This window comes from Sphingobacterium detergens (assembly GCF_003610355.1).
GTDB lineage: Bacteria > Bacteroidota > Bacteroidia > Sphingobacteriales > Sphingobacteriaceae > Sphingobacterium > Sphingobacterium detergens.
The window spans coordinates 403,701-607,798 of record NZ_RAPY01000004.1 but is presented as its reverse complement, the minus strand read 5'-3'; the positions used below and the strand labels follow the sequence as shown (position 1 = coordinate 607,798).

The following is a 204,098-nucleotide window of genomic DNA, read 5'->3' as shown; positions in this document are numbered from 1 at the left end:
AATATGGTTACCGTTTCGGTTACCCATTTCGAAAAACGATAATTTAAGCCAACTGAGGCGTATTTTAATAATAAAATTGATCCCAGCGGGATCACCTCTTGGGACAAGTCTAAAAAAGAAAGACTTGTCCCATTTTTTTTACCATCTAATTTACTGGTTCCTTGATAGATGAGATTCACCGCAGAATTTAATCGAGAGGTTCGATGTAGCTTTCCGTCGAACTCCAAAAATTCAGGGAACATCGAACCAATAATTATTCGTTTCTCCTCGATTGTTCCATTCTCGTATCGTTTAGCAATATCAGCAACTTTATGTATGTTAGCGATCACCATTTGCTTAGCCTCCATTGCAACATCACCCAGTTCGGATAATTCATTCTCTAATGCTTCAATTTTCCCTTTAATTATTCTTTTTAGCTCTATAAAATCCTCATGCTCCATTTCTCCATCGGCGCTTTTTATGAGAGCATTTTGATATCGGTTATTTAAAACTTGTATCTGGTCAAGAAGGCTTTTCCTTTCCCTATTTTGATCTTTGGTTTGAATAGTTAGATTATTTTTAAACGCTTCTACAAAAAGGTCTACAACTACCGGTTTAGGGGATAAAAACCGTAACTGTCTTACAAATGCATCATTTGCTATTTCCGCTTTAAATCTTGCGCCACATGAAGAAGTACAATGATAATAATAATAGTACCTACCTAACCTACTTTTTGATGCACTGCCCGTCAACATTCTTTCGCAATTAGGACACTTTAAAAACCCTCGTAACGGCAATTTCTCCATTGATACTATCTTTGTCTTTATAGGCCGCATCCTACCATCCAAAATTCGTTGAACATCATCAAAAACCTGCTTGCTGATTAGAGGTTCATGCTGACCTTCTGCTAAATATCCCTTTTCATCCTTGTAAGGCGGAACAAATATTTTTCCATAATACAATGGGTTTCTAATAGCCACCCAAAAATTATTCTTACTAAATCTATAGTTTTTACCTTTTGATTTTTCTCTAACCAATTTCCAAATCTGCTCCGTATTATAATAGTTATCTACGATCTTTTCAAATGCCCATTTTAATAATGCTCCTTCACCTTCCCTAATTGCTATATATTTCTTCTTATCTTCTGAAATTTTATTAATATAGCCAACCGGAGCTGTCCCCATATACCGCCCTTCTTTTCGTGCCTTTCTCATGTTATTAAAAACATTCAGTGCTCTTCTGTCATTTTCAACTTCGGGCGCCGCCAAGTAAAAGGCCAGCATCATTTTATTTTCTGGAACAGATAAATCAAGAGGTTGCTCAATAGCTTCAGGAGTTACGCCGAATGTCCTTAAGGTGTTTATCATTTGATAAGCATCTCCTGCATTCCTACTAAATCTATCCCACTTTGTAAACAAGACTAGTGAACCGGTTTTATTTCTTTTCAACTTTCGGAGATAGGCTAAATACTTTTGCCACTCCGGACGTTTGAATGTTTTTGCTGAATGATCTTCAATATAAACATGTCGAATAATATAGCCCTTTATTTCACAATATTTGCGGAGCCTTTCTTCCTGGTCTCTTTGTGAAAAGCCCCTTTCTGCCTGCTCATCAGTAGATACACGTATATATAAATCAACAACTACCATAAGTAAAAATTTTAAGTTTATAAATTGAAAATGAGATCTCAAAACCTACCACTAAGATACTGATCTACTGCTATTTTCGCAATATTCAGAATGAAATCTATCATAATTTTAGCATCTTCAATTTTAATTTCAACACCTTCTTTTTTTAATAATTCAACTACATTTTCTGGCGTTATTATCTTTCCCTCCATATCCATCTGCTTTTATTCTAATCACTTTTTTGCAATCATTTTTCTAAATAAAAAAGCCTGAAAATTTCAGGCTATTAATTATTCCAAATTTGGTCTTTCAAGAGTTCAATATTCAATTTAAAAGTTGTTTGTGAATAGCAATTTTCACAAGTAATAACATGTTATTACATATTTATCTTAAACCTGCTCCCCTTGTGTTTACTAAACGAAGCCCGATAATACAAGTATCCATATTCTCCCAGCTCCCTTATCACCTTCCGGTAGGTCATTCTGCTAGATATTTTTGCTTCCGGCATCACTTCCCAGGAGAACAAGGTTATTGAATCTGTGCAGCCCCGCTTCAGCCAAATATTCAATATTGCCATAAACACAGCAATATGAATAGCACCAATACGAGGGTCTGAATTACATCGCTCGAAAAAACGATTCAGATGTATTGCTACCTGCACATTTTCAATTTCCATCCCTCCCTATTTTTTAAGCAATCTTCACTTTCAATACTTCTTTTTCTTCCAATACTTTAGCCTGCGGCTTTACTTCCCTTCTTGCAGCTTCAAGGTCTGCTTGCCGCTTTGCCAGTACCACTTCAGGCTTTTCAAGGCTCTTATGTAAAGGGTTCGCCTCAATCGCCTTTATTTCCTTTCCCACCCGAACCTTAATAATATCTCCCTCGCGTAAACTTTGCAGAATCTCTTTTCGTTTGGAAAGATCATCTATGCCTTTTATTCCCGATTGCTCCAACAATTTTTCCACCGAAAATCCATACTCTTTATTAAATACCTTAGTCTTTAAATTTCCTTCTGCATCCCGATCATTGATATCGAGCATAACCCATCCCTCAGACTTTTCAATGGCCCTGCCTGCAAGAAGGTTATAGACCTGTTTCATCGTAAGGTCAACGTTTGGAATACTGCTGTAGAGCATAGATAACTTTGCTCCTTTCTGATCACCTTTCAAAGTTGCTTTGATATCCTGGATCTCATAAGCATCATTTTTGCCTTTACAAAATCTAAGCTCATATTTCATTTCTGAGCTTTCATTGATCTGGAAGGAAACCGGAATCCTGAACTCTGGCTGATTAGATTTTACATGCATCGAAAGCTGTTTCTCCAAACCAGTGAATCCTTTTTTAGCTAAAGCAGCAATAAGGCCATCATAGTTGATATCCAAGTGTAAGTTATGTATCTTGCCTTCCCTGCGCATTTCACGGGACCGAAGCAGCCGGTAAGCCAATCTGAAAATCATACGAGGATAAAGCTGCTTTTCGATTTCTCTCCTTTTGGCACGAAGGATATTTAATTCAAGCTGTTCGAACTTGTTCGCATTGGCTCGGTATTTTATTTCAAGACCTTCCAGGTGCCTCAAATATTCTTTCTGGAATTGGGCGCTCTTTAAAGTCTCATCTCCAAATTCAGATTTAACCCGTAATGTCCATTCTTTCCATTGGTTCTGTTCCTGCTCAAACCTAATAAGTCCCTTTTCCATATCAATAAAAATCAGTTATTAAATTACATTGACTACGATTATTCGAGTGCTCATACTTTAAGGCTTTTACCTATTTTCTGTTGAGTGGTCTCCTGTTCGTTGTCGACTTTTTGTCCTTGCTTCTGACCTTGTTTTTGTTCCAGTTTATGTTGTTCTAAAGCATCTAATTCCAATTGCCTTTTTTCATGAAGGTTGATCGGGTTCATGTCCTTATCAAACGCATTGATGGTTTTGAACTTGGCATTTGCAACCAGGTATATTTGTTCCTGTGTTCCATCAAGCGCTATATACTTTGCAGATTGAATATTACCCCTTTTCAAGGATTCACAAAGTTGCTGGAAGTTTTCATAATCCATATTTTCAACCAGTGAAAGAGACTTGATTTTTGGCTCTACTTCCAAATCATAAAACTTTTCTGACTTATAGTTTCCGTTTTTATCAGTCTGGTTGAAATTAATATAATCCCAAGCTTCATATTTTCTGTTATTCTTTGGCTCCTTTATATCCACATATACGAAGGTCTTAAAAACACCACGGGCCTGCATCTGGTTAAAGGCTTCTTTAAATGTAATTGTAGGATTAATCTTTTCCGGCTTCTGTCCTTCAACCTTTGAAGGAACTTCTATCCGGTTACTGAATTGGTAGTTACGCTTTAAATCCGCCTTTCCCTCTTCCTTTACGATGATGTCATAATTGTCAGCATAATACTTTCCCGTTTTCGACTTTGTACAATTAATAACTGCTTCGGCTTCGGCATCTTTATACTTCTGGATGAATCCAATTTGAAAGGTATCCTGGCCTTCTGCAATTTTCTGGTTCAACTCTTCATTGGAAACTTTGCCCATACCTGTATACTTCAGCGTTTTCGCTAAAGGTGACAGCTCCTCAACTTTCATTTTCTCTATTTCCATTGCTTTGTGTTTTAAATCCTGTTTATAGTTATAATCCGATTCAATTTGACCTATATCAAATGGCAATGATCTGTTCTGCTCTGCAACCGCCGATAAGGCAAAGGCATTACCTAAATGTTGAATAGCTTCCAATACCTGGACAATCGGAACAATCTTAAAGTAATGCCCGGCAGGGGTGGATTCATAAGATTGCATCAAAGCGTCAAAATCATTATCATACGCCCTTACGCCCTTACGCCCTCAATATTGAGATACGTTGCGCTTGTATCAAAGCTGAGCAGATAACGCCCATCCTGCTGCCGCTGCTCTAAGTAAGCTACCAGGCTACTTATATCCTGCTCCCTGATCCGCATTAATGTATGCTTTGGGCTGCGATAATGGTCTTATTTTTCACCCGTAGGTTCAGGTGCCTACCGCCATTAGCCTCCATTAGCTCAATCATCAAAACCTTTTTATCTGGAATTGTAAACCTGGGTAGTGCAACAACAACCATCTGCTGCGATTTTCCACGGATCAACTCTGCATTTCCGGCTTGCTGTACCGGGAGCTGTTCCACTTCCTGCTTTGCGGTACGTTTGGCGCTTTTGCTATCCTTAATATAAAACCGGAAAGCTTCTACCGGATAATCAACCTCAGAATCATTTTCAAGGGCAAACTGGAAGTACAGCTTATCCCCTTTTATATATATTCCGGCAAGGTTAAGCGAGATATTGTATTTGCTATCTTTGATCCCCTTCAAGACCGGCTTCCTAGAAGCTATCTGTTCCGTCAAGTCATAAACTTTTGCCTCATTATCTGCCTTGTAACTAAACAGGGCATCCGCATTCGGAAAGTTTATGCTGTTACCTAACTTGATATTGAGCACTTTCGGGTTATCTGTATAATTAAGTAAATGGCTATACAGCTTTCCGTCGGCAGTAACAACCGTAAGATTCGTTTCTGAAAACCCTTGTTTAGCGGCCTTAACCTGTAAAATATTCTCAACCCCTTTTGCCAATTGCACCAACACTTCCTTACTGCCTTTATCCACACTTTTTATAGCATAGGGATAGATAATATTAGTGGTCTTATCAAAACCGATCAACAGCGCACCTGGCTGTATACTGCTGCGTTGCATATTATCGGCTGATTGTTGCCCGAAACTTTTGCCAGCAATAAGCTGGCATACCACCAAAATCAATACTGCACAAATCTTTTCCATGATCATTTTCATTTTAATTATTATTAATACTAGTCATTGCCCGTCTTCTGCTTATCGTCGTGGAGCAAGACTTTATAACCCGCCTTTACCGTTACCTTAATCAACTTTACTTTTTTACTAAAAAGGCTTTTGGCCGCCTCCAATCCCGCACCGGCAGCCTGTACGCCTATATTATCGCTCATTGTTCCGAAACTTAAATCCTGTATGGCCCTGTCCGTAGATTGTTTGGCAACATCCCTGGAAATAGCACCGGGAATATAAATACCTCCGATGCCGTCTATATCAACTACAGACAGGGATACGGGGAACAGGGATTTTTTTAAACGGATCGACGTTATTGAAATTTCCAGGCGTTCACCATTTAAACCAGCAGTACCGAAAACGAAATTATCTTTTGGAATCAGCCTTCCGTTTACATAGATATCGTTGAGCAAGCGCAGCTTTACGGTCGAACCATTGACAATAGTCTGCGTTTCGTGGATCACCGCCTCTACGGTGTTTTGTTCATCGCTTGGTTGCTGTTCAGAATTTAAGGAGTAGAAACCATTTCTTTCGGTTTTATCATCCATTCCTTCTTTACTATTTATTGCGGTAGGTTCAAGCAGTGAGAAAATCTGCTTTTCTTTGGCCGCCGATACTGCATAAACATTTTCTTTGTTCAATCTGGAAGCCCGCTTTAATTCTTGCTGAACACGTTCAGGATTTTGGATATCCATAATTTTATCCAACACTCCGTTGATCTGTTCCATTTCAGGATCAGGCTCTGCGCCGCCGCCCTGCATTTGTTTCATTAAGCGCTCCAGGCGGTCTACGTCTTTTCCATCCAAACTACTGCTACCGTTAAACCCTAACCGCTGCTCGGTTGATGTGAGTGGGACCTCCGGTTGCCTTAACGCCTGATTTAATTGTTCCAGGCGCTGATAGATCCTGGCTTCATTGGGGTCATTGTATGCCCCACCAGCATATGGAGATGAACGCAGTCCTGTATATCCATTGGAGGAAACTGTCATTCCCTGATAACCGGTATTGGAATCCGCAGGTGGTACGGCAAAACCAGTATCTTTTCCTTTCTGATCATGGGGGACCGCGGAATCTTTTGCCGCCTGATCATAAAAGCTCAATTTGTCCATTGCATCCTCGTTCTTTAACTGGGCATCCGGTATTGATTTATTAATCCCTGTTTTTGCTGGCGCTGCAGCCATTACGGTATTGGATTTCCCTCCTCCCATTGCCCAAAAGAACAAGGTCATAAACGGCAGTACCAGAACCGGGAGAACGAGAAAAAACCTTTGGCGCCGCTGCTGCTTTGTAAGTGCTTGTTTAGTTTTCATAATTTTTTATTGTTGTTGTTTATAAATACGTTCTACCATTTTAATGCTGTCACGAAGCCCTGGCCGTAACAGATTAATGCTTTCGAGTTTAATTTTGCCTTCTTCAGTTTTTGAGAGGCTGTCGAGGTAAAGCCGGAATTTTTCAATACGCTGTAGGGTCTCATCTGCTTTATTGGCCTTAACATGCTTTTGCTCTGCCTGCTTTACCGTTGGCATGCTGATCGCTCCCGTGCCCGCAATTATTTTATAACTACTTTTAAAGCCACCCATAATCATAGTTATACCTATTGCCGCCATTGCCATCAGAAAGATGATTAAAATAGCGCCTCTCAACTTAGGGTTGCAGCGGTCAGACTGCCTGTTCATCCAGCCGGCCCAGCTTTGTTGCACTCTTACCAAACAAGCTGCTACAACATGGGCTATCTTATCCTTTATTTGCGCATTTCCTTTAGGCCGCTTTTTAAAAAGTTGTATCATATTACCGCGCTTTAGTACTTAGATCATCATTGGAAATAGTTATCCATTTTTCGATTAGAAAACCGTGGGCATTATTATCGCTCCGCCTTACATTACGTAATTGTCCTTCCGTAACCAGGCTCCGGATGGTTACGGAACTTGGTCTTGTGATCTCCTGCTTCCCATAGAACCGGAAAGCATAAGGCGAAACATTGGTATTAAGCTGGATACTATCAACAGTAATCGTTTGGCTGACATTTCCGGAAACGACATTGGAGTAATAATTTGATTCCCTTAAATTATCATAAGCCTGTTTTGCGCTTTCGTCAGCCAGGTACAAGGCTCTTTTTATGCTTGCCTGGTTGTATTTTTCATCGGGGGAAAGCGTGAAAAAGTACTGATGAAAACTTCGAATATGGTCTCTCGCTTCTACATGTACATTATCCTTCCGGTCGGAGGCATATGCCTCCAATGCCTTTCCGTTGGCAAGAACATATATTTTACCCTGCATGTTCTTAACCATATCCAAACAAGTGTACATCACCATGCCACCGCTAAGGGTATAAATTGCAACAAAGGCAATGGAGAAATTTTTAATACCCTTGAAGGCCGTATCTATATTTTTTGCTTTTTGGAACATATCTCCTCATTTTCTTATTCACTATTCGTATTGTTCTTATTTTAGCCAGTAAAGCATCGCTTATAACAAGGGCTTTAAACACTTTTTTCATTACTTCCCTGATCTGGTTTGCCCGATAATTTGTCGTTCATAAAAGAGCCAGTTCTACCCGCAATACGACCAATTGCACCAATCCCCCCTGAGCCGCTTTCTGTTCCACTCAGCCCTTTGTCCATATTCTGCTTAAAGTCAGCCAGGTTATTGACGCCTTGCCCCAAACGCCCGGCACCCATAGAGGCAGAGCTGAAAACAAGTGTTGTTATCTTTTGACCCAATGCTCCGCCACCACCGGAATTGACAACAAAATTGGCTACAGACGGAACCGTGAAATAACCGACGATCCCGATAATCATAAAGATTAAATAGCCGATATCAGTATCGCTGAAAAAGGTATCTCCTGCCTGAACTATTTGTTCATTGTCGATCTTGAGCATGTTTTCCTGGATCTTACCAATGATGGCACCGAAGATGTTAGCCACCGGCAACCATAGAAATATATTGATGTACTTTGCAAGCCAGGCCGTAAGGGTATGCTGGAAGCCGTCAAAAACAGCCAAGCCTAAAACCATAGGGCCAATAATTGCCAGGACGATCAGCTGAAAAGTCCTGAGCGTATTAATACAAAGTGCTGCCGCCTCAAAAAGCACTTTGAGAATTTCACTCATCCAGGTTTTAATGGAGTTTTTAAAATTGTAATACACTTTATCCATAGCGAACGCGACATCATTGCCCACACTTTCAAAAAAACCTTCCTCTGGAGCGGCATCAGTTTCTTTCAAGCCATGCGTATATTTTAACCACCTTTCTTTATCTCCATTATTATTTTCCCCTACATACATTTTCCAGTGCAGGCTATTTTTAATAGCTTCTTCTTTTTGCTGAAGCAGCACAGCTATTGCCTTATCGGAATTTTTTACCATTGCTGCCGTACCGCTGACCGTCGGCTGCATAACGCCATTGATCAGCGCAATAACAGAAGAGAAGTTCATGATACAGAAACCAAGTACAAAGGGCCTGAACAGCGGGTAAAAATCTATAGGTTCCGCATTGGCTATCTGCCGCCACACCCGGCTGGCGATATAGAACAATGCTGCAAAACAGGCTATCCCGCTTCCCACACCTATGAGGTCTTCACACATCGGCATCATATCCTTATACAGGGTATCGAGTACCGTATGTAAACTTTTAATCCTTTCAGCCGCTCCCTGAGCTTGGCTGAAATAGGGCAAAACCATTCCCACTACCGTTGCTAAGACGGCTTTCCTTATCTTTCCCATTGCCTGTTTTATTATTTCAAATTATAAATCTGCTGCATCTGCAAGGCATCCTGTTTTTCCTTGCCACGTTGCAGCGTAAGCATCGAAGTTGACCTGTTGAAACTTTTAAGAAATGATAACTTCTCTTCCATTTCCAAAAAGATACCATCAATTGCCTTAAGCCGCTCTTCATCATTCATTCTTAGCTTACCTGACGTAACCACATTAGCCAATTCTTCGAGATTACGTAAACTTAAATTGAGCAGATTCGCATATACGGAACCGATATAGCTTATCTCAGCCGGACGGAGCAAATTGCTTTGCTTAAACCGGTTGAACGCTGTTTTATATTCCTTGATAAGCACAACCTGGTATTCGATAATCTTTCCAACTTTGTAATACTTCTTTACTACTGGACTTGCCTGCATCAGGGCGTCCAGAAAGGTTTTGTGCAAGCTGAAATTACCTTCTGAAAGATCCTTAATCGTAGAATAGCCTCCGTGTACAATATCATAGCCCTTTTTAAGATCACTCAGTATTGACTTGAGCTGTGCCAGCTTCTCAACATTGAGCAGTAACTGCACGACTTCTGTTGCCTGAGCTTTGGCTTTGTAGTTTCCTATAGTTATTATGGCCGACATTATGATAAAAATTACTTTCTTCATGATCTTATTTATTTAATGCCAAAAATCAAATTACTATGATCCGCTTCCCTTAGCCCCTGCCTCCGGGAGCTGATCAATGCTTTTAATTGATTACTGAAATAGTTCGCAAACCAGTAGTTGTCTTCCATCTCCCGGTGGATCTTTTCAATACGGACAAGCCGCTGATCATCTTTCATGGTCAGCCTCGCGGATAATGCCACATCCCCCAGATCCTCTAACAGGTGATTACAGTTTTCCAACAACCGGTCAAAAACATCCCTTATATATTGCTTCTCTTTTTTAGAAACCAGATCGGCACTCGACACATTTCTAAACACTTGATTTTTTAGCTCCAATATTGTGTACTGCATTTGCTCAATATCGGCCACCCTGGGATCTTTTTTTATGGCAGGGTTTACAGTGGAAAGCGAACCAAAGAAATCCCGGTGCAGGTTGAATTCGCCATTTTTAATCTGGCTAATCGTACCCAATCCTTTTTTGCCGATATCGTATCCTTTTTTCAGGTACCCGCCATAAATCTTTAATGCTGCAATCTGTTCGATCAGGTATTTCTTTTGGGTCTTCTTTTGGGAAAACCATTCTGCAAAAGTCTGTGCCTGGATTTTCGAAGTTGCCAGTAGCAATACCAGCAGTATAAAAAACATCTTTTCCATCTTGAATTATTTAGGGGTTTAGACCATACCATTGCCTTACCTGTTTTACTTCCTGCTCGCTACTGCTGCGCTGGATGCTCAACATGACATTTTCAGCATTAAAAGCTCTGAGGTCTATGTAATTCACCTTAATCTTTTCTGAGACCTGGTTAATGATTTCCAGGCGGCTTGCATCGGCCATTTCGGTTCTAAAAGAATTTACGACCAAAAACAACTGATCGAGGTTCTTTACGCTCTGATCCAAAATCCCGCTATAGACCTGACCGATGTATTCAATCTCCTTTACTGAAAAATGCCTATCATTTTTAATCAGCGCCCAGGAGCGCCGGTATTCTTCAACAAGCCTTGCCTGTGTCGTTGTAATCTCCTTTATGCGCTGGTAATATGCAATAAGTGATCGGACCTTTTTCAGCTCATCAAAGTACTGCCCATACAATTGTTTCTGTTTGTCTGTCCAATCCGAAATTTCTCCCAGCTTCAGTTTCGCCATAGCATTTTCCAACACTTTCTGCGCATTTTGCAGCCAGATCACTTTGTTTTGCTGGCGTTGGATCTTCAGATCGACAGCTTTAATGACCTTTTTTACACCAGCTTTGATAATTTCCAATATGGCAAGCTGTGCGCTTGCTTTGGAAACCGGGGCCATTGTAAACACAGCCAGCATGAATACCATAATTATTTTCTTCATTGCCTTAGATATTAGTTTAAGTAATTTTCCGCTATTAACTTGGTTATACCTGCTTCCATGCTGCCGCATTCTTCCGCTGCCTCCAATACCTTTACTCTTTCCTTGCCTTCTGTAGTATAAGCCAGGTACTCTTCCTTGCAGAGTTCGTTTTTAAATACCCTTGATATCTGACCACCCAGCTCGATATAGATTTCCCGTTCGTCTTTATTTACGGACAGTAATTGTGTTTTGGCTTTTTCGGACATTCCCAGAGCGGCCTGCAGCTTATCGAACTTGTGCAGGAATTTGCGCATATCCATCATAATCTTGATGTCCGCATTATTGATAATGGCATCCTTAATAATTGGCGAACTGATCAGATCGTCCAGCTCCTGGGTGATCACGATTGGTACGCCATTGAATTTCCGAATCGTCTTAAACGCATATTTTAAAAATTCAGCCATCCCGCTTTTCGCAATAGCTGCCCAGGCTTCATCAATGGCAAGTACTTTACGGGTTCCGGCCAGCTTGCGCATCTTGGAAATGAACATTTCCATAATGATCAAAGTCACCACTGGAAACAAAATGGGGTTCCCCTTAATGTTATCTAATTCCACAACGATAAAGGGTTGTTCCAACAGGTTCAGATTCTCTGTAGCGTTCAATAAATAATCGAATTCATTGTCCCTGTAGTAAGGACGCAGGACATACAAAAAATTATCGACATCGAAATGCGTATCCTTTACCCTATGCTCTTTAAGTACTTCTTTAAAATCTGTTTGCAGGTATTCATAAAAGGAATTAAAGCATGGAAAAATGGATTGCTCCCTCTTTAGCTTTGCATAAAATCCCGCAAGCGCATTGGATAATGCCACATATTCAGACCGGTTGAAACTATCATTTTCCTGTTTCCATAAGGAAACCAGCAGTGCTTTTAAACTTTCCTTTTTTTCCGTATCAAAATCCTGACCCTTGGGAAGATAAAAAGGATTAAAACTGATCGGGTCACTTTCCGTATAAGTGAAATAATAACCCTGAACCAATTCACAAAGTCCCCGATAGCTTCCGCCGATATCCACGATAACGCAGTGTGAACCTTGAATATATAAAGTATTTAAAATATGATTTAGAGTCATGCTTTTGCCGCCGCCACTACTCCCGCAACAGAGCACGCCCATATTTGAAGTTATTGAACGCTTACGTGGCAAATCAAACAGGTCGATATATACAGGCTTTCCCGATAGGCGGTCGCAGAACCGTATCCCTGTCTCCGAAGGATCACTGCGGTAATTGGATTCAATATTGAGGAAGCAGGTAGCCTGCTCTGCGAAAGTGTCGAAGCACTCGTTAAAGGGCAGATCAGAAGCATTACCAGGAATACCGGCCCAGAAAAGCTGCGGAGCGCCTGAAGTTTCCAGTTTGGCAACTGCATCAATGCGTGCCATTGCCGTTGTTACCTGGTTACGTATATTTTTCAGCTCATTTTTATCCTCACTCCAGGCCAGGATGTTAAAATGCGCTTTGACAGGTAAACGTTGTTCACTTATCGCTTCATTCAAAAAATCATTGGTTGCGTCCCTGCTGATCAAATTCTCCCTTGAATAAGCAGAAAGGGATTGTAACCTGAGCCGCTTCCGTTCCAGTTTTTGTAACGTCTTCGCTGCATCATCAACAACAATATACTGGGTATAGATATGGTTACAGTGTAACAGTAATCCCAAAGAACCCGCAAAACCGATACTGAACTTTGTCTTGTCCGTTGAGTATTTATCATAGTTGATCCTGCTGCCACATAAAGCCGGAAGATCGACCGCATCGGCTAAGGTATAGAGCTGACAATGCTGCCCACCGATACGCATGCTGTCTTTATCGAACTGAAGGTCTTTTATAAGCAATGGATCATCGTCTGTTGCTAAGAAGCAATAGTTCTCGATTAAACCGGGTGTTTTTTCAGAGCTGGCTAATTGATCACCGCCAAGCCTTGCTAGTTTGATTAATCCGGTATCCTCCAATATCTGCCGGAACTGTCCGGCAACATTCTCAAAATCAGTTAACATAGACGTGTTTAACGCCTGTTCCGGTACAATACTGCTTCGGATCAGGTTGGAAAACATGGAGCTGCTTAACTTGCGACCATGCGGTTTTTTTGTCAAATAGATGTAACAGCTATGATCCAGGTAGGGCCTGCCTTTAAAATGCTTATCGGCTGACTTTTCTAAAAATCCCTTTTCCTTACCCGGCTTATTTTCAGCCTCATAATTTTTCGTCAGGAACCAGTCTTGTTTACACAAGGTGCTATGTTTGGGCAGCACTTTTATTGCTTTTATCCATGCCTGATGAATATTTTCGTACTCTTCATCCGATAAAGTAAATATCTCCGGTAGCGTGGCTTTAAAACCAATAGTAATATCGCCTTGTTTACTAAGGATACAATTATGTTCTATGCCCAATACGGGCATGATATCTGCTAACCACTTTTCCATTTTCACATTTTCTATTCACTGTGGCACTATTGCCTCACTACTACATTTTTAGTCCCTTGTTTTGCGATTGCTCTTCCTGTTTTTTACGGAACAGTTCGAAAATGCCGGATGCCTGCTCTTTCGAAAGACGAACCCTATTTGCTCGCAGTTCCTTTTGAACCGGAAATACCCTTACCGTTTTGTTTATATCCACTTTGTATTCCAATGCAACGGCTACCGGGTCTAATTTGAGCTCATAGGGAATTTCAAGAATGATAACATCTTTGGGAATCGAAGAGTCGCCTGCTTCGTACTTGTATTCACTATGGGATGGAATATGATAGGCACATAGGTAAGCCGTTTCATCTTTAGTTTTCAGCATATTGCTGAAATGAAGGATACCATGCTCATTATCGTCCTTAATCAGCAGATATCTATGCTTCCAGTCAACGACAAAAATGTGACCTGGTAAAAGCTCGATTTCTGGAAGAGCCCCTGAAAGCCTATCCTTTAAGCCGGGTTGATTTCCGAAGATTTGCTGATCGCTCATGCCCTTTATTTGTGCAACCTCGTACCCATATTTTTGAGCCATTCGCTCTGGGTCCAATTGTCCAAGCGGAGGTAGTGTTGCGTTTACTATGTCTTCTATTTGCTCGCACATATGAAAGTCCGGCATTACAATGCATTTTTCCCTCTTGTCGTATTCGAATTCATAAAAGCTCCCATTGTCATCCATATCCCTGATAAAAAGCTTATTTCCCAGATCGCCAGCTTCGCTTAACAGCAGTTTATTTACATCTACATAGAAATCCGTTCCGTGCAGATTATATATTGGTAATTCTCTTTCTTTTTCCATATCCTTAATTGTTTAATCTGCGAAATACTTTTCTACTGTTACACCTAACAACTTTAGGTATGTTTCTTTTCGCCAGTTCCTTTGTTAAACCATGCTCTCCATATTTTGTGCTCATCGCATAAATTTTCATGACAAGAACAGTTCCCGCAATCAGGGCTAAGCCTACACAGATGAAAGCCGGGATACCTATAGCATACATCAGCGCGAACAGAATAAGCAACAATAGGATACCAATAGCCAGGTACCAGATGTATTGTGCTCTTAAACGTAGGCTAAGCACCCGGCGCCTTACCATATTACTATGGCAGGTTTCCAAATACTCGCCCCCGAACCGTACGTACACCTCTCAGCGTATACGGCTCTCCACTAATATCCTCAGTCTATCTTACCATGATGTATCTTCTTGTGACATGACTGGCATACTGCCATTGTCTTTCTCCGTCGTGCATGCATCAGGATTTCCCAAGGTTGCTTATGTGCAACGTCCTTTAGTTTCCTTACATGGTGCATTTCCAGATTATCCTTCGCTCCGCATAGTTCACATTGCTGTGCTTTCAGCCTATCAATAAGGCTGGTTGTGCCATTCAACATGATTGTGCTCGGAACAGTGTCACAATTTGATACAATGATATCCGTCTTTCTCTTGAAACTTCCGTTGAAGAATACCCTCATTTTTCTTTCTCCTTTTTTGTTACTGTAGAATACGGCAAAGTCTTTATTGAAGCGGAACTTCTCAATGACTTTACGAGCAGATATTTGGTACTTCTTTGCAAAAGTTTTATACATGCTGTATTCCATGATGTACTTAAAAGAGTTCATTGCGGAACTGTTGTTGGCAATAGAATAGTAATTGGCAAAGCCTCTTATCTCGGCGTTGTATGCATCCAAAATTTCAAGATCATCGTTATTTACCAGCTTAATTCGACTTTGAGGTTTCCATTTTATATGACCATTATGGTGCATTATTGTCAATGCTTCATAGTCAGATAATTTCTTTCTCATGGTCTCTGTTGGTAATTTCAGAATGATCTTTTTACCAAATACACGTCGTAACATTCCTGATTTTTCGCCTCTTTTAGTCTGGGTATTTGATTTACGGATGTATATTTCATATCCGAGAAATTTTGCCGGTTTCTCCGCATGGGTAATAAGCGTCTTGTCATCAGACAAAGTCAGTTTCAATATTTCAGCGAGGTATTTTTTAATGTCCTCTTTGATCTTTTCACTGTCTTCTTTGCTTCCTATCACCCCGATAATAAAGTCATCGGCATATCTCAAATATTTTAGTCTTTTAAATCCGTCATCCATATCATCCCCGCAAGACAAATACCTTCTTTCTATTTCTATCTCCTTTAAATGTTTAATCCGCTCTGCTTTCTGAGCTTCATCTTCAACCAATTCAAGTTTGTAATTGAGCTTGGCAATCTTCCTGCTTAGCCTGTGGTATTCTACGTTATCCTTACGCTTTATCCCTTTGTCAAAGGATGGGATATAGTCTTTCATAAACTTGTCCAGTTTATCCAGGTAGATGTTTGCCAAAATGGGGCTAACTATTCCGCCTTGCGGTGTTCCACTGTAGGTTTTATGAAATGTCCAATCTTCGATGTATCCGGCATTGAGGAACTTCCGTATCAGCCTTATGAAACGTTCGTCTGTGATGCGCTCTTTTAGGATTCCAATTAAAACATCATGATTGATGTTGTCGAAAAAGCCTTCAATATCGCCTTCAACAAACCATTTTGCGGCAGTGAAGTTCTTTTGAACCTGTATTAATGCAGTATGGCAACTGCGATGAGGTCTAAACCCATGAGAGCTGTTTTCAAACTGCTTCTCGAATATGGATTCAAGTATCATCCTGATTACCTCTTGCACCAACTTATCATCAAAAGATGGTATCCCTAAAGGACGCATTTTCCCGTTTTTCTTCGGTATGTATGTCCTCTTGGCAGGATTGGGTTGGTACGATTCATTTTTCATCGTTCCTATCAACTGTTCAATTCGGGACAAGCTCATTTCATCAATGGTTTTCCCATCTGAACCTGCTGTCATGTTTCCAGCCTTCGCATAAATGCGTTGGTAAGCCTGGTAATACATTTCCTCGTTGAACAGGACCCGGTAGAGCCTTTCAAACTTATAGCCTGAAATTTTGCTGTGCTCTGACAGACTGTTTAACACTCTTTCTGGATTTCTCATAATGTCTCTCACATTTTCCATTAATTGCATTAAAAATACTAGCTGCTTCCCTTCGCCATGTACAAGGCTTTCCCCTGCTCGGACTACTACGGAAGCTCCGTTACCATGTCGGATATTCATAAGCCTTCACTTCATAGCCGCGCCAGCGGCATTCCGATTTAGGTAATCCCCGTTTAGTTGTACAATAACTTGGCACAACAGATTGTCGGATACGATTTCCACCCTTTACTGCTTATTGCAGTTGCGCTGTAACCTGTTCTTGCTCTCCCTCCTCAAAGGCCGAAAGGTGAGTATTACAGTATGGGGAGTTCAGCTATCTTACCCCAAAGACTCGAGACTTTCCACTCGGGCTATCGTTCAATCAGTTTGGATTTTATCCTCATATCTGTTATTTCATCTCCTTATTCAGTCGCAATCTTAATAGCTGATTGACTTATAAGTTTATCGGCATGCTACACTCCCTGTCCGGTTTCCCTTTCAGATAAGCCGACTGATGACAGGCTTTATAGAACACTTGCCTGATACCTTGCCATAGGTATATTTATTTTACAACCTTACGGGCGCACCTTTGAACTCAATTGACTTATTAATCCCCTTGTTTATCTGATATACACTGTTTGCCATAAAGCTTAATTTTAAATGGACAGATAATCATGCACCCTTGCAATAATTGCATGACGGAGCCGATGATCTTCCTTGTCCTCATTAAAGTCAAAGGTTATAAAGATGTCATTGCAGGCTTCCAGCATATTGATACATTCATAGGTCAGTACTCCAGCCTCCCTGAACTTATAACACTCGTTGGGGAAATCGCGTGTTATTACATCTTTGATATAATTGTACTTCGATGGCCGCAAATCTTTTGTCAACTCCATTAAAATCAGCTGCTCAATCTCATGTTCTGCTTTTCCTTTTCTTAAAAAAACTTCTACCATTGGCATAACCTTCATTACCTTATCTTCAAGATAAGTGGGGACCGAATATCCTTCCTGTAGATTGAACATCAGGTCTGGATTGTTTTCAGTAATAAAAGCCCAGAGCTTTTCTTTTAAACTATTTTTCATTATTCTAATTTTTTAACTCACACCGAAAAAGGCCGAAATAATAGTTGCCACAACGACCAGGAAAATACAGCTTCCGAACCATGCTGCAGCTACCTTACTGGTATCAGGATCACCACCATTCCATTTTTGGTAAACCTTTACCGCTCCAATGAGCCCCACGAGCGCACCAACTGCATACATGAGCTGAACCCCGGATTTAAAATATTCTCTGACCTGTTTATCAGCAGCCTCAATTCCGACTTTCCCATCCTGGCTGTAAGCATATATGCTCATTATTATTAATAGCAAGACAAGCATGCCTGCTCTTTTGATAAAGGTGATCTTTACCTTTCCTAACTTCTCTATTCCCATCTTCACAGTTTTTAATCACTCTTTTAATACCTTCTCCAATTCTTAAAAGCAATAAAATGCCGGACAGTGCAGCCCTCCTGCACCTATCAATCCTCTACTGCACTGCCGACATTTGTAAATTTTGTTTCCCAGGCCCCCCACAGGTCAATGCAGGGGGCGGGGAAACGCTGCCATGTTCCAACCACACAAATCATATTCACCTATGGCAGCAGTTCCAGCGGGACAGCCCCATCATCATCCATCCGTCTCCCTCATTCAAGTCCTGGCTGTCCCGCGATTTCTTTATTGCCGTATTGTTCGTTCTGCAATACGGCCACGATAATTAAGTTTCCAATGAAAGTTGAAATGCTCTAACGCTATTTCTGAAAAAATCAGGGAACCGACCCACTTCAACGTTTTTTCGAAATTGTTCTCCGCATATTTTGTAAAGCCGGGCCAGGATGGTGAAGTATAAGATGTGAACGGATAAGGCATGGAACCCGCAGTAACTGCCCTTCCCTTTAAGCAAGCCTCCATTGTCATTTGATCGGCGTACGTGACCGATTGCCAGCCGGCAAACCTGGTGTGCTTCCACATCTTCATCCTTACACCTGCAGAAGCATAGAATACATAGCCGACACGCCAACGATGATAATTCATCTTAACGGTACGTCCGTTATGTTCCGGAAAAGTATCGCCATTATCACCTGCGTAAATATCTTCACCTACCTGTCCCCAAAAGCTGCCCATTGCACCGCCTGTTGTAAAGCAGATGGGCAGCTTGTCTTCACCTATTGTTTTATCGCCAACCTCTCCCCATCTCAGGGTAGGAATTCGCCTAAAAGAAGTATAATGAATTTTAGTACCCCTTATTGCTGCCGGGGCGATCCCTGCAATAATTTCCTTTGTTGAACGTGCAGGAATGGCAAAGGCTTCTCCTTTTTCATTACCGGGTTTAAAGGAATATACCGTATCTGCTATCTGGATATAACCATCCTTACTCAATACCGTAGCAAACCAGCTATCCGGGCAATCCAACAATTTGTTACTTTGTATCAATGAATCGGCTGTGGGCTCCCGGCGGTCTTCCGATGTATCGGCATCCAATTGCTGATAAAATGTTCTGAGCGATGTATAACCTTTCTTATTAAAATTGCTTTCCCATCCTTTCAGCTTATCCGGGTCCTCGAACTTTTCATGCAGCACTTTCATTGTGCTATTGAAAGATTCCATTGATGGGAAATTAAGCCAGCCATTAGCTACTGCGGGTTCTTTTACTGCAATTGCATCTACAGGGATTTTCAGCTTTTCATTTTCCAGTTCCGTTGGCATCATATCCACCGATTGCTTACATGCATACATGACCGATCCGCCACAGATTGCCAATGCCAACATTGCATAGATTTTTGTTTTCATAATCATTCTAAAATTTATTGTGTCTATATTTTTCAGCTTCGTATTATTTCCAGGCTAATTTTTCACCATCGAATTCCATTGCTGTTCCAACTCCTCTTTGGTAAAGGTTATCCCACAAATACTTTCAGATCTTTGGATCAGAAATTTGGTAAGAGCATCCCGAAGGGTAGGCTGACGCAGCCCGCCATAGTTTACAAGTCTGTTACGGAACTGAACAATCAGCTCCTCCTTGCTTGTATCTGTGCCTACCTCTTCCAGGATACTGTGGTGTATCTCTTCCTTAAGGATTTCCAGTTGTTCAAATCCACCTTCGATATGTTCTTCCTGCTCCTTACCAATTGGCGCTCCCAGGATCATTGCTTTCATTCTGCGCCTATAGATCAGGATCAGGTAAAAGGCGTAATAGATACATACAACTACCGCAACGGCGGTTAGGTAAGATTTCCAGGTAATGTTTTCTAGCATCATTTTTCTTTCTTTTAATTTCTTAATCGGGAATATATTTCCCATTTGTTGAAAGCAAAATTGCATAGGATTTTAGCCCTGGTTTTACAAGGTCTAGCAAGCTTGCGACGATTTTTTTTTGATAAAAAATTAGAGAAGGAAAGCGGAGAAAATCAGTATAAATGCTAAACTACCAGCACCGGGCATGATTTGGGGACCTTTTTAAGTTTAAATCGGGATTGGATTAGTATTATTTTTTCATAGGAACTTACAACCTTGTTACAAGGTTGCGATTTTTATTTTTTGATAATAAAATCTTAAAATTTGCTTTGGGGCTCAGCCTATTTTATTCATTGACAATACCTGTCAAATAAGACGCTGCTATTTTATCGGTCGAATCTTTAATTTTAGATTTCACCAGAACACAATACGTCATGAAAAAGAAAACTATGAGCAGTAAGCTGAACTTAAAGAAAGTAACGATTTCAAGTCTAAGTAACGGTGAGATGCAATACCTACAGGGCGGAGCAACCGCAGGCTGCACGACCCAGGCGCCACCATGTAATACTTTTAGTATCTGCCCTGTAACCCGCCTTACCATGAATAACACCTGTCTTTCTGCTTGCTGCGAAACGCTTAATGGTTGCTGATCTTGATTTATTTTTCATAACGATCGAAGCCACCTTAGAGGTGGCTTCGATCGAAAATACTTATTTACGGTGGTCTGTTGGATCAGCTAACATTATTGATGTTTTCTTTCGATACGATCAATCAGGGCATCTTTCATTTTGTCTATATGTGGCGTATAACCATTCTTACGGATCGCCATACCGATCAGGGAACGCGACGGATCGCTCAGCTTGACATTAAAGAAAGATTCAAAATCATGAAAAAGTTGTTGGGCGGCATAGTCACCGTAATTGATCCATCCTTTTGCCAACATGCCTTGTAGTATTTCTTCTATCGCAGCTTTGGGCCCGGTGAAGATTCTGTTACGCTTAGATCCGGCTATTGTTTTATCGGGCTCTTGCCGAGGTTCTATTTTTTGAACTTTCTCATTTCGTATATATTCCCTGAGCTCTTCCAGTGCCTTGAGCTTAGCTACCTTATAGCTATGGGGATTGGAAAATTCCGGATCTATATCCGAAAAGGAAACAGGGGTTAAAGGAATTGGTTTCGGTAATCGTACAAAAAATAAAGTATCAAATGTAGTCTGCCCCGACCTACAATAGTTATAGATATAGTTGTGTTTTTCGAAATAAGCCTGTATTCTGTTAAGGGCGCGATCTATGAATACTTTTCTTGGTTCCTCTGGACTTATCGGGCAATTGGATTCGATAAACAAAACTTCTTCATTATAGATAAGCTCTTTCTGAAATTCCGGTTTTATCTCCTTAAAAAACCTGATTTCCTCTTCAACACTTTTGAAGGTATAATCAGCAATAAACTCCCTCAATTTCGAAATAGCCATTTCAGCAGCATTAAACGATCGTTCAGCCTGTTGTAACTTGTTTTCGGAGGTAACTGCTATCTCTTGAAGAGCAGATGTTAATTCAGAAAGCAATGTCGCAGTGAAGTTTTCCATATGCTAAAGGTGTTTGGTACATGTTAGAATAGTACTTACTGGCAGTGCATCCTGCACTTTTACCAATAAATAACTATTGAAGATACCTTGACACTGCTCTACCATTGCTGACAGATTATGTAGTAGATAAGCAATACTGCCCACTAATATCAAATCTTGCCGGTTATCCCTCTGAATGATCATGGGATATAAAAACAATCGTATTATAAAAATAACGGAATAGTTTTTTATGAAATTCATAAAAATTTCATAAAAAGGAAGGTGCCTGCTCCAGGTGCTGTAATGCAATAATGCTGTTTGGGGCAAGCCTAAAAGTTGTTTTCTTTCATTCATAATTTTTACGAGGTTTAAATGCGTTTTATTTTCTTTTCCAAAGCTAGGTACTGCAATACGGAATAAAGGCCGCTTAAGGCAGCGGAAAATGCCAATACGGTAAATATGCAAATGAGCCAGGATATCCCTTAAATAAAGTTGCATTTATTACGACAAACCCGCCTCAGCTTCTTAAAATCTCATTTTTAATATTTGCGGATTCATGGCCTGATTCAAGGCATTCATTATGGAATTCAAGCCTTTCAAAAGAAAACCTTCCCAAATAGTTGCTAGACAATGATCAGAATAAGAAATTAGCCGGTTGTTTTAATGAATCAGCCGAAAGCTGCTAATTGCAGGTTACTTAGAAAAATCGACCAGTTACCCATAATTGAATACCAGTTACCCAATAAAATTTCATTTTCGAAATCATTCTTTTATGTTAGCTCATTATCTTTTGACTTGAAATATGAATTTGAAAATCTATCCGCATGCAGTGATCAGGATACCGGGCATTTCTTATCACAATGATCTTGAAACATCCTGGAAGGAGCTAAAAGCTATGATCAAAGATTCTTCTCCGGAGTTTTATGCTCTTATTGAAAATCTTGATCTTTCAGAAATAAAAAACACCGATAAGCGCATACAACAAACAATATGGAAGTATTTCAACCGGGCCAGATATAGGGCTACGCCTTTTGGCGAATTTGCCACTACCGGTTGTGTTCAATTAGCGGAACAAACAGAAGCAAAGCCAATACGTTATTCAGGGCGCATTGTCCATGAGTTTGTGGACTGGGGCGAATTAGGAACTGTGGATCATTCCGCTTTGCAAAAAGAATCATTTTTTCAGAGTAATTCCAGTTACTATGTAGTTGCAGATGAGATTCGCTATTTGCGCCGAGATGGAGAAGGGTTTGAAATAGCAGCTATAGCGCTTGATCCTTTAATACATGATGTACTGACCTTTACAGAAAACCTTAAAAGTTATGCAGAGCTAAGTATCTTTTTAAAGAGTAGAATATCAGACCCTATAGAATTGCAAGGCTTTCTTCATGATCTGCTCGAACTTCAGCTCTTACTTTCTTCCCTGAATGCAAACATAATAGGTGATGACTATTTTCAGCGATTGGCTGTGTCTGCATCCAGTAACCAGGTTAGGTATAAAATTGCAGAAAGTACCCTGGATCATGACCATTGTGATATTAATTTATTTAAACACCTTCCCCAGGCGGCAATATTACTTAGTAGACTATCTCCTGTCGGCCAACCTGCGGATTTAAAAACTTTCGCAGAACGTTTCTTCGCAAAATTTGAACAAGCCAATATCCCCTTAATGGTTGCACTTGATCCGGAAATTGGGGTCGGTTATGCATTTTCAGAGAAACCTTCCGGATTGGAAGACGACCAAATTGAAAACTTAACAAAGCAGCCAAAGAACAAAAATGCCAGTGCTGACCTGCGGCATCAGGGGTTCATGGAATTTTTAAAAGAAATTTCCATGAAGAATATAGTTAACCTGGAAGATCTGCCTGTAAATTCAAGATCGGAAAATACTATACCTAATACCCTGGGGGCTATATGCAATATTATAGATGGCAATATTTGGCTGGATTATTTAGGTGGGGCTACAGCGAACTCTTTACTTGGAAGGTTTACAACAGCGGTCGGTAGTGTGGAACGAATATGTGATCAATTGTTTGATATTGAAAAAAACGCAAACCCAGATGTCCTGTTTTTTGATATCGGGTATATGGCTGAAATGAAAGTCGATAATATCAACAGGAGAAAACAAATTTACGATGCACAGGTCAACATCTTAAACTATGACCCGAAAAATATCTCGATACCGATTTCCGATATTTTTATCTGTGTAAAGAATGGCAAGGTTATCCTTTTTTCCAAAAGGCTAAATAAACGATTGGTACCGCGCATGGCCTCCGCTTATAACTTTAAGCGATCAACGCTCCCACTGTTCAGGATGTTATGTGATATGATGTTCGAGGAAGTACAAGCAGATTTAATGTTCAGACCTGAAGCATTACTTTTGGAACAAAATTTTTATCCCCGCGTATCATTTAAAAACATAGTGATATCACCAGCAACATGGCGCATAACCTCGAAATCATTGCAAGGAAATCCTTTAGGCAAACTCAAAGAAATAATAAGAAATTCAAAAATACCCAGGTTTGTAAAAACCGGATTAGCGGATCAAACTTTACTCTTCGATACCAATAGCCTAAAAGACCTACAGATACTGTCAGATATTATTGGCAAGCAGGATCAGATTTTTTTAAAGGAAAGCCCCCTTCCCCACAAACACATAGTAGAAGATCAACAGGGTAATCCATATCTTGCACAGTTTATCATTTGCCTGCACCACGATAAGCCTTTATTAGCACCGTTTTCTCCTTTAATTAATAATGGTGAAATCTACAAACAATGGCTTGCACCATGTAAAGAGTGGCTTTACTATGAAATATACATGAGCCATTTTAGGGCAGATGAAATTCTACAAAGAAAAATCGCGCCTTTCCTGGCGACTGTAAGCGCTGATATCGCATCATGGTTCTTTATCCGATATTCCGATGGTGGGGATCACATCCGCCTACGGTTAAAAATGATTGACGCTAGGGATTCCGTTAATTTAAATGAAAAATTGCTAGAGGTACTTGATCCGGAATTTGAAGCCGGTATAATATCGGATTTAAAAATCTGTTCCTATAAAAAGGAAATACACAGGTATGGAATAGAGAATATGGAATCGGTGGAACGACATTTTTATGTTGACAGTGAATTTGCGTTTCAAACACTACCATTAAACCTATCTCATAATGCTAAATACACTTACTGCCTACAAATGCTTCTTCAGCTCTACGAAAACCAGATTATGGGCCGGGATGATTTTGAAGCCATGATAGAAAAAATAGTTAGCGCTCTTAGCCGGGAGCATAATATTTATCCCGAAAAATTCAAGATATTGAACAGCATTTATAAACAGGTAGATTATAGCAATGAAATCCTTATTGGTGATGAGATTAACAACACTTACGATTTGTTAGTTACCTCTTTTTTCAAAACGATTGCTAACTGCAGAAAAGCAAGCAGGAAAATTCTCCTAGCCGATCTCATGCATATGCATATTAACCGGATGTTCCATTCCAATCAACGTACTCATGAATTAGTTGTATTCTACCTTTTGCAAAAGGAATTAAAAAAGCGGAAATTTCAGCACAGAAACGAATCCGCAGGGAACATAAAGGAATTAATAACTATTGAAACGCAAAGAAACTTCTTTCTTGTAGGCCCTGCTGATATCGAGGGTAATGCCAGTTTTCATCCTAATTGTATTGCCTAGAACTATTGTAACGTAGCTCCAATTAACAGCATAAGAATGATGTATTCTTACGAAAGTCTTTGCTGGAAGAATTTCGAGTAATTTTTTCATGGTAATATTTACGACATGTGTAGTGTTATCATTTAAATGGAGCTCCATATAATTGTCAGAGGCTTGAATATATACGATAGTCTCGAAAAGAACTTTTTTATGCTTCTTACCATTAAGTTTTATCATAAAGTCCGTTTCATTGGATCTGAAGCTGCTTTGCTGTACTTTAAATAAATTATTTACTTTTTCAACAGCAGTCAAAAACTTTGAGTAGCTGACCGGCTTAAGTAAATAAGCTTTTGCTTCACTTTCAAATGCTTCAACTGCATATTTCCTATGTCCGGAGATAAAAATCACATAGGCTTTGCCCTTTATCTGACGCTCAAATTCAAGCCCATCAATTCCCGGCATATCAACATCAAGAAAGAGCAAATCAATTTGAACTTTGCCAGTTAAAATATCCGATAAGGCCCGCACCGGATCTGTATTTGATCCAACGACTTCATAACCGGGAGTATTGACTATATGCCTGGTAATCTGCTCGATACTAAATTGCTTATCATCGACGATAAAACATTTCATAAGGCTATTTTTAAATCCAAACTATAATGGCTTTCTGATTCCTCTATTTTCAGCTCGAACTGCTCCTTATAGAAATAACTTAATATGCTTCTTACGTTGTTCATGCCCAATTGCCTGCCCTTAAGCATTGACTTCCGTTTCGCATTCTCACTGTGAAAGCAAAACAGGCTGTTATCTACAGTTACCCCTATCCTTGCAGGCATATTTGGATCATCAACGACGCCATGAGTAAAAATGTTATCAATAAATGTTGTCAAAATATTGGGCGGAATTAGTGCTGCATTTTCACCTTCAATTTGCTCAATATTGAGAACTATAGAAACTGGCCTATTCGCTAATGAATCATGTATGGCTATCAATGTTTTGATACCTTCTATTTCCTCGCTTACGGGCACTTTGTTTATATTGATTACATCGGTTGTTGAATGCTTCATCAGATCTGAAAGGCGCTCCACAGCTAAAGCCGCGTCTGGAGAAGTCATTTCTATTTTATTGTAAATAAAGGCCAGCACGTTCGTGATCAGATGTGGTTCTAATTGTATCTGCAGCAATGATATTTCGATACGGCGCTTTTCCGCTATTGCCTCCAGCTTATCGACCTCCAGTTGCTTCTTATCCAGGGCAGCTTTTTTATCACGTTTAAAAAGCCAGTAAACTATACTCATACCAACGATATAAATACCACGCCATGCAGCCCTGGCATACATCTGATCCACATGATTAGCATGAGCAGCTTCTTCAAACACAATCGGAAAAAAAGCTTTTAGTAATGCTATCCTGCTCAAGCAATAGGTTACAATTAACAATAAAAGAAATAATGCAAACCGTATCTCTTTACCTTTCTGCTCCAGTAATGGCAAAATGAAAAGTAAATTGATATAAAAGGTTGCTATTTCAAGGGGGTAATACCACGTTATTTTCCATAAGCCGTTTGACAGATCAAGAAAAACGATCAGACTGGATTCAAACGTTATAAAAATGAAGATCGCAATCAGATGAGCGAGAAAAACTCTGAGACGCTTAGCTGATCCCGTTCGTTTCAAATTGTCATATTTTACCATCTACCCACGATTTTATACAAGTTACCCATTAAACTCGACCAGTTACCCAATTTATTTGGAATGGCTTTAAGGCCCAATTATCTTTACATTACAAAGGCAATAAAGCCCCTGTATAGCAATACCATTATGAAACAAGAATTAAAACAATTAAAAAACATCCGGTCAAAGTCACTTTTTGTTTTTAAGCAAAACAATGGACTATCTAACAGGAATAAGTCGGAATCAACAACTTATCTTACAACAACACATCCAACTACAACAACAGGTTGCTGATAACCATTTAATCCTGATCAATTATTTGTCTAGGCCATTAGGGAAAGGGTGGATCTTTTAGAAACACCCTCCTTAACTAATCCAAAGTTAAGAGTTTGTATAATAGCCAAATCTTAAATATGACCTCTTGATCCTGATAAAAAACTCAAATCTTACAGATAATAACCTGAATTACCTGATTAAATAATCAACCTCATCTCTTCAATGCCTGAAAAAGTTGCCTCTTCGAGGTGACAGGGGTACACCATTTTTCATTTTTTTCAACCCTTTTTATTAATAAGTCAAAAAACAAATGATTATGAACCTCAAGAAAATAGTACCCGTACTTATTGCTTTCTTTGCTTTTGCTTTTAATGCACAAGCAGAAACCAAAACTCCTTCGAAAACTGAAGGAAAAACTCAGGCGTATTCTAACGTCTATTATGTTACTTCTTTTGATGGTACAAACTATCATCTTTCGCTTAACCAACCCCCGGGCGGTTGTTCTGTAGGCAGTGATCCTTGTGAAATCACTACCAAAGATCCACAGGGTGATTTGCAAATCACTCCTGCGGAGCTAAGCAATCCGAGTATTGCAACAATAGAAGAAACCCAGGACCTTTAAAACCGACAGTTTTAAATTAAATCGTTGTTTTTCGTTTGCTTTCTATGCAGCATAAACATGACCTCAACACTTATCATTTTTATTGTCAAACCAAAAAAACATAATCCTATGAAAAAATTAATCTTAAGTCTGTTTCTTCTGGCCCTGACCACTGCAGCAATCGCAAAAACTGAAGCCCCTTTAAAAACTGAAGGAAAAACTCAGGCGTACCCGAATGTTTACTGGGTTGTATCCTTTGATGGATCAAACTATCAGCTATCTCCGACCCAACCACCTGGAGAGCCCTGCCAGGGAGGTAGTGAACCTTGTAAGATCACTACCAAAGATGTACAAGGAGATATGCAAATAACTCCTACAGAGGTAAATAATACAAGCTTAGCAACCATAGAACTGACACAGGACTTTTAGATATTAAGGTTCGAGTAGTAATCTGTTGATTTCAGTTTTTAAAGTTGCTACAGAATATAGCGAGGTTGTATTGAATAGTTCAATATGGCCTCGCTTGTTTATAAGAATTGCACAGGGCATTCCCGGAATATTAAAATCCTGAATGAATGGATGCCGGACGCCAAGTTTACCTACATGTAAATTAATTGCACCTTCAGCAGAAGTATACACACCTGAACCAATACCCTTATTCCATGTCTCCTTTCTTTTATCAACCCCTATAGAAATTACCTTGAAGTTTTGATTATCCTTAAAGTCTTCTTCTATCTTGGAAACTGTGTGCTCATAAAAATAACCGCAACCTCCGCATCCGGTAAACCAGAGATCAATTAGCACGACTTTTCCTTTATACGAACTTAAGTTAACAGCTTTTCCTTCTGTATCTTCAAAAATGTAATCACCTAGAGCGAAAGGTTCATACTTATAACTTAATTCCTTTAAAGCATCCAAATACTTTTTTGTGGTTACAATTTTTAGAGCTTGTTTAAATTGAATTGCAGTTGAGTCGTCGCCAAAATTTTCAAAAAAGAACATAACTAACAATTTTTCTCGTAGGTCCTGGTCGGTTTCTTTCATAATTTTATTAAAAACCTTACTTGGCCGTCTAGTTCCAAAATGCACTATAGTTTGCGAGAAAAGTGTACTTAAATAGCTTGATGGAAAGTTAATGGAATGCTTATAATATTGTTTATCTGAATCTGAAACCTCAATATTGTAAAAAACTGAATCAAAATCATGGATAAGTTTCTTGCGTTTGTACGTTCCTTTTGTCGAATTATTAATAATACTAATAGCCTTCCCTACATTCCTCTCGTAAAAATTATCTGCTTTCAATATATAAAAACTTTTGTGTGACATAAAAGGCGCATAGCTATCTAAGATATCTAAAACTTTATTTATCGCTTCCGGCTCACCTTTATGGAAGGTTGAATCTTTATAATTAATGTAAGGAAGATCCTTTACCATCAAACCAAGAACCTCTTTCCTTGCTTTATATTTTTCGCTACCTTTTCCGTTAAAGGTAAATTCTGCCCATTCTGGTCTTTCCAAATAGGGGAAGGAGATCTCTACAGATACATCATCGCCGATCTCCCATAAATAATCCGTAAGTATTCCTTTTAAATCATATGCTTTCCTTATTTTTTCGGGAAGTAATTTTGCTATAGATAAATAACCGGAACTATCCTCTACAGGTATTTGAAAAAAGAATCGTTGACCTGATGAACGATCCGCTTTTATATTGCGATGATGAAGATTATCCAGACCAGGGTAAAGTACATTTTGCATGACTACCATTATCGTATCACTGACGGGGCCCTTATAATCAATCGTCAAATTAATATAACCCATAGGGTTTTGCAATTGCGTTTGCCCATGAAGTCCGCTAGTAAAAAAAAGAGCAAGGCAAAGTGTTATTATTAGATTTTTCATCGTTTACTTATCTGGGGTTTTGAACTAAACCGCTCAACTGTATCTCATTGTTCGGTATCGGTAACACAAATTTTGGATCATTAGGCAATAGATCATATCGCATATCTCCCAATCTCCTTGAAATAGTGATGGATGTTGTATTATCCTGGTTTAACCTACGCAAATCTTCCCATCTGATATTTGACGTAAAGGGTAATTCTTTTCGACGTTCCAACAATATTGTTTTCAGAATATCTTCGCTGGATGTGACGGGTGTAAACGATTCACCGGAAATTCTGTTTTTCAGAAGAAGATTTAAATCAGCTAATGCGCCAGGGATATTTCCTAACCTGCTTCTGCATTCAGCGCGGATCAATAAAATTTCATTGACTGCTATACCTGAAAACAGACTTCCTGTACCTGAATAGGTACCACAGAACCTTTTGTATCCAGTTGCCTGATCTGTAATATAAAAGAAGCTTTTTCGCAAATCGCCCTGTGCATAAGTATCCATGAGCAAGGTATCTACAAAGGCCGGAGCTGCAGGGCCAGGTACAGCAAGACTATAACCATACCCGTTACCATAGAAAATTATTTCGGGGTTATCCCTTCCTGATGGAGGAAAGCGATAAGTAGTATTGAGGTCTGCCAGCCTGCTATTAAAATCCATTAAGCCACTTTTAATCTTCAATACCTGATCGGCATATGAAGCCGCTTTCTCAAATTCTCCCGTTAACAGGTGAATTTTGCTGAGCAATGCATTCGCGGCAACTTTGGAGGCCCTGTTAATAGATACGATTTGCTCAGGTAATAAACCTGCTGCTTTTTCGGCATCACTAATAATCCTTAAATAGGTTTCAGAAACCGTTGCCCGATCGAATAGCATATTCACATCCGAAGTTGTCCGCAGTGGTATTCCAAGGTCATTGGAGGCAGATGCCTTTACAAACGGCTTACAGAAAATTTGCGCCAGGTTATAAAACGCCATTGCTCTTAAAAAATAGGCTTGCCCTAATACAAAATTATATTCCGAAGTATTTTTGTTGTCCATTTTACTGAGGCCATCAATAACGATATTAGCATATTCGACGATCTTATAACCGTTCTCCCAGTCAACTGACCTATCCGTATCCCAAACGACTTTATCCCATGTATATAAATTTCTTTGTACTTGTGAAAGCGTATTAAATGCATTTTGCGTCAGGAAGTAATTATCAGTTCCCAATAATCCGACGATAGAATTATGTTCGATTATAGTATTGTAATCGTCAAGTATGGCCTGAAAATCTGCTAAGGTTTCAGGCACAACTAGTGATTTTTGATTTTTGGCCTCTAGCCATTTATCCTGTTTAGTACAGCCTGAGATTCCAATTAGGATCAGGGACAGGCTACAGTAAATGATGTATTTATTCAGTTTCATAACAATCAAATTAGAATTCTGCAGTTATTCCAAAGCTATAGCTTGCGGGATCTCTTAAATCTACAATGGTAGCTCCACCCGAACCAGGGGCATCAGGGTCTATCCCCAACTTGTTTTTTCTCCAGATTATACCGAGATTTTGGGCATAAGCATAAACTTCGAACTTTCTAAATCCTATCTTATTTATCAGTGTCTTTGGCAGGCTATATCCTAAACGGATATCCTGTAACCTGATGTGATCACCTCTTTCCACTAATGCACCGGAGTATCGGTAAAATGAATTTCTTCGGGAATTTGAGGGATAGACCAATGATGGAACGGAGGTGATCTTTTCGTCTCCCGGATTCTGCCAGCGTGCATTATAATCGACATGCTGGTACATGCCCAAAATGTCGGTATAATTTAAACTCGTGCTCGTCCTTCGGAAATAATAATCAAGTTTATAAACGATATTAATGGAGAGATTGAATCCTTTATAGCCGAAATCATTTCTAAAACCTCCAAAAACCTTTGGCCTGCTGCTTCCATGAAAGTTTACACTATCAGGGGAGATATTGGTCATTATTGCATTGTAGTTTTTGCTTGGACCTCCGTTCAACCATCCGATAGGGTCGCCATTTTCAGGATCTAATCCTAGCCATTTATAACTGAAGATGCCATACAAAGGATACCCCACTAAGGGTGTTGGTGCACCATTAGCCTGCAGATAAAATGAGGTCGGTTTAGGATCATAGGCAATTAGTTTATCGCTGATTGTACTAAGCAGCAAATTACTATTCCAACTGAATGCCCCTTTGATATTGCTAGAGTTCAGGATCAGGTCAAGTCCATTAGTCCTGGTTTTTGCAGCATTACTGATATAATTAATAAAACCGGTCTGTGAGGCTAAAGGTGTATTTTGAAGCAGGTCGCTGCCTTCTTTCTTAAAATATTCGATCGTTCCATTGATCCTATTGTCTAAAGCTGAAAAATCTAGTCCCAAATTTATATTGCGTACTTTTTCCCACCTTAGATCAGGGTTTGGAGGGCTAGATATCCTGATGGAATTATAACCAGTTACTGCATCGTTGAAATAGTACCCATTTAAATAAGCAGAGGTGTTTCTTAAGTTACCATTGTAGCCATAAGTGGCTCGAAGTTTTAAGTAAGAGATTATAGGATTTAAACCATAGAATTGTTCTTTACTAATCGTCCATCCCAGACCTGCTGACCATAGCGGTGTAATCTTTTTGTTGGTATTGACACCAAAGATATTTGATCCATCCTTTCTTGCGCTCAATGTCGCCTGATACCTGTCATCATAAATATAGCTAGCGTTTGCAAAATAAGATATATACCTTTCAAGATTTCCGTCCATCGAATTATTGGGAGCCGGAATCGTAGATGAACCAGTCGGTAAGGTTGGATAGTATTGTTGATAATTGAAATTTCCTACAGAGGTGCCGAACTGTTCATCATAGCCATATAAAGTCTGATTCCAGGTATCTGATTTCAATTCTCTGATTTCAAACCCGGCCAGACCAGAAATAAAATGCTTGCCAATCTTATTCTGATAGTTCATTTGTGCCCTGAAATTATTATTTAACCAATCAGCGGAGTTTTTATTAAATACTGCCCCGTCCGGAAAAATATTGACCAATCTACCAGTGGCCTGATCTACCCGTGTAAATCTATTGACCAGATTTCTGACATAGTAAGAATCCTTAGCCTGTATGTTTTCCGTATTTAACCGTTGCCGCTCATTTGAGTATTGAAGGTCCAGATCGAAACCATTTCCAAATTTGTATTTTACTCCCAGCCGGAGTAGAATGTCATTTATGTTTGTATTGTTATTGGCATTTTTAATCTCTTCAACTGGTCGGTAGTACCAATCCTTGTAGCCCAAAACCTTAAGTTTTTCTATGTATTGAGAAGTATAACCTTTTAGAATAGGAGTAGGAGTACCATCTTCGCCGATTAAGCGGGAATATGGTAACATTTCCACATACCATCCACCAACACCATAAGAAGCATTACCCAAAGTGTTACTGATATTATTTAAGGAAGTATTGCTGTTAGTATAGTTAATACCAAAGGATATCTCAAGGTTTTTTATTGGTGTGTATGTGTTGTAAGAATTTATGGTTGTCCTGTTAAAACCATTTCTTTTAACTACTTCATTATTTTTGTCAAACCCTGCAGATAGAGAATAGGCCAAATTATTGGTACCTCCTCTTAGCCCTATTGAATGCTGTTGACGCACTCCAGGTTGATAAACATATCTGTTAAAGTCTTTACGAACATCCTGTTCTCGGTAGTAGTTTATCAGTTGTTCGGCCTCAGCACTGCTTATCAACCCCCTCTTTTCTTTGTCCAGGATTTCAACGACAGGTGAAACCGGCGTAAACGTTGTTGTATTTACGAGGTCTTGGTTAAAAATCCCTTTTGTGAATAAGAATTTCTCAACATCAATAAAGTCATTGGAAGACAGATAATTTTTTACATTATAGAGATCAGGTTTGCCTGTTATGGTCAGGTTACTGTTTATAGTAAAACTCATCTTGCTTCCAAGTTTCCCTTTTTTTGTTGTAATAACAATTACACCATTTCCAGCCCTGGCCCCCCATATACTTGCTGCCGCTGCATCCTTTAAAATAGTTATAGATTCAATATCGTTCGGGTTGATATTTTTGATCTCACCAGCATATGGAAAATTATCAAGTACGACCAGGGGGTCCTTTGCACTCAGAAGGGAACTCTCTCCTCTGATACTAATACCTAACCGATCGCCGGGTGAAGCTTCCGGTATATCCATTCTATCCATACCGTTAAAGTAAAGACCACTCGTTATTCCATCTAACCGGTCTATGATATTTGTTGATACCCGCCTATTGAGTAGAGCACTATCAATAACCACAAAAGATCCCGTGGCTCTTTCTTTAGGAATACTTTGGTAGCCCGTGTTAATATTGACAACAGCCTCAGATAACATGCCTTCAAATGCATTCATGGTAATGACCATGCCATTTACAGGTTCTTTTATTTCCTGTCCCCGGTACCCCAATAAGCTGAGGGTGATGATATCATTTTCTGATACGTCGGGTAGGGAAAAACCGCCGGACATATCCGAGCTGGTTACCTGACTGGTGTTTTTGATCCGTACAGTTACATTGGCGAGCGGTTGGCCTAGACTGTCTATTACCTGCCCTCTTAAAGGTCTTAGCTCATTTTTTGTGGTCGTTTTTGGCCGATCTAATGGAACCACTGTAATTACTTTACCATTGATTTTATATCCAAATGGCTGGTCCTTGAAAATAACCGGTAGTACTTCCAGTATCTCTTTTTCCTTTACATCAATATTTACGGGCTTTGCCTTTGCTATTAACTGATCCTTGAACATAAAAGCATAACCACTTTGCTTACGGAGTGATTGCAGCACTTCCTTTAACGGCATGTTCGTTACATGAATACTGACTTTTTGTGCAGATGCGGCCAGGTAAAGGAAGGTAAATAGCAGGATAAGGAAAGTAAATCTGAACCAGCTCCCCAGGCCGTATTTCTCAGGCACCCCCAGGTTGCTTCTGAGCGTTATGCACTTATTTTTGTGCATAGTTCTTCTTTGATGAATGTTTAAATTCATACTTTTGCTTTTGTTAGGTTTTAAATTAAGTTTGCTTTGAACGGTACTCTTTTTTTAACCCTGGCACCAGCCGGAAGGTGCTAACTTCCGGCTATCTTTTTGCCAAGGCATAAACATATTTAAACACATCTCTTCTTATCTGTTTGTTATCCTCCTTCCTTCCAGTTTTAATTTTATACCTGTAACAGTCTCCAAAGATTGAAGCAATTCAGCAATGGATATATTCTTCGGTAGTTCCCCGGTAAAGGTTCCAGCTCCAGCCGGAAGCTTTACATCTACCTCTACATCATACCATCTTTCAATCTGGCGCATCACTGCTTCCAAACTCGCTTTATTAATTACAAAAAGTCCATCCTTCCAGGCCGTCAGCTCAAAGGTGTTAACTAGTCGCATTTTTAGCCCACCTGTAGATTGATAGGCTTGCTCCCCCGGTGTAAGCAAGACGGTCTTCTGTGATCTTATATCCGAAACTTTCAGGGAGCCTTCCACCAATGTGGCAGCTCCATAGGGTTCATTACTGTATGTATTTACATTAAATTGTGTTCCGAGTGCTGTAACTTCGAGTGAGCCAGACTTTACAGTAAACGGTAATTTTTTGTTTTTTACCACCTCAAAATAGCCTTCTCCGGTAAGTTCAAGTATCCTCGATGCCGAACCGAAATTAACGGAATAACGGAGCGAAGAACCTGCATTAAGCCAGGCTTTACTGCCATCAGGCAATGTAATTTTATACTGGCCGCCCTGGGGAACAAGAACCGTATTAAAAGCGTTTTCTTTTGCATTGGCTGCCTGATCCGCTAAAAGGTAGTTGATCGTTCCGTCCTTAACCTGCGCTATGGTTTTACCTCCAATATCTATAATTGCAGCACTGGAACTATCCGTTAGGGAAACACTCCTGCCATCGGATAAAACAAGTATTGCCTTATCAGAACCTGGTTTTATCTGCTGCTGAGTAATATTTATTGTTGGTTGAATGGATGTATTTCCAAGATTGAAAAAGTAAATTGTTGCAATACTTATAGCCAATAGAATTGCTGCTGCCGCTGCGAGATATTGCCAAATGGGTCTGCTTTTGATTGGTGGCTTAAGGCCGGCATCAAGCCGCTTTTTCACCTCCCTGCCTATTAGTTCAATATCCTGATCAATTCTCCCGCTCTCAGATTCAAGTACTCGCCGTATATGATACATTAAGTCCTCATCCATATCCCTAGTATCAAAACGATCAAGGAGCTGCTGCAGCTCTGCCTTACTGATCTGACCAGATAGGTATATTTCAAATAGTTTTTGAATATTGGCTTCCACGGTTTATATCTCCTTTAAAAGCCAATACGACCGGAATAAAATTATCAATAGCTGGGTTTGCTATTTTTTTTAAATTTTTTAAAAATTTTGTACAGAGATAATTATTTAAGAAAGGTTGCCCAATATTACTGTTGCTGTAATAAGAGCAGGTAGGCTTGGATGGGAGGAAAAATATTCCTTCAGAAATGCATTTGCTTTGGTAACGTGATCATTCACTGCCGCAGTAGAGATACCGAGCATTTCACTTATTTCCTTATAACTTTTTTCTTCAAGTTTGCAAAGCCTGTAAACTTTCTTACGTTGTGGGGGAAGTTGGTCGATAGCCTCATAAAGCATTTTTCTATTCTCCTGCTCATACAAGGTCTTTTCGATGTGTTCATAGGCTTCTGTGGTAAAAGCCATAAAATAGGCCCTCATTTTTTCATCACGTGCTGCCCTGCGAAAAGCATCATACACCAGGTTCTCACCAATGCGGAATAAATATGCTTTTATTGGTTTTTCCGGATCTACATTATCACGGTTATTCCACAAGCGCATAAAAATCTCCTGAAGCGCTTCTCCAACCAGATCCCTATTTTTTAGAAGCTTCATCAAATTGCCTGCAAGTTGCCGGTAGTATAGCCCATAGACCTCCTCAAAAGCTTCATAATTGCCTTCTTTAAGCCTCGTTAATAGCGCTTTTTCCTCCTCTAGTTCTTTGCCGCTGCTGGTCATTGTTTATTCACTGGTTGGACTAATGTCAACAAAATATACTCACGATGCAAGAAAAAAATGATACGTCCCGCAAGGAGTAGCCGTTATCCGCTATTTTTTTTCAGGGAATGTATTCCACTCGAATATCTATAGCCTTGACCGGCAGGTTCTCCCTTGCAGCGATCCTTTTGCTTTTCCATGATTGCGGCGGCCCTATGAACATAATATTGAAATCAAACCTGCCGATAAGGCCATCTGCAATCTGTTTTGCGAATTGTCCCCTGAAACTACCATCCTGTTGTACCAGCCAATCTAGCTGCCTATCATCTAAAATGAAATTCTGCTGGGACCAGCCTACAATATCATTTCTTAAATGCGTGACCTGCTCCAAAAGAAGCGCATCATCAAGGCCATACAATTCATGTTGTTTTAAAGCTATTCCAGTTGGTGTAAAAGTTACCTGTTCCATATCTACGTATATCGTTGAAAATTAGAAAGAAAACTATCTAATATAAGGAAAAATATTATTATATTTATAATATAAGTTCAAGTAACAACCAATATAAATTCCGTATTTGCAAGTAATGATAAACAGTAGCATAGACAATAACAAACCCGTATACAACGACATTTTTATAAGAATAATCTTTTCTCTATTCGCAGCCCATTTTATCATTGTTTATGGAGATTCGGCAGACATCAGCACCATAATCCGGCATTTCAATTATTACAATGCCCTGGTAGCGAGTTTTATTATTGCTTTTCTCGTGCTCTATTACCTATGGTTGATCACAAGATACCTTGATAAAAAGCTGGACTGGTTTCAAAAAACCAAAAGTCGAATTTTAGCACAACTGCTATTAGGGTTCTTCCCTCCTGCCCTGATTGCCGCCGGTCTTGCAGCTATTTACTTTCGCATGTATGGTTATACTATTAGTGAAACAGGATACTTTTCCGCTGATTTTCCCGTGATCCTATTGTTCATTTTTATGGCAAACCTGTATTATTTTATCTATTACATTGTCTTTCATTTTTGGCCCGCAAAACATCCCAAACAACATACGGAGCCTGCGCGTATAGTTGTAGTTAATGAGCCTGAAATAGCAGTTGCGGACGAACCGGTTTTAAGAGTTGTCGAGCCTACAGAAAAAGAATGGCGAGAAATTTATATTGTCAACACAGCAACCAAAAGCATACCGGTTAAGGCTACAGATATAGCCTATTTCTATCGTACCAACGGCTGTAATTTTCTTCGGACATTTGTTGGTGATGATTATCCGATATCGGAAGGGCTCAAAGACATTGAAGCACAATTCAGCTCGGAAATATTCTTCCGTATCAACAGGCAGGTGATCGTCAATATTGAAGCTTGTTCCTTTTTCAGTAATGGCGATAGAGAAGGCACCGTAGTGATTGATCTTTCCCCTCCTTTAATCGTAGATAAAGAGGCTAAAAACAAAGCGGTCGCTACGGTAAGTGAAGATCGTATTAAAAGTTTTAAAGCATGGTTGTCAAGGTGACCTAATAGACAATAAATACGAAATTAAACAAACAAAGCAATTCAGGCTACAGTTACTTGTAAAACGCAAAGAAACCGGCCACAATGCCAAGCTCCTTTTGCATAATTCTTTATTTTGCCCGTATTTATTTTACCACTATTGCTGAAAGAAGATATTATGCCGGCACATGGGTGGCAGTATTTATTGTTTGTGTAATGGCATTGAAAAAATCGGTGATTAAACTTCTAACATTATTAATCACTGCCAAAGAAAAAATATCGACCCTAGCGTCCAATGTATTTATTTGAATCGGTGCCATTGGGGAATCGAGCATATACTCCGAACCAAACGCCATTAGCTTAGCTCTATATCCGTGAATATAGGCATTTCTATACGCATTTATGGTTGGAAGGTACTTATCAAAAAATGTCTTATAACTACTTAAGCAAGTTGAGATCGGATCAATGGAACGATATTGTAACTTTAATAATATTTCTAACGTAGCGACATAATTCTGCATAATGATGCTAGGAGGTTGTTTGTTTTTGAGGTGAACCACTACCTTCCTTATCAGCGTTTCAGCCAAATAAACTAAGTTCTCTATTACTGACGCAATAAAGAGAATAAATTCTTGGAATTGTCCATTAATTAGTTCTTCATAAAGAGATTTATCATTAACATCAAAAAATTGCTTTGTTAATGCCGGTCCATCGCTAAAAATGCGCTGTCTACTTATTGGCAAATCACTCTGGTCTACCGTAAGTACATTGTGATGAATATCGTCAAAGTGCAAATAATAGTTCATCTCGCATTTCCTGAATTTTTGAGCTATTCCATCCAGCCGCTTCTGAATTTCTGGCAAATCTATCTTATAATTATCATGCATTTCAAAATTATAAGGATTCAAAGCATTAGAAGAAATCTTATTGCCAACTTCCGTTAGTAAATTATAGCTTTCGGTTCTGAAGTCTGATAATGTTATATTTTTTGATGATGCTTTTACCATATGTCGTTATCTGATTCTGATCTATTAATTTCGTTATTCACTGATTCAAGTGCCCAAATAATTAGTTCGCGTCCTTCATGATGTTCCGGGATTTTGTTTAACTCTGATTCCAAAAGCCTTTTTAAATCAAGATCCACTTGAAATGGCTGACCTGCAGGGCCGGATTTTACGCCATGGGAAGTAAGACAACGATAAAAATGAAAAGTAGCATCTTTAATAGCCTTATTTGACGAATCAAATTCATCATGTCTCAATATTAATTCATATCCTTTCAAAACCAAAGCAACATGTTTTTCATTTTTTGTATGGAATATTTCAAGACTCTCTGCAATTCTCTTAAGCCTATTTAAGTCATTGGCGTTTTTGGTCAAAACTAAAACGTAGTTTTCGTATAAGCTATCAGACACCGAATTTTCAGGTTGGAGGTATTCAAATATATCTTTAGCATAGTATAGTTGGCCTTCTGAAGCGTCTTGTTTAAGGTACCAATCCAATGCTTTAAAAAACATGGTCTCCCTCACATCATTCTGTCCATTAAATAGGCTTGAACGGTCTCCATTTGGAACAAATTCATATCCCATCAACGTCCGATTTTCCGATACGAACTTGTATTTAAAATTATACCTGGAAACTAAATATTCAAAAATCGTATCAGGACCATAATCTTTCAAAACCTTTGCTAGAACTCTTTCTAGCTGATGGCTTATATTAAAACGCACAGAGTGACCTGTGACAAGTTCTTTCACGAGTTCAGGAGTTGCAATCTTATTGTCACTTAACCATAAAAAAAACATTTCTGCAGACCGCTGGCTCGTTCTATCTAAGTACTCCGCTATAACAGTATATACTTCCGGATAGTCTGCAGTGATTAAAGTTTGTAACCCACTTGCCAATTGAAAATTATTCTCCGGATCTTTTTTATTATAAATTTTCAAAATCGTTTGGATATCTCTTTCGCTTAGTGAGGCTGTACCTGGAACCCTTCTTCCATAAATACTTAAGATAACATTATCCGCCGCAGCACTACTTAAGGATTCTAGTTTTTCAATTCTATTCCAATAGTTGTCCTCTTCTTTCTTTTCGAAATAAATTACGTTCAAAATTGTATCTGCATATTGCTGATAGATTTCGATCCCTTTACTCAATAGAAAATCATGTACACTCAGCCCATAATCTGAAGATTTACTAACTAACAAGCGTAGGAATTCATAAAAGTGAATTGGTGGGTAGAGCTGTGCTTCTAAAAATTCATAAATAGCTTTTGCAACCTCTTCCCCAGTAAAATTCTCAATTATTTCCGAAATCTTTATCTCAAATTCCGGGAGGAGTTCGCTATAATTTTTTAATCCATTTTCATAGTTATTAAACATCCGCCCTAAATCCTCTGCTAAATTTTTAGGTTCCATCATTTTATTAATCCTCTCAATCTGAGGAATAAATTGGGCAGGTATTTTCCATTGAATGTACCAATGTAATTTTTCAAAAATCTCTTTTTGATCGGCAATCCCGAATTTTTCTGAATTATCTTCTATAAAATTCAAAACTGCTTCATGCTCTTCGTCATGTCTAAACGGTGTTTTGTTACGTTCTGTAGCAAATAACATCCGCGGTATATCCAGTAGCAGTGCTAAAACAGTTTTTCGATAATCAGCAAATTCTTCATTTTGATAGATCCCAACTAAAGTATTAATCACTTGTAACCGTAACTCTTTTACCATCGGTGTTTCTGGCAGGTAATAGGTTGTAATTATCAAACTATGAGTCGATGAGTTGCTGTTTTCTGTACTTGTAAAATCAAGGTTGAGAAATCTCGTTACAACTTCAAGAAAGAAAGACAAGTTTCCCCCCTGCTTTTTATTTACTTCTTCCATGAATTTGTTCATAAAAAAAGTTTGCATTGATAGCTTATATTGATTAATTACATCCTGCTTTGAATAATTATAGATTGATGGAATATCTTTATCACCGGTAAGATTAAACAACTTATTAGAGGCCTTTAAAACGAAGCTATAATATTTTGGTATGGTATTCAGATCTCTGAGTATACTTACAATTGTCTCAAAAATCGAATTATGGCTTCTGAATGTAGCGTTTTTCATTTCTCGGTATTCGCGAGCTATGGGATGTATTTCATTCTTAATACACTCGAGGTAAATATCTACCACTTTCATTGCTATCTGAGGACGAACAAAAACTATTCTCCTAATTGTTGTGAAAATTCGATGGAAAAAGTTTATTTGACTGTTATAACTTAACTCTTTAACTTTTTCATCAGGATACAGCCTGGAAATATATTTATTAAGGATATCATCAAGAAGATTAATCCCTGTAGCATTAACTTCATCTACACTACTTAGATTAAAGATGATGTTATCGAGCAACATATCAAATTGTGTGATGTATTCAGTTGCGTCATCCTGATCCACATCCATAAGAAGGATGTCGCTATAATAATCCGGCTTTATACTATGTTCAAACCGACCGGAAACAAAGGAAAAATCCAAGAGTGTTTTTAAAGAATTCTTTATTTCAGGAATACCAATCTCATGAACTTCAGATAACTTAGAAATATGGTTACTATCATCATAATTGAAGGGCTCAATTAATGCAATATTCTGTAATAGCCTTTTTAGTTTTAGCTTACTTAATTTCGTTTCATCTGCTACTCTGGTATAAAAGTTATAGAAGTAATTAAGCACGTAATTTTTTAAAAACTCACCTTCTCTAATCTTCGAAATTGAAACACCTTCGCTTATTGCCTTTAAAACAGCCACGATTAAGATTGGTCTGCCATAGGACAACACCACCAAGTCATTTATATAGTAACGATAATCTGTATTTTTAAGATAGCTTTCAAAAATCGTTTTTGTGTCTTCTCTTGATAAGGTCTTAAGATTGAACTTCAAAATGTCTTCCTGCTCGTATTCTTTTATTAGTTCCAATGATTCGAAAGCTTGTAGCGTACGCACAGTTAAAATCAATTTGACACGCCCATTGAAAGAATCTGCAAGCCGCTTTAGATCGCTAATGGTTTCCGGGTGATGCTTATGTGCATCATCTATTAGAATAACGGTATTTTTTTTCGAAGAAATTGCTTTTCGTATCTTGTCAATCTGTATGGTTTTTACCGCTAATACCAATGCTACCCAATTCTCCGAATTACTTACATTTTTTTCAAAAAACTCAACAACAAGCCTTGTTTTTCCTATCCCTGCTTCTCCAGAAATAATGGTCAAAACATATTCCGAAGAGAGGAAGTCATTTAAATCTTCAAGGTCCTTTTCCCGTGCAATAAACACGTTATTTAAAGAGCGTGGTTCAAACTCTTCCGACTGCATTTCTTTTTTAAAGAAATCACGATAATGCTGCAATTGTGCAGTAAGAAAACCTTCATTAATCCAGAGTTCTAGTAAAGGATATTGAACATACAGCGCAAATAATTTAGCACCATCCCAAATCTTAAACTTCGCATTTTTTGATACTGCTGAACTTTCACTTTCATATAACTGATTTAACTCGACAAGTTCCTGTGGTAACAACTCAACATTGGTAAGTAGAACAAAATAATCCTCATCCTTCAAATTCTTAATTTCATTCTTAAGTTCAGATTTAAGGATACTATACGCTTGTTTTCGGGCAACTTGATGAAACTTATACTGAAAACGCCAACTCCCCTGTTCTGTTCCATATATACCAACATATTTCCCATCAATGCCTCCATCTTTACCAGGTGCAGAAAATGGTGTAAAATTATTGCCAAATTCAAAAGTTAATAATGAATTGCAGAATAACGTAAAATCTGTTGAATTAAAATTTGACCAATTAATACTATTCATCTATAGGATACGAAGTTTAATATGCTAAAGGCTTAAATATAGCGAATATGCAAATATAAATGAATCAATTAAAATAATTCCTGGTTAATAATGACTATTAATTACGTACTATAACTTAATCAATTCCTTCCTGAATTTTGCTATGTTTTCACGCATACGCTTAACCTGGCCCACTGTAAACATTCTTCTGCATCCAGAGTAATCCATAAAATTATTATAGTTGGACGGCTGGCCTGGCTTACAGGATTTATCTACAGCATTACCAAATGGTGCAGGACAATTATCACAATCGCCGTTCGGTTGCGTAGCTTCACTTTGTGGTGGTGTATCCTCTATACCGTCACCATCGCTACAGCTATACCGATCACCTTTTCCACCACCGCTGCCATGTAAGTGTAATAGACCGAACCAGTGCCCTGCCTCATGCGTAAGCAACCGGTAACCTTGTCCTACCCAATCAAATCCAAGATATACAGCATCCGTTTTTGGATTCGCCCAAGTGGTAGCGCTTGGAGCAAATCTTCCGCCAATATTTCCTATGTAAACATTTAAGTATTTTCCAGGATCAATCACTGGACTGCGTTTATATAGTTTGCTTTTGTTTCTGGAAGTTTTTACTCTTATTATTCCTTTCGTTCCGCCCGACTGTAACAGGGTATCGGCCAGATAAAACTCGACATTTGGATTTCCGATCCTGCTCTTGAACACCTCCAGTACTTCCGATGTGTCTTTATTGGCTAGCATGAAATCCCGTGTAAGGTCTTTCAACTCAGCTTGAATAATATCGTCAGTAAGGTTTTCAGATTTATTGGCACCTTCTGCACCCGAGTGGTGCCGATCCGAATAAATAATATGAAAAATAACCGGTACCCTAACAATTTGATCCTGGGTAAGCTGTTGTCCCCAGCATCGGGTAATGCCTATGAGGCAAATTAATAATAGACTTCTCATAATGGTGAATTTGGTAATACAAGTTTGCAATTTTCCATCGCATTTACAATATCTATTCCATCTTTTGGCCGTTCCCTACGGGCCGGGCTATCCGTTCCAAGTCCTCGCAGGCTGTGGGCTTTCCTCTGCTATCCCTAACGGTTATTACCATCCTGACCTCGAATTACCAGCTCAAAATTATACTACTAAAAATCCCTTACATTCTAATAACCCTTGCTCTCATTCCTTTTCGTGCTTCCCATTTTGGCTCCGAGCAAATCACCGGAGACTGATTCCGTTTTTCAAGTGCTAAGGTCGTTACAGCGGACTGTCCGGGGAAAAGGTCATGCAAGTTTTGAAAAATAAATCTCCAACCTCCCTGCGGTCGGATAGTATTTTTTTTCCAAAAACCTTGTCCCCGGGTCCGCCTTCTCAGCCCTGCACATGAAACGAAATCAGCATACTCCGGCTCATTATACGGATAAAAAAAAATGTCAGCACAAAAATCCATATCGACCAAGGCTTATCAAAAAGAAACGAAACAGCACCTCCTCTCAAAACCGGATAAAGCCTTTCAAAAAAACAAGGTTGAGCAAAAAAATCAACAACAAATCATAAAATCTATGGAGATCCCAAATCAAATTTCAGCAGTCGCAAACATTATCCTCAAAGACTGGAAGAAGCCCTATTTCGGGGCAGTTCCTTACCTGAATACTATGGTACAACTGGACAATATAAATCAGATGTATGATCAGGACAGCGCAAAAAGTATTGTGCGCTATTTCCTAGCCAATGCGCAAAGTTGGAAGGGCGAAACAGCAAGAGCCGTAAAAGCCAAATTAAACCAACTACTTAAAAATTAAACCCACCACTTTCTAAAACTAAAAGTTATGCAACACTTAACAGCAAGAGTAACACAGGACGCACGAGTAAAAACCTTTGAAAACGGTCGCAGTGTGGTCAATTTCAAAGTAGTTAAAAACCGCTATTACAAAAACAAAGAAGGTAAACGCATCGAACAAGCCGAATTTTTTCAATGCTCTTACTGGCGTACAGCAAAGATAGCCCCATACATCACAAAGGGTCAAGTAGTGGAACTGTTAGGCGAACCCTCCGCTGATTGCTATATCGGAATTGATGGCAAGCCTGTACCAGTGATGCGCCTAAAAGTAAATGAAATCATTTTCCACTCCGCACAGAAAAAAGCAGAAGAAAAAAGCACAGATAACACCAATAAGAACACGGCAGAAAGCAGCGATGATTTACCCTTTTAAAACACACCATAAATATAAAACGCTATGAAATATTTTAAAGATTGTACAACGCTTGAAGAAGTAAAAGCCCTGTATAAAAAACTCGCTAAAGAAAATCACCCCGATCTGGGCGGCGGTACGGAAGTCATGCAGCAAATAAATATTGAATTCGCTTTTGCTACCGCTCGAATAATTGCAGGTGCTAAAATGAGTGCAGAAGAAACAGAAAAGGAATTGCGCTTTTCCGAAGAATACCGGAAAGTCATTGAGCAAATTATCCACCTGCCCGGAATTATTATTGAATTGGTCGGCCTTTGGATATGGGTAACAGGTGATACAAAACCAGTATCAAAAGAATTAGGTAATGCTAAACTATTCTATGCACCAATAAAAAAAGCATGGTATTACCGAAGCGAGCATTTGAAAGCCAAGCGGGGCAGTAAGAAAACACTAGATCAAATTAAAGACAAATATGGTAGCGAAATAGTTAGGAACAAAGATCGCTATAAAGCTATCGCATCATTCAAATAATCAAATTTTTAAAGACCAAAATTCTAAAGTTATGCTACCAACTATAAGAATATCCAAAGGCTTAAGCCTGCCGGATAACGATCAATGGCAATTCCGTTTTGAGGTACAGAGCGAAAGTTCTAACCGGCTTTATACCATAGCCCAAAACAAAAAGAAAAAACACTGGGGCTGCTCCTGCCCCGGATGGAAAAAGACCAAGAATTGTAAACACTTACAAGCCCTGGGCATTCCGGGCAAGGAACAACCTTTTGAAATTAATCTTATAAAAGAATAAAACATGGCAAAGAAAGGATTTTTAGACGGCTACAAAACCTATGACACATCGCAGGGATATGGCAGTTCCAAGAAATGGCGTAGCGCATTTAATGAACGGTTCAGCAAACAGGAAGCCGAAACCATAATAGGCAATGAAAAACAAACGCCCTATCAGATTTTAGGTATAAAGCACGGCGCAACAAAATCAGAAATTAAAAAAGCATTTCGTGCACTCGTTACCGAGTGGCATCCTGACCTTAATCAACACCGTTTGCAAGAAGCCGAAGAAATGAGCAAAAAAATAATAGCTGCCTACAGCCTGCTCAGTAAATAATTAATGAATCAATAAAACGGTAACGCAACCGGATAAGAAGCGTTTACAACAACATGGAATCTTTAAATAGAAAGGCAACAATAGTATTCGGAGAACTTTTAAACCGATTAAATGAGGGGTACTTAAAAATCCTTAATGAGCCCTTTATGCCCCTGACAATGGAAAATATAGGATGGGATATAGAAACACCCTGGGGTAATGCATGTCAATTTAGTTTGTGCCACTACTACGAACAAAATTTCGATTTAATGCAAGACCCGGAAATGTGTTTTCTGGTCATTGATAATCGTGGCGATTTTAAGGCCGACTTTGACAAATTAAAAGTCATTCCCTATATGTTCCAGCAGGCCAATCTTGGTATCTACCAGGACAGCATAATAATCGAAGATTCAAAGCTGACAAAGTTTTTAAGGAGACAGCAAAAAGACCAAACAGAGTTTGCCAATATGTGGCTGGTTAATATCCGGGAACAAGGATTTTTAAATGTATAGATAAACGGAATAAGCGTTCCGTCAGCTATACCGATTCTGGCGGGCGCTTATTGATTCACAAACTCTAAATTATAAAACATGGAATTTCTAAATAAAGAAGCAACTAAAATTTTCGAAAAACTTAATAATCAGTTAGATGATGGTTACTTAAAAATAGAAAACAGCCCTTACATGCCATTAACAATGCAAAATCTTGATTGGCCGATCTATACCAATTGGGGGAAGGCAAAAACTATCAGCCTGTGTAATTATTACATATTTCAGGGACAAATAATGTTTACCCCTGAAATGCACTTTTTAGTTATTGATTGGTGCAACCACTCATCAGTATTTAATGACAATCTAAGGATAATTCCCTATTTGTATTTCCTATCGAATCTTGGAGTATATAACGATAGTATAATAACTCAAAATTCCGTTCTCAGTCAAATCAATCCGGATCTGCAAAAACATCAAACGGAATTCGCCAACGACTGGCTAATCAATATTCGCGATAAAGGGTACCTAAATAGATAACTATGGAAACAAGATTCAATTTTCAGATCAACTCAGATAAATACAGGTATTGGGAAGATGTACCTGTGATCAGTACCATTTTACCAGACCGTTTCAGTGCTGTATTGATCGCAAGGAAAGTCGCTAAGCTTTTCAAAGCTGATGTAAGAATGAGCGAAGGAAAAGAGGCAATGAAAAGTAGCGGTTCTTATTTCACTTTCCAGGAGCAAGATTAATTGATTGGTTGTGCCTCTTAGGTCAGCTTATCCTAAATCCTTTTTAAAATTTTAAAAACATCTATTATGACTACTACAATTAAACGAACCTTAAAGGCTCAACCTCGGAATAATAAAGCAATTGCAAAATACGGATTTAATTTTCTGGATATAGAAGGAACATTCTTACATGTCCCACTTTCAAAAATTGATCTAAGCCCTCTTAATTATAGGGAAACCATTGACGAAGATGAAATTTTGGGATTAGCAAAAAGCCTTAAACCATATGGCGTAATTTCTCCCGTAACGGTCCGCAAAAAAGCAAACGGAAGGTTTGAACTCGTCGTTGGCGAACGCAGGTACAGGGCTGCAAAAATAGGACAGCTAAAATCTATTCCCGCATTAGTCAAAATACTAACAGATGAGCAAGTGAATGAAATAATGCTTTTAGAGAACTTGCAGCGGAAAGATCCGCATCCTATTCACGAAGCCCAGGCAATTGCGAAAATGCAAAAAAGTGGCAATACCATTGATGAAATTTGCATCCGTCTAGGCAAGTCCAAGACTTTTATCTATACACGTTTAAAATGGGCGGAATTAATTCTTCCAATTCAAAAGATGTTTTTGGGAAATAAAATTTCCATTAAAGATGTAACTGCAATGTCCCTTTTAGAAGGGAGTTCTCAGCAGGAATTTTTTGATAAACATTGTACCAATTGGGAAGAGAAAAATTTTGCCTTTAGCCATGTAAGCCATGCAATTTCACGGTATAAATATGATCTAAAAAACGCAGACTTTGATACTAAAGATAAAAACCTAATTCCCGACGCAGGATCATGTACCCGCTGCCCTTTCAATTCGGCAACGATAAAAAGCTTGTTCCCTGAATTTGCAAAAGTTGCTGTATGTAGCCACAAGGTCTGCTATCAGGCGAAAACCCTTAAAAATTTGGAAAATGGATTCCGTAAAATACTGGCAGAACATCAACCAACAGCCATTCTACGTTCAGGAAATTTTTCAAATGAAAGTCAAATGCTTATTGATTCTATCCCGGAGTTAAATATACTACCGGAGGTAGACTACAATGATGTTAATGTAATAGAACCACCTTGCCAACCGGAAAAAGAAGATTATGAAGATTATCAAACAGGCGAACTTGAAGAGGAAGATTACAATGGGGCTTTAATCACATACGAAACCGATCTTGCCGAATATAATTTAGTCATTACCTCAGAAAATTTATTGAAGGGGCTAACAGTAAAAAACAATGTCATCTCCCTGGTCTATTATAATCCTGAAAAGAAAATTACTGTTGGGACTGCCGTTACAGCTAAGGAGGTGCAGCAGGCTATCAAAGATGGTAAAGCAACACCCGAACTTTTGGATAAAGAAATTGAAAGAATAGAAGCAAGGGAAAAAAGGGCTAAACAAATAGATTTAGATAATATACAAAAACAAGTACACGCTACTTTCAAGGAATGCCTGAAAGCTGAAGACTATAAACCTATTCTTACACTAACCGATTTAACCGCTGCCCGGCTTTTAATATTTCAGTCCCTTGATTGGAATATCAGAAGTTATATTGTAGAGAAATTATTTTCCGGGATTGATACTTTCCATCCAAGCAAATTATTACAGGCACTTTCAGAATTGACCGAATCGCAATTTGCCTTTTTGATACGAATGGTGTTTTGTGGACGAAGCACAAGTAGCAGCCCAAATTTAATAGACGGAAAATGTCTATATGACATCGCCTATGCTTCCGGCTTTGATATTAAAACCATTGAAGCTGAAAATAAAAAGCTTGCAGACAAAAGGGAAGATAGCGTTAATGGAAGGATTGCCGAACTAAAACGGAAGATCGAAAAATTAAAACCACAGGATTAAATAAAACGCCGGGGGCGCAGCCGGACAAGGAGCGCAAATTTTAATCTTAAACATTTACGTTATGAAATCAAAATTCAAATTTAGTATTGAGAGCCTTCTGCATGGTTTAGAATATCCAAAAGGTAAAATTGAACATATTACGTATGCTCAAAAGGTAGCAGCACATGTAGGCATGGATCGTTTCAACTGCCTTGCCCAAATAAAATTTGAAGACCCACAAATTAATAAGGCATTTCCAGGTGGTATCCATTTGGATGAAACACTTGTGGTTGGCTTGGATAACTATAGCAGTGTCAAATTACATATCTGTATAAGAAGCAAACAAAGTACCTGCAAAATTGCTAGTGGTAATTCATCAAGTCGCGAAATTAAAATCCACAATGCATACCGAGATGTTGTCTTGCTAAAAAAACTATCAGACAAACAGATAGCAGAAATTTTTAACTTTGTATGGGACAATTTGGAATTGATACAACCCAATCCAAAACGAATCGAAGAAGATTTTTAATTTAGTCACCTTTTGCTTAAATGAAATAGTTATGATTTTACTTGCCCAGGTATTCAGCTCACACACTTATGGATGGATATTTATTGTTCTAGGTGTATTGGTCCGCCTCATTATCAGAAGGAACCGTTTTAAACGTCGGGTAGGCTATAAAACCTATTCTTATAAGAACTATGCACAATCTGAAATAATCCCCATTTTGGAAGTCCTGTTTAAATGGGCAGCAAACATCGTTATCTTATTGGGTATTGCAATTGTCATTTGGGCTTAAACAATAAGGCAAGGTGAACAATATTCGTCTTGCCTGTTTTCCCGTCTTTTAAGCCCCTTTCTTTCTCTTAGCGAACAAACCCTCATCAATATGAAATAATGGCCTTTAACGGGCCGCAAAAGCCGCCACCTGCGTGCCTGGGTGACGGCTTTTGCGGTTGTATTGGGTGCAGCTATGCTGCCATTTTTACATTATTGAAATTCCATGTGGTTATTTTCAGCAATAAAGAATTTGATTGATTAGTTTATTTTTAATTCTAATCTGGTTTGAGTATGTTTTTTATACGAAGTTCGGCCTGCCGTTCTGTAGCGTTCAAAAGTGTTCGGCATAAACACGATCCAACGCAAAAAAGCCATCCTTTATTCCGCTTCCTTTTGCCCTTGATCCGGCCAGTCCAAAAAATGTTCCATAAACATTTTTCAAAAAAAATCTTGTATTATGGAACCTTCAAAAATTCTTCCGCTAAACAAAAAAGTCCCTGTTATAGGACTCACCTATCACTCTAAAGTTCCCGTGGATCAACAACCCAGTGTAAACAAGTCAGTTGATGCCTATAATCTATTCATTGAAAATTGGAATATGGATACTATAGAACTCCAGGAGGAGTTTTCCATTTTATTATTATCCACCTCAAAAAGAGCACATGGAATTTTCAGAGTAAGCAAAGGCGGACTCAACGCAACCATTATTGATCCTAAACTGATCTTTACAGCAGCTCTAAAAACAAGAGCTCATGCCATAATCATTGCCCATAACCATCCATCGTTAAATCTGACACCGAGTCAGGCTGATATTAATATTACTCGAAAGCTCATACAAGCTGGTGAAATTTTAGATATTAAGGTTTTAGATCACCTTATCATAACCCCATTTTCTTATTATTCCTTTTCAGAAGAAGGAATAATTTAAAAAGTGTGCGGGCTCTTTCCCGCACACTTTTTTAGTGTTCGCTAAATTGCTTCACTTTCTGCTGAAGATCCGATAACCCCGCCTTTTCATCCAGGTCTGCAGAAATGCGAACTAATTCCTTACTGCATTCCGGATCTAGTACTGCCAGCAGATCACCGACCATCCCCTGATCCGTTTTCATTCCTTCCCGGATCACATTACTTAGTAACATTACCTGTTTCCTTTGTAAGCTCAGGTTGATCTTTACGGTGTCTTCCATACCAGGCACACTAACCAGGATGCCAAGCATTCCTGTAATCTCATTTTTTGTTTTCATACGCACGTTTTTTTATCCTACACCACTTTACGAAATTAGTAAATCCGCTCCGGCTTCACCTGTATAGAATTTAGCCAGGGAATGTAAATTCAAATCTGCTCTGCTAGTTTTGTATCACTTAAGGATCAGTGAAAGGAAAATTGTGAGCTATGAGATCAGCAAGAAGACGCATAACCTGTGCGCAGGTAAATGAAATGGATCTGGTTGTATACCTGGAAACATTGGGATACAAACCACAAAAAATAAAAGGGTGTAATTATTGGTATCTTTCCCCGCTCCGCATAGAGCAAACAGCTTCATTTAAAATAAATCAACAGCTAAACCAATGGTATGATTTCGGCATCGGAAAGGGTGGCGGTGTGATCGACTTCGCCATGCTATATTTTAATTGCTCTGTCAAAGCATTGCTCCATAGTTTTGAGGGAACCGGTTTAATCACTCCTATCGAAAAATCTTTTATTCCTCCGCCTGAAAGCCGGATCGAGATTACCGCAACAGAGCCTTTGTATCTATTCCCCCTTATATCCTATCTTGACAAGCGGGGTATTGATCTTAACCTGGCAGCAACGTACTGCCAACAGGTTCGATATACCATAAACGGGAAAATTTTTTTCGGTATAGGTTTTAAAAACAATTCTGGCGGTTTTGAAATCCGTAATGTCTTCTTTAAATGCAGCTCCAGCCCAAAGGATATAAAGCTCTTTAGAAACGGATATGCAACCTTATCTGTTTTCGAAGGTTTCCTTGACTTCCTTTCCTTTCTCAAACTCTTTGATGGTACTGTTGCTGCACAAACAGACTACCTCATTCTAAACAGCCTTAGCTTCTTTGAAAAGCACCTGGACTTTATGAAAACTTATAGCAAAGTTTTTCTTTACCTCGACAATGACAAAGCCGGAAAGTCCGCCACCGATATTGCATTAAAGACCGGCCCGGCATTTATATCTTATTCCGGCATTTACCACGCATATAAAGACCTCAACGATTTATTGATCGGTTGCCCCCTTCCTACTATGCAAAGCCCTTCAGACGAGCAAGGCAAAACCTGACGGTTTTCATCAATAATGAACCCTAAAGGGGCCCCCGCTAAACCGGTGGCGGTGGCGATTACCTAATGGCCCTGTAATCGGCTAGATGTACCGTTGTTTCACAACGGGGTATTGTTGGCCTTTACTCCGGAGTCGTAGGCCATTGCCTTAAGTGATTGATTTTTTTAACAGTGAAAATGATAAGTGATGAGTGAACAAAAAAACAACAGGGAAAAATGGCTGCATGTCCGCCTTACAGAACAGGAACATAACTTCATTAAGAAGCAATTTTCCAGGACAACGGAGCAAAAAATAAGCTCCTATATCCGCAAAATTATCCTGGCAAAACCCATGATCGGAAAGGTCAGGAACCAGTCCACAGAGGATTTAATTACTGAGCTGGCAAAGCTCAGAATAGAGCTGAATGCGGCAGGAAATAACCTCAACCAGGCCGTTAAAAGACTGCACACGCTAAGGGATTTAAATCAGGTTGAGGGTTGGTTACTCACCTGGGAACTCGATAAAAAAAGCTTCTATAAAAGTGTGGCTGCTATCAATAATTCACTGGAAAAAATCAGTGATCAATGGTAGCGGTCGTCCATGTCGCCAGTAGCCTGCGCAGGGTTTTGAACTATAACGAACAGAAGGTAAAAGAAGGGGTTGCGACATGTATTGATGCCCCTTATTACCTCAAAGATGCCGACCGCCTCACCTTTAATCAGAAGCTGGGCAGGCTTCAGAAACTAGCAGATTTAAACGAGCGAACGAAGGTTAATGCGGTGCATATCTCCTTAAATTTCCCCCCGCAGGAAAGTCATAGCCAGGAGCTGCTTAAGGAAATAGCAGGTGCCTATCTCCAAAAGATAGGCTTTGCAGAACAGCCTTATCTATTGTATCAGCACTTTGATGCAGGGCATCCTCATGTGCATATCCTGACTACGAACATCAAAGCCGATGGTAAACGGATACCCCTGCATAATATCGGTAAAGTACTTTCTGAAAAAGCCAGGAAGGAATTGGAAATTGAATATAATTTAATTAAAGCATCAGAACAGGCCAGGCTTTCAGCTTATGAACTGCAGGCCGTCAATGCCAAATTGGAATATGGTAAATCCTCTACGAAACGGGCTATTACCGGCGTATTAAATACCGTCCTTAATGACTATAAATTCACCTCCCTGGGGGAGCTGAATGCTGTGCTCAGCCTCTATAATGTTAGCGCAGAACCCGGCGAGAAGGATTCCAGGATGTATAAAAATAAAGGTCTGGTATACCGTATAAAAAAAGAAGATGGCACATTGATCGGAACGCCGATTAAGGCTAGTTCCATCTTTGGAAGCCCTACCTTAAAAACTCTGGGGGCCACTTTTTCAAAAAATAAGAAAGCACGTTTACCCCTAAAATCTAAAGTAAAAGTTACTATTGATTTTGCGCTATTTAATAACGGTCAAGCTGGTCTTAAGCCTTTTATCAGGGAGCTTCGCGCTGAAGGTATTGACACCGTACTGCGCCATACGAAAGACGGTCGGGTATTCGGGATAACCTTTGTAGATCATAAAAACAGTTGTGTTTTTAATGGTAGTGCATTGGGTGATATATACGGCGCTGCCGCAATATTGCTGCGTTCCGGTGAGACAACCGGTATAAAAAAAGACCTTAACCACGTCTCCTTTAAACTTCAAACAAACAAAGTCAAATCCATTGCTGACAGTAATGGATTTACTCCTGCTCCCTTTAATCCCCGTCACGAAGATAGTTCCGAAAGCCTTATGCAGATCATGTTTCAGGTGGAGCGGGACTATAACTATTTGCCTTATGAATTATCGGCAAAAAAGAAAAAGAAACAGTTAAGAATTAAGCATTAGGGTTAGAATCAAGAAACAGAATTAAGAATTAAAGATCGGAAAAAAATGGCTCTACAGACAGGTGAGAACGAACATGCCATGCGCAAGATCGTCGATATGACAAGGTTAATGGCAATAACCATTTTGGTTATCCATTTTTATTATTATTTATACCGGGCATTCGTCCATTGGGACTTCGCCCCTCCTTTTACAGAGAAGCTTTTAGGCAATATCCGCAACACGGGACTATTCAATAGTTTTCTTTATTCCAAAGTAATAGCATTGGGCTTACTCTTCATTTCAATGCTTGGCATAAAGGGACGAAAGGATGAAAAAGCCAACCATAAAACGGCTATTGCTTATATGGTTACAGGCTTATTGCTCTATTTTTTGAGCTTCCTTATACTGCTGCCCCGTATGGATATAAGCGCCCAGGCGATTATCTATATTGGTATAACATCCATCGGCTTCCTACTCATCCTTAGCGGTGCAACGGTAATAACGCGGATCATTAAAGTCAAGCTCAACAACGATATTTTTAATACCGAAAATGAGACTTTCCCCCAGGAAGAACGTTTGTTGCTCAATGAATATTCGATCAACCTGGAGGCCACCTATAACCTTCGCGGAAAGATCCGAAAATCCTATGTTTCTATCGTCTCTCCCCAACGTGCCTGTATTCTTGCCGGTAGTCCGGGAGCCGGTAAGACGGCCTTCCTTGTTCGTGAATTTTTAGCCCAAAGCCTGGCTAAGACACCTACACCATATACAATGTTTGTATATGATTTCAAGTGGCCTGACCTGTCAACCATTGCCTATAACCACTGGCTGAAGAACAAGCATCGTTACGGCGCACACAGTGATTGTTTCTTTATCAATTTTGATGATCTATCCCGGTCCCATCGCTGTAATGTTTTCCATGTAATGGGCATGGCTGACATTACTGATGCAGCCGAATCCGCCGCTACCATACTTGTAGGATTAAATCGTACGTGGGAAACCAAGAGAGGCGAATTTTTCACGGAATCACCAATAAATTTTGTCACCGCTGTTATCTGGTTTTTGAGAAAATATGAGGGCGGCAGGTATTGCACATTGCCCCATGTTATAGAATTGATCCAGGTCGAATACGAGAAATTATTTTCAGTACTGAGCCTGGAGCCAGAGATTAGCGTGCTCATTAATCCATTCCTTTCGGCTTTTAAAGCGAATGCAAAGGAACAGCTTGAGGGCCAGATTGCCAGTGCGAAAATTGCCCTTGCACGCCTTGCCTCTCCTCAACTGTACTACGTGTTGAGCGGTGATGATTTTCAGCTCGACATTAATAATCCCAAGCATCCCAAGCTCGTTTGCATGGGTAACAATCCCCAAAAAACCCAAACACTGGGTGCTGTAATTTCCCTTTATGTAAACCGGATGTTGAAGATCGTCAATCAGAAGGACAAAGAGAAATTAATGCTCATGTTCGAGGAATTTCCTACCCTGGCTGCAGATGTGATCCCAACCATTACCACCGGTAGATCGAATAAAATTTCTACTTGCTTAGTTATCCAGGACTTTAGCCAGTTACGAAAAGACTATGGGAAAGATAAGGCAGAAGTAATAGTCAATACTGTTGGAAATATCATTTCAGGACAGGTGATTGGTGATAGTGCCAAGCAGATCAGCGACCGTATTGGTAAGATCATGCAGGACAGGACAAGCCTTTCCATTAATTCCGGAGACACATCGATAAGTAAATCAAAGCAATTGGAACTTGCCGTTCCTCCCTCTACAATATCTGGCTTAAGCTCCGGTGAATTTGTAGGAATGGTAGCCGATACACCGCAGCAAAGAATTGCCCACAAAGCATTTCATTGTAACATAAAAGCAGACTTCGATGCTATAAACAAAGAGGAAAAAGCCTATAAACCTATTCCTGTAATCCGTAAAATTGATAACGCAATGATCCAAAGGAACTACATACAAATCAAAAGTGACGTAGAAAATATTATCGCTTCAGAGATGGGTAAAATGTTCGAAAATCCGAAACTGCAACATTTGGTCATTAAGAAAAAGTAACAGATCCTGCTAAAATCACGGCATAATTTTAGTCGTAAGCAAGTTAAACTAATATAAAAATGAAACCAATTTTCAACACCAATATTTAAGTGGGATTAATCTTTAGGTGATTATTTATCGTCCTAACCTAACTAGTTAGCCCACTTTTTTTACTCTTTACTTTATATGCTTTTCCTGGCTTGATTGAAAAACCTCCTAAGAGAATAACTTCTTTTGAATCATCAATAATTTTGTTGGTGTTTGCAATAACAGATTTACTGATTCGGATGAATTTGCTCTTCGGCAGACTTTTTTCAATATCCCAAATTGCTACAGGAACAATCTTTACATTGCCTTCAAGATAGAAGGTTGTATAATTATTATTAGCTTCGATGTAAATAATATTGTCCAGTTCAATTTTACTCACCACATCATCATGCTTATAACTAAAATACTTATCACTATTTACCTGGATGTTATAGTAATCACTATGCCAAAAATTGCTTAATCTCTTAAGTACACCTACTATATCTTCGAAGAAAACAGGTTTAGTAAGATAACCTAAAACGTTATCAAGCTTCCAAGATTCTAAGGCAAATTCTGCATGTCCAGTAATAAATACAACTTTATTAGGTATCAATTTTGCCAGATCAAGACCTGATAAAGTGTCCATGCTAATATCTAAAAAAATTAGGTATTCGTCCGATTTTCGAATGAATTCTAATGCCTCAACTGAATCGGTAAATGTTGCTGCTAACTCAAGTTGCGGAATTTGTTGAATAAATCTTTTCAGGGTCTTAAGGATGCTTAATTCATCGTCAACAATAACACACTGTATTTTCTCCATATCACTAATTTAAATTTATAGTAAGGTCTACCGAATAGGTTTCTTTCTCATCATTGATAATTAGATAGTGTTTATCTTGATATCCAGATTCAAGATGTCTTCTAACATATCTTAATCCGATACCGGTTGAACTATCCTTTATTCGGCTTCCTTTTTTATTGGATACATGTAACTTAATTAATGATTCATCAGCGTAGAGTTGTATGCGTATTGCCTTTTGTTCGTCATTATAAGATCCATGTTTAAAAGCGTTTTCAACAATTGGTACTAGAATGTGTGGTAAGATTCTTATCTGATCCGCTTCCTTAATTTCTATTTGATGTTCTAATTTAATTTTGGGAAAGCGTTGTCTAAATATAAAAATTGTACTTTCTATTGCGTTTGTCTCTATCATCAAGGGAACCTTTCCATCCTCGTCAGGTGTTGTAATTCCTGCCCTTAGAATTTGCATAAAACAGCCGATGCCATAAGAAACTTCTGGATTTGAATCCATAGTTTGGCTCCTAAAATGTTCCAACGTATTGAAAGTAAAATGGGGATTTATCTGAGCTCGAAGTGCTGCATTTTCTAATTCCAATTCTTTTCTAACCGACTCTTCTGCTATACTCTCTGATAATTTCCGTTGCATTGTTATTTTCGAAGTTGCTTGCCAATACCCAATAGAATAGAGGAAAAACATTAACCATTGATAAAAGAAATTCAATAGTAGTTTGTCCTTTTCCATCCCAGCAGATCTGAGAGGTTCATTGAAAATGTAAGGAGAAATTATAAATGCAAATAGAAAGCGAATTAAAATACTTGAAGCAAGTACTAATAGAAGCAATGAAACTGCCTTTGTATATTTGTTTTGGTCCCAAAATCTTGGAAAAATATAGAGTGCATTTAAAAGGAAAACTCCCGCAGAGATAACATGAGAAACAGTGATCTCATAAGCACTACCTAGCCAATCATTCTTCTTGTATCCATAAACTATAATGGTAATTAAAACATAGACTATCCATCCTGCAAACAGGATCAAAGGCGTTGTTTTCCTTCTCATATCCTTGTGTTTATTTAAAAATAAGTAATCACATCTTTTGGGAAGATGTGATTACATGGACGAGCCGAAGGTAAGCGATATATCTTAATTTTTAAACTTTAATTTTTTTTAACTATTCTTTAGTAGTGTTGAAGTAAGGGGGGGCATTAAAAGGTGGAATGCATTCAAATGACCCTGGTTTGGTAAAAATAGATGTATCATCACCAGCCAGAATATTATGCATCTGATTAGGTGTAAGAACCAAAATTTTTAAAGTTGTCAGCTTCAATTTTGAAGGCGCTTTGTTGATCTTTTTCATAAGGTATATTTGAAATTAAAGATAAAAACCTGATATTTTTGAATTTCCCCAAAATTATCTCACGTTTTTGCTGTTTCTCCATTTTTATTTGGGGTCGATAAATCATCCATTTACCTTCATTAAAATATTCGGCTATATCAATGCTGTTAATATGATCGCTTACTTTCTTTCAATGAATTTAAGTACTTCTTTTTATGACTATTTATGGAAATATCATATGCATGATATCAAATTTACGCTGATATAATTTATGAAAAAATTAAATCTCATTGAAGTTTTGTATTGATTTTCAACAAATAAAGTTTATTTCATAATCATAAATTGTGAATGCAAAGTTTACGCCACCTTAACAAATCTCTTTTTATGCGTATAATATTACTGCTTTCGTGTATATTTTATTTTGGACTGTTGTGCTTGACTGCATTTGGAATAACATATGCGTCACGTCATCCAGGGAAATTCATAAAACCGATGGGTAATTATTGCAAACAGGTAAAAACACCTATATTGATAGTTAAGAAATCATTTAGGTTTGAGGTAAAAATGATATAAATCTTGCTGATGAATAAGTTCGCTAATTTTTAAAAAAGAAACTATACGACTTTTAAATAATTTTCACTCACAGACAATTTATTCTATAGTCTTTCAGTTTCTATGTGAATATTGTTTTATCTCAAACTAGTCTAAGAAATTGTATCTCGCGAGTACAGAACAGGAAGATGCGCCTATAACCTGCATAATTCGGTGTGCGCTGAACTAACTACCCTATGGCGCGACCATAATGGTCAAAGACAAGGAAATTAATTAATTGAATGAATATGAAGCTAGAAAGTTTGAATTCCGAAAAGTTTGCCACTCTGACAAATGAACAGAAACTTCATGTCCGTGGTGGTGGTAAAACAGGAGGCGGAAGATTGACACTGGGTGCAGAATACAAGCAGGAAGGTGACAGAGCCTACCAAAGAATAAATTACCGTAGTTACGGTAGCGACGACATTGGTGAAGGTCATGAGTTTTATTATGATACCAAGGACTATTGGACGGACTGGATGCTTTATTAATTAGCCGTTGAGTTCGCTCAACCAGCTTAGTTTTTATTAACAATCATATTCAAAATCATGGCAAACAAACTAGAAAAATTAGATCAAAATAAATTTGAGCCACTTAACGTTTCAGCACAGCTTTCTGTTAGAGGAGGTGAAGCAACATCAGGCTCGCTCAGTATAATAAGCTCGGAAATTGGTGAAGGAGGAAGGAGACGGGATTATTATAAAAAAGTTGGTTCCGATGAATACGACGGGAAAAACTATTTCCTTTACGATGTGAGTTACTATTACGGTGAATGGTATTGATTTCGTTAAGTTATATGGTTAGGCGAAAGCCTAACCATATTAAAATTTTAGTCTATGTTTAGGTGCCTTTTACAAACGTTTCTGATTTTGTTAAGTACTAGTGGATATTGTCAAAAAAATGAAAGGCCATTTCTTTTGTATTTACAGAATGTCAATATTGCAGAAAATTACATTATTAATGGTTCTTACGATAGTGCGATTGTAAGTTACCAAGCTGCGTTTAACTTGCATAAACCATTAGCAGTTGATATCTATAATGCATTTTTAGTAGCCAAAGAGAGCAAGGATCGTTTTGCAGCAGAACAGTTCTTATGGAAACTTGCCGGTAAGGGCGTTGGACGATCTTTTTTTGAAAAAAATCGCTACATTAATTCTTATAGAAATAATTCGAATTGGAAAAAATGGCTTTCGAAAGCAGATTCAGAGAAAATGAAGATCAGGATTGCAAACCAGGAAGTCATTTCAAGAATCGAAAGAATTTCCTATTCAGCTGAAAATTTGTACCGAATTTGGGTAAAATCGTTGGAAGGAAAAACTGGTACAAAAGAGACCGATTTTGAGTTGCGATTGGATGAGCAGAATAATAGTCTAATTGACAGCTTATTGAGTATAATTAATCAATTTGGGTATCCTTCGGAAGAGAGAATTGGGGTGCGAATTGTAAATGATACAAATATTTTAAGTGAGCCTGTTTTCAGCAAAATAATACTTCGTGGCTATTCCAAACCCAATGGCATAGGCGGGGGAACCTTCGATGAAATTTTAAAAAATGCAATAGATTCCGGATTTATCAAGCCATTTTTCTTTGCAAGGATGCATGATTACAAGCACTATCAAAACTATACCCCATATGGTACCTCATTTTTCACAGGACTAGGTGGTAAAATATACTATAGCGATAAAGATGATATCAGTCAAATTGAAGAAAATAGACGGCAAATTGGTTTATCATCACTTTTAGAATATGCAAAAATAGTTCAATACACACTATTAAATAAGGGTTCATCTTTTATATTTGACGCCCTGTTCACCATTCAGGATCGGTTACTCGATACAGAAAAAGATCAACTTGAATATATACAAAACCACAAAGAATATGTTCCTGCAAATTTTGAATAAACGAAAGGCTATCGCAATTACAATATTCTTGTTTTGCGTGTCTAATGCTAGAGCGTCTGATAACTATTTCGAATTGGTAAATAGAGCTGAACTTGAAATCGTTTCAGGCAACTTTACGACCGCTTGTAAGTTATATAATTTGGCATTTCAAATTAATCACAAACCATTTGCAATAGACCTTAATAACGCTGCCATATCTGCAATATATTCCAACCAACTTAAATTAGCAATTGACCTGTGCAAGGATCTGGCTGGCAAAGGGGTTGGGCCCCAATTCTTTACCAAGAGCGCTGTATTTTCAAAGCTTGAAGTTTTAAGGGGGTGGAATCAGTTACTTGCCGAAGCATCAACACAAAAAGAAAATCTAAAAAATAAAAACGCTTCATTATTAGGATACATTGATAGTCTTGTAAAACAGGATCAGTATGTCAATTCCCTTTGGCGAAATGCAGAGCCTAAGGATAAAAGAAAGGCACGCGATTTTATGGATTTAACCTATGATACAATTTCTCATAAACTCAAAAAGCTCTTTGATAGTGTTGGATTTATTTCCGAGAATTTAATTGGTGTAAAAATCATCAATGACACCATTATAAATCCAGACCTTCCCTTTGATGTAATAATTATCCATAATTACCAAGCGCAGATGAATGGTGAAGGCTTATTTACTCCAGTATTAAAGCATGCATTTACCACGGGATTAATTAGTTCAAAATATTTTGCATCAATCCAAGGATATAGTGGTGGATCACCTGGTAATGATTATCAAACGTCAGGATATTACGTCCAATACAACTGCAATATTTATAAACAAAAAATGCGTGCTGAGGACCTTAAAACAGTAAATAAATTACGTGCGTCAATTTTTTTAGATTCTTTAGATGATAACTTAAAAAAATTAGTTTTTCAAATTAGAAATCCTGACACTAAGTTTATTTTTAGTGCAAATGCCTCCAGGTATATGAATTTTGCTGATAAAAATTCGGAAAATTCATTTTTGATGGGTACAGATTTGATACTCGAAAACATTTGCAATTAAAGTGACAACTTTCTTCTAAACAATCTTTCGAATTTCTATGGTCTACTTATTAACAAGGCCAACAGATGATACGACATTACTGGTCATCCAATGGCTTATCAATTTCAAGAAGGATTTTGAACGATTAAGCTTTATTAATGATTTTTTGAAATTGAATTTCAAGTCTGATGTAATTAACTTAAAGAGTGACTCTGATTTGTATTCATCAACGAATTCATTTTATTTTAACGGTGGTAACCTAACAGTACCGCCTCTTCCTATAGAAGATAAAGAATTAAATCTACAGATTTCCAGATTCCTCGAAAATGAGGCGAAAACCATTTTTTCATTCTTAGGATCAGAAAACTTGATGAATAAAACTTTTGGACTAAATCCTGCATCTGAATTCAAAATAAACAAGTTAAAAGTATTAAAGGAAGCTTCAAAAGTTGGCTTTATTATTCCTCCCTCAGAAGTGGTTATCACGAAGAAAGCTTTACAGCATTGCAAAAATAAATGGGGCAGAATTATAAATAAGAGTATTGATAACGGTATTCGTATTAATACTTCACAAATTATTTTAAGTGGGCAACAAACTATTGAAGTAACCGATGAAATAATCAACGGTATGGCAGAAGAATTCCTTCCCTCTTTTATTCAAAAATTAGTTGAAAAGGAATTTGAAATTCGCGTTTTCTATTTCCAGAAGGACATACATGCGGTTGCTATTTTCTCTCAATCTGATGAGCAAACTCGGATTGACGGTAGACAAGACAATCATGATAATCCCATTCGACAGGTTCCATTTGATCTGCCAGAAGATCTAAAGATGAAAATTTCAACGTTGATGGAAAATGTTGGTTTGAATTATGGCTCATTAGATTTCATTTATACAACTGATCAACAATACTGCTTTTTGGAAGTTAATCCGTATGGACAATATGGTTTCCTATCTTCTGCCGGTAATTTCTATATAGAAAAAAAAATTGCTGAATATTTATGAAAATTACCGAAGTGATTCCACTCCAAATCATGCCCAAATTACCGGTATCATTTGTGAAATTGTCGCCAATAAAAAAAGAGCACGCAGTGTTTGTAAACAAATATGTATATATCGAAAGATACAAAAGCCACCTCTGCAGTGTTTATCCTCCTTTTAAACCTATTTCAAAGTTATTCTGATTATTTTTTATGAAAACTGAACTTCCATTTAGGTTATTTGCTAACTGTCAACTTGTAAAAGGAGCCGAAAGGAGTACAATCTGTGATCTTCAAAGAGGTAAATTCCACCTGATTCCTAATTCATTATTTGACTTGCTGGTTGAATTCCAAGGTTCAAATATTGAAGACGTTAAAAAGCACTTCGATAACGAATATGATGATACAATCGACGATTATTTTTCACTATTGATAAAGGAAGAATTGATATTCTTTTCAAGCATTCATAATCTTTTTCCTCCTTTAAACTTGCAATGGGATTCCCCTTCTGACCTTACATATGCCCTGATTGATATTGGGCCGACTGTTTACGATAACTTTCTCGCAATCGCTAGTCAACTCGATGAATTGGATTGCAAATATGTGGAATTGCGGAGTTACCAACCACTATCAATCGACAAGTTGAATACATTGTTAATAAGCTTTGATGAATCAACTGTAATTTCAGTAAGCTTGATAGTCCCACATAACGAAAACATATCAACTCTCGAATGGAAATCTTTTTGCGATAATCATAAACGGATAACAAGCCTTACTATACATAGCAGCGCTCAGGAAATTAATGACCAATCACCTGAGTACATGGTGCCAATATTATATAGGACAGAGAAAATTTCCAGCGAATTATGCTGTGGTGTAATCCATCCTGGTGTGTTCGTTTCCTCAACTGAATCATTTACTGAATCATTAAAGTTTAATTCATGCTTGAATAAAAAAGTAGGAATTGATTTGGATGGTAATATTAAAAATTGTCCTTCCATGCGGAAGTCTTTTGGAAACATTTCGGACACCAAGCTAATAGAAGCTATTAACCATGATGAGTTTAAGCGATCCTGGAGATATAATAAGGATGTTATTGAGGTTTGTAAAGACTGTGAATTCAGACATGTATGCACTGATTGTCGGGCATTTCTGGACAATCCTGAAAATCAGTTAAGTAAGCCACTAAAATGTGGTTATGATCCATACACATGTACTTGGGAACCTTGGAGTACAAACCCATTAAAAATGAATGCAATCGCACATTACGGTCTTTCCGATGTCGTTATTAAATAGCCTTTAAAACACCAAATTTGAAAAAATTTCCTGTTTACAAACAATTGGATGCAATGGATTGCGGGCCTACCTGCGTCCGGATGATTGCTAAATACTATGGTAAAAATTACTCCCTTGAATATCTCCGGAATGAAAGCTATTTAACTCGTGATGGTGTAAGTTTACTAGGAATAAGTGAAGCGGCTGAAAAAATAGGATTTAAGACTCTTTCAAGTAAGATCAGCTATGAGACTTTGAAAAATGACGCACCTTTACCTGCAATCATACATTGGAACCAAAGCCATTTCGTAGTTCTTCCCCCCCAAAGATTTGGAAAAAAAAATTCAAAGATTACTATTGCAGATCCTGCACATGGGATGGTAAGAATTGATGAAGAAACCTTCCTTAAATGCTGGCTAAATTCTAATACGACCGGCATCATACTTTTGGTTGAGCCGACTCAAAATTTTTTTAATGAAGAGGGGATACATCAAGCCAAGAGTGGCTTTGGTTTTCTTTTCAATTATCTAAAACCATACCGCAGATACCTAATCCAACTTTTTATAAGTGTATTGTTGGCTGCATTATTCTCTTTAATATTTCCATTTTTGACTCAAAGCTTGGTTGATTACGGAGTAAATCGTCAAGATATCAGCTACGTTTACCTAATCTTAATCTGTCAACTGCTATTATTTCTTGGAACGACTGTAATTGAGATGATCCGAAGCTGGATTCTATTGCATATGAACAGTAGAATTAATATTAGCATCATTTCAGACTTCTTAGTAAAATTGTTAAGCTTGCCAATAAGATACTTCGATTCTAAGATGATCGGAGATATACAACAACGAATTGGAGACCATTTAAGGATTCAAAATTTTTTAACTGGCACAACGCTTTCAACCTTATTTTCATTTGTTAACCTAATTGTGTTTTCCATAGTTCTTGCAATCTACAATATTCCTATTTTAATAGTTTTTCTACTTTTTAGCACCGCCTCAGTTGGCTGGATTGTGATATTTTTAAAACGAAGGAAAGAACTAGACTACAAACGTTTTCAACGCTTAAGTGATAATCAAAATATCCTTTTTGAAATGATTACCGGAATGCAGGAAATTAAGCTTAATAACTGCGAGACAGCAAAGCGTTGGGAATGGGAAAGAACACAGGCAAAGCTATATAAGATCAGTGTAAAAGGTTTGGCTCTAGGCCAATATCAACAAGTAGGCTCTGTATTTTTTACCCAGCTAAAAAATATATTGATTTCATTTGTCAGTGCAAACGCAGTAATAGAAGGACAAATGACCTTGGGTATGATGCTCTCTGTAAGCTACATAATTGGTCAAATGAACGGACCCCTTGATCAGTTACTGGGTTTTGTCCAAGCAGCACAAGACGCGAAAATCAGTTTGGAAAGGCTTGGCGAAATACATAACAAGCAGGAAGAAAAAACCGATTCTGGATCACCTTATGAGGAGATAGAAAATAATCTTGGTGCAATACGATTGGAGAATATTTCATTTCAATATGAGGGTCCTCAATCACCGTTTGTGCTAAAAAATATAAATCTTTTAATACCCGAAGGGAAAGTTACTGCTATCGTAGGCTCATCTGGCAGCGGGAAGACTACCTTAATGAAAATGCTTTTGCAATTTTATGAACCTATAAAAGGTGATATTTTTATTGGAAGCAAATCATTTAATACTATTTCCCCAGGACTTTGGAGGAGTAAAGTTGGCTCGGTAATGCAGGAAGGCACAATTTTCTCAGATTCAATTGCAAGAAACGTGTCATTAAGTGATGAGCATGTAGATGTAATTAAATTAAAAAAGGCCGTTTCTGTTGCAAACATTAGGGAGTTCATAGAGGAACTTCCTAGCGGATATCAGACAAAAATTGGTAATACTGGTGCAGGGATAAGTACTGGTCAAAAACAACGTATCCAGATCGCAAGGGCCGTTTACAAAGATCCAGAATATTTATTTTTTGATGAGGCTACCAGTGCATTAGATGCAAATAACGAAAAGATTATTATACAAAATTTGTCAGAATTTTTTAAAGGTAAAACAGTGGTTGTTATTGCTCACAGACTAAGTACTGTCAAACACGCTGACCAGATTGTGGTATTGGAAAAAGGCGAAATTGTTGAGACTGGAACACATGAACAATTAGCTGCAAGGCAAGGATTGTATTTTGACCTTATCAAGAACCAACTGGAACTGGGTAATTAAAATTAAAAAAATGTCAGAAAAATTAAATCATACAAACGGGCAGCAAAGAATAGCGGAAAAGGATGAACCTTATATCCACCGTTCCGAAGAAGTCCAGGAAATAATGGGGCGATTCCCCTCCTGGATTACCCGATGGGGGATTTCCCTTATGGCAATATTATTTATTGGACTATTGGTAGGTGCCGGATTTTTTAAATATCCAGATATTATTCCAGCTAAGGTTACCATTTCATCTGCGAATCCACCGGTTCAAATAATTGCGCGAAACAACCTTCCAATACAAAGCATATTAGTTGAAAATAACAGCTCAGTAGTAAAAAATCAAATTCTTTGTATCCTGTCGAATACAGCCAATTTCAAAGATGTTTTGGCTGTTACCAATATTGCTAAATCTATCGACACGAGTATAGACCTTAAGGAAATGGTATATAATGTTAGTTCAAATCCTATGAATTTAGGTGATCTGCAGAATGATTATATCTCAATACTACAAGCGTTAATGAATTACCGGTTCTTTTTGGAACACAATGGGTATGCTGCAAAGATTGGGCACCTCAAACAGCAGTCAGGATATCAATCAATGCTTTCGGAACAACTGTCAAAAAAGGACAAACGTTTAAAGGAACAATTAAACATTCAGCAACAGCGATTTTCTTTAGATTCTTCGTTGGTTGCACAGACTGTGATGTCAAGAGTCGAATATGAAACCGCACAGAAGGAACTATTAAATCAACAGATAAACACCGAGGGGAATTACGCAACCATATTGCAAAGTAGGTTACAGGAAAAGGAGATTCAGAAAAATATGACTGATGCTATTATCCAATATCAAATAGATGAAAATGCTTTGCTACAAAAAATTAGGGATGCAGCGAAAGCCTACAACGGAAGTTATGCTAAATGGGAAGAGATGTATGTATTACGAACACCAGTTTCTGGTCAAGTTGTATTTTTTAAATATTGGAAAGAGAATCAATTTGTTCAGGCTGGAGAAGCAGTAATGGTCGTTACCCCACCAATTCAAAAATACATTGCAAGAGGAGACATAAGCCTTGTCGGAGCAGGCAAGGTTAAACCAAACCAAAAAGTCCAGATAAAGCTTTACGCTTATCCTTATGAGGAATACGGGAGTTTGAAGGGTATTGTCAAATCAAAATCGAGTGTGGCAATGGATACGACATTCGCAATTGACATTGATTTGGTAAATGGTTTAAAATCTAATTCTGATAAGTTAATTCCAGAGCAAGCCCAAATCGTTGGAATTGCCGAAATCATGACAGAAAATAAAAGTCTGTTACAAAGATTATTTGAAAACATTTATGGAAAACATAGAAGATAAATGAAAAGTAAATACAATGGCAAATTCACCTTCTGGACGCTTCTTATATTGTCAATATCACATATTGCCAGTGGGCATGACACAACATGGACCTTAAGTAGTTGTATTGAATACGCGAAGAAAAACAATCTAACTATAAATCGTACTGTACTTAGCAAACGTACTGCACAATTGCAATTTGAACAAAGTAAACTTTCTTTGTTGCCTAGTATTTCAATAAACACAAATTATGGACGCAACTACGGTAGATCAATCAATCCAACCACCAATGAATTTGAAAATAGTTCTTACGAATTTACTGGCCTAAATAGTTCGGGAAATGTCTTGTTGTTCGGTTGGTTTCAGAAGCAGCATGAAATCAAAAAAAAAGAATTGATGCGAAATGTGGTAGATACTGAACAAGAAGAATCGGAAAATGATTTATTTCTAAGTATAGCAACTGCATACATAAAGATATTACTTGCCCAAGAGCAGATAAAAATCGGGCAAGGGAAATTAGATCTTAGCACACGACAAGTAGCTCAAACCGACCAGTTACTTCGTGCAGGCAGAAGTAACGGGCAAGATCTTGCACAGGTACGAGGGCAGCTTTCCCTGGATAGCGCTGCATATATAAAAGCTCTTTTAAACAAAGAACTAGCAATAATTGAGTTAAAAGCTCTACTAAATCTTGATTTTGAAGAACAATTATCTCTTGAAGATTCTAATCTACAAAACTTAAGTCTCGATGTCTTGTCATTGACACCTGCTACAATCTACAATATAGCTGTAACGCGGTTTGCCAAGACTTTAGGGACAGGAATTAATAGAAAGATCGCCAATGAAAATTATAAGATTACAAAGGCTAGCCTCTACCCTAGATTAAGTCTTAGCGCATCAATGGGCACTAATTACTCATCCACTTATTTTGAGATGCTTCCCAATGGTGAAATACAGAATATGCCTTGGGGAAAGCAGTTGCGCAATAACCTTTCGCATTCTTTTTCCCTTGGAATAAGCATCCCACTATTTAATGGGCTATCGACCAGATACGCAATAAGACAAGCCCAAATTGATATTCAAACGGCCAATTACCTCGATGATGAAGCAAAGCTCCAATTAAAGAAGGACGTTTATCAAGCATTCAATGATGGGCAAACATCACTCCTAACTTATAAAACCGCAGTCAGTACTCAACATTCAACGCGCACAGCTTTAGAATATGCTACAAAACGGTATGAGAAGGGCTTAATTTCGGCATTAGAGTTATTGATTACCCAAAATTTGGATAATGAAGCGACAATTAATGTATCAATTTCCAAATTTGATCTTGAATCTAAAATCATGACCATTAACTACTTTCTCGGTAAAATACCATTTTAGTAATTGCAGTACAATCGAGTTGATTAACAGAAATATCGTAAAAAAAATTGACATTTAGTCGCTTGCTTAAAAAATTTTAAGTTTTCATAGCAAATCCCGAATTGTTTATGATTTTCCTAATTAATCTAAAAGTTTCAATCAAAAAAATATTTATGAAAAAATTCTTCTTTGTTGCATTTTGCCTCTTAAACTTTCAAATTTTCGCTCAATCTATTACCTCAGATCGACGAATCAATAATTACTCATTTGAAGATAATTTCGATGACAACAAAAATGAATGGAGCAAAGATTCAGATAAAGATTCCGCTGTAACCGCAACGATAGGTAATGGCCTATTAAAAATTACTAATAAAAAATCAAATGGCAATTGGGCATATTACAACAAAAATGTTCATATTGATTACTCGAAAGATTTTGAAATTCAAGCTTCGTTTGTTATCCGGGAAGTCTCCAAAAAATACAAAACAGCATTGTCAATTTATTGGGGTTATGACGATAGCCTAGGATCTACTTGGCTATCTATTAGCCGTCGTCGCATCACAATCAAAAACTGTTATGGTGGTGACCACAAACATGACAAGATAGAACATTCAAAAAATAATCATCCTGCACTAAAAAAAGGAACATCCTATAAGGTGACTGTTCTAAAACGGAATGATAAATACCTGGTTTACCTTAATTCAAAATTACAAGTTGAGTTATTCTACAGCCCATTAAAAGGAAATGAACTAGCCCTAGCGGCTTGGGAAAATACCGAAATAGAATTCTATAATTTAAAAGCCTACAATCTCGAATAGTGGCAGTAAAAGATTCAAAATTATTTTTTTAAAAGATCATTAAAATAAAGCCAGGCGCCTGATTTCAAATGCCCGGACAAAGCATCTTTGTATTTATTGTTTACGATAAAAAGCTTTGAATCGAAAGCTGGCTTATTAGAGGAATCAATCTCCTGTTGATCCAAATCCACAGCAATTTTCAGCTCATTTGCTTTGTTATTGTATTTAGAACATATAGCTAACAAGCGATCTCTTAGCTGCCAGGAATAAAGATAGTATCCGCCGAAGAAATCTTCGGCGGATACTTTCGGCTTGCCATATTTCGTTTTAATTTCAGAAAGTAATTTTTTGAAAGACGCTTCACTCTCATTTTGATTTGTAGCTACCAGCGCCATAAAATCCCCTTCCTTGCTACGCATCATATGTAACGCATCAAAATACATATCACCATAGTGAGCAATTTCACTACCTTCTGTCCAAGACTTCATATTATACTGCGTCCCTACAAGCTGGTTGGACGATTCGTAATTATCGTCCACAAAAACCGCTTCTATAGAGATGGTTTCAAAACTCCAGGGATCAATGAGCTTATCACCGAATTCTTTCTCGCCTTTACCATTTAGTATCGCATCCCTCTGTTCCTTGTAAAGTTTTGCTTTTTCAAGGGACGGGGCATAGAAATTTTCAATGTTGAAGTCTAATCTAAAGTCCTTGATATTCAAGGGTTCATTACCCTGTTTCACAAGGCCAAAAGCAAGAATTATTATCAATGTCGGTACCGATATACCAAACCGTTTAATCATTATAGCTATCAGTTTTATGAATAATAATATTTTGATCCAGAGCCATTCTTTTTCCATTTATATCTGCGCTATCTATCCTGCAGCCGCTGATAACAGGGCCACCCATATTATAATTTGCAACCGCAGTTAATACGAAATTTGAAATGGCGTATTGATTATGGCCTATTGTAATCTCTAACTTTTCGTCAGCCTGCAAGGGGTGACTGTAATAGAAGTCAGCATGGTCTGCATTAATTTCAACCTGATGATTATTAGTGTCCAGAATGTCGCCCAGCGAATTTTTATGAACAGAGAAACATCTCTCCTTTACATCCTTTTCATCATAACCGATAAAAAGTATATGCAGTTCATCAATAGTTTTTTTCTGCCTGCAGGTTACCTCAGCCTCCCTCAACTTAGCTTCTCTATTAGTAAAGCCCCATTTGTACCAATACAATAAGGTAAGGGGAACACAAATAAAGATCACAGCTAAAAAGACGATCCGTTGCTTCCAATTTTTAAGCTTAAGTGTAATCCCAATAACGACAGCTAAAAGTAGTAATGCTGAAATAATAATGTTAAACATCGTGCTTATTTTACTTATCTGATTGGTATTAAAGATGCTTTCCGGCAAAGTACAAACAGGTAGATCCTGGAACGCTTATTTCTCATCCTCATCCTCTAATTGTAAGGATAACCATCTTCCCTCCTACCAGTTACCTGTTATTAGAGAATAGCTCTTGCTCACCATTTGACATCAGTTTTTGATTTTGATTCATAATCGTATTTTTAAAATTTTATCATAACATAAATGGTTTATAAGCCAAAGCCCGGTCAACTATTTCCGACGCTGAAAGGTCTTCGTATTCCTTTTCAAAAATATAGTTTGCGGCATTAGGGTCAGGAACATGGGCCAGGAATTGATCTATCAAATCATCGTTTTCCTTTTCCGATACACCTTCCGCATTCCTGATCTTTTCTACCAGTTCAATCAAGTCTTTTCTTTCCATCTTTTATTTGTTATCTAATTATTTCTAAAGGTTTACCAGCAGCTGGACGGAAAAGGTAAAACCCATACATGGCTTTTTCTGTTTCCGCCTTAGCTCAAAAGTTACCATGCTTTAATATTCTTTTGTCGTTATTTATCCGATTGCAATTTTCCCGCATACTGGCCCATAATGCCCCACATTTTCTCGAAGCCTGTCATCAGGTTTTTATTGATACCATTGAGCCCTTCCATTTCGGTATTGGCTAGGAATAGCATACCATAGCCCTTAACGGGGTTAAAAAACAGAAAAGCGGTAACACCGCCATCACTGCCGCTATGACCGATAACACCACTTTTCTTTATGGCATAAAACACACCGATATTCGGCTCTGCGGGGTCTAAATTTTCTGGTTTATAGGAGTCTGAAAAGGCAGGTTGAAGCATTGTAGCATAAGAAGCCGGGCTAAGAATTTGCCCCTTCCCTTGCTGTCCGGCAATTACTTCATTCAGAAAAAGGCTCAGCTCATGACAAGAAGTGGTAAGCCCTCCATCAGGGTAGGCTACGGAACTGTATTTTGGGTATGGTTTATCATCACCGGTATATAGGGCGGACAGCTTTTCCTGGTCTGCGTCGGCGGTAGACCAGGTGGCATGTGTCATCTGGAGGGGTTGCAAAATATGCTTTTGCGTATACTGGGAAAAGGACATACTTGATTTCAGTTCTATCAGCCAGGCGGCCAGGTCGGAGCCAATATTTGAATATTCATATCTTTTACCCGGTGCGCTTTTACTAAAGTTTTTCTTGGAATAATAGGAACCGGAAGGGCTCAGATAATCCGTGAGGAACGCAGCCAAAGTAGTGTCTTTCCCTTCAGCGCCATATCCTTTGGATTTTAGCTGCCCGTAAATCGGATTATCCTCCTGAATGGGTACGTTGTATAGGTAAGTCTTTTTGTACGTGTCGGCATTGTCCGTAATCCCGGAGGTATGCGTAACCAAATGCTTTAAGGCAATAGGTATTTCAGGGCTGTACGGATGTGTTACTTTAAAAGGCAATATGCTGTTGATATCCGTGTCCAACGTAAACAAACCCTGCTCTATAGCTTTCATAACCGCCATTCCAATGAACAGCTTACTTAGGGATGCAATAGGCTGTACAGTGGTTGTGGTATAAGGTATTTTCTTTTCCAGATCAGCGAAGCCAAAGGCATTTTCATATAAAATACTATCGCTGTTTACAATGGCTACACTAAAGCCCGGAAAGTCATTTTGTTTGTACGCTGTGGAAAGTGCGGCTGTCAGGCCTTCTGCAGTAGATTGAGCCTTAAGTAGAGCTCCCCAGTATATAAACAATAGAAGGAGGACGTTTCTAAAGACCCATAGCGCTTTATTTTTTGAAAGCACCACTTTGATATAAAAAATAACCTTTGCTGACATAATATAAAATTATAAAACAATGTACATATATTGATTTATATTTCAATGTATTATGATTATTTGTCGATATGTTTTTGCCAACAATTTTAAATTTGCATTGTAATAATCGTTATGCGCTTCTTGGATCAGGTTGCATAGGCATTCGTCCGCATTTGATAACCTCAATAGCCGGGCACCCGAAATCGAGCACGACCTTGCCCTCGATTAAATACAGTCCACTACTATACAGCGGATACTTTTTAAGTGATGGTGCGAAATGGACGGTATCGAAAAAATTGCCTTCCACATCTAAAAAAGTTCCAAACTTCATGGTTGTACCATTCTTGGTTGGAACAATTTTGTAGGTTGCCAGAACGCCCACAATACGTACAATCCGACCTTCCGCCTCTTTCAAATCTTTGCCATTTATACCACCTCGATATTCTGACTTTGCAATATCGAACAAGCTCCCCGAGACACAGAAACCGAAAAGCTGTATTTCATCGTATAGATCTTCCAGGAAATGGGTTTCCAATTTTGGCAGCACCGGTTTTGCCATCATATTTTCAAACAAAAGAGCACTGGTATTCTCTTTCCTTTTGTCAGACAATAATAGATGGGCCTCCCATAATAATTCTTTTTTGCCAATACCTGTAAAACGGAAGGCACCACAGCGTATAAGAATAATCAGTTGCTCCAGCGACGCACTAGTGCGGAGTGTGAAATTTTCCAGGCTGGTATATTCCCCTTGTAACAAACGCTCCGCCGGTATCCGCTCCGCTAATTTGCCTTCCAGGTTTAAAATACAGTCAAAGCCAAGGTAGACTTGCTTTCCCTGGATTGAAGTGCGCAGTTCACTTTCATTGACACAGGGAAGCTGGATTTCTCCTCCTGCTCTTTTAGCCTCATTGACATAGACCATCCTGTTGTAGAATCCACCATAATTATTAAGCACACCAACCATAAACTCAATCGGGTAGTAGGTTTTTAAGAATAAGCTTTGGTAGCTTTCGACGGCAAAAGATGCGGAGTGCGCTTTATTAAAGGAATAACCGGCAAAACTTTCCATTTGCCGCCAGACCTCTTTTGAAATTTCCTCCGGGTAGTCCTGGGCCTTGCAATGGGCAAAGAATTTATCTTCTATTTCTACCAAATGCTTTTTATTCCTGTACTTACCCGACATCATCCTGCGTAATACATCCGCGTCCGCCAGGTCGAGGCCACCGAACCGGTGGCCGATTTTCATAACATCTTCCTGGTATACCATAACGCCGTAAGTATCTTCCAGTTCTTGCTTAAAGGCAGGATGCAGGTATTGGACCTTTTCCGGATTTTTATGTCGTTCAATATAGGTTTTCATCATGCCGCTACTGGCAACACCGGGTCGTATAATTGAACTAGCTGCCACCAGGGTGAGGTAATTATCGCAGTCTAGCTTACTGATCAGCTGGCGCATTGCTGGAGATTCAATATAAAAACATCCTATCGTATTGGCCGAACGTAGTTGGTCAGCGATCTTTGGATCATTGAAAAAGCGATGAGGATTGGAGATATCAACATCCTTCCCGCGATTCACTTTAATAACATCTATACACTCTTTAATATGCCCGAGTCCGCGTTGACTTAGGATATCGAATTTTTCAAACCCTATACTTTCGGCCACATGCATATCGAACTGAACCGTAGGTAAATTTTTAGGGGGATAGTCAAGCGCAGAGTAGCAAGTTATTGGCTTTTCAGATATAAGTACACCACAGGCATGGATGGTGCGTAAGTTGGGGAAATCCGGAGGCAGCTGCCCACAAATAGAAAGGATGGTATCCGTGACCTCATTTTTATTAAGCATGTTGTCAGGTTCAAGTACCATTCGGTCTATTTCGCCTTTAGGCAGGCCATAAACTTTACCCATCTCGCGTATCATGGATCTGTCCTGAAAGGTACTCATAGCACCCATCAAAGCAGTATGCCCGGATTGATAACGTCGAAAAATATAATCGTAAATCTCGTCCCGGTCTGTCCAAGAAAAGTCAACATCAAAATCCGGCGGACTTTGGCGCTTGGGATTTAGGAACCGCTCGAAATAAAGATTTAATTCTATAGGACAAACATCAGTAATTCCAAGGCAATAGGCCACAACACTATTTGCTCCGCTCCCTCTTCCTACGTAATAAAAATCCTTGCTCCTTGCATATCGGCATATATCGTCAGTAATTAGAAAATAGCTGGAAAAGTTCAAATTATCAATAATATCCAGTTCCTTTAGAACACGGTCTCTTGCTACTTTATCACCAGAATTATACCGTCGCTTTAGGCCGTCCAGAGCATATTTTTGAAGCAATTGTTTATCATCATACCTGTTCCCCGTAAAAGTCTCTTTATTTTTTATCTTCTTAAAATCGAAATCAAAGGAGCACTGCCCAAGGAGCTTGTTGGTATTGCTGATCAGGGTAGGGAAATGTTTATAAGCATTCAACAACTGCACCTTCGTTAAAAACACTTCATCCGGCCTGCCTACCTGGCTGGATTGAAGTTGAGAGATAAGGAGGTTGTGCGCGACTGCACGAAGTTGGGTATGCAGCTTAAACTCATGCTTACGGAAAGATACCGTTTGCAGGATCACATACCGGTCATAGTTTGAGGCAGGCTCGAATACAATTCTATTCAGATCCGTAGGTTGGATTCCGATAAATTCATTATCTCGCAATCCTTTTACGTCAATGGCACCATAGGGATATATCAAGAAAACATTGTTGAATTCAGGCGCCGTAGATGGTAATTTTACTTCATCCCTGTTAGCCTTCGTCATAAATTCGTTTAGTTCCTGAAAACCGTATTCGTTTTTTGCGATCCCGATATAAAGGAGCTGATCGCCATTTCGGAATTCCATACCGGCAAGACCATTAAGCCCCGCAGTTCTGCATTTTTTTATAAAATTAAGTGAGGCCGAAGAATTATTGATATCGGTTAGCACTGCAGTGTCATACCCGCAAAGCAGCATGCCTTCGATTATCTGATCGAGACTTAAAGTGCCATATCTCAGGCTATAACAACTATGTACGTTTAGCAACATCCCACATTTCCTCCTATCTTTCTATTTCCGGCAAGGCAAAGCCCCTCATGACTGATTTAGTTCCAAAACGCATCCTGATATGATCCATAGCCCTCGAAAGATTTAAATCCTCCTGCCTGTCATCAAAAAGGTCAGCCTGATAACTGCCCTGGATCAGATTGCTAAATTTTACCCCTATTAGCCGGATCAACATCCGTCGGCTGTAGAGCTTATGGAATAAAGCCAATACCTTTTCTGAGATCACACGCTCTGATGCGGTGAAAGGTATTTTCATTTGCTGCGTATGCGTATCAAAATTGCTGTACCTGATCTTCACCGTAATGCAGGAAGTCAGCTTATTTTCTTGGCGCAGATCAAAAGCCAATTCATCGACCATAGAGAGCATAATTTTACGGAGAATGGTCATATCAATGGTATCTTGCTGGAAAGTATTTTCCTTGCTCATACTTTTTTGCTCATGGAAGGGTGTAACCCGGCTGTCATCCACGCCATTTGCCTTTTTCCAGATCATTACCCCGTTTTCTCCCATTACCCGTTTCATCGTAAAAACATCCATTTCCTGGAGCGTTATAATTCGTGAAATGCCCATGTTTCTCAGAACCGGGTAGGTTTTTTCGCCGATCCCAGGAATTTTACGAATTGACAGTGGCGCAAGGAATGGTTTTTCCGATCCCTGATCTATCTTTCTTTCTCCGCAGGGCTTTGCCTCACCGGTCGCAATCTTGCTTACGGTTTTATTGGCCGAAAGGCCAAAGGATATCGGCAGACCGGTTTCTTTCATGATCAGTTGCCGTAACTCCTGGGTCATCTTCCAAGTGCCAAAAAACTTGTCCATACCGGTCATTTCGATATAATGCTCGTCAATACTGGCCTTTTCCACTACCGGCACCCGCTGCTCAATGATTTCTGTAACGATATTGGAATACTTCGAATAAAGGTCATGGTCTCCACGAACCAGAATTGCTTCTGGACATAATTGCCTTGCCAACCTCATCGGCATGGCTGAATGAATGCCATACGCTCGGGCCTCATAACTGCAGGATGACACAACACCACGATCGGAACTGCCTCCGATCAACACAGGCTTTCCCTTCAGGTCACTGTTTAATAGCCTTTCAACCGATACAAAAAATGTATCCAAATCACAGTGAATTACTTGCCTTTCCATTTTTCACAATATTTTTTTATACATTTGTCACTAATAGTAACAAAATGAATGTCATCTATAATAACATTACAAAATGACAGACGCAAAAGTTTTTTTCCACAGCAATTTAAAATTGCTCCGGACACGCCGAAAATTTAGCCAGGGACAGCAGGCTGAACTGTTAGGATATACCCGTGCCAAGTATACTGCAATGGAAAATGGGAAGACAGAAAACCCGCCATTGGTAGACCTTATAAAAATTGCTGCCTTTTTTAAGTTTTCCGTAGACGACCTTGTAAAATCAGATCTCACCAGGTGGAGTGATTTTGAGTTAAGGAAGCTGGAGACAGGCGGTCTGGAATATATCTCAGGAAAGAAGTTGAGGCTACTGACGATTACTGTGAATGCAGAAAACAAAGAAAACCTGGAGTATATTCCTGTAAAAGCTAAAGCGGGTTATCTGGCAGGCCACGCCGATCCTGATTTTATTGCAGCCCTACCAAAGTTTACATTACCGAACCTGCCGGGTGGGACATTTCGTATGTTCCCGATCAGTGGAGACTCGATGTTGCCGCTTCCTTCCGGCAGTGAGGTTATTTGTCGGTTCGTTGAAGATTGGCGCGAAATTAAGCCCCAAACGCCCTGTATTTTGATTTTAAACGATGCGCAGGACTTCGTTTTTAAATTTGTAACAATGGAAGAGCACCTGTTCTTGCTGGAATCCCTTAACCCGGAATTCAAACCTTATACAGTAGAGGTAGCTGATGTATTGGAAATATGGCAATTTCATAGTTATCAGAGCAGGCAAATGCCACAGCCAAAAAGTGAAATAAGTCAAGTAAAAAGTGCCGTAGAGGAAATTTTGACTGATTTAAAATATTTGAAATCGAAGATTTAAATCGAGTAGAATAAACCATAGCTTCGGCTATAACCTTAATCAAATATGCGAAAATTAAAAACAGGAGTTTCATTCCCTACAATTAGTGAAAATGTTGCATCTTATTCGCCGACATCTTTCTGCATCAGTCTGGAAACAATAACTTCAAGGCAGCTAAAGGAAATTTCCAAATCTGAAATTTCACAACTACCAGGAAAAAAAATCTTGTACCATGAAATAAGGCATCACATCGATCATCTTTCATCGCTATGGGGACAAAAAAGAATTCTCAGTCTATATGAAGCGGTCAATTCCAAATTTAGCATGGACGAAAAGGAGTTTTATAAAATGGCATCTTACAAAATTTTGGAAAAAAAATTAAGATACCTTGACTATTATCCGGAAATAACTGGTGAGGCAAATTACCATACACCACTTGATGCTTGGAAATGGCGAATTACCAGTGGATTAAGATTTGATGCGCTGGGCAATCTTACTAAGAATCCTATCCTTTTCATGAGATTTTGGGAACCAAATAATGGTTTGAGCTTAAGGACTCCGATATCAATTGCATCACTGTTAGAGGTAAATGCAATTTATGAAGAAACTATACTTGAAAAAAACGTAATAGCGCAGATACCTGAAGGAGAGCATCGGGAAAAGGCAAAAGAGAACTTCCAAAAAAAAATGATGAGAACAATTGTTTACAATCAGCAGATGTGGGAGTACAACTGTGCACTCCATATGGTTTCAAATATCTTAGGAATAAGTGATGTTTATGAAGCATACGATGTCGCATCATCAATTGCGACAGTGGTCTTAAATTTGGACGTAAACGTTTTAGGTAAATTGAAGATTGACAAAGAATATATGGCAGTTTGGGGAAATCGTCCGGAAAATTTTGTTAGAGAACTTGATCTTGGCTTTTTACTTTTTAATTTGACAAACAACTATAAAGAATCTTATTCAAAGTCAAAAGAATTTGATCTTGAAGAATTTCTTTTGAGTAGTAATTTGCCAAGCGAGGGAAAAATTATCAATAATACCATTGCATCAATGAGAGCCATCCAAGCATCATTAAATCCCAAAGGCTATTTCAATGTTTTTTTTTCCAGGCAGCTTGAATCGGGGCTGGAGCTTTTAAATATGCGAGGGCTGGATGGAAAAAAACAATTGCTCTCTGATACCTTTACCAGCGGAAAATATATTCCTTCCATAGTAGAAAAAAATGCCACAATTGGATCGGGCCCTGATTTTTATACGTTATTAAATGAAGGGCGAATCAACGGAAACAAAATGCAAGACATGAACGCAATGGAATGGTATATTTTCTCGCATGAAATGTACGGAAGAATTACGGAGTTCTACAACGTTTGCGGCATCTAAACATTTAAGCTACAGCAATCCGTTGATTTAAATATAGGCTCAAAGATAAGGTTGGATAAAACAAGAAAAAAACCGAACATTAAAACAATGAAATATAACAAACAATTAATTATCGCTATGGGTGTGTGTTGTGCGCTCATAGTACTTTCAATCTTATTATTCTTCATTAAATTTTCTACCTCACCACTGTCAAATGATATTTCACAATGGGCGCAATTTGGTGATTTTATGGGCGGTGTCCTAAACCCTCTTCTCTCCATCATTAACATCTGCATATTTATTTACTTAACCGTTACTATTCAATCAATAGCCAACTCCAACCATGAACGCTCATTGGATATGGATAAAAAAATAGCATTAATGACTATGAAGAGAGAAGAGCTTAACCATTTTAAAAACGAGATGGATAGTACCATTTCTAAATGGGAAGCAAAGAATTACGATCTCGAAAATGCTAAACAAATTCTATATAGATACAATACATTGGAGTATCGAATGTCGTATTTATTTCCAAGTATGAACTCTTTGAATGAGAACAAAATGTTTAGAAGATATTTAATTGAAATAATCGATTACCTCGAACGAAAAGAGTCAGGGAATAAAAATGCTTTACTAAATACTTATGGGATGTTAATTTCTTCTTTAGGTAAAATGGTAATTGAGTAAGATCTTACTTGCCAACTTTCTAATATAAATCAAATCAGTCACAGTAAATAAAACAATTTAAGCATCTATGAGGTTATAGTGAAAAGTGACCTATGGATTATTTTGAAGTAAAGGTAAGGGATAAAGCGTACTTAATACAGCCCTACGTCGATAATGATAAACTTTTATTTACCACAGAAATTGACGGTCTGTAAGTCGTTTTCGGAGGTACAGGAAATGGATTAGAGGCGATAGATCCTCCAGATATTGACGGAGAGCTTTTAGCAGAAATAGCATCTGAAATAGATAGGAATATGATGTAAGCCGTGCCATTAGCGCACGGCTTTATTTATAATTCATATGCGAGTTCCGGCACCTCCGCATATACAAATGCCTTTCCTGGTGTCCCTTTTGTTTTGAAATCTTTTTCTACTGTATAGGCTTCCATTTCTGATGCGCTGATCTGGTAGGTCGCGAGCTCCGTAATCCTTTCCTCCGATAGATCGCCAATCATCCACTCCCATGCTAATTCATCTGGAAGCATTGTAGGCATTCTATTTTTGCTATTGTGAATTTGCTTCATTACTGAATTGGCTTCTGTTGTTACCAAGGCAACGGTATCGACCGTTTCTCCGGTCTCTTTATCCGTCCAGTTCTGCCAGATCGCTGCTATGAAAAAATACTCTTTATTTTTTAAGCCGATATGGTATGGATACTTATTTGCAGTCTTCAGCGGCTGACCTGTTCTTTTATTTAACGGAAAAATGTGACGCCACTCATAAAATTCGCTCGATAGAATAAGGCATCGCCTTTCAAGAGCCGCTTTGCGAAACATTTTCTCTCTGCCGGTTTTCTCATCTACCAAAAGCAGCTCCTCTCCTTTTGCATTCAGCGTTGTATAGGCTTGGTGCCACTTGCCGGAAGCGTCCTTGTAACCGAAGCGCATCTTCTTGACATCTTCCCTGTTTTTGACATAGTACGGAATAAATCCCCATTCCATTTGTACTATATCAAAATTACATTTGTCAGCAGTTGGCTTCAACACCGCAATATTTCCGTAACTAAAACCATCGTGTAAATCCTGATCCAAAAAATCATAATTCATCACTGCTTTTTCAAGGTCCATCAGGCGTATAAACTCAGTCCGAGAGACACGCTGTCCATTATAATAACACAAATTACCTCCGATCCAGGTACAGGGCAACGATCTGTCCAAAAGTTTCCGCTTCAGGCTGCCGCCCTTGTGGAACACTGGTCCACATAGCACCTTGCCAGGTGGAGACTCTCGTAATAACCAAAGGCGGGCGTTTATCATTAAAGATCAAGCGATATACCTGCTGATCTTGTACAGTATGTTCCGTCACGATAATTTTTACGCCGTCAACTTCTACTTCAAACTTTTCGTTACCGAGTAAATTACCCATTATACCAATATTTAAACTAATGCTAATATAATAATTTATAGAATAAGTAACAACTGCTGAAGCTTACCTTTACGCGAAATGGTCGTGGATAATTATAAAGCGGCAATGTGTACAAATGGGCAATTTGAAAAACTACTTACTGTCTCAGGCAGCATTATGATTATAACAATCTTTACATTACAGAGAACTAATAGTACGTGCTTAAAGGATCTAGCGTTTTATTAGAATCGAGTGTACAGAGCATTATAGGCTTCGGATAAACCTTCGGATCTTGCACGTAGTATTATACAATAATCTATGAGACGATACAACAGTGTATATGCCAGGGGCTTCAAAATCTGCATAGCGAAGCAGCATAATGATAAACCAGATGTCTTATTAGAGAAGCAAATCGCCGGGTATTTGTAAGGAGTTATTAATAAACCTATGATCCTTTATTTTTCAATGTTTTCGAGACTTTATGAATTTTTGTGATTAACCCAACCTTATCAAAACATTCATTTAAAAAATTTGGAAAACTGCTATCTCCGACATAGTTGGAAATTTTTTTCAATTCGTCATTTGCTTCATTGGCTAATCCGCACCAAGCCAAAGTAACTGCATACCTTCCCCGTGCTTCAATCACCATATCCAAAAGCTCAAATTCCTTAATTAAAGGAAACACATGAGTTTCCATTGTAAGCTTTGCAAAATGTGGGTCTTTGATTATATGAATAAAATCTTCTACACATTCAAAGCCCGCTGTAATAGCTGATCTACCTGCATGCGCAAGACAATAGAATTTCATTGCTAAAATTCGCCGAGTCAGTGGACTCTGCCCAAGGTCAACTCTAACATTACACCAAAAGTTTAAAACATCTCCTAATCGTTTTACCTCATCTGTTTTAATATCATCATTTAAAAATGGGACCAATTCTTCAAGCCCTCGAAAATTAACCAAATCTTCCTGTATACCTAACAGAATAAAATAATCCTTTATTAGCGTTTCAAGTATCGGTAAAACAAAATTGAACTCCTCTAATCGATAAAGAGCCACAGCATAGTTATACCTGAGTAACCTGTGCTCTTGGCTTCCCTCTACGACAAGTTTTTGGCCATGTTTAAATAACTTATCAACTTTAGTTTTATTACTTAGTGATGATTCACTAATCATTTCTTTAAAGCAAAGGCCCAGCATTTCTTTTGAACCCAGGTTACCTTTCTTAATAATTTCTCTCAGCTTTTGTAAGCGAATTTTAGAAGGAATACCCCCATCTCTGGATTCCCAATAGGCTAAAGCATCATGAGCCCAGTATTGATTGGCAAAGGAAGAACATTCATCATTTGCGGCATTTTCAAGTTCAAATTTTAAAGACAAGATATCTCCTTGTTCATGGAACAATTCATTTGTTGCAAGATCGACTAATGTAGCTAATTCACCTATTTCAGGAAGAAGCTTAATGAGAAAATTCATTCTTGAAACGTTTCGTTCAAGGTTAATGGATTTTTGCAAAAGTTCTACTATACATTTTTTAATAATCGTTATAACTTCCTTATCAAAATTCAATAAATAGATCGCAGCTAAGGGTCTTATCGCATCGTGTAATGCTATTTGATTTTTGGAGAAATTTACTATGATTGAATTTGCTTTCAATTCCCTTAATGCTGTGCCGGCATCAGTTTTATTAGTAATCCCCTTCTCCAAAAGAACCATAGCTTCATCATTTGTTAAGGGAATTTTACATAAACCTAAAATTGCAGATACAGTTTTTGCTTTGGAATTTAAAGTGTCAAATATCTTAGACAGAATTATTTCTTGTGGAGTTGACACTGTATGAGATAAGGAAAACATTGCATCACAAAAAATATCGGCCTCTCCAGAATATTCGTTTTTGATAATTGATAAAGCACCAATCACATATAATGGAAGCCCTCCCGTTAATAATTTGAGGTTTTCTGCAGTTCTGATTTTTATTTTTATATTTTGATTTTTTCCAAGTTCTGCGATAGTATCCAAAGACCATCCATTAAAATATTTAGCCTTTATCCCTAATTTCAATTCGAGAACACTTTGTTCAGAGAACGGTTGTCCAAGCAAAATATATTTTAAATCGTGCGAAGCAGAAATTAGCGTGAAAATATTGTCAGCAGGAATACTATGAACATTATCGAGGACAATAATTACATCGATCATTTTTTCCTGTATAACTTTAGAGCAAGCTCTTAATAGGTCTATTCCGGCTTTTTCATTTATCAAAATCCTCTCGGTTCCAACAAACCTTGCGATTAATTCCCTTGATAAACTGGTTGCGGCAGTTTCTGCAGGCAGATGGTTTACGTCTAAATATATCATATTCGCGGAAGAATGCATTGCCATATGAGAGGCCCAAGACGTTTTTCCTGAACCAGAAAATCCGCTTATTAACAAGACTTTAAAATTTTCTTCTACTACTGGCTCATTCTCATGCGCTATATAGATGAAGCCCAAGTCTGGAAATTCTTGGAGCTGTTGAACTATCTGCTCCAAAAGCAATATAACATCTTTTGGATGAAAACTATGACTTCTTGTACCGGTGCATGCATGGTGAATTATAGCTGTTAATTTAAAAACGAGAGTCGATGCAGAAATTGCTAAAAATGGAATAGAATTGGCCGCGTCAACACAAGCTTTTATCAGACTATCTAAGTCCCAATGTGGAATTGGCAAAAATGCATGAGGCTTACTACTTGGTGTTAAGATTTGAACAACTTCATTCCAATTTAAAGTAGTTATGTATTGTTTAAGACGAGGAGATGGCTCTTGGTTTGAGATAATTACAAAAACTGGTATTCCATTCCTTTTTCCATCTAAATGCTCTTGTCGAATTTTAGAAAATCGAATAATAGTACTCTCAATGTCTTTACGTTGTAATTGGTTTGATCTTGTTTTTACTTGCAAATAGTATATTTCATTTCCAATCGTAATCTCTATATCTTCATCCATTTCTACTGTTAAAACTATGCTTTTGGCACCTCTAAAACATAATAGACATAATGTAGCATACAGATTCTGATAAAAAAAGCCTTTATGTAATGCTTCAATTCTGATTAATTGCGATGGATCAATTAATTTGCTGTCACTAGATCGCCCGGGATTGTGATTCCTCATTTATTAAAAAAATATAATGAATAAACAAAACAATTGTATATTAGATTGAAGTAAAATTTAGTTATAATTACCGGAAAAATATCAAGTTTATTCCAATGTACAATTTTGATTATTGAAAATGGTTTTTATTTGCTAACTGATCAATTAGTATAAATCATAAGTAGATATAATTGTAAGTTTGTAAGGTATTTATTATAAAATTAAAAATTGATTGATACCTATTTTATTAATTTTTTCATATGAGTTTTGACAAGGTAGTAAAGAGATTACAAGACGGACCAGCAATTCTATTTTTAGGACAGAACTACCTAGCATTGGATTCTGGACTGGATCATATTTTGCAAAAAATAATAGCGAAATACGCAGATGATAAACAAATTGATGCAATTTCCTATAAATTACTTACAAATCTTAATCTTGCGAATTATAGCCCCAATTTTTTTCAGTGGCTTGAGGGCCTATGTAAAAGTATTTCTACCCCTTCTTGGTTAGAGGAAATTTCAAAATTCCCATGGGCTGCTATCTATACTTCGGCAATCGACACAATTTTAGAAAGACCATTTGATTCTGGAAATCGCACTGTCCAGCCAATTGTAAATGAACGATATTTAGTTAATGACCCTAGAAATAAAAATCGTCTTCATATCACTTATTTAATGGGGTATATAAGATCTGCCGATAGCAACGATTTCCCAGCTTTAAAACCATTAGACTTAGCAAGGAGGCGAAATATTACTAATGCATTATTAAGTCGGCTACCATCGCTAGTAACACCTAGAGGTCTGCTTGTTGTTGAAGGATATGGGTTGGATGACCAATTGTCTATCGATGATCTTTACACATATGCTGCTGCTTTTGAGGACGAACAGATATTAATCTGTAGTGCATCTGAAGAACTTTTAGATGATTATAGAGTAATTGACTTGGTTGAAAACAATAAAGCGGTTGTCACTAAAGAATCTTTCGCGTCATTATTTGTAGAATGGTCATCAACTGGTAAACTAGAATTTGACTCGAAAGGAACAGATGATTACTATGGCAAATGGCTAACACTTCCCCATGAGCGTGTAAAATTACCAGAGGATCTTATTAGTAAAGTTTCGAAAGGTGCATTTATTGCTGATGATAGTACTTTTGGAGGAAACGAAGATAAATCAGAAGAAGAACAATTTTCAGCCTTTAGAAGATTTCTTTCATCAACAAATGTCCTGCCGAATTGGGACGGCTACAAACAAGGATTTGCTTTCGAAAGGGATTTTTATCAAACCTTGAAATCAACGGTGATAAACGCCTATAACAACCGTGAACAATCTGAAAAGCCCATTATATTATTTGGTCAAACAAGTAGTGGAAAAACTACTACACTAGGACTACTAACTTACGAATTACGTAAAGAGTATAAATATCCAGTACTGTTTATTCCTAAGCGTTATCAACGTGGAGATGAAATGAATATCGATTTATTTTGTCGGTGGGCCGAGGAAAATAAAGCCAAAGGCACGGTTATCATTTGGGATGGTATGTTAGAAGTGGAACCATATTATAAACTTTTACGTTTTCTCCATTCTAGGGGTCGTAATATTATCCTGGTATGTAGCTGTTATATTACTGAGTTGGAGAAAGAAAAAGCAAGACCCAAAAATTATATTGAGGCACCAATAGATCTTAATCTTTCTGAGAGAAATCGATTTATTTCTTATTTAAAATCGATAAATCCTTTACTTGCAAGTGTTATAAAGGATAAAAATGAGCCTAATTTGCTGGCACTCTTGTATCGCTTTCTTCCTACAAATCTTGCAAGTATCCGTTCAGGACTGCACGATGAGTATAAATTTTTTGTTAACTTATTACGTAATCAAAAATCAGACTCACATAAAACGAAGACTGACTTATATGATTTATTCACAAAAGCCGGAATCGTTTCTCAGGAAGATAGTGACGATGGTTTGTTAGATACACCTATTTTCCTTGCATCAGAGACAATTACTGTTGCAGATTTCTTGATATTTTCAATAATGGTTCCTGGGCAATATGGTTTGAACGTACCGTTTGAACTATTGTTGGACGCAATAGGATTTGACAGTTTTGCAACCCATATTTTTAAAGCAATGAATACCATAAATTTAATAAAATGGTACGATGATGAAGATGGAAATATCGAATTAGGACCGAGAACTACTTTGGAAGCAGAAATACTTGCTAGATATGCAGGGGGAAAACAATCAGAAATCGACTATATTTCTGGGCTATTGACAAGAGTAAGGACGGTTTCGGGAGAAGAATTTGGCGCAGCAGATCGCCAAATTGAATTTGCTGTACAACTTTTAAATGAAATTGGTCCAAACTCAACTAATGCATATGTACAATCATATTATAAAATCACCGAGATATTGCGGAGTTTAAGGGAAGATCGCTTCGCGTATCATCCGCGACTAGTACTCAAGGAAGCAATGTTCTTACGGGCTATTGTTAAAAAAATTAAAGACTATCCTGAAATTGAAGAAAGCAATATTGAATTACTAGAACGCGCAGAAAATATGGTTCGCCAAGCTTTAATGGATTTGGGTAATAATTCTGGGCGTATGATTGCATCATATTTACGTGTAGAATTGTCTACAATTTGTGGTTTTTTAGCCCACCAATATGTTAGCGAGCCGGAAATAGCTAAGGAGTACTATTGGCAGGTTAGGCAACTTAACAACTATTCTTTCAGTACAAATCCTGGAAATTATTTAGCAGTTGATATTGCGGCTTGGACAACAGAGAGATTATTAGCCGGAAAGGTATTTACAGAAGAAGAAAAAGTAGAAGCAGAAACAGATGTTTTAAGCTTATTTGAAATGGCTGAAGCTGAAGGGATTAGTGAAGAACATCAAGAAGATTTCCAAGCTAGGAAGGTTAGATTTTACGAAATTATAGGCAATATACCTTTAGCTGACGAAATTTTCGAATCCATGAGGGCGAAAGGATTCACATACGGGATTTATTTACGAGCCAGAAAAAAATTGGGTTTTGGAAAAGAAAGTGAGACGTCTAATGAAAAATTAATTCAGAAAAATAAAGAAGCATTCAAATATATATTTAAATATTTTGAAGAGATTAAACATGATGGTAGATGTCTCTTTCTTCTACTCAAAACTTGGTGGATCAGCCGATTAGGAAGCACTTTTTTTGAAAGCGAAAATCAAGCAATTGCTTTCGATGCTAAAGACTGGGATTTTTGCATGCAAGTTACAAATTTGCTTCTCGCTTGTGAGGAGAAGTATCAAACTGCTACCGTTTACTATTTACTTGCTTTAGCCCAATTTCATTTGGACTTTATAAAGCCAGCAATGCAAACATTTGAAGCGCTCCAAGCGGAATCATTCTCCTACGGACGAAAAAGGGTAGTGAAATTTTATATGCTATCTACTCCTACTGGTGGCTTAAGAACGTTTAGTGGAGAGGTAAAAGAAAATGTATCACGCCATAAGCATGATAAGCGCGGTGATATTTACGTTTCAGAATTGGGTATTTCAATTCCATTTTCGCTCTACGATTTTGGCCAAAATAGTTTCCAAAAAGGCGACAGAATTTCTGCGTTCAATATTGCTTTTAATTTCCTCGGACCAATTGCTGTTCCTACTAAAAACTAATAGAATGGATCAGATACGTAGGAAGCATGACGAATTAATCAACTTAATTGAAGAAATTAATAAAGAAACAAATCGCTTTAATGGAACTTGTTTTTTTATTCCACCATCTTTAAAAATAAGCTTTAATTCATTTGAAGTTTGTTTTAAGGATTATGTTCTTTATTTATACAGTTTGTTCATAGAATTGCCTGGAATAAACTTAAAATTTGTTGATAAAAAAATAAAAGATTTTGGTATACCACTAAGTGATTATGCAAAGAGGATTTCTAGATTAGTTCAAGATTTAAGAACTGTTAACGGACATTATACTTCACTTGAAAAAGCAAAAGATAGAGAAAAAATTAACGCATGCGAAGATTGGTATGAACAAACCGCATCAGTAAAAAGTCTTGAAAAAGAAGAAGATTACCAGAAATGCGCGAACGCATTGCTAAATGGAACAATTGAATATCTTGTGCAAGTGCTTTTATGCATCCAAGAATTTTCAAAAATTGAATTTCCGGATATTGTAAAAAATGATTGGCAAAGGGAGTCAACACGATTTTTCACAAAATATGAATGGGAGAAGCAACTGCAACATGTTTTGGAATTATATGGAATGAATCATTATGACCCATATGTTATAACTGAAAAAGAAATAGGAAAATGGAATGCGCAATTAAAAATACTCAAAGAAGGTTTTGTATTTCAAATAGAATCAAAAAAAATTATCGAACGTTATTTAGCTCAAGAAGAAATTTGGCCTGCAAGCGCTGAAGACTTACACGCTTTAGGCGTTGAATATGGCCCAAGTATGGGAGAAATGGTAAAAAAATGCAAAAAACTGTACTATGAATCCCCATGTAAAAAAGCGGAGCTACTGATGAGATTTAAGAAAAAATATCTTAACAAATTATAAATATGTTGCTACAATAGTATATTTTATATGTTTGTCTTTTAGCTTTTGTTAAGCAATATTTTATCCATCCAGTACACTTTAATAACAAAAGTCAACGATTCAATAAAAAATTCGTCCAGCTACTTGTTGCAATTTGCACTCCATCTTTAATAATTGCTGTGTAATATTTATACGGGGTATTATTGCCGAATACGGGGAAAAAGGACAAGGGTACATTAATAAATAAATCACTGTATTGACCAAAATTATAAGTGGTATTTTCAAATGCAGGCACAAAATTACTCATGTAAGAAAGATTTACATTTTGTCTCTTAAATGAGTCATAATAGGTAACCGGTGCGCCATTATTGTAAAAGAAATGAACTACCACAGATAATTGATTAGCACGGGCATTCATAATCGTAAACTTTGGCATTACAACAAGGCTATATTTTGTATTATCGAATATTTGTACATTGTGAATTGGAGACAAAATTGGTCCATTTCTATAAGAAAAATAAGTAGCTCCACCTTGAGCAATTTCTCTGCCTATGTCGTCAAATACGGAAACTACTGACTTCAAATTATGACTGCCATTGCCTAGATGAAGTTCATCATATGGAAGAAACAAGTCGCTATTGAATAGAGACGCTTCATAAGCCGGTGTTACATCTTCTCCCACTGCGACCTTCCCATTAACTGAAACATATAAACTATTAAAATCATTTAATGGAACTCCATTTGCATTATAAAAATAGGCTGCAAATCGACATTTTTTGCCTAGACCATTATTGATTTGATATTGCCCTTTTATTGACATTCCCTGTTTTCCGTTTCGAATTACATTGTGTTCAATTGATACATTTTTTAGAGTACTCGAGATAGCTGTTGTCGTACTTGTACCTCCCGTAGAAATGATTGGAGTTTTTGTATTAAACGGGTACATCTCTCCAATTAACTTCCGATCTCCTGGTGATATATCAGTGTTCCAATCTACAGAATAACCATCCAACGTGAGTGAACCATCTATTGGATAATGCATAATAGAATATCGGTCATATTCTTTGTTTGTCATCTCTACACTATATCTATTGAGAACTTGTTCATCAACTTTCTGGGCGCTCCATCCTTGGGTTTGCATATAGAGTGCATAAACTTTGGGTTTATTCCATTGGATAGGACTTAATGGTGACTTGTGCTCATGCAAGAGGCCAAGAGCATGGCCAAATTCATGTAAAATTGTTCTCTTCAATACAACTTCCGGTGTAGATTCGTCAAAACCTTCATAATTCATGGTACGATCAGATTGAGGGATATTTTTTGAATGTGATCCCGGATATGACCAATATCCCCCCTTCTCGAATCCTATTCTGATATCGGCATTTCCAGAGGTCACAAAGTTAAATTTGACGTTTGCAAAATTTTCCCATAGTCTAGCATATTGCTGTATTTTTTGGTGGACAAAATCGGTACTACCTCCCAGAAACTTAACTGTGAGCACAGAGCCGTTTGTCCATTTTGAGCTAATATCAAAAACACCATGTTGAACATTACCTAGAGTATTAGGTGCCACTTTATCAACGCATGATATTTGCGCATTTAAGTTAACAGAAATATGCAACGAAATAATAATTAAAAAAATCCGAAAATATTTCATAATAAAGGCTTTACGCTAATATACGAAGTTTAATATTCAACTCAAATTACATGCTCAAAAAAATTAAAAATTATCGAACATTAATTTCTGAATAGAGGATTTGCATTTAAATATTTTGATTATATTTAATAAACTAAATTTATGAAAATTATGCGCTTAGCCACCGCTTTCATCATTGGATTCCTTTCCCTGTTTTGCCCCTCTATCAACATGGCAGCAGAGTTTCCCTGGTTTAAAATATTGGATTCTTATCAAGGATATGTTGAATTTGTAGAAGGAACGAATACTACAAGAAATATTTATGTTCTTCCAGTACTTGGTCTTCCCGGAACTGCATATTATCATAATACTCCTTGGGGCTTTAGCCCAGCCACGGCAAATTCCGGGATAGAAATCGCTGACAATGGTGATATCATACTTAATTATAAAATCCATACAAACAACAATCACTTACCTCCCGACTTCAAACAGGACGTAATAAATTACATTACCGGAACTGGCTTCAACTTTTCCAAATATGCCAATGTCTCAAAAGGTAATTATCTCGTAACTTTTATAAAACCTCAAAATACTAAAGTCACACTTTTTATAGATCATGAAGAATATAAAACCACCCCAATTACTGGAATTTTAGATGCCAACTATAATGGTAAATTCCGGATACCTGCCGAAAAAGCAAACCTTATAAGAATGGGCAGGTATGAAATAAAGGTAGAATACGATTTTCCATACCAAAACTTTTCATCAGTTTCTATAAATATTAGCGAAGAGCAATTGACGAAAATTAAGATTGATGTATTTAGGGAGTTGATTCAACGATCATCAAGCTCAAGCGGAGGTTTCTTTATATGGAAATGGAAACAACAAACTCATCGTGTGGTTGAAAAAAACCGAGTAAGCTTTGATGCATCCAATTCTAATAACACTGACATTAGCATAGTCCATCGGGATGCAACGCCTGAAATGGAAGAAAGGATAAGTACAGTGCTTGGCTTTTATGCGACAACAAAGGCCGACCTAATCAAAGCTCATAATGATGCTTATTCCAAAGCAATGAACTCAAAAAACACTGCACTTGGGAATTTGCATAAGAACTACATTGACGCAGTACAAACAGACGATGTCGGCAAATCTATTGATGTTCTTAAGTCAGCCGCTGCCTTGAGTAATGGAGATCTTTTTTCATTTTTAGCTTCTGGAGTTGCTTTCTCTGAAAGCTCAAACTCAAGTTATAGTTCATTCCATGGGGTCAAACGTGTAAACATATCAACCAAATCACAACTGGCGTACAACGATATAATGATTAAAACTGTTGATGCTAAACTTACTAGCAGCGGTTTTAAATCTGATAATTTAACCCAAGCGTTTAACGATAGTTATAGGCAAAAGAATGTGGCCATTTTTAATGTACCTTCATATTTGCCTTTATATACCCATAATTGGGTTCAAGCTTTTTTCAATTCCGTTACCAATAAAGATATAGCTACCTTGAAGTATCTTACCACTTATTTCACTCCTATTGCTCAAGTCAATGCATTGAACGGATCCAACAGAAATACAGCTTTACATATTGCTGCAACAAATGGTGACATAGAGATCGTAAAAGAATTACTTCGTTTCGGAGTGAATCCCATGCTTAAAAACCGATATGAAGAAACCGCGAAAGATATTGCTTTGGAGAAAGGTCATACCTTAATCGCAGACTTAATTCAAGCAAAAGAAAATACAAAAGCAACAGCGAGAATCAAATTTGAACTACCCAAGGATTTTACTTTTGAATCCATTCATTACTATGGTCTTGATCTTCCTTATTTACAAGGTTTAGATCTACGAGACAAGGTCAAGGTTTTCACTTCAAGCGATATTTCTTTCGATTATTATCCGGGCATCTATCCAATTTCATTTATAATAAATTATAAAGATCAATACGGAATGAGTCAAAGTACAATAATTTCAAATATCTATAAAATAAAAGCTGCAGCACCAATAAATTACACAGAGAGCTTGGCTTTCAGAACAGATATCAATTCCTTAACTAATGGATCTGGAGTTTTTATAGGTAGCATGAGCGAACCTATTTATTGGGATAACTAGATAATAGTAATAGTCTTTTTACGAAACTGGCTTTTAGATTATTTTTTAACAACAAATTATTAAATTTGGATATGCCAACTATCCACTCCTTTTATAATGATTTTACAGATATAGTTCAAGCAGCATTTAGAGGTTTGTCCTTTAAGGTATCTGATCTTGATGATCTCCAATACAATAGGAACAATATCGTATTCCAACCAGATTTGATAATACAAAAGGATCTAATTTCCATAATTTGTGAGATCAAGTTTTACCGGAGTAGAAAAGTGCCCAACGGCACAATAAGAACAGTGGCAAATGCTATTGCAAGTTTCCCATCCAATGAAATTAGCAACCGAGCCATAATAGTTTCCAGTATTGTTCCGTACTCAATAAAAGAAGAGATATTCAAGACCTATAATGTTGTGGTATGGGACAGAAGTAACCTAGCCAATTTTTTAATAGCAGCAAACAGGGAAGATAAAGCAGAGGAATTGGGAACATTGATTATGGAGGCGCAACAGGGTCTCGATACTAGGCTTCCTTACGATGGAGTTAATGAAGATACAGAACAAGATCCCGTAAAATACTTCAAACAGGATTCATCAGTAGCTGATTCTAGTGTCAGTTATGAAATGAAAAGCAAAGGGGCCAATCTTATTGCAGAATTAAAGGCAATCCCTGAAGGCAAACCAGGATGGGTGGAGTTCGAGAATAAAAGTGTTGAAATTTTAAAATATCTCTTTAATAACGATTTGTCCGTATGGAAGCAACAACAGCGAACTGATGACGAATTATCAAGATTTGATATGATCTGCCGGGTAAACTCCCTGGACGACTTTTGGCGTGCACTTGTGAGCTCTTTCAATTCCAGGTATGTACTTTTCGAGTTTAAAAATTATAAAGATCCAATTCCACAAGGCCAAATCTATACCACTGAGCGGTATTTATTTCCGAAGGCATTACGTGGCACTGCAATTATTATCGCCCGAAATAATGCCCATGCCAATGCAATATCGGCAGCAAAAGGAGCATTGAGAGAGCATGGAAAACTAATTATGATTCTCGATCAGTCCGATTTAATCGAGATGGTCAGAAAAAAAGACAATGGGGATATTCCTAGTGATTACCTTTCAGATAAACTGGATGAACATTTGATGTCCGTATCAAGATAGATTTATCGGCAAGTAATCATTATCTGAGAATAGAAATCGATGATATTTCACCATTTTGAACGCAAAAGGTGTTCTAAGAAAATCCCGAACCTCCATTTTTTTTTCAAAGTTATCCGCTTTCAAGAAGGTAACCTTATACTGATTTCACTTGATTAAAAGATCAAAATTGAAGACTTATAAAAATAAAAGAAACACTCACAACATTAAACCTTTGTTTTTCAGGTTTTTACTTTCTTCAAAAACTGGTTCCAAACGATCAAATAAATTCCCCAAGAGTTCAAACCAATTCCCGAGCTCGGTACGATCCGGGACTGATGTCCTAAAATCATTAGGCTATTCAATTTTGAGTAGCCCATTCATTTTGATACCCAGTGTGCTATCTAATAAAATCGAATCAATCGCAGGTATTCTAAATTCTCCCACAGGCATTTTCATACACATTCCGCATATTAGAAAGCTGATCGAAAGAGGCTTTAAGTGTCTCCATCGGATCACTTTGAGATAGCATATTAGCCTGTTGTACTTCACAAGATCTTTCCTGAAATGCTGGCTAAACTTTGGAAATAATGAAAATTTGGCAGTTCAGACACAGGATTATTTAGCGACATGTCAAATATGCAATATAGTATATTTATAAGAAGAAAATATGACTGTAATTACCGTTTGGTATAATGCTTGATTTAGTTAAATTATCCAAAATACATTGATTGGCAAATTGTTACACCTAAAAAAGACTTTAGAAATCCCCTATCATGAGAAACCTGCTTATCTTACCAGAATTAATTAAAAGCCAAAAATTCGGCAAGAATTTACTGTCACAATATTTTTTCCCGGAAACCTCAATTTATTCTACAAGCCTAGAACTACATGAAGGTTTCATAACAGTAGTTTCAAATGATCAACGATACTGTATCGTTGGAAAAGGCAAGACCATACCATCTGGTTACAACTACGTCTTAATTGCGGATAAAATTCCGGCCCGTAGTAATATTTATTCACTCAAATTGCAATGGGTGAAATTTCCAGGTCTTACCGATGATTTTGATTGTGAGGGGGCTTGGGAGAGTTGGACCAATACTTTTTCATTTGTCGAAGAAGATCCAACTACAGAAAAACAAGGGTTACGAAAGCCCCAAATCGCTGCGATATTTAATGTATTATCGCACTGGCGGATAGGTGGTGAAATTGGCACTGTTGTAATGCCAACTGGTACCGGTAAAACTGAAACAATGTTGTCACTGCTAGTTGCTGATAAAGTGAAGCGTTTATTGGTAATAGTTCCCACAGACCCGCTAAGAGAGCAGATTTCAGGAAAATTTCTTACACTTGGTCATTTACAAAATCCAAAATTCGCTATCGTTTCAACATCTGCAAAAAAACCGGTAGTTGGCGTATTGAATGAGAATTTTAAGACAAAAGAAGAACTAAATGATTTTCTTTCGAAGTGCAATGTGGTAGTCAGTACAATGGATTTAATTACAGCTGGTGGGTTGGAAATGCAAAGAGCATTGGCGGGTGGTGTTTCAAAAATATTTATTGATGAAGCACACCATGTTAAAGCCCCATCCTGGACTGCATTTCGACGACTTTGCGATGATGATAAGATTATTCAATTCACTGCGACTCCTTTTAGGAATGACGGTCAAAGTTTGGATGGTGAGATTATATTTAATTATTCATTAAAGAAAGCTCAGGATGATGGTTATTTTAAGAAGATAACATTGATCCAGGTTAATGAATGGGATAATTCTAAAGCAGATGACGCAATTGCCGAAGCCGCCGTCTCACAACTGCGAAAAGATCTCGTAGATTACGATCATATCTTAATGGCTCGTTGCAATAAACAAACGCGGGCGGACGAGGTTTACGAAATTTATAAGAGATATCCCGATCTCAATCCTGTAGTCATACATCGAGGCAGGTCAGTAGAGGAGCGAAAAGAAGCTAAGAGAAAGATATTAAGCAAAGAGGCAAAAATCATTGTCTGTGTAGACATGCTGGGCGAAGGCTTTGACTTACCCAACTTAAAAATTGCCGCTTTTCATGACATCAGGCAAAGTTTACCGATAACTGTTCAGTTAGCTGGAAGATTTACCAGAACCAAATTTGATGAGAAATTAGGTAACGCAAGTATAGTCGTTAATTTGAAGGATGCAGACGTTCCAAAAGAATTGGAAGAGTTTTATGCGCTAGGTGCCGATTGGAACACGTTATTACCAAGAGTTAGTACTAATAGGATTAATAAGGAGATTGAGTTTTCTGAATATTTAGATGGTTTCTCTGGATTAGATGAAAGTAAGATTCCATTTCAAAGCTTACGTCCTGCCTTAAGTACGGTAGTATATAAGAACCATACTGACACCTGGTTTCCTAATAATTTCCAAGAAGGGATTTCAAATATAGATGATCTTGATTATCTTTTTCATGCAATAAATCGCGATAAGAAAACACTGGTTGTCATTACTGGTAAGAAAAATAGCATTGATTGGGGCAATTCAAAAGATATTTATGATATCAGTTGGACGCTATATGTAGTGCATTGGGATACGAGAAATAATTTGCTTTTCATCAATTCAAGCGATAATGCAGGTCTATACCAAGACTTAGCGAAAGCAATTATTGGAAACCAGGCTGAAATTGTAAACAAGATCAATATCTTCAAAACTTTTTATGGAATCGAACGGGTACGACTTCAGAATGTGGGTTTAAAAGAGTTTTTAGGCAAGAACCGCTCTTTCAGCATGCACACAGGTTTTGATATTGAGAAAGCCTTAGATCAGGCTGATAAAGAAGGTTCAGAAAAAGCTTTTGTTTTCGGTACTGGTTATGAAAATGGTGAAAAAGTTTCAATAGGTTGTTCCTACAAGGGAAGGGTTTGGTCCCACGCTAAAGGAGATATCCAGGAATTTACTGAATGGTGTTCCCACATCGGAAGTAAGTTGATTAGAACAGATATTAATCCGAACACAGTATTAAAGGAAACGCTTATCCCCAATTCAATTTCAATGCGGCCACTGGTAATACCATTTGCAGTAGAATGGGATGAAGCTGTTTATATTGAACCTGAAACAAGGATTACAATTGTTGTCGACTCAATTCCATACGAATTTTACAACACCGAACTAAAAATTATCGAACCTTCAGAAACTGATGAGTTGCTATTCCTTTTAGTGACTCCAAAAGAAACAATAAAATTCAGGCAAGTACTTTTCAACAACGCACGATATGATGACTATAAATTTGAGCAGGTAGCATCTACTCATGAAATTCTTATAATTAAGGGGAAAAAGCAGTTACCTTTTGTACAATTCCTGTACGATAATCCAGTCACTTGGTGGTTCGTCGATGGTTCATCACTACACGGTAATAGTTATGTGGAACTAAAGCAATTAATTCCATCTTACCCGAAGGAACAAATTTTAGGATGGGATTGGACCGGGGTCAATCTTAGCAACGAGTCGCAACACGTTGAACCAAAAGTTACAGATTCAATACAATTTAAGATTATTCAAGACCTAAAAGATGGTGACTATGACATTATCTATGACGACGATTACAGCGGTGAGATTGCGGACATAATTGCTATTAAACAACATGAGGAATTTATCAATATTCAACTTTATCATCTAAAATATGCAAAGGCAGGTACAGTAAGCAAACGAATAGATGACCTTTACGAAGTCTGTGGTCAGGCAATGAAATCAATTAATTGGAAATTTAAAGATGCCAAAGAGTTTTTTGAACACCTTCTACGGCGAGAAACAAAAAAAGGAAATGGAAAGACTTGTTCCAGAATTGAACTCGGCGATAGAGACAAAATTGCTCTATTAAAAGAATTCGCGAGAAAGGCTTATCCAGTGGAATTTGAAATGTTTATAGTACAACCAGGATTGTCAAGTAAGGAACCTTCCGCTGATCAACTTACTTTATTGGGGGTTGTAAATTCTTATCTAAAGACTAAAGGACTAATCAACTTAACGATTATTGGATCGGAAAATTAGATTCCTAAAATATACCATGCAGCAGGCCGAAAAAGCTTCCCCCAATTCATAGACACACAGATCTGAAGAAACAAGAGATGTTTCACCATCTTCATTTTTTTACGATATTTATATCCTATGAATGTTGGAAGGAATGAGCCTTGTTACTGCGGCAGTGGGCTAAAATTTAAAAAGTGCTGCCTATCAAAGGCACCCGAGAAAATATCAATCCAAATGAATATTCCCTCTTTGATGGGAGTGATAAAGTTTGGCTTGCAAAACATGAACTTACTCGCAGAAGGCTCAAAAGGCATAAGGGTAAAGGATGTCAGTGTATCCAATGGAGGTGATACGGTCCATTGCGAGTTTTATTCAGACCATACCCAATCACTAAATATAAAGGTGGAGATGGTTAGCATTATGGGTTACCTATCCGGCTTTTTTAAGGGCGACCCTTACGACTGTGTTACAATTTCCTATTTTTCAGCGGCGGCTTTTAACGATCAGGATCAGGAATTGCTAAACGTTGTTTCTTCAAGGGTGGCGGCTGCGGCTGTGGCCACTAACTCCATTGAGTGGATCAGAACTTCGATGTTCACAGAGAACACAATCGATTTCAGGCTTTCCAGAGCAAAAACGATCATATCAGATATTGAAAATGCCCTGAGACAGACAATCACAGACATTTATAAAACAAAGCATGGAGTAAATTGGTGGGTGACTGCTATTGACAGAACGATTGCGACATCGATTGAAAGAACCTACTTCAACCAATTTGGGGCCTCGATTTGTGAGGGGGACATCCTTATTAACTACAGCTTTACTCTGGACCTGAAAAAGATCATTAGTGCTGATTGGGGAACCTTCAAACATCTTTTTTTAAAGAAGACCAAGTTTGAGGATGTTATGTTGGAATTGAACGTGATCAGGCGGGAAGAAGCACATAACAGGGAAATTACCCGTCAGCATTTGGACCATCTTGAACGGATATATGATTTTCTACTTTCTGAAATCTCACAAATATATCCTTCGATCATATTGACATTTTTGATAGAAAACTGGCGGTCAAAAATTCAGGCAGCAATGCATATTTCGTTCAAAACCACTTACACCACTGAAGAATTCGATAAGGTCGATGATGTTGGAAAAAGACAGCTGATGATCATGGAATGCAATTCCGAAATAGGATATATTGAAGGCTTGATCGTTAAACTTGATTCTTTCAAGCCGCCGCTTTCAAAAAAGAACAAGCATGAACAACTCGCCCTATATCTTAAAGAGTATTGTAGTCTTCAACATAGAAAGCTGCTTATTATTACCGAAAACCGGGAAAATGAAGTCCCGGGATTCCAGGTTGAATTGGAAATGCAGAAGCAAAGAATGGACGATTTTTCAAAGCAATTCCTCCTTGAAGAAAGTTAACCGTACCTGCGGTTTTAATCTGACTCATTCATTCTCTGTTCAAGATGCTCCTTAGCTGGTCAATGTAAACTGTCCGGCTCTTTTTTCGTATGCGGATATTCTGCTGACGTAGAGAACAAGAACCGCCTAAGCTAAATTATCGCCGCTAATCGAATTAAATCTGCCTTTAAAAGGTTCGAGTTTTGTACCAATGGGTTCACCAAAAGAAAAGCTAATCGCAAGATTAGCTTTTCTTGTTTAAACCGCATTAGGATTCGAAAGAAGGGTCGGCTGGGTTCGATCCGTTAGAGGTTCAGGAAGGCGCGCGGGAGCTGAGGGACTGAGCCAATCCCAGCGGGTTCACCTCTTGGGACAAGTCTAAAAAAGAAAGACTTGCCCCATTTTTTCTTGTAACTTACTGTTATTATGATAGATGCGCATTGACACTGAATTTATTTTTCTTTCTTACCCTTTTCATTAGACTGTAATTACACGCCCTGTTTTCTGCATATTCAATTTTATGTTCAGATAGAAGCTGTACAATTATTTCGTTTGTTTCATCTTCGTTAAGTCCTATTTTTTCTCCGAGGTCAATTTCATTGAGTTGACCGTCATTTTCTATTAATGCTTTGTAATATTTTTCTTTATTTTCCATAATTATATTTTTTTTGCACAGCTATCATCATGTGTGGACTAAAGGGTAAAAGATAGCTGTCGTTTTCAGTAACTTGAATAAGTTCCATTAATGTTCTTCGTTTTTTGTCATTCAGCATATTGGCAAAGTATTCTTTATCCAACCATGCCATACCCTCAACCGCATAAGTATTTAGATAGGTTAAGTCTTGATTTATAAATTCATCTTTTAGCTGTTCGGGATTATGATAAAATGCTTCAGCTAAAAGCCAAGGGAAATCATGAGGTGGATTATGTATACCCCTTGTTAATTCTTCTTTGCACATTTCAAAAAATGGTTTTTTGTGAATTAAGCCGCTTAAAAGACCAACCAATGTTGATGCAGTATAGTTAATGGCAAACCCCAAAATAGTTCCATTATTTTTTAAAATACGTTTAGCTTCGCAAATGGCTAAATCTCTATCCTCCTTTTTTTGAAGATGATAAAGAGGGCCATGCAGTATTATTAGGTCTGCATAATTATCTGGAAATTCCAATTTTCGAGCTTCTCCTAAATGTACAGAAAACCTGTTCTTTAATCTATTCGCTCTGTTTTGAGCTATTTGTATATGTTTTGCAACTGGCTCTACCAAATGAACTTGATGTCCTTTTTTAGCAAGCCATTCCGAATACTTTCCCGTACCACCACCAATGTCTATTATTTTTGAAGATGAAGTTGGTATATATTTTTCTACGAGTGATTTAATTCTTTCAAATTCAAATACGCCCATTCCTTTGTCAAGTCGAGTTTCTTCGGATGCTCTATTGTAAAATAGCTCTATATCTCTACTTATTAACTGTTTACTATTCATTTTTATTCATCGTGTCACCACATTTTGAAATGTTGAATACACCGCAAAAGTGATCATGCAGTCGATTTGATAATCGTTTGTTTTGTTTAAGATTAAGAAATAAGTCTATAGGATTATCTGTGCATTAAAAACCAAAAGATTTCAATGCATTAATCACTCTATTTTTAGAGTTGTCTTTCGAGTAAGACCAGATAATATGTTAGATATAGTATAACAGACCACAAAGATAGAAAATTTGGATTAATATTTAACGGTGAATTGGCACTAACTCACTCCTGTTGTATTAAATGCTGTAAATCGGGGTCGTTCTTAATCCGTTCCATCTCGCTTTCTACAATAGGCACAACATCCGCCTTGACCTGCCTGTAATTGGCTTCAACGACCTGCTTCATATTGTCGTTGCCGTTTTCATAGGCAAAGGATAATATGTGCGGTATCTCCTTATAGGCTTTGGTTTTTCTATATCCAACTTGTGCTCATATAGACAGTCTTTTAAATTGGTTCAATGATCATAAATATTCCAAAAAAAGTTCGAGTTTCGTACCAATAGGTTCACCAATAAAAAGCTAATCGCAAGATTAGCTTTTCTTGTTTAAACCGCATTAGGATTCGAAAGAAGGGTCGGTTGGGTTCGTCATCTAAAAAATGATTATAAGCGATTTTTTTACTTTATACTCCACGTGCATTAAAAAGGAATAACCACTGAAGTATAAAGACTACAAATTTTCCACCCCAAAGATTGATATAACAATTTTCCTTGTTCTGTTGCTACCAAGAAATTTCTGTGAACGTTTTTCGATAAAGCAATTCGTTCAAGTTCCTTAATCAAAAAAGTAGCGAGACCTTTTCTTTTATGATTTTCTTCTGTTGAAATTCTATCATAGACAGCCAAATCATCTACAATAACAAGCCGACCTATGCAAGCCAACTCCCCATCTTTAGTCACAATTTTGACAACTGTTGTTGAATTATAGCCGTCAAATTCTATCTCGTAACCGTCGGGTAGGCGTTTATTTGGAATATTCATCGGAGAGATACAAGACATCATATATCCCTGTGGTTGAATTACCCATTTTTCAGATAGCTTATTTTTGATTTCTTTGGGAGAAGCACAAACTTTCAAAAAAACCCAAGTTTCATTTATAGTCTCTGAAAGTTTAATAAAGTCATTATTAAGCTCTCTAAACACATAGCGAGCCTTTTGTTTCTCATAACCAACGTCAACTTTATAGCCAGATTTAAACTTAGTCGGTAGCGGCAATTCTCGTGATAATGACCAAGCATTAAGCCACTTCTCTAAAATATCTGAAGAAACACTATTTGCCATTTTTTGACCTTAATAAATAACATCGAAAGATAAGGATTTCCAACCATGCTCGATGTTTTCAACAACGAAAAATGAACTGGATAGCGTGATTAAATAAAAAGACAATTTAGCAACCTTACAGCTAGTCGTGGTTGGAGGTATGCGGATTTTGTTCTTCGTATCAAAGTTTTTCTAACTTTGAGTTATCAGCTTTATATTTAGATATATGGTAAAAATCCATTCGAATGTCAAGCCCAAAACTGTTAGCCGTAATTGCTAAACAGATAACACAACAATAATTAGTATGACAGGAAAACTAAAATATTATCTTAAAAACAATACGAACATCACCGATAAACAAATCGACCAAATAAGTGGATGCTTCAGACCAAAGACTGTAAAAAAGAATACCCTATTACTTTCAGAGGGAGAAACTTGTAAAGAGTTATATTTTGTACATAGCGGTTGTATTCGGACATATTACTTAACTAAGCAAGGACATGAAAAAACAAGGCACATTGCATTCGATAATTCTATCGTTACTTCGGTTTCCAGCTTTATTTCGCAAAAAAGCTCGTTTGAATTTGTCGAAACGCTCGAAAATTCTGAACTGTATACAATAAGTAATAAAGATTTTTATCAGTTGGTGTCAGATATCCCCTTATGGGAAAATTTTTACAGAAAGTTTTTAGAAATGGCTTATTTACATCAAAATAAGAAGATAGAAAATCGCATAACGCTTTCAGCTAAACAACGCTACGACAGGCTAATGAGTGAAGAACCAATGTATATTCAACGACTCTCAAATAAAATCCTTGCGTCCTATCTTGACATTACTCAAGAAACATTGAGCAGACTTAAATCGAGATAATTTTTTGACTTATATCAAAGTATCTCAAGTTTTCATGCTTTAATTTTGCTTGTACACATTTTAGACTAAATTATATGCATTTTGACCCAAATAACCACGTTATTATACTTTGTATTCAAGGTATGGACATTGAGGGCAGACCAGAAGAGGCAAGTAAACTATTTATGCAGGCTTGGAACGAAGCAACAAATGATTTTGAAAGATTTATCGCATCTCATTATGTGGCAAGGCATCAAAAAAGTGTTGCGGACAAATTGAAATGGGATGAGACAGCGTTAAATTTAGCCTTGAAAATAAATGACGATACGGTTAGCGGGGCTTACCCCTCACTTTATTTGAATATTGGTAAATGTTATGAAGATTTAGGCGATATTGAGCGTGCGAGTAAAAATTATCAATTAGCACTTTCGTTCACTGACAGATTATCTGACGATGGATACGGAAATATGATTAAAGGTGGTATTCTGAATGGAATTGAAAGATTAAAGTTATTCAATGAGAATAAATAACTAACGTCGACTTTGAAAATAAAGCGAAGTGGAGCAATTCCAGAATAAAACAGCAGTATTTCTTTGCTTATCCTTTGGTTATTTGTTGCTATTTCTTTGCTATTTCTTTGCTTATTTATTGGTGATTCTTTGGTTATTTATTGCTTATTCTAGGCCATTTCTTCGGTCTTTCTAGGGTCCTGGTTTGCTTCTGCTTTGGTATTGCTTTGGTGTTTCTTTGGTATAACGGCAATAAAATAGGCTTCAAAAGGCAAAGAAATAGCAAGCTAAGTAGTGTGTTGTCCCAAGCGAAGCGACAAGAATATCCGAATAGACGGTATTAAACATTGAAGAGAAGACTGGAAATAACAGTTCCGGGTTAGTTTTTCTGCCCGTCATTGCCTTTAAAGTCCGTGATGGTCTTTCCGTCATAACGATGCACTGCAGATCCAGATCCAAACCAAATGCTTCCATCGTTAGCCTCCAATATACCCAAAAAATCCATTCTTCCTCCCGACTTAATTTCGGTTACCCTGGGCACTTGATTGTACAGGGACTTTACATCATAACGTGAAAGTGCCCAGACTTTCGGATTTATTTCACCTGTAGTCCAGATATTCCCCTTTTTATCTTCGACTATAGCATATGCCCCCCGTTGTGATACCTTAGTATAGGTTTTGCTATTGTAACGCCAAAGGCCATCAGCGTCGCCGAACCAAATATTTCCCTTTTTATCTTCTATTATTGACCAAACGTTGTAAAAAGGTTTACCGTCCTTGTTTTTGAAAACGGTAAATTTCTTTCCGTCATAATAGCAGGCCTCACCTCTTGTTCCAAACCATAATTTGCCATTTTTGTCTTCCATAATAGCATTAATATCGTTATTTGGCAGTCCGTCTTTCGTTGTAAAATTCCGAAAGGACCTCCCATCATAACGACTTGCACCACCTTTGGTTCCAAACCAAATATTACCGGCTTTATCTTCATAAATATGAAGCGCTGAATTACTGCCAAGTCCATCCTTTGTTGTAAAATGCAGATAGGATTTACCATTGTAATAATAAACACCTGAATCCTTAGTGCCAAACCAAAGATTTCCTTTTCGATCTTCCAGAACATCCCAGAAGCTAGCGAATCTAGGCGAAATTATTTCACTTGTTAGATTGGTAAAAGATATTCCATCGTACCGAAACACACCTAAGTAAGAAGCGATCAAAATATTTCCGTCCCGATCTTTCTTTACATTCCGAACCATACTCATAGGCACCTTTGAGGCAACCACTTCTTTAAATTGAGACTCGGAGTAGTGTCCTTTACTAATATTATCTTGTGGTGGTTTTGTCTGGTTTTGTCCACAGGAGATGCTAAAAACCAAGAGCAATACATAAACGTGTACCTGTTTCATAATTTATTTGTTTAATATGATAATAGCTGCAAAGTTCTTATAACTCTCAGTGCAGTTGTGCTTTCCATTGTTCAGCAAACTTTAAAATATTTTTATTGTTCACATCCATTTGATGCAACAAATTTACTTTGGAATCTTTCAGTGGGAGGAATTTGGAAGGTAAATAAAAATGTAAACTTTGTAAATATATCGTAAATGGTAGGTATCTCAGTAAGCGTATGGATTTCTTTGTAGAGGCCCCTCACCACTAACAACGATGTTCGGTTTCAGAAAAAAAATGTCCGCAGCTGATCATGCACCAACAGATACAACACACTGGATACAAATCATTTAACCCAAAAAAAAAGAGGTTTGAGTATCCATAGACAGTTTAAATTCGTATAAATCGGTTTAACGACTTAGATTATTATGATAACTAGTTATTTGAAAATAGCATTCCGTAGTCTTAGGAAGAACCAAGATTGTACAACAATCGACATTGGTGGACTGGCTATTGGGATGGCCGGTAGGTTGATGATTATGCTATGGTTGCAGAATATATTGATGATAGATCGATATCATAAAAAAATCTCATGATTTATCCAGTATTCTTGTCTATCCTATATCCTAAAGCGCCCGTAGGGCACTTATCTATTTGTTCTTTGAGTTTCTCCACACTTGCTCCCTCAGGGGTTATCCAAGGTGTCTCTTTCGGATGGTAAACTTCTGGCAAAGATTTCACACAGATACCCGCATGTATACACTTTGATGGTGTCCAAAGTATTGTAATGTTTTTATTTTTCGAATATTCCTTAGTTTCCATATTATTAAATGTTACCATTAGTAGTCAATATCTGTTATTGTTTAATTTCCATCTTCATCTCGGTGCTACCTAATCCAAAAAACTGGAAAGTACCTGGATCCCTTTTTATAAAAGTAGGAATAAGAATTTCCCTCCTTTGAGATCCTACATCGACATCAAGTAATACACCATCAAAATCAAATTTGCAAAATACCTCCAAAGCACTTTCATTTATGCTTTTGCCATAAGTATCATATCCATGTTCGTTAAGAATATTTATTACGTTTTGTAAGGTTTCTGAATTACGGCCTACTCCTAAAATATTCTTCTTTTTGGTTTTGTCTTCCTCTTGGATATATATTTACCAGCATTTGATTTTAAAGTGATATTTATAACCTATACCTCCAATTACTGTTATTTATCATTCTTATATCTGATTTACTTCCTTCGGATATCAGTCCAGATAATCAGGAGCAAATGAAATTTGTCCATATTTTTTATTGAGATTTTCAAGATGTTTCACAAATTCAGGTGTCAGTTCCGGAACTGGTAAAAATTCCTCCGCTTGAACAGACGCCCCCAATTCCTTGAAAAACTCCTCCAATCCCGCCGGAGTAACAGTACAAATTACGCGTGCGTTTCTCTCAGAGACATTTTTAAAACAGTGGACAGCTCCACCTTTTGGAATATCTACAAAACCACCGACATTAACGATTGAGTGCCCTAATTCTGTTTTGTAGAGCAGTTCCCCTTCCGTTACAAAAAATGTTTCGTGAATATCAGGATGCGAATGCGGTGTCGGTCCACCACCCGGAGGAACTATCATGTCTATAATTGCATATTGGCCATCAGTATCTTTACCGGAAACAACTATACGGTAGTTATCCCCCATGACCCCTACACGTTCCCCTTTTTCTGGACTGGTAACCATAATATTTTTAGGATAAGTTTTGTCTGCCATTATTTTGTTGTTTTTATTAAACCTTTAATTATTTGATCGGAATATTGTTTTTTGAAGGATTACATATCCCTCTTTACTGCACAAAATGAAAAATGAGGTTATTTTTACTCGTTTTATATGAAAATCCCAAAATACTTCAGAATATCCTTATACTCAAGTAGCTTACTGAATACGATCTGTCCTTTTTAAAATCAACCCTTTAAATAATATTATATTTCATTAAAGGTTTATTTTTGATTTCCACTGTACATTCCACCATCATAATACGGTGATTTCGTATTTGTAACAAACAGAACTAATTCAGCTCTGTCACTGGTTTCAAAGCTAATGTTTTCATCTTTTATAAAAAGACTTTCACCTTTGCCTAATCCGATGTTACCATTTACTGTTATACTGCCTTGAAAAACATACAGTAGACAATGATAATCCTCATTAACATCTTGCGGGAGTTTAAATGTTTTTCCGGGAGTAATCTGCATATCATAAATCCATGTCTGACTACTGAGTGTTAAAGAAGTTTTTTCCTTTTCAGGAGACGCAATCAAACGCCATTCATTTATACTGTGTACTTCTTCCAATTCTTGAAAAATAACTTCTGGTTTTGAGTCTTTCTCACCAGGACGGATGAATATCTGCAAACCTTCCTGTTCTTCCAATACCGCTTCTTCATGATAAAAAAGCTTTCCTGCTTTCATCAACATCAGTTTCGTAGGAGTAATATACTCAATGAACCCTTCTGAGTCAGTATGTTTCACTTTTCCAGAACGGAAATAGGAAAGAATATCATCATTTACATGTGGGTGCATTTTGATCAACGCCCCACCATGGATATGTGCCTGATCAATCCGTCCTATAGTATAATAGCCAGTGTCATGATCAGTAAGTTCTAGGCCCGGATATAATATGGATATATGCTGGTTCCCTGATTTTTTTGAGTTATCTATCTTTTTTAACATCTTCTGTTTTCAATTTAAAATTTGCCAATCTTAGACATAACCTCTTCATAAACGATCTGTACAGCCTTCTGACCATCTTCCGTTGCCCAGCTATCTATCAATTCACCCACAAGCTGATTAATCGTTGTTGTACGACCCCCCCCCTTCTCCCAGGTTTGTTGTGCTATGTCATCTGCAATTTGAGTGGGCGATCCGCCTGCGTCAATCACAACCTGTACATCAAATCCTACTTCCACCATAGAACGAGAAGGAAAAACGATACATACATCATGGGTAAGTCCAGCCATAATTACATTTTTTCTCTCACCCGCAGCTTTCAATACGGCTTCTCTGTAGCTCTCGTCATTCCATGCATTTGTTATCCCCTCTCTTTTTATACGATTTGCGTATTCCTCAGGTAAAATTTCCTGTAATTCCGTTAATAATAACCCTTGAGCAAGTGTTTCTTGGCTACTCGTTAAAACAATTGGGATACCCAATGCTTTACCTAGCTTAGCCAGAGCAATGGTCCGACTTATGATCATTTCTTTTGGACGGTTTACTGACCATCCCAGCGTACCGACCTGATGGTCGATTAATAAGATAATGGTATCATCTTTTGTAAATTTCTTCATTCTTTGGAGATTTTATTTGTTTCATTTTCTAAATTACTTCTAATACTTTACATTTGCAAGTAGTTACATTTATGTACAGTATAGACAAAAAGTAAAGCATTGAACAAATACAAAACCTCCAGCAAATGAAAAAAAATGTAAAAATTGAATTTAAATGTGTATTGAAAGATGTGTTAGATATTTTGGGAGGTAAATGGGCCATTCCTATCATATATGTTTTATTTGATGGCACGAAACGTTTTAAAGAGCTTGAACGTAACATTCCCAATATCAATACGCGTATGTTGGTAAAAGAATTAAAAAAATTAGAGGGTGCTAACATTATTAGAAGAGAAGCTTTTGCTACTATTCCGCCAACCGTAGAGTATTCCCTAACTGAAAAAGGAAAAAAACTGCAGCCTATTATTTTAAATTTATATAAATGGGGAGAGGAAAATGTGGATCTATAATATAGTCTCTAAAATATAAATCCCATTCTTTTATACCTTTAGTTAGTTTTATTACTCATTTCATTAAACTTTATTCATTAATTGGGTCTTCCATTTTCTTGCGCTAATTACATGATGGGTAATGAACAATTGGAAAATAAACTGAAATATGAGAATTGCAATTTTTGGAGCACACAAAGTTGGCAAAACAACATTGGCGGAAGAACTTCTGGAAAACCTACCGGGGTATACGCTTGAACTAGAGCCCTATTATCAACTGGAGTTTTCAGGTTATGAATTTTCAGAAGTCCCCACTCCCGAGGATTTCATTGAACAATTTAATTATTCAGCCAAGCTGGTTTTAGAAAGTGGAGACGAAGTAATCTTTGACCGATGTGTAATTGACATCTTAGCTTATCTTCATGTTATTGATCCGCATAGAAATGTTGCACATTTCTATGAAACAGCTCAGACACTTATTGCAGAAATTGATCTTTTTGTCTTTGTTCCTATTGAGGAGCCGGATCTGATACCTAAACATCAGATAGAACTGCCAAAAATTAGAAACCAGGTTGATCATGTAATCCGTGATTGGATTCAAGATTTCGGAATACCTGTGATTGAAGTATACGGTACATTATCAGAACGACGAGATCAGGTAATGGCTAGAATTTCATCATAGCTTATGAGCTATTGCCAATCAGGGATTTCAATTTTTGCGCGTCTATTATAAACAGTCTAAGCGCAGTTCCTTAGAACTTGCGAAAGGAAAACGCTATTCGAATGATTGTTTTTTCGCCTAATAGTATCAGAGATCAATTGTTCTTATTAAACAGGTTTAAACCCTTAAAAAATGTAGGGAACTGCGTGTCCATGTGATCGAGATTAGAATAGATATCAAAAACCAGGTTTTCTCGCCCTATATTTTTGTAAAGCGTATCAGCAATCGCCTCGAGCCTTAAGCCAGTTGGGTCATCTGTGTTTTCAATTCCCCCATAAGTGATATAAACTTTCTTGGAATGAGTAGACTTTTTTTGGTACCGCTTGGTCAGTGAGAGTAGGTAATAATCGTTATAATGAAGAGAGGGACTGGCAGCAATAAATTTATTTATCTTACTAAGCGGAGCGCTTGCCCCTTTTAAAAACGAATATAAAGTAAAATACCCTCCAAGAGAATGTCCGTAGAGTACGACATTTGTACTATCTATTCGATAAGATTTGGAAATCCGTCCATAAAGTTCCTTCTCAATAAAACTCAAAAATTGATCCGCACCGCCGCTTGTACTCATTTCATATTCCGCTTTCGCTATTGGATAAGTGTAGTCGCGCTGCCGCAATGAATCCATTGCAGGAATATCTTTAGCCGATCCCGACAAGTATGGTCTGAGGAGCTAGGCCTACATTTGCATAATCCCGGAGCGCTTGGGCAAATGTATCAAAGTACAGATTTGCATCTAAAAGGAATATGACAGGATAAATATTTCCCGAAGTACCGTATTCCTCAGGCAAGCTAACCTTGATATTGAAATCATCTTTGACATTAACAGAGGTCATCTTAAAGGAATCTATTAACGATCCTTTCTCGACGGAGTCAGCCTTTGGGGACTGGCAACCCATCAATATCAAAAAAGACGAAATAATTAAGTAAGCGAAAGTACCTTTCATATTGTGTTTATTTTTGCTTAGCCTAAAAATACCCGATCCCCTGTATATTATCGTATATTTAACATTACTTAACCAAATAACTATCAACAACTTAACAACCATAAAATCTTCAGCTGATTATTAAATAAAAACCTCAACACTGAACGTATAAAGATTGGTTTTTTCATATTTCGGAAGCGTGTTTCCCCTTCTGATCTGCAAAATAATTGTGTATTTAAACGCACATTTCTTATCAAAGACATCAACAGGATATATTTCTGGGTATTAAGCAAAATAGAAGTATTTCCTTCGTACCGTGTATGAAATACTAAAGTGATACTTAGTCAATACTTGATCGATACTTAATGTATACTGCAAGCGTGCTTTTCCTGTGCTTCGCTACTGGTTAGAAAACCTTGATTTCATACGCCTTTATTAAAGGTTCTAAAATCGATCATTTTTGCTAGTCCGGAGATTTCAAAACACGGGTTTCACAAAGCTTCCTCGGCGCAAGCGCCAAGGAAGACTATTAAAAATAATATTTCACAATGAAGATCCTATCGAAGATTATTTCAGGAATTCCATTTCATATTTATCCAAGAAAAGCTTACCATCCAATAACCAGGAATCCTGCGGTTTGATATCCATCCAATAAGCAATTTGTGGAACGATATCATATTGGTTCATTATAAAAAATTTGGCATTTTCCTGTTCAGATAGACAATTCCACTTCGCATTCAAATTCCATGTGTAATTACCATTAGGAAACTTGAAGTCTGTATCCAGCGATGTTGCTACCTTGTTCTTAAATGTTCGCTGTCCAATATCATCCATGGACCAAAATCCGGCAGTTTGACTCCAAAAAGAAGTACTTTCATCTACTGTCCCCAAACAGTTGTACGACTGAATTTCCTCATCCGATAACGCTTTAGTGACAAATACCAGATTATTGACCATACCGTTAAAGGTTCCAACCGAAGATACATTACCCGAGCCGACAAAGAAATTTGCTGTTGGTGCCTGAAAACTTCCTCTACCAGTGGTAATATCTCGTTCTTCGCCGGCAACACCATTTACGTAAAACTTCGCGTAGCGCTTACCGTCGTCCTTTTTATATAATTTCACAGCAAGAGTCTCCCATTTTCCGACCTCCCCTGCTAGCGATCCAACCACCTGTAATTGATTATTAGAAGCATTTTTATCTGCCAAATAAAAACGATACTTACCTGTATTCGCTCCTTCAATCATAAAAGCCCATCCGTTACCACCGGTGTAAGCATGAGTGACTCTCCCCAATATTACAGCGTGATTACCACCTGTAGGTTTTACGTTATTTTTCACTTTACACATAATCGTATATTCTTTATCATCCTTGATGTCATAGATATCCGTATTCGCAGCAGTGATCGTTGGCATATTCGCATCTTTGGTTTTAATTTCCATTGAATTTACCAGTGCTGGTGCCTCCATTTTCTGTCCTACAAAATTAGGGTTATAGAGAATAATAGGGATCTTTCGTTCTTCCAGTGAAGCGCCACCATATCCTTGCCCTAGACCGCCATGGTTAGCCGTTACTACAATTAGCCAATCTTCATTTTCAAACGCGGATCTTCCTTCAATTGCAGCTTTTATTTCACCAATATAGCCGTCTATTTTATCAATAGCAGCCTTATATGCAGCATTGCTTAATGAAAATCCACCGCTTTTCCCCGCTTCATTGACGCCTCTGAAATTGATAACCCCAAATGATGTATTGGTTAATGTAGATTTCAGCGTATCTATTGCGGTCTTCTTCACTTCCTCGTCATTTGCTTTCACAATTCTTGTCTCTGCATAATCCAGTGCATTATCATCCAATTCTTGCCTGGAAGTTGCCGAAAAGCTTCTCATACGTTTGCCCTGTTCGAGTATACGTTGAAAAAAAGTAATATAGCCTGTGGCCTGACCAGAGGAATTGTGGCCATGTGGGTCATCTTCATCGATATCTTCTTCGAATGAGTCTCCATATACACCATGTTTCGCAGACGATTTTCCGGATAATAATGTTGCCCAGGTAGAAGCATCTCCACTTGACGCATCGGACAATCCAGCGTAGGTATATTTAGCGTGCTCCAATAATTTTTGGATATGTTGAGGCGTGTATTTTTCCAACGCTATTCCCGATAGACCATCTACAGCTATAATCAATACTTTCCGGGTTTTCACCTTCGTATTCTCAGGCTCCTTTTCAAAAATTAGTGCCGGATCTACAAATTTTTTGCAGGACATCATTAGCATAATCAGCAAAACTCCCCATCCTACTTTATACCATATTGCGTTTCTTTTCATCTTTTCTTATTTAAAAAGTCCTAACTCATTTAAAGCTGCATTGCCACTGGCATCACCATTGACATCAGATTTATTGATTTTAAATCGGATGTATCTAAAGTTCTTCAATGTTCTAGTCTCTGCATCAAAATAAATCACTTGTTCCTTTCCTACCGCTGTGCTACCATACTCCAAATCAAAAACACCAACAGTTGAAAATGCATCGATACTATTCCCAACTTCAACCGTGATTTTTTTCGCGTGGTTTGTATTGCTATCGTGACGCTGTACCAACGTAAATCCTTTAGCATCTATCGCGTCTTTTGTATCAATCGTGATAACAAAAGTCCGGTCCGGAACGGCAGTGTTAACGTAATTGGTTGGAGGTGTACAACCGCTGATACAAGGATGCCATGTATTTGTCAAATTATTATCAATCAGATTACTCGGTGGTCGATTTTGTGCCCCTCCGCGAGTATCCCAACTATTTGCATCTGCAGTCCAACCTTTCTTTTCTAGAAAAACTGGAGCAACAGTAGACGCATTCCCTCCGGTATGGGTTACCGGATTGAAATTCCATACATCGCGATCCAATAATGGAAAAGTCTTGGTCTGAGACACATATTGCTTAGAGACAGAACTGACATATAAACCCCATTTATTAAGGTAAGGTTCCATGTCCGTTTTCGTAAATTCACTCAAAGCCTCATAGAAAAAATCAACCTTTGATTGATCATTGACGGACGTAAAGCGTGCATCACGACCTCTCTTATAGATATAGGTCATAAAATCATAACCATATCTTTCCAGTATCTGTGCCCACATCATCAATCGGATATCACTTGATTTACTTTTATATTTATTGCCATCTACATCCATGCTCGCCCAATTTATACCACCTGTTTTCGATTTCGGCTCTGCTATATAGGGTACTGCAGCGCTCCAGACTTCAGCAATTTTGTAACTCTGATGACCAAATACACGCGATACTTTAAAATGGAATAAATTATTGGTTACCTCACCATTACCGGCAAAGCTCCAGGTGGACCCCATTTGCATATTATGGCCCAATTCGTGATAAGTTCCCCAATTGGTATTTTTTACACCCTCAATATCGGTTGCCTGCCTGAAATAAGATTCGTTATTACGTGCATATACTGGAAATCCCGAATATTGGGCTACGCCATCTTTGAACAGGACATCATGGACAATACGCCATTTATTGAAAGGTGCCCTATGTTTGGGGTCAGTGCTTCCTTCGACCAAGCCAGTCCAATCCCAATAACCTTCCTTTATCGCTTTATCCCACGCTTCCATTAATTCATTTGGGTTGCTTACACCATATTTTTGCGCTTTAGCTGTTTCCATCGTAAACACAATACGGTTACCTTCCAATTCAAACCAAGGCACAGCAGATTTTTTGATCTCTTCTGCCCAAGCGATAGGATCTGTTACCCCAAGTTTGAAACTCGGTGCTTTAGCAACTCCGGAAAATGCAAGCTCAACCTGGCGACCTAATGGTGCAGAAGGAAGAATATAGATGAGCCCGCCATACAGATTTCTGAGGTAATTTTTCCCTGGGAACAACACCTGACGGGAATATACCACTAAGTCACGTTGTGGTACAGGAATTCCCTCTGAACCCGTTGTCGTATGAGCCCCAATTTGTGCATAAAGTCCGTAAATTCCCTCAGGCACTTCAATCACAACGAGTTCCCCAGCCGGCGCATACATGGATGTACTCTGCCAATTCCCCGGCGCCACAGATATCCTCAAATCTGAACCTTTTACCTGTACATAATTGAGGTCTACTGTAACCTTATAATTTTGCAGCCGGGGTTCTTTATTATCCACCAATCCGGGAAAAATACGTGCTTGAGTATATTTGGATCTATCAATAAACTTCGGATCTCTGTTGACATTTAGTCCCAATGTATCATCAATATTGTTTATCTCGAAACCATTTTCAAAATCATAACCATAATTTTTCGTACAAGCTACTGTGGAGGAAAGCAATGCCAATACACCCACAAATTTTAAAATCCTTTTCATCGTAAGCTTAATTATTTGAATAGTTTGGCGTCCAAACTTTTGAGTCAAGATTAAATTTATCCGTTCCTAATATCCCCAGCCAATTATAGATCAGAACCGGAGCATCGACCGAACGGATCGTAGACAATTCTAGATTTTGTGGTGCTGTGGGACATAAACTACCCGAGCGCTCCGAAAATGCATTCCAGCTTACTTCGCCAGTAATATTAAAATTTATTTTACTCTTTGATTTATCGACAAGTACATTTCCGGCACCTTCTATCGCTGGCCAATACCCAATCAAATCGTTCCAATAGATGTTATCATCGTAAACCGCTGTCTGGCAATAATTCGCAGCGATGTATTCATCGGGTAAAGCCTTATTATAGATCCGTACGTCAGTAATTGTATGGGAAGCTCCGCTACCATAAGTAGCGCCAGAGCCCAACTTCAACGACTGTGATGAACTTCCTTGAACGCCATTAATACTACCCTCAGCTTTGAGTACACCATTTCTGAATACTTTTGCTTTTCTGGTTCCTTTATCGTTATAGATTTTTGCAGTTAAAGTATACCATTCGTTAAGATTGAAAACTTCATTGTCAATAACCTGTGTTCCCTTCACTTTCAATCGCCAACCGATCCCACCATTGTGAATAAAAGACCACCCATCGTCCGAGTTGCCAGTATTACCCATTTTGGAAAAAAACGTAGGATTTAATGAACCTCGATTATGAAACTTTATTTTCATCTGAATTGTGAATTCTTTATCTACGGTATTTCCCAAATTATAAATATCGGCTTTGTCGGCATCAATCACTGCACTTGTCGCGGTACCGGTATATCTGATCGCTGATCCATCATAGGTCGGGTCTGATAGATCCACGCGTTCAATAAATTTATATTGGAATTGATTGTTGTAAAAAAGGACAAAATTGTTTCGGAACGGAACTGAATATAACGAATGATCGTCTTGTATTGGATCCAATTCGTAAGTCCCGCCTCTATTTGAAGCAACAACAATTAACCATCTTTCAGAGTTATAGTTTAATCGTGACTCGATCGTGCCTACAATCTCCTTCAGTTGCTTATCCACTGTATTGAGCGCAGTGAGATAGGCTGCGCTTTTCGGTCCATACCCCTGTGTTTTCCCAACTTTATCCGCTCCGTTTAAAGTGACCAACGTAAAATTTGAATCGTCCCGTTTTAATTCTGTTTTCGCTTCTTGTACAACTTGTTCATCCGAAGCCAATACTTTTTTATTATCAATCGTCGAGTTTTGACTCAATTTGTCTACAATAGCATTTGAGGTAAATACCGCTGTACGGGTTCCCAGATCCTTTTTCAACCGATCGAAAATAAGTGGATACTTATCAAACGCGGCTCCTGAAATGTCATCAGAGACAACTTTATGTTTATCTTTTTTTACACCAGTCAATAAATCCGCATAAAACGTAATATCCTGTGTAGCATCGGAAGCAATCGAATTCCAGCTAAATAGGCCTTTACTCGTCATTGATGCCAAAAATGGCATCTTATTATAATCCGTTGCTTCTGTGGCCACGACTGAGCCGACGGCTCCTTCTATCACGATATAGGCAACTTTATAGCTTTTTTCGCTATAATCGTCCTTAATATCATCTGTAGAAGCAAAATGTGCCTTATTCTCAATCTCTTTATTACAGGAAACTAACAGCAATAAGGGTAACACGGCATAAAATAGTTTATACACTTTGCTTCTCTTCGTATTATATTTTAAGATATTCATCATCGTTAATCTTGAATAGTTAGTCGAACAATATTTCCCAAATCAGACTTTCCATTAAATGAAAGGATAAGACCAACCAAAGTAATGGTGCGTTGTCCGATCGAGTTCACCCCGATATAAGAATCAGTTACACTGCCCAAAAATCGCCCCGTATTGTTATAGCCTTTGGCTAGGCTACCATCGGAATTTAAAATCATTAAACCTTCTCGAATCACATTATCATATCGTTTGAAAGTTCCCGACACCAACAATAATCCATTATCCAATACCGCTAAATAGTCTGGAATACCCCCCGTAAAACTCTTTGCTTTAAAGCTTGGGTCGACCGATCCATCCGCATTGATTAATACAATATTATTTGTCTGCTGCCCTTTATAATTCAAAAAACTTCCAATCAGATAGAATTTGTTCCCGACTGGTACAATTTTATAAATGGTATTATCGGCTCCAACGCCAGCATTAAATTCTGTATCCAATTCGCCTGATGTCTTTAAACGGAGAATTCTACTTGCACTGATTTTATTGTTGTATTGCGTAAAGGAACCCACCATCGTCAATGTGCCTTTGTCATCCATTGTTGCATCGAATACACCTCCGTTAACCCCATAAGATCCACGTTTTGGAAAAGAGCTATTGTCAACCAAAAAAGTAGAATCCAATGATCCATCTAAATTGACACGTGCAATGCTGGCAGACTGAAAATAATCACTTAGGATCTGGTTGTAGGTTGAGCGTGCATAATAATTACTGGTATAGCGTTTAAAGCCCCCTACCACCGTCATTTTATTATCCCTGTAAAATGCTTTAACGACTCCACCATCCAAAACACCCCCATTAAAAACAGGTACGTTCAATGTCCCTTTCGTCGGGTCATCTGTAAGGTTTAATATCTCTACAGACTCTTTATTCAATGATCCCGACACATTTAATATGCTCATGCTACGAACAGTTTTATCCGTATCGTATTGCGAAAAATTACCGGCAACAAATAAGCGTCCATCTGGAAGTTCGACTATATTATTTATCGTCCCCCCTTTGGCTCCTTCACCGAACGCCATTCCCGACACAAATTCACCTGTAGCCGTTATCCGTGCAATACCATTGATTTCACTCAAAGCCTTACTTCCATTATAATCATCAAAATTTCCTCCCAGAAAAAACTGGCCGTTATTCAATCGCTTAATGGTATGCAGTATCCCTGATGCTCCGGTACCCGCATTAAAAATCGGATCTATTGCTACCTTACCAATAATTGGTGTCAATGGTCCGGCGAAGGTCTGCCCATTGATAACCAATCTTGCACTACCGGTACTTACCGTCTCTGGCAGACGCACCGTTATCGTAGAATCTGTGGCAGCAATGATCTCTGAAGGATTATTATTGACAAAAAATGTCATCGCTGTTTTATCGATACCTGATAGCCCCACAAGTTTGTAAGTTACCTCTTCTCCCGGACGTGCCTGACTTGGAGAAGGCGCTGCATCCGCAAATTTCAAATCAAATGCATGTTCACTGATTCCATAGGGATCCGTTCCGTAATCAATACTTTTTGTACATGAAATTGCGAAACCGCCTAAACATAAGGAGGCTAAAAGCATATGTATTGTATTCTTTTTCATACCTATTTCTCCTTATATTTTATGCCATATTCTATCGCAAGGTCAGAAAACCGAGCATAGTTATTAAATGAAAATCCAAATTGATGATCGATGTAACGAAGTACATGAAGTCTGCCATTTGTAGGCTCTATATTAGATGTAGCAACATAACCATTTTTCCAAAAACTCTTTGGTCTACTCATATCTGGAATATAAGAGAACAATAGCTGTCGTGGTCCCTGGTATTTGATTGTCACACCATCATTTTTAAGATCATGGAATACAGTACCGATATTCACAATGAGATCATCATCCAAGGTTTGATAAAGTCTACCAGAGAAGGCATTTAACGCCATCGTATCTACCTGAGGGAAGTCTACAATTCCAAGATTCCCCTTGATCATATAACCTTGCAGCATCTTTTTCCATACACGCGGATCAATCTCGTTCAACGCCGTCACCGTATCTTGTCCCGCCTCAAATAACGTTTTATTCAAGATGCGAATAGCGCGGCCGATACTTGGATCTGTTGGCGCAAAAAAGGTAATTTGTTCATTTGCTATGGTATTCTCCAAGCCGGCAAGGTTGATGACCGTCAGCAAAGTATCAAACAGACTACGTTCATCCTTCCCTTTAGATTGAAGATATTGTAGCATATTACCATCATACTTGGCTTGATGGATACCCGAATCATCGTAGTAATTTTTTGAACAGCTAAATCCGGACAGGATTAATGCAAGTAAAAAAGGTAAAAAATAAGCTCTTTTCATCTGATTATATAATTTTAATCTTATTTATTCCAATAATTAAGTGACATATGTGGATTGTTCTTTAAAGCCTCTCTACTGATTGGCCATGTCCATGCCCCAGCATTAAATGTAGAGAATGTTAAAGGTGCTAGCGTATACTCTCCACTCAAGATCCGCTTGGTACGCACGAGATCAAAGAAATAATATCCTTCCCCCATAAGTTCCTTGCCGCGTTCATAGAAAATAGCTTGTGATAAACTTTCATAGCCATTTGCTGGATACAAAGACGCATTCGCTCTGCCACGTACGCGATTGAGCAAAGTGGTAGCTTTATCAGCATTTCCCAATCCAACACATGCCTCGGCTTGCAATAGTAATGACTCAGCCAGACGAAATACCATAATGGAGTTGGCATAATTTTCAGCGGTATTTGAGCCTGTAAACTCAAAATTCACGAACTTATAAAGGCGGAATTTCCCGTTTCCAGTTTTCCAGTTCGCCTCGTCAAACCATTCCGCGATACGACCATCTGGCTCTCCTTCCGGATATAGTTTTTCGATATATTGGGGAATGTAAGCCATCTCCGAATTCTCACGGTCCTGATTCAGGCGAACGGTGTAACCGTCCAATACGTAAAAAGGAATCATCTTGCGCGAGTTTGCAGGAACAAAACCTTGATAATTCACACTATTTGATATTTCAAATAAACTCTCCCGCGATCTACCCTGAAAAATCTCCTTAATCCGATTTATAGGCAATAACTCATAAGCTTTGTTTTGTTGCTCACCTTGTTGAGTCAGTTCATCACCAAGTTCATCGGCCTGTTGATAATACTTTTGTTCGTTGCCTGTATCAAAGCCAGCAGCCCACATATTGAAATGCATCATCAATGCGACCACTGATCCACGCATTGCACGCACACCCCGATTTGCAGGTTCGTCATATGTCCAAGGCAAATCATTCTTAACCGCTGCTAAGTCCTTTAGACACATTTTGGCAATCTCGATATGTGATGTTCTGGGCAGAGGTTTATCATTGTATGCATTTGTGAAGTAAGGCACATTCCCATATAAACGTATCATAAAGAAATAGGTCAGACAACGCATAAATACTGCTTCGGCCTGATAATGCTTCACTATTGCTGGTGAGATGCTTTTATCATTTTCGGCGAGTCGAAGAACATTCTCATAGAGAATATTACTTGACTGGATCACCTTATAAAAGGGCTGCCAGTTGTTCAGAATATCCCACTCGACGATATAGGTCCAAAAAGTATCGGCATTCGTTCCTGGTAAGGGGCGTTGTGTGGTTGCCAAGCTCTCTACATCTCCAATCGCCGCATAATTAATATCGAAACGATTCGGGTAAGACTGTGTTCGTCGAACCATCCCATTGCGCAACTCACCCATGATAAAATAAGGTCCTTTCAATAAAGAAGCTTCTCTAAAAAGTCGATACAATTCCAGTGTAAAGGTCTCCGCATCACCTTGGTCTTTCCAATAATTATTACCCGAAAGGCTGTCAATAGGTTCTACGTTGACAAATTTATTACAGCCCATCAGCGAAAAGATCAGCAGAAATGAACCAACGATTTTATAATAGTATTTTTTCATTTTTTCCTCTATTAAAATTGTGCACTAATACCCAACGTGAAAGAACGTCTATTTGGATAGCCATCCGAACGATCATATCCCATACTGGAAACCCCCTCTGGGTTGACACCTTTATAGCTGGTGAATGTATAAATGTTATTTGCTGTGAGGTAGGTATTCAACCCATGCAATTTGTAACGCTTTATCCACTCCCTTGGAAATGAAAAACGTAGGGTTGCTGAATTGAACTTAAGGTAGCTCCCATCTTCCATAAACAAAGTCTGGTTGGGGCGAAATGGCTTCATACCACCTTGTCGCTGATAATCAAAAGGATTCGGGTAGGTCGCGACATCTCCTTCGCGCAGCCAGAAATCATACCTGTCCAATGGCAATAAGGCAGCATTCTGACGGCCATTACGATCCTTATCAGTCATAAACGGATCAAAATACGAGTTCAGCTGCGTAGCCAATACTTCGTTGATAATATCACGCCCTCTGACATAAGAGAACATCATATTCAGAGACCAATTTTTATAGCTTAAAAATGAATTGATACCACCTGTTACTCGGGGTTGTGAATTCCCGACATAGACCATATCCTTTTCATCAATAATATAGTCACCATTCACATCTGTCCAATTGGGATCTCCGCCCTGAAAATAATAGACCGTATTGCCATTTATCATTTTCATCCGTTCACCGCTGCTTGGATTGACAGGTACATCTCCGTCAGTACTGAACACACCTCTATAATCATACAAAACATGAGAAAAGGGATTTCTACCCAAAATATAAGCCTGGTGGTAAGTATTGTATGCTTCGTCATAAGCAATATGTAGGCGGCGTGAGTTAGGCAGTTCCGTCAATGCTTCTTTATTTATTGCTCCATTGAGCTCAATACGCCAATTCCAATCACTTCCGCGATCAAAAGGACGATAGGCCAACGTAAATTCGTAACCATAGGTGACGTGAGCCAGATCGTTTGATTGCTGTTTCCCAAAAGCATTATGATCAGCCATATCAATCTGCATCAACTCATTTTCAACCTGTTTGTAATAGACCTCCTGAATGGTATTAAATTTATTATCAAAGAAATCCCCTTCCAATGCAAAGCTCATAGACGTCGTTGTTGCAGGTTTTAGATCAGCATTTGGCATATTTTTCCAATCAAAACCAATTGTTGGATTATTGTTAAAATAGCCTGTATAAATATATTTACCGAAGGCATCGAAAACTGTTCCTGTAGGTGTAATATTACGGCCCCAGCTTCCTCGCAGTGCCAGACTGTTTACATAACCGGCATCTTTGAGATTTTTCATAAATCCTTCGCGCTCCATATTCCAACGCACAGCAACTGAGGGGTTTTTGATCCAGGGTTTTTCTGCTCCGGTAGTAGAGGTCTTATCAATACGATAGGTCAGATCCACAACGTATTTCAAATTATAATTATAAGAGAAACTCGCTCCAAAGCCGGCACTACGGTAGTCCGACACCCCCGTTACTCCCCCCTTGGCAGCAGACAATCCGAAAGGTCCCTCCAATTGATCATTCGCAAAGCCATCTTTTAGGTATTCCTTTCTGAGGTTGTCTTTCATGTCCAATTCATTAAACACATAGGTATTAAAAGTGTGCTTACCGATTTCTTTCAGATAAGACAAGAAAAACATATTATTCAACGAGTTGGTCTGCGAGTCATAATTATAAAAGCTCGACCTGTTGTTGTTTGCTATAGCGGGTTTATACGTGTCCGTTCGATCGGTAGAATAGTTATAAGAGAAGGTATTTTTTGCCCTGAAATTCTTGAGGATATCAAACTCGAGCTCCACCATACCGATCAGGTTTGTACTTTTATTATCATTACGACCATTCAATGCAGCGATCAAATCTGAAGTAACAAATCCTTGTGAGGGTGAAGGCAATAAAGAAGAGGCTGTTGCTGCCGAGGCTACCCCACCCTGGCTCACAGAAGTACCACCGCCGAGTTGCTGCTCACCAATCTTACCCGACATGGAGGCAAAAAGACGTAGACGCTCATTGGGGGTATATTGGGTGTTCATATCAAGTGTGTAGCGATTGAAACCTGTATTCTGCACGATACCATTCTCTTTGTAATAATTCCCATTTACCTTATAACTGAATTTATCATCACCACCGGATGCTGAAATATTATGCGACTGATTGTATGTTGGCTTGTAAAATACACCCTGCCAATTAGTCGAATTATTAAAGTATGGATTTAAGCTATCCGTCAGTACCTGATGTTTATTGATATCATCCCGACCTTGCCAGTAGCTATCCGCATAATTATAGACTTGATTAATACGGCTCAAACGCTCATCCTTCCCACCCAACACGTTACGGAGGTTCGGTGGTATAGAAAGAAACTGATTGGTTGTATATTGGATACGAGGCACTTCCGACCGTCCCCTTTTAGTCCGGATCAAAATCACGCCATAGGAACCTCTGGTACCATACAATGATGTGGAGGCCGCATCTTTCAAAATCTGCACCTCTTCAATATCTTCAGGCGGGATCAAGGAAAGAGGACTTATACCTGTACCCGCTCCCCCATATCCATATTCGAAATTGGTATTATCATCTACGCGCACCCCATCGATAATGTAAAGTGGAGAAGTAGGGATCAAGTAAGTATCCACACCGCTACCGACGGTTCCCAAGTTAGAAAGACCACGTAGCAAGACTGTACCCCGTGTACCCGGAGTACCGTTATTCATCTGTACATTCAGACCAGCGACCTTACCCTGCAATAGTTCAGTTATATTGGCTACTGGGTTATCCTGTAAGTCCTTTCCGCTTATGGAAACTGATGACCCCGTCAAAGTCTGTCTGGAACGTCTAGAAAATCCCTGAACAACAGTCTCCTCGAGCATATTCTGTGCAGTCGACATTTTTACGTTGATCACAAAGGAATTTCGCCCCGTCAAGGAAATACGGGATGCTGTGTAGCCTGTAAAAGAAAAAATCAAGTCATCATTACTTGTTGTGCTGACACTGTAGGCACCTGTTGATCCTGATGCGGAAAGTACCTTGTCAGTTTTCGCCGAACGCACCGAAACACCTACCATTGGCCGATTAGTGACCGCATCCAAAACCATCCCTTTTACAGTCACCTTAGTCTGCCCATGTGACATGACCGAAGTCAGCACACAGCTGATTAATATTATATATCTTTTCATACGTATCTTAGTTAGTCATTGTCAAATAAAGGTGCTTGTGTAGGGAAGTAGACAATAATTTCCCAATCCCCTTTCTGATAAATGGTATACAGCAGTTTATAGGTTGACGAAATACGTGCACCTCCAAAAGCAACACGATTGTACTTAAAAGTAGAAAAAGCTTTTTCCCCTTCATTGAATCGCGTATTTAGTGTAGGTACCAAAGGCATTGGATAAACCACATCGTAGGTGACGGAACTGGAATCGGCGGCAAACTTTGGATTAAAACCATGAACCAGATACTTCCAATCTTCTGCTGTCATCCCATTAAATTTCGAAAGTTTAATCGGTTTCAATTTTGAATCAAGAAACTTGAAAGTAATAGAACTCCCGTCGCCGGTACGGTTCAGCCAGAATTGTTGATCCAAAATTGGCTGTCTCGTAGAATCCCCAACAACATTCTCTGACTCATTAAAATATGCGCTGGCAGGTATCTCTTTTTGGGGTTTCAATTTAAAGTCTTTGAAATATCTTTTTCCACCAGAGTTGGAAACCTCTACATCAAATAGATAACAGGAATCTGGCTCGACACGGACAAAATCCGATGAAGCGACATTCCACATTGTAAAGGATCCCGAATGCAAACCGATCTCCCAAAGTGGACGGTTTACAATCTCGCGCTTGGCATTGATTTCTTCCAATGATGTTTCCAAACCCGTATACGGCTTTTTCCATACCTCAACCGGGAAAGGTTTTAACAATTCGGGAGCTTCACTGCCATCGAAAGCCCGCACATTTAAAATCCGGAAATTTAATGGACGTGTCGACTGATCATCATTAAAAAAATTCTGATTATAATTTCTCCCCAAAACCGGTCTGAACTCTGTTTGACTAAAAGCCATATCCAAGCTAAAGGCGGCTTTTTCACTCGGTACGAAGTCCTTAACACAGCTTTGCAAACAACACAGTGCTGTCGAAAACAAGAGACTACTTCGTAAGTATATATTGAATTTTTTCATTTATTTATTCATTCTGGTTAAAAAATCGCCAAATCCAAACTCATGACGTCCCCCTAAAACATGTACCACCCCATTGCCCGTAAAAATATTCACGGCCTGAGAGCTGGCTCTTATCCATTGCGACTGGAAAGAGTTATTTTTAGTATCACTATAATACATGATTTCTGCACCACCATTTACCAAACCTGATGCGTTCTCCTTGATTCGTTGTGCGTGCATCGGGTGCCTTATGCCATAGGTTTCGATAAATAGTCCATCGATATAGAGTGTAGAATCCGTCGTTACGATCCCCGCGCCAATATATTTGGTCATGAGGGTATCCAATTGAGCGATATCCAAGTTCTGGATGCTCAAATGTTCTTTCTTTTGATTGTCTCGCACAAGGTTTAAATTGGAAAGTGCAGTTTGAAAGGTGCTATTTGTTGGTGCAAAAACAGTCACCTTTTCGTTTGCTACTGCATCCTTGAGATAAGGTAATCTATCCAACACCAATAACACGGAGTCAAACACCCCCGGTTTGGATTGTAAATAGGCCAGTGAATTCCCGTTAAATACCTTCTCAGTATTTTCATATTCATAATAGCCCTGGTATTTTGTACAAGCCGTTATACACAAGAGCATACCCAATAAAATACTTACATTATATCTTCTATTTATTTTCATCATTTCCAATATGTATTTTGTTGCAATTCTTTATTATTTGCCAATGCATTCTGACTAATGGGCCAATAAATTCCCTTTTGGGCAATCAACTTCTGGAAAGCAGGATCATTCTTTTTTATTTTATTGTAACGCACGACATCAAACCAGCGCCAGCCTTCCCCCATCAGTTCTTTGCGGCGTTCCTGAAATACTGCATCGATCAGATCAACATTGGGTCCTATCTCAACAAGGCCACGATTTTTGCGGGACTGGTTCAATATTGCAGTAGCCAATTCTGTACGTCCTAATACTGCATTTGCCTCAGCTCGCAATAAATTGATTTCTTCAAAACGACTGAATACCAAAGTTGAAGTGAAAAATGGGAGTGAACCATCTGCGCCTGATTCCCCATTACGAATGATGTGTATCTTTTTGAAAATTGGTCGGATACCTCCAAAATCAGCAAAATAACTGGTTTGAACAGTTCCAGTAGAATCAATACGAAAACGTTGGTCCCCTGCCTCATTAAAAATATCGACGATACGCTCTACTTTCACATAAATATCGGGATTGGGTTTTGACACCAATGGTTTAGCCAATGTCAGCGACTCGATATGCCCATCTGTTCCGCCTTCATTACTTGAATTTGGAAAGGGAAAACCGATAATATGTTTGATGCGGTTACCAAAGAAAAAACCTACGTTGGTTGTATTCGTTATATCTGCTATATCGGTTGCAGCGATACCGCCACGCGTCGCATTCGCGATCACATAATCCGCAAACACCGATGCTTCAAGATAATTTCCCGATAACGCATTAATATGGGCTAAAATCGTATATGCAGATAGCCTATTAAACAACACACCGGACCATTTCACAGAAGTGGAGCCCAGATAAAGATCTGCAGGTAGCACGGGATCATTAAAAGATCCATAAAAAAATGGCAATTTATCTTTAACAGCATTTATTTCGTTTTCGGCATAGGTTAGCACCTGATCCACAGAAGAAGCTTTGATCTTTGGAAAAGCCCCTTCATAAGATTTGTCCCAAATGGGAACATCACCCCAGGTTCTTGCTAATAAGTAATAAACAAAACCTTTGACAACACGCATTTGAGCGACGTCGATCTCATGCAAAGCGGCAGTATACTGTTTATCATGTTCGAGAACTTCATATGAGCGTTCAATAAATAAATTTGCGGCATTGATCACGGCATAAAATCTTCGCCAATCCGAACCTTCCTGAATCAACTTAGCCGAAGAATTTAGACGTCCATCCACAATATCCTGTAGATCACGACGGTTCAATGCAGTAAAATCACCATTCCGCAGTTCCCCATATAGCCAATGTGCATTGTTTTCGGCCAAGGCGGTACGCAACAAACCATATACCCCAAGAAGAGAACCCCGGATATCATTGATATCTTTCCACTTATTTTCCTCATTAACAATATGATTGGATTCAACATCCAAAAATTTTTCACAACTACTTGTCCCAAACATTGCGGAGATCGCAATCGTCGAACAAAGTAAAAAACGAAGTATTATATTCTTTCTCATCATAGGTTTAAAAGTCTAATTTGACACCGAGGGTATACATTTTTGGATAACGGATTCCTGTACCAGTGTCGTAACCGTAAAAATTGACCAGCTCAGGATCGCGTCCAGAATATTTGGTAATAGTCAATAGATTACTTCCTGTCACATAAACGTATAGTCGATTTAACTTTTTATTGTTCACTACTTTAGTCAAATCATACCCCACCGATAAATTTTTAAGTTTCACAAATGAACCGTCTTCCATAAACAGATCCTGCTCAGCCTGATAGGGAACTACCGAAGACCAAGGATTATAAATTGGATATGCTGTTTCGTCAAAACTTTTCTCCCAGGAAGTGATTTCACGTACACCATACAAATTCTTGGATTCAGCGACGTTTGCGAAATCATATTTTTTCGAGGCTTGCTGGTTTATGATCTCGCGGCCTAGATTAAAATACAAGAGGAAAGAAAGATCAAAGTTTTTATAGGCGAATTGGTTTGTAAATCCGCCAGTCCATTTGGGAATTATATTGCCCATTAATATGCGGTCTTCATTATTAATATCAAAATTACCATCTTGATCTACCCAACGAGGATCGCCGCCTTTCATATCAGTGCCATTGTAGGTCATTACCCTGTTATCGCCATCACGGACAGGCACTTCCGCATCGGATTGATAGCTTCCTCTATTTTGCAACAGCCAGTACTGATCAATTCGTTCACCTACTTGCAGCTTATTTTTCCCTACCACGATAGCATCCAATTGATTTGGCAGCTTTTTCAATTCGTTGGTATTGTAAGCAATATTGAACGCACTGTTCCAACAGAAACCGCCAGTACTGCGCGGCATTGTATAATTTAGCGATACATCGACACCCCTATTTTGGACATCCATACCACTTGCATATTCAAACTTATATCCTGATTCAGCCACGGTAGGGACTGGCAGGAGCATATTTTTAGTGGTTTTATTGTAAAAATCCACATGCAAACCAAATTGCTTAGCCATTGAAAGACTGACCCCTATATTATACATATCTGTAAATGACCAAGGCACATCATAGCCAACCCAGCCATAAGAATAAGGGCGTGAGACTGTTCCAACACCATTGTAAGACATGATTCCAGTATTTTTATCCCAGCTCAATTGTGAGGAATATTGTGGGCCTGCTGCCTCTGTATCTGAATTGGGCAAATTACCAATATGGCCGTAGGAGCCCCTAAATTTTAGGATATCTATTTTATCGTTTTCGATTTTGGAACTCAGATCATACTCACCGTTCACAGCATACGAAGTATACCAACGCTCGGATAATTGTTGCCAAGAGGAACCATCCCGGCGTATCAATCCTGAAAGTTTTAGACCATTCCATTCGTAAGTCGTTCTGAAATACGTATTGATCAGATGATGAATGGTCTTGTCGCCATAGATATAAGGAATAAAACCGATGGAAACAAGATAGTTAGCCTTATTCTTATCGCCCTCAACTTTATTGATCTTGATATAATCATTAGGTCCTCGATAGGCTTGGAGATAATTGTATTTTTGTCGATCTGCCTGTATTTGAAGCCCAGCTTCGAACAATAACTTCCCCGTATTCAGTTCCTTGACATAACTTATATTATTGTCAAAACTCAAACGCTCATTATATCCCAGATAATTAGATGTATAATTGTTTCCTTCCATCAATGTTGAAGGCCAAAATACGTCCCTACGGTTTTCATTATAATCCAATGCTATCCTGGAAGTAACGTCAAGGCCTGGCATGATGTTGATATCTAGTCCCAACGAAGCCAGGACACTGGTATTATAGTTGTTATCCAGTGTCAATTTGTCAAAATTTCGTAGATAGAGATTATACAGACTTTTGTTCGGCGCCAAAGGTGTAGATAAATCCGGCGTATACTTGGTCTCTGTATACCTTTCGGTCAATGATCGATTCCTGTCCCGCGCCAAGCGACCGATCTGGATATTACCACTGACTTTGAACCAAGTCGTAGGCAACATATTGATACTGAATCCACCATAGGTTCTATTAAACTTGGTATCATCCGCCCCAGAGGCATTTTGTGTATGATTCGCAAAGAATCGGAAATTCGAACGGTTAGTTCCGCCCATCAGAGCACCATTGATCGAATACAAGGGTGTGAGTTTATAATATTGATCTACCCAATTTGACGGACCGTAATAATTGGTGTTCGAAGAATCACTCAGATAACTCGGATAGGCCGCAATCTGTTCGGCACCTGCGTATTTATCGTAAAATGTTTGTCTAAAATCCCTTTCGAATTCGGCATTGACTGTAGTGATGTTGTTCGGAACAGCAAATCCAGAATAGCCATTAATGGAGATTTTTTTATCTCCTGCTTGTGCAGTTTTCGTTGTGACATACACAACACCGTTTACAGCTCTTGGTCCATATTTAGCAATCTGCCCGGCATCTTTTAATACTTCGATAGACGCAATATTATCGAGGTCAAAAAGAGATAGAATATTAGTCGCAGCCCCGATAGGCTGTGTTTCCTCGTTTTGTATGTTATAGATAAGACTGGTTTCATCAATGATCTGAATACCATTAACAACAATTAAAGGACGGTTTTCCTTAAAATTTCTTGCTGTAAAAACAGGTCTTGTAATTCCGTGAACCAACATATTTTGTTGCACTGTGCCTGGTTCTGCCGAAGGCTCCTGCACATACACACCAGAAATATTGCCCTTCAGTATCTGCTCCAAAGTAACGAGGGGGTATTTCGATAATTCCACGACTGAGATTGTATCGGATCCCAACACAGGTATCGTGGAGAACTTACTTTTTGCTGTCAAAGAATCGACATTGGATTTACTCTTCATTCGAGCCCTACCGGCCCTTTCTTTAGCTATTTTTGGACCTGGTGTCAGACCAGGATCACCAGCTTTCACTGCCGAAGACTCAAAAAGTAGCATAAAGAACGCTAAATTGATCATGTAAAACTGTCTCATTTAGAATTGAACTTTATTATTTAGGATTATAGATAGTTTCTTCTCTTGATATTGGTTAGTACTATCACTTGCCAACAATTTTACATAAAAAAATCACCCCAAATTATCGTTCAACAAACACAATCGTTTGCATAATTTACTACAACGTTATCGTGTATTTTATACATTATGTTTTTTCAGTTAACAACTATATTTTCAATAAAAACTACACTATATTTACTTAAAAGAAAATATATTAAACCTCAAAAACACACCTTAAAAAACAAACAACAATCTAAATATCAGCTATTTAAGAAAAATAAATTTTATACATTTTGCGATTATCTAGAAAACCAATAATGTCAATGGATTTTTCAACAAACTTTAAAATTGTAGAAGTATGCATCTAACTAACCATTTAGTTTTAATGATAAATACAGTTTAGATTTAAACAATGCAAAACAAGTCCTTTGATCGCTCATCGGGTGATGAAAGGACCTGGCATCCACTACAAAAACCCCTGATTTCATGGATATTAAATGGATCAATATTGCCGTATTTTTGATATATTAGAAAAAACACAACTAGATGCGTTCCATTTTCATATTTCTTTTTTCACTGCTAAGTATCTTTACTTATGCGCAGACGAACCCTATAATCAAAAGCTTATCCTACCCCGAATTAATCCCGGTGCTGGTGAACGATAGTCTATATGGCTATTGTGATAGTGTTCTTGACATAAAATTGTCGCCGATGTATGAAAAGGCGGAACTATTTGAAGAAGATTTTAATTTCCAGATTTTCCATGTCAACAAACCCGAAATTGTAAAGTATGGATCAGCTGAATACGCGTGGGTTCAACGCCATGGTGAGCGTTATCGTATCGACAAAAATGGTGATCCGGTTTATAAGTATGATGCAGCAGATTTTAAAACTGGAGAAACACTCATTCAGCTCTTTAAAAATTCCACATCACATACGATAAATAAAGTGGACGAAACGACCCTATTCCAACAAATAAAGAACGATCAAACGGGTCAAATTGCATTCCCTGACGATCGGTCCATGGCTGACTTTAAAGAAAAAAATAAAACATTTATCGACGAAGGAATCCGATTGATTTATTATCCCAAATTCACAGAAATGCCATATACCGACTTTTCCGATGAACAAACGCTACTCCAGGGAATAAAAAATAAAGAAACAGGTGAAATCATGATCAAAGCACAATATGCCTCTATTGAAGAATACTACAATAATCCCTTACGTGTACATCAGTATCCCTTGATTGTCGCATTTAGTGGGGATTTCAATAAATACATATACGTAGGGCTCAACGGAACGGAATATGTACTTTATTCAGCCAAAATAGAATAAAGACATCAGCTCGTTTACCAAAAAAGCTGAATACCAAAAGTAAATTTCAATTCACTAAAAAGTCGCCAAAACAATAGGTTGCTATAATATCTAACCAAGTTGCTATAAAAGAAATTTTTCACAGTTCACTAACCCCTATTTTCGTGAAAAATTCGCAATATGCTCAGATCATTACCCATTTTATTACTTTCTATTTCACTTGGCAGCACTGCCCTTGCACAAAAGCGCTATACATTATCTGGAACAATCACCGACGTATCAACAGGAGAAACACTTATTGGTGCTTCGGTCAAACTACGCGAACTTCCCCAATCTGGAAGTTCCAGTAATTCTTATGGTTTCTATTCCATGGCTGCCCCCGAAGGAAGGTATCTACTCTCCACCTCCTATGTAGGATACAATACCCGTATTGACACAATAGAATTAAACAGAGATCAAGCCCTTAATCTCACGCTGCGATCACAGACCTTACTAGATGAGGTTGTCATCTCATCCAACAGACGTAATAATAAAAATGTTTCCTCGCCACAAATGGGGGTTGAAAAACTCAATATGACCCAGATCAATCAGCTTCCGGTAGTTTTGGGAGAACGCGATATTTTAAAAAGCATCACATTAATGCCGGGCATTAAAACCTCTGGCGAAGGAAATACAGGTTTCTATGTCCGTGGTGGTGGTGCCGATCAAAATTTGATTTTACTGGATGAAGCAACTGTCTATAATGCCACTCACCTACTCGGTTTCTTTTCTACGTTCAATTCAGATGCCATCAAAGATGTCAGTATCTATAAAGGCGGTATGCCTGCTGAATATGGAGGACGGCTGTCATCGGTGCTCGATGTAAAAATGAATGAAGGTAATAATAAGAAAACCACTGTTCAGGGTGGTATTGGATTAATTGCTTCCCGCATTAAAGTAGAGGGTCCGCTGGTTAAGGACAAAGGCTCATTTATGTTATCTGCTCGTCGTACTTATATGGATCTCTTTATGAAAGCCTCCTCGGATACAACAATTAATAAAAGTACGCTTTACTTTTATGACATCAATGCGAAGGTTAACTATAGATTCAACGATAAAAATGCGATCTATCTATCCGGATATTTTGGTAAAGATGTATTAGGGCTCCAGGATATTTTCGGCACCAACTGGGGGAATGCAACCGGAACTTTACGATTCAACCATATCTTCAGCAATAAATTATTCTCAAACACATCACTTGTCTATAGCAAATTTAACTATGTTATCGAAGGCTTGGACCGCAACGATGGCTTTAAGGCAACGTCTAAGATTACCGATCTAAATTTTAAACAGGATTTCCAATATTATGCAAGTTCTGACCATGCGCTAAAATTTGGATTGCAGGTTACCCGACATGATATTGCTCCGGGTGATATTACGACAACAGCCAGTTCCAGTTTCAATGACAAACATGTCGAACATCGCTTTGGTTACGAAATGGCAACCTACGCCAGTGACGACTGGAAGGTAAACGACAAACTGAATATGGCCTATGGCCTGCGCTTAAGCTCGATGTTGCTGGTTGGTCCAGGAACTTTTAGTACTTATGACGCGGCGGGTAACACCATTGGCTCACAACATTACAAATCCGGAGAGCTAGTACAACATTATCTCAATTTGGAGCCTCGCTTTAGTGTAAGTTATCTACTCAATGAACAACAGTCCATCAAAGCTTCGTACAATAGAAATACACAAAATATTCACCTATTGACAAACTCTACAAGCGCCAGTCCGACGGATCTCTATGTGATGAGCAGCAAGAATATCAAGCCCGAAATTGCTGATCAGTTCTCCACGGGTTATTTCAGAAACTTTAAAGATAATCTATATGAGTTCTCCGCGGAGGTCTATTACAAAAATCTACAAAATCAAATCGATTATAAAGATGCCGCGCAATTGCTTGTCAACCAAGACGTCGAATCCCAACTGGTTTATGGCGTAGGGCGAGCCTATGGTGTCGAATTATTTCTGAAGAAAAAATATGGCCGTTTTAATGGCTGGGTGGGTTATACCTGGTCTAAAACCGAACGCAAATTTGATGAGATCAACGCAGGAAAATACTTTCCTGCAACGCAGGACCGTACCCATGATGTATCTATTGTCGGTATCTATAAGCTCAATGAAAAGTGGACTTTCTCCAGTAATTTCGTTTATGGAACAGGAAGGGCTGTCACTTATCCAACGGGAAAATACACAGTCGGTGGCAATACTACCTTCTCTTATTCGGAGCGTAATGCTTATCGTATGCCCGCATCACATCGCTTGGATATTGCCGCCACCTTTGAAGGAAAACCGGGGAAACGTTATCAATCAAGCTGGACATTTGGCATTTACAATGTCTATGGGCATAAGGATCCTTACAGAATCGCATTTAGAGATAGTAAAACCGTTGCCAACGCAACAGAGGCTGTCCAAACAAGTATTTTTGGTATCCCTATCCCCTCGTTTACCTGGAATTTTAAATTTTAATCCCAATTACTAAAAACATAAAATACCCTTATTCAAAAAACACAAGCATTGACGAAATGGGTATTTACCAAGGCTTTTAGAGACAAACTGAGCATAGCAAGCTCATAAAATATTTATATATGAAACATATTATTGTTATCTCCAGTATACTTATCCTTACGACCTTCATTTCATCCTGTGAGAAAGTCATCGATATTCAGGTCAATGATGAAGTTGGTCGATTAGTTATTGAAGGCGTCATCAATAACACAACAACAGAACAAGAAATAAAACTTAGCCGAAATACAGCCTTTTCTGGCGGCAACAATTACCCCGCAGTAAGCGGAGCAACGGTTCTGGTAAGGGATCAGAATCAGAACGAATATACATTTGTGGAAACCGCAGCCGGAACATACAAAGCGCAACAGTTGACAGGAATCCCGGGAGAGACATACACAATGGAAGTACGCGTTGATCAAGATAAATATCAGGCAACTTCGCAAATGCCGCAAATCGTTTCACTGGACTCTATTGCTGTCGAAAAACCAAAATTTGGCGATAAGGAAAAACGGAATATTAAAGTCTTCTATAAGGATCCGGCAGATCAAATCAATCAGTATAGATTTATCGTTTTTCTAAACGACAAACAATTGAAAGATATTTATGCGGTCAACGACGACTTCAACAATGGGAATGATATCAATTTAACGTTGCGTCCAGATGATGTCGATATATTCCCTGGTGATCATATTCGTGTAGAAATGCTCTGTGTAGATAAAACGGTGTACAACTACTGGTATAGCCTGATGCAGCAATCGGCCAATTCGGGTGTGACACCAAGTAATCCGCCTACTAATATTAGCCCGGCAACACTCGGCTATTTTAGTGCACATACCTTCTCGACCAAAAGCATACAGGTTGATTAATTGAATACTTTGTAACAGCGAGGAGATGATGCTGAACGACATTATCTCCTCGCTACTAAATTAAGCAAATAGCCCATTACAGTCTACCTTTTACCGATTAATGGTTTGCTTTTTTATACGTTCCAAAAGATCCTCCTTAAAACTTGCCCCCAAAGGCATCTCAAAGCCTGCGATTGTCACCCAATGGTTGTCTACACTCTCTACCTTATTTAGATTGACCACAAAGGATTTATTGATCCGCACAAAGTCTGTATTGGGCAATTGATTGAATATCGTTTTTATGTTCATTGCCACCATTAATTTTTTATCTTTTGTATGGATCATCACATAATCTTTCATGGCTTCAATGTACTGAATTTCATTTAGCTCCAACCGAAAAAGCTTACGGTCAGCCTTTACAAAAATATGATCAGTAGGCGATACAACACCTTTCTCCGGAACCTTTTGTTGAAAATGGCTGACGGCTTTATCCAAAGCCTTCTTTAACCGATCCTCAGCAATAGGTTTTAACAAGTAATCCAACGCATTCAGTTCATAGCTTTCCAATGCATAATTGGGATAAGCAGTTGTAAATATAATCTGTATATGGGCAGGGATAAATTGAGCAAAATCCCAACCGCTTTCTTCGGGTAGATTGATATCCAAAAAAATCAAGTCAAGGAGCTGATCCTCCATCACCATACGGGCATCTTCCGTATTGCCATACATGCCGAGGCATTCCAAAAAATCGTAACCTTTCAATAATTTTACCAGCCCCCTTCTCGCCAAAGGTTCATCTTCAATCACAATGTATTTAATACTTAGCTTGTCCATAGTCTTATTACGTTCCCATCGGAATACTTAAAAACACCTTATACCTATCGTCGAAATCATCAATTTGCAAATTATAGCTATTCGGATACAAAATTTCTAATCGTTTTTGGATATTACTCAATCCGAGACCACCATATGCAGCAGCCTGTATTTTTCTTTTCTTCGGATTAACACAGGTAAAACAAATGCGTTCAGCCTGAATTGAAAACGCAATCTGCACATGCTGCCCTCCCTCCATCGCCTGATGTGCACTATGTTTAACAACATTTTCAACAAAAGGAATAAATAGAAATGGTGGAACATGCAGCTGTTCCATCTGTTGGTCAATAGTAAAATCGACGACAAATTTATCCCTGCGAATGTCCTCCATAAAGAGAATATTTTTTAAGACAGCAATTTCTTTCCCTAACTCGATCGAATCCCCCTTTGACAGATAAAGTTGATTTCTGAGTACATCACTTAATTTAAGCAGTACCTTGGAAGCCAATTTAGGGTTTTCATCAATCAAGAAATTGATATTATTGAGTGTATTAAACAAAAAATGGGGATTAATTTGGCTTTTAAGCTGCTCCAATTGAATCGTCAGTGTATTATTCTCAAATTCTTTGAATCGAATGAGGTTAACAATCCACACCTTAAACAGCTTCATGCTACTGACTGCTGCTATAAATATGGTCAATAAAATAACGATGATCAAATAATCTTCCCAATCCAGATAGGATCGATCCGGCTTTTGGATAAACCGCAATTCCTGCCGCTCCAAATACATCAACACTAAAAAAATAAGCGTATAAACGACAAGAAGACTCCCCGCATAAGCTAAAAACCGACTTCTCAGTACAAATGCAGGGATTAGGATATAATGATTGATGTAAAAAAGACTCAACAAAATTGTAATGGACAGCAAAGTCTCGAAAAGACGCCACAGGCTACTCGTAGGATCGACTTCCGCCTTCTTGCTTGGCAAAAAATGAATACCAACAATCACACCGATCAACAAACAATGGCGAATCCAACGATATTTTTTATCGACAACAAAATCTATAAAAAGACTATTTTCGTAACCGATGATTACCTGTGAATTTTTCATGTTAGCGATCTGTCAAAAGAGATGAATTCAACACAATCCACAACCAACTTAACTGCATACCATCTTCCATAAACCATTTTCTAGCATCTTGACTATTTCCCTTTGCACCAACACCCTTAAAGTATTTATATTCAAACAAACTAATAAAACCCTATTAAACTGACCATTAACTACAAAAAAAACAACACTATAATCAAGACGAAAAAGCAGCTAATAAGGCTATACTGCAATTGTATGAAAGGTTTAAAAATAGCCATATCTATTAACATTTCAAACTAATTCGGACCAGTTAGTATTTAAATTTTACCCAGTCACCATCAACAAGCTCCAAGTCAAGGATTGCATCCATTGAGGAGTTTTTACAGATAAATAATGACATGCTGGGCCGCTCATTGACAATTCTTAAATCCTTGTCTGGAATTCTTGCATTAATCTGTTCTAGCCGCTCAGGTTGTGCTGGATTAAACATTGAAACAACTTGAAACACCTGTCCTTTTCCCTCCCAAGTATAACGATACATACGTGTATAGGTCGAACGAGCAACAGAATCCACCTTAATCGGATCACCAAAACCTGCATTAAGATCCTTATACAAATTATTCAATTCAACACCTGTAAGTTCAGCCTGGGCATTGACCAGCTTAAATTTTCGATCTTTTCCTACGATGGCATTCACCTGATTAAAATTCACCTTATCAAATTTAGCAACGATGTCTTTGCTGGAAAATTTCTTCACTTCAAACGTCGACCAACCGTTCCCGAGGTCATAGACTTCAACAAATTGTTTTTTACTATCAATGTCATGATTAGATTTTTGTGTTGCTGACTGATAGAAAAGCTCAGCATCCCTACTAAAATCAAGATCTTTTAGATCCAAAATTTCCTGCTGGTAGCTGGGGCCATCTGTTGAACATGCCCCCATAATGAGGGTCAAACCAATTATTAAACTTTTGATCATTAGAAATCTGAATTTTACTAATCTTTCTATCATTGGAGTTTTGAATCTTTCCCAAAGGTGCGAATATTCCTAAAAATTAAAAAGCGACAACAAACATTCGCAGATACAGAACTCATATTTAACTATTTGCAGACAAAATCTATCCTATTCGAACAGTTAATACAAATTTTTTATTTTTTTACTAAGATTTCCTCTCCATGCTACGTATCTATCTAAAATTATAAACCATGAGGCTAACAGAAGATATCAAGCAACTGATTGTAAAATGCATAAAAGGCAATTTATCGCCTGTGGAAAAAAATGCGTTGTCCTCCTGGTTAGCCGAATCCCCTGCGCATGGCATTTATCTTGATGATCTGTTGCAAAAAGAAGATCTTGTACGGGATTTGAGACAGCGGATCTCACTGGAGGAATCAGATGCTACAGATTGGTCTGAACGCCTCAAAACAAAAACCCTGGCAACGATCCATGCACAAGAGAAACCTGTTCGTATCAACAGGATCAGGCGACTTATGCCTTATGCTGCGGCTCTATTTTGTGTTGTTCTTGCGGGTTTAATCTATCAATTTATTTGGAAGCCTTCGGCCCTCAATGCCAATAGAATCGTCCTACATGATGTCGAATTACCGAATAATCATACTGAAATACGGCTTTCGAACGGAAAAGTAATCCAACTGGACAATGAAAAAGGTGCATTGGTCACATCTGGCGGCTTGAAATATGCCGATGGTAGTCTTATTCAATCGACAGTTCCCAATACAGATTTGATTGCGACCGTCAATACACCAGCTGGCAGCATACTCCAAATTACCCTGGCAGATGGGTCTCAGGTTACTCTTAATGCAAAGACCTCATTCAAATACCCCCTACAATTCGCAAAAGACCAGAGACTTGTGGAAGTGGATGGAGAAGCCTACTTTAAAATCGCCAAAAATAAAAAAGTGCCCTTCCGTGTAAAGTCCAATGGTCAATTGATTGAAGTAACAGGTACCGAATTTAATGTAAACACCTATTCAAAACAAAAAAGCAGTACGACCCTTGTCGAAGGTTCGATCAATTTATCAGCCAATGGACAGCAAATACAGCTCAAACCCAATCAACAGGCCACCCTGTCATCGGGACGCCTTTCACAAAAAAGCGTAGACCCACACAATTACATTGCCTGGATTGACAATAAATTCTATTTCAATGAGACAGACCTCCATACCGCCCTACAGACGATTGGTCAATGGTATGATCTCCAGATTATTTATAAAAATAACATCAAAGAGACCTATTTATACGGTGAAATTCAGCGGACAAAAAGTTTGTCCGCAGTATTGGAAATTTTAAAAAGAAGTAATATCCAGTTTGAATTGATCCAGGAAGATGGCGTCCGTAAGCTCATCGTATCCAATTAACCCATTATATAACCAAAAACTAAATTATACAGATGAAAAAGCCAACTTAACGAAGCTAATCAGAGCCGCTAAAAAAAAGCCGAATAATGCTTCCAACATTAATCGGCCAATACATTAGCGATCTCCATTTTTGACCGATTCACTCAATCAGTTTACAAACAGATTATATCCCTAATTCAACAAATTTATGAATTTTAAATTTCTTGTTCATAGAAAACCTATAGCTATGGACATACCCAAACAATGGAAGACCAAAATGAAGCTTAGCGCCTTTTTTACGCTTGCATGTGTTGTCAAACTCTCAGCAGCTGGATACGCACAATCTATTACCATAGATGCAAACAAAACATCGCTTATACAGGTTCTGCGAACCATCCAAAAGCAGAGCGGTATTCCCTTTCTGTTAAATGGTAAGGAACTCGCCGAAATAAAAATTGAGGGGCATGTAAAGAATATGCCTTTAGAAAAAGCGATGTCAGTACTATTGAAAGACAAACCCATTAGTTGGAGTTTCAAAGACAATATGCTTGTCGTCACCGCAGTAAAAGCAAATAACTCAGCTGTCATTACTCCAACAAACTATGCGTTTATGTTGCAGACAAGGACCGTAAAGGGAAATGTCCATGACAGCCAAGGGCAGCCAATCTCTGGGGCAACAATTACTCTCAAAGGAACAAGCAAAGCAACCACAACAGATGCCAGCGGAAATTTCCAGCTGGATGTCAATGATCGCAATGCCATACTTGTTGTTAAGATGATTGGATTTCAGCAGAAAGAAATCCCCTTAAATACACAAATCTATCTTGATGTTACGCTTAATCAACAGATTGACGCCTTGGAAGAGGTGGTGATCGTGGGCTATGGTGCTACGAAAAAGAAGGAATTGATCGGTTCGGTCTCGCAGATTGATGGTAAGCAGCTTGCCAAACGAACGGTTCCACAACTTGCGCAGGCACTAACGGGACAAATGCCTGGTGTGACAGTGATCCAACGTTCTGGGCAACCCGGTGCGGCCAACAATAGCATACAGATCAGAGGTGTGGGCTCTTTCGGTGCCACCACCGATGCATTTATACTGGTCGACGGTATTCCAACCAGCTCATTCAATGATATCGACCCCAATGATGTCGCCTCCATCTCTGTTTTGAAAGATGCCTCATCAGCAGCAATATATGGTGCCAGAGCCGCCAATGGCGTTATTTTGGTCACCACAAAAACAGGTTCAACAGCCGGAAAATTAGCCGTTAATTATAGCGGATACTTTGGCATTCAAAAACCAACAGCCTTTCCCGAGTTTGTCAACTCCTGGGAATATGCCAGCCTGCTCAATGAAACCACAAATGGTGGCGGTGGTTATACCGAAGAAGAAATTCAAAAATTTAAGGACGGATCTGATCCTGACAATTACCCCAATAGCGATTATATCGGTAGTACATTTAAATCACAGGCAGCCCAGACTGGACATAACCTGAATATTTCCAATACAACCGAAAAAATACAGTATACCCTATCTGCCGGGTTCCTCAATCAGAAAGGTATTGTCATTAAAAACAACTTTAATAAATACAATGTTCGACTCAATCTGATTTCCAAGCTGAGTGATAAACTTAAATTAACGACAAGGGTATCGGCGATACAGACCGACACCGATGAACCCGCTGCACCAGCAACGCTTGATTTTTCGCGAATGACAGATATTATCTCCCAGGTTATCCGCTATCCCGCAACATTTCCGATCCGTATGAGCAATGGCGACTGGGGAGCTGGAAATAATCTAAAGGGAACACCCGTATCTTTTCTTGAAAGCGAATCATTTTACAAAGAGAAAGTATCCGATATCTCCGGAAATGCACGTTTCGACTGGAATCCAATTTCTGATCTGACACTCTCGGCAATTGGTGGTTATACCCAAACCAATGGTCGTTCCAAGTTGTTTCGTGCAGCACAGCGCATTAATAGCTCCATTACACTTGCTCCTTCTACACTAGAACAGAGCGCCCCTTATACGACATATAAAACTTTTCAGGCATTAGCCGATTATACCAAATCATTCAACGACCATTCCGTTAAAATCCTTGCCGGTTATTCCTTTGAAAAAGGTTACAGTGAAGGACTGTCGGCTTCTCGTCAAAACTTCCCGAGCAATGAGCTTACAGAATTAAATATTGGTTCACCAGATGGACAACTTAACTCGGGCTCGGCATCCGAATGGGCATTAGAATCGCTCTTTGGTCGGGTTCAGTACAATTACGCAAAAAAATACCTCCTAGAAGGGGTGATTCGATACGATGGTTCATCCCGCTTTCCTACAAGTAAACGGTATGCTATTTTCCCTTCACTTGCTGCAGGTTGGCTAATCAGTGAAGAAGCTTTTATAAAAGATAAGTTTGACTGGATTACTGAGTTGAAATTAAAAGGTTCCTATGGTGTTTTAGGTAATCAGAATATTGTCGAGAATCTTACCTCAAGAGTAGTGTCAAATTATCCCTACCAAAACATCTTAAATACGGGTTACAATTATCCCTTCGGAAATAGTATATCGCCTGGGGTCGCCCGTGTGACGATTGTAGATCCAAACTTACGCTGGGAATCAACCCGAACTGCTGATGCCGGACTCGAAATCGCATTATTTAAAAATCTACTGACCTTTAGCAGCACCTATTACAATCGTTTTACTTATGATATTTTAGTCAGCCCCAGCTCTAGCATTTCAAAGGTATTAGGCTTTGATGTTGGTATACAAAACTCTGGAAAACTTAGAAATACTGGCTGGGAATTTACCTTAGGCCATCAACATAAGGTCAATGAGTTCTCCTATAATGTCAATCTAAACTTCTCCACGGTCAAGAATAAAGTCGTCGATTTGGGTATTGGCAATATCAACCAGTCCAATGGCATGATTGGTAATGGATCCGATTTGTTTATCGGCTATCCGATACAGGCTTATTACGGCTATCAGACTGACGGTTTATTTGTTGATGCTGCTGATGTGGCATCTTGGGCAGATCAAAAAAGTATTAATCCACAATCACAACCTGGCGATATCCGGTACAAGGATATCAGTGGACCGGACGGTATCCCTGATGGTAAGGTGGATGCAACTTACGACCGAACGGTTATTGGATCCCGTATTCCCAAATATACCTATGGAATGAATCTTGGATTTAATTACAAAGGTTTTGACCTTGGTCTCCTACTCCAGGGTGTAAGTGGTGTGCAGGGTTTGTTAAATAACTACGCTGGATTTGCATTAACTCAGAATGGCAATATTCAGCGTTGGCAAGCCGATGGCCGATGGACTACCGCAAATCCAGATCGAAATGCCATATACCCACGATTCGAACAGCTACCAAGTACCGGAACACCAAATACGCTCTTATCAGACTATTGGCTGCTTGATGCGAGCTACTTGCGTTTAAAAAATATACAGTTGGGATATGCTATCCCAAAACAACTGGTTTCCAAATGGAAATTGTCAGGTTTACGCATCTATGCCAATGCTGAGAATCTATTTACAAGTAGCAATTATAGAAAAGGTTGGGATCCGGAGATCAATTCAAGTGGGGCATACTACCCCATTATGCGCAATTTCACGTTCGGCGTAAATCTTAGTTTTTAAATCAACTCAATAACCATAACATGAAACGTATAACCTATAAAAATATAAAACTGATCCTTTGTATATTTTTAGCTTCCAGTCTAACCATGAGCTGCAAAAAACAATTGGATACAAATCCGCTGGATAAATTTGCTAATGACACATTCTGGAGCAGCGAGACTAATGCAAGAATTGCAATCACAGGCCTTTACAAAGGCGAAATCCAAATGAATAGTTTAGCCGAGTTTAGTCCCTCAGACTGGTGGTCCTACCATGGTTTGCTCTACCTAGAGTTTGCCTCCGACAACGCCTATGACCGACGCGGAGATAATTCAGCATTCAATAAATTGTCTGATGGTACACTCACCAGTAATATTGGTATATTATCCAACTATTGGACGCTCTCCTACAAACGGATTGCCCGTGCAAATTTCTTTTTAGAGAATGTGGACAAAACGCCTGTTTCACCTGAGCTTTTGGCCCGCTTTAGGGCTGAAGCACGTTTTATTCGCGCCTGTCAATACTTCTACCTATCACAGTATTGGGGGGATGCCCCATTGGTGACCAAAACATTAACAGCTGACGAAGCCAATCATGTTATCAAAAATAAAAAGCAGGAATTGGTTGCCTTTGTCGAACGCGAGTTGCAGGAAGCCGCAAATGACCTTCCAAGCTATGGTAAATTACCCGCAGCAGAACGGGGTCGCGCGACAAAACAAGCCGCTTATGCATTTCTGGGGCGGCTACAATTAGCCGAAAAATCTTACGCAGCAGCAATTAAGACCTACGAAAATATCATCAATGCCAATGAAAATAGTATTGATCCCAACTATACAAGTCTTTTTGATGGCAGTAATGAATCCAGCAAAGAAATCATTTTTGCCACACAATACCTTGTAGACCTTGCCGGAAATGGTATGTTTCAACATAACTTTCCAGCAATAGCCGGTGGCTGGCATCTCCATTGTCCTTTGGGAAGCTTAGTGGAGAGCTATACCTTTACGGATGGAACAGCCTTTTCCTATACTGATCCCAGATATAATTCACAGAATATCACCCAAAATCGGGATCCGAGATTAGGATTTACAATCATCAGCAACGGGGACCGTTTCAAAAATCTCCGGTATATCTCGCATCCAGACTCAACCCTGTCCATTGACCAGCTCACAACCACCAAGCAAGCAACACGCACGGGTTATGGTCTTCGTAAATTTAACGCTGAAAATTTTAGCGGCAATTTACAGAATTCCGGAACAGATCTTCCTATTATTCGCTATGCCGAGGTGCTATTGAGCTACCTAGAGGCCAAACTCGAAAATGGTGATCCCCTGACAGCTGAGCTAATGGATAAAACCATCAATGCAGTCCGCCGACGTAGCAGTGTCAATATGCCTCCTATCGCTGTCGCAAACGTGACTATAGTCCGGGCAGCATTACGCAATGAAAGACGTGTGGAACTAGCCTTAGAAGGTATCCGCTATTGGGATCTTTTGCGTTGGGATACAGCAAAAGATGTTTTAAATGGTGATTTCTATGGCGCCGCATTTCCCGATGCCAAAAATATCCGCGTGAAAGCAGGTAGTAGCAGAGACAGTTATAGCCGTTGGTATGTAACCAAAAAGTCCTTCAGAGCAGGCCAGGATAATCACTGGCCAATTCCCCAAAGTGAAATTGATATCAATCCAAATTTAAAATAGTATATTGGGTGTCGTCAACAAAAAGACGACACCCTATCAACGTATTTGCACAATATGAAAAAGACCCTATCTCTTACGATCCTACTTTCTTCGAGTCTGGCGATGACACTTCCCCTGACTTCATTTGCACAAAAACTGAATAAACCGAACGTTATCTATATCTATGCGGATGATCTTGGTTTTGGTGATTTAAGCAGCTATGGAGCCCAACAGATTGAAACTCCAAACTTGGATAAATTGTCGCACAGCGGTACGCGCTTTACCAATGCACATAGTACCTCCGCAACCTGTACGCCATCTCGCTTTGCTTTGATGACCGGTACCTATCCATGGCGCCAGACGGGTACAGGCATCCTGCCCGGAGATGCCAAGCTGATTGTACCAACAGACAAAATCACACTGCCCAAAGTATTCAAAAATGCAGGCTACGCTACAGCAATTGTCGGTAAATGGCATATGGGACTTGGCAGCGAGGTCAAAAAAGACTGGAATGCAGCCATCAAACCCGGACCTAACGATGTTGGTTTTGATTACTCATTTATCTTCCCTGCAACGGCCGATCGTGTTCCGACCGTTTTCTTAGAAAATGATCGGGTTGTCGCCGCTGAAGCAAACGATCCCATCCTTGTCGATTATGAGAAGAAAATAGGCAACGATCCTACGGGCAAAGAGCATCCCGAATTACTCAAAATGCAATCCTCTCCCGGCCAAGGGCACAACCAGACTATTGTCAATGGCATCGGACGGATTGGCTACATGAGCGGCGGCACACGTGCACGCTGGGTAGACGAAGAAGTTTCCACAACCTTTCTACATAAAGCACAAGATTTCATTTCACAACATCAGGATAAGCCATTCTTCCTCTACTTCTGTTTAACGGAACCCCACGTGCCACGTATGCCCGCCACACAATTCAGAGGTAAAAGTAAGCTCGGTTACCGTGGAGATGCTATTCTTCAATTGGATTGGACAGTCGGACAGATTCAACAGCAATTGCAGCTACTCGGCATGGACAAGAACACCATTATCATTTTCAGTAGCGACAACGGTCCGGTATTGGATGATGGCTATGTAGATGGTGCTGTTGCCCAGCTTAATGGACATCAGCCCGCAGGACCGCTCAGAGGTGGTAAATATAGCATCTTTGAGGGAGGGACACGTGTACCTTTTATCGTCAGCGGACAAGGGGTGGCCAAAGGTAAGGTATCCAATGCATTGATCAGTCAAATGGATCTGTTGGCAACAAGTGCACAGCTTGTAGGTGTAAAATTAAAAGCTGATGAAGCAAAAGATAGCAAGGCCTTATTGAAAACCTTAACCGGCGAAGATCCCAAAGGACGTAGCACCATGATCCAACATGCACAAACCTTGGCTATTGTCAAAGACAACTGGAAATATATTGCGCCAAGCAACGGTACCGCTTATATGAAATTGACGGATACAGAAACAGGAAATCTTCCGGAAGATCAATTGTACGACCTCAAAAATGATATCGGAGAAAAAAACAACGTTGCTGCTAAATATCCTGAAAAAGTGAATGAGTTGAAACAGTTGTTGGAAGGAGAACGCAAAAAATGAAAAAAGGAATAGGTCTTACCCTCATCCTACTGGGATGGGGGATGCTTTTTGCACAACAAAAGCAAGCAGCTAAAAAGCTGCCCAATATCATCTTTTTTTATGCGGATGACTTGGGCTATGCCGAGACGGAACCTTACGGACAACAGCTGATCAAAACCCCCAATCTGCAAAAGTTGGCGCAAGAGGGACTTCGTTTTATCAACCATTATACCAGTACACCAGTCTGTGCCCCAGCGCGCTGCATGTTATTAACAGGTAAACATGGTGGTCAGTCCTATATCCGGGGCAATTATGAATTGGGCGGGTTTGCCGATAGCCTCGAAGGTGGGCAAATGCCCCTACCCGAGGGAACCTACACCATGGCTCACCTATTTAAAAAAGCAGGTTATCATACTGGGGCCATCGGAAAATGGGGACTCGGCATGCAAAATACAACCGGAAGCCCAAACAAACAGGGATTTGACTACTTCTTTGGTTACCTCGACCAAAAGCAGGCCCACAATTACTATCCAAGCCATCTCTGGGAAAACGAGCAAAAATATCCACTCCAAAACAAAGAAAAGTTTGTGCATATTCCACTCGACTCCACCAAAGCAACAGCCAAAGATTTTGAACAATTCAGTGGCAAACAATATGCCCCTGAAATTATGACGGAAAAGGCATTGGCATTTATTGATAAGAACCGAAACAGTCCTTTCTTCCTCTATCTTCCGTACACCCTACCCCATCTTTCTCTACAGGTACCCCAGGAATATGTGAATCGGTATAAAGATCTTTTCCATGACCATCCTTACTATGGGCAGGATGGCTACACGGCCACGCCTTATCCAAGAGCTACTTATGCAGGCATGATCACTTATCTGGATGATCAAGTGGGCCTGATCATGAAACATATTAAATCCCTGGGTCTGGACGACAATACCATTATCTTGTTTTCCAGCGACAATGGCACGGGTTTCAACGGTGGTATAGATTATCGCTTTTTTAAGAGCGTCGATTCACTTAGAGGGTTAAAAATGGATGTGTTTGAAGGGGGAATTAAAGTTCCATTGATCGTCCGCTGGCCCAAAACAATCAAAGCAAACACCGAGACAGCTGTCATCTCAGCACAATATGATCTGATGGCTACCTTTGGACAGTTGGTCCAACAGGATCCCGGTAATACCAATGGACTGTCCCTGCTGCCAACCTGGTTGGGACAAAAGAACCAGAAAAAACACCAATACCTTTACTTTGAATACCCCGAAAAAGGTGGTCAGGTAGCCATACGTGAGGGAAAATGGAAAGCAATTAAACTGGATTTAAAAAATAATCCAAAAGCAAAATGGCAATTGTATGATCTAGAAACGGATCCCTGGGAGCAAAAGGATATTGCAAACAAACATCCCGAATTGCTCCGTCATTTTGATGAAATTATCCGCACTGAACACCGTCCTGCACACATAAAAGAATGGGAAATCATAGACAGTAAGCTGGTAAAAAAATAAATTTCTCCGGATCTCATTTATTCTCCGTTAAAAAACTTGGGTTGTCATGTTTGAAAACACGACAACCCAAGTTTTTTTATGTAACTTCGTTGTTAGTATCTATGTTGGGAGGCTGCCCGTAAATATCCTATTGAACAACAACAAAGGCCACGATATCGGTCATTATGTCCATCTTAGGGCAATGAAAGAAAAATATTGATAACCAAACATGCTTCAACTAGAGTCGCATATTAACGCATTAAAAGAGGGGAATGAAAGCGCATTGTGCTTTTTCATGGACCATTTTGGCCATGCGCTACGTTATTTTGCCTTTTCCTATCTACGCAGCAAAACCGATGCTGAAGAAATTGTGTCGGATATCTTTGTCAAGCTCTGGAATCACAGACAGAAAGTGGACAATTACGATAGCCTCAAAGCATTTTTGTATATCGCCACAAAGAATGCCTGTATCGATATGAAAAGATCGGCCCGATTTAAAATGCAGACCGAAGAATTGGATATCCTTCAGAATTTATCCCTACCCGAGGACGATATTCTGAAAAAAATATTTAGAACAGAGCTAACAGAATTATTACTGGCCGAAATCAATAAACTACCAAAACAGCAGGCTAAAATATGTAAAATGAGTTTTTTGGAGGATTTAGATACTGAAGAAATCTGCAAGATACTAGATACTACCCCATCAAATGTCTATTATGCGCGGTCCAAGGCACTCCTCGCTTTAAAAGAACGCTTCAGATCCAAAAATTTCGAATACCTTCTGCTAATCTCAATGTCCGCTTTACATATTTTCAAAAGCTAAAAAAATCAATCGGTTCCGATAACAGCATATCGTATAGCGATACAGAAAAAATAAAAGCTTCATGCTTTCACAAGCAGCAACAGCTATCAAAACCTACCGAAGATTCTTTCAGGCAAATAAACCCAAGGTAGCAAGCTCATCGATACCTTAATTAAAAAATACGAATCAATAAAAAAACAGACAATTCAGGAAAAAGGAAATGATTGGGCGGAATGAAAATATAATCAACTGTAAAACAGCATATTATTGTAAAATAAAAAAAGCTTAGCATTTGGTCGGGCGACCTGCTAAGCTTTTATAAATACCTCTTTGTAAGAGGCAATCAACCTAAACCTATGACAAAGATAATGCTTCAAATGATATAAACAAAAATTTTGTAATATTTTTTTTCAACTCCCATAAATTTGTTTTGGCATAGCCACGACAAAAGGAATAGTAAGTGTACTATATACACACAATCTTTTTGCTATTTTCAAAAGCTCTTTTTTTAGCATACTATATCAAAGCAGATTCTATTACAGTATTTATCCCTTCCATGAATTATATTTACCATAAATTATTCTGTCATTCATGCGTCGATTTTGTTGGTAAAAACCATGTTTCCTTTGATTATTTAGTAACTTTGATTGAATCAAAAATTTTAGTTCATGTTTACCGGAATCATAGAAACCTTAGGAAAAATCGAGCGTATTGAACACGAAAAAAGCAACATTCATTTTTATGTGAGCTCCCCCATCTCCAATGAATTTAAAATAGATCAGAGCGTAAGCCACAATGGTGTATGTCTGACCGTTGTTGGGCTGGATGATCAGGTGCACAAAGTAACGGCGATTGATGAGACCTTACAGAAAACGAATCTAGCACAGTTGAAAGTTGGAGACCTGGTTAATATCGAACGCTGTACCTTAGCCGGTGGAAGATTTGATGGGCATATTGTCCAAGGACATGTCGATCAGACCGCAACCTGTATACAGAAAACCGATGAAAATGGTAGTTTTATTTTTACCTTTCAATACGATCCTTCCAAACAGAATATTACAGTAGAAAAGGGATCCATTACCGTTAATGGTATTAGTCTGACAGTGGTGGATTCTCGCGATGACCGGTTTTCTGTCGCAATCATTCCTTATACACTCGAACATACCAATCTTCAACAGGTTGAAGTAGGTACGACAATCAACCTTGAATTTGATATTATTGGAAAATACGTGACAAAAATTATGGCCATGCGTGGCTAATTCAGTCCAAACTATACTTACATGGATTTTACCACCTTTAAGTCCATGTAAGTATCTGGTCAATAAACGATTTCCCACCAACCATCTATCCGAGAACATGATGTTACTCCAGATTATGTTTACACCAATCCTGATCTGTTTACTCTAGATAATGTCCCTGACGGATAAGTAATGCGCGATATTTATTAAAAACGCTGGACTTGGACACAAATCCCATATATTTATTTTCATCCCCAAGTACCGGTAATATCCAAGTGTCATCTTTGTTCATCTTGGCCATTACAATTTCCATGTTCTCGTTGATCCCCACGGTATCGTTTGGTTTCTGTGCCAATTTTTCAAATGGAGTCTCTCCCCCTTCGACCTCCCCTAACAGCACCGAAAATAAAAATTCGCTATAGAGAAGCCCTATAAATTTACCTTCATAACTCACCACCGGAAAGATATTACGTTTACTGTGGATAATATCCGACTGCCTACTTTTTGGCGTTTCATCGGGTCTCAAAATCACAAAATTGGTTTCCAGAACATACTTAATCCGCATCATGCTCAAGACAGAGCGGTCCTTATCTTCGTAAGAAATGAGATCGCCTGATTCGGCTAATACTTTTGTATAGATCGAATGCTTCAATACCGCGCGGTTAATCAAATAGGAAAGTGAACAGACCAACATCAGGGGTACCATTAAGGTATAACCTCCTGTGACTTCTGCAATTAAGAAGATACCCGTCAACGGTGCATGCATAATACCACTCAGCGCGCCTGCCATACCCGCAACTACAAAATTTGGGACGTTAAGCTCCGCAATTCCGGTCAGATTGACCCCATAGGAAAAGGCAAAGCCCAATAGACCGCCCATCACCAGACTCGGTCCAAATACCCCGCCGTTTCCGCCTCCATTCAACGTAAATAGTGCAGCAAAAGATTTACCAAATAAGGTCAAAATGGTATAACCCAACACCACCAATCCCATATCTTTATAATCAGAAAACAAGCTGTTTTTTACAATTGAGTTAAATTGTCCATTGAGAATCTGCTGGATCGTAATATACCCTTCACCATAAAGTGCTGGAAATACGAAAATCATAATCCCTAAGGATATTCCGCTTACCCATACTTTATTATAGGGATTCTTTATTTTAGCAAACCATTTTCCTACCGAACTGGATACACGGGCAAAATAGATAGTATACAGCCCAATCAATACCGCCAATAACAAATAAAACAACAAGGCAGAAACCTGCCAATCCGAATTGAACGTACTAAATAGCGGTTCACTGTACAAAAGCCGCGATACAACGGACGCCAGGGCCGAAGAAATCAAAAGTGGAATAAAAACCGGAATGGAAAATTCCGGCAGCAATATCTCAATCGCAAAGATCATTCCCGCCAAAGGGCTATTAAATGCGCCCGAAATTCCTGCCGCCGCGCCACAGGCCAAAAGCATGGTGACTTCTTTATATTGCAGACCAAAAAAACGGGCAATATTGGAACCAATCGACGATCCTCCCAATGCCACGGGAGCCTCCAATCCACAGGAACCTCCAAATCCAACCGTAATCGCCGAAGTGACGACCTGCGAATAGATATTACTTGGGTCCAATCGGCTTCCCTTTCGGCTGATGGCATAGATAATCGGGGTGATACCGTGCTCCATCTTCTTTCCTTTCAGAAATTTCCGAACAAAAAACACACTCAGTAAGATCCCGATCAACGGGAAAATTAAATAAACCGAATATTTAACCTTCCAATCAATATCATCCTGGATCGTCGCCGCAATAAAATGCGTTAGTCTTTTTAATACAGACGCCATCAGACCACCAACAATTCCAACTAAAAACGCCAGGAGAATAATAAAGTTTCTGTTCGAAACTTTTTTCATTCGCCATTGATTGATCTGATCTATCTTCTTAAAAAAACGTACACTGAGATTTGCCATGTCTTCTTATTGAAAGCTCAACACTTCCTTTTTCTTTTTTGTTTTAAATTTATCGGGTACAACCGCTAATATTTCCTTTTCCAATGCCTGAATTGCATGTCGTTTGACATAATTTTGTGTCGTGACCAACGATATTTCGCGGACTGGTTCCGGTGATTTGAAATAACGGATCTTATCCAACTGCTCATCCACATAATCTGAAATCGAAAGCTCCGGCAAGATTGTGATACCATCATTGATATCCACCATTCTTTTGAGTGTTTCAACACTACCGGTATTATACTCAAAACGTCCGGAAAGATCTTGATTATGCTTATGATGACAAATATTAAGTACCTGTCCACGCATACAATGTCCTTCATTGAGCAACCAGAGCTTATCATCGGCAATATCGTCTCCACTCAGCACTTTCTTGGAAAACAAGGGACTATTTTCAGATATATAAGCGACAAAATTTTCATAAAACAGAGGAGACTCCAGTATACCCTGATCATTTAAGGGAGTCGATAGCACACCGCAATCCAAAAGCCCAACCTTCAGCTCATGCACAATACGTTCGGTAGTATATTCCCAGATCTGCAATTGCAATTTTGGATACTTCTCCATAAACGTTATCAATACCTTAGGCAATAAGTAGGGCGCGATTGTCGGGATAACACCGATTTTTAGCGTCCCCTCGATTTCCCCCTTCTTGTCCTGTACAATTTCATTGATCTTACGGCTTTCTGTCAGTACCGATCTTGCTTGAAGTATAATCTTCTCCCCAATTTCAGTAGGCACAACAGGCTGGCGGCTCCGGTCAAAGATTTTAGCCCCCAAAGACTCTTCCAGTTTCTGGATCTGCATACTTAAGGTCGGCTGTGTCACAAAACACTTTTCGGCTGCGGCAACAAAACTACGATAGGTATCAACAGCAATGATATATTCCAATTGGATTAAGGTCATGTTAAAATCTTTAAAGCGCAAAATTACGAATACTCCTGCAAAACGATGGCAAATACACAATATTTTAAGGCTCGACCATTGCTTCCCCGATCATATTATACAATAAATACCTTGCCAAAAAGCGAGAATTAGCCAGCTATTATGACAATTGTTGATCGAAAAGTCGAATTCATCAAAAAGCTTTTCTTAAATTTGGAGATTTATAACAGTTGATATTAAAAAATCCCATGAAGTTTATACATCATACGACAATTGCACTAGCACTATTATTATCCGCAACGAACATCCCATACGCTAATGCGAACCCAGACGAAGGGATGTACCCCTTGAGCGAATTAAATAGAGCGGGTTTAAAGAAAGCCGGATTAAAGATCAGTGAGAAGGATATCTACAATCCCGGCCAAGTTGGATTAGTGGATGCCCTAGTTCAAGTCAGTGGATGTACAGGATCATTCGTCTCCAACCGTGGTCTGATTATTACCAACCATCACTGTGCCTTTTCTGCAGTTCAGTTGGCCAGTACCGCCATCAACAATTATCTTAAAAATGGCTTTGTCGCGCAAAATCAGGAACAAGAGATTGAAGCAAAAGGATTGAAGATCAGAATTACAGATTCATACGAAGATGTGTCTGTTAAAATATTAAATTCCGTAGCCAATATCAGTGACCCTGTCGAGCGCATCAATACCATTAAAAGAAAACAGGAAGAACTTGTTAAACAGGCTGAAAAAGAAGACCCTACGATCAAAGCTGAAGTATCCGAAATGTTCATTGGCAAAAGCTATGTCCTATTTCGCTACAAAACAATCGAAGATGTGCGTCTTGTTTATATTCCACGTCAAAATATTGGTGAATTTGGTGGCGAGACTGACAACTGGGTATGGCCACGTCATACGGGCGACTATTCCTTCCTTCGGGCCTATGTAGGTAAAGATGGAAAATCAGCTCCCTATTCAAAAGATAATGTGCCCTACCAACCAAAAAAGCACCTGAAAGTCAACCCAAATGGTGTAAAAGAAAATGATTTCACCTTTATCCTAGGCTATCCAGGGAAGACATTCAGACATCGTCCGGCACAATATATCAAATACCAACAAGACTATTTATTGCCTTACGTTTCCAATTTGTATGATTTCCAGAACAAACAAATGGAGGAAGCTGGGAAAGACAATACGGATATTGCACTCTCTTTGGCGACACGGATCAAACGCAACGCGAATGTGCTTAAAAACTACCGTGGTAAGCTCAAAGGCTTGCGCGGCATAGATCTCCTGTCAACAAAAAAGCAGGAAGATGAGGCGCTTGCAGCATTTATCCTGAGTAAACCCGAACTTAAAGGTAAATATGGCAATCTATTAAACGATATTGCCGCTTACTATCAAGTCAGTGATCAAGATGCCTTAAAAGAGCTTTGGATCAACAATATTTATAACAGTACCAGCTTACTGAAAGTTGCCCGCGATCTCAATACCTTAAAAGTAGCAATGGGTAAAGAGCGCTCTTCACATGCCGCAAAACAGTTATTCGACTATAATGTCGAACAGCTTAAAAAAAGTATTCAAGAAACTTACGAAAGCTACAACAAACAGGCAGACCAACGTATTTTCGGAAGGATGCTTGCCGATGCAGCTGCTTTCCAAGGTAAAAATCAACTTGAATCAATTCAGAAACTCCAATTGAATGGGGAAACAGCCAATACCTATGCTACACAGCTCATCAATAGCAGTAAATTGGCAGATCAAAATTATATTTTAAATACAGTTTTGGCGAATGCAAACGCATTAAGCCAATTTGATGATAAACTATTAAGTTTTCAAAATGAGCTGGACAATGATATTGTCATCTTCGCCGCTGAGCAGAAAAGACGTGAAGGTGTGTTGAATAAACTGATGGGTGACTATGTCGCTGTCAAGGAAATCTTTCAGGCCAAAAACTTTATTCCTGATGCTAACTCCACCTTGCGTTTGACTTATGGACATATTAAAGGTTATGCTCCTGCAGACGCTACCTATATGAAACCATTCACAACCATTGAAGGTATTATTCAGAAAGGGAATCTTGGTCTATCCGATTTCGACTATCCGCAAGAAATCAAGACGGCGTATCTCAATAAGAACTTTGGCCCCTATTTAAAGAAAGACCTGGGCTCTGTTCCTGTCAATATATTGTATGATATGGACACCACAGGGGGCAACTCAGGTTCGCCGATCATGAATGCAAATGGTGAGTTGATCGGTGTAAACTTTGACCGTGCCTATGATGCTACAATCAACGATTTTGCATGGAACGAAAGCTATAGCCGCTCCATCGGTGTGGATATCCGTTATGTACTTTGGGTCGCTGATAAGATTGATAATGCTCATTTTATTTTAAAGGAAATGGGTATCTAATCGCTACCAAAAGCATTTTATACATTAAAAAGCACCTGAACGGTTTGGTTCAGGTGCTTTTTTATATTGGAGTAAATCAATAATGTTAAATAATTCGTTATTCTTTTGGCAAATTCAGCAACACCTGTTTCAACCTCGCTAACCCCTCTTGTAAAATAGACCTCGAACAGGCGATATTCAACCGGATAAAAGAATCACTTCCCTTACCGTACATGGCACCGACATTGACCTGCAGATGGGCCTCTTTCAATAGTATTTGTCCTAGTTTTCGGCTGGAAATATTTAATGCAGTACAATCTACCCAAACCAAATAGGTACCCTCAAGCGGAATAATTTTTAAAGCCGGCAGATGCTCCGCCATATAGCTTTTTAAATAAATATAATTATTATAAATATAGGCTAGCGCTTGTTGCAGCCAATCCTCCCCCTGTTGATAGGCGGCTATTAAACCCGTGATCGCAAAAGGACTGATACTCGCAATCTCATTGACAAGAAAAGCATCCTGCACCTTCTTATTTAAAATAGGATCGGCGACGATGACCGCAGCGACTTGCAATCCTGCAAGATTAAAGGTTTTGCTTGGGGCAATACAAGTGATTGTATTCGCTAAAAAGGCTTGATTGATCGTTCCAAAAGGAATATGCTGATGCCCTTCAAAAACCAAATCACAATGGATTTCATCCGAAATAACAAGAACATTGTGCTTTAGACAGATCTCCCCCAAGCGTTCAAGCTCGGCTTTTGTCCAGACCCGACCCGCTGGGTTATGTGGGCTGCAGAGGATAAAGAGCTTTACCTTCGGATCACTCGCCTTAGTTTCAAAATCTACAAAATCAATTACATATTGCCCATCTTTATACAATAGGTCGTTGGAAACCACCTCGCAGCCATTACGTTCGATCGATGAAAAAAAGCAATGGTATACAGGTTCTTGGATCAGTACTTTATCCCCCGTTTCTGTTAATGCTGCAACAATTGCCGACAAGGCCGGCACCACACCTAAAACCGGAAGTATCCACTCGCGCTGCAAATGAAAACCATGTTTACGATTAGACCAGTCCGATACCGCTTCATAAAAAGCATTCGGCACTTTTGCATAGCCATAAATGCCATGTTGAACACGTGTGGTCAACGCGTCGATAATCTCTTTGGATGCAGGGAAATCCATATCAGCAACCCAGAGTGGAATTAAATCGGCGTAGTCCTGTTGATTCCATTTTACCGAATCAGTCCCCCTACGGTCGATTATTTTATCAAAATTGTAGATCATAAAGCAATTTACTCAAAAATACTACGCATTTCCAATAATACTTTTGGTAAAAATCAGCGACAAAAATGAAAAAAATACAGACTAAAATCCGCTGCCCTTAAAGTTCTATCAGAGCAGCAGCTATTTGCGATAATCGCCATTAGTTAAAGTACAAGTCACAATACGCAGGACAGGCTACAATGAGGGTTCTAGCCTAAACAAAAATTAAGGCCAGTCAAAAACGAAGGGAAAGGTTATATTTACATAAAATATAGCAGATTGACTATGGCCCGAAGCAACTTTTCATGGAAAGATAGAATCCGAAGTTTTAGCTATGCCTTTAACGGGTTAAAAATCGTTTGGCAAGAAGAACACAATTTCAGGATACATCTCATTGCCGCAGTTGTAGCAATCGTATTGTCGTACCTCCTCAGAATAAGCCCTTATGAGTGGCTAGCCATTATTTTTTCCATTGGTTTTGTTCTTGTCAGTGAATTGCTGAACACGGCATTAGAACATCTCGCTGATTTTGTCTGTCAAGAAAGAAATCCCAACATCAAAAGGATCAAAGATGTTGCTGCAGCAGCGGTCATGCTGAGCAGTATCACAGCGTTACTAATCGGACTGATTATATTTATCCCGAAACTCCTGCTATGGTGCTCATTGGCTCAGCTTTTCTAGGACAAATTTTTCATCATAAGCCAATTTATCGGATGCAACAAAAGACATCTTCCCTCCTTTTTCTTCCATATCCCCAAAACCTTCAACTGCCCGGTTTTTGGAGAATTTAAAAGCCACCTGCCGAACGGATTGCTGCCCTTCGGAAGCAAAGGTATAGTCTGCCAACAAGATACCGTCTTTGAGGATACCGTCAATATGCCCAACATTTCGATCTTTTTCTTTCCAGTTGTAGTTGAGGTCACCATGCACTCTATCGCCATCAATGGCAATTATTAACGAAATTGTATCACCATTTTTGAGGTATTGATAGGTTCCATTTTCAGCAATTGCTGCGGCAACGCTTGTGGTATCCGATCCCATTTGTGCTTGGTCATCTTTCTTTTTGTCCTTCTGCTGACAAGCGGTAGCAAAAATCAGTAGTGACAATCCAATATTGAGTATTTTCATGTGAATATTTAATTTTTCTTAAATACGTGGCAGCAACTGAAAAAATCAGCGCCTTGGGGAATTTATTGATGAGCTAATCGCAGCTTATGAACAATAGATTCCGCCTTCCCTGTTTATTAATATAAATAGCAATCAAAACAAGATATTGTTTTAAATAACTAACATTTAATATTTTGGAATTCAGAAAACAAAAATTACAGCAATATTGTTTATAAGTTACAGTCCGATAAAAGATTAAAAATAAACAATTTAGTAACAATAAAATTATTCACAGCTTATTGTAAAGCTAATTTTTATTAGTAAATTGTACATTATAAAATTCAGAAATTCTTAACCAATATTAGTATGAAAGATGTAAGCTTTAAGAAATTTGATAGTGGGTGTACATCCCTCACTAAATTATCCATTGAAACAGATTTGGCTATTATTGTTAAAGAGAATGTTTCTATTTCTTCGGAATCGAAAATAGAAAAACTTCGACGCTGTAAAGAGGAATTATTGAAGAGCCTTTGGTTCGTTCAACGCCAATGTTGATCAGTAATTCACTTAATGCAATCAATAGTCCGAATACCCTATTTTTTTCCTAGACAAAAAGCCTCCCCAACTATTTTATATTGGAGAGGCTTTTTTTAGCATGGTAATACAAGTTGACTACGCGTATCAAAGCGATTTCAAGTGTTTATAATTTGACTTAATAGTGTCCCATACTTCTTCAAAGTTACCCGATAGCATCAATTTAGCCATACTTTCGGTCATTCCCTTCATTTGGCTAAATGATATTTTGGGTGGCATGGCTAAGGCATTGGGGCTGGTATAGATATCGATAAGTACCGGCTCGTCAGTTAGACTAAATGCTTCATCCAAGATACCGTCGACCTCTTCTGGTTGCGTCACCGTAAAAGCACGAATCCCCATCGCCTGTGCCACCATCGCAAAATCTGGATTGACCATATTAGTTTCCTGATCTTTTAAACCGGCAACCTGCATTTCCAATTTGACCATTCCGAGTGAACGGTTATTAAACACAATCAGTTTGATTGGCAAATTATACTGCTTTATCGTAGCCAGATCCCCCAGTAACATCGAAAGCCCGCCATCACCACAGAAGGCTATGATCTGTCTTTCGGGATGTGTCAATGCTGCTCCAATCGCCATCGGCATCGCATTTGCCATAGATCCATGATTAAATGAGCCGAGCATTTTGCGATCTCGTCGCTGATTGATATAACGTGCTCCCCATACACAGGACATGCCCGTATCTACTAAAAAAATAGCATCATCGCTCGCCTTTTGGTCAATCGTATGGGCCACAAACTCCGGTTGAATAGCACATTCACTGCCTGAATCTTCGACATAGATCATCAGATCTTCTTTTACTTTCTCGTAGGCCGCCAATTGTTTTTCGAGAAAACTTGAATCAGTTCTCGCCTCCACAAAGGGTAAAACAGCTTTCAATGTATGCTCAATATCCCCCACCAAGCCATAGTCTACGATCGACCGTCGACCGAGTTTCTCGCCCTCGATATCGATCTGAACAATCGTTTTATTGGTGGGTATAAAATCCTTGTAAGGAAAATCAGTTCCCAAAAGTAGGATCAGATCCGAATGGTGCATACTCTGAAAGGCCGATGCCGTCCCCAAAAGTCCCGTCATACCGATTTCATTGGGATTATCCCGTTGAATATCCAATTTAGCTTTAAATGAATACCCCACAGGTGCATGGATTTTCTCGGAGAGTTCAACAATTTGTTTCTGCGCATTCCGGGCCCCTACACCACAGAATAAAGTCACTTTATCCGCCTGATTAATATATTGTGCCAAACGCCCGATTTCAAGCTCTGAGGGTCTGATCTGCGGCTGTGTAAAGAATACCTTTGCCGAAGTGTTCATATGGACGGCTTCCATTTCGGAAACATCCCCTGGCAGACCGATAACAGCAACATCCCGTTTTGAGATTGCCTGCTGTAATGCATTCTGAACCATACGTTGCACCTGTTCCGGCCGGGTAATCATCTGATTATAACACGAACAGTCGTCAAATAATTTAATCGGATTAGTCTCTTGAAAGTAGTCTGTACCAAACTCGTAGGTGGCGCAGGTTGAAGCAATCACTAACATCGGAACACGTGTCTTATGTGCCTCATAAACGCCATTGATCAGGTGAACATGGCCCGGCCCACTACTTCCAGCACAGCAGGCGATCCCATGCAGATCCGCTTCGGCGGTCGCCGCAAATGCACCAACCTCTTCATGCCTGACATGTATCCATTGCATGGTTCCATCCTCATGCACTGCCTCATTAAAAAAATTCAAACTATCTCCCGTCACGGCATAAATACGCTTGATTCCCGCATCTTTTAAAATACCAACGATCTGGTGTGCTACATTTTTCATACCCATATGATGATTTAAGATTTTGATATCACGACGATGTGTTGATTACGCTATCGCTTCTTTATAACAACAATATTGCGAAACAATGGTTTTGGGTATTCTACTATTGAAGAAAGTACATACCGATCGATCCCTAGTTTTCAGAACAGAGATGACGATTGCAGGCCACGTTTTGCAAGAAAGACGCTACCTAAAAAAAACAGGCTGCTCCCATCGTATCGAGGAGCAGCCTGTTTTTTCAACGCTATGAAGATTTGATTACTTGACCTTATTGGATAATTCGGTTACAAATGCCTTAGCATCATTGAGATCATCATTCCAGGCAGCATAACGTCTAGATTTTTTTAGTTTGGCAATTTTTGCATTCAGTTTTGCCAAATTCGTTTGATCGTTAGATTTTTCCAACTTTTCTTTCAGTATATTGACTTTGGTAAAATCCTGAATACCTTCCAACATACGCTCATAACGAATCGAGCTACGACCTTGCGGATAAACAATATAAGTGTCTCCAGCTGGCCATGTACGGAATCGTGAATCCTGCAGCGGATTGGCTACCCAGGAATTAAAGGCCCAACGTAGCGCGCCATCAAATCCTGCAGCGAGCGCGTACCATCCCATATAGGTCGATTCTGCCGGATCAGAAAATGTAAACTGGTTCGGAAACTCATCTGAACAGCAAACATAGAATGTAGTAATATACCCTTTTTTACGTCTTTCAATTAAATCATTTTGATCGAAAGGATCGCCTACAGCAACACTGATATCGGTACTTTTTTGATAGCGCTTATAACTTTTATGATTGTCTGCAAAAGCAATTCCAAATTCAGGTACCACACGTTCCAAAAGTTCTACTGCTGGATCCATTTGCTCCTGTGCCCGCTCATCCATCGCGATATTGGTAATTTTCAACCAACCTTTGGCGCTGACATGTTTACTAAAATCCTTTAAGAAAGGTGTCCATAGCTCCTCAAATACTGGCGTTCCGGGTTTTGCGACAACATTGACCAGTTCATTTTTTGCTTCATCAAAATAATGCACTTCATTATTCCATGGCAATAATGAATAACAATTGATCTGTTTGTTAATTCCCAGGTCCATCATAAATTGCACCCACCTGTCAAATACCGCATAGTTATAACTCCAGGATCCGTCTTTTGCTTTCTTCCAGGTGATCATATCCGCATAGGGATCATAGGTCTGTACATTCCAGGCATCCTTATTTAACGTCGCCGTAATGACTTTCTGCCCAGCAGCAGCCAGCTGCTTCATTGTTGGCTTTAAGGCTTCAAAATGCTCATCACTCCACATCTTAACATTGTTGACACGTGCTACGGATGATGGATGTTGCCACTGATCCAAATGGAATGACCATTGTGAAGCTGGGGGTAACACTTGATCTTGAACATTAACAGTCAGATCCAAATTCTGTATCACCTTACCTTTTTGTTTAACAGCAATGACTGTATTATATTGACCTGCCGCTGCTCCAGCAGGTACTTTTACCGTAATCCATACTGGACGGACGCGCTTTGCTTCGAGATTATAGCTTTTGAGATCATCCAGCATATCTGCAGAAAGCGCGGCTTTAAAGTCTTCAGGTTTACGATAACCACATCCCTCCGCAAATTCATCCGTCATCACATAGCGAACAAATCGTGCTTGTACCGCTTCCGCGGAAATAGATTTGCCGGTAGTTGATTTTAACTCACCAGTCGAAACAACAACATCAGAGGCTGCTGCACTAGTCCACAGGAGTATCTGCGCAGATACCTGCTCCCCTTTCCAGGCATCCACCTTGTTATTGGGCTGGATAGCAATGTTGGGATTTAAAGATTTTGGAAAACGTTTATCGATCGACACAAACGATGCGTGCACACCAGGTTTAACATTTGACCAATCAGAAAGCGTATCCCTTGACGGGTCCGCCATTTCAGTAAAGGTCGTTCCCACAGCATAACGCCCCTGAGAAAAACCTTGATTATTGCCGCAAAATAATAGACATGCGAATGCAATAGTAGAATAAATAGTAGTTTTAGGCATAACAGTTGTAATTAACAAAAAAAGCAAACATTTTCTGTTTGCTTTAAAAATACTAAAATTTTATTTATCTCCACTTAACTTTGCTCAAAAATTTTAGAAAGTGCAGTGTAAAGTTCTGGATGGTTTTTTTGAAATTTCGTTGGATTTTCAAAAAAGTATTCGGATGCGACAGCAAAAAATTCACCCGGATTGGTCATACCATAGGTATCAATATCCGATTGATGCTGTTTTATTTTGTTGATTTCCTCCCGTATTAGATTCATAAACGGAATCACAGCCGCCTTATCCAATAAATAACTGGGCACACCGTCTACAGTACCATCGGTTTTATCGATGAGATGTACAAATTCGTGGATCGCTGTATTCTGACCATCACTTGCATTTTGGAAACCATATTCTAATGCTGATTTAGATAAAATCATCTGACCATTCATGGCACCTTCTCCGACCATTCCCATGATATTCCGGTCTGCATGGCCTTCAAATTGATAATCGGCATTGAAATGTGCGGGATAGATCATAATATTGGTCAGATTTGGATAAGTCCATTTCTTAAATGCAAAGATTGGAATAATTGCACTGGCTGCAATCAGCATATAATCTTTCAGCTCCAACGTGACGCCCACCCCCTCGATCTTGACCGTATCCAGAAAAGCAAGACAACGTGATTCAAATTCCTGCTTATCTGCAATAGAGAGACGGCGGTAATAGGCAACCTCCTTTTCCAGGATATCCTTCCCCTCATCACTCAAAACTCGTTTGATAGCCTTATTATTTTTCGCGGTACGATTTAACAGGTAATAGACAACATAGATGGTTACTGGTACGAGCAGTATAATAAAAATCTTTCCTAACATATTATTTTATCTTGACCCAATGGGGATCTCTGGCTTGCAAATTACGCAAAAAGCCTTTAAAATGAGATGTGCCAAATAAGATTAAAATTTTCTGTTGCGGAGCGTCAGCCACAAGAGAAGCTAGATTTTCCTCGCGCTGTTGCATGACAAACTCTTTGTCAAACTTATTCTTGAGCGCTGTTTTGATGGGTTTACAAGTGTAGGGTGCACTTAATGGGGTATCGTAATCGCAGCCGTCCAGCTGTATGGCACCATAGCGATACTCAAAATCATCCAATAATTTATTTTTAGGAATATCGGCATTAACTGCGGTTCCATAGTCAACCAGAAAAAAAGAATAATCCGGTTGGCTGATAATGCGTTGTCCCAATTTACGGTACAAAGGTGCTCTTAACACGCGGGAGGTATCTCCGGGAGTTTCAATACATTGTTGTAAGCCGAGACGGTTACCGGTCAATTTTCTGAACTTACGATCATATAGATCACGTTGTGCTGCGCTATCTACCTGATAGGCGATACTTTCATAAAAGACAACATACCCCGATTTTTGGAGCGAATCTACCGCAGCCTGTATCTGATCATAATATACACGTGTCCCTAAATGCCGCATCGGGATATAAATAATACGACGGTCACCATTATGGAGTTCAAATTTTCGTGAAGCATCCCGTAATACACCTGTACTCTGTACCATTAAGGACGTATCGCAGCCAACAAGTGTGATCAATACAAAAAGAAGGGAGATAATCTGTTTCAAAGCATTTATTTATTACAATAACATGCAATTATAACAATATATTATCTCCCTTGTTTAATAAATTTATACTGTTGCGAGCCCGATTGTCGTTCCACTCGGGATAACCGCATTTTTTTTGATCACAACAATACCATCACAAACGGTATAAGTCTGATGGTTGGCGTTCAACAAATGGGGGCCACCATTGATGCGAACATCATTTCCAATACGACAGTTTTTATCCAGAATCGCATTTTCAATATAACAGCGTTCACCCACACCCACAATGGGCATATTTTTTCTTTTCGCTTCATCCATATCCGAGAAATCCTCGTAATAATCCGATCCCATCATATAGGTTCCTCTTACGACAGAACCGATACCAATACGTGAACGCACGCCAATCACTGAACGGTCGACCTTATCGGCATGGATAATACATCCATCGGAGATAACCGAATTAATCAATGTCGTGCCCGAAATCTTAGATGGCGGCAGCATACGTGGTCGGGTAAAAACCGTATTTTTATCAAATAGGTTAAAGGCTGGAATATTATCCGTCAGTCCAATATTGGCTTCATAAAATGACCCTATTGTTCCAATATCTGTCCAATAGCCCTCATATTGATAGCTGAGTACGTTGATATCTTCAATCGCATCTGGAATAATTTCCTTTCCAAAATCCATTCCGCTGTTTTCCTCCAACAGGCGTTTTAGGACACCTTTACTGAACACATAGATCCCCATGGATGCCAGGTACTCACGGCCCTCGGCTTTCAAATGATCGTTCACTTCTGAACTCCAGTCCACCAACTGCTCACTATTGGGCTTTTCTATAAACGAAGTGATGTGGTTGTGCTCATCCGATTTAAGGATTCCAAAACCTGTTGCATCTTTGCCATTGACAGGAATGGTCGCAATCGTCAAATCACCTTCGTTCTGTACGTGAAAATCCACCAGTGCATCAAAATCCATCTGATAAAGCTGATCCCCCGACAAGATTAAGACATAATCGTAATCTATGCTTGCCAGCTTCTTGAACGATCTACGCACAGCATCTGCAGTACCTTCAAACCATTTGTCACCATCATTAGTCTGTTCGGCCGCCAAAATATCGACAAAGCCCTTACTAAAAATACTGAAGTTGTACGTATTCTTAATATGCGAATTCAACGAGGACGAATTGAACTGTGTCAATACAAAAATCTTATTGAACCCCGAATTGAGACAATTCGAGATGGGGATATCAACCAAGCGATATTTTCCTGCAATAGGAACAGCTGGTTTAGACCGTTGGTCGGTCAACGGATACAGACGCGAGCCCCTTCCTCCGCCCAAGACGATAGCTACTACATTGTGATGTGACATATCAAATTAAATTAATTGGTTATATAGATTTAAGTATTTCGCTGCGGATTTATCCCAGGAAAAATCCAAACTCATTATTTTGTGTTGGTTGTCTTCAAATTTAGACCTATTTTCATAGTATTCGACAGCGCGGACAATAGCCTTTCTGATATCAGCTACCTTAAGCGTGTCAAAACCAACACCGTATCCATTGTTTTCCAAATCGATGACAGTATCTTTTAGCCCCCCCACACGGTGTACAATCGGCAAGGTTCCATATTTCATGGCATAAAGCTGATTGAGTCCACAGGGTTCAACCCGTGAAGGCATCAAAAGAAAGTCTGCACTTGCATAAAGCCAATGCGCAAGATTTTCATCATAACCAAAGAACACATCAAAATTTTCTATCTGTTTATCCACGAGCATTTTTACCCGTGCCTGAATCGCTGGATCTCCAGCACCCAGTATAAATATACTCAATCTTCCGGGAAAATTTTCAGTCAAATCCAAAATTATATCCGGCAATAAATCGGCTCCTTTTTCCGTCGCAAAACGACCAATAAAGACCAATAATGGAAGTGCTGGGTCAATTTTATACTGCTGTGCTAGTGCCTGCTTATTTTTGAGCTTACCTGCAAAGGCCGAGGCAAGATTATAATTTTCAATCAGGGTATAATCTTTATCGGGATTCCAGATATCCCAATCAATTCCGTTGACAATCCCGACCGACTTATGCCGCTCATCATAAAATAAGTGCTGCAAACCGTTCGCATCGACATAAAGCTCTTCAAGGTAACCCTCTGAAACAGTCGTATAGGCATCACAGCACTTGATCAGTGCTGCAAGTGGATTGATCAGACCATCCCAGTCCAGGAGTCCCCATTTCCAACTATCAAAACCAGGCAATAAAATCGCTTTGCTCCAGTGTGTCCAACCTTGGTACTGGCCATTGTGAACTGTCGCAACCGTCTTTACATCAGCAAGGAAATTATATTCATTGCTATATTTCATCAAAAAAGGCATTAAACCAACATGATGATCATGGCAATGGACAATATCAGGTACAATCGCTTTTGCCTTGAACCAGTTTAACACAGCATGTTGAAAAGCGATAAACTGCTCGCCCTCATCGGGGTAACAATAGACTTCCTGACGATCCAATTTACCAGGAATTTTAATCAAATAGAGTTCAAAACCCAGTATATTATCTCTTTCCTTGAAAACACTATAATCTAATCGTTCGGATCCTTGAAAAAAAGTCCCCTCATAAACAACATCAAAAGAATGATCCTTGACAAATGGGCGGTCGTACCATGGCATAATGACAGCGGCATCCACTCCAAGTTTAGTTTGATACTTGGGCAACGCTCCCACCACATCCGCTAGACCGCCAACCTTGGCTATGGGATAGCATTCGACACTTAAATGAAATACTTTCATCTGTACATATTTTTTTCCATCGTTCAGATGGAGCTTATCCTATTTGAAATTTACTTTTACCTACTCCTTCAACCGATAAAACATACGATCACAGCGGAACACGCTCTCCCGGTTTTACAGGTACCGCTTCTTTCACAACCTTCTTGCGTTTAAGAATATAGCCTCCCAGCGGCGGAAGATTGACCTGAGCAGATTGCACCTGGTTCATCCAATGCAGGTGTTCACTTGCCACATGTTGACTACACACTCCTGAACCGAAATATTTAAGATCGTCCGAACTCAAAACAACTTCCCATTCTCCTGCATAAGGCAGTCCGATACGAAAATCTTCGCGTACAACAGGTGTTAAATTAATCACAACCACGGTATCATCCCATTGATCAAATGCCTTACGCCAATAGACCAAGACCGAATTTTCACGGTCGCCAGCATCTATCCATTCAAACCCTGAAGCATCAAAAGCCTTTTGAAAGAGGCTGGGTTGTTGTTGATAAGTCGCATTTAAATCGGCTACAAATTTTTTCATACCCTGATGTGGCATAAATTCCAACAGATGCCAGTCGAGCGATTGATTCACATTCCATTCGGACGTTTGTCCAAACTCTCCACCCATAAACAGCAATTTCGTCCCTAAGAAAGTATACATGAACAAGTATAACGCCCTTAGGTTAGCAAACTTTTGCCACTCATCGCCAGGCATTTTATAAATCAGGGGCTGTTTTCCATAAACAACTTCATCGTGTGACAGCGGGAGCATAAAATTCTCATGAAAAGCATATACTGTGGCAAAAGTGATACGGTCGTGATGGTATTTTCTATTGATTGGATCTTCCTTAAAATAATCCAATGTATCGTGCATCCATCCCATCATCCATTTCATTCCAAATCCCAGACCACCGGCATAGGTTGGTTTACTGACACCGGGCCAGGAGGTCGATTCTTCGGCGATGGTCTGTACATCCGGAAAATGTGCATAAACAGCCTCATTAAATTCTTTTAGGAATTGTACGGCTTCCAGGTTCTCATTACCACCAAATTCGTTCGGAATCCACTCACCGGCATTGCGGCTATAATCCAGATACAACATCGAAGCGACAGCATCTACGCGAAGTCCATCAATATGGAAACGGTCCAACCAGTAAAAAGCATTACTGATCAGAAAAGAGCGCACTTCATTGCGACCATAATTAAAAATATACGATTGCCAGTCAGGGTGAAAACCCTTTCGTGGATCTTCGTGTTCATAAAGACTTGTACCATCGAAGCGATAAAGTCCATGTGCATCACCGGGGAAATGTGAAGGTACCCAATCCAATAGTACCCCAATTCCGGCCGCATGGAGCGCTTCGATCAGGAACATTAAATCCTGCGCAGAGCCATAACGCGAGCTTGCAGCAAAATAACCTGTAATCTGATATCCCCATGAGGGGTAATAGGGGTGTTCCATCAAAGGCATAAATTCTACATGTGTAAAATTCATTTCCTTGACATAAGCCACAAGCTGTACAGCAATCTCCCGATAGTTTAATAGCGTATCTGGGCTCTCTGGATCTCTTGCCCATGAGCCAAGGTGCAGTTCATAGACCGACCATGGCTGGTCCAGTCTATTTTTTACGATACGCTCCTTCATCCAGTTTCCGTCATTCCATTCGTACCAATTAGAATGGACGATGGATGCCGTTTTAGGTGCTACCTCCCATTTGAATGCGAATGGGTCACCTTTCTCAAGCTCTTCTCCTGAAGAGGTCTGAATACAATATTTGTAAGTTTCACCATTGGCTATTCCGGGAATAAAACCTTCCCAGATTCCACTTGTGTCCCAGCGGACATGTAAAGGATGACTCCCCTTGTCCCAGAAATTGAAGTTTCCTGTTACGGAAACGGATTTTGCATTTGGGGCCCAAACCGCAAAATAAACGCCTCTTTCACCCTCTACTTCCAGTTCATGCGAACCAAATTTTTCATACAATTTGAAATGCTTGCCCGATTGGAACAGCGCAACATCAAATTCCGAAAAAAGACTATGCGGTATTACTTGATTGGCCATGTTTAACCCTCTATCAATATGTTTTCAAATTCACGTGCGACATTAATCCAATATCGCCCCTGTTCATCTTTTTGTATTTTTGTATCAATCCCATCTGTTTTCACCTTTTTAACAGCAAATGGTAGACCTATCAATTGCAACTTATACTCTTCATATCGCTCGGTAAATAATCCGTCACGGGTCTGCTTGATAGAAAGGGAATCTTTTAATCCAGACAGTGTAAAACATTTTTCCAAATAGATATCTTGTTCATAAGCAAACGTATCACCATGATCAGAATACACGTATGAACGATGTACTCCTTCAGAAAAATAGATATTCAATTGCAGTTCTTCCACTTTCTTTTCACCAGTGTATTGCATGACTGGATATTCTGGAATAACAGATCCACCACGAATAAATAGTGGCATTTCATCCAGCGGTGTTGCGATAGTATGTTCCTTTCCACCAATATAAACCTCATTATTGAAGTAATAGAACCAGTCTCCCGCAGGAAGGTAAACGATCTTGCTCTTCTGACCGGGTTGCAACACTGGTGACACCAATATTTTATCGCCAAAACAGAACTCTTCTTCACGTTGCCAATTGGTCGGAATATGTTGCTCCACCATCGAAATTGGACGCAAAATCGGATAACCATATTTCGTTTGTTCCCAAAAACAGGTATAGATATAGGGTAACAGTTTATATCGCAATTCTATAAACTTTTTATTTATTTTCTCCCAGTCTTCACCAAAACTCCAAGGTTCACGATCGCGGGTATCCCCTGCGGAGTGCACACGCATAAATGGCGAAAAAACACCAAATTGCATCCACCTTGTAAACAGCTCCCCATCGGGTTCTCCTGTAAATCCACCAATGTCTGTTCCGCAAAAAGACATCCCTGACGTCGACAAACGCTGCAACTGCAGGGTGCCCAGCTTGAGATGCTCCCAACTCGCTAAATTATCTCCAGTCCAAACCGAAGAATAACGTTGTGTGCCAGCATAAGCCGCTCGTGTAATGGTAAATGGCCTTTTGTTTTTATACAATTTCTTTAAGCCATCATAGGTAGCACGCACCATCTGCATACCATAGACGTTGTGTGCTTTGCGGTGCGATCCACGATGTCCATCGTATTGATGTCTGACATCATCTGGAAAAGTCCCACGACCAAACACCGCTGGCTCATTCATATCGTTCCAAAAACCTGCCACACCATCTTCCACCAGCCCCTGGTATAAGGTTCCCCACCACTGTCTGACCTCAGGGTTTGTAAAATCAGGGAATTGACAGCGCCCAGGCCAGACGAACCCCTCCATAAAATAATCATCACCACGGCGACAGAAATATTTATTCTCTTTACCTTCTCGAAATACCCAATAGTTTTCATCCACTTTAATTCCCGGATCAATCATGACCACCGTCTTAAAACCGTCGTTGGCAAGATCAGCAATCATTTTTTTCGGATTTGGAAAATATTGTTTATTCCATGTAAAACAGCGATAGCCATCCATGTAATCAATATCCAGGTAAATGGCGTCACATGGGATTTGTCTTTTTCTGAATTCTTCGGCCACTTTACGCACATTGGCTTCCGGATAATAGCTCCATCGACATTGATGATAACCAATAGCCCAAAGTGGAGGCAAATAGTGAGTTCCCGTCAAGGTATGGTACCTACGGATCACGTCAATAATATGCGGACCATGGATATAGTAATATTGTAATTCACCACCTTCCGACCAAAAGCTGGTCTTTCCTGGATCCTCGGCAGCAAAATCGAAATAAGTCTTAAACGTATTATCAAAGAAAATACCATAAGCTTCACCATCCTTTAGTCCAATGTAAAAAGGAATGGTTTTGTATAAAGGATCCTGATCATAAGCAAAGGCATAGGTGTCCGAGTTCCAATTCTTTAATCGCTTACCACGAAGATTAAGCTTAGTGGCCTTATCGCCCAGTCCATAAAATGCTTCATTTTCAAAAGCAACTTTAGTACTATAAACATAGTATCCGCCAAAATCCGGACTTTCTTCCCAGTGCATTGGAGCCAAATCGGCATTAAACAGTTTACCCGCTCTGTCAGAAAAGGAAATCAAAAAGTCGCTTTTATTGATGCGACATGAAATGGTGTTTGTATGAACACTATAATGGTCTACCTCCTCTTTACATTGGTGTATACTGACACGATGGTCTTTCTTTGCCAGAGCATAGGAAAAATCTTCCAAAAATGTCCCCTGTGGTGCCAATCGAACACGTACAATCTCATCCGTTACGATCTTAATCTCGACTTTTGCCTTACCATCGGAAAAATAGTATGATTTGTCATTTTGATTGTGGGATACAACTGTTTCTAGGTATTTCTTTTCAATTTTAGGTAAATCCAATACCGGATTATTCACATGATGCATACTTTCCAAAGTACCATCATTTTCTTCCTCGTTTAGTGTGGTTTGATTTAGGTTGTCGTCTTCAAGCATAGCTGTAATATGTTAAAAGTTTCTGAAGGCTTAATTCCTCTTTAAGATAGAAAAATTATCCTGCGCCGACAACAAAACATAAAAAAAAATCCCGTTCCTTAAAAGGAGCGGGATTATCCATATCAGATGGGACTACATCTACTATTTTATAAAATGAGCGCGCAGCATCCAAGCCATTTTCTCGTGTTTTTCCAACAAGCCCACCAAAAAATCTTCCGTACCATTATCAGCGGTTCCCTCAACGACAGCAATATCCCCACGAATTGACATCGCAATAGACTCGTGATCCGACAGCAGCTCTTTATAATAAGATTGACTATCTGTCTTTTCAGATGTTGATTCTGTCAAACGCGTTAATTTTAGATATTTATCAAATGTACCTACCGCATAGTGACCCAATGTACGTACACGCTCCGCCACTTCATCAATAACTTCTGCCAACTCATCGTATTGGGATTCTAAAAATAAATGAGCAGCGTGAAAATCAGCTCCTTCAACATTCCAATGCGCATTGCGTGTTTTCATATAGATAATATGCTCATCGGCCAATAAGACATTGAGCAATTTCGCAACTTTTTTTAAGTCTGCATCTTTAATTCCAATTGAAGTTTTCATATTGTGTTTATTTGTTAACTATATCTTTTAATTGCTTAGTTAAATTTACCCAAAAAAGAAGTGGAAACAAAAAAAACTGGGTTTAAAATGTCATTTCAATAGCATAATAACCGTATTTTTGCAGGCAGAATATTATTAGAGGGAAGACTGTGGGTACTTTAGACAACAACGCTTATTTTCATGCATTCAAAGAGGATATTTCGGGTATCGAACTCCCCTTGCGATTTACCTTTCCATTTTGTTATGAACCACATGCGCTAGCCATTATCGCTGCGGAAGAACTTCAAACTTATCTGGAGACGCAAAACGAGTGGACGCATAACTTTGGTCTTGAAGAAAATAACGATAATCTTGCCATAGGCAAGATGTTTGGCATACTGGTTGTCCGCGATCAACAGCATCGGCTCGGATACCTTGCCGCTGTATCCGGCAAGCTTGCTGGTAGCAATAAACACCAATACTTTGTTCCCCCAATATTTGACATGCTGGAAGAGGATGGCTTCTTTCTGAATGAAGAGGTACATTTAAATGCCCTCAACAGGAAAATTGAATTTCTTGAAAACAGTGAAGAACTTGAACAGACAACAAGCAATCTCAATAGATTAAAAGGTTATTGGGACACACAGCTTGAGCTGCTCAAAACAAAGCTTAGAAGTCAGAAAAAAGAACGCAAGGAAACCCGAACAAGATTGCGTCCCCTCCTATCAGATGAGGACTTCGAAATGCTCATGGAGGATATGCGCAGTCAAAGCCTAAAAGACAAACAGGAACTCCAACGTTATCAGTATGACATGCACCTGGCGTTGGAATCTGAAAACCTTAAGCTCCAACAATTGCTTTCCGAGATTTCTGCATTGAAAGAAGAGCGTAAGATGCGATCTGGAAATTTGCAAAAGAGACTTTTTGAACAATATAATTTTTTGAATGCAACAGGACAGCACAAGAATGTCGTTGCTGTTTTTCAGGACTTTGACCAAAGCACACCGCCCGCAGGTTCTGGAGAATGCGCAGCGCCCAAATTATTGCAGTATTCTTACAGCAACAATCTTACACCCATAGCTTTGGCTGAATTTTGGTGGGGTTGCTCCCCTTCCTCCGAAATCCGTCGGCACAAAAACTATTACCCGGCTTGCCGTAAAAAATGTGAACCTATTTTGGGTTATATGCTTCAGGGACTAAACGTTGACCCGAATCCCATGCAACAGGAAACAACACTGCAAACGGAGCTCCCGCAAATCTATGAAGATGAAGATATTATCGTCTTCAATAAACCAGCCGAGTTTTTGTCTGTCCCTGGGATATACGTCAAGGATTCAGTCTACAATCGTGTACTCCAACGTTATCCTGCAGCGGGCCCTATTATTATTCATCGGCTGGACATGTCCACTTCAGGACTGTTGGTTGTTGCTAAAAATAAAGAAGCCCATCAATTTATACAGGATCAATTTATACAACATACCATTGCAAAAGAATATATCGCTTTACTCGATGGCATTGTTGAACAGGAATCTGGTCTAATTGATCTCCCGCTCCGTGTGGATCTCGATGACAGGCCCCGACAAATGGTCTGCTACAGCTATGGCAAGCCTGCACAAACCAAATGGGAGAGAATCGCAATTGAAGACGGCAAAACAAGGGTCCGTTTCTATCCACTAACAGGCCGGACGCATCAACTTCGCATGCATGCCGTACATCCAAACGGACTGAATACACCTATTGTAGGTGATGATCTTTATGGCAGAAAATCCAATAGATTACACCTCCACGCCGCTTTCATTAAGTTTATACACCCAGGTTCTAGACAGGAAATCAGCTTTCATATTCCTCCTGATTTTTAACGCAATTGACTATATCGTTACAAAAGTCAGCAAATATTTGATCGGAAAATCATCGTGAAGTCAAAATGTGGATGATAAATTATTGACCTAAATCAATAATTTGAGACAAACAACTGCAAAACAACCATTTAAACCCAAAAACAAATAAGCACATTTCCTTTATTACATTACAATAAAATTTTAAATATTCTTAATTTTTTGCTTCCTTTGTTCACTGATTTTTTGATTTTAATACTTATAAAGTCAGAAATAAAGTAAAAACAACAAAACAATTTTGAATTTTCAAGATTATAGCAATATAATGGAAGCTAAAATAAACACAAAAACCTTCATAACTAAACTCTTTTTCTCGATAACATTTCTGCTATCAGCGGCCCTAGCCTTTGCTCAAACCAAAACGGTTACAGGTACAGTCAAAGACGCAAAGACAAAGACACCCATTGCCTATGCTACTGTGGCTGTAGTAGGTGCGCCAGCTGCTGCGGGAACTTCTACGTCGACCAACGCGAATGGAGAGTTTAGACTGGTATTTCCGACATCTTATGTCAAAATCAGAGCAAGTTATGTCGGTTATGATAATAAGGATGCTTTCGTGACCAATGATGCTGTACAGTCAAAAGAAATTCTGATGGATGCACAAGACAATATGCTGGAGGAAGTTGTTGTCAAAGCCCAGAAGAAAAAATATAGCAATAAAGACAATCCCGCAGTCGCCCTGATCCGTAAGGTTATCGAAAATAAAGAGAAAAATCGCCTATCGGGACAGCAATACGCCGAATTCGATCAATACGAGAAGATGTCTTTGGGATTAAGCAATCTTTCTGAGAAGTTTGTCAACAAAAAAATCTTTAAAAACTATCAATTTCTTTTTGAAACAGACGATTCGGCCAAAACGGCAAATAAATATGTGTTACCGGCTTTTATCGAAGAGAAAATGTCCAAAGTGTACTACCGTAAAGATCCAAGTAAGACCAAGCAGTATATACTCGGTGATCAACGGGCACAGTTTGATCCCAAATTTATCGATAATGATGGTCTAGCAGCATACTTTAACAAACTCTACGAACAAGTTGATATCTATGACAATAACATCTCATTGGTAACAAATCAGTTTTTGAGTCCGATAGCAAACTCTGCACCGACATTTTATAAATTTTTCATTACTGATACCATTAAAACTTCTCAACCTTGGTTGGTTGAGCTGAGCTTCGTTCCCCGGAATAAAGCAGACATGTTATTTAAGGGACAGCTGTATGTCACGTTGGATGGTAATTATGCCGTTCAGGGCGCTAATATGACTGTTGCCGATGATATCAACCTAAATTTTGTGCGCGACCTTCAGGTTCAGCTCAAATTTGAAAAAGATAGCAAGAGTAGATTTTACCTAAAAACCAGCACGTTAGGCATTGATTTTTCACTAACGGAAAAAGGAATGGGAATTCGAGGAAGCCGGACGGTCAACTATAATAATTATAAAGTCGGTATTCAGCAACCAGATAGTATTTACGATGGTCCTTCTACGGTTATTGCTTACAATATCGAAAATAAGAAAGCAACCAAATCGTTATTTGAAACACAACGCCCATTGGCTTTGGCGCAAAATGAATTGAATATTTACCATAATATTGACACGCTACAGAAAATCCCTTCGTTCAGAACCTTCATGGATATTGCTGCCTTGGTTCTTTCAGGTTATAAACAAGCCGGACCTGTAGAAATTGGCCCAGTGAACACATTCTACAGCTTTAACCCTGTTGAAGGATTTCGCTTGCGCATAGGTGGTCGTACAACAGAGGCATTGAGCAAACGCTTCTATGCCGAGACCTATGCAGCCTATGGCTTCAAGGATCAAAAGTGGAAGTACTTTTTTAGTGGGACCTATGCTTTCAATAACAAATCAGTATACTCCTTCCCTATGCACTACATCCGGGCGTCTTATAAAAAAGATACCAAGATCCCTGGACAAAAGCTTGAGTTTATTCAGGAAGACAACTTTTTACTATCCTTTAAACGTGGTGATAATGACCGTTATATCTACGAAACCAACTACGGATTGGAGTATAAAAAAGAATTCTTGAACCATCTGGCTATTGGTGCTGGATTTAATATCAACAAACAATCTCCAGCAGGCAGCTTAACCTACCAGATGTTGGATGAAAATGGACAAAACAAATTGTTCAACGAATTAAATACAACAGAATTATCGGTCAACTTCAGATACGCACCGCATGAAGAATTTTATCAAGGTAAAATCTACCGTACTCCGATTTTCAATCAATACCCGATATTCACATTCAACTATACTGCAGGAATAAAAGGTCTAGCAAAGGGAGAATATAATTACCATAGTTTTAACGTCGGTGCATTCAAACGCTTTTATTTAAGCCAGTTTGGTTTTGCAGATGTCACAGCAGAAGGGAATTACATTGCCGGAAAAGAGATTCCATTTCCTTTCCTAACGATCCACCGGGCAAACCAGACTTATGCGTACCAGTTAAACTCGTACAACTTAATGAACTTCCTGGAATTTGTCAGTGACCACAACGCTTCCATCAATGTGCAGTATTACATGAACGGATTCCTATTGAATAAGATCCCATTAATCAAAAAGCTTAAATTACGGGAGGTCTTTAGTTTCAAAGGTGTTTATGGTGGTCTTCGCAAAGAAAACGATCCAGACGATCCAAATTATGGTTCTAAAGTGTTTGCATGGCAACGCAATGCAGACCAAATTCAAAGTTCATATACATTCGGTTCTGAACCTTATATGGAGGCCAGTATCGGTTTATCCAACATCTTTAAGATTTTGCGTGTAGACTACGTCAAACGTCTGAACTATCTTGACCATGTTGATGCTCCAGCTTGGGGGATCCGCGCCAGAGTCAGATTTGATTTCTAAGAGTTTCCGTAAATTTATATTATAATTTTGAGGCCCTGTCGATTGAGAGAATGACAGGGCCTCTTTTTGTTCTATTGAACAAATCCGGCCAGCGGGGTTCATCTCAACTTTGATCAGGTATACAAAGTTAATCAGAAAACCTCCGATAACGATTCGACTTTGCACCGCGGCGGCTATGCAATATCGGGTTTGTCCATTCCTTGACAACTGTTCAGCTGAGTTTCGAGATCGCTTCGACTGGCCTTCGGAACTGCTTCGACAGCTTTGTAGAACCGATGGGAGACTGCTTCGAGATTTGTTCGGGACTTCTTCGACTGTTGTTCGAGTGTGCTTCGACAACGCTTCGGGAGCGCTTCGACTGGCCTTCGACTATTCTTCGACAAGAAGTCGAAGGCCAGTCGAACAGTTGTCGAAGAAATCCCGAACCAGTCCAGTCTCTGTTCGGACGCTGTTTCGAAGCTGTCCCGAACAGATTCCGAACAACTCACAATGAATATCCGAAGAAATCCCGCGTAGGTCATGAAAAATGATAGGAAAAAGTTCCTATTCCAAAGAAAGCATGATCAAAAAACAAAAAAATCCCCCTTGCAAACAGCAAGGAGGATAAAATTAGAATATGACGATGGTTAGTTTTTCTTTTTAAAAGCATCTACACCACTCTGTAGAAATGCCTTGTATTGTTCAACATTGTAATTTGCGCCACTTTGAGGAACCAATATCTGACCATTTGGGTCGACGATTACATATAGTGGTTGCGAATTACTATTGAATGATGAAGCTTGAAAATCGCTGTTTTTATTTCCGATAGTTTTTATTTTTTTATTACTATACTTGGAAACAAATTGCTCATTGGCAGGCAATTCAGTTTTATCATCCACAAATAACTCTGCCATAACAAATTCTTCTTTCAACAATTTGGCTACCGCAGGATCAGTCCATACGTTTGATTCCATTTTACGGCAGTTGACACAATTCCATCCAGTGAAGTCAATCAAAACGGGTTTATTGAGTTCCTTTGCTGTTGCTAGAGCCTGATCGTAATCATAATAAGGATCAAAGCCTTTTGGTGTACCACGCCCATGGAATATTTCTGCATATTTTTTAACTTTTCCATCCGTATGCGCCGCGGAGCTACTTCCAACTCCGGTAGATAAATCAAAATCTTGGGTTGCCGATGGCGGTAAAAAGGCTGAAATAGACTTCAAAGGTGCACCCCATAAGCCCGGAATCATATACACAACAAAAGAGAAAACAACAATAGCCAATATCGTTCTTGGAACGGACAGAAATTTAAGATCACTATCATGAGAAAACTTAATCTTACCTATCAGATAAAGCCCCATCAAACCAAATACGACAATCCATAGCGACAGAAACACCTCTCTGTCTAACCAATTCCAATGGTAAGCCAAATCTACATTTGACAAGAATTTCAAAGCTAGCGCCAATTCCAAAAATCCAAGTACCACTTTAACACTGTTCAACCAGCCGCCTGACTTGGGTAGAGATTTAAGCATCGATGGGAACATCGCAAATAACCCAAAAGGAATTGCCAAAGCGATAGAGAATCCTAACATACCAATGGCTGGGCCCAATCGTTCACCTTTTGAAGCCGCTTCCACCAACAGGGTTCCGATGATCGGACCCGTACAGGAAAACGATACCAACGATAAGCTAAATGCCATAAAAAATAGACCAATAAGCCCACCTTTATCCGATTTGGCATCCATTTTATTGACAAATGAACTCGGTAAAGTTATTTCGAATGCACCGAAAAAAGATGCAGCAAATACCACTAACAGTAAGAAGAAGATAAAATTAAAAATTCCATTGGTTGAAAGTGCGTTGAGTGCATCAGAACCGAATGCTATGGTAATAATCATCCCCAAAGCAACATAGATCACGATAATAAAGAGACCATATAATAAAGCCTTGCTGATACCACTGGCGCGACTACCAGACTGTTTGGTGAAGAAGCTCACCGTCAACGGGAGCATCGGAAATATACATGGCATCAATAAGGCAGCAAAGCCCCCAACCAAGCCCGCGATGAAAATACTCCAAAGCGATTTTTTACCGTTTTCAGCAGAATCTCCCGCCTTAGCGGTCGCAGCTACCGTTTTGCTGGAATCAACACTTGCTGTCACCGTATCCGGTGACTCTTCGAATGATAGCGAATCCGGGCTGATTGTACCATCCGTAAATTCGATACCTTCCGTGTTAGCCGTGCTATCCTGCTGCGCAAACATAGCGAGAGGAAGAATAAGCAGGAATAAAAGGGTTAATAGTTTAAAATTAGTTTTCATCAGCGTATAATGTGTTTTTCATAATTTATTTGCTTTGAGACCTATTTATCGTTCCGATGTAAATAAAACCCGAGGAGTATGACGCTCCCCGAGTTAACTATAAACATATGAAACTAAATCTTATTAGGCTCCAAATACAGGATTTGGTAGTCTACATATTGGTTGAAAGCCCAGAAAATCAACATCACTGGATAGATACCCCGGTTTAACAGGCTCTTCCTTAACCAAATCTGTGCTTAAATATTTTTTATTGTCATCACATAGTAACGTAACGACGACTGCATCATCCCCTAGCTCTTGCTGTAACTTAATGGCACCAATAACATTTGCGCCCGAAGAAATCCCAACGGCAAGTCCCAATTGCCTTGATAATTTCTGCGCCATAATGATCGAATCGCCATCATTGGCACAAACGACCTCGTCCAATTCATCCAGATCAACAATAGCCGGTATAAATTCATCAGATATACCTTGAATACGATGTGAACCTACTTTATGTCCTGTTGTCAATGTTGGACTCTCCGCAGGTTCCAAAGGATGTACACGAACACTTGGATTCGCCTTCCGTAAACTACGTCCTACCCCCATAACCGTTCCGCCTGTTCCCACTCCTGCTACAAAGGCATCTGCCACTAGCCCCTGCTCTTCCAATTGTTTGACAATTTCGTAACCAGTCGTTTTTTCGTGTGCCTCCGCATTATATTGATTTTCGAACTGTCGTGGCAGAAAAACCCCACCCGCAGCAGCAAGCTCTTCGCTCAAACGAATACTCCCCAAGAAACCACCTTCTTCTTTGCTGATCAACTGAATATCGGCGCCCATACTTCTAATAATATCGGTTCGCTCTTTACTCAACCAATTCGGCATAATAATCTTCACCTGATGCCCCAAAGCCTTACCAATTGCTGAGAAGGCAATTCCAGTATTTCCACTTGTAGCTTCGATAACCACATCTGTTGGTCTAATTTGGCAATTCATATATGCTTTATACAAAATATACAAAGCCATTCTGTCTTTGATACTACCTGTTAAATTGTAATTCTCACATTTTACAAATACCCGGCCTGGCTTACCTTTGTAGGTATACTGCAATTCCAACATTGGCGTGTTTCCAACCAATCTCCACAAATGCTTAAATCTTTTGTCCAATGCCGGTGATAAGCATGCACTTAGTAATTCTTGTTCAGCCATTTTTATATAAATGATTATTCTGTTGCAAAATTGACCAATAACAAGATATTATTCAATAGATAACTATAATTTCAAGAAAAATTAAATAAAAACATATAAATAACAATAAATTATTCATTCAAACATTGTAATTTTGCAACAACACCGAAAATATTCAGATTATGGAATTGGATGAAATTGATTTAAAACTACTGCGCTTATTACAGCAAGATGCTTCATTAAGTAATAAAGAACTGTCTTTCGAATTGAATAAATCAATTGCAGCAGTACATGAAAGGGTAAAAAAATTAAAAAGATTAGGCTATATCAAGAAAACTGTGGCAATCTTGGATCGGCATAAGATCGGTATCGGATTAATTTCGTTTTCGCAGGTATTCCTCAAAGCACATACCTTCGAAGTACTGAATGAATTTGAAAAAGAAGTGGCTAAATTTCCTGAAGTCATGGAATGCTATCAGATGGCGGGATCTTATGATTTCATGTTGCGTATTGCCACCAAAGACATGGATGCTTATCATATCTTCTTAAGACATCGCCTTGCTGTATTACCGCAAGTCAATACAGTACAGACTTATTTTGTGTTATCGGAGACAAAAAGTGAAACCGCCTATCCCCTCTAATTGAACAGAGCCTATCTAAAAAAAATTGAGGTATTGATTTATACAAAATCAATACCTCAAATATATCAATCAATCAATCAATCAATCAATCAATCAATCAATCAATCAATCAATCAATCAATCAATCAATCAAATAGCAAAGTTCCGCTGACATTCCAGCTACTGAAACTTGTACCTTCAGGAGCTCCCTGCGGGATCTGAACCTGTAATTTGTAATCACCAGCTTTTAAATCGCCCAAGTCGATATAAATCGGTGGAGTCACTGTTCCTGGGCACCAGTTGGAACGGCTCAGATCAGATGAAGACAATCCAGTGGCAAAATTACCCGAAGCAGGGTTGGATAAACGATAAGAGCCACAATCGTTGCGCCAAGGCGTGTATTTAAAGAGCAAGGTATCGTTTAAAAAAATACGGTTTTCTTTGGGAACAAACTCATCACCATTTCCCCAACCTCCATGACCGGTCGTGATATAACGTAACTGTACATTTTTAGCATCCTGATCCAAACGAAACGACAGTGTCAACCCTTTATCCTTATCGAACATAGATCCATACTCCTGCCCACCCATTTCCATCACATTGGTTGTCGTAAATAATGACATCGTCTTTTTCAGATTTCCTTCCGAACCTCCCTCAAACCCTGGATGAATTGTAAGCTCAACACTAACTTCATGACCATTCTTATCATAGTTGCCAATGAAAGCACCTACGTACACTTCCTGCTCACTTAGCATTCCTGCAAGTTCAGACACATCCTGTCTGTAAAGCACGGAATCTTGCCAAACCTTATCCTTTAGCTGAAGATAGTTAAATTGCTTAACACCAAAGGGTGTAAAGAAACGCATCAATTCAACAATAGGTTCGAAAGTCGCTGTTCTTACCACTCCCTGATAACTCTTGCCATTTCCATTTTCGTACTTCGGTAAGGTTGACATGCCATTTTTCATACCATCCAAAAAGCTCTGTGCTTTATTGGCTGGAATGATAAAAACGGATCCGGTACGGTCATATGCATCTCCTTTTGATTGCTCCACAAGTTGAACGAACACATTATCACTAGCTTTGATTTTTGGTATTTTGATTTTCTTGACAATCACTGTACCATTAGCAAAACGTAAGATCGAATCCGACTTGGTATCATCTGAAAAACGAATGCGTTCCTTTTGGAAAACCGGAAGTTGGACAAAACGGTTTTTCCAGATTAGATCTTTATAGGAAAGATCATCATAGCGTTTTTCGCTTCCTTTTAACTTCAATTGTTCAGGAATGGTCTTCACTTTCTCTACTTTTGTTGCAAAGGTACGTGTATTGCCATTTCTGATCACCTCTAACACCAAGCCAAGGTCCTGCCCGAGTTCACTCGGTGCTCCTTTTACCCCAAGTTTGTCCGTATACCAGATTTCAATCTTATTGGAATTGATACTGGTTTCCACTTTCTTACAGGGATACCCCAAGATGGTCTTGGTTTCGTTAGTCGGGTTAAATTTCTGTTTGGAAAGCGCCAAAGAGTCTCTTGTCAGGATAAGGGAACCATCTTTCAGTTTCGCAATCTTAAGCAAGGTATTTCCAGACGATCGCTCCACCAGTACGCGTTCGTAAGGCGGCAACAATTGTCCTTTTATATCTTTTTCCGAACTCACATAAGTTTCATTTGCATCGGCATAGACCAGTACCCCATTCTGATTGGCGGGTGTATTGCCATTAAAACTTTGATTGTACTGGATCACATAGCTCGTTAGCTTCTGGGCATAAGAGGACAATGACAGACATAAAATTGAAACAATAAGGATATTTTTCTTCATAGTACGCATATTGGATTAGACACAAAAATAAGAAAGGCTTTAGGAATTCCTAAAGCCTTTCTTATTTTATGCTAAAACGTTTATTTTATCAACCAGATATCCAAAAGATAAAAGACTGCAAAGATGACGGAAGCGTAACCATTGGTGGTCATAAAATCGCGGTTTACCCGACTTAAATTTGTCGATGAAAACAGCGTATGTTGATAGATCAACAACCCACCATAGAAAACCACACCTAAATAATAAATCCAGCCGACAGGCATTAAAAACGCTGGTATTAAAACAAATATAAAAGACAACACGTGTAAACATTCGGATACCCGCATCGCTCCTTTGGTTCCCAGCCAGACTGGAATAGAGTTCAACTTATTGGCGCGGTCAAAAGCTTCATCCTGCAAGGCATAAATAATATCAAAACCGCTTACCCAGGTCAGCACAGCAAAGCCATACAGGACTGGTACAGTTGCAAATTGCCCGGTGATAACGAGATATGCTCCGATCGGCGCTAAACCCAATCCTGCACCTAATACCAAATGGCATAAAGGCGTGATACGTTTGGTATACGAATAAAAAAGCACCACAAAAAGTGCAATCGGCGACAACATAAAGCACAGGGAATTTATAAAATAAGTCGCTGTGACAAAAAGTAAGCAGTTGACGATGGTAAAGATCAGCGCATTTTGGGCAGAAATCTTCCCTGCAGGAATATCCCGCATGGCAGTTCTCGGATTGATCGCATCAATATCGCGATCCAAGTACCTATTGAAGGCCATCGCTGCATTTCGCGCCGTTACCATGCACAATAACATTAATAGTAACAGCTTCCAAGAGAAAGCATATTCCGTGGTATGCAGTGCCAGAAAGAAACCAATAAGGGCAAATGGCAATGCGAATACACTGTGGGCAAATAAAACTAAGGAAAGATACTTCTTCATGAGATGATCTTATTTGACTTTAAAACGTTCGTCATCCTATCCCCGACAATGATCAGATTGACGAAGCTATTGTGTTGAACCAATATTTATTTTTTTGAAATACTTAAAACGGCATTCTTTCTTCCGGCTCTGGCCCTACAAATCGGCGGTTGACCTCATCAATGGTCTCCAAAATAGGCTCATGACCTAATTTCTTTTCAGCCGAAGTTAAAAAGATCGTTGGCACCTCCTCAAACCATTGCAAAAGCTCCTTTTTAAATTTCGCGATATTTGCATCAGATTTCACTGCCGATTGTTTGTCTGCTTTGGTAAAGACCAGCATAAAAGGTAAGCCGCATTCACCCAACCAGTAACAGAAGTCAAGATCGATCTTCTGCGGTTCAAGACGACTGTCCACCAAGACAAATACACATTGTAGATTATCTCTATGTGTCAGGTATCTACGAATGAATTTCTCCCATTCATTGCGACTCGTTTTGGATGCTTTCGCGAATCCATAACCGGGCAAATCGACCAGATACCACGTATCGTCTATAATAAAATGATTGATCAATTGAGTCTTACCAGGTTTTTGAGAGGTCTTGGCAAGGCCCTTCTTATTTGTCATAGCATTGATCAAAGAAGATTTACCTACATTAGAACGACCTATAAAGGCGTACTCAGGCAAATTTGGCGCAGGTAATTTGTCAACTCTCGTGTTGCTACACACGAATTCGGCTTTTTTTACTTCCATGGAACAAAGGTACATTAAATGAATCCGTTTGACAAGGTTTCCGCCGCTTCTATACCAGAAAAAACTTCATGGTCATGCTGTAACATTTACGGGCATTTACATACTAATAGTCAAAATAAACAAGTGTATCTTTGATAACACAGGATATATGCTCTTTTTTCTCCATACAGAATTTAATTAAACCTTAGAAAAGATGTTACTCGAAATCAATCATGTCACCAAGGATTACGCCAATCATCGCGCATTGGACGATGTATCCATCCAGATTCCAAAAGGAAAGATTTTTGGACTACTGGGACCCAATGGGGCCGGAAAAACATCACTGATCCGTATCATTAACCAGATCACTGCACCCGATTCCGGTGAAATCCAATTTAATGGGGAAGTATTAGGCCCACAGCATATTGCCCAGATAGGCTATCTTCCGGAAGAACGTGGTCTCTACAAAAAAATGAAAATCGGGGATCAGATGCTTTACCTGGCACAATTGAAAGGGCTTTCAAAAAAAGAAGCTTTACATCGAATACACGATTGGTGCGAGCGACTTGATATAACTTCATGGTGGGATAAGAAGATTGAAGATCTCAGCAAGGGAATGCAGCAGAAGGTGCAATTTGTGGCCACGGTTATTCACCAACCGCAATTGATTATCCTTGATGAACCCTTCTCAGGTTTTGACCCAGTGAATGCCAATATCATCAAAGAACAGATCCTACGGTTAAATGCGGAAGGTGCTACAATTATCTTCTCTACCCATCGTATGGAAACGGTAGAAGAACTCTGCGACCATATTGCTTTGATCCACCGCTCCAAGAAAATCCTGGATGGTCCCGTACAAGATATCAAGAAAGACTACAGAAACCAAACCTATACATTGGAATTTACCCCCAATGCAGAAGGTATTGACATCAGCAATGAAAGTCTATTTAAAATTATCAGCTCATCACAAAAAGAAAATATTTACAATACTACTATTCAGCTAAATAAAGATGTCAATATAAACAATGTATTAATACAATTATTACCAAAAATACAGCTCAATCAAATCATTGAGCTTGTCCCTTCCATGGCAGATATTTTTATCCAGAAGGTTACTGAGGTCTCACCTTTATCCCCAGATCATGCATAAGATATTACTCATCATTCAACGGGAATATCTATCCCGAGTCAAGAAAAGATCATTCATTGTGATGACTTTCGCGGTCCCCCTCTTCTTTTTTGCGCTGTATGCAGGTATGTTTTACCTGACAAAAAAGAGCTTTAAAGATGCCCATACAGAAGTCTTTATCATTGATCAACAGGGCGACTTTGCCAATAGGCTTCAAAGCAATAAAAATGTAAGCTACAAGAAGAGTCAGCTACCGCTGCAGCAACAAAAGCAACGCCTGGCCCAAGAGCAAACCAAACAGGCGATCTTATACATCCCTCAAGATATCCTGACGACACAAAAGGCTGAATTGATTACCAGCGGCAAAACAAGTTTTGTCACGCAGGAGATTATCAGTGGTCAGTTGGAAGACATCATTCGGGAAAAGGAATATAAAGCCAAAGGGATAGACCTCAAGCTGATTCAGTCGATTAAACCTAAGGTGGATATTGAAGCGAAAGAAATAACGGCAGACGGTGAGGAAAAAAACAGCAATACGGCAATAGCCATGGGGATTGGAGTCGCCTTGGCTATTTTGGTTTACCTGTCCCTCTTTCTCTATGGCGCGCAAGTCATGCGGGGTATCATTGAAGAAAAAAGCAATCGCATTATAGAAGTTATTATTTCTTCTGTAAAACCCTTTCAGCTTATGATGGGAAAAATTGTAGGGATCGGTATGGTTGGCCTTACACAATTTGTGATGTGGCTTGTACTCACGCTAGGGCTCTTTCTTGTGGCTACTACATTATTTGTCAATCCACAAGACATACAGGAAGTCGCCGCCGGTCAGCCTGGAGCGGCCAATATGGGAACAGTATCCAAAGCAATGGGACAAGGTGGTTCTGCCTCTATTCTCGCTTCAATCCAAAGTTTCAACTTCACAGAGGTTATTGTATTCTTCTTTCTGTTCTTTATTGCAGGTTACCTCCTGTATAGCGCTATATTTGCCGCTGCGGGTTCTGCCGTAGATAACGAAACCGAGGCCAATCAGTTTTCCATGCCGATCACCATGCCCCTATTGTTGACGTATATTCTTTCTTTCGGAGTTATTATTAACGATCCCAATGGTCCAATTGCCACCTGGCTGAGTTTTATTCCATTTACATCCCCCATCGCTATGCTGGTTCGTATTCCTTTTGGTGTCCCCCTATGGCAGATATTGACTTCATTAGCTTTGCTTATTTTAACCTTCCTACTGATCACTTGGGTAGCTGCACGTATCTATCGTGTAGGGATATTGATCTATGGAAAGAAAGCCAGTCTCAAAGAAATCATCAAATGGTTTAATTATAAAAATTGATCGGACCGATCGACAGGCATATAAAGAAGCGAAGGCTGGATTGTATTGTACAATCCAGCCTTCGCTTCTTATCAACCCAACTGTCAAAACCTCAGTTCAAACAGCTCCATAAACCTGCTTTTCTTTCAGTATAACAACTATACGGCAAATGGGTTAATATCTAATATTGAACTTCTGAAATACAAAATGCCATAGCCATATCGGGCCTATCAGTAGAAATTGCAGAAACTGCTTTCCAGTAATTGCCTTTTTCTCTTTTCCTTTACCGAGAAACAGTGCGACTAACGCCAGCAATGTGATCGCCAAGCATACCCAGATTACCGCAGGACCACCGTTTTTTTGTACATATTCCAACTGAACAATAAAAAAGCTCATTGCTCCTATCGAGAACAAAATTGCATAAGACAGGGTTGCGGATAATTTCAGGTAAAAATAGATGATAATTGCAATGAAGAAAGAACCCCAATTCAAAAAGGTGTGCCAATTGAGCTTCACTAAAAATTCAAACTGTGGAAAAGGAATCATCCAAATACAGCCCATCACACCGAAGAATAACAACGGCAAAAAGATGATCTGAATAATACGATTGGTTGGATCTTGAAAATTAGCATCCAATTCCTCAAAATAGGTATCTACTGGACGTTTCGGTTCTACTTCCTGAACTTTCTTCTTTTGTTTCATTCGGCAAATTTAATAAATATTGATCTGCATAAACCGTTGAACGGAATAATATTCTCATTTTTTTAGTCTGTCGCTTGTCATTATATGCTTTCTTCGACCTTTAACTGGCAATCTCCTATCCAATTACGTAATATTGCAACATGAAGTCTTACAAACATATCTTATTTGATCTCGATGGTACGCTGACAGACCCTGCTGAGGGCATCACCAAATGCATTGCGTATGCACTCGAAGCAAAAGGAGTACATACGCCTGATTTAAATAGCCTGAAGCCATTAATTGGCCCTCCGTTGAAAGATACCTTCATGCATACCTATGGATTTGACGAAAAGGAAGCTTTGGCTTGTGTGGACAAATACCGTGAACGCTTTGCGACCCAGGGTTTATATGAGAATCTGCTCTTTGATGGTATCCCCAAATTACTGGAAGGACTAAAATCGAAAGACTACAAGGTATACTTAGCGACCTCTAAACCCGAAATTTTTGCACATAAGATTTTACAACATTTTGCAATCGACAGTTACTTCGATTTTGCTGGCGGAAGTGCATTGGACGATTCCAGACCGACCAAGACAAGTGTCATTCAGTACGTATTGGATAAGGCTAGGCTGACTGATCCACAGCACTGTATTATGATCGGCGACCGCAAGCACGATCTAATTGGCGCCCGAGAAACGGGCATGGATGCCATCGCTGTGCTTTATGGATATGGTAGTGAGGAAGAACTTATGAAGGAAAAGCCAACCTATCTGCTGCATAGTGTGGATGATTTAATGGAGTTTTTTGACGCATAAACAGATTTTCAGAAGAAATAACTATGTTCGCACAGGTGGACCGCCGAAAACTTCCCCGCATCAAAATATACAGCAAAAAAACGCCCCAATCAATGATTGAGGCGTTTTTATTATTATTTGTTTACCAAAGATCCTGTTTTGTTTTTCAGGACTCTTCCATACGTTATTTCGCGTAAGATACGGATCTCGTCTCCCGGATGACAGTCACTTTAATCTGACCTGGATAAGTCATTTCAGTCTGTATACGGTTTGAGATATCAGCTGCCAATATTTCTGATTGCGCATCCGATACTTTTTCACTCTCAACGATGACACGTAATTCACGACCTGCCTGTATCGCAAAAGTTTTCTCGACACCAGGGTAAGATAGTGCCAAGTCTTCAAGTTCTTTCAAACGTTTGATGTAGCTTTCAACAACTTCACGACGTGCTCCAGGGCGTGCTCCTGAGATAGCATCACAGGCTTGTACCACAGGAGAAATTAAGGCTGTCATCTCAATTTCATCGTGGTGAGCACCAATGGCATTACAAACATCTGGATGTTCCTTATATTTTTCAGCCAATTGCATACCTAGAATCGCGTGTGGCAATTCAGGATTATCATCAGGCACTTTACCAATATCATGCAATAGTCCGGCACGTTTGGCATGTTTTACATTCAATCCCAACTCAGCAGCCATTGTTGCCGCAAAATTGGCAACCTCACGAGAGTGCTGTAGAAGGTTCTGACCATAAGAAGAACGGTAACGCATACGTCCCACCATACGGATCAGTTCAGGATGCAATCCATGGATACCCAGATCGATAGCTGTACGTTCCCCAATCTCAACAATCTCGTCTTCAATCTGTGTCCGTGTTTTTGCTACAACCTCCTCAATACGAGCTGGGTGGATACGGCCATCCGTTACAAGACGGTGTAAAGCCAAACGGGCAATCTCACGACGTACTGGATCGAAACCAGAAAGGATAATTGCCTCCGGTGTATCATCCACGATGATCTCTACACCTGTTGCAGCTTCCAATGCACGGATATTACGGCCCTCACGACCAATAATACGACCTTTGATCTCATCATTTTCGATATTGAAAATGGAAACGGTATTTTCGATTGCAGATTCAGTAGCGGTACGTTGGATCGTTTGGATAACGACTTTTTTCGCTTCTTTCGTCGCGGTCAATTTCGCTTCGTCCACAATATCCTTGATCTGAATCATTGCTTGGGAACGGGCTTCCTCGCGCAATGAATCCACCAATTGGTTTTTAGCTTCGTCAGCTGTAACACCAGCGATACTCTCCAATTGTTTGATCTGTTGTAATTTTAAAGCCTCGACTTCTTCGGATTTCTTTTCATTAAGTTCAACCAATTTATCCAATTGCTTCTTTTTGGTATCCACATCCTGCTTATCGCGATTGATGCTTTCAAGCTTTTGGTTAATCGATTGTTCTTTCTGTCTCAACGTATTTTCCTTTTGGTTGATGGTGTTGTTACGTTGATTCACCTCCTTTTCATGTTCGGATTTTAGTTGAAGGAATTTTTCTTTAGCCTCTAAAAGGCGTTTCTTTTTAATGTGTTCTCCTTCTTGCTCTGCATCTTTTAGTATGCTATTTACCTTATCTTTGGCTTCCTGTTCTTGTTTTTTGAATAACAGAACCAGCAGATAACGACCTATAACTACACCAACAATCAGAGAAATTATGATATAAATTGCGACGTCCATGTATGTATAATTGTATTATATATGTTTGTTTTTATTAATTATTAAATTTCAATAGCATAAATATCTTTGCCATTTTTTGAACTGGACACCAGCTGATTTAATGCCATTGGTATTCCGATATACTTCTTGGGAATACCAGCGATTGAATCAGACAATGTTTACATTGTATGCAAACAGGCCCAACGCATGATGGTTTCAAAACAAAAAAAAACCGCAATTAAATTTAAACAGGTCTCATGTATTATTAAACTTCGTGATTACATAATTAGGCTTAGATTATGACCCAGATGGCTTTCGCAAAATGGCCTATATCTTTTTGCGCCTGTAATATTGAAGCGTTAAGTTTAAAATAGTGACAACCCGAATTTAATTGCGGCAAATTCGTCGTTTTAAGCTCTAAATATAAAGAACGTAAATTTATTTGTTAAAGAAATCCGTCAACAACTGATCAAGCTCCTGTACTGAATTCTCCAGCCCCACTTCGTGGTTCTGGGACTGTCGCTCCGCATTTAACATTCGCGTAGCGAACTGCAATACACACATGGACAACAAATCCTGCTTATCTCTAACAGTATAGTTTTCCTGCAATTCCTTTACTTTTTCATTTATCAATTTCGCAGCATGTCGAATCACTTCTTCCTCCGCGCTTTCCACCCGAAGGGGATAAACACGATCTGCGATATTTATTTTTATGGAAATCTCTCCCATTTCTTTGAGCTTTTTAACGTTGTATTAGTTTAAATTCCGATAATCTCCAAATTCCAACTACTTCAACAAACTAATACACTTGTCTATTTCTCGCACAAAATCGTTAATTTTTTGTTTTGTGTCAAGTATTTTTTCATTAATTGCTTCCTTATCCGTTTCTGAATCCAAGGTTCGGGCTACTGCCAGCGCCTTGACTTTCTCTTCCAACTGCTTGCTTTTATCGTTGCTCGCGTCGAAAGCCACTTTTAAGGATTGTACCTCTAATTTAAGCAAATCATTTTCTTCTTGCAAGACTTCGCACATTTGAATTAAGTTTTTCGTTTTCTCAACGATCAGATTCATTTGTGAAGACAATGTTGCCATAGCGTAAATCGAATATTACCAATTAATGTTCTATATCTAATTAACCACGCACCTCTGCGCTTAGTTCCTTCTCAAAATTAACAATTAATTTTTGAACTATCGCATCAATTTGTTTATCGGTCAATGTTTTTTCTTCGTCTTGCAGGATAAAGCTCAGAGCATAAGACTTTTTCCCTTCCGGAATTTTATCACCTTTATACACATCAAACACATTTACCTCCTTTAAAAGCTTGCGTTCGGTCTTTTGAGCGACAAATTGAAGCTTATCGAAGCTCACATTTTCGTCAATCAACAGGGATAAATCACGACGTACAGCAGGGAATTTCGACACTTCCTTGTATTGAATACTATTCTTGCGAATGATTTTCATTAAGACATCCCAGTCAAAATCTGCAAAGAAAACCTGCCCCTCAACATCTGCTTTTTTCAAGTTGGCATTAGCTACCGCACCGAAAGAAACCAGACATTTCTGACCTTTCATATAACTCAATCCGTAGGCAAAATGATTGCTCGGTGCATCTTGTATTTGTATGCCCTCAATCTTTAGACGTTTGACAATGGTATCAACTGCAGCTTTAAGGTTATAGAAATTGACATTACCTTTTTTGCTATTCCACTGTTCAGCTTCCTCTCTGCCTGTTATTGCAAAAGTCAAATGCTGCGTTTCTTTATATCCCTCACCGTCCAACGCATAAGTTTTGCCGAATTCAAAAAATTTCAGATCAAAATTTCTACGCTTCTGATTATATTCAATGGCATTCAACACAGAGAATAACATGTTTTGACGCATGGTATCCAAGTCCGAGCTCAAGGGATTGAACAATCTGACAGCAGTTTCACTGTCGTCTGCATAATCAAGCTTTGTCAACGAATTTGCCAATATTTCACGGAATCCATTACCGATCAATAAGTCCGCAAGTTGATTTAAGACAACTTCTTTATCTGGTTTTTCGACCGTGTTTAAGGAAGCCTTAATTTGGGATTTTAGTTCGATGTTATTGTAGCCATAAATCCGTAATACCTCTTCCACAACATCTACTTCGCGGGTTACATCGACACGATAAGCAGGCACTAAAACATCTAGTCCCGCAGCTGTCTCCGAAGCAATCTCAATACCAAGGGCAACGATAATAGCTCTAATTTCTTCATTTGGGATTGCTTGCCCAATTAAACTTACCACGTTCGCATAGCTCACATGGAATGAGAATGGTTTAATTTCGACAGGATATACATCTTTCAAGGTCGAAGATATCGTCCCTCCAGCAATTTCCTGAATCAACAATGCCGCACGTTTTAACGCTTCTACAGTAATGTTAGGATCTGTACCACGTTCGAAACGGAACGAAGCATCTGTTTTCAGACCATGTCTTTTAGAGGTCTTACGCACTGATACAGCATTAAAATAAGCCGATTCCAAAAACACATTGGTTGTTTCTGTCGAAACACCTGAATGTGCACCACCAAAAACACCAGCGATACACATTGGTTTTTCAGCATCTGCAATCACAAGGTCTTCAGCAGAAAGCGTCCGTTCCACAGCATCTAGGGTCACAAACTTCTCCCCTTCTTTTGCTGTACGGACAAGCACCTTGTTACCGGCAATTTTATCCGCATCAAACGCATGCAATGGTTGGCCTAGGTCGTGCAATATATAATTGGTGATATCCACAATATTATTGATTGGACGTACACCGATCACATTTAATTTTTCTTTCAACCAATCAGGTGATTCTGCAACCTGAACACCGGAAATATTGATTCCACTATAACGTGGACAAGCCGCAGTGTCTTCGACAACAACAGCTGTACCTGCTTCCTCAGCCGCTTGAAAGGCCGAAATATCCGCTTTTAGAATATTCGTACGGAAATAAGCAGCGATATCGCGTGCTACACCTAAATGGGATGCCGCATCCGCACGATTCGGTGTAAGGCCTATTTCGTAACGGTAATCATCCTGAATATTGAAATGATCTTTCACCAATGTCCCTACCGCAACATCAGCTGGCAATTCAACAATACCGGCATGCGATGTACCTAAACCGATTTCATCTTCACCACATAACATACCTTCGGATACTTCGCCACGAATTTTAGATTTGGTAATCTTAAAGGGTTCTCCGCTCAAAGGGTGACATGTTGTACCTACTGTTGCCACAATTACTTTCAATCCTGTACGGCAATTTGGCGCCCCACATACGATATTCAGTAATTCAGAAGCGCCTACATCAACTGTAGTAACGCGCAATTTATCAGCATTCGGGTGTTGCTCACAAGTTTTTACTTCGCCAACGACCAAACCATCCAATCCACCGGGGATACTCTGTACGACGTCCAGTGCCTCTACTTCCAATCCTGTGTTTGTCAAGATCAAAGATAATTCCTCCGGCGTCGAATCTATATTAACGTGTTGTTTTAACCAATTATATGAAATGTTCATCTCGAATTTGATTTGATGCACAAACTTAGATAAATTTGACTTTGTATGCAATTATAATTGCGTAGTATATCAATTTATCCCTGTCAATACATGCATTTTCCCAGGCGCTCACCCTACTATAATCTTACTGTTCCTCGCATTCTTTGCAATCTGCCATATCCTGATTGCTACCCGCCTTGCTCGTTATAATGCACTGAGAAAACAGGATTCTTAAAGATTGAAAAAAATCGAATAGAAGATGACTATGAAGTTGGTTGATCGACAGCCTAATTCAATCTTTGCCTTGGGATACGCATTAGATCCACATCCCAAGGCTCGATCATGTTATACTCATAGGGAATAGGGTTTACGAATCTACCACCTACAAGCGACCTATCCTAATAGCGGGTAGAATGATAACATTTATTTACACGAATTAACATAACTTTACATTTATTTACATTAGAACCTTTATTTCACTGTTTTTAAACCGAATAGTAACCACTATTTTTTAATCAAAATTCAATCATTTCCATAAAAATAATATGTAACTTTGTGCTTTAATTTGAAGAACGTTCAAAACAAACATTTATAATGATTCATTTCTTTGAGAACCCATCGAACACCGTATATGGTGTTCAAAGCGTAAACTCTTTATCACAAGAAGACATTACTAAACTCAACTGGCTATTCGGCAACGCCAAAAAACTCGACGACCAAACCCTTAACCATTACTTTGTAGGCCCCCGCGCAGCGATGGTCACTCCTTGGAGTACCAATGCAGTAGAAATCACACAGAACATGGGTATTGAAGGAATTGTTCGTATCGAAGAATTTCAACCGGTACCAGCAGATTTCAATGATTTCGATCCAATGATTTCGCAAAAGTTCAGTATGTTGACGCAGGATATGTATACGGTCAACATCACACCAGAACCTATTTTGGAAATTGAAGACATTGACGCCTACAACAAATCCGAAGGATTGGCATTAAATCCGGAAGAAGTAGCCTACCTAAACAATCTTGCCACCAAATTGGGCCGTCTTTTAACAGACTCCGAGGTCTTTGCTTTTTCACAAGCCAATTCTGAGCACTGTAGACATAAGATTTTCAATGGTACATTTATCATTGATGGTGAAGAACAACCTACTTCCCTATTTAAATTAATCAAGAAAACTTCCGAAACAAATCCAAATGAGATTGTTTCTGCGTATAAAGACAACGTAGCCTTTATTAAAGGCCCACGGGTCACCCAGTTTGCACCTAAATCCGCTGACAAGCCTGACTTTTACGAGGAGAAATCTTTCGATTCTGTTTTATCCGTAAAAGCCGAAACCCACAATTTCCCAACAACTGTAGAGCCTTTCTCTGGAGCGGCGACAGGATCTGGTGGTGAAATTCGTGACCGTATGGCCGGTGGTCAAGGCGCGATTCCTTTGGCGGGTACCGCGGTCTATATGACAGCCTATTCCCGTCTATTGCAAGATCGTCCTTGGGAAAAAGCAATGCCAGAACGCCAATGGCTTTACCAAACACCAGTGGATATCCTTATCAAAGCTTCCAATGGAGCTTCTGACTTCGGTAATAAATTCGGACAACCCTTGATTACGGGATCTGTACTGACCTTTGAACATGAAGAAGAAGGCCGTAAGCTTGGTTATGACAAAGTCATCATGCAAGCTGGTGGTGTCGGTTATGGAAAATTGGATCAAGCCAAAAAACATACCCCAAAAATAGGTGATAAAATCGTCATCTTAGGAGGTGAAAATTACCGTATCGGTATGGGCGGTGCAGCAGTATCCTCTGCTGATACAGGTGCTTTCGGGTCAGGCATTGAATTGAATGCCATTCAACGCTCAAATCCGGAAATGCAAAAACGTGCGGCCAATGCTGTACGAAGCTTAGTTGAAGCAGATCATAACCCAATTGTTTCTATCCATGACCATGGCGCTGGTGGACACCTCAACTGTCTATCCGAATTGGTGGAGGAAACAGGTGGTTTAATTGATCTTGATGCGCTTCCGGTAGGTGACCCTACGCTTTCAGCAAAAGAAATCATCGGCAATGAGTCTCAGGAAAGAATGGGCTTGGTGATTGCTGAAGATGATATTGCAATCCTAAAGCGTGTTGCTGATCGTGAACGTGCACCAATGTACACCGTAGGTGATGTCACCGGAGATCACCGCTTCACATTTGCATCAAAAAGCAATGGTGCCAAACCAATGGATTATGCCTTAGAGGATTTCTTTGGTTCATCACCAAAGACCTTTATGCGTGATAAAATAGTTGCTCGTAATTATGCAGATCTTACCTATGATTCTGCGGATATCCCGAGCTATTTAAATCAGGTACTACAATTGGAGGCTGTGGCTTCCAAAGATTGGTTGACCAATAAAGTGGACCGTTGTGTGGGTGGCCGTGTTGCCAAACAACAATGTGCAGGTCCATTACAGTTACCTTTAAATAACGTTGGTGTCATGGCTCTTGACTACAAAGGAAAAGAGGGTATCGCAACAACGATAGGGCACTCCCCTGTCGCAGCATTAATTGATCCGGCAGCGGCTAGTAAAACTGCTATCGCAGAATCATTATCAAATATCGTATTTGCACCGATTATAAATGGTCTTGCAGGCATCTCATTGTCAGCCAACTGGATGTGGGCAGCAAATAACGAAGGTGAAGATGCTCGACTTTATCAGGCTGTCAAAGCTTGTTCGGATTTTGCAATCGCACTAGGAATCAATATCCCTACAGGAAAAGACTCCCTGTCGATGAAGCAAAAATATCCAAATGGCGAAAATGTAATTGCTCCCGGCACATTGATTATTTCAGCAGCTGGAAATTGTACGGATATTACTAAAGTAGTTGAACCTGTCTTAAACAAAAATGCAGGATCCATTTACTACATCAATCTATCAAAAGACAACTTCAAATTAGGTGGTTCGTCTTTCGCTCAGATTGTCAATAAATTAGGTGCAGAAGTTCCCACAATCCAAGATGCAAACTATTTCAAAACAGCATTCAATACCGTTCAGCAATTAATCAACGATAACCAAATCGAAGCCGGTCATGATATCGGATCCGGTGGTTTGATCATGACCCTTTTGGAAATGACATTTGCAGATGTGAATTTGGCTGCAAATTATGACCTTTCGGGATTAAATGAGTCTGATGCTGTAAAAGTATTGTTCAGTGAAAATATTGGACTTGTACTTCAAGCTAAAAATGATACTGTTTTCGAGCAAGCTGTTAAAGAAGCTGGCGTAAATGCCATAAAAATTGGCCAGGCAGTAGCAGGAAACGCCGTTACCATCAAAAACGGAGAAGAGAACTTCAGCTTTGATGTTGCGGCAACACGTGATGTTTGGTCGACCACTTCATTCCTATTGGATTCGAAACAATCGAAAAACGGAACTGCACAACAACGTTTCGATAACTATAAAAATCAACCTTTAACATTTACCTTCCCAAGTCAGTTCAACGGCAAAAAACCGGTGATCGACGGAAGTAAAGCACGTCCAAAAGCGGCAATTCTTCGGGAAAAGGGCTCCAACTCGGAACGCGAGATGGCAAATGCGATGTTCTTAGCAGGTTTTGATGTGAAGGATGTTCATATGACTGACTTGATTTCAGGCCGTGAGACTTTGGAAGACATTCAATTTATCGGTGCTGTTGGTGGATTCTCCAACTCGGATGTACTGGGTTCGGCAAAAGGATGGGCCGGAGCATTCCTCTACAATGAGAAAGCGAAAAAGGCATTGACCGATTTCTTTGCACGCCCAGACACGCTTTCGGTTGGTATCTGTAATGGATGCCAGTTGTTTATGGAATTGGAAATGATCAATCCAGAGCACGAGGTTCATGGTAAAATGTTGCACAACACTTCGGGCAAACACGAGTCAAATTTCATTTCCGTGAAAGTTCAGGAAAATAACTCCGTTATGCTTTCTACATTAGCAGGAAGTACATTGGGTGTTTGGATTTCACATGGTGAAGGAAAATTCAATCTACCGTATGCAGAGGAACAATACAATATTGTTGCGAAATACGGTTATGAGCAATATCCACACAATCCAAATGGCTCGGATTACAATACAGCGATGATCTGCGATAAAACTGGTCGCCATTTGGCCACAATGCCGCATATCGAGCGCTCAATTTTCCAATGGCATTGGGCAAACTATCCAAAAGGACGTCAGGATGAAGTTTCTCCTTGGTTAGAGGCTTTCGTCAATGCGCGCAATTGGATTGACAATCAAAGCAAGTAATAAGTACTACATAAAAGCTCCTTCATCTATGAAGGAGCTTCTTTTTTAGATATCCCTTTTATATCCTGGTTTGTTCATCATATTGTCAAGGGAATATTTTCCAGATCCCATGACCATAAAAAAGATCAACAAAAAGAATACGACTATAGAAAGCCACAATTCGGAATTCACATAACTAAAGCCATTGGTGATATTAACAAAAAAGACAGCTCCCACCAAGACTGGCAACAACAATAAAGAAGCTAAACGGGTTTGAAAACCCAAAATAAGGAATAACCCGCCAACCAAGTGTGTAAATACCACATAGTGAACAGCGCCCCAAATCGAAAGATGAAAGCTACTTTGTTCAATCATGTGCTCAACCACTTGCCTATCGTTTACAAAAGTTACGCCTTTGGCGAAAATCATAATACCCAAGGCAATTCTTAGGTAATCAATCCATTGTGGATGATGGACATTTCCCCAATGCTCAATTCTATGTATCAGGTTCATAACATACCTCCTTTTATAGATGGTTATACTGCTATAACAACTGAATAACAAAAAAGTTGTAGCTCAGTATTATTTTAATACACAGCGCATTGTCCCCACACGAAATCGAAGTTCTCCCAAAAATTAAGCTAAACATTAGGCTATCGCAAAGCGGATTACAAGATCCCATAAGGCCGTTGTCATTAGCCCGATTACAATACTAAAACCGATAACAAGATTCACCAATTTTGCATTGAGATGATATTGTTCAGCGATGATCCCTGAGGTGACTAAGGTAGGCATGGCAGCTTCGAAAATACTGATTCGCGCCACAGGTCCTTTTACTCCAAGTAACAATGCAAATAGCAAAACCAATGCGGGAGCCAAAATTAATTTATAGATCATGGCTGTACTAATTTGTGCGAACTGTTGGCGCCAGCCCTCGAACTTCAACTGTAAACCGATAGAAAATAGCGCCAATGGTCCTACTGTCGCCACGAGTTTATCAAAAAAAGGTTCGGCAACACTAAAATCAATAAACTGAGATAAGGTCAATGCAAGAAGACAACCGATCAATGGTGGAAAAGTAATCAGCTTCCTGATCATAAATTTGGCCTCAATGGATTGCCCTTCCTGAAGATTCGCTTTCAGCGCATTGATGATACCAGCAGTAGCTAATAGTATAAATGTCGTCTGGTCACAAATTATAGCAATCGGTAATTGCGCTTCGCCAAAATAAGCCATAATCAATGGAAATCCGATGAAGGATGTATTGCTATAGCCTGCCGCCAATTCCAGGCTGCTCCTGGAACGCTGCTTATAGAATTTTCGCCTACAATACCATTCCATAAATAACCAGCTTCCCGCCCAGACCAAAACTGCTGAAAAGATCGGAAACAACAACTGTGATGACCATACGATCTTTGGAATATATTTAAACGAAACCGCCGGGAGAGCAAAATAAAGTATCCAGGTATTGATTCCTTTATGCGCCTCACTGTGGATTAAATTTGTCCTTCGCAACAGCATACCAGCAGCAATACAAAACGCAATCATTATAAAATTAACCATGTTTTTCCTACAATTTTATACGACACAAAAGTGCAATAGTATACTTAGTAAAAACATGTATAAATACATTATTTTTATGTACATTTAATACGATATACAAAAAAGATCATGCGAAAGAAACAATTCGAGCCATTACTGATCAGTGAGTTTGTGGAAGACACTTTCCATCTACCTATGCATGAACAAAATTATTATGAACTTGTTTATATACGCAGCGGACAGGGGAAACATATCATCAATAAATTTGAATTGGATTATGAACGTGGTGATATTTTTCTTGTTAGCCCTGCAGATAAACATTACTTCAATATTCACGAAAAAACACATTTCCTATTCATTCTTTTTACGGATAGCTATTTTATGCAAAATCGGCGTCATCAAAAACTCTACGCCTGGATTATGGAGTTAATGAACGACCGAGGATTGCGAGAAAGTAAATTGCACATGACCGATCACGATCGTTTGATTTATTCCCATCTTATGGAAGCGGTCCGGCTATACTGTATTACCGCTATCAACCAGAGATCACAATGGCTGTTTGATCAACTGGTTGCTATCTTTGGTCGCTATAAGGAAATATCCGAAATACAGCGCTTGCCACAGGCACATACACTACACATCGACAGCTCCATTTCGGCTTATATCCATCAGCATATCTTTACCCCAGAGTATCTTCAGCTAAAAACAATTGCCCAGAAATTTAACCTCTCCCCGACTTATTTTGGCATTTATTTCAAGAAAAACTTTGGGAGTAGCCTGAGAGAATACATCAATATGTACCGAATCGAATTAATAGAACATCGGCTTAAGTCCACTGCATATACACTCAAACAGATTGCCGAAGAACTGGGCTTTGTCGACGAGAGCCACTTATCCCATTTCTACAAGCGCACAAAGGGGTACAGCCCCAAAGCTTATCGCCAACAACAGACAAAGTAATCCTATGATCCACCCCAAGCATGCAACATACAAAAGACACTGGTTGCCCATCAAGATTTAGGAGGTAATACACTATAGAATTTCAGTCCTTTTTCCTCAAACTGTTTATAGAGGACAACTAACACATCATTTTTCAGAGATGAAGCATTCGCCGCGAAATTTACCCAGCAGAAAACACTTAAATAAATCATTTCTTCGCTAATGTCTTGCACGCTGATTCCACTATCTCTTTCCTTGACGAAATGTGGGCTCGCCGCTATAGCATCTTTGATCCATTGTTTGGCTTCGTCAAGATCCGTTTTCCGATCGATATGTAGGACAAAACTTATCCTACTGTACTCTTGAGATAATGTCCAATTGACTAATCTACCCGACAGCAAATCACCGTTTGGAATAATTACATCAGCACCATCGGCAGTTTTCAGTACACTTGCACGAATACCGATCTCCTTGACACGCCCCTTTTTATCAGCGAGTTCGATCTGGTCTCCCACGCGGAAAGGCTTATCAAAAACGAGAATAATCCCAGATACAAAGTTGTTGATGATATTTTGCATCCCCAAACCTATCCCCACACTCAGCGCTCCGATAACGACGGTAAGTTTATCCAAGCTCATCCCCAAAGCGGAAATAGCGATAAAAAAACCAATCAGAATAATTGCCAAACGAAATAACGGAAACAGCGTCATTTTTTGATTATAGGCCTGATTTAACTGACCATCTTCACCACCGAGTACGATGAGGCTGATATTCTTTTGAAACCAATTGGCAACCAGCAAGAGCAAAACCGCAACAACAAGGTTCCCCAAAGTGAACGATATGCTGCCGATACTACGCACCTTTCCAAAGAATGTTTCACTAAGCGTCAATAAGGTTTCGATAAACTGAAGATTATTGGCCAAAACAATAATTGCCAACAGGACACATACAATCCGAAGGATCTCTGTTATAATCGTCAGCGTGCGCTGTTCATTAAAGCGCATCCAAAATCCCGCCACCAAACGGTCTTTTTTGAATTGGTTACGGACATCCAATTTGATCATGTCCGCAAAATATTGTAGGGTAAATGACTGCACCAAACCTACCGCACAGGCTATACTGAAACTGCGTGAATGCTCCACATGCCCAATGACATTCAACGTGATTGCCGTGATATTTAAGATCGCAAATACCACATAGATAAAATTACTGATATAGCCCGGACTTTCTGAATTCTTTATACGTCGTTTCGTATAGCTTACCAATCCCAATGCGATTAGATTAAAACCAATACACACAATACGCAAAAACAGATCATCACTCACAATCATATTCACAAAGACATCCAATAGGTAAAAGATGATCAGAATCAGCGCAATCTTACGCTGCTGTCCAGTCATTTTATGTCTTAGCAAATACATAAAAATCAACATGATCACCAGCTGAGACGCCTGTAAGATGAACGTTGGCGTAAAGAAATTGACAAAGGGCAATAAGGTTAGCAGAAAAATAATTGTTTTCCCAACAATCGCATCAATGGCTATCTTATTGGATGGATCATTTTGTTTCAGCACATAGGCAACCCGCACAATCCAATACGAATAAGCCAATCCCAGCACAATCAACAGAATCCGGCTCGCCCAATCTGTACGATTGACATATTTATCAATGGATTTATTGTTACTATAATTGCTGCGAATATTGTCCAAAATAACATCTTTCGAGATACTTGTCGTATTGGCCTTCCAAATGGAACTTTTACCGGGAGCGGTAGTAGACTTCTTCTCAGCAGTTTTTGTTTCAGTAATCAGATCCAATCTATTGAGGTGCCGCTGGTTCTTTAGGATAAGCTCATCTATCGTGCGATTGATCATTTCCAGCGAATCCATCTTTGATGATAACTTAAGTTCTGCGCTATTCAGGTATTGATGTGCCCGTGAATGATTATTGGCATTGATATCATAATGATTGACGATATTACGGATTTGGTCTTTTGTGCTACTTAAACTGTTGGAATAATTTGCAATACTCCCTTTGATGGATTTAAGTTGTCTGATTTCTTCGGAAATCGAATTTTTTATTGTTGTGACAGAATCTTTTGCGGAATTGGCACTTGTAGTGGCATAAGAATTAGATTTTTCATTTAACTGAGCGACAAACTCAGCCATAGAGGCTGTACGGATATTGGACAAAAATGTCAAATTTACCTTCCGCAGGTCATTTCGCAGCGAATCATTCCCTACTCTTGTCGAATCGGAACCAGATCTTCTATTTAAACCAGTATGCGGCTGTGATCTATCGGTACTGACACCTCTTCTTACCTGAACCGAATCTTGTCCGATAGCATACAGATGCAATGCCAATAGACTTATTATAAAAACAATGAAATGTTTCATGCTGCTCAATTTCATACGCCCAATATGTTAATCTCTCTAAATAATAACCTGTGCCTCACAGGAGAACTCCGCAAAATGAAGTTTCAGGAAAGCCGATAACGATTATTATTTTTCCGACAAAAATAGCTTATCTAAGCTTAAAATCGTATAGCATCCGATAATTTAAGTTCCTCCAAACGCTTGACTTTGTCATCACGGTAAAACAGATTCATTGTCTCAAAGGGGATTAGCTTCAGATCTTTATTGACAATATGTACGCAGGATTTTTTGACCGCGCGCACATCGAAGTCATAAGCATCCATAAAATTCATGATAATGATGCGGAAAAGATTATCATAATCCAGCTCAGGAGCACACACATCAGGCAGGCAGCAAAGCAATTGATTGACCTTTGGTTTTACTTTATCCACCGAAATACCGGTACTAAAAATATCCAGCAACTGCATCTGCACACCGGTGTCCTGTTCATACACAATGGTATTGCGAGACTGATTATTCAAGAGTACAGCGGGGTCAATATGCCGTGTTAGCGGAATCCTTTCATCACCAATCTTAAGCACATAGCCCATGGCCAAAGCGTCTGGGTTGCAGGGTACCGGAATGATATCATGCGGATTCAAGAGCGGATACTGATCTAAGATTTCCTGCCTGACCTCAGTGAGGGTCATCTTATGTTGCTGTGCATTCTCCGCGTTTCTACCGGCAATTTCTACGGGCTGGAAGGTTACACCACGAACACAACGCTGGTTCAAAGCATAATCCAATATCGCTCCGATCTCATCATCGTTGGTTCCTTTTTCCAGGACAACGACAAGTGTCGTACTTAGGTTTAACGTATTGAGCTTGTCGATTGCCTTTTTCCGCACATCAGTCAAATCCTTTCCTCTAAATTTCTCCAGCACGGCCGGGCGGAAAGAATCAAATTGGAGGTAAATTTCAAATTCCGGAGCGTAGGTGGCAAGCTGTTCGGCAAATCCAGGGTCATTCGCAATCCGAATACCATTGGTATTCAGCATCAAATGCTTAATTGGTTTCGTTTTAGCGATATCCAAAATCTTAAAAAACTCCGGATGAATAGTTGGTTCTCCACCACTGATCTGAACGACATCAGGCTCGCCCTCATTTTCGACAATCTTGTCAAACATGCGTTCGATTTCCTCCAGTGAACGATGCCGCCCATAATGAGGTGAAGACATGGCGTAGCAGGTCGGGCATGTCAGGTTGCAACGATCGGTCACCTCAACGATAGACAGGCAGCTGTGTTGTTCATGATCGACACAGAGGCCACAATCATACGGGCAACCAAAATGAACCTCGTTCTCAAATTTCAATGGCGTCTCAGACGCTTTGTTATAATTTCGGATATTTTTATAGTATTCAACATCTGTGGCGATCAGGGTTTTGAAAAAACCATGATCAGGGCAATTTTTGGTCATAAAAACCTTTTCATCTTCGATGATAATTTTTGCTCCTACACGCGAAAGACAGGTCGGACACAGACTAATGGTATAATCGTAATAGGTATAATTTCTAACTGGCATATATCTTATCGTTATTAACTTAATGCTATTCCACAGGCAACTCCACCTGCGATCATCGCTCCAACACCACCCAAAAGCACTTTAAGCCAAAGGTTGACATTAAATGTAGACTCTTTATTATTGGATTTCATAATCGAACCAATAATAATGACCAAAAGCGCTATTCCGATGACTATAGCTCCTCCAAACAGTAAAAACAAGCCCAATACAGCTGTGTTTTCCGAACCAAATGACCCTTCGAGTAAATACATAATTTAGACCTTCCTTTCTATATGCGTATTATTCAATAAATAAATATAATAAATTATCACGACAAGACAGGTAATTTGTATTGTACTCACTCCGAAAAGAATAACTACCCTTGGCTTGATAAAATCCAATAAAAAACGAAAGCTGAAATAGCTGAGCATAAAAAACTGAAACAGTACGCCATTTTGGAATATAAATCTCCGTTTAAACCATTGCAGGGAAATAAATAGCAGAATCAAAAATGCAATTTCGTACAAGGCAACGGGGTGCCTGCGATAAGCATCACCAAGGTACATCCCCAATGGACATTCCGTAGGCAAGCCATAGGTCTGCTCAAATACCCCAGTGTAAAAACAACCTATCCGCCCAATCATAATCGCAACAATCAGCGGAAAAACCATGCGGTCTCCCGTGCTCTCTTGCTTGCGCATGATTTTTTTCATCAGTTCCACCCCGACCAGTCCACCGGCCAGACCACCTACAATCGTATTGTTTAGCCAGATATAACGCCATTTACTTAGGGCACTAAACAATTCCGCTGGGCGCTCAAGCGATCCGATCACATGAGATCCGATCAAAGCTCCTACAGCGGCTGCAATGACAATTAAAAGTGAGTTGGTATGACCTAAGCTCTCCTTATCTTTCCATTTCAGGAGCTGATAATAACGCATGCCCATAAACATCCCCAAACCTTCCATAAAGGGATGGAGGAGAAAGGTCTTTCCAAATAAATCAATGGTAACAGGAAATTCGATTGCAGTTAGCATAAGCAAGTATACAAAAGACAATTCAGATATCGATCACCAAAAAACAAAAGCCGGTTCACAAATGAACCGGCTTTATCTCCTTATCTTCGTCTAGGATAGCTACC

At 39.0% G+C, this 204,098-nt stretch carries 166 protein-coding genes and 1 pseudogene (1 of these 167 only partly in view); 65 read left to right on the top strand and 102 right to left on the bottom strand.

Annotated elements, in window-relative coordinates:
* The 21 genes from DFQ12_RS21035 to DFQ12_RS20940 all read right to left on the bottom strand — a co-directional run.
* Positions 1 to 1,628: recombinase family protein (locus DFQ12_RS21035; protein WP_120261001.1), on the bottom strand; the 1,628-nt coding region annotated here is incomplete at its 3' end.
* A 38-nt stretch (positions 1,629 to 1,666) separates the two neighbouring features.
* Positions 1,667 to 1,819, bottom strand: coding sequence for a hypothetical protein (locus tag DFQ12_RS28200; RefSeq protein WP_167457307.1), 153 nt, complete (start codon positions 1,817 to 1,819; stop codon positions 1,667 to 1,669).
* A 477-nt stretch (positions 1,820 to 2,296) separates the two neighbouring features.
* Positions 2,297 to 3,304, bottom strand: a complete 1,008-nt coding sequence (locus DFQ12_RS21025; RefSeq protein ID WP_120260999.1) for a hypothetical protein — start codon at positions 3,302 to 3,304, stop codon at positions 2,297 to 2,299.
* Positions 3,305 to 3,354: 50 nt separating this feature from the next.
* Positions 3,355 to 4,410 (bottom strand): hypothetical protein, encoded by a 1,056-nt coding sequence (locus DFQ12_RS21020; RefSeq protein ID WP_120260998.1) that lies wholly within the window; start codon positions 4,408 to 4,410, stop codon positions 3,355 to 3,357.
* A 29-nt stretch (positions 4,411 to 4,439) separates the two neighbouring features.
* Complete coding sequence (locus DFQ12_RS28530) at positions 4,440 to 4,568, bottom strand: hypothetical protein (protein WP_279634418.1); 129 nt, start codon at positions 4,566 to 4,568, stop codon at positions 4,440 to 4,442.
* Positions 4,568 to 5,416 carry a conjugative transposon protein TraN gene (gene traN / locus DFQ12_RS21015; protein WP_120261037.1) on the bottom strand — a complete coding sequence of 283 codons (849 nt, stop codon included), beginning with the start codon at positions 5,414 to 5,416 and terminating at the stop codon, positions 4,568 to 4,570. The genes DFQ12_RS28530 and traN overlap by 1 nt, the downstream gene beginning before the upstream one ends.
* Before the next feature lie 29 nt (positions 5,417 to 5,445).
* On the bottom strand, positions 5,446 to 6,747 hold the full coding sequence (traM, locus tag DFQ12_RS21010; protein ID WP_120260997.1) for a conjugative transposon protein TraM: 1,302 nt from the start codon (positions 6,745 to 6,747) through the stop codon (positions 5,446 to 5,448).
* Between the two features lie 6 nt (positions 6,748 to 6,753).
* A complete protein-coding gene (locus DFQ12_RS21005) occupies positions 6,754 to 7,224 on the bottom strand; it encodes a hypothetical protein (RefSeq protein WP_120260996.1) in 471 nt (156 codons plus the stop codon).
* A gap of 1 nt (position 7,225) precedes the next feature.
* A complete protein-coding gene (gene traK, locus DFQ12_RS21000; protein WP_120260995.1) occupies positions 7,226 to 7,843 on the bottom strand; it encodes a conjugative transposon protein TraK in 618 nt (205 codons plus the stop codon).
* Positions 7,844 to 7,917: 74 nt separating this feature from the next.
* Positions 7,918 to 9,159, bottom strand: a complete 1,242-nt coding sequence (gene traJ, locus DFQ12_RS20995; RefSeq protein ID WP_120260994.1) for a conjugative transposon protein TraJ — start codon at positions 9,157 to 9,159, stop codon at positions 7,918 to 7,920.
* A gap of 11 nt (positions 9,160 to 9,170) precedes the next feature.
* On the bottom strand, positions 9,171 to 9,803 hold the full coding sequence (locus DFQ12_RS20990; RefSeq protein WP_120260993.1) for a TerB family tellurite resistance protein: 633 nt from the start codon (positions 9,801 to 9,803) through the stop codon (positions 9,171 to 9,173).
* 8 nt (positions 9,804 to 9,811) lie between these two features.
* Positions 9,812 to 10,456 carry a hypothetical protein gene (locus DFQ12_RS20985; protein ID WP_120260992.1) on the bottom strand — a complete coding sequence of 215 codons (645 nt, stop codon included), beginning with the start codon at positions 10,454 to 10,456 and terminating at the stop codon, positions 9,812 to 9,814.
* Between the two features lie 10 nt (positions 10,457 to 10,466).
* The gene (locus DFQ12_RS20980) at positions 10,467 to 11,144 is read right to left on the bottom strand and encodes a conjugal transfer protein TraI (RefSeq protein ID WP_120260991.1); all 678 of its coding nucleotides are present in this window, start codon (positions 11,142 to 11,144) and stop codon (positions 10,467 to 10,469) included.
* Positions 11,145 to 11,155: 11 nt separating this feature from the next.
* Positions 11,156 to 13,606, bottom strand: a complete 2,451-nt coding sequence (locus tag DFQ12_RS20975) for a TraG family conjugative transposon ATPase (RefSeq protein WP_120260990.1) — start codon at positions 13,604 to 13,606, stop codon at positions 11,156 to 11,158.
* Positions 13,607 to 13,646: 40 nt separating this feature from the next.
* Positions 13,647 to 14,441, bottom strand: coding sequence for a hypothetical protein (locus DFQ12_RS20970; protein WP_120260989.1), 795 nt, complete (start codon positions 14,439 to 14,441; stop codon positions 13,647 to 13,649).
* A gap of 4 nt (positions 14,442 to 14,445) precedes the next feature.
* Positions 14,446 to 14,736 (bottom strand): DUF4133 domain-containing protein, encoded by a 291-nt coding sequence (locus DFQ12_RS20965; RefSeq protein WP_120260988.1) that lies wholly within the window; start codon positions 14,734 to 14,736, stop codon positions 14,446 to 14,448.
* Between the two features lie 80 nt (positions 14,737 to 14,816).
* Complete coding sequence (gene ltrA / locus DFQ12_RS20960; protein WP_244211809.1) at positions 14,817 to 16,754, bottom strand: group II intron reverse transcriptase/maturase; 1,938 nt, start codon at positions 16,752 to 16,754, stop codon at positions 14,817 to 14,819.
* A 515-nt stretch (positions 16,755 to 17,269) separates the two neighbouring features.
* The gene (locus DFQ12_RS20955; RefSeq protein ID WP_120260987.1) at positions 17,270 to 17,698 is read right to left on the bottom strand and encodes a hypothetical protein; all 429 of its coding nucleotides are present in this window, start codon (positions 17,696 to 17,698) and stop codon (positions 17,270 to 17,272) included.
* 12 nt (positions 17,699 to 17,710) lie between these two features.
* A complete protein-coding gene (locus tag DFQ12_RS20950) occupies positions 17,711 to 17,995 on the bottom strand; it encodes a DUF4134 domain-containing protein (protein WP_244211814.1) in 285 nt (94 codons plus the stop codon).
* 336 nt (positions 17,996 to 18,331) lie between these two features.
* Positions 18,332 to 19,444, bottom strand: coding sequence for a hypothetical protein (locus DFQ12_RS20945; RefSeq protein ID WP_147420456.1), 1,113 nt, complete (start codon positions 19,442 to 19,444; stop codon positions 18,332 to 18,334).
* Between the two features lie 54 nt (positions 19,445 to 19,498).
* Entirely contained in the window at positions 19,499 to 19,912 is a 414-nt protein-coding gene (locus DFQ12_RS20940) for a hypothetical protein (RefSeq protein ID WP_147420455.1), read from the bottom strand.
* Between the two features lie 410 nt (positions 19,913 to 20,322).
* On the opposite strand from DFQ12_RS20940, the gene DFQ12_RS28685 reads away from it, so the two are divergent.
* Positions 20,323 to 20,538 carry a class I lanthipeptide gene (locus DFQ12_RS28685; RefSeq protein ID WP_120260983.1) on the top strand — a complete coding sequence of 72 codons (216 nt, stop codon included), beginning with the start codon at positions 20,323 to 20,325 and terminating at the stop codon, positions 20,536 to 20,538.
* Between the two features lie 92 nt (positions 20,539 to 20,630).
* Here the strand turns inward: DFQ12_RS28685 and DFQ12_RS20930 are convergent, their stop codons facing one another.
* A complete protein-coding gene (locus DFQ12_RS20930; protein ID WP_120260982.1) occupies positions 20,631 to 21,473 on the bottom strand; it encodes an RteC domain-containing protein in 843 nt (280 codons plus the stop codon).
* 781 nt (positions 21,474 to 22,254) lie between these two features.
* On the opposite strand from DFQ12_RS20930, the gene DFQ12_RS20920 reads away from it, so the two are divergent.
* Complete coding sequence (locus tag DFQ12_RS20920; RefSeq protein WP_120260980.1) at positions 22,255 to 25,143, top strand: lantibiotic dehydratase; 2,889 nt, start codon at positions 22,255 to 22,257, stop codon at positions 25,141 to 25,143.
* Here DFQ12_RS20920 and DFQ12_RS20915 read toward each other — a convergent pair.
* Positions 25,051 to 25,755, bottom strand: a complete 705-nt coding sequence (locus DFQ12_RS20915; RefSeq protein WP_120260979.1) for a LytR/AlgR family response regulator transcription factor — start codon at positions 25,753 to 25,755, stop codon at positions 25,051 to 25,053. The genes DFQ12_RS20920 and DFQ12_RS20915 overlap by 93 nt on opposite strands.
* Positions 25,752 to 26,816, bottom strand: coding sequence for a histidine kinase (locus DFQ12_RS20910; RefSeq protein ID WP_120260978.1), 1,065 nt, complete (start codon positions 26,814 to 26,816; stop codon positions 25,752 to 25,754). Before DFQ12_RS20910 ends, DFQ12_RS20915 begins: the two co-directional genes overlap by 4 nt.
* Before the next feature lie 571 nt (positions 26,817 to 27,387).
* Between DFQ12_RS20910 and DFQ12_RS20905 the strand changes: the two genes are divergently transcribed.
* Together DFQ12_RS20905 and DFQ12_RS20900 are read left to right on the top strand one after the other, a co-directional pair.
* Positions 27,388 to 27,693 carry a hypothetical protein gene (locus tag DFQ12_RS20905; RefSeq protein ID WP_147420454.1) on the top strand — a complete coding sequence of 102 codons (306 nt, stop codon included), beginning with the start codon at positions 27,388 to 27,390 and terminating at the stop codon, positions 27,691 to 27,693.
* A gap of 108 nt (positions 27,694 to 27,801) precedes the next feature.
* Positions 27,802 to 28,101: a hypothetical protein gene (locus DFQ12_RS20900; RefSeq protein ID WP_147420453.1), complete on the top strand. Its 300-nt coding sequence runs from the start codon at positions 27,802 to 27,804 to the stop codon at positions 28,099 to 28,101.
* Between the two features lie 3 nt (positions 28,102 to 28,104).
* Here the strand turns inward: DFQ12_RS20900 and DFQ12_RS20895 are convergent, their stop codons facing one another.
* The 6 genes from DFQ12_RS20895 to DFQ12_RS20870 all read right to left on the bottom strand — a co-directional run bounded on the left by DFQ12_RS20895 (position 28,105) and on the right by DFQ12_RS20870 (position 37,053).
* Positions 28,105 to 29,571 (bottom strand): TlpA family protein disulfide reductase, encoded by a 1,467-nt coding sequence (locus DFQ12_RS20895; protein WP_120260975.1) that lies wholly within the window; start codon positions 29,569 to 29,571, stop codon positions 28,105 to 28,107.
* A 7-nt stretch (positions 29,572 to 29,578) separates the two neighbouring features.
* Complete coding sequence (locus tag DFQ12_RS20890) at positions 29,579 to 30,970, bottom strand: RagB/SusD family nutrient uptake outer membrane protein (RefSeq protein ID WP_120260974.1); 1,392 nt, start codon at positions 30,968 to 30,970, stop codon at positions 29,579 to 29,581.
* Between the two features lie 10 nt (positions 30,971 to 30,980).
* A complete protein-coding gene (locus tag DFQ12_RS20885; RefSeq protein ID WP_244211808.1) occupies positions 30,981 to 34,589 on the bottom strand; it encodes a SusC/RagA family TonB-linked outer membrane protein in 3,609 nt (1,202 codons plus the stop codon).
* A gap of 135 nt (positions 34,590 to 34,724) precedes the next feature.
* Complete coding sequence (locus tag DFQ12_RS20880; protein WP_120260973.1) at positions 34,725 to 35,891, bottom strand: FecR family protein; 1,167 nt, start codon at positions 35,889 to 35,891, stop codon at positions 34,725 to 34,727.
* A gap of 105 nt (positions 35,892 to 35,996) precedes the next feature.
* Positions 35,997 to 36,605 carry an RNA polymerase sigma factor gene (locus DFQ12_RS20875; RefSeq protein WP_120260972.1) on the bottom strand — a complete coding sequence of 203 codons (609 nt, stop codon included), beginning with the start codon at positions 36,603 to 36,605 and terminating at the stop codon, positions 35,997 to 35,999.
* A gap of 100 nt (positions 36,606 to 36,705) precedes the next feature.
* The gene (locus DFQ12_RS20870) at positions 36,706 to 37,053 is read right to left on the bottom strand and encodes a hypothetical protein (RefSeq protein ID WP_120260971.1); all 348 of its coding nucleotides are present in this window, start codon (positions 37,051 to 37,053) and stop codon (positions 36,706 to 36,708) included.
* A gap of 115 nt (positions 37,054 to 37,168) precedes the next feature.
* Between DFQ12_RS20870 and DFQ12_RS20865 the strand changes: the two genes are divergently transcribed.
* Positions 37,169 to 38,104: a LytTR family DNA-binding domain-containing protein gene (locus DFQ12_RS20865; RefSeq protein WP_120260970.1), complete on the top strand. Its 936-nt coding sequence runs from the start codon at positions 37,169 to 37,171 to the stop codon at positions 38,102 to 38,104.
* A gap of 154 nt (positions 38,105 to 38,258) precedes the next feature.
* Here DFQ12_RS20865 and DFQ12_RS20860 read toward each other — a convergent pair whose 3' ends face one another.
* The 3 genes from DFQ12_RS20860 to DFQ12_RS20850 form a co-directional block, all read right to left on the bottom strand.
* The gene (locus DFQ12_RS20860) at positions 38,259 to 39,089 is read right to left on the bottom strand and encodes a hypothetical protein (RefSeq protein WP_120260969.1); all 831 of its coding nucleotides are present in this window, start codon (positions 39,087 to 39,089) and stop codon (positions 38,259 to 38,261) included.
* Positions 39,083 to 42,925: an ATP-binding protein gene (locus DFQ12_RS20855; RefSeq protein WP_120260968.1), complete on the bottom strand. Its 3,843-nt coding sequence runs from the start codon at positions 42,923 to 42,925 to the stop codon at positions 39,083 to 39,085. The genes DFQ12_RS20860 and DFQ12_RS20855 overlap by 7 nt, the downstream gene beginning before the upstream one ends.
* Positions 42,926 to 43,033: 108 nt before the next feature.
* The gene (locus DFQ12_RS20850; RefSeq protein ID WP_120260967.1) at positions 43,034 to 43,876 is read right to left on the bottom strand and encodes a M43 family zinc metalloprotease; all 843 of its coding nucleotides are present in this window, start codon (positions 43,874 to 43,876) and stop codon (positions 43,034 to 43,036) included.
* 470 nt (positions 43,877 to 44,346) lie between these two features.
* Between DFQ12_RS20850 and DFQ12_RS28305 the strand changes: the two genes are divergently transcribed.
* The 12 genes from DFQ12_RS28305 to DFQ12_RS20790 all read left to right on the top strand — a co-directional run bounded on the left by DFQ12_RS28305 (position 44,347) and on the right by DFQ12_RS20790 (position 51,001).
* The gene (locus tag DFQ12_RS28305) at positions 44,347 to 44,718 is read left to right on the top strand and encodes a hypothetical protein (protein ID WP_208642592.1); all 372 of its coding nucleotides are present in this window, start codon (positions 44,347 to 44,349) and stop codon (positions 44,716 to 44,718) included.
* 27 nt (positions 44,719 to 44,745) lie between these two features.
* On the top strand, positions 44,746 to 45,129 hold the full coding sequence (locus tag DFQ12_RS20840; RefSeq protein WP_120260966.1) for a single-stranded DNA-binding protein: 384 nt from the start codon (positions 44,746 to 44,748) through the stop codon (positions 45,127 to 45,129).
* Between the two features lie 24 nt (positions 45,130 to 45,153).
* A complete protein-coding gene (locus DFQ12_RS20835) occupies positions 45,154 to 45,639 on the top strand; it encodes a J domain-containing protein (protein WP_120260965.1) in 486 nt (161 codons plus the stop codon).
* A 31-nt stretch (positions 45,640 to 45,670) separates the two neighbouring features.
* Positions 45,671 to 45,913 carry a hypothetical protein gene (locus tag DFQ12_RS20830; protein WP_120260964.1) on the top strand — a complete coding sequence of 81 codons (243 nt, stop codon included), beginning with the start codon at positions 45,671 to 45,673 and terminating at the stop codon, positions 45,911 to 45,913.
* A 3-nt stretch (positions 45,914 to 45,916) separates the two neighbouring features.
* On the top strand, positions 45,917 to 46,228 hold the full coding sequence (locus tag DFQ12_RS20825; protein ID WP_120260963.1) for a J domain-containing protein: 312 nt from the start codon (positions 45,917 to 45,919) through the stop codon (positions 46,226 to 46,228).
* 53 nt (positions 46,229 to 46,281) lie between these two features.
* Positions 46,282 to 46,719, top strand: coding sequence for a DUF6908 domain-containing protein (locus tag DFQ12_RS20820; RefSeq protein ID WP_120260962.1), 438 nt, complete (start codon positions 46,282 to 46,284; stop codon positions 46,717 to 46,719).
* 78 nt (positions 46,720 to 46,797) lie between these two features.
* Positions 46,798 to 47,235, top strand: coding sequence for a DUF6908 domain-containing protein (locus tag DFQ12_RS20815; RefSeq protein ID WP_120260961.1), 438 nt, complete (start codon positions 46,798 to 46,800; stop codon positions 47,233 to 47,235).
* 2 nt (positions 47,236 to 47,237) lie between these two features.
* Positions 47,238 to 47,450, top strand: coding sequence for an addiction module toxin RelE (locus DFQ12_RS20810; RefSeq protein ID WP_120260960.1), 213 nt, complete (start codon positions 47,238 to 47,240; stop codon positions 47,448 to 47,450).
* A 66-nt stretch (positions 47,451 to 47,516) separates the two neighbouring features.
* On the top strand, positions 47,517 to 49,316 hold the full coding sequence (locus tag DFQ12_RS20805; RefSeq protein ID WP_120260959.1) for a ParB/RepB/Spo0J family partition protein: 1,800 nt from the start codon (positions 47,517 to 47,519) through the stop codon (positions 49,314 to 49,316).
* Between the two features lie 61 nt (positions 49,317 to 49,377).
* Entirely contained in the window at positions 49,378 to 49,824 is a 447-nt protein-coding gene (locus DFQ12_RS20800; RefSeq protein ID WP_120260958.1) for a hypothetical protein, read from the top strand.
* 31 nt (positions 49,825 to 49,855) lie between these two features.
* Complete coding sequence (locus DFQ12_RS20795) at positions 49,856 to 50,092, top strand: hypothetical protein (protein ID WP_120260957.1); 237 nt, start codon at positions 49,856 to 49,858, stop codon at positions 50,090 to 50,092.
* 438 nt (positions 50,093 to 50,530) lie between these two features.
* Complete coding sequence (locus tag DFQ12_RS20790; RefSeq protein WP_120260956.1) at positions 50,531 to 51,001, top strand: JAB domain-containing protein; 471 nt, start codon at positions 50,531 to 50,533, stop codon at positions 50,999 to 51,001.
* A 31-nt stretch (positions 51,002 to 51,032) separates the two neighbouring features.
* Here the strand turns inward: DFQ12_RS20790 and DFQ12_RS20785 are convergent, their stop codons facing one another.
* Entirely contained in the window at positions 51,033 to 51,317 is a 285-nt protein-coding gene (locus DFQ12_RS20785; RefSeq protein ID WP_120260955.1) for a hypothetical protein, read from the bottom strand.
* Positions 51,318 to 51,466: 149 nt separating this feature from the next.
* On the opposite strand from DFQ12_RS20785, the gene DFQ12_RS20780 reads away from it, so the two are divergent.
* The 4 genes from DFQ12_RS20780 (at position 51,467) to mobC (ending at position 56,250) form a co-directional block, all read left to right on the top strand.
* A complete protein-coding gene (locus DFQ12_RS20780; RefSeq protein ID WP_120260954.1) occupies positions 51,467 to 52,366 on the top strand; it encodes a toprim domain-containing protein in 900 nt (299 codons plus the stop codon).
* 186 nt (positions 52,367 to 52,552) lie between these two features.
* Positions 52,553 to 52,936, top strand: coding sequence for a plasmid mobilization protein (locus DFQ12_RS20775; protein WP_120260953.1), 384 nt, complete (start codon positions 52,553 to 52,555; stop codon positions 52,934 to 52,936).
* A complete protein-coding gene (locus tag DFQ12_RS20770; RefSeq protein WP_120260952.1) occupies positions 52,930 to 54,210 on the top strand; it encodes a relaxase/mobilization nuclease domain-containing protein in 1,281 nt (426 codons plus the stop codon). Before DFQ12_RS20775 ends, DFQ12_RS20770 begins: the two co-directional genes overlap by 7 nt.
* A 45-nt stretch (positions 54,211 to 54,255) precedes the next feature.
* On the top strand, positions 54,256 to 56,250 hold the full coding sequence (mobC, locus tag DFQ12_RS20765) for a conjugal transfer protein MobC (protein ID WP_120260951.1): 1,995 nt from the start codon (positions 54,256 to 54,258) through the stop codon (positions 56,248 to 56,250).
* Between the two features lie 127 nt (positions 56,251 to 56,377).
* Here mobC and DFQ12_RS20760 read toward each other — a convergent pair whose 3' ends face one another.
* The 3 genes from DFQ12_RS20760 to DFQ12_RS27980 all read right to left on the bottom strand — a co-directional run bounded on the left by DFQ12_RS20760 (position 56,378) and on the right by DFQ12_RS27980 (position 58,413).
* A complete protein-coding gene (locus tag DFQ12_RS20760; RefSeq protein ID WP_120260950.1) occupies positions 56,378 to 57,076 on the bottom strand; it encodes a LytR/AlgR family response regulator transcription factor in 699 nt (232 codons plus the stop codon).
* 4 nt (positions 57,077 to 57,080) lie between these two features.
* Positions 57,081 to 58,115 carry a sensor histidine kinase gene (locus DFQ12_RS20755; RefSeq protein ID WP_120260949.1) on the bottom strand — a complete coding sequence of 345 codons (1,035 nt, stop codon included), beginning with the start codon at positions 58,113 to 58,115 and terminating at the stop codon, positions 57,081 to 57,083.
* Positions 58,116 to 58,227: 112 nt separating this feature from the next.
* Positions 58,228 to 58,413: a hypothetical protein gene (locus DFQ12_RS27980; protein ID WP_147420450.1), complete on the bottom strand. Its 186-nt coding sequence runs from the start codon at positions 58,411 to 58,413 to the stop codon at positions 58,228 to 58,230.
* 818 nt (positions 58,414 to 59,231) lie between these two features.
* On the opposite strand from DFQ12_RS27980, the gene DFQ12_RS20750 reads away from it, so the two are divergent.
* The 10 genes from DFQ12_RS20750 (at position 59,232) to DFQ12_RS20700 (ending at position 69,884) form a co-directional block, all read left to right on the top strand.
* Positions 59,232 to 59,474, top strand: a complete 243-nt coding sequence (locus DFQ12_RS20750) for a hypothetical protein (protein WP_120260948.1) — start codon at positions 59,232 to 59,234, stop codon at positions 59,472 to 59,474.
* A 57-nt stretch (positions 59,475 to 59,531) separates the two neighbouring features.
* On the top strand, positions 59,532 to 59,765 hold the full coding sequence (locus DFQ12_RS20745) for a hypothetical protein (protein WP_120260947.1): 234 nt from the start codon (positions 59,532 to 59,534) through the stop codon (positions 59,763 to 59,765).
* 135 nt (positions 59,766 to 59,900) lie between these two features.
* The gene (locus DFQ12_RS20740) at positions 59,901 to 60,884 is read left to right on the top strand and encodes a hypothetical protein (protein WP_120260946.1); all 984 of its coding nucleotides are present in this window, start codon (positions 59,901 to 59,903) and stop codon (positions 60,882 to 60,884) included.
* Positions 60,862 to 61,923 (top strand): hypothetical protein, encoded by a 1,062-nt coding sequence (locus DFQ12_RS20735; protein ID WP_120260945.1) that lies wholly within the window; start codon positions 60,862 to 60,864, stop codon positions 61,921 to 61,923. The genes DFQ12_RS20740 and DFQ12_RS20735 overlap by 23 nt, the downstream gene beginning before the upstream one ends.
* A gap of 37 nt (positions 61,924 to 61,960) precedes the next feature.
* Positions 61,961 to 62,905, top strand: a complete 945-nt coding sequence (locus tag DFQ12_RS20730; RefSeq protein WP_120260944.1) for an ATP-grasp domain-containing protein — start codon at positions 61,961 to 61,963, stop codon at positions 62,903 to 62,905.
* Between the two features lie 188 nt (positions 62,906 to 63,093).
* Positions 63,094 to 64,176 (top strand): grasp-with-spasm system SPASM domain peptide maturase, encoded by a 1,083-nt coding sequence (gene gwsS, locus DFQ12_RS20720; RefSeq protein ID WP_120260942.1) that lies wholly within the window; start codon positions 63,094 to 63,096, stop codon positions 64,174 to 64,176.
* 17 nt (positions 64,177 to 64,193) lie between these two features.
* Entirely contained in the window at positions 64,194 to 66,386 is a 2,193-nt protein-coding gene (locus tag DFQ12_RS20715; protein WP_120260941.1) for a peptidase domain-containing ABC transporter, read from the top strand.
* Positions 66,387 to 66,534: 148 nt separating this feature from the next.
* Complete coding sequence (locus DFQ12_RS20710) at positions 66,535 to 67,725, top strand: HlyD family secretion protein (RefSeq protein ID WP_167457324.1); 1,191 nt, start codon at positions 66,535 to 66,537, stop codon at positions 67,723 to 67,725.
* Positions 67,726 to 69,087 carry a TolC family protein gene (locus DFQ12_RS20705; protein WP_120260939.1) on the top strand — a complete coding sequence of 454 codons (1,362 nt, stop codon included), beginning with the start codon at positions 67,726 to 67,728 and terminating at the stop codon, positions 69,085 to 69,087.
* 152 nt (positions 69,088 to 69,239) lie between these two features.
* A complete protein-coding gene (locus DFQ12_RS20700; protein ID WP_147420449.1) occupies positions 69,240 to 69,884 on the top strand; it encodes a hypothetical protein in 645 nt (214 codons plus the stop codon).
* A 20-nt stretch (positions 69,885 to 69,904) separates the two neighbouring features.
* Here DFQ12_RS20700 and DFQ12_RS20695 read toward each other — a convergent pair whose 3' ends face one another.
* The 6 genes from DFQ12_RS20695 to dinB form a co-directional block, all read right to left on the bottom strand.
* Entirely contained in the window at positions 69,905 to 70,666 is a 762-nt protein-coding gene (locus DFQ12_RS20695) for a hypothetical protein (RefSeq protein WP_120260937.1), read from the bottom strand.
* Positions 70,659 to 71,231 (bottom strand): hypothetical protein, encoded by a 573-nt coding sequence (locus DFQ12_RS20690; RefSeq protein WP_120260936.1) that lies wholly within the window; start codon positions 71,229 to 71,231, stop codon positions 70,659 to 70,661. The genes DFQ12_RS20695 and DFQ12_RS20690 overlap by 8 nt, the downstream gene beginning before the upstream one ends.
* Positions 71,232 to 71,445: 214 nt before the next feature.
* The gene (locus DFQ12_RS20685) at positions 71,446 to 71,655 is read right to left on the bottom strand and encodes a bacteriocin immunity protein (protein ID WP_120260935.1); all 210 of its coding nucleotides are present in this window, start codon (positions 71,653 to 71,655) and stop codon (positions 71,446 to 71,448) included.
* A gap of 128 nt (positions 71,656 to 71,783) precedes the next feature.
* Positions 71,784 to 73,070: a serine hydrolase domain-containing protein gene (locus tag DFQ12_RS20680; RefSeq protein ID WP_120260934.1), complete on the bottom strand. Its 1,287-nt coding sequence runs from the start codon at positions 73,068 to 73,070 to the stop codon at positions 71,784 to 71,786.
* A gap of 109 nt (positions 73,071 to 73,179) precedes the next feature.
* The gene (locus DFQ12_RS20675; RefSeq protein ID WP_120260933.1) at positions 73,180 to 76,119 is read right to left on the bottom strand and encodes a DNA polymerase III subunit alpha; all 2,940 of its coding nucleotides are present in this window, start codon (positions 76,117 to 76,119) and stop codon (positions 73,180 to 73,182) included.
* Between the two features lie 13 nt (positions 76,120 to 76,132).
* A complete protein-coding gene (gene dinB / locus DFQ12_RS20670) occupies positions 76,133 to 77,287 on the bottom strand; it encodes a DNA polymerase IV (RefSeq protein ID WP_120260932.1) in 1,155 nt (384 codons plus the stop codon).
* A gap of 73 nt (positions 77,288 to 77,360) precedes the next feature.
* Here dinB and DFQ12_RS20665 point away from each other — a divergent pair, with 73 nt between their 5' ends.
* The 3 genes from DFQ12_RS20665 (at position 77,361) to DFQ12_RS20655 (ending at position 80,195) form a co-directional block, all read left to right on the top strand.
* Positions 77,361 to 78,164: an XRE family transcriptional regulator gene (locus DFQ12_RS20665; protein ID WP_120260931.1), complete on the top strand. Its 804-nt coding sequence runs from the start codon at positions 77,361 to 77,363 to the stop codon at positions 78,162 to 78,164.
* A 45-nt stretch (positions 78,165 to 78,209) separates the two neighbouring features.
* Positions 78,210 to 79,529: a hypothetical protein gene (locus DFQ12_RS20660; RefSeq protein ID WP_120260930.1), complete on the top strand. Its 1,320-nt coding sequence runs from the start codon at positions 78,210 to 78,212 to the stop codon at positions 79,527 to 79,529.
* An 87-nt stretch (positions 79,530 to 79,616) separates the two neighbouring features.
* Positions 79,617 to 80,195, top strand: a complete 579-nt coding sequence (locus DFQ12_RS20655; protein WP_120260929.1) for a hypothetical protein — start codon at positions 79,617 to 79,619, stop codon at positions 80,193 to 80,195.
* Positions 80,196 to 80,523: 328 nt separating this feature from the next.
* On the opposite strand, the gene DFQ12_RS20650 is transcribed toward DFQ12_RS20655, so the two are convergent.
* The 3 genes from DFQ12_RS20650 to DFQ12_RS20645 form a co-directional block, all read right to left on the bottom strand.
* Positions 80,524 to 81,300 (bottom strand): SOS response-associated peptidase, encoded by a 777-nt coding sequence (locus tag DFQ12_RS20650; protein ID WP_167457323.1) that lies wholly within the window; start codon positions 81,298 to 81,300, stop codon positions 80,524 to 80,526.
* Positions 81,301 to 81,352: 52 nt separating this feature from the next.
* Positions 81,353 to 81,598, bottom strand: coding sequence for a hypothetical protein (locus DFQ12_RS28195; protein ID WP_167457322.1), 246 nt, complete (start codon positions 81,596 to 81,598; stop codon positions 81,353 to 81,355).
* Positions 81,599 to 82,022: 424 nt separating this feature from the next.
* Entirely contained in the window at positions 82,023 to 84,560 is a 2,538-nt protein-coding gene (locus tag DFQ12_RS20645; protein ID WP_167457321.1) for an ATP-binding protein, read from the bottom strand.
* A 404-nt stretch (positions 84,561 to 84,964) separates the two neighbouring features.
* On the opposite strand from DFQ12_RS20645, the gene DFQ12_RS20640 reads away from it, so the two are divergent.
* Positions 84,965 to 88,360: a hypothetical protein gene (locus DFQ12_RS20640; protein ID WP_120260926.1), complete on the top strand. Its 3,396-nt coding sequence runs from the start codon at positions 84,965 to 84,967 to the stop codon at positions 88,358 to 88,360.
* A 4-nt stretch (positions 88,361 to 88,364) separates the two neighbouring features.
* On the top strand, positions 88,365 to 89,258 hold the full coding sequence (locus DFQ12_RS20635) for a hypothetical protein (RefSeq protein WP_120260925.1): 894 nt from the start codon (positions 88,365 to 88,367) through the stop codon (positions 89,256 to 89,258).
* 91 nt (positions 89,259 to 89,349) lie between these two features.
* On the opposite strand, the gene DFQ12_RS20630 is transcribed toward DFQ12_RS20635, so the two are convergent.
* Positions 89,350 to 90,894, bottom strand: coding sequence for a M12 family metallopeptidase (locus DFQ12_RS20630; RefSeq protein ID WP_120260924.1), 1,545 nt, complete (start codon positions 90,892 to 90,894; stop codon positions 89,350 to 89,352).
* Positions 90,895 to 91,035: 141 nt separating this feature from the next.
* Here DFQ12_RS20630 and DFQ12_RS20625 point away from each other — a divergent pair, with 141 nt between their 5' ends.
* The 5 genes and pseudogenes from DFQ12_RS20625 (at position 91,036) to DFQ12_RS20610 (ending at position 99,544) form a co-directional block, all read left to right on the top strand.
* Positions 91,036 to 92,988 (top strand): ankyrin repeat domain-containing protein, encoded by a 1,953-nt coding sequence (locus DFQ12_RS20625; RefSeq protein WP_120260923.1) that lies wholly within the window; start codon positions 91,036 to 91,038, stop codon positions 92,986 to 92,988.
* A 71-nt stretch (positions 92,989 to 93,059) separates the two neighbouring features.
* The gene (locus tag DFQ12_RS20620; RefSeq protein ID WP_120260922.1) at positions 93,060 to 94,142 is read left to right on the top strand and encodes a hypothetical protein; all 1,083 of its coding nucleotides are present in this window, start codon (positions 93,060 to 93,062) and stop codon (positions 94,140 to 94,142) included.
* 752 nt (positions 94,143 to 94,894) lie between these two features.
* Positions 94,895 to 98,143, top strand: a complete 3,249-nt coding sequence (locus tag DFQ12_RS20615; RefSeq protein ID WP_120260921.1) for a DEAD/DEAH box helicase — start codon at positions 94,895 to 94,897, stop codon at positions 98,141 to 98,143.
* A gap of 117 nt (positions 98,144 to 98,260) precedes the next feature.
* A pseudogene (locus tag DFQ12_RS28680) lies at positions 98,261 to 98,326 on the top strand (SEC-C metal-binding domain-containing protein); the annotation flags it as partial.
* 78 nt (positions 98,327 to 98,404) lie between these two features.
* Positions 98,405 to 99,544, top strand: a complete 1,140-nt coding sequence (locus DFQ12_RS20610) for a hypothetical protein (RefSeq protein WP_244211807.1) — start codon at positions 98,405 to 98,407, stop codon at positions 99,542 to 99,544.
* Positions 99,545 to 99,947: 403 nt separating this feature from the next.
* On the opposite strand, the gene DFQ12_RS20605 is transcribed toward DFQ12_RS20610, so the two are convergent.
* The 4 genes from DFQ12_RS20605 to DFQ12_RS20590 form a co-directional block, all read right to left on the bottom strand.
* Positions 99,948 to 100,178: a hypothetical protein gene (locus DFQ12_RS20605; RefSeq protein ID WP_120260919.1), complete on the bottom strand. Its 231-nt coding sequence runs from the start codon at positions 100,176 to 100,178 to the stop codon at positions 99,948 to 99,950.
* The gene (locus DFQ12_RS20600) at positions 100,168 to 101,007 is read right to left on the bottom strand and encodes a class I SAM-dependent methyltransferase (RefSeq protein ID WP_120260918.1); all 840 of its coding nucleotides are present in this window, start codon (positions 101,005 to 101,007) and stop codon (positions 100,168 to 100,170) included. The genes DFQ12_RS20605 and DFQ12_RS20600 overlap by 11 nt, the downstream gene beginning before the upstream one ends.
* 269 nt (positions 101,008 to 101,276) lie before the next feature.
* Positions 101,277 to 101,399 carry a hypothetical protein gene (locus DFQ12_RS28525; protein WP_279634417.1) on the bottom strand — a complete coding sequence of 41 codons (123 nt, stop codon included), beginning with the start codon at positions 101,397 to 101,399 and terminating at the stop codon, positions 101,277 to 101,279.
* Between the two features lie 293 nt (positions 101,400 to 101,692).
* Entirely contained in the window at positions 101,693 to 102,334 is a 642-nt protein-coding gene (locus tag DFQ12_RS20590; protein ID WP_120260917.1) for a GNAT family N-acetyltransferase, read from the bottom strand.
* Positions 102,335 to 102,617: 283 nt separating this feature from the next.
* Between DFQ12_RS20590 and DFQ12_RS20585 the strand changes: the two genes are divergently transcribed.
* Positions 102,618 to 103,184 (top strand): Crp/Fnr family transcriptional regulator, encoded by a 567-nt coding sequence (locus DFQ12_RS20585; protein WP_120260916.1) that lies wholly within the window; start codon positions 102,618 to 102,620, stop codon positions 103,182 to 103,184.
* Between the two features lie 74 nt (positions 103,185 to 103,258).
* Positions 103,259 to 103,693 carry an rRNA adenine methyltransferase gene (locus DFQ12_RS20580; protein ID WP_120260915.1) on the top strand — a complete coding sequence of 145 codons (435 nt, stop codon included), beginning with the start codon at positions 103,259 to 103,261 and terminating at the stop codon, positions 103,691 to 103,693.
* Positions 103,694 to 104,051: 358 nt separating this feature from the next.
* Here DFQ12_RS20580 and DFQ12_RS20575 read toward each other — a convergent pair whose 3' ends face one another.
* The 5 genes from DFQ12_RS20575 to DFQ12_RS20555 all read right to left on the bottom strand — a co-directional run bounded on the left by DFQ12_RS20575 (position 104,052) and on the right by DFQ12_RS20555 (position 108,389).
* Positions 104,052 to 105,077: a ligand-binding sensor domain-containing protein gene (locus DFQ12_RS20575; protein ID WP_120260914.1), complete on the bottom strand. Its 1,026-nt coding sequence runs from the start codon at positions 105,075 to 105,077 to the stop codon at positions 104,052 to 104,054.
* 577 nt (positions 105,078 to 105,654) lie between these two features.
* Entirely contained in the window at positions 105,655 to 105,879 is a 225-nt protein-coding gene (locus tag DFQ12_RS20570; RefSeq protein ID WP_120261033.1) for a (4Fe-4S)-binding protein, read from the bottom strand.
* Positions 105,880 to 106,312: 433 nt separating this feature from the next.
* A complete protein-coding gene (locus tag DFQ12_RS20565) occupies positions 106,313 to 106,819 on the bottom strand; it encodes a cupin domain-containing protein (protein ID WP_244211806.1) in 507 nt (168 codons plus the stop codon).
* Between the two features lie 227 nt (positions 106,820 to 107,046).
* Complete coding sequence (locus DFQ12_RS20560) at positions 107,047 to 107,775, bottom strand: pirin family protein (RefSeq protein ID WP_120260913.1); 729 nt, start codon at positions 107,773 to 107,775, stop codon at positions 107,047 to 107,049.
* Positions 107,776 to 107,789: 14 nt separating this feature from the next.
* Positions 107,790 to 108,389: an isochorismatase family protein gene (locus tag DFQ12_RS20555; protein WP_120260912.1), complete on the bottom strand. Its 600-nt coding sequence runs from the start codon at positions 108,387 to 108,389 to the stop codon at positions 107,790 to 107,792.
* 125 nt (positions 108,390 to 108,514) lie between these two features.
* Here DFQ12_RS20555 and DFQ12_RS20550 point away from each other — a divergent pair, with 125 nt between their 5' ends.
* Together DFQ12_RS20550 and DFQ12_RS20545 are read left to right on the top strand one after the other, a co-directional pair.
* A complete protein-coding gene (locus DFQ12_RS20550; RefSeq protein WP_120260911.1) occupies positions 108,515 to 108,838 on the top strand; it encodes a winged helix-turn-helix transcriptional regulator in 324 nt (107 codons plus the stop codon).
* A gap of 148 nt (positions 108,839 to 108,986) precedes the next feature.
* Positions 108,987 to 109,499: an AAA family ATPase gene (locus DFQ12_RS20545; RefSeq protein WP_120260910.1), complete on the top strand. Its 513-nt coding sequence runs from the start codon at positions 108,987 to 108,989 to the stop codon at positions 109,497 to 109,499.
* A 133-nt stretch (positions 109,500 to 109,632) separates the two neighbouring features.
* Here the strand turns inward: DFQ12_RS20545 and DFQ12_RS20540 are convergent, their stop codons facing one another.
* The 13 genes from DFQ12_RS20540 to DFQ12_RS20480 form a co-directional block, all read right to left on the bottom strand.
* On the bottom strand, positions 109,633 to 110,163 hold the full coding sequence (locus DFQ12_RS20540; RefSeq protein WP_120260909.1) for an alpha/beta hydrolase: 531 nt from the start codon (positions 110,161 to 110,163) through the stop codon (positions 109,633 to 109,635).
* Between the two features lie 13 nt (positions 110,164 to 110,176).
* Positions 110,177 to 110,482 (bottom strand): alpha/beta hydrolase, encoded by a 306-nt coding sequence (locus tag DFQ12_RS20535; RefSeq protein WP_120260908.1) that lies wholly within the window; start codon positions 110,480 to 110,482, stop codon positions 110,177 to 110,179.
* Between the two features lie 546 nt (positions 110,483 to 111,028).
* On the bottom strand, positions 111,029 to 112,789 hold the full coding sequence (locus DFQ12_RS20530) for a LamG-like jellyroll fold domain-containing protein (protein WP_120260907.1): 1,761 nt from the start codon (positions 112,787 to 112,789) through the stop codon (positions 111,029 to 111,031).
* Positions 112,790 to 112,795: 6 nt separating this feature from the next.
* Positions 112,796 to 114,820, bottom strand: coding sequence for a M60 family metallopeptidase (locus DFQ12_RS20525; RefSeq protein ID WP_120260906.1), 2,025 nt, complete (start codon positions 114,818 to 114,820; stop codon positions 112,796 to 112,798).
* A 7-nt stretch (positions 114,821 to 114,827) separates the two neighbouring features.
* The gene (locus DFQ12_RS20520) at positions 114,828 to 116,570 is read right to left on the bottom strand and encodes a LamG-like jellyroll fold domain-containing protein (RefSeq protein ID WP_120260905.1); all 1,743 of its coding nucleotides are present in this window, start codon (positions 116,568 to 116,570) and stop codon (positions 114,828 to 114,830) included.
* A 2-nt stretch (positions 116,571 to 116,572) separates the two neighbouring features.
* The gene (locus DFQ12_RS20515) at positions 116,573 to 118,186 is read right to left on the bottom strand and encodes a DUF5008 domain-containing protein (protein WP_120260904.1); all 1,614 of its coding nucleotides are present in this window, start codon (positions 118,184 to 118,186) and stop codon (positions 116,573 to 116,575) included.
* Between the two features lie 2 nt (positions 118,187 to 118,188).
* Positions 118,189 to 118,935, bottom strand: coding sequence for a fasciclin domain-containing protein (locus tag DFQ12_RS20510; RefSeq protein WP_120260903.1), 747 nt, complete (start codon positions 118,933 to 118,935; stop codon positions 118,189 to 118,191).
* A gap of 20 nt (positions 118,936 to 118,955) precedes the next feature.
* Positions 118,956 to 120,527, bottom strand: a complete 1,572-nt coding sequence (locus DFQ12_RS20505; protein WP_120260902.1) for a RagB/SusD family nutrient uptake outer membrane protein — start codon at positions 120,525 to 120,527, stop codon at positions 118,956 to 118,958.
* 11 nt (positions 120,528 to 120,538) lie between these two features.
* Positions 120,539 to 123,703: a SusC/RagA family TonB-linked outer membrane protein gene (locus DFQ12_RS20500; protein WP_120260901.1), complete on the bottom strand. Its 3,165-nt coding sequence runs from the start codon at positions 123,701 to 123,703 to the stop codon at positions 120,539 to 120,541.
* An 11-nt stretch (positions 123,704 to 123,714) separates the two neighbouring features.
* Complete coding sequence (locus DFQ12_RS20495; protein WP_120260900.1) at positions 123,715 to 124,701, bottom strand: DUF5007 domain-containing protein; 987 nt, start codon at positions 124,699 to 124,701, stop codon at positions 123,715 to 123,717.
* On the bottom strand, positions 124,702 to 125,367 hold the full coding sequence (locus DFQ12_RS20490; protein ID WP_244211805.1) for a fasciclin domain-containing protein: 666 nt from the start codon (positions 125,365 to 125,367) through the stop codon (positions 124,702 to 124,704).
* Positions 125,364 to 126,905, bottom strand: coding sequence for a RagB/SusD family nutrient uptake outer membrane protein (locus DFQ12_RS20485; RefSeq protein WP_120260899.1), 1,542 nt, complete (start codon positions 126,903 to 126,905; stop codon positions 125,364 to 125,366). The genes DFQ12_RS20490 and DFQ12_RS20485 overlap by 4 nt, the downstream gene beginning before the upstream one ends.
* 4 nt (positions 126,906 to 126,909) lie before the next feature.
* Positions 126,910 to 129,864: a SusC/RagA family TonB-linked outer membrane protein gene (locus tag DFQ12_RS20480; RefSeq protein WP_120260898.1), complete on the bottom strand. Its 2,955-nt coding sequence runs from the start codon at positions 129,862 to 129,864 to the stop codon at positions 126,910 to 126,912.
* 567 nt (positions 129,865 to 130,431) lie between these two features.
* Here DFQ12_RS20480 and DFQ12_RS20475 point away from each other — a divergent pair.
* The 3 genes from DFQ12_RS20475 (at position 130,432) to DFQ12_RS20465 (ending at position 134,612) form a co-directional block, all read left to right on the top strand.
* Positions 130,432 to 131,220: a hypothetical protein gene (locus DFQ12_RS20475; protein WP_120260897.1), complete on the top strand. Its 789-nt coding sequence runs from the start codon at positions 130,432 to 130,434 to the stop codon at positions 131,218 to 131,220.
* 159 nt (positions 131,221 to 131,379) lie between these two features.
* Complete coding sequence (locus DFQ12_RS20470) at positions 131,380 to 133,707, top strand: TonB-dependent receptor (RefSeq protein ID WP_120260896.1); 2,328 nt, start codon at positions 131,380 to 131,382, stop codon at positions 133,705 to 133,707.
* A gap of 119 nt (positions 133,708 to 133,826) precedes the next feature.
* Positions 133,827 to 134,612, top strand: a complete 786-nt coding sequence (locus DFQ12_RS20465) for a DUF4249 domain-containing protein (protein ID WP_120260895.1) — start codon at positions 133,827 to 133,829, stop codon at positions 134,610 to 134,612.
* Between the two features lie 90 nt (positions 134,613 to 134,702).
* On the opposite strand, the gene DFQ12_RS20460 is transcribed toward DFQ12_RS20465, so the two are convergent.
* The 3 genes from DFQ12_RS20460 to DFQ12_RS20450 all read right to left on the bottom strand — a co-directional run bounded on the left by DFQ12_RS20460 (position 134,703) and on the right by DFQ12_RS20450 (position 137,473).
* A complete protein-coding gene (locus DFQ12_RS20460) occupies positions 134,703 to 135,425 on the bottom strand; it encodes a LytR/AlgR family response regulator transcription factor (RefSeq protein ID WP_120260894.1) in 723 nt (240 codons plus the stop codon).
* A gap of 7 nt (positions 135,426 to 135,432) precedes the next feature.
* Complete coding sequence (locus DFQ12_RS20455; RefSeq protein ID WP_120260893.1) at positions 135,433 to 136,515, bottom strand: sensor histidine kinase; 1,083 nt, start codon at positions 136,513 to 136,515, stop codon at positions 135,433 to 135,435.
* Between the two features lie 289 nt (positions 136,516 to 136,804).
* Positions 136,805 to 137,473, bottom strand: a complete 669-nt coding sequence (locus DFQ12_RS20450; RefSeq protein ID WP_120260892.1) for a hypothetical protein — start codon at positions 137,471 to 137,473, stop codon at positions 136,805 to 136,807.
* Positions 137,474 to 137,700: 227 nt separating this feature from the next.
* Here DFQ12_RS20450 and DFQ12_RS20445 point away from each other — a divergent pair, with 227 nt between their 5' ends.
* The 7 genes from DFQ12_RS20445 (at position 137,701) to DFQ12_RS20415 (ending at position 149,273) form a co-directional block, all read left to right on the top strand.
* On the top strand, positions 137,701 to 138,873 hold the full coding sequence (locus DFQ12_RS20445; protein WP_120260891.1) for a FecR family protein: 1,173 nt from the start codon (positions 137,701 to 137,703) through the stop codon (positions 138,871 to 138,873).
* A 226-nt stretch (positions 138,874 to 139,099) separates the two neighbouring features.
* Positions 139,100 to 142,492, top strand: a complete 3,393-nt coding sequence (locus DFQ12_RS20440) for a SusC/RagA family TonB-linked outer membrane protein (RefSeq protein WP_167457320.1) — start codon at positions 139,100 to 139,102, stop codon at positions 142,490 to 142,492.
* A gap of 20 nt (positions 142,493 to 142,512) precedes the next feature.
* Positions 142,513 to 144,168: a RagB/SusD family nutrient uptake outer membrane protein gene (locus tag DFQ12_RS20435; protein WP_120260889.1), complete on the top strand. Its 1,656-nt coding sequence runs from the start codon at positions 142,513 to 142,515 to the stop codon at positions 144,166 to 144,168.
* Between the two features lie 54 nt (positions 144,169 to 144,222).
* Positions 144,223 to 145,746 (top strand): sulfatase family protein, encoded by a 1,524-nt coding sequence (locus DFQ12_RS20430; protein ID WP_120260888.1) that lies wholly within the window; start codon positions 144,223 to 144,225, stop codon positions 145,744 to 145,746.
* On the top strand, positions 145,743 to 147,233 hold the full coding sequence (locus DFQ12_RS20425; protein WP_120260887.1) for an arylsulfatase: 1,491 nt from the start codon (positions 145,743 to 145,745) through the stop codon (positions 147,231 to 147,233). The genes DFQ12_RS20430 and DFQ12_RS20425 overlap by 4 nt, the downstream gene beginning before the upstream one ends.
* Positions 147,234 to 147,441: 208 nt before the next feature.
* Entirely contained in the window at positions 147,442 to 148,035 is a 594-nt protein-coding gene (locus DFQ12_RS20420; RefSeq protein ID WP_120260886.1) for an RNA polymerase sigma factor, read from the top strand.
* 647 nt (positions 148,036 to 148,682) lie between these two features.
* Entirely contained in the window at positions 148,683 to 149,273 is a 591-nt protein-coding gene (locus DFQ12_RS20415) for a riboflavin synthase (protein ID WP_120260885.1), read from the top strand.
* Positions 149,274 to 149,412: 139 nt separating this feature from the next.
* Here DFQ12_RS20415 and DFQ12_RS20410 read toward each other — a convergent pair whose 3' ends face one another.
* Positions 149,413 to 151,212, bottom strand: coding sequence for a chloride channel protein (locus DFQ12_RS20410; protein ID WP_120260884.1), 1,800 nt, complete (start codon positions 151,210 to 151,212; stop codon positions 149,413 to 149,415).
* Positions 151,213 to 151,218: 6 nt separating this feature from the next.
* A complete protein-coding gene (locus tag DFQ12_RS20405) occupies positions 151,219 to 152,157 on the bottom strand; it encodes a hydrogen peroxide-inducible genes activator (protein ID WP_120260883.1) in 939 nt (312 codons plus the stop codon).
* Positions 152,158 to 152,384: 227 nt separating this feature from the next.
* On the opposite strand from DFQ12_RS20405, the gene DFQ12_RS20400 reads away from it, so the two are divergent.
* A complete protein-coding gene (locus DFQ12_RS20400) occupies positions 152,385 to 154,547 on the top strand; it encodes a S46 family peptidase (protein ID WP_120260882.1) in 2,163 nt (720 codons plus the stop codon).
* Between the two features lie 97 nt (positions 154,548 to 154,644).
* Here the strand turns inward: DFQ12_RS20400 and DFQ12_RS20395 are convergent, their stop codons facing one another.
* Complete coding sequence (locus DFQ12_RS20395) at positions 154,645 to 155,817, bottom strand: MalY/PatB family protein (RefSeq protein WP_120260881.1); 1,173 nt, start codon at positions 155,815 to 155,817, stop codon at positions 154,645 to 154,647.
* 264 nt (positions 155,818 to 156,081) lie between these two features.
* On the opposite strand from DFQ12_RS20395, the gene DFQ12_RS20390 reads away from it, so the two are divergent.
* Positions 156,082 to 156,477 (top strand): diacylglycerol kinase family protein, encoded by a 396-nt coding sequence (locus DFQ12_RS20390; protein ID WP_120260880.1) that lies wholly within the window; start codon positions 156,082 to 156,084, stop codon positions 156,475 to 156,477.
* On the opposite strand, the gene DFQ12_RS20385 is transcribed toward DFQ12_RS20390, so the two are convergent.
* From DFQ12_RS20385 to DFQ12_RS20335, 10 genes are all read right to left on the bottom strand, one after another.
* The gene (locus DFQ12_RS20385; RefSeq protein WP_120260879.1) at positions 156,457 to 156,924 is read right to left on the bottom strand and encodes a hypothetical protein; all 468 of its coding nucleotides are present in this window, start codon (positions 156,922 to 156,924) and stop codon (positions 156,457 to 156,459) included. The genes DFQ12_RS20390 and DFQ12_RS20385 overlap by 21 nt on opposite strands.
* A 660-nt stretch (positions 156,925 to 157,584) precedes the next feature.
* Positions 157,585 to 159,318, bottom strand: a complete 1,734-nt coding sequence (locus DFQ12_RS20375) for a thiamine pyrophosphate-dependent enzyme (RefSeq protein ID WP_244211804.1) — start codon at positions 159,316 to 159,318, stop codon at positions 157,585 to 157,587.
* A gap of 258 nt (positions 159,319 to 159,576) precedes the next feature.
* Entirely contained in the window at positions 159,577 to 161,358 is a 1,782-nt protein-coding gene (locus DFQ12_RS20370) for a DUF4091 domain-containing protein (RefSeq protein WP_120260877.1), read from the bottom strand.
* Positions 161,359 to 161,432: 74 nt separating this feature from the next.
* Entirely contained in the window at positions 161,433 to 162,215 is a 783-nt protein-coding gene (locus tag DFQ12_RS20365) for a M90 family metallopeptidase (RefSeq protein ID WP_120260876.1), read from the bottom strand.
* 1 nt (position 162,216) lies between these two features.
* Positions 162,217 to 162,972 carry a hypothetical protein gene (locus DFQ12_RS20360; RefSeq protein ID WP_147420448.1) on the bottom strand — a complete coding sequence of 252 codons (756 nt, stop codon included), beginning with the start codon at positions 162,970 to 162,972 and terminating at the stop codon, positions 162,217 to 162,219.
* A gap of 63 nt (positions 162,973 to 163,035) precedes the next feature.
* A complete protein-coding gene (locus DFQ12_RS20355) occupies positions 163,036 to 164,319 on the bottom strand; it encodes a glucose-1-phosphate adenylyltransferase (RefSeq protein ID WP_120260874.1) in 1,284 nt (427 codons plus the stop codon).
* 6 nt (positions 164,320 to 164,325) lie between these two features.
* Positions 164,326 to 165,738 carry a glycogen synthase gene (locus DFQ12_RS20350; RefSeq protein ID WP_120260873.1) on the bottom strand — a complete coding sequence of 471 codons (1,413 nt, stop codon included), beginning with the start codon at positions 165,736 to 165,738 and terminating at the stop codon, positions 164,326 to 164,328.
* A gap of 88 nt (positions 165,739 to 165,826) precedes the next feature.
* Complete coding sequence (gene glgB, locus DFQ12_RS20345) at positions 165,827 to 167,785, bottom strand: 1,4-alpha-glucan branching protein GlgB (protein ID WP_120260872.1); 1,959 nt, start codon at positions 167,783 to 167,785, stop codon at positions 165,827 to 165,829.
* Positions 167,786 to 167,787: 2 nt separating this feature from the next.
* Entirely contained in the window at positions 167,788 to 170,247 is a 2,460-nt protein-coding gene (locus DFQ12_RS20340; protein WP_120260871.1) for a glycoside hydrolase family 31 protein, read from the bottom strand.
* Between the two features lie 141 nt (positions 170,248 to 170,388).
* Positions 170,389 to 170,862, bottom strand: coding sequence for a Dps family protein (locus DFQ12_RS20335; protein WP_120260870.1), 474 nt, complete (start codon positions 170,860 to 170,862; stop codon positions 170,389 to 170,391).
* Positions 170,863 to 171,011: 149 nt separating this feature from the next.
* Between DFQ12_RS20335 and DFQ12_RS20330 the strand changes: the two genes are divergently transcribed.
* Both DFQ12_RS20330 and DFQ12_RS20325 read left to right on the top strand, forming a co-directional pair.
* Positions 171,012 to 172,700, top strand: coding sequence for an RluA family pseudouridine synthase (locus DFQ12_RS20330; RefSeq protein ID WP_120260869.1), 1,689 nt, complete (start codon positions 171,012 to 171,014; stop codon positions 172,698 to 172,700).
* A 301-nt stretch (positions 172,701 to 173,001) separates the two neighbouring features.
* Positions 173,002 to 175,599, top strand: coding sequence for a DUF5686 family protein (locus DFQ12_RS20325; RefSeq protein WP_120260868.1), 2,598 nt, complete (start codon positions 173,002 to 173,004; stop codon positions 175,597 to 175,599).
* A 626-nt stretch (positions 175,600 to 176,225) separates the two neighbouring features.
* On the opposite strand, the gene DFQ12_RS20315 is transcribed toward DFQ12_RS20325, so the two are convergent.
* A complete protein-coding gene (locus DFQ12_RS20315; protein WP_120260866.1) occupies positions 176,226 to 177,905 on the bottom strand; it encodes a protein-disulfide reductase DsbD family protein in 1,680 nt (559 codons plus the stop codon).
* Positions 177,906 to 178,028: 123 nt separating this feature from the next.
* Positions 178,029 to 179,096 carry a PLP-dependent cysteine synthase family protein gene (locus tag DFQ12_RS20310; RefSeq protein ID WP_120260865.1) on the bottom strand — a complete coding sequence of 356 codons (1,068 nt, stop codon included), beginning with the start codon at positions 179,094 to 179,096 and terminating at the stop codon, positions 178,029 to 178,031.
* 161 nt (positions 179,097 to 179,257) lie between these two features.
* On the opposite strand from DFQ12_RS20310, the gene DFQ12_RS20305 reads away from it, so the two are divergent.
* Entirely contained in the window at positions 179,258 to 179,716 is a 459-nt protein-coding gene (locus DFQ12_RS20305; RefSeq protein WP_262903069.1) for an Lrp/AsnC family transcriptional regulator, read from the top strand.
* Between the two features lie 125 nt (positions 179,717 to 179,841).
* Here DFQ12_RS20305 and DFQ12_RS20300 read toward each other — a convergent pair whose 3' ends face one another.
* The 3 genes from DFQ12_RS20300 to yihA form a co-directional block, all read right to left on the bottom strand.
* On the bottom strand, positions 179,842 to 181,518 hold the full coding sequence (locus DFQ12_RS20300; protein ID WP_120260863.1) for a PNGase F N-terminal domain-containing protein: 1,677 nt from the start codon (positions 181,516 to 181,518) through the stop codon (positions 179,842 to 179,844).
* Between the two features lie 80 nt (positions 181,519 to 181,598).
* Positions 181,599 to 182,453: a UbiA-like polyprenyltransferase gene (locus tag DFQ12_RS20295; RefSeq protein ID WP_120260862.1), complete on the bottom strand. Its 855-nt coding sequence runs from the start codon at positions 182,451 to 182,453 to the stop codon at positions 181,599 to 181,601.
* 103 nt (positions 182,454 to 182,556) lie between these two features.
* The gene (yihA, locus tag DFQ12_RS20290; protein WP_120260861.1) at positions 182,557 to 183,186 is read right to left on the bottom strand and encodes a ribosome biogenesis GTP-binding protein YihA/YsxC; all 630 of its coding nucleotides are present in this window, start codon (positions 183,184 to 183,186) and stop codon (positions 182,557 to 182,559) included.
* Positions 183,187 to 183,379: 193 nt separating this feature from the next.
* Here yihA and DFQ12_RS20285 point away from each other — a divergent pair, with 193 nt between their 5' ends.
* Both DFQ12_RS20285 and DFQ12_RS20280 read left to right on the top strand, forming a co-directional pair.
* Entirely contained in the window at positions 183,380 to 184,315 is a 936-nt protein-coding gene (locus DFQ12_RS20285) for an ABC transporter ATP-binding protein (RefSeq protein WP_120260860.1), read from the top strand.
* Positions 184,308 to 185,633 carry an ABC transporter permease gene (locus tag DFQ12_RS20280; RefSeq protein WP_120260859.1) on the top strand — a complete coding sequence of 442 codons (1,326 nt, stop codon included), beginning with the start codon at positions 184,308 to 184,310 and terminating at the stop codon, positions 185,631 to 185,633. Before DFQ12_RS20285 ends, DFQ12_RS20280 begins: the two co-directional genes overlap by 8 nt.
* 153 nt (positions 185,634 to 185,786) lie before the next feature.
* Here DFQ12_RS20280 and DFQ12_RS20275 read toward each other — a convergent pair whose 3' ends face one another.
* The gene (locus DFQ12_RS20275; protein ID WP_120260858.1) at positions 185,787 to 186,314 is read right to left on the bottom strand and encodes a DUF962 domain-containing protein; all 528 of its coding nucleotides are present in this window, start codon (positions 186,312 to 186,314) and stop codon (positions 185,787 to 185,789) included.
* A gap of 140 nt (positions 186,315 to 186,454) precedes the next feature.
* Here DFQ12_RS20275 and DFQ12_RS20270 point away from each other — a divergent pair, with 140 nt between their 5' ends.
* Positions 186,455 to 187,108, top strand: a complete 654-nt coding sequence (locus DFQ12_RS20270; protein ID WP_120260857.1) for an HAD family hydrolase — start codon at positions 186,455 to 186,457, stop codon at positions 187,106 to 187,108.
* Positions 187,109 to 187,271: 163 nt separating this feature from the next.
* On the opposite strand, the gene rny is transcribed toward DFQ12_RS20270, so the two are convergent.
* The 4 genes from rny to pheT form a co-directional block, all read right to left on the bottom strand.
* Positions 187,272 to 188,825, bottom strand: coding sequence for a ribonuclease Y (rny, locus tag DFQ12_RS20265; RefSeq protein WP_120260856.1), 1,554 nt, complete (start codon positions 188,823 to 188,825; stop codon positions 187,272 to 187,274).
* 417 nt (positions 188,826 to 189,242) lie between these two features.
* Complete coding sequence (locus DFQ12_RS20260; RefSeq protein WP_077432704.1) at positions 189,243 to 189,533, bottom strand: cell division protein ZapA; 291 nt, start codon at positions 189,531 to 189,533, stop codon at positions 189,243 to 189,245.
* A gap of 57 nt (positions 189,534 to 189,590) precedes the next feature.
* The gene (locus DFQ12_RS20255) at positions 189,591 to 189,896 is read right to left on the bottom strand and encodes a hypothetical protein (protein ID WP_077432703.1); all 306 of its coding nucleotides are present in this window, start codon (positions 189,894 to 189,896) and stop codon (positions 189,591 to 189,593) included.
* A gap of 40 nt (positions 189,897 to 189,936) precedes the next feature.
* Positions 189,937 to 192,333 (bottom strand): phenylalanine--tRNA ligase subunit beta, encoded by a 2,397-nt coding sequence (pheT, locus tag DFQ12_RS20250; RefSeq protein ID WP_120260855.1) that lies wholly within the window; start codon positions 192,331 to 192,333, stop codon positions 189,937 to 189,939.
* A gap of 573 nt (positions 192,334 to 192,906) precedes the next feature.
* Here pheT and purL point away from each other — a divergent pair.
* On the top strand, positions 192,907 to 196,581 hold the full coding sequence (purL, locus tag DFQ12_RS20245) for a phosphoribosylformylglycinamidine synthase (protein WP_120260854.1): 3,675 nt from the start codon (positions 192,907 to 192,909) through the stop codon (positions 196,579 to 196,581).
* Between the two features lie 45 nt (positions 196,582 to 196,626).
* Here purL and DFQ12_RS20240 read toward each other — a convergent pair whose 3' ends face one another.
* A complete protein-coding gene (locus DFQ12_RS20240; protein WP_120260853.1) occupies positions 196,627 to 197,073 on the bottom strand; it encodes a DoxX family protein in 447 nt (148 codons plus the stop codon).
* Positions 197,074 to 197,208: 135 nt separating this feature from the next.
* Positions 197,209 to 198,123 carry an AEC family transporter gene (locus tag DFQ12_RS20235; RefSeq protein WP_120260852.1) on the bottom strand — a complete coding sequence of 305 codons (915 nt, stop codon included), beginning with the start codon at positions 198,121 to 198,123 and terminating at the stop codon, positions 197,209 to 197,211.
* A gap of 108 nt (positions 198,124 to 198,231) precedes the next feature.
* Here DFQ12_RS20235 and DFQ12_RS20230 point away from each other — a divergent pair, with 108 nt between their 5' ends.
* Positions 198,232 to 199,062 (top strand): AraC family transcriptional regulator, encoded by an 831-nt coding sequence (locus tag DFQ12_RS20230; RefSeq protein ID WP_120260851.1) that lies wholly within the window; start codon positions 198,232 to 198,234, stop codon positions 199,060 to 199,062.
* 50 nt (positions 199,063 to 199,112) lie between these two features.
* On the opposite strand, the gene DFQ12_RS20225 is transcribed toward DFQ12_RS20230, so the two are convergent.
* The 5 genes from DFQ12_RS20225 to lysA form a co-directional block, all read right to left on the bottom strand.
* Entirely contained in the window at positions 199,113 to 201,437 is a 2,325-nt protein-coding gene (locus tag DFQ12_RS20225; RefSeq protein WP_167457319.1) for a mechanosensitive ion channel family protein, read from the bottom strand.
* Between the two features lie 137 nt (positions 201,438 to 201,574).
* Entirely contained in the window at positions 201,575 to 202,978 is a 1,404-nt protein-coding gene (locus tag DFQ12_RS20220; RefSeq protein WP_120260849.1) for a radical SAM protein, read from the bottom strand.
* 14 nt (positions 202,979 to 202,992) lie between these two features.
* Positions 202,993 to 203,229 carry a hypothetical protein gene (locus tag DFQ12_RS20215; RefSeq protein ID WP_120260848.1) on the bottom strand — a complete coding sequence of 79 codons (237 nt, stop codon included), beginning with the start codon at positions 203,227 to 203,229 and terminating at the stop codon, positions 202,993 to 202,995.
* 3 nt (positions 203,230 to 203,232) lie between these two features.
* On the bottom strand, positions 203,233 to 203,994 hold the full coding sequence (locus DFQ12_RS20210) for a prolipoprotein diacylglyceryl transferase (RefSeq protein ID WP_120260847.1): 762 nt from the start codon (positions 203,992 to 203,994) through the stop codon (positions 203,233 to 203,235).
* 103 nt (positions 203,995 to 204,097) lie between these two features.
* Position 204,098 carries a 1-nt sliver of a diaminopimelate decarboxylase gene (gene lysA / locus DFQ12_RS20205; protein ID WP_120260846.1) on the bottom strand. Its footprint extends 1,160 nt past the window's final position, so just 1 of its 1,161 coding nucleotides falls inside the window; its start codon lies off the right edge, out of view; the stop codon is cut by the window's right edge — 1 of its three bases falls inside, at position 204,098.

What these genes read in the sequence shown, in the direction of transcription:
- DFQ12_RS20830 (WP_120260964.1), top strand. Translation starts at nt 45,671, where the DNA reads ATGCTACCAACTATAAGAATATCCAAAGGCTTAAGCCTGCCGGATAAC.
- DFQ12_RS20735 (WP_120260945.1), top strand. Translation starts at nt 60,862, where the DNA reads ATGTTCCTGCAAATTTTGAATAAACGAAAGGCTATCGCAATTACAATA.
- DFQ12_RS20910 (WP_120260978.1), bottom strand. Translation starts at nt 26,816, where the DNA reads ATGGTAAAATATGACAATTTGAAACGAACGGGATCAGCTAAGCGTCTC.
- DFQ12_RS20430 (WP_120260888.1), top strand. Translation starts at nt 144,223, where the DNA reads ATGAAAAAGACCCTATCTCTTACGATCCTACTTTCTTCGAGTCTGGCG.
- DFQ12_RS20680 (WP_120260934.1), bottom strand. Translation starts at nt 73,070, where the DNA reads ATGTCAGCAAAGGTTATTTTTTATATCAAAGTGGTGCTTTCAAAAAAT.
- DFQ12_RS20235 (WP_120260852.1), bottom strand. Translation starts at nt 198,123, where the DNA reads ATGGTTAATTTTATAATGATTGCGTTTTGTATTGCTGCTGGTATGCTG.
- DFQ12_RS20940 (WP_147420455.1), bottom strand. Translation starts at nt 19,912, where the DNA reads ATGATGCTAGAAAACATTACCTGGAAATCTTACCTAACCGCCGTTGCG.
- DFQ12_RS20615 (WP_120260921.1), top strand. Translation starts at nt 94,895, where the DNA reads ATGAGAAACCTGCTTATCTTACCAGAATTAATTAAAAGCCAAAAATTC.
- DFQ12_RS20895 (WP_120260975.1), bottom strand. Translation starts at nt 29,571, where the DNA reads ATGAAAAATCTAATAATAACACTTTGCCTTGCTCTTTTTTTTACTAGC.
- traM (WP_120260997.1), bottom strand. Translation starts at nt 6,747, where the DNA reads ATGAAAACTAAACAAGCACTTACAAAGCAGCAGCGGCGCCAAAGGTTT.
- DFQ12_RS20810 (WP_120260960.1), top strand. Translation starts at nt 47,238, where the DNA reads ATGGAAACAAGATTCAATTTTCAGATCAACTCAGATAAATACAGGTAT.
- DFQ12_RS21005 (WP_120260996.1), bottom strand. Translation starts at nt 7,224, where the DNA reads ATGATACAACTTTTTAAAAAGCGGCCTAAAGGAAATGCGCAAATAAAG.
- DFQ12_RS20220 (WP_120260849.1), bottom strand. Translation starts at nt 202,978, where the DNA reads ATGCCAGTTAGAAATTATACCTATTACGATTATACCATTAGTCTGTGT.
- DFQ12_RS20415 (WP_120260885.1), top strand. Translation starts at nt 148,683, where the DNA reads ATGTTTACCGGAATCATAGAAACCTTAGGAAAAATCGAGCGTATTGAA.
- DFQ12_RS20475 (WP_120260897.1), top strand. Translation starts at nt 130,432, where the DNA reads ATGCGTTCCATTTTCATATTTCTTTTTTCACTGCTAAGTATCTTTACT.
- DFQ12_RS28200 (WP_167457307.1), bottom strand. Translation starts at nt 1,819, where the DNA reads ATGGAGGGAAAGATAATAACGCCAGAAAATGTAGTTGAATTATTAAAA.
- DFQ12_RS20825 (WP_120260963.1), top strand. Translation starts at nt 45,917, where the DNA reads ATGGCAAAGAAAGGATTTTTAGACGGCTACAAAACCTATGACACATCG.
- DFQ12_RS20785 (WP_120260955.1), bottom strand. Translation starts at nt 51,317, where the DNA reads ATGAAAACAAAAAATGAGATTACAGGAATGCTTGGCATCCTGGTTAGT.
- DFQ12_RS20815 (WP_120260961.1), top strand. Translation starts at nt 46,798, where the DNA reads ATGGAATTTCTAAATAAAGAAGCAACTAAAATTTTCGAAAAACTTAAT.
- DFQ12_RS20760 (WP_120260950.1), bottom strand. Translation starts at nt 57,076, where the DNA reads ATGGAGAAAATACAGTGTGTTATTGTTGACGATGAATTAAGCATCCTT.
- DFQ12_RS20440 (WP_167457320.1), top strand. Translation starts at nt 139,100, where the DNA reads ATGGACATACCCAAACAATGGAAGACCAAAATGAAGCTTAGCGCCTTT.
- DFQ12_RS20965 (WP_120260988.1), bottom strand. Translation starts at nt 14,736, where the DNA reads ATGGTAAGGCGCCGGGTGCTTAGCCTACGTTTAAGAGCACAATACATC.
- DFQ12_RS28530 (WP_279634418.1), bottom strand. Translation starts at nt 4,568, where the DNA reads ATGCGGATCAGGGAGCAGGATATAAGTAGCCTGGTAGCTTACTTAGAG.
- DFQ12_RS20640 (WP_120260926.1), top strand. Translation starts at nt 84,965, where the DNA reads ATGAGTTTTGACAAGGTAGTAAAGAGATTACAAGACGGACCAGCAATT.
- DFQ12_RS20280 (WP_120260859.1), top strand. Translation starts at nt 184,308, where the DNA reads ATGCATAAGATATTACTCATCATTCAACGGGAATATCTATCCCGAGTC.
- gwsS (WP_120260942.1), top strand. Translation starts at nt 63,094, where the DNA reads ATGAAAACTGAACTTCCATTTAGGTTATTTGCTAACTGTCAACTTGTA.
- DFQ12_RS20285 (WP_120260860.1), top strand. Translation starts at nt 183,380, where the DNA reads ATGTTACTCGAAATCAATCATGTCACCAAGGATTACGCCAATCATCGC.
- DFQ12_RS20355 (WP_120260874.1), bottom strand. Translation starts at nt 164,319, where the DNA reads ATGTCACATCACAATGTAGTAGCTATCGTCTTGGGCGGAGGAAGGGGC.
- DFQ12_RS20905 (WP_147420454.1), top strand. Translation starts at nt 27,388, where the DNA reads ATGAACCTCAAGAAAATAGTACCCGTACTTATTGCTTTCTTTGCTTTT.
- DFQ12_RS20450 (WP_120260892.1), bottom strand. Translation starts at nt 137,473, where the DNA reads ATGATCAAAAGTTTAATAATTGGTTTGACCCTCATTATGGGGGCATGT.
- DFQ12_RS28195 (WP_167457322.1), bottom strand. Translation starts at nt 81,598, where the DNA reads ATGGGTAATTTACTCGGTAACGAAAAGTTTGAAGTAGAAGTTGACGGC.
- DFQ12_RS20545 (WP_120260910.1), top strand. Translation starts at nt 108,987, where the DNA reads ATGAGAATTGCAATTTTTGGAGCACACAAAGTTGGCAAAACAACATTG.
- DFQ12_RS20630 (WP_120260924.1), bottom strand. Translation starts at nt 90,894, where the DNA reads ATGAAATATTTTCGGATTTTTTTAATTATTATTTCGTTGCATATTTCT.
- DFQ12_RS20395 (WP_120260881.1), bottom strand. Translation starts at nt 155,817, where the DNA reads ATGATCTACAATTTTGATAAAATAATCGACCGTAGGGGGACTGATTCG.
- DFQ12_RS20685 (WP_120260935.1), bottom strand. Translation starts at nt 71,655, where the DNA reads ATGGAAAGAAAAGACTTGATTGAACTGGTAGAAAAGATCAGGAATGCG.
- DFQ12_RS20210 (WP_120260847.1), bottom strand. Translation starts at nt 203,994, where the DNA reads ATGCTAACTGCAATCGAATTTCCTGTTACCATTGATTTATTTGGAAAG.
- DFQ12_RS20610 (WP_244211807.1), top strand. Translation starts at nt 98,405, where the DNA reads ATGAACTTACTCGCAGAAGGCTCAAAAGGCATAAGGGTAAAGGATGTC.
- DFQ12_RS20505 (WP_120260902.1), bottom strand. Translation starts at nt 120,527, where the DNA reads ATGAAAAAATACTATTATAAAATCGTTGGTTCATTTCTGCTGATCTTT.
- DFQ12_RS20555 (WP_120260912.1), bottom strand. Translation starts at nt 108,389, where the DNA reads ATGAAGAAATTTACAAAAGATGATACCATTATCTTATTAATCGACCAT.
- purL (WP_120260854.1), top strand. Translation starts at nt 192,907, where the DNA reads ATGATTCATTTCTTTGAGAACCCATCGAACACCGTATATGGTGTTCAA.
- DFQ12_RS20980 (WP_120260991.1), bottom strand. Translation starts at nt 11,144, where the DNA reads ATGAAGAAAATAATTATGGTATTCATGCTGGCTGTGTTTACAATGGCC.
- DFQ12_RS20585 (WP_120260916.1), top strand. Translation starts at nt 102,618, where the DNA reads ATGACAGGAAAACTAAAATATTATCTTAAAAACAATACGAACATCACC.
- DFQ12_RS20490 (WP_244211805.1), bottom strand. Translation starts at nt 125,367, where the DNA reads ATGATGAAAATAAATAGAAGATATAATGTAAGTATTTTATTGGGTATG.
- DFQ12_RS20485 (WP_120260899.1), bottom strand. Translation starts at nt 126,905, where the DNA reads ATGATGAGAAAGAATATAATACTTCGTTTTTTACTTTGTTCGACGATT.
- traN (WP_120261037.1), bottom strand. Translation starts at nt 5,416, where the DNA reads ATGGAAAAGATTTGTGCAGTATTGATTTTGGTGGTATGCCAGCTTATT.
- DFQ12_RS20225 (WP_167457319.1), bottom strand. Translation starts at nt 201,437, where the DNA reads ATGAAACATTTCATTGTTTTTATAATAAGTCTATTGGCATTGCATCTG.
- DFQ12_RS20435 (WP_120260889.1), top strand. Translation starts at nt 142,513, where the DNA reads ATGAAACGTATAACCTATAAAAATATAAAACTGATCCTTTGTATATTT.
- DFQ12_RS20650 (WP_167457323.1), bottom strand. Translation starts at nt 81,300, where the DNA reads ATGGACCTTGAAAAAGCAGTGATGAATTATGATTTTTTGGATCAGGAT.
- DFQ12_RS20480 (WP_120260898.1), bottom strand. Translation starts at nt 129,864, where the DNA reads ATGAGACAGTTTTACATGATCAATTTAGCGTTCTTTATGCTACTTTTT.
- DFQ12_RS20400 (WP_120260882.1), top strand. Translation starts at nt 152,385, where the DNA reads ATGAAGTTTATACATCATACGACAATTGCACTAGCACTATTATTATCC.
- DFQ12_RS20215 (WP_120260848.1), bottom strand. Translation starts at nt 203,229, where the DNA reads ATGTATTTACTCGAAGGGTCATTTGGTTCGGAAAACACAGCTGTATTG.
- DFQ12_RS20900 (WP_147420453.1), top strand. Translation starts at nt 27,802, where the DNA reads ATGAAAAAATTAATCTTAAGTCTGTTTCTTCTGGCCCTGACCACTGCA.
- DFQ12_RS20410 (WP_120260884.1), bottom strand. Translation starts at nt 151,212, where the DNA reads ATGGCAAATCTCAGTGTACGTTTTTTTAAGAAGATAGATCAGATCAAT.
- DFQ12_RS20770 (WP_120260952.1), top strand. Translation starts at nt 52,930, where the DNA reads ATGGTAGCGGTCGTCCATGTCGCCAGTAGCCTGCGCAGGGTTTTGAAC.
- DFQ12_RS20305 (WP_262903069.1), top strand. Translation starts at nt 179,258, where the DNA reads ATGGAATTGGATGAAATTGATTTAAAACTACTGCGCTTATTACAGCAA.
- DFQ12_RS20890 (WP_120260974.1), bottom strand. Translation starts at nt 30,970, where the DNA reads ATGAAACTGAATAAATACATCATTTACTGTAGCCTGTCCCTGATCCTA.
- DFQ12_RS20855 (WP_120260968.1), bottom strand. Translation starts at nt 42,925, where the DNA reads ATGAATAGTATTAATTGGTCAAATTTTAATTCAACAGATTTTACGTTA.
- DFQ12_RS20665 (WP_120260931.1), top strand. Translation starts at nt 77,361, where the DNA reads ATGACAGACGCAAAAGTTTTTTTCCACAGCAATTTAAAATTGCTCCGG.
- DFQ12_RS20295 (WP_120260862.1), bottom strand. Translation starts at nt 182,453, where the DNA reads ATGAAGAAGTATCTTTCCTTAGTTTTATTTGCCCACAGTGTATTCGCA.
- DFQ12_RS20675 (WP_120260933.1), bottom strand. Translation starts at nt 76,119, where the DNA reads ATGTTGCTAAACGTACATAGTTGTTATAGCCTGAGATATGGCACTTTA.
- DFQ12_RS20745 (WP_120260947.1), top strand. Translation starts at nt 59,532, where the DNA reads ATGGCAAACAAACTAGAAAAATTAGATCAAAATAAATTTGAGCCACTT.
- DFQ12_RS20780 (WP_120260954.1), top strand. Translation starts at nt 51,467, where the DNA reads ATGAGATCAGCAAGAAGACGCATAACCTGTGCGCAGGTAAATGAAATG.
- DFQ12_RS20800 (WP_120260958.1), top strand. Translation starts at nt 49,378, where the DNA reads ATGAAATCAAAATTCAAATTTAGTATTGAGAGCCTTCTGCATGGTTTA.
- DFQ12_RS20445 (WP_120260891.1), top strand. Translation starts at nt 137,701, where the DNA reads ATGAGGCTAACAGAAGATATCAAGCAACTGATTGTAAAATGCATAAAA.
- DFQ12_RS20405 (WP_120260883.1), bottom strand. Translation starts at nt 152,157, where the DNA reads ATGACCTTAATCCAATTGGAATATATCATTGCTGTTGATACCTATCGT.
- DFQ12_RS20790 (WP_120260956.1), top strand. Translation starts at nt 50,531, where the DNA reads ATGGAACCTTCAAAAATTCTTCCGCTAAACAAAAAAGTCCCTGTTATA.
- DFQ12_RS20535 (WP_120260908.1), bottom strand. Translation starts at nt 110,482, where the DNA reads ATGAAAGGTACTTTCGCTTACTTAATTATTTCGTCTTTTTTGATATTG.
- DFQ12_RS20750 (WP_120260948.1), top strand. Translation starts at nt 59,232, where the DNA reads ATGAAGCTAGAAAGTTTGAATTCCGAAAAGTTTGCCACTCTGACAAAT.
- DFQ12_RS20920 (WP_120260980.1), top strand. Translation starts at nt 22,255, where the DNA reads ATGAATTTGAAAATCTATCCGCATGCAGTGATCAGGATACCGGGCATT.
- DFQ12_RS20230 (WP_120260851.1), top strand. Translation starts at nt 198,232, where the DNA reads ATGCGAAAGAAACAATTCGAGCCATTACTGATCAGTGAGTTTGTGGAA.
- DFQ12_RS20945 (WP_147420456.1), bottom strand. Translation starts at nt 19,444, where the DNA reads ATGAAAACAAAAATCTATGCAATGTTGGCATTGGCAATCTGTGGCGGA.
- DFQ12_RS20520 (WP_120260905.1), bottom strand. Translation starts at nt 116,570, where the DNA reads ATGATGAATATCTTAAAATATAATACGAAGAGAAGCAAAGTGTATAAA.
- pheT (WP_120260855.1), bottom strand. Translation starts at nt 192,333, where the DNA reads ATGAACATTTCATATAATTGGTTAAAACAACACGTTAATATAGATTCG.
- DFQ12_RS20645 (WP_167457321.1), bottom strand. Translation starts at nt 84,560, where the DNA reads ATGGATGAAGATATAGAGATTACGATTGGAAATGAAATATACTATTTG.
- DFQ12_RS28305 (WP_208642592.1), top strand. Translation starts at nt 44,347, where the DNA reads ATGTCAGCACAAAAATCCATATCGACCAAGGCTTATCAAAAAGAAACG.
- dinB (WP_120260932.1), bottom strand. Translation starts at nt 77,287, where the DNA reads ATGGAAAGGCAAGTAATTCACTGTGATTTGGATACATTTTTTGTATCG.
- DFQ12_RS20500 (WP_120260901.1), bottom strand. Translation starts at nt 123,703, where the DNA reads ATGAAAAGATATATAATATTAATCAGCTGTGTGCTGACTTCGGTCATG.
- DFQ12_RS20590 (WP_120260917.1), bottom strand. Translation starts at nt 102,334, where the DNA reads ATGGCAAATAGTGTTTCTTCAGATATTTTAGAGAAGTGGCTTAATGCT.
- DFQ12_RS20795 (WP_120260957.1), top strand. Translation starts at nt 49,856, where the DNA reads ATGATTTTACTTGCCCAGGTATTCAGCTCACACACTTATGGATGGATA.
- DFQ12_RS20970 (WP_120260989.1), bottom strand. Translation starts at nt 14,441, where the DNA reads ATGGAAAAAGAAAGAGAATTACCAATATATAATCTGCACGGAACGGAT.
- DFQ12_RS20620 (WP_120260922.1), top strand. Translation starts at nt 93,060, where the DNA reads ATGCCAACTATCCACTCCTTTTATAATGATTTTACAGATATAGTTCAA.
- DFQ12_RS20850 (WP_120260967.1), bottom strand. Translation starts at nt 43,876, where the DNA reads ATGAGAAGTCTATTATTAATTTGCCTCATAGGCATTACCCGATGCTGG.
- DFQ12_RS20755 (WP_120260949.1), bottom strand. Translation starts at nt 58,115, where the DNA reads ATGAGAAGGAAAACAACGCCTTTGATCCTGTTTGCAGGATGGATAGTC.
- traJ (WP_120260994.1), bottom strand. Translation starts at nt 9,159, where the DNA reads ATGGGAAAGATAAGGAAAGCCGTCTTAGCAACGGTAGTGGGAATGGTT.
- DFQ12_RS20425 (WP_120260887.1), top strand. Translation starts at nt 145,743, where the DNA reads ATGAAAAAAGGAATAGGTCTTACCCTCATCCTACTGGGATGGGGGATG.
- DFQ12_RS20710 (WP_167457324.1), top strand. Translation starts at nt 66,535, where the DNA reads ATGGCAATATTATTTATTGGACTATTGGTAGGTGCCGGATTTTTTAAA.
- DFQ12_RS20600 (WP_120260918.1), bottom strand. Translation starts at nt 101,007, where the DNA reads ATGAATAGTAAACAGTTAATAAGTAGAGATATAGAGCTATTTTACAAT.
- DFQ12_RS20660 (WP_120260930.1), top strand. Translation starts at nt 78,210, where the DNA reads ATGCGAAAATTAAAAACAGGAGTTTCATTCCCTACAATTAGTGAAAAT.
- DFQ12_RS20340 (WP_120260871.1), bottom strand. Translation starts at nt 170,247, where the DNA reads ATGCTTGAAGACGACAACCTAAATCAAACCACACTAAACGAGGAAGAA.
- DFQ12_RS20350 (WP_120260873.1), bottom strand. Translation starts at nt 165,738, where the DNA reads ATGAAAGTATTTCATTTAAGTGTCGAATGCTATCCCATAGCCAAGGTT.
- DFQ12_RS20625 (WP_120260923.1), top strand. Translation starts at nt 91,036, where the DNA reads ATGAAAATTATGCGCTTAGCCACCGCTTTCATCATTGGATTCCTTTCC.
- traK (WP_120260995.1), bottom strand. Translation starts at nt 7,843, where the DNA reads ATGTTCCAAAAAGCAAAAAATATAGATACGGCCTTCAAGGGTATTAAA.
- DFQ12_RS20495 (WP_120260900.1), bottom strand. Translation starts at nt 124,701, where the DNA reads ATGAAAAAATTCAATATATACTTACGAAGTAGTCTCTTGTTTTCGACA.
- DFQ12_RS20655 (WP_120260929.1), top strand. Translation starts at nt 79,617, where the DNA reads ATGAAATATAACAAACAATTAATTATCGCTATGGGTGTGTGTTGTGCG.
- DFQ12_RS20275 (WP_120260858.1), bottom strand. Translation starts at nt 186,314, where the DNA reads ATGAAACAAAAGAAGAAAGTTCAGGAAGTAGAACCGAAACGTCCAGTA.
- DFQ12_RS20730 (WP_120260944.1), top strand. Translation starts at nt 61,961, where the DNA reads ATGGTCTACTTATTAACAAGGCCAACAGATGATACGACATTACTGGTC.
- DFQ12_RS20835 (WP_120260965.1), top strand. Translation starts at nt 45,154, where the DNA reads ATGAAATATTTTAAAGATTGTACAACGCTTGAAGAAGTAAAAGCCCTG.
- DFQ12_RS20975 (WP_120260990.1), bottom strand. Translation starts at nt 13,606, where the DNA reads ATGGAAAAGTGGTTAGCAGATATCATGCCCGTATTGGGCATAGAACAT.
- DFQ12_RS20240 (WP_120260853.1), bottom strand. Translation starts at nt 197,073, where the DNA reads ATGAACCTGATACATAGAATTGAGCATTGGGGAAATGTCCATCATCCA.
- DFQ12_RS28685 (WP_120260983.1), top strand. Translation starts at nt 20,323, where the DNA reads ATGAAAAAGAAAACTATGAGCAGTAAGCTGAACTTAAAGAAAGTAACG.
- DFQ12_RS20515 (WP_120260904.1), bottom strand. Translation starts at nt 118,186, where the DNA reads ATGAAAAAGAATACAATACATATGCTTTTAGCCTCCTTATGTTTAGGC.
- DFQ12_RS20875 (WP_120260972.1), bottom strand. Translation starts at nt 36,605, where the DNA reads ATGACCAGCAGCGGCAAAGAACTAGAGGAGGAAAAAGCGCTATTAACG.
- DFQ12_RS20335 (WP_120260870.1), bottom strand. Translation starts at nt 170,862, where the DNA reads ATGAAAACTTCAATTGGAATTAAAGATGCAGACTTAAAAAAAGTTGCG.
- DFQ12_RS20690 (WP_120260936.1), bottom strand. Translation starts at nt 71,231, where the DNA reads ATGTTTAACATTATTATTTCAGCATTACTACTTTTAGCTGTCGTTATT.
- DFQ12_RS20510 (WP_120260903.1), bottom strand. Translation starts at nt 118,935, where the DNA reads ATGAAAAGAGCTTATTTTTTACCTTTTTTACTTGCATTAATCCTGTCC.
- DFQ12_RS21020 (WP_120260998.1), bottom strand. Translation starts at nt 4,410, where the DNA reads ATGCAATCTTATGAATCCACCCCTGCCGGGCATTACTTTAAGATTGTT.
- DFQ12_RS20540 (WP_120260909.1), bottom strand. Translation starts at nt 110,163, where the DNA reads ATGGATTCATTGCGGCAGCGCGACTACACTTATCCAATAGCGAAAGCG.
- DFQ12_RS20950 (WP_244211814.1), bottom strand. Translation starts at nt 17,995, where the DNA reads ATGCTTGTCTTGCTATTAATAATAATGAGCATATATGCTTACAGCCAG.
- DFQ12_RS20775 (WP_120260953.1), top strand. Translation starts at nt 52,553, where the DNA reads ATGAGTGAACAAAAAAACAACAGGGAAAAATGGCTGCATGTCCGCCTT.
- DFQ12_RS20840 (WP_120260966.1), top strand. Translation starts at nt 44,746, where the DNA reads ATGCAACACTTAACAGCAAGAGTAACACAGGACGCACGAGTAAAAACC.
- DFQ12_RS20270 (WP_120260857.1), top strand. Translation starts at nt 186,455, where the DNA reads ATGAAGTCTTACAAACATATCTTATTTGATCTCGATGGTACGCTGACA.
- DFQ12_RS20635 (WP_120260925.1), top strand. Translation starts at nt 88,365, where the DNA reads ATGGATCAGATACGTAGGAAGCATGACGAATTAATCAACTTAATTGAA.
- DFQ12_RS20525 (WP_120260906.1), bottom strand. Translation starts at nt 114,820, where the DNA reads ATGAAAAGGATTTTAAAATTTGTGGGTGTATTGGCATTGCTTTCCTCC.
- DFQ12_RS20325 (WP_120260868.1), top strand. Translation starts at nt 173,002, where the DNA reads ATGGAAGCTAAAATAAACACAAAAACCTTCATAACTAAACTCTTTTTC.
- DFQ12_RS20455 (WP_120260893.1), bottom strand. Translation starts at nt 136,515, where the DNA reads ATGAAAAATTCACAGGTAATCATCGGTTACGAAAATAGTCTTTTTATA.
- DFQ12_RS28525 (WP_279634417.1), bottom strand. Translation starts at nt 101,399, where the DNA reads ATGAAGCAGGTCGTTGAAGCCAATTACAGGCAGGTCAAGGCGGATGTT.
- DFQ12_RS20550 (WP_120260911.1), top strand. Translation starts at nt 108,515, where the DNA reads ATGAAAAAAAATGTAAAAATTGAATTTAAATGTGTATTGAAAGATGTG.
- DFQ12_RS20885 (WP_244211808.1), bottom strand. Translation starts at nt 34,589, where the DNA reads ATGAATTTAAACATTCATCAAAGAAGAACTATGCACAAAAATAAGTGC.
- DFQ12_RS20985 (WP_120260992.1), bottom strand. Translation starts at nt 10,456, where the DNA reads ATGGAAAAGATGTTTTTTATACTGCTGGTATTGCTACTGGCAACTTCG.
- DFQ12_RS20460 (WP_120260894.1), bottom strand. Translation starts at nt 135,425, where the DNA reads ATGGACAAGCTAAGTATTAAATACATTGTGATTGAAGATGAACCTTTG.
- DFQ12_RS20260 (WP_077432704.1), bottom strand. Translation starts at nt 189,533, where the DNA reads ATGGGAGAGATTTCCATAAAAATAAATATCGCAGATCGTGTTTATCCC.
- DFQ12_RS20930 (WP_120260982.1), bottom strand. Translation starts at nt 21,473, where the DNA reads ATGGAAAACTTCACTGCGACATTGCTTTCTGAATTAACATCTGCTCTT.
- DFQ12_RS20375 (WP_244211804.1), bottom strand. Translation starts at nt 159,318, where the DNA reads ATGAAAAATGTAGCACACCAGATCGTTGGTATTTTAAAAGATGCGGGA.
- DFQ12_RS20385 (WP_120260879.1), bottom strand. Translation starts at nt 156,924, where the DNA reads ATGAAAATACTCAATATTGGATTGTCACTACTGATTTTTGCTACCGCT.
- DFQ12_RS20865 (WP_120260970.1), top strand. Translation starts at nt 37,169, where the DNA reads ATGATAAACAGTAGCATAGACAATAACAAACCCGTATACAACGACATT.
- DFQ12_RS20695 (WP_120260937.1), bottom strand. Translation starts at nt 70,666, where the DNA reads ATGATTAAACGGTTTGGTATATCGGTACCGACATTGATAATAATTCTT.
- DFQ12_RS20470 (WP_120260896.1), top strand. Translation starts at nt 131,380, where the DNA reads ATGCTCAGATCATTACCCATTTTATTACTTTCTATTTCACTTGGCAGC.
- rny (WP_120260856.1), bottom strand. Translation starts at nt 188,825, where the DNA reads ATGGACGTCGCAATTTATATCATAATTTCTCTGATTGTTGGTGTAGTT.
- DFQ12_RS20365 (WP_120260876.1), bottom strand. Translation starts at nt 162,215, where the DNA reads ATGTTAGGAAAGATTTTTATTATACTGCTCGTACCAGTAACCATCTAT.
- DFQ12_RS20580 (WP_120260915.1), top strand. Translation starts at nt 103,259, where the DNA reads ATGCATTTTGACCCAAATAACCACGTTATTATACTTTGTATTCAAGGT.
- DFQ12_RS20465 (WP_120260895.1), top strand. Translation starts at nt 133,827, where the DNA reads ATGAAACATATTATTGTTATCTCCAGTATACTTATCCTTACGACCTTC.
- glgB (WP_120260872.1), bottom strand. Translation starts at nt 167,785, where the DNA reads ATGGCCAATCAAGTAATACCGCATAGTCTTTTTTCGGAATTTGATGTT.
- DFQ12_RS20420 (WP_120260886.1), top strand. Translation starts at nt 147,442, where the DNA reads ATGCTTCAACTAGAGTCGCATATTAACGCATTAAAAGAGGGGAATGAA.
- DFQ12_RS20915 (WP_120260979.1), bottom strand. Translation starts at nt 25,755, where the DNA reads ATGAAATGTTTTATCGTCGATGATAAGCAATTTAGTATCGAGCAGATT.
- DFQ12_RS27980 (WP_147420450.1), bottom strand. Translation starts at nt 58,413, where the DNA reads ATGAAAAAGATCAACAAAGCGCCTTCAAAATTGAAGCTGACAACTTTA.
- DFQ12_RS20860 (WP_120260969.1), bottom strand. Translation starts at nt 39,089, where the DNA reads ATGGTAAAAGCATCATCAAAAAATATAACATTATCAGACTTCAGAACC.
- DFQ12_RS20990 (WP_120260993.1), bottom strand. Translation starts at nt 9,803, where the DNA reads ATGAAGAAAGTAATTTTTATCATAATGTCGGCCATAATAACTATAGGA.
- DFQ12_RS20300 (WP_120260863.1), bottom strand. Translation starts at nt 181,518, where the DNA reads ATGAAGAAAAATATCCTTATTGTTTCAATTTTATGTCTGTCATTGTCC.
- DFQ12_RS20560 (WP_120260913.1), bottom strand. Translation starts at nt 107,775, where the DNA reads ATGTTAAAAAAGATAGATAACTCAAAAAAATCAGGGAACCAGCATATA.
- DFQ12_RS20570 (WP_120261033.1), bottom strand. Translation starts at nt 105,879, where the DNA reads ATGGAAACTAAGGAATATTCGAAAAATAAAAACATTACAATACTTTGG.
- DFQ12_RS20310 (WP_120260865.1), bottom strand. Translation starts at nt 179,096, where the DNA reads ATGGCTGAACAAGAATTACTAAGTGCATGCTTATCACCGGCATTGGAC.
- DFQ12_RS20575 (WP_120260914.1), bottom strand. Translation starts at nt 105,077, where the DNA reads ATGAAACAGGTACACGTTTATGTATTGCTCTTGGTTTTTAGCATCTCC.
- ltrA (WP_244211809.1), bottom strand. Translation starts at nt 16,754, where the DNA reads ATGAATATCCGACATGGTAACGGAGCTTCCGTAGTAGTCCGAGCAGGG.
- yihA (WP_120260861.1), bottom strand. Translation starts at nt 183,186, where the DNA reads ATGGAAGTAAAAAAAGCCGAATTCGTGTGTAGCAACACGAGAGTTGAC.
- DFQ12_RS20820 (WP_120260962.1), top strand. Translation starts at nt 46,282, where the DNA reads ATGGAATCTTTAAATAGAAAGGCAACAATAGTATTCGGAGAACTTTTA.
- DFQ12_RS20370 (WP_120260877.1), bottom strand. Translation starts at nt 161,358, where the DNA reads ATGCCTAAAACTACTATTTATTCTACTATTGCATTCGCATGTCTATTA.
- DFQ12_RS20255 (WP_077432703.1), bottom strand. Translation starts at nt 189,896, where the DNA reads ATGGCAACATTGTCTTCACAAATGAATCTGATCGTTGAGAAAACGAAA.
- DFQ12_RS21025 (WP_120260999.1), bottom strand. Translation starts at nt 3,304, where the DNA reads ATGGAAAAGGGACTTATTAGGTTTGAGCAGGAACAGAACCAATGGAAA.
- DFQ12_RS20565 (WP_244211806.1), bottom strand. Translation starts at nt 106,819, where the DNA reads ATGGCAGACAAAACTTATCCTAAAAATATTATGGTTACCAGTCCAGAA.
- mobC (WP_120260951.1), top strand. Translation starts at nt 54,256, where the DNA reads ATGGCTCTACAGACAGGTGAGAACGAACATGCCATGCGCAAGATCGTC.
- DFQ12_RS20805 (WP_120260959.1), top strand. Translation starts at nt 47,517, where the DNA reads ATGACTACTACAATTAAACGAACCTTAAAGGCTCAACCTCGGAATAAT.
- DFQ12_RS20605 (WP_120260919.1), bottom strand. Translation starts at nt 100,178, where the DNA reads ATGGAAAATAAAGAAAAATATTACAAAGCATTAATAGAAAATGACGGT.
- DFQ12_RS20390 (WP_120260880.1), top strand. Translation starts at nt 156,082, where the DNA reads ATGGCCCGAAGCAACTTTTCATGGAAAGATAGAATCCGAAGTTTTAGC.
- DFQ12_RS20955 (WP_120260987.1), bottom strand. Translation starts at nt 17,698, where the DNA reads ATGAAAAATAGTTTAAAAGAAAAGCTCTGGGCTTTTATTACTGAAAAC.
- DFQ12_RS20315 (WP_120260866.1), bottom strand. Translation starts at nt 177,905, where the DNA reads ATGAAAACTAATTTTAAACTATTAACCCTTTTATTCCTGCTTATTCTT.
- DFQ12_RS20870 (WP_120260971.1), bottom strand. Translation starts at nt 37,053, where the DNA reads ATGGAACAGGTAACTTTTACACCAACTGGAATAGCTTTAAAACAACAT.
- DFQ12_RS20705 (WP_120260939.1), top strand. Translation starts at nt 67,726, where the DNA reads ATGAAAAGTAAATACAATGGCAAATTCACCTTCTGGACGCTTCTTATA.
- DFQ12_RS20700 (WP_147420449.1), top strand. Translation starts at nt 69,240, where the DNA reads ATGAAAAAATTCTTCTTTGTTGCATTTTGCCTCTTAAACTTTCAAATT.
- DFQ12_RS20530 (WP_120260907.1), bottom strand. Translation starts at nt 112,789, where the DNA reads ATGAAAAGAAACGCAATATGGTATAAAGTAGGATGGGGAGTTTTGCTG.